At 62.2% G+C, this 230,686-nt stretch carries 208 protein-coding genes, 1 pseudogene and 1 riboswitch (2 of these 210 running past the window's edge); of the genes and pseudogenes, 111 read left to right on the top strand and 98 right to left on the bottom strand.

Translation table 11 applies throughout. The features are described 5' to 3' along the window. Nucleotides 1-309 carry the beginning of a flagellar basal-body rod protein FlgG gene (gene flgG / locus AB7813_RS11060; protein ID WP_089265180.1) on the bottom strand. 480 nt of this gene lie to the left of the window's left edge, so 309 of the gene's 789 nt are visible here — the first part of the coding sequence; its start codon is at nt 307-309; its stop codon lies off the left edge, out of view. Between the two features lie 12 nt (nt 310-321). Beyond that, complete coding sequence (gene flgF, locus AB7813_RS11055) at nt 322-1,086, bottom strand: flagellar basal-body rod protein FlgF (RefSeq protein ID WP_093756620.1); 765 nt, start codon at nt 1,084-1,086, stop codon at nt 322-324. 363 nt (nt 1,087-1,449) lie between these two features. On the opposite strand from flgF, the gene fliL reads away from it, so the two are divergent. The 5 genes from fliL to AB7813_RS11030 all read left to right on the top strand — a co-directional run bounded on the left by fliL (nt 1,450) and on the right by AB7813_RS11030 (nt 8,139). Further along, nucleotides 1,450-1,941 carry a flagellar basal body-associated protein FliL gene (gene fliL, locus AB7813_RS11050; RefSeq protein ID WP_175366556.1) on the top strand — a complete coding sequence of 164 codons (492 nt, stop codon included), beginning with the start codon at nt 1,450-1,452 and terminating at the stop codon, nt 1,939-1,941. Nucleotides 1,942-1,959: 18 nt separating this feature from the next. After that, nucleotides 1,960-3,159 carry a flagellar motor switch protein FliM gene (fliM, locus tag AB7813_RS11045; RefSeq protein WP_374725713.1) on the top strand — a complete coding sequence of 400 codons (1,200 nt, stop codon included), beginning with the start codon at nt 1,960-1,962 and terminating at the stop codon, nt 3,157-3,159. Then, on the top strand, nt 3,156-3,593 hold the full coding sequence (locus AB7813_RS11040; RefSeq protein ID WP_089265176.1) for a DUF6468 domain-containing protein: 438 nt from the start codon (nt 3,156-3,158) through the stop codon (nt 3,591-3,593). The genes fliM and AB7813_RS11040 overlap by 4 nt, the downstream gene beginning before the upstream one ends. Further along, a complete protein-coding gene (locus tag AB7813_RS11035) occupies nt 3,590-4,360 on the top strand; it encodes a MotE family protein (RefSeq protein WP_439083074.1) in 771 nt (256 codons plus the stop codon). The genes AB7813_RS11040 and AB7813_RS11035 overlap by 4 nt, the downstream gene beginning before the upstream one ends. 170 nt (nt 4,361-4,530) lie before the next feature. Continuing rightward, the gene (locus AB7813_RS11030) at nt 4,531-8,139 is read left to right on the top strand and encodes a tetratricopeptide repeat protein (protein WP_439083076.1); all 3,609 of its coding nucleotides are present in this window, start codon (nt 4,531-4,533) and stop codon (nt 8,137-8,139) included. A 12-nt stretch (nt 8,140-8,151) separates the two neighbouring features. Here AB7813_RS11030 and fliP read toward each other — a convergent pair whose 3' ends face one another. Both fliP and AB7813_RS11020 read right to left on the bottom strand, forming a co-directional pair. Further along, a complete protein-coding gene (gene fliP / locus AB7813_RS11025) occupies nt 8,152-8,904 on the bottom strand; it encodes a flagellar type III secretion system pore protein FliP (protein ID WP_439064487.1) in 753 nt (250 codons plus the stop codon). Further along, a complete protein-coding gene (locus AB7813_RS11020) occupies nt 8,901-9,971 on the bottom strand; it encodes a flagellar biosynthetic protein FliO (RefSeq protein ID WP_439083078.1) in 1,071 nt (356 codons plus the stop codon). Before AB7813_RS11020 ends, fliP begins: the two co-directional genes overlap by 4 nt. 375 nt (nt 9,972-10,346) lie before the next feature. Between AB7813_RS11020 and flgB the strand changes: the two genes are divergently transcribed. The 10 genes from flgB (at nt 10,347) to AB7813_RS10970 (ending at nt 19,501) form a co-directional block, all read left to right on the top strand. Continuing rightward, nucleotides 10,347-10,760: a flagellar basal body rod protein FlgB gene (gene flgB, locus AB7813_RS11015; RefSeq protein WP_093756616.1), complete on the top strand. Its 414-nt coding sequence runs from the start codon at nt 10,347-10,349 to the stop codon at nt 10,758-10,760. Nucleotides 10,761-10,789: 29 nt separating this feature from the next. Next, the gene (gene flgC / locus AB7813_RS11010) at nt 10,790-11,215 is read left to right on the top strand and encodes a flagellar basal body rod protein FlgC (RefSeq protein ID WP_089265171.1); all 426 of its coding nucleotides are present in this window, start codon (nt 10,790-10,792) and stop codon (nt 11,213-11,215) included. 16 nt (nt 11,216-11,231) lie between these two features. Then, complete coding sequence (gene fliE, locus AB7813_RS11005) at nt 11,232-11,558, top strand: flagellar hook-basal body complex protein FliE (RefSeq protein ID WP_439083079.1); 327 nt, start codon at nt 11,232-11,234, stop codon at nt 11,556-11,558. Nucleotides 11,559-11,600: 42 nt separating this feature from the next. Continuing rightward, nucleotides 11,601-11,864, top strand: coding sequence for a flagellar biosynthesis protein FliQ (gene fliQ / locus AB7813_RS11000; protein ID WP_068735669.1), 264 nt, complete (start codon nt 11,601-11,603; stop codon nt 11,862-11,864). Between the two features lie 13 nt (nt 11,865-11,877). Continuing rightward, nucleotides 11,878-12,648: a flagellar biosynthetic protein FliR gene (gene fliR / locus AB7813_RS10995; RefSeq protein ID WP_068735671.1), complete on the top strand. Its 771-nt coding sequence runs from the start codon at nt 11,878-11,880 to the stop codon at nt 12,646-12,648. A gap of 10 nt (nt 12,649-12,658) precedes the next feature. Next, on the top strand, nt 12,659-13,732 hold the full coding sequence (gene flhB / locus AB7813_RS10990) for a flagellar biosynthesis protein FlhB (RefSeq protein ID WP_315843059.1): 1,074 nt from the start codon (nt 12,659-12,661) through the stop codon (nt 13,730-13,732). 172 nt (nt 13,733-13,904) lie between these two features. After that, nucleotides 13,905-16,478 carry a cell cycle histidine kinase CckA gene (cckA, locus tag AB7813_RS10985; protein ID WP_093756614.1) on the top strand — a complete coding sequence of 858 codons (2,574 nt, stop codon included), beginning with the start codon at nt 13,905-13,907 and terminating at the stop codon, nt 16,476-16,478. Between the two features lie 215 nt (nt 16,479-16,693). Continuing rightward, a complete protein-coding gene (locus AB7813_RS10980; protein WP_439084211.1) occupies nt 16,694-17,731 on the top strand; it encodes a Tim44 domain-containing protein in 1,038 nt (345 codons plus the stop codon). A 211-nt stretch (nt 17,732-17,942) separates the two neighbouring features. Then, nucleotides 17,943-18,611: a lectin gene (locus AB7813_RS10975; protein WP_439084212.1), complete on the top strand. Its 669-nt coding sequence runs from the start codon at nt 17,943-17,945 to the stop codon at nt 18,609-18,611. Between the two features lie 182 nt (nt 18,612-18,793). Further along, nucleotides 18,794-19,501 (top strand): glutathione S-transferase, encoded by a 708-nt coding sequence (locus AB7813_RS10970; protein WP_439083081.1) that lies wholly within the window; start codon nt 18,794-18,796, stop codon nt 19,499-19,501. A 24-nt stretch (nt 19,502-19,525) separates the two neighbouring features. Here AB7813_RS10970 and AB7813_RS10965 read toward each other — a convergent pair whose 3' ends face one another. The 3 genes from AB7813_RS10965 to AB7813_RS10955 all read right to left on the bottom strand — a co-directional run bounded on the left by AB7813_RS10965 (nt 19,526) and on the right by AB7813_RS10955 (nt 21,106). Next, nucleotides 19,526-20,200, bottom strand: a complete 675-nt coding sequence (locus AB7813_RS10965) for a methyltransferase family protein (protein WP_441228090.1) — start codon at nt 20,198-20,200, stop codon at nt 19,526-19,528. A gap of 104 nt (nt 20,201-20,304) precedes the next feature. Next, nucleotides 20,305-20,475: a hypothetical protein gene (locus AB7813_RS10960; RefSeq protein ID WP_170849544.1), complete on the bottom strand. Its 171-nt coding sequence runs from the start codon at nt 20,473-20,475 to the stop codon at nt 20,305-20,307. Between the two features lie 157 nt (nt 20,476-20,632). Further along, on the bottom strand, nt 20,633-21,106 hold the full coding sequence (locus tag AB7813_RS10955) for a hypothetical protein (protein WP_439064481.1): 474 nt from the start codon (nt 21,104-21,106) through the stop codon (nt 20,633-20,635). A gap of 200 nt (nt 21,107-21,306) precedes the next feature. Here AB7813_RS10955 and AB7813_RS10950 point away from each other — a divergent pair, with 200 nt between their 5' ends. Both AB7813_RS10950 and AB7813_RS10945 read left to right on the top strand, forming a co-directional pair. Beyond that, the gene (locus AB7813_RS10950) at nt 21,307-22,959 is read left to right on the top strand and encodes a fumarate hydratase (protein ID WP_439064480.1); all 1,653 of its coding nucleotides are present in this window, start codon (nt 21,307-21,309) and stop codon (nt 22,957-22,959) included. Nucleotides 22,960-23,074: 115 nt separating this feature from the next. Next, entirely contained in the window at nt 23,075-23,749 is a 675-nt protein-coding gene (locus tag AB7813_RS10945; RefSeq protein WP_439083082.1) for a DUF429 domain-containing protein, read from the top strand. Between the two features lies 1 nt (nt 23,750). Here the strand turns inward: AB7813_RS10945 and AB7813_RS10940 are convergent, their stop codons facing one another. Continuing rightward, nucleotides 23,751-24,740 (bottom strand): SH3 domain-containing protein, encoded by a 990-nt coding sequence (locus AB7813_RS10940; RefSeq protein ID WP_439059319.1) that lies wholly within the window; start codon nt 24,738-24,740, stop codon nt 23,751-23,753. Between the two features lie 399 nt (nt 24,741-25,139). Between AB7813_RS10940 and AB7813_RS10935 the strand changes: the two genes are divergently transcribed. Further along, nucleotides 25,140-25,841 carry an Ig-like domain-containing protein gene (locus tag AB7813_RS10935; protein ID WP_439059317.1) on the top strand — a complete coding sequence of 234 codons (702 nt, stop codon included), beginning with the start codon at nt 25,140-25,142 and terminating at the stop codon, nt 25,839-25,841. Here the strand turns inward: AB7813_RS10935 and AB7813_RS10930 are convergent. The 3 genes from AB7813_RS10930 to AB7813_RS10920 form a co-directional block, all read right to left on the bottom strand. Continuing rightward, nucleotides 25,838-26,410 carry an inner membrane-spanning protein YciB gene (locus AB7813_RS10930; protein ID WP_439059315.1) on the bottom strand — a complete coding sequence of 191 codons (573 nt, stop codon included), beginning with the start codon at nt 26,408-26,410 and terminating at the stop codon, nt 25,838-25,840. The genes AB7813_RS10935 and AB7813_RS10930 overlap by 4 nt on opposite strands. Nucleotides 26,411-26,466: 56 nt before the next feature. Then, nucleotides 26,467-27,042 (bottom strand): hypothetical protein, encoded by a 576-nt coding sequence (locus AB7813_RS10925; protein ID WP_439083084.1) that lies wholly within the window; start codon nt 27,040-27,042, stop codon nt 26,467-26,469. A 90-nt stretch (nt 27,043-27,132) separates the two neighbouring features. After that, complete coding sequence (locus AB7813_RS10920; protein WP_115029860.1) at nt 27,133-27,456, bottom strand: hypothetical protein; 324 nt, start codon at nt 27,454-27,456, stop codon at nt 27,133-27,135. On the opposite strand from AB7813_RS10920, the gene AB7813_RS10915 reads away from it, so the two are divergent. Continuing rightward, complete coding sequence (locus AB7813_RS10915; protein WP_439059311.1) at nt 27,455-27,649, top strand: hypothetical protein; 195 nt, start codon at nt 27,455-27,457, stop codon at nt 27,647-27,649. The two genes, AB7813_RS10920 and AB7813_RS10915, sit on opposite strands and share 2 nt — an antisense overlap. Before the next feature lie 33 nt (nt 27,650-27,682). Here the strand turns inward: AB7813_RS10915 and AB7813_RS10910 are convergent, their stop codons facing one another. After that, complete coding sequence (locus tag AB7813_RS10910; RefSeq protein WP_441228089.1) at nt 27,683-29,086, bottom strand: carotenoid oxygenase family protein; 1,404 nt, start codon at nt 29,084-29,086, stop codon at nt 27,683-27,685. 103 nt (nt 29,087-29,189) lie between these two features. Between AB7813_RS10910 and AB7813_RS10905 the strand changes: the two genes are divergently transcribed. The 4 genes from AB7813_RS10905 (at nt 29,190) to AB7813_RS10890 (ending at nt 31,373) form a co-directional block, all read left to right on the top strand. Next, nucleotides 29,190-29,930: a TetR/AcrR family transcriptional regulator gene (locus tag AB7813_RS10905; RefSeq protein WP_441228088.1), complete on the top strand. Its 741-nt coding sequence runs from the start codon at nt 29,190-29,192 to the stop codon at nt 29,928-29,930. Nucleotides 29,931-29,961: 31 nt separating this feature from the next. After that, complete coding sequence (locus AB7813_RS10900) at nt 29,962-30,129, top strand: hypothetical protein (RefSeq protein WP_439064472.1); 168 nt, start codon at nt 29,962-29,964, stop codon at nt 30,127-30,129. Beyond that, nucleotides 30,126-30,431 (top strand): DUF6321 domain-containing protein, encoded by a 306-nt coding sequence (locus AB7813_RS10895; RefSeq protein WP_439064471.1) that lies wholly within the window; start codon nt 30,126-30,128, stop codon nt 30,429-30,431. The genes AB7813_RS10900 and AB7813_RS10895 overlap by 4 nt, the downstream gene beginning before the upstream one ends. A gap of 102 nt (nt 30,432-30,533) precedes the next feature. Next, nucleotides 30,534-31,373 (top strand): hypothetical protein, encoded by an 840-nt coding sequence (locus AB7813_RS10890; protein ID WP_439083087.1) that lies wholly within the window; start codon nt 30,534-30,536, stop codon nt 31,371-31,373. A gap of 29 nt (nt 31,374-31,402) precedes the next feature. Here AB7813_RS10890 and AB7813_RS10885 read toward each other — a convergent pair whose 3' ends face one another. After that, a complete protein-coding gene (locus AB7813_RS10885) occupies nt 31,403-32,017 on the bottom strand; it encodes a hypothetical protein (RefSeq protein ID WP_439064468.1) in 615 nt (204 codons plus the stop codon). A gap of 148 nt (nt 32,018-32,165) precedes the next feature. On the opposite strand from AB7813_RS10885, the gene AB7813_RS10880 reads away from it, so the two are divergent. Further along, the gene (locus AB7813_RS10880) at nt 32,166-32,795 is read left to right on the top strand and encodes an SET domain-containing protein (protein ID WP_439064467.1); all 630 of its coding nucleotides are present in this window, start codon (nt 32,166-32,168) and stop codon (nt 32,793-32,795) included. 232 nt (nt 32,796-33,027) lie between these two features. On the opposite strand, the gene AB7813_RS10875 is transcribed toward AB7813_RS10880, so the two are convergent. After that, nucleotides 33,028-33,426, bottom strand: a complete 399-nt coding sequence (locus AB7813_RS10875) for a hypothetical protein (RefSeq protein ID WP_439064466.1) — start codon at nt 33,424-33,426, stop codon at nt 33,028-33,030. A gap of 116 nt (nt 33,427-33,542) precedes the next feature. On the opposite strand from AB7813_RS10875, the gene AB7813_RS10870 reads away from it, so the two are divergent. Further along, nucleotides 33,543-34,361, top strand: a complete 819-nt coding sequence (locus AB7813_RS10870; protein WP_439064465.1) for a helix-turn-helix domain-containing protein — start codon at nt 33,543-33,545, stop codon at nt 34,359-34,361. Nucleotides 34,362-34,424: 63 nt separating this feature from the next. Further along, nucleotides 34,425-35,090, top strand: coding sequence for a DsbA family oxidoreductase (locus AB7813_RS10865; protein WP_175366536.1), 666 nt, complete (start codon nt 34,425-34,427; stop codon nt 35,088-35,090). A gap of 8 nt (nt 35,091-35,098) precedes the next feature. Here AB7813_RS10865 and AB7813_RS10860 read toward each other — a convergent pair whose 3' ends face one another. Together AB7813_RS10860 and AB7813_RS10855 are read right to left on the bottom strand one after the other, a co-directional pair. After that, nucleotides 35,099-36,043, bottom strand: a complete 945-nt coding sequence (locus AB7813_RS10860; RefSeq protein ID WP_439064464.1) for a JmjC domain-containing protein — start codon at nt 36,041-36,043, stop codon at nt 35,099-35,101. An 18-nt stretch (nt 36,044-36,061) separates the two neighbouring features. Continuing rightward, nucleotides 36,062-37,273 (bottom strand): GNAT family N-acetyltransferase, encoded by a 1,212-nt coding sequence (locus AB7813_RS10855; RefSeq protein WP_439084213.1) that lies wholly within the window; start codon nt 37,271-37,273, stop codon nt 36,062-36,064. A 314-nt stretch (nt 37,274-37,587) separates the two neighbouring features. Here AB7813_RS10855 and AB7813_RS10850 point away from each other — a divergent pair, with 314 nt between their 5' ends. Further along, entirely contained in the window at nt 37,588-37,827 is a 240-nt protein-coding gene (locus AB7813_RS10850) for a hypothetical protein (RefSeq protein WP_089265686.1), read from the top strand. Between the two features lie 174 nt (nt 37,828-38,001). Then, a complete protein-coding gene (locus tag AB7813_RS10845) occupies nt 38,002-39,402 on the top strand; it encodes a caspase family protein (RefSeq protein ID WP_439083088.1) in 1,401 nt (466 codons plus the stop codon). A 7-nt stretch (nt 39,403-39,409) separates the two neighbouring features. Here the strand turns inward: AB7813_RS10845 and AB7813_RS10840 are convergent, their stop codons facing one another. Further along, complete coding sequence (locus tag AB7813_RS10840; RefSeq protein WP_089265685.1) at nt 39,410-39,649, bottom strand: PilZ domain-containing protein; 240 nt, start codon at nt 39,647-39,649, stop codon at nt 39,410-39,412. Between the two features lie 227 nt (nt 39,650-39,876). Between AB7813_RS10840 and AB7813_RS10835 the strand changes: the two genes are divergently transcribed. Together AB7813_RS10835 and AB7813_RS10830 are read left to right on the top strand one after the other, a co-directional pair. Then, nucleotides 39,877-40,170 carry an HdeA/HdeB family chaperone gene (locus AB7813_RS10835; protein WP_420878655.1) on the top strand — a complete coding sequence of 98 codons (294 nt, stop codon included), beginning with the start codon at nt 39,877-39,879 and terminating at the stop codon, nt 40,168-40,170. Nucleotides 40,171-40,324: 154 nt separating this feature from the next. Next, nucleotides 40,325-40,606: a hypothetical protein gene (locus AB7813_RS10830; protein ID WP_089265144.1), complete on the top strand. Its 282-nt coding sequence runs from the start codon at nt 40,325-40,327 to the stop codon at nt 40,604-40,606. Between the two features lie 89 nt (nt 40,607-40,695). Here the strand turns inward: AB7813_RS10830 and AB7813_RS10825 are convergent, their stop codons facing one another. Beyond that, the gene (locus AB7813_RS10825) at nt 40,696-40,905 is read right to left on the bottom strand and encodes a DUF6894 family protein (RefSeq protein ID WP_089265143.1); all 210 of its coding nucleotides are present in this window, start codon (nt 40,903-40,905) and stop codon (nt 40,696-40,698) included. 296 nt (nt 40,906-41,201) lie between these two features. Here AB7813_RS10825 and AB7813_RS10820 point away from each other — a divergent pair, with 296 nt between their 5' ends. Both AB7813_RS10820 and AB7813_RS10815 read left to right on the top strand, forming a co-directional pair. Further along, complete coding sequence (locus tag AB7813_RS10820; protein WP_439083089.1) at nt 41,202-41,519, top strand: hypothetical protein; 318 nt, start codon at nt 41,202-41,204, stop codon at nt 41,517-41,519. 65 nt (nt 41,520-41,584) lie between these two features. Then, a complete protein-coding gene (locus AB7813_RS10815; protein WP_439083090.1) occupies nt 41,585-42,022 on the top strand; it encodes an acyl-CoA thioesterase in 438 nt (145 codons plus the stop codon). A gap of 40 nt (nt 42,023-42,062) precedes the next feature. On the opposite strand, the gene AB7813_RS10810 is transcribed toward AB7813_RS10815, so the two are convergent. The 3 genes from AB7813_RS10810 to AB7813_RS10800 form a co-directional block, all read right to left on the bottom strand. Further along, nucleotides 42,063-42,290 (bottom strand): hypothetical protein, encoded by a 228-nt coding sequence (locus tag AB7813_RS10810; RefSeq protein WP_068735728.1) that lies wholly within the window; start codon nt 42,288-42,290, stop codon nt 42,063-42,065. 166 nt (nt 42,291-42,456) lie between these two features. Further along, entirely contained in the window at nt 42,457-42,756 is a 300-nt protein-coding gene (locus tag AB7813_RS10805) for a hypothetical protein (protein WP_439083091.1), read from the bottom strand. Between the two features lie 73 nt (nt 42,757-42,829). Next, a complete protein-coding gene (locus tag AB7813_RS10800) occupies nt 42,830-43,243 on the bottom strand; it encodes a hypothetical protein (protein WP_439083092.1) in 414 nt (137 codons plus the stop codon). Nucleotides 43,244-43,345: 102 nt separating this feature from the next. On the opposite strand from AB7813_RS10800, the gene AB7813_RS10795 reads away from it, so the two are divergent. Continuing rightward, the gene (locus tag AB7813_RS10795) at nt 43,346-43,609 is read left to right on the top strand and encodes a transposase (protein WP_439084214.1); all 264 of its coding nucleotides are present in this window, start codon (nt 43,346-43,348) and stop codon (nt 43,607-43,609) included. A 47-nt stretch (nt 43,610-43,656) separates the two neighbouring features. Here the strand turns inward: AB7813_RS10795 and AB7813_RS10790 are convergent, their stop codons facing one another. After that, on the bottom strand, nt 43,657-44,781 hold the full coding sequence (locus AB7813_RS10790) for a hypothetical protein (protein WP_439083093.1): 1,125 nt from the start codon (nt 44,779-44,781) through the stop codon (nt 43,657-43,659). 268 nt (nt 44,782-45,049) lie between these two features. Here AB7813_RS10790 and recA point away from each other — a divergent pair, with 268 nt between their 5' ends. Further along, nucleotides 45,050-46,153, top strand: coding sequence for a recombinase RecA (gene recA, locus AB7813_RS10785; protein ID WP_093756585.1), 1,104 nt, complete (start codon nt 45,050-45,052; stop codon nt 46,151-46,153). Nucleotides 46,154-46,337: 184 nt separating this feature from the next. On the opposite strand, the gene AB7813_RS10780 is transcribed toward recA, so the two are convergent. From AB7813_RS10780 to AB7813_RS10760, 5 genes are all read right to left on the bottom strand, one after another. After that, nucleotides 46,338-47,351: an ABC transporter ATP-binding protein gene (locus AB7813_RS10780; protein WP_439083099.1), complete on the bottom strand. Its 1,014-nt coding sequence runs from the start codon at nt 47,349-47,351 to the stop codon at nt 46,338-46,340. Then, the gene (locus AB7813_RS10775; RefSeq protein WP_439083100.1) at nt 47,348-48,337 is read right to left on the bottom strand and encodes an ABC transporter ATP-binding protein; all 990 of its coding nucleotides are present in this window, start codon (nt 48,335-48,337) and stop codon (nt 47,348-47,350) included. The genes AB7813_RS10780 and AB7813_RS10775 overlap by 4 nt, the downstream gene beginning before the upstream one ends. 25 nt (nt 48,338-48,362) lie before the next feature. Further along, nucleotides 48,363-49,301, bottom strand: a complete 939-nt coding sequence (locus AB7813_RS10770) for an ABC transporter permease (protein WP_439083101.1) — start codon at nt 49,299-49,301, stop codon at nt 48,363-48,365. A gap of 9 nt (nt 49,302-49,310) precedes the next feature. After that, entirely contained in the window at nt 49,311-50,291 is a 981-nt protein-coding gene (locus AB7813_RS10765) for an ABC transporter permease (RefSeq protein WP_439083102.1), read from the bottom strand. A 181-nt stretch (nt 50,292-50,472) separates the two neighbouring features. Beyond that, entirely contained in the window at nt 50,473-52,080 is a 1,608-nt protein-coding gene (locus tag AB7813_RS10760) for an ABC transporter substrate-binding protein (protein ID WP_089265684.1), read from the bottom strand. A 253-nt stretch (nt 52,081-52,333) separates the two neighbouring features. Here AB7813_RS10760 and AB7813_RS10755 point away from each other — a divergent pair, with 253 nt between their 5' ends. Together AB7813_RS10755 and AB7813_RS10750 are read left to right on the top strand one after the other, a co-directional pair. Next, nucleotides 52,334-53,587: an NAD(P)/FAD-dependent oxidoreductase gene (locus AB7813_RS10755; protein WP_439064453.1), complete on the top strand. Its 1,254-nt coding sequence runs from the start codon at nt 52,334-52,336 to the stop codon at nt 53,585-53,587. Between the two features lie 116 nt (nt 53,588-53,703). Next, entirely contained in the window at nt 53,704-53,955 is a 252-nt protein-coding gene (locus AB7813_RS10750; protein WP_068735746.1) for a DUF6489 family protein, read from the top strand. A 6-nt stretch (nt 53,956-53,961) separates the two neighbouring features. On the opposite strand, the gene AB7813_RS10745 is transcribed toward AB7813_RS10750, so the two are convergent. The 4 genes from AB7813_RS10745 to AB7813_RS10730 all read right to left on the bottom strand — a co-directional run bounded on the left by AB7813_RS10745 (nt 53,962) and on the right by AB7813_RS10730 (nt 61,018). Next, on the bottom strand, nt 53,962-54,939 hold the full coding sequence (locus tag AB7813_RS10745) for an alpha/beta fold hydrolase (protein ID WP_439064663.1): 978 nt from the start codon (nt 54,937-54,939) through the stop codon (nt 53,962-53,964). Between the two features lie 166 nt (nt 54,940-55,105). After that, nucleotides 55,106-58,333 (bottom strand): bifunctional cytochrome P450/NADPH--P450 reductase, encoded by a 3,228-nt coding sequence (locus AB7813_RS10740; protein ID WP_441228087.1) that lies wholly within the window; start codon nt 58,331-58,333, stop codon nt 55,106-55,108. Between the two features lie 138 nt (nt 58,334-58,471). Further along, nucleotides 58,472-59,467 (bottom strand): alpha/beta fold hydrolase, encoded by a 996-nt coding sequence (locus AB7813_RS10735; RefSeq protein ID WP_439083104.1) that lies wholly within the window; start codon nt 59,465-59,467, stop codon nt 58,472-58,474. 9 nt (nt 59,468-59,476) lie between these two features. Then, on the bottom strand, nt 59,477-61,018 hold the full coding sequence (locus AB7813_RS10730) for a WS/DGAT/MGAT family O-acyltransferase (RefSeq protein ID WP_439072442.1): 1,542 nt from the start codon (nt 61,016-61,018) through the stop codon (nt 59,477-59,479). Between the two features lie 491 nt (nt 61,019-61,509). On the opposite strand from AB7813_RS10730, the gene AB7813_RS10725 reads away from it, so the two are divergent. After that, the gene (locus AB7813_RS10725) at nt 61,510-61,998 is read left to right on the top strand and encodes a phasin family protein (RefSeq protein WP_244527903.1); all 489 of its coding nucleotides are present in this window, start codon (nt 61,510-61,512) and stop codon (nt 61,996-61,998) included. Between the two features lie 102 nt (nt 61,999-62,100). Here the strand turns inward: AB7813_RS10725 and AB7813_RS10720 are convergent, their stop codons facing one another. From AB7813_RS10720 to AB7813_RS10700, 5 genes and pseudogenes are all read right to left on the bottom strand, one after another. Further along, on the bottom strand, nt 62,101-62,526 hold the full coding sequence (locus tag AB7813_RS10720) for a DUF4399 domain-containing protein (protein WP_089265122.1): 426 nt from the start codon (nt 62,524-62,526) through the stop codon (nt 62,101-62,103). Nucleotides 62,527-62,553: 27 nt separating this feature from the next. After that, nucleotides 62,554-63,213 (bottom strand): formylglycine-generating enzyme family protein, encoded by a 660-nt coding sequence (locus AB7813_RS10715; RefSeq protein ID WP_439068994.1) that lies wholly within the window; start codon nt 63,211-63,213, stop codon nt 62,554-62,556. A gap of 438 nt (nt 63,214-63,651) precedes the next feature. After that, nucleotides 63,652-63,963, bottom strand: a pseudogene (locus tag AB7813_RS10710) (adenylate/guanylate cyclase domain-containing protein); the annotation flags it as partial. Nucleotides 63,964-64,299: 336 nt separating this feature from the next. Further along, a complete protein-coding gene (locus AB7813_RS10705; RefSeq protein WP_439083105.1) occupies nt 64,300-65,877 on the bottom strand; it encodes a fatty acid--CoA ligase in 1,578 nt (525 codons plus the stop codon). Between the two features lie 109 nt (nt 65,878-65,986). Then, complete coding sequence (locus tag AB7813_RS10700; RefSeq protein WP_441228086.1) at nt 65,987-66,790, bottom strand: AraC family transcriptional regulator; 804 nt, start codon at nt 66,788-66,790, stop codon at nt 65,987-65,989. 240 nt (nt 66,791-67,030) lie between these two features. On the opposite strand from AB7813_RS10700, the gene AB7813_RS10695 reads away from it, so the two are divergent. Next, on the top strand, nt 67,031-67,324 hold the full coding sequence (locus tag AB7813_RS10695; protein WP_139285773.1) for a hypothetical protein: 294 nt from the start codon (nt 67,031-67,033) through the stop codon (nt 67,322-67,324). A gap of 67 nt (nt 67,325-67,391) precedes the next feature. Here the strand turns inward: AB7813_RS10695 and AB7813_RS10690 are convergent, their stop codons facing one another. After that, entirely contained in the window at nt 67,392-68,264 is an 873-nt protein-coding gene (locus AB7813_RS10690) for an SDR family oxidoreductase (protein ID WP_089265117.1), read from the bottom strand. Nucleotides 68,265-68,376: 112 nt separating this feature from the next. Between AB7813_RS10690 and AB7813_RS10685 the strand changes: the two genes are divergently transcribed. The 6 genes from AB7813_RS10685 (at nt 68,377) to ppc (ending at nt 76,590) form a co-directional block, all read left to right on the top strand. After that, entirely contained in the window at nt 68,377-69,186 is an 810-nt protein-coding gene (locus AB7813_RS10685; RefSeq protein ID WP_439083107.1) for a crotonase/enoyl-CoA hydratase family protein, read from the top strand. A 177-nt stretch (nt 69,187-69,363) separates the two neighbouring features. After that, entirely contained in the window at nt 69,364-70,908 is a 1,545-nt protein-coding gene (locus AB7813_RS10680; protein ID WP_439064446.1) for an acyl-CoA synthetase, read from the top strand. A 10-nt stretch (nt 70,909-70,918) separates the two neighbouring features. After that, nucleotides 70,919-71,725: a transporter substrate-binding domain-containing protein gene (locus AB7813_RS10675; protein ID WP_439083108.1), complete on the top strand. Its 807-nt coding sequence runs from the start codon at nt 70,919-70,921 to the stop codon at nt 71,723-71,725. 60 nt (nt 71,726-71,785) lie between these two features. Further along, nucleotides 71,786-72,784, top strand: a complete 999-nt coding sequence (locus tag AB7813_RS10670) for a tripartite tricarboxylate transporter substrate binding protein (protein ID WP_439064444.1) — start codon at nt 71,786-71,788, stop codon at nt 72,782-72,784. A gap of 5 nt (nt 72,785-72,789) precedes the next feature. Then, nucleotides 72,790-73,713 (top strand): DUF1932 domain-containing protein, encoded by a 924-nt coding sequence (locus AB7813_RS10665; RefSeq protein ID WP_439083109.1) that lies wholly within the window; start codon nt 72,790-72,792, stop codon nt 73,711-73,713. Nucleotides 73,714-73,812: 99 nt separating this feature from the next. Continuing rightward, nucleotides 73,813-76,590 carry a phosphoenolpyruvate carboxylase gene (gene ppc, locus AB7813_RS10660; RefSeq protein ID WP_439084216.1) on the top strand — a complete coding sequence of 926 codons (2,778 nt, stop codon included), beginning with the start codon at nt 73,813-73,815 and terminating at the stop codon, nt 76,588-76,590. 155 nt (nt 76,591-76,745) lie between these two features. On the opposite strand, the gene AB7813_RS10655 is transcribed toward ppc, so the two are convergent. Continuing rightward, nucleotides 76,746-77,861 carry an SMP-30/gluconolactonase/LRE family protein gene (locus AB7813_RS10655; RefSeq protein ID WP_439083110.1) on the bottom strand — a complete coding sequence of 372 codons (1,116 nt, stop codon included), beginning with the start codon at nt 77,859-77,861 and terminating at the stop codon, nt 76,746-76,748. Between the two features lie 304 nt (nt 77,862-78,165). Here AB7813_RS10655 and AB7813_RS10650 point away from each other — a divergent pair, with 304 nt between their 5' ends. Continuing rightward, nucleotides 78,166-79,398, top strand: a complete 1,233-nt coding sequence (locus AB7813_RS10650) for a tetratricopeptide repeat protein (protein WP_439083111.1) — start codon at nt 78,166-78,168, stop codon at nt 79,396-79,398. Nucleotides 79,399-79,453: 55 nt separating this feature from the next. On the opposite strand, the gene AB7813_RS10645 is transcribed toward AB7813_RS10650, so the two are convergent. The 4 genes from AB7813_RS10645 to AB7813_RS10630 form a co-directional block, all read right to left on the bottom strand. Beyond that, on the bottom strand, nt 79,454-80,755 hold the full coding sequence (locus AB7813_RS10645; protein WP_175366507.1) for an MFS transporter: 1,302 nt from the start codon (nt 80,753-80,755) through the stop codon (nt 79,454-79,456). A gap of 234 nt (nt 80,756-80,989) precedes the next feature. Further along, a complete protein-coding gene (locus tag AB7813_RS10640) occupies nt 80,990-81,913 on the bottom strand; it encodes an SDR family NAD(P)-dependent oxidoreductase (RefSeq protein ID WP_093756564.1) in 924 nt (307 codons plus the stop codon). Nucleotides 81,914-82,062: 149 nt separating this feature from the next. Further along, a complete protein-coding gene (locus AB7813_RS10635) occupies nt 82,063-83,202 on the bottom strand; it encodes a thiolase C-terminal domain-containing protein (RefSeq protein ID WP_439059239.1) in 1,140 nt (379 codons plus the stop codon). Between the two features lie 4 nt (nt 83,203-83,206). Continuing rightward, complete coding sequence (locus tag AB7813_RS10630) at nt 83,207-83,620, bottom strand: Zn-ribbon domain-containing OB-fold protein (RefSeq protein ID WP_120291263.1); 414 nt, start codon at nt 83,618-83,620, stop codon at nt 83,207-83,209. Between the two features lie 214 nt (nt 83,621-83,834). Between AB7813_RS10630 and AB7813_RS10625 the strand changes: the two genes are divergently transcribed. From AB7813_RS10625 to AB7813_RS10595, 7 genes are all read left to right on the top strand, one after another. After that, on the top strand, nt 83,835-84,167 hold the full coding sequence (locus tag AB7813_RS10625) for an AtuA-related protein (protein ID WP_068735784.1): 333 nt from the start codon (nt 83,835-83,837) through the stop codon (nt 84,165-84,167). A gap of 40 nt (nt 84,168-84,207) precedes the next feature. Beyond that, nucleotides 84,208-85,572, top strand: coding sequence for an amidase (locus AB7813_RS10620; RefSeq protein WP_439083112.1), 1,365 nt, complete (start codon nt 84,208-84,210; stop codon nt 85,570-85,572). An 82-nt stretch (nt 85,573-85,654) separates the two neighbouring features. After that, complete coding sequence (locus tag AB7813_RS10615; protein WP_439064438.1) at nt 85,655-86,344, top strand: DUF2848 domain-containing protein; 690 nt, start codon at nt 85,655-85,657, stop codon at nt 86,342-86,344. Between the two features lie 317 nt (nt 86,345-86,661). Next, complete coding sequence (locus tag AB7813_RS10610) at nt 86,662-87,408, top strand: 2OG-Fe(II) oxygenase (protein ID WP_439064437.1); 747 nt, start codon at nt 86,662-86,664, stop codon at nt 87,406-87,408. 21 nt (nt 87,409-87,429) lie between these two features. Further along, complete coding sequence (gene alkB / locus AB7813_RS10605) at nt 87,430-88,080, top strand: DNA oxidative demethylase AlkB (protein ID WP_439064436.1); 651 nt, start codon at nt 87,430-87,432, stop codon at nt 88,078-88,080. Between the two features lie 235 nt (nt 88,081-88,315). Next, nucleotides 88,316-89,560 carry an MFS transporter gene (locus AB7813_RS10600; protein WP_439064435.1) on the top strand — a complete coding sequence of 415 codons (1,245 nt, stop codon included), beginning with the start codon at nt 88,316-88,318 and terminating at the stop codon, nt 89,558-89,560. Between the two features lie 110 nt (nt 89,561-89,670). Further along, entirely contained in the window at nt 89,671-90,888 is a 1,218-nt protein-coding gene (locus AB7813_RS10595; RefSeq protein WP_439064434.1) for an ABC transporter substrate-binding protein, read from the top strand. A gap of 125 nt (nt 90,889-91,013) precedes the next feature. Here AB7813_RS10595 and AB7813_RS10590 read toward each other — a convergent pair whose 3' ends face one another. The 6 genes from AB7813_RS10590 to hpaH all read right to left on the bottom strand — a co-directional run bounded on the left by AB7813_RS10590 (nt 91,014) and on the right by hpaH (nt 97,464). Continuing rightward, nucleotides 91,014-92,639, bottom strand: a complete 1,626-nt coding sequence (locus tag AB7813_RS10590; protein ID WP_439064433.1) for a thiamine pyrophosphate-dependent enzyme — start codon at nt 92,637-92,639, stop codon at nt 91,014-91,016. A gap of 15 nt (nt 92,640-92,654) precedes the next feature. Then, entirely contained in the window at nt 92,655-93,524 is an 870-nt protein-coding gene (locus AB7813_RS10585; protein ID WP_175366498.1) for a fumarylacetoacetate hydrolase family protein, read from the bottom strand. 28 nt (nt 93,525-93,552) lie between these two features. Further along, a complete protein-coding gene (gene hpaD / locus AB7813_RS10580; protein WP_439064432.1) occupies nt 93,553-94,536 on the bottom strand; it encodes a 3,4-dihydroxyphenylacetate 2,3-dioxygenase in 984 nt (327 codons plus the stop codon). Nucleotides 94,537-94,708: 172 nt separating this feature from the next. Continuing rightward, nucleotides 94,709-96,250, bottom strand: coding sequence for a 5-carboxymethyl-2-hydroxymuconate semialdehyde dehydrogenase (gene hpaE, locus AB7813_RS10575; RefSeq protein WP_175366496.1), 1,542 nt, complete (start codon nt 96,248-96,250; stop codon nt 94,709-94,711). After that, complete coding sequence (locus tag AB7813_RS10570; RefSeq protein ID WP_175366495.1) at nt 96,243-96,641, bottom strand: 5-carboxymethyl-2-hydroxymuconate Delta-isomerase; 399 nt, start codon at nt 96,639-96,641, stop codon at nt 96,243-96,245. The genes hpaE and AB7813_RS10570 overlap by 8 nt, the downstream gene beginning before the upstream one ends. A 16-nt stretch (nt 96,642-96,657) precedes the next feature. Continuing rightward, on the bottom strand, nt 96,658-97,464 hold the full coding sequence (hpaH, locus tag AB7813_RS10565; RefSeq protein WP_175366494.1) for a 2-oxo-hept-4-ene-1,7-dioate hydratase: 807 nt from the start codon (nt 97,462-97,464) through the stop codon (nt 96,658-96,660). Between the two features lie 137 nt (nt 97,465-97,601). On the opposite strand from hpaH, the gene hpaR reads away from it, so the two are divergent. The 7 genes from hpaR to AB7813_RS10530 all read left to right on the top strand — a co-directional run bounded on the left by hpaR (nt 97,602) and on the right by AB7813_RS10530 (nt 105,148). Next, a complete protein-coding gene (hpaR, locus tag AB7813_RS10560) occupies nt 97,602-98,123 on the top strand; it encodes a homoprotocatechuate degradation operon regulator HpaR (RefSeq protein WP_175366493.1) in 522 nt (173 codons plus the stop codon). 159 nt (nt 98,124-98,282) lie between these two features. Next, on the top strand, nt 98,283-99,431 hold the full coding sequence (locus tag AB7813_RS10555) for an ABC transporter substrate-binding protein (protein ID WP_439064431.1): 1,149 nt from the start codon (nt 98,283-98,285) through the stop codon (nt 99,429-99,431). A 246-nt stretch (nt 99,432-99,677) separates the two neighbouring features. Continuing rightward, nucleotides 99,678-100,553, top strand: a complete 876-nt coding sequence (locus AB7813_RS10550) for a branched-chain amino acid ABC transporter permease (protein WP_089265092.1) — start codon at nt 99,678-99,680, stop codon at nt 100,551-100,553. Further along, nucleotides 100,550-102,328, top strand: a complete 1,779-nt coding sequence (locus AB7813_RS10545; RefSeq protein WP_093756549.1) for a branched-chain amino acid ABC transporter ATP-binding protein/permease — start codon at nt 100,550-100,552, stop codon at nt 102,326-102,328. Before AB7813_RS10550 ends, AB7813_RS10545 begins: the two co-directional genes overlap by 4 nt. Continuing rightward, nucleotides 102,328-103,071: an ABC transporter ATP-binding protein gene (locus AB7813_RS10540; protein WP_068735820.1), complete on the top strand. Its 744-nt coding sequence runs from the start codon at nt 102,328-102,330 to the stop codon at nt 103,069-103,071. The genes AB7813_RS10545 and AB7813_RS10540 overlap by 1 nt, the downstream gene beginning before the upstream one ends. A 51-nt stretch (nt 103,072-103,122) precedes the next feature. Beyond that, nucleotides 103,123-104,208, top strand: coding sequence for a malate/lactate/ureidoglycolate dehydrogenase (locus AB7813_RS10535; RefSeq protein ID WP_089265089.1), 1,086 nt, complete (start codon nt 103,123-103,125; stop codon nt 104,206-104,208). Between the two features lie 163 nt (nt 104,209-104,371). Continuing rightward, a complete protein-coding gene (locus AB7813_RS10530) occupies nt 104,372-105,148 on the top strand; it encodes an HpcH/HpaI aldolase family protein (RefSeq protein ID WP_068735824.1) in 777 nt (258 codons plus the stop codon). A gap of 88 nt (nt 105,149-105,236) precedes the next feature. Here the strand turns inward: AB7813_RS10530 and AB7813_RS10525 are convergent, their stop codons facing one another. From AB7813_RS10525 to AB7813_RS10510, 4 genes are all read right to left on the bottom strand, one after another. Then, on the bottom strand, nt 105,237-105,767 hold the full coding sequence (locus tag AB7813_RS10525) for a MarR family winged helix-turn-helix transcriptional regulator (protein WP_439064430.1): 531 nt from the start codon (nt 105,765-105,767) through the stop codon (nt 105,237-105,239). A gap of 67 nt (nt 105,768-105,834) precedes the next feature. Then, nucleotides 105,835-106,584, bottom strand: a complete 750-nt coding sequence (locus AB7813_RS10520) for an ABC transporter permease (protein ID WP_439064429.1) — start codon at nt 106,582-106,584, stop codon at nt 105,835-105,837. 1 nt (nt 106,585) lies between these two features. Then, nucleotides 106,586-107,407: an ABC transporter ATP-binding protein gene (locus tag AB7813_RS10515; RefSeq protein ID WP_439083113.1), complete on the bottom strand. Its 822-nt coding sequence runs from the start codon at nt 107,405-107,407 to the stop codon at nt 106,586-106,588. Further along, nucleotides 107,407-108,375: an ABC transporter substrate-binding protein gene (locus AB7813_RS10510; RefSeq protein WP_439083114.1), complete on the bottom strand. Its 969-nt coding sequence runs from the start codon at nt 108,373-108,375 to the stop codon at nt 107,407-107,409. Before AB7813_RS10510 ends, AB7813_RS10515 begins: the two co-directional genes overlap by 1 nt. A gap of 101 nt (nt 108,376-108,476) precedes the next feature. Here AB7813_RS10510 and AB7813_RS10505 point away from each other — a divergent pair, with 101 nt between their 5' ends. From AB7813_RS10505 to AB7813_RS10445, 13 genes are all read left to right on the top strand, one after another. Next, nucleotides 108,477-108,725 (top strand): hypothetical protein, encoded by a 249-nt coding sequence (locus AB7813_RS10505; RefSeq protein WP_439064426.1) that lies wholly within the window; start codon nt 108,477-108,479, stop codon nt 108,723-108,725. Next, nucleotides 108,674-109,834, top strand: coding sequence for an FAD-dependent oxidoreductase (locus AB7813_RS10500; protein ID WP_439064425.1), 1,161 nt, complete (start codon nt 108,674-108,676; stop codon nt 109,832-109,834). Before AB7813_RS10505 ends, AB7813_RS10500 begins: the two co-directional genes overlap by 52 nt. Then, nucleotides 109,813-110,763, top strand: coding sequence for a polysaccharide deacetylase family protein (locus tag AB7813_RS10495; RefSeq protein ID WP_439064424.1), 951 nt, complete (start codon nt 109,813-109,815; stop codon nt 110,761-110,763). The genes AB7813_RS10500 and AB7813_RS10495 overlap by 22 nt, the downstream gene beginning before the upstream one ends. A 174-nt stretch (nt 110,764-110,937) precedes the next feature. Then, on the top strand, nt 110,938-111,936 hold the full coding sequence (locus AB7813_RS10490) for a Bug family tripartite tricarboxylate transporter substrate binding protein (protein WP_231079988.1): 999 nt from the start codon (nt 110,938-110,940) through the stop codon (nt 111,934-111,936). 880 nt (nt 111,937-112,816) lie between these two features. Then, complete coding sequence (locus AB7813_RS10485) at nt 112,817-114,340, top strand: UxaA family hydrolase (protein ID WP_231079989.1); 1,524 nt, start codon at nt 112,817-112,819, stop codon at nt 114,338-114,340. A 234-nt stretch (nt 114,341-114,574) separates the two neighbouring features. Next, on the top strand, nt 114,575-117,862 hold the full coding sequence (locus AB7813_RS10480; protein ID WP_439083115.1) for a DUF2126 domain-containing protein: 3,288 nt from the start codon (nt 114,575-114,577) through the stop codon (nt 117,860-117,862). A 31-nt stretch (nt 117,863-117,893) separates the two neighbouring features. Then, a complete protein-coding gene (locus AB7813_RS10475; RefSeq protein WP_439064422.1) occupies nt 117,894-120,401 on the top strand; it encodes a circularly permuted type 2 ATP-grasp protein in 2,508 nt (835 codons plus the stop codon). Next, the gene (locus tag AB7813_RS10470; protein ID WP_439064421.1) at nt 120,398-121,276 is read left to right on the top strand and encodes a transglutaminase family protein; all 879 of its coding nucleotides are present in this window, start codon (nt 120,398-120,400) and stop codon (nt 121,274-121,276) included. The genes AB7813_RS10475 and AB7813_RS10470 overlap by 4 nt, the downstream gene beginning before the upstream one ends. Further along, complete coding sequence (locus tag AB7813_RS10465; protein WP_439064420.1) at nt 121,273-122,472, top strand: NAD(P)/FAD-dependent oxidoreductase; 1,200 nt, start codon at nt 121,273-121,275, stop codon at nt 122,470-122,472. Before AB7813_RS10470 ends, AB7813_RS10465 begins: the two co-directional genes overlap by 4 nt. Before the next feature lie 32 nt (nt 122,473-122,504). Continuing rightward, nucleotides 122,505-123,887, top strand: coding sequence for an ethanolamine ammonia-lyase subunit EutB (gene eutB, locus AB7813_RS10460; protein WP_439064419.1), 1,383 nt, complete (start codon nt 122,505-122,507; stop codon nt 123,885-123,887). 225 nt (nt 123,888-124,112) lie between these two features. Further along, a complete protein-coding gene (locus AB7813_RS10455) occupies nt 124,113-125,696 on the top strand; it encodes a B12-binding domain-containing radical SAM protein (RefSeq protein ID WP_093756536.1) in 1,584 nt (527 codons plus the stop codon). Nucleotides 125,697-125,712: 16 nt separating this feature from the next. Beyond that, nucleotides 125,713-126,498 (top strand): ethanolamine ammonia-lyase subunit EutC, encoded by a 786-nt coding sequence (eutC, locus tag AB7813_RS10450; protein WP_439064417.1) that lies wholly within the window; start codon nt 125,713-125,715, stop codon nt 126,496-126,498. 247 nt (nt 126,499-126,745) lie between these two features. Further along, nucleotides 126,746-129,085, top strand: coding sequence for an efflux RND transporter permease subunit (locus AB7813_RS10445; RefSeq protein ID WP_231079997.1), 2,340 nt, complete (start codon nt 126,746-126,748; stop codon nt 129,083-129,085). 83 nt (nt 129,086-129,168) lie between these two features. Here the strand turns inward: AB7813_RS10445 and AB7813_RS10440 are convergent, their stop codons facing one another. Continuing rightward, a complete protein-coding gene (locus AB7813_RS10440; RefSeq protein WP_184518503.1) occupies nt 129,169-129,669 on the bottom strand; it encodes a hypothetical protein in 501 nt (166 codons plus the stop codon). A gap of 439 nt (nt 129,670-130,108) precedes the next feature. On the opposite strand from AB7813_RS10440, the gene AB7813_RS10435 reads away from it, so the two are divergent. From AB7813_RS10435 to AB7813_RS10410, 6 genes are all read left to right on the top strand, one after another. Next, nucleotides 130,109-130,351, top strand: a complete 243-nt coding sequence (locus AB7813_RS10435) for a cysteine rich repeat-containing protein (RefSeq protein ID WP_068735855.1) — start codon at nt 130,109-130,111, stop codon at nt 130,349-130,351. A gap of 231 nt (nt 130,352-130,582) precedes the next feature. Continuing rightward, nucleotides 130,583-131,464, top strand: a complete 882-nt coding sequence (hpnC, locus tag AB7813_RS10430) for a squalene synthase HpnC (RefSeq protein WP_068735856.1) — start codon at nt 130,583-130,585, stop codon at nt 131,462-131,464. Beyond that, nucleotides 131,461-132,315 (top strand): presqualene diphosphate synthase HpnD, encoded by an 855-nt coding sequence (gene hpnD, locus AB7813_RS10425; protein ID WP_374725736.1) that lies wholly within the window; start codon nt 131,461-131,463, stop codon nt 132,313-132,315. Before hpnC ends, hpnD begins: the two co-directional genes overlap by 4 nt. Continuing rightward, nucleotides 132,315-133,565 carry a hydroxysqualene dehydroxylase HpnE gene (gene hpnE, locus AB7813_RS10420; RefSeq protein WP_231079998.1) on the top strand — a complete coding sequence of 417 codons (1,251 nt, stop codon included), beginning with the start codon at nt 132,315-132,317 and terminating at the stop codon, nt 133,563-133,565. Before hpnD ends, hpnE begins: the two co-directional genes overlap by 1 nt. A 42-nt stretch (nt 133,566-133,607) precedes the next feature. Beyond that, nucleotides 133,608-135,581 (top strand): squalene--hopene cyclase, encoded by a 1,974-nt coding sequence (shc, locus tag AB7813_RS10415; RefSeq protein WP_439083116.1) that lies wholly within the window; start codon nt 133,608-133,610, stop codon nt 135,579-135,581. Continuing rightward, complete coding sequence (locus tag AB7813_RS10410) at nt 135,578-136,312, top strand: phosphorylase (protein WP_093756529.1); 735 nt, start codon at nt 135,578-135,580, stop codon at nt 136,310-136,312. The genes shc and AB7813_RS10410 overlap by 4 nt, the downstream gene beginning before the upstream one ends. A 105-nt stretch (nt 136,313-136,417) precedes the next feature. Here AB7813_RS10410 and hpnH read toward each other — a convergent pair whose 3' ends face one another. Together hpnH and ispH are read right to left on the bottom strand one after the other, a co-directional pair. After that, entirely contained in the window at nt 136,418-137,587 is a 1,170-nt protein-coding gene (gene hpnH / locus AB7813_RS10405) for an adenosyl-hopene transferase HpnH (protein ID WP_439064415.1), read from the bottom strand. A 21-nt stretch (nt 137,588-137,608) separates the two neighbouring features. Then, nucleotides 137,609-138,574: a 4-hydroxy-3-methylbut-2-enyl diphosphate reductase gene (gene ispH, locus AB7813_RS10400; RefSeq protein WP_439064414.1), complete on the bottom strand. Its 966-nt coding sequence runs from the start codon at nt 138,572-138,574 to the stop codon at nt 137,609-137,611. Between the two features lie 394 nt (nt 138,575-138,968). Here ispH and AB7813_RS10395 point away from each other — a divergent pair, with 394 nt between their 5' ends. Beyond that, complete coding sequence (locus AB7813_RS10395) at nt 138,969-141,557, top strand: MMPL family transporter (protein WP_439064413.1); 2,589 nt, start codon at nt 138,969-138,971, stop codon at nt 141,555-141,557. Here the strand turns inward: AB7813_RS10395 and AB7813_RS10390 are convergent. Then, nucleotides 141,547-142,254, bottom strand: a complete 708-nt coding sequence (locus AB7813_RS10390; protein WP_439064661.1) for a DUF2147 domain-containing protein — start codon at nt 142,252-142,254, stop codon at nt 141,547-141,549. The two genes, AB7813_RS10395 and AB7813_RS10390, sit on opposite strands and share 11 nt — an antisense overlap. A 99-nt stretch (nt 142,255-142,353) precedes the next feature. Here AB7813_RS10390 and hpnO point away from each other — a divergent pair, with 99 nt between their 5' ends. Then, nucleotides 142,354-143,745 carry an aminobacteriohopanetriol synthase HpnO gene (gene hpnO, locus AB7813_RS10385; RefSeq protein ID WP_439064412.1) on the top strand — a complete coding sequence of 464 codons (1,392 nt, stop codon included), beginning with the start codon at nt 142,354-142,356 and terminating at the stop codon, nt 143,743-143,745. A gap of 3 nt (nt 143,746-143,748) precedes the next feature. Here hpnO and AB7813_RS10380 read toward each other — a convergent pair whose 3' ends face one another. Further along, nucleotides 143,749-145,368 carry a GMC family oxidoreductase gene (locus AB7813_RS10380; protein ID WP_439064411.1) on the bottom strand — a complete coding sequence of 540 codons (1,620 nt, stop codon included), beginning with the start codon at nt 145,366-145,368 and terminating at the stop codon, nt 143,749-143,751. 165 nt (nt 145,369-145,533) lie between these two features. Between AB7813_RS10380 and AB7813_RS10375 the strand changes: the two genes are divergently transcribed. Both AB7813_RS10375 and AB7813_RS10370 read left to right on the top strand, forming a co-directional pair. Next, the gene (locus AB7813_RS10375; RefSeq protein WP_093756520.1) at nt 145,534-146,706 is read left to right on the top strand and encodes a M20 aminoacylase family protein; all 1,173 of its coding nucleotides are present in this window, start codon (nt 145,534-145,536) and stop codon (nt 146,704-146,706) included. A gap of 113 nt (nt 146,707-146,819) precedes the next feature. Next, nucleotides 146,820-147,317, top strand: a complete 498-nt coding sequence (locus AB7813_RS10370; RefSeq protein WP_089265675.1) for a YciE/YciF ferroxidase family protein — start codon at nt 146,820-146,822, stop codon at nt 147,315-147,317. A gap of 201 nt (nt 147,318-147,518) precedes the next feature. Here the strand turns inward: AB7813_RS10370 and gcvP are convergent, their stop codons facing one another. The 3 genes from gcvP to gcvT form a co-directional block, all read right to left on the bottom strand. Beyond that, nucleotides 147,519-150,383 (bottom strand): aminomethyl-transferring glycine dehydrogenase, encoded by a 2,865-nt coding sequence (gcvP, locus tag AB7813_RS10365; protein ID WP_439064410.1) that lies wholly within the window; start codon nt 150,381-150,383, stop codon nt 147,519-147,521. Nucleotides 150,384-150,445: 62 nt separating this feature from the next. Further along, complete coding sequence (gene gcvH, locus AB7813_RS10360) at nt 150,446-150,811, bottom strand: glycine cleavage system protein GcvH (protein ID WP_439064409.1); 366 nt, start codon at nt 150,809-150,811, stop codon at nt 150,446-150,448. An 11-nt stretch (nt 150,812-150,822) separates the two neighbouring features. Further along, a complete protein-coding gene (gene gcvT, locus AB7813_RS10355; protein ID WP_439064408.1) occupies nt 150,823-151,971 on the bottom strand; it encodes a glycine cleavage system aminomethyltransferase GcvT in 1,149 nt (382 codons plus the stop codon). A gap of 141 nt (nt 151,972-152,112) precedes the next feature. Continuing rightward, nucleotides 152,113-152,207, bottom strand: a riboswitch (glycine riboswitch). 272 nt (nt 152,208-152,479) lie between these two features. On the opposite strand from gcvT, the gene alaS reads away from it, so the two are divergent. Together alaS and ybaL are read left to right on the top strand one after the other, a co-directional pair. Beyond that, complete coding sequence (gene alaS, locus AB7813_RS10350; protein WP_439064407.1) at nt 152,480-155,161, top strand: alanine--tRNA ligase; 2,682 nt, start codon at nt 152,480-152,482, stop codon at nt 155,159-155,161. Between the two features lie 258 nt (nt 155,162-155,419). Further along, nucleotides 155,420-157,111, top strand: coding sequence for a YbaL family putative K(+) efflux transporter (ybaL, locus tag AB7813_RS10345; RefSeq protein ID WP_439064406.1), 1,692 nt, complete (start codon nt 155,420-155,422; stop codon nt 157,109-157,111). Between the two features lie 22 nt (nt 157,112-157,133). On the opposite strand, the gene AB7813_RS10340 is transcribed toward ybaL, so the two are convergent. The 6 genes from AB7813_RS10340 to AB7813_RS10315 form a co-directional block, all read right to left on the bottom strand. Continuing rightward, nucleotides 157,134-157,838 carry an SDR family oxidoreductase gene (locus AB7813_RS10340; RefSeq protein WP_439064405.1) on the bottom strand — a complete coding sequence of 235 codons (705 nt, stop codon included), beginning with the start codon at nt 157,836-157,838 and terminating at the stop codon, nt 157,134-157,136. A 140-nt stretch (nt 157,839-157,978) separates the two neighbouring features. Next, nucleotides 157,979-158,506, bottom strand: coding sequence for a DUF3455 domain-containing protein (locus tag AB7813_RS10335; RefSeq protein WP_439064404.1), 528 nt, complete (start codon nt 158,504-158,506; stop codon nt 157,979-157,981). 45 nt (nt 158,507-158,551) lie between these two features. Next, nucleotides 158,552-160,618: a prolyl oligopeptidase family serine peptidase gene (locus tag AB7813_RS10330; protein WP_439064403.1), complete on the bottom strand. Its 2,067-nt coding sequence runs from the start codon at nt 160,616-160,618 to the stop codon at nt 158,552-158,554. Nucleotides 160,619-160,712: 94 nt separating this feature from the next. Further along, the gene (locus AB7813_RS10325; protein WP_068735892.1) at nt 160,713-161,927 is read right to left on the bottom strand and encodes an NADP-dependent isocitrate dehydrogenase; all 1,215 of its coding nucleotides are present in this window, start codon (nt 161,925-161,927) and stop codon (nt 160,713-160,715) included. Nucleotides 161,928-162,133: 206 nt separating this feature from the next. Further along, nucleotides 162,134-163,858, bottom strand: coding sequence for a carbamoyltransferase C-terminal domain-containing protein (locus AB7813_RS10320; protein ID WP_439083117.1), 1,725 nt, complete (start codon nt 163,856-163,858; stop codon nt 162,134-162,136). 248 nt (nt 163,859-164,106) lie between these two features. After that, nucleotides 164,107-165,837 carry an alpha/beta hydrolase gene (locus AB7813_RS10315; protein WP_175367934.1) on the bottom strand — a complete coding sequence of 577 codons (1,731 nt, stop codon included), beginning with the start codon at nt 165,835-165,837 and terminating at the stop codon, nt 164,107-164,109. 288 nt (nt 165,838-166,125) lie between these two features. Between AB7813_RS10315 and AB7813_RS10310 the strand changes: the two genes are divergently transcribed. Together AB7813_RS10310 and AB7813_RS10305 are read left to right on the top strand one after the other, a co-directional pair. Continuing rightward, on the top strand, nt 166,126-167,340 hold the full coding sequence (locus AB7813_RS10310) for a TrmJ/YjtD family RNA methyltransferase (RefSeq protein WP_439083118.1): 1,215 nt from the start codon (nt 166,126-166,128) through the stop codon (nt 167,338-167,340). 204 nt (nt 167,341-167,544) lie between these two features. Next, nucleotides 167,545-168,375 (top strand): isocitrate lyase/PEP mutase family protein, encoded by an 831-nt coding sequence (locus AB7813_RS10305; RefSeq protein WP_439083119.1) that lies wholly within the window; start codon nt 167,545-167,547, stop codon nt 168,373-168,375. Nucleotides 168,376-168,870: 495 nt separating this feature from the next. Here AB7813_RS10305 and AB7813_RS10300 read toward each other — a convergent pair whose 3' ends face one another. The 4 genes from AB7813_RS10300 to AB7813_RS10285 all read right to left on the bottom strand — a co-directional run bounded on the left by AB7813_RS10300 (nt 168,871) and on the right by AB7813_RS10285 (nt 173,386). Continuing rightward, on the bottom strand, nt 168,871-169,203 hold the full coding sequence (locus tag AB7813_RS10300; protein WP_439089132.1) for a hypothetical protein: 333 nt from the start codon (nt 169,201-169,203) through the stop codon (nt 168,871-168,873). A gap of 70 nt (nt 169,204-169,273) precedes the next feature. Continuing rightward, entirely contained in the window at nt 169,274-170,146 is an 873-nt protein-coding gene (locus AB7813_RS10295) for an HAD hydrolase-like protein (protein ID WP_439083121.1), read from the bottom strand. A gap of 384 nt (nt 170,147-170,530) precedes the next feature. Beyond that, nucleotides 170,531-171,238, bottom strand: a complete 708-nt coding sequence (locus AB7813_RS10290; RefSeq protein WP_439083124.1) for a hypothetical protein — start codon at nt 171,236-171,238, stop codon at nt 170,531-170,533. A 243-nt stretch (nt 171,239-171,481) separates the two neighbouring features. After that, entirely contained in the window at nt 171,482-173,386 is a 1,905-nt protein-coding gene (locus tag AB7813_RS10285; RefSeq protein WP_439083126.1) for a sigma 54-interacting transcriptional regulator, read from the bottom strand. A 166-nt stretch (nt 173,387-173,552) separates the two neighbouring features. Between AB7813_RS10285 and AB7813_RS10280 the strand changes: the two genes are divergently transcribed. The 4 genes from AB7813_RS10280 (at nt 173,553) to cynS (ending at nt 177,663) form a co-directional block, all read left to right on the top strand. Then, the gene (locus AB7813_RS10280) at nt 173,553-174,938 is read left to right on the top strand and encodes a CmpA/NrtA family ABC transporter substrate-binding protein (protein ID WP_439083128.1); all 1,386 of its coding nucleotides are present in this window, start codon (nt 173,553-173,555) and stop codon (nt 174,936-174,938) included. Between the two features lie 205 nt (nt 174,939-175,143). Further along, on the top strand, nt 175,144-175,983 hold the full coding sequence (gene ntrB, locus AB7813_RS10275; RefSeq protein WP_439066578.1) for a nitrate ABC transporter permease: 840 nt from the start codon (nt 175,144-175,146) through the stop codon (nt 175,981-175,983). 246 nt (nt 175,984-176,229) lie between these two features. After that, a complete protein-coding gene (locus AB7813_RS10270; protein ID WP_439083130.1) occupies nt 176,230-177,135 on the top strand; it encodes an ABC transporter ATP-binding protein in 906 nt (301 codons plus the stop codon). A 39-nt stretch (nt 177,136-177,174) separates the two neighbouring features. Continuing rightward, nucleotides 177,175-177,663 (top strand): cyanase, encoded by a 489-nt coding sequence (gene cynS, locus AB7813_RS10265; RefSeq protein ID WP_184518426.1) that lies wholly within the window; start codon nt 177,175-177,177, stop codon nt 177,661-177,663. Nucleotides 177,664-177,838: 175 nt separating this feature from the next. Here cynS and AB7813_RS10260 read toward each other — a convergent pair whose 3' ends face one another. The 5 genes from AB7813_RS10260 to AB7813_RS10240 all read right to left on the bottom strand — a co-directional run bounded on the left by AB7813_RS10260 (nt 177,839) and on the right by AB7813_RS10240 (nt 183,559). After that, nucleotides 177,839-179,344, bottom strand: a complete 1,506-nt coding sequence (locus AB7813_RS10260) for an Eco57I restriction-modification methylase domain-containing protein (protein ID WP_439083132.1) — start codon at nt 179,342-179,344, stop codon at nt 177,839-177,841. Between the two features lie 19 nt (nt 179,345-179,363). Beyond that, the gene (locus tag AB7813_RS10255) at nt 179,364-180,083 is read right to left on the bottom strand and encodes a hypothetical protein (protein ID WP_441228085.1); all 720 of its coding nucleotides are present in this window, start codon (nt 180,081-180,083) and stop codon (nt 179,364-179,366) included. 45 nt (nt 180,084-180,128) lie between these two features. After that, nucleotides 180,129-181,241, bottom strand: a complete 1,113-nt coding sequence (locus AB7813_RS10250) for a hypothetical protein (RefSeq protein ID WP_441228084.1) — start codon at nt 181,239-181,241, stop codon at nt 180,129-180,131. Between the two features lie 2 nt (nt 181,242-181,243). Then, on the bottom strand, nt 181,244-183,133 hold the full coding sequence (locus tag AB7813_RS10245; RefSeq protein ID WP_441228083.1) for a sensor histidine kinase: 1,890 nt from the start codon (nt 183,131-183,133) through the stop codon (nt 181,244-181,246). 63 nt (nt 183,134-183,196) lie between these two features. Next, nucleotides 183,197-183,559: an ATP-binding protein gene (locus tag AB7813_RS10240; protein ID WP_441228082.1), complete on the bottom strand. Its 363-nt coding sequence runs from the start codon at nt 183,557-183,559 to the stop codon at nt 183,197-183,199. A 338-nt stretch (nt 183,560-183,897) separates the two neighbouring features. Between AB7813_RS10240 and AB7813_RS10235 the strand changes: the two genes are divergently transcribed. Further along, nucleotides 183,898-184,776 (top strand): effector binding domain-containing protein, encoded by an 879-nt coding sequence (locus AB7813_RS10235; RefSeq protein ID WP_439083141.1) that lies wholly within the window; start codon nt 183,898-183,900, stop codon nt 184,774-184,776. A gap of 171 nt (nt 184,777-184,947) precedes the next feature. On the opposite strand, the gene AB7813_RS10230 is transcribed toward AB7813_RS10235, so the two are convergent. Next, nucleotides 184,948-185,712 carry a hypothetical protein gene (locus AB7813_RS10230; RefSeq protein ID WP_439083143.1) on the bottom strand — a complete coding sequence of 255 codons (765 nt, stop codon included), beginning with the start codon at nt 185,710-185,712 and terminating at the stop codon, nt 184,948-184,950. A gap of 120 nt (nt 185,713-185,832) precedes the next feature. On the opposite strand from AB7813_RS10230, the gene AB7813_RS10225 reads away from it, so the two are divergent. Then, a complete protein-coding gene (locus tag AB7813_RS10225) occupies nt 185,833-186,897 on the top strand; it encodes an alpha/beta fold hydrolase (RefSeq protein WP_439083145.1) in 1,065 nt (354 codons plus the stop codon). Nucleotides 186,898-186,930: 33 nt separating this feature from the next. On the opposite strand, the gene AB7813_RS10220 is transcribed toward AB7813_RS10225, so the two are convergent. Continuing rightward, nucleotides 186,931-188,946, bottom strand: a complete 2,016-nt coding sequence (locus tag AB7813_RS10220; protein ID WP_439083147.1) for a phospholipase D-like domain-containing protein — start codon at nt 188,944-188,946, stop codon at nt 186,931-186,933. 271 nt (nt 188,947-189,217) lie between these two features. Here AB7813_RS10220 and AB7813_RS10215 point away from each other — a divergent pair, with 271 nt between their 5' ends. Further along, the gene (locus AB7813_RS10215) at nt 189,218-190,240 is read left to right on the top strand and encodes an LLM class flavin-dependent oxidoreductase (protein ID WP_175367920.1); all 1,023 of its coding nucleotides are present in this window, start codon (nt 189,218-189,220) and stop codon (nt 190,238-190,240) included. Nucleotides 190,241-190,435: 195 nt separating this feature from the next. On the opposite strand, the gene AB7813_RS10210 is transcribed toward AB7813_RS10215, so the two are convergent. From AB7813_RS10210 to AB7813_RS10200, 3 genes are all read right to left on the bottom strand, one after another. Continuing rightward, a complete protein-coding gene (locus tag AB7813_RS10210) occupies nt 190,436-191,473 on the bottom strand; it encodes an extracellular solute-binding protein (protein ID WP_439083149.1) in 1,038 nt (345 codons plus the stop codon). Nucleotides 191,474-191,482: 9 nt separating this feature from the next. Continuing rightward, nucleotides 191,483-193,810, bottom strand: coding sequence for a TonB-dependent siderophore receptor (locus AB7813_RS10205; RefSeq protein WP_439064385.1), 2,328 nt, complete (start codon nt 193,808-193,810; stop codon nt 191,483-191,485). 387 nt (nt 193,811-194,197) lie between these two features. Continuing rightward, on the bottom strand, nt 194,198-194,521 hold the full coding sequence (locus AB7813_RS10200; protein WP_093756490.1) for a DUF1476 domain-containing protein: 324 nt from the start codon (nt 194,519-194,521) through the stop codon (nt 194,198-194,200). A gap of 347 nt (nt 194,522-194,868) precedes the next feature. On the opposite strand from AB7813_RS10200, the gene purC reads away from it, so the two are divergent. From purC to AB7813_RS10165, 7 genes are all read left to right on the top strand, one after another. After that, nucleotides 194,869-195,636: a phosphoribosylaminoimidazolesuccinocarboxamide synthase gene (gene purC, locus AB7813_RS10195; RefSeq protein ID WP_170849540.1), complete on the top strand. Its 768-nt coding sequence runs from the start codon at nt 194,869-194,871 to the stop codon at nt 195,634-195,636. 9 nt (nt 195,637-195,645) lie between these two features. Next, on the top strand, nt 195,646-195,885 hold the full coding sequence (gene purS, locus AB7813_RS10190) for a phosphoribosylformylglycinamidine synthase subunit PurS (RefSeq protein WP_439064384.1): 240 nt from the start codon (nt 195,646-195,648) through the stop codon (nt 195,883-195,885). Between the two features lie 14 nt (nt 195,886-195,899). After that, on the top strand, nt 195,900-196,601 hold the full coding sequence (gene purQ / locus AB7813_RS10185) for a phosphoribosylformylglycinamidine synthase subunit PurQ (RefSeq protein ID WP_309948809.1): 702 nt from the start codon (nt 195,900-195,902) through the stop codon (nt 196,599-196,601). A gap of 8 nt (nt 196,602-196,609) precedes the next feature. Next, nucleotides 196,610-197,569, top strand: coding sequence for a tripartite tricarboxylate transporter substrate-binding protein (locus AB7813_RS10180; protein ID WP_439064660.1), 960 nt, complete (start codon nt 196,610-196,612; stop codon nt 197,567-197,569). Between the two features lie 346 nt (nt 197,570-197,915). Further along, on the top strand, nt 197,916-198,935 hold the full coding sequence (locus tag AB7813_RS10175; RefSeq protein WP_439064659.1) for a patatin-like phospholipase family protein: 1,020 nt from the start codon (nt 197,916-197,918) through the stop codon (nt 198,933-198,935). Nucleotides 198,936-198,939: 4 nt separating this feature from the next. Then, nucleotides 198,940-200,394: a GntP family permease gene (locus AB7813_RS10170; protein ID WP_439064383.1), complete on the top strand. Its 1,455-nt coding sequence runs from the start codon at nt 198,940-198,942 to the stop codon at nt 200,392-200,394. Between the two features lie 224 nt (nt 200,395-200,618). Further along, the gene (locus tag AB7813_RS10165; protein ID WP_439083153.1) at nt 200,619-202,163 is read left to right on the top strand and encodes a L,D-transpeptidase; all 1,545 of its coding nucleotides are present in this window, start codon (nt 200,619-200,621) and stop codon (nt 202,161-202,163) included. Between the two features lie 110 nt (nt 202,164-202,273). Here AB7813_RS10165 and AB7813_RS10160 read toward each other — a convergent pair whose 3' ends face one another. Then, nucleotides 202,274-203,170 (bottom strand): LysR substrate-binding domain-containing protein, encoded by an 897-nt coding sequence (locus AB7813_RS10160; protein WP_175367914.1) that lies wholly within the window; start codon nt 203,168-203,170, stop codon nt 202,274-202,276. Nucleotides 203,171-203,316: 146 nt separating this feature from the next. Between AB7813_RS10160 and AB7813_RS10155 the strand changes: the two genes are divergently transcribed. The 4 genes from AB7813_RS10155 (at nt 203,317) to catC (ending at nt 207,173) form a co-directional block, all read left to right on the top strand. Further along, entirely contained in the window at nt 203,317-204,315 is a 999-nt protein-coding gene (locus tag AB7813_RS10155; RefSeq protein WP_439064382.1) for a Bug family tripartite tricarboxylate transporter substrate binding protein, read from the top strand. A gap of 91 nt (nt 204,316-204,406) precedes the next feature. Beyond that, the gene (locus tag AB7813_RS10150) at nt 204,407-205,612 is read left to right on the top strand and encodes an ABC transporter substrate-binding protein (RefSeq protein ID WP_439064381.1); all 1,206 of its coding nucleotides are present in this window, start codon (nt 204,407-204,409) and stop codon (nt 205,610-205,612) included. 91 nt (nt 205,613-205,703) lie between these two features. Then, nucleotides 205,704-206,879 (top strand): muconate/chloromuconate family cycloisomerase, encoded by a 1,176-nt coding sequence (locus AB7813_RS10145; protein ID WP_439064380.1) that lies wholly within the window; start codon nt 205,704-205,706, stop codon nt 206,877-206,879. Between the two features lie 3 nt (nt 206,880-206,882). Continuing rightward, entirely contained in the window at nt 206,883-207,173 is a 291-nt protein-coding gene (catC, locus tag AB7813_RS10140) for a muconolactone Delta-isomerase (protein ID WP_093756482.1), read from the top strand. 64 nt (nt 207,174-207,237) lie between these two features. On the opposite strand, the gene AB7813_RS10135 is transcribed toward catC, so the two are convergent. The 4 genes from AB7813_RS10135 to AB7813_RS10120 all read right to left on the bottom strand — a co-directional run bounded on the left by AB7813_RS10135 (nt 207,238) and on the right by AB7813_RS10120 (nt 210,883). Then, the gene (locus AB7813_RS10135) at nt 207,238-208,434 is read right to left on the bottom strand and encodes a serine hydrolase domain-containing protein (protein ID WP_439064379.1); all 1,197 of its coding nucleotides are present in this window, start codon (nt 208,432-208,434) and stop codon (nt 207,238-207,240) included. Next, nucleotides 208,431-209,339, bottom strand: coding sequence for a PhzF family phenazine biosynthesis protein (locus tag AB7813_RS10130; RefSeq protein ID WP_439083155.1), 909 nt, complete (start codon nt 209,337-209,339; stop codon nt 208,431-208,433). The genes AB7813_RS10135 and AB7813_RS10130 overlap by 4 nt, the downstream gene beginning before the upstream one ends. Before the next feature lie 121 nt (nt 209,340-209,460). Continuing rightward, a complete protein-coding gene (locus AB7813_RS10125) occupies nt 209,461-210,336 on the bottom strand; it encodes a helix-turn-helix domain-containing protein (protein ID WP_439083157.1) in 876 nt (291 codons plus the stop codon). A gap of 67 nt (nt 210,337-210,403) precedes the next feature. Next, nucleotides 210,404-210,883 carry a PaaI family thioesterase gene (locus AB7813_RS10120; RefSeq protein WP_371419948.1) on the bottom strand — a complete coding sequence of 160 codons (480 nt, stop codon included), beginning with the start codon at nt 210,881-210,883 and terminating at the stop codon, nt 210,404-210,406. A 222-nt stretch (nt 210,884-211,105) separates the two neighbouring features. Between AB7813_RS10120 and purL the strand changes: the two genes are divergently transcribed. Then, entirely contained in the window at nt 211,106-213,313 is a 2,208-nt protein-coding gene (gene purL / locus AB7813_RS10115) for a phosphoribosylformylglycinamidine synthase subunit PurL (RefSeq protein ID WP_439064376.1), read from the top strand. Between the two features lie 176 nt (nt 213,314-213,489). Here the strand turns inward: purL and AB7813_RS10110 are convergent, their stop codons facing one another. From AB7813_RS10110 to AB7813_RS10100, 3 genes are all read right to left on the bottom strand, one after another. Further along, nucleotides 213,490-214,449 (bottom strand): 2-hydroxyacid dehydrogenase, encoded by a 960-nt coding sequence (locus AB7813_RS10110; protein WP_439064375.1) that lies wholly within the window; start codon nt 214,447-214,449, stop codon nt 213,490-213,492. A gap of 58 nt (nt 214,450-214,507) precedes the next feature. Beyond that, nucleotides 214,508-215,680, bottom strand: a complete 1,173-nt coding sequence (locus AB7813_RS10105) for an acyltransferase family protein (RefSeq protein WP_439064374.1) — start codon at nt 215,678-215,680, stop codon at nt 214,508-214,510. A 109-nt stretch (nt 215,681-215,789) separates the two neighbouring features. Further along, a complete protein-coding gene (locus AB7813_RS10100) occupies nt 215,790-216,152 on the bottom strand; it encodes a DUF427 domain-containing protein (protein ID WP_089265668.1) in 363 nt (120 codons plus the stop codon). Nucleotides 216,153-216,333: 181 nt separating this feature from the next. Here AB7813_RS10100 and AB7813_RS10095 point away from each other — a divergent pair, with 181 nt between their 5' ends. Further along, a complete protein-coding gene (locus AB7813_RS10095; protein WP_068735968.1) occupies nt 216,334-216,570 on the top strand; it encodes a BolA family protein in 237 nt (78 codons plus the stop codon). A 64-nt stretch (nt 216,571-216,634) separates the two neighbouring features. Continuing rightward, complete coding sequence (locus AB7813_RS10090) at nt 216,635-216,994, top strand: endonuclease domain-containing protein (protein ID WP_093756474.1); 360 nt, start codon at nt 216,635-216,637, stop codon at nt 216,992-216,994. 113 nt (nt 216,995-217,107) lie between these two features. On the opposite strand, the gene egtD is transcribed toward AB7813_RS10090, so the two are convergent. Further along, complete coding sequence (gene egtD / locus AB7813_RS10085) at nt 217,108-218,073, bottom strand: L-histidine N(alpha)-methyltransferase (protein ID WP_439064373.1); 966 nt, start codon at nt 218,071-218,073, stop codon at nt 217,108-217,110. Nucleotides 218,074-218,116: 43 nt separating this feature from the next. Continuing rightward, the gene (gene egtB, locus AB7813_RS10080) at nt 218,117-219,352 is read right to left on the bottom strand and encodes an ergothioneine biosynthesis protein EgtB (RefSeq protein ID WP_439064658.1); all 1,236 of its coding nucleotides are present in this window, start codon (nt 219,350-219,352) and stop codon (nt 218,117-218,119) included. Nucleotides 219,353-219,711: 359 nt separating this feature from the next. Here egtB and grxD point away from each other — a divergent pair, with 359 nt between their 5' ends. Genes grxD through AB7813_RS10060 form a run of 4 tightly spaced genes read left to right on the top strand, consistent with a single transcriptional unit; the run spans nt 219,712 to nt 223,195 of the window. Further along, the gene (grxD, locus tag AB7813_RS10075) at nt 219,712-220,047 is read left to right on the top strand and encodes a Grx4 family monothiol glutaredoxin (RefSeq protein ID WP_068736311.1); all 336 of its coding nucleotides are present in this window, start codon (nt 219,712-219,714) and stop codon (nt 220,045-220,047) included. Continuing rightward, a complete protein-coding gene (locus tag AB7813_RS10070; RefSeq protein ID WP_439084217.1) occupies nt 220,047-220,589 on the top strand; it encodes an O-acetyl-ADP-ribose deacetylase in 543 nt (180 codons plus the stop codon). The genes grxD and AB7813_RS10070 overlap by 1 nt, the downstream gene beginning before the upstream one ends. A 46-nt stretch (nt 220,590-220,635) precedes the next feature. Further along, nucleotides 220,636-221,934, top strand: coding sequence for a serine hydrolase domain-containing protein (locus AB7813_RS10065; RefSeq protein ID WP_439083159.1), 1,299 nt, complete (start codon nt 220,636-220,638; stop codon nt 221,932-221,934). Continuing rightward, on the top strand, nt 221,915-223,195 hold the full coding sequence (locus AB7813_RS10060; RefSeq protein ID WP_439083161.1) for a serine hydrolase domain-containing protein: 1,281 nt from the start codon (nt 221,915-221,917) through the stop codon (nt 223,193-223,195). Before AB7813_RS10065 ends, AB7813_RS10060 begins: the two co-directional genes overlap by 20 nt. Before the next feature lie 156 nt (nt 223,196-223,351). Here the strand turns inward: AB7813_RS10060 and AB7813_RS10055 are convergent, their stop codons facing one another. From AB7813_RS10055 to AB7813_RS10020, 8 genes are all read right to left on the bottom strand, one after another. Beyond that, nucleotides 223,352-224,419 (bottom strand): threonine aldolase family protein, encoded by a 1,068-nt coding sequence (locus AB7813_RS10055; RefSeq protein WP_439083163.1) that lies wholly within the window; start codon nt 224,417-224,419, stop codon nt 223,352-223,354. Nucleotides 224,420-224,666: 247 nt separating this feature from the next. Continuing rightward, nucleotides 224,667-225,284 carry a 30S ribosomal protein S4 gene (rpsD, locus tag AB7813_RS10050; RefSeq protein ID WP_089265666.1) on the bottom strand — a complete coding sequence of 206 codons (618 nt, stop codon included), beginning with the start codon at nt 225,282-225,284 and terminating at the stop codon, nt 224,667-224,669. A gap of 310 nt (nt 225,285-225,594) precedes the next feature. Beyond that, a complete protein-coding gene (locus AB7813_RS10045; protein WP_439083165.1) occupies nt 225,595-226,365 on the bottom strand; it encodes an HpcH/HpaI aldolase family protein in 771 nt (256 codons plus the stop codon). 17 nt (nt 226,366-226,382) lie between these two features. Then, entirely contained in the window at nt 226,383-226,790 is a 408-nt protein-coding gene (locus AB7813_RS10040; RefSeq protein ID WP_184518352.1) for a cupin domain-containing protein, read from the bottom strand. 79 nt (nt 226,791-226,869) lie between these two features. Further along, complete coding sequence (gene murI / locus AB7813_RS10035) at nt 226,870-227,661, bottom strand: glutamate racemase (protein WP_439083167.1); 792 nt, start codon at nt 227,659-227,661, stop codon at nt 226,870-226,872. 312 nt (nt 227,662-227,973) lie between these two features. Continuing rightward, entirely contained in the window at nt 227,974-228,528 is a 555-nt protein-coding gene (locus AB7813_RS10030) for an MOSC domain-containing protein (protein ID WP_439064366.1), read from the bottom strand. Nucleotides 228,529-228,610: 82 nt separating this feature from the next. Then, nucleotides 228,611-229,921, bottom strand: a complete 1,311-nt coding sequence (gene purB / locus AB7813_RS10025) for an adenylosuccinate lyase (protein WP_439064365.1) — start codon at nt 229,919-229,921, stop codon at nt 228,611-228,613. A gap of 197 nt (nt 229,922-230,118) precedes the next feature. Continuing rightward, nucleotides 230,119-230,686, bottom strand: the 3' portion of a protein-coding gene (locus AB7813_RS10020) for a response regulator (protein ID WP_439064364.1). The gene runs 182 nt beyond the window's last position; 568 of the gene's 750 nt are visible here — the last part of the coding sequence; its start codon lies beyond the right edge, outside the window; it ends in the stop codon at nt 230,119-230,121.

Genomic DNA, 230,686 nt, shown 5'->3' with positions numbered 1-230,686 from the left:
GAAGAAGCCTTCACCGCGGACCGCGATATCGAGATCGCCGCCGGTCGCCGACAGCGTGCCCTGGGTCATCATGCGCGGAGTGCCGACGGTCTTCACACCGCCGCCGATATCGACGCCGACCGGAATGACTGTGCCCTGATCCGATGCTTGCGCACCGACGCGGCGAACGTGATCGTAGATGAGGTCCTGGAATGCGGCACGCTGCTTCTTGAAGCCGGTCGTGCGCATGTTGGCGATATTGTTCGAGATGACCTGGACGTTGAGTTCCTGGGCCGCCATCCCGGTCGCTGCAGTGTAAAGAGCGCGCATGGGTCAGATTCCTTAAGCCGGAACGTCGGCAAGTTTTTCGATGGCGGAGCGCCGCGCGTCGCCTTGCGACTGCAGCATGTTGGACAGCTCGGTGTAGGCGCGGGTGACGTCGATCATCCGGGTCATTTCGACGACCGAGCTGACGTTCGACTTCTCGATGAAGCCCTGATTGAGCTTCGACGTGGTGGAAGGCTGCGGATTGGCGCCGGGACCGGCCGAGAACAGGTTGGAGCCTTCCTTCACGAGCCGCTGGGGCTGCGCGAAATTGACCATGCGGATCTTGCCGCGCACGGAGTCGATGCGGTTGATGCCTTCGAGCACCGTGACCGTGCCGTCTTGCGAGATGTTGATGTCGTGGTCGGTCTGCTGGAACACGATCGGGCCATTGGCGCCGAGCACCGGTGCGCCCGACGCTGTCACGAGCTGGCCCTGCGAATTGATCTGCATGCCGCCGTCGCGGGTGTAGCGCTCACCGTTCGGGGTCTGCACCGCGAGGAAGGCGTTGCCGTCGATGGCAATATCCAGCGGATTCTTGGTCTGCTCGGTCGCGCCGCCGGTGAAATCATGCATCGTGGCGCGGTCCTGGACGAAGGACACGCGGCGGTCGCGGCCGACGAAGTTGTCTTCGCGGGCGGCCGGGCTCAGATATTCCTCGAAAATCGTCCGCTCGGCCTTGAAGCCGCTCGTGTTGATATTCGCAATGTTGTTCGCCACGACGTCCATCTGACGCCGAAGCGTCATCTGCCGCGACAGTCCGACGAGAAGCATATTCTCCATCGGTGGTTCTCCCCTAAGTTCGCGCGGATCGCTCTCCCAAGCTCGCCGCGGATCCCGTAAACCGCACAGCTCTCCCAAGCCGCGGTTCGCTAAGGTGAGTAGCGAAACCCGTGCCAAGTCAAAAAGCTGATATTTTTCAACTTGTTGGTAGTTTTCGAGGCGCGAAAACGGGCGGCAGAAAGGTCTTGTTGACCATATTTGCCGGCAGAATTTTCCTAGTTGAGCGTCAAAAGAAAGATTCCGTTAACCATTGCGACCTAGCGTCACGATCACACAGGGCCTTGGGCGCTGGCAGCATTTGTATCGCGTCTTTAAAGCCTGCTTTGCAGCATCGAGCTCATCCCAACCCCGGACGGGCAGGCGATGGCGGATACGGAAACTTCAGAAAGCACCCCGACCGGGGACGAGGCGGCAGCTCCCAAGAGCAAATTCAAGCTGATCGCAATCGTCGTGGGCGTGCTGGTGCTTGCAGCGGGCGGTGGCGGCTGGTTCTTTCTGAAGGGGCACCCCAAGGAAGAGAAGAAAGAGGCGGCGCCGGCTGCGAAGCCGCTCGCCTTCATCGATGTGCCGGAGATTCTGGTGAACCTTGCCGGTCAGCCCGGCGAGCGCGTGCAATATCTCAAGGCCAAGATCGTGCTCGAGGTGAAGGAAGCGCCGTTGGTGGCGCAGATCACGCCGTCGATGCCGCGTATCACCGACATGTTCCAGGTTTACCTGCGCGAACTGCGCACCACCGATCTGAACGGCTCCGTTGGCATGTTCCGGCTGAAGGAAGAGCTGACGCGGCGCGTCAATGCCGCGATCTCTCCTCATCACGTGAACGCTGTACTGTTCAAGGAAATCCTCATTCAGTGAGGAATTGGATTTAGGCTGATGTCTACCGAACAGGTCGATCAGGACGCAATTGCCGCCGAATGGGAAGCGTCTCTGGATTCAGAGGATCCCGTTGAGGCGGCGAAAGCGGCTGCCGAAAACGAACTCACCGGCACCATGGCGGAGCAATGGGCCGCCATGGTCGAGGATGGCGGTCGCGATATCGGCGGCGGTAAGAACGGCGGTGAGCGCGTTCTCTCGCAGGAAGAAATCGACAACCTCCTCGGCTTCAGCGTCAACGAGGTTCATCTCGACGAGAATTCCGGCATTCGTGCCATCATCGATTCCTCGATGGTGTCGTATGAGCGTCTGCCGATGCTCGAAATCGTGTTCGACCGTCTGGTGCGGTTGATGACCACGAGCCTGCGCAATTTCACCTCCGACAACGTCGAAGTCTCGCTCGATCGCATCACTTCGGTGCGTTTCGGCGACTATATGAATTCGATTCCACTGCCAGCCGTGCTGTGCGTGTTCAAGGCAGAGGAGTGGGAGAATTTTGGCCTCGCTACCGTCGATTCCAGCCTGATCTATTCGATGATCGACGTGCTGCTCGGCGGCCGCCGCGGTCAGGCTTCGTTGCGCATCGAGGGCCGTCCCTACACCACCATCGAAACCAATCTGGTGAAGCGCCTGATCGAAGTCGTGCTGGCCGACGCTGAACAGGCGTTCCGGCCGCTGTCGCCGGTGAGCTTCAACATCGATCGGCTTGAGACCAATCCGCGCTTCGCCGCCATCAGCCGTCCAGCCAATGCCGCGATCCTGGTGCGTCTGCACATCGATATGGAAGACCGCGGCGGCAATATCGAATTGCTGTTGCCCTATGCGACGATCGAGCCGATCCGTGCCGTGCTCATGCAGATGTTCATGGGCGAAAAATTCGGCCGTGATCCGATCTGGGAAAGCCATCTCGCCACTGAAATTGCTCAGGCCGAGATCGCCGTCGACGCCGTGCTGTATGAGGCGGAGATCCCGTTGAAGCAGCTGATGCTTCTCAAAGTGGGCGATACGCTGCCGCTGGAAATGCGGGCGGATGCCCTTGTTGCCGTGCGTTGCGGAGCCGTGACCTTGACTGAAGGTCGCATGGGGCGTGTCGGCGACCGCGTTGCCATTAGAGTCACGAAACAATTACGCAAGCCTAACACAACCTTCGCCATGTTTGAGAAGGCTGATGAGCAAACTAAATTGATGGAGGCACAATGAGTCATTCATTAGGAATTGTGATCGAGAGCCTGGTTGCGGTGCTTCTGATCCTGACCATCGCCTATTGCATGTTGCTCAATAAGCGCCTGAAGCGCCTCAAGGCGGATGAGCAATCGTTGAAGGCCACAATCGGCGAACTCATCACCGTGACCGAGATCGCCGAGCGTGCGATCGGCGGACTCAAGCTTACCGTGCGTGACGTCAATGAGAATCTCGGCAGCCAGATTTCGGCGGCAACGGCGCTGGCCGATCAACTGAAAGCCCAGCTCGCCGAGAGCGATGCCGTCGTGCGCCGGCTGTCGAAGATCGCGGTGGCGGCACGGCCGCTCACCGAAACCGACCCTGATGCGCCGCGGGTATCCGCAGCGCGGGCCAATGCCGCGGCAGCGCAGGCGTTTGCCGAACGGAGGAGGCCTGACGGCATCGCTGCATGAAAGCTTTTCGGGACGTTCGTATTCTTCCTGTCGTCTTGGTGGCGGTTTTCGGGCTGGCGATTCTCAAGATCGCCGGCCTGGTGATCGATGGCGGCTACGTGTTCAACTACGATCCGCAGCCGCAGCCTACGAAAGGATCGTGGGCGCAGGAGATGTTCAACTTCCCGGGCGGCAAGCTAGCGGACGGCGACATTACCGGCTCGGTGTCAGCCAAGAAGGAAGAGCCGAAGCCCGCGGTAGCAGCGCCTGCAGCGATCGAACCGACCAGCAACCCGCCTGTCGAACTGTCTCCTCAAATCTCGCCTGCTGAACGCGCGATCCTCGAACGGCTGCAAGCGCGCCGTCAGGAGCTGGAAGCGCGTGCACGCGAGATCGACATTCGCGAGAGCCTGCTGAAGGCCGCCGAGAAGCGCATAGAAACCCGCGTCGACGAATTAAAGGGCGTCGAAGCCGGTATCAAGACGGCGAACGATCAGAAGAGCGAAGTCGATGCCGCCCGCTTCAAGGGTATCGTCACCATGTATGAAAGCATGAAGCCGAAGGACGCCGCGAAGATCTTCGACCGGCTGGAAATGCCGGTGCTGTTCGAGATCGCCTCGCAGATCGCGCCTCGGAAGATGTCCGACATTCTCGGTCTGATGCAGCCGGAGGCCGCTGAACGCCTCACCGTGGAATTGGCGCGTCGCGCCTCGGGCGGCGAACGATCTGCCGCGGCGGTCGAACTGCCCAAGATCGAAGGCAGGCCGATCCAGCAGGGCCGGAATTAAAGAAATTAATTAACAAATCCTTAGAGCGCGGAATCTAGATTCAACACAGGGCGGGCGACTGGTCGTCCTTCGAGCATCGGGCTGAGAGACACTTCTGAATGGCACGGACGGCTGCCGTTGCATGTTGGACGCAAGCTCGCGCATGGACGCGGGCCGTTCGACGTTGCGCGGTGCTCGCGGGTATTGTCTGTCTTGCGCTGTCGTTCCCGGATGCCGCATCTGCGCAAGCGGTGAGGGGCACCGCCAGCATGGGCACGTCGGGCGGCTATGGCCGCATCGTGCTGAAGCTTGCCGAGGACGTGGAGTCCGAGGTGACGCAGGCCGGCACCATTCTCGTCATTCGCTTCAAGCGGCCGGTCGATATTCCTGTCGAGATTCTCGGCGACGCCGCCCCCGACTATATAGGCTCCGTACGCCGCGATCCCGATGGCACGGCGATCCGTCTCGCGTTGTCACGCAGGGTGACCGTCAATTCGATGACGGCGGGCGAGCGCATCTTCATCGATCTGTTGCCCGACACCTGGAAGGGCATGCCGCCCGGTTTGCCGCAGGATGTGGTCAAGGAATTGTCGGAGCGCGCGCGCGCGGCAGAGCGCGCCTTGCGCCAGCAACGCGCTGCCGCGGAAAGCCAGAAGAAGCCGCCGATCCGCGTACGCGCATCCGTGCAGCCGACCTTCGTGCGCTTCGTGTTCGAGACCGGCGGCGTCGGTGTGTCGTCGGTGCTGAACGAGAAGACGCTGACGCTGACCTTCAACGCCGGTCTGGTGTTCGATCTCGCCGATGCCAAACTGTCTGCACCCGCCAATGTCGCATCGATCGGTCAGGCGATGGACGGCAACCGGACCGCCGTCGAGATCGGCTTGATCGGCGACGTCGATGTGAAGTCGTTCCGCGAGGACAAGAGCTACGTCGTCGACATCGGCTTCCAGCAGAACGAAAAGCCGTCGCCGCTGGCCAAGCTGCCGGCGGCTGCTCCTGAGGACGACAAACCGCCGGTTGCGGTGAAGCCTCCCGAGGTCGAGAAGCCCGCCAGCGTTCCGGCACAGCGCTCCGGCGAGATCGTGCCGCCGACCTCCGAGACGATCGCAAAAGAGATCGTTCCGGAGAAGAAGGTCGAGGTTGCGACGGCTGCACCGGCAGCGCCCGTCGCGGCAGCGAAGCCGGAAGAGCCAAAGCCCGAGGCGGCCAAGGTCGCTGAATCACCCAAGCCTGCGCCGGCAGCCGAGCCTGTTGTCGTAGCTCCTGCCAAAGAAACACCGCCGCCTGCGCCTGTCGTTGCGGCGGCCCCTGCTGCTGCACCCGTTGCTGCTGCGTCGACCGAACCGGCGGGCATGCCGGTTGAGGTCAAGCGCAGCAGCGACGGCGTGCGCATAGCCTTTGCCTTTCCATCGCAAACGCCGGTCGCTTTGTTTCGCCGCGGCGATATCCTGTGGCTGGTGGCAGATTCGACGCGGCCCATCGACACCGCGCCGATCCGCCGCGATAGCGGATCGATCATTGCCGATGTGAGCACGATCCCGCTGGAGAAGGGGCAGGCGATCCGCATCCGCCTTAATCGCCCACAACTAGCTTCGCTCACGACCGACGATCCTGCCGGCGCGGGACAGGCCTGGTCGCTGATGCTGGCCGATACACGTCAGACGCCGTCGCAGCCGCTGTCCGCCGTGCGCAACATTGCCGATCCCTCGCGCGCCAGCGTGCAGGTGCCATTGGCCAAGCCCGGTCTCAAGCATCGCCTGGTTGATCCGGATGCCGGCGATACGCTCAATATCATCACCGCGCTGCCACCATCGCGCGGCTTCATCCGTCGCCAGGACTTCGTTGAATTCTCGTTGCTGGAATCGATTCACGGCGTGGTGGTTCAGGTGAACTCCGACGACGTGTCCGTTGAAGCCAGTATCGACAAGGTGATGCTCACCAAGCCCGGCGGCCTGACGCTGTCGGCAGCCGATGCGGCGCCGCAGCGCGCCTCGACGGTCGCCCGGCCGATCTTCGATGTCGGCCAGTGGCGCAAGGATCAGGAAGGCCCGTTCAACGCGCGCTTCGACGAATTGATCGACGCGATGTCATCAGCCGAAGCTAGTTCGCTGCCGCAGGCGCGGATGGATCTGGCCAAATTCTACATGGCACGCGGCATGTACCACGAGGCCAAGGGCGTCGCCGATCTCGCGATCGCGGACACCAAAGTCGGCGAGGAAAGCCCTGTCGCGCTGATCGTTCATGCGGTGGCCAGCGCGATGATGGGGCGTCCCGAACAAACCCTGAAGGATATCGCCAATCCGGTGCTCGGGCCGGGTTACGATGGTGAATTGTGGAAGGCGCTCGCCTACGCCAAGCAGGAAAAATGGGTCGAGGCGCGCGAGCGTTTCAAGAATGCCGAGTTCACGCTCGCCGCGCTGCCGGCCGATCTGCAGCGTGCGGCCCTGATGCTCGCGCTGCGGGCCTCGCTCGAGGTCAAGGACTATGCCGGCGCGTCGTCGCGCGGCAGTGAGCTCGAAACGGTCGGCATCTCGCCGGAGATCAAGCCCGCGGCCATGCTTCTCAGCGGCTGGCTCGATGAGGCGCTTGGCCGGGAGAAGGACGCGCTGTCGAAGTATCAGGATGTCACCGGTTCGGTGGATCGTCAGTCTGCAGCGGAAGCCAAGCTGCGCGAAATCAATTTGCGCCAGAAGCGCAACGAGATCAGCGGCGAGGACGCGTTGCATGATCTCGAAGTTCTGGCGGTGACATGGCGCGGCGACGGCACGGAAGTGCAGGTGCTGCAGATCCTGTCGCGCATGTATGCCGAACTCGGGCGCTACAATGACTCGCTGCTGGCCGCCCGCACGGCCACCGAGCGCCAGGCCAACAGCGAAGCCGCGCGCCAGGTGCAGGACGAGGCGCAAGCGCTGTTCTCGCAAATTTATCTGTCGCCAAAGGGCGACAGCCTGCCGCCGGTCGATGCGCTGGCGATGTTCTACGAGTTTCGTGAGCTGACCCCGATCGGCCGCCGCGGCGACGAAATGATCCGCCGTCTTGCAGATCGTCTCGTGGCCGTCGATCTGCTCGATCAGGCCGCCGAGCTTCTGCAGTATCAGGTCGATCACCGTCTCGAAGGCGCTGCACGCTCGCAGGTCGCTGCGCGTCTGGCGATGGTCTATCTGATGAGCCGCAAGCCCGACCGCGCCATCGCCGCGCTGCGCACTACGCGGATCGCCGATCTCAATGGCGAGCTGCGTCAACAGCGGCTGCTGCTCGAGGCGCGGGCGCAGAGTGACATCGGCCGCCGTGAGCTGGCTCTCGACATCATCTCTCATGTCACCGGGCGCGAAGCGATCCGGCTCCGCTCGGATATCTACTGGTCGTCGCGGCGCTGGCGCGAGGCCTCCGAGCAGATCGAACTCTATTATGGCGACCGCTGGCGGGATTTCTCGCCGCTGACGCCAAGCGAAAAGAGCGACATCATCCGTGCTGTCGTGGGTTATGCGCTGGCGGAAGACGCCCTCGGTCTCGCGCGCTTCCGCGAAAAGTATGCGCCGCTGATGAATGTCGGTGCCGACAAGATCGCCTTCGACACCGCGAGCAAGCCGACCTCGACCAACTCTTCGGAATTCGCCGCCATTGCCAAGATGGCCGCGTCCGTCGATACGCTCGACGGCTTCCTGCGCGAGATGAAGACGCGCTTCCCCGAAAGTAGCGCCAAGGCGATCCTGCCGGGTGCCAGTGCGGATCCGATGCCGACCGGCTCGCTGAAGCCGCAGCCGGTCGTCAATGTCCGCAAGATCGAGATGACGCGGTAGGGGCGAGCTTCGCTACTGCCCGTAACTCTGTACCAGGCTGCCGGCCACCAGCGACCAGCCATCCACCAGCACGAAGAAGATCAGCTTGAACGGCAGTGACACCACCGCCGGTGGCAGCATCATCATGCCCATCGCCATCAAGACCGAGGCGACCACGAGATCGATGATCAGGAAGGGCAGGAACAGCAGGAAGCCGATCTCGAAAGCGCGCTTCAGCTCGGAGATCATGAAGGCCGGCACAAGGATGCGGAGCGACAGGTCGTCAGGCGTCGCTGGAACTGGCTCGCCCGACAAGTCCATGAACAGCTTGAGATCCTTCTCGCGCACGTTCTTCTGCATGAAGCCGCGCAGCGGAATGGATGCACGCACCAAAGCTTGTTCGACGGTGATGTCGTTGGAGATCAGCGGCTTGATACCGTCGTCATAGGAACGTTGCAGCACCGGTCCCATCACGAAAGCCGTAAGGAACATCGCCAGCGCGATGATCACCGAGTTCGGCGGAGCCGTCGCTGTACCCAATGCGGTGCGCAGCAGCGACAGCACGACCACGATGCGTGTGAATGACGTCATCATGATCAGGATCGACGGTGCGATCGACAGCACCGTCAACAACGCAATCATCTGCACCGCACGTTCGGTGACGCCGCCGCCACCGCCGCCGAGATTGATGCTGATGTCCTGCGCCATCGCGGGACCTGCGAAGGTCCCGGCGGCGATTAGAACAGAAAGGAAAAATACTCTACGCGGGAGGTTCGCCGAACTCACGAACTGGACTTTGGCCGTCCCAGCAGGGAGGCCATCTCGTCTTCGAGATTTTCAAAACCCGATTTGACCGGCGGGACGACGGGCGGCGCCTCCGCACGGGCAGGGCTGGCGATCGAGACTTCCGGCGACCGCGAAGCCGGACGGATCGATGGTGCCTCAGGCGCCACCGACGGAGCGCCGACCCGGGGCTCAGGCGCATCCTGACGGGTTTCGCCGGCAGGACGGCGCAAGGCTGCTTCGAGGCGCTGCGCCATATCGGCAAGGTTCTGATCGGCAGACGACACGGCGACTGCCGGAGCAGGAGGCGTAGGGGCTTGCGTCGGTACGGGCGGCGCAACGACCGGGGCGGGAGCCGGGGCAGCAACAACCGGAGCAGGCGGGGTCGGCGCTGCTGCGACGGGACGGTCCGGCGTGCGGGGTTGCGGCATGGTGCGGATCGGCGGATCGGCACGCATCGGGCGCGGCATCATCGGCTCGCTACGTGGCATTTCACTTCGCGGAATCGGCCGCTGCGGGAAAAGGTCGTTGCGTGGCGCCGGTTCGGGGCGCGGCGCAGGTTCCGGCGCGAGGCTGGCGACCGGATCGGGTCGACGCTCCGGCAAAGGCGCGGCCGGGCGGCGTGGCTCTTCGATAAAGGAGGGGCGCGCGGGGCGCGGCGCCGGCTCCGGCACATGCGGTTCGGAATCGAAGCCGGAGTCGTTGCTCTCTGCCCAGCTCGGAGCTTCAGGCAGCGACGGGCCGCGGCTTGCCACATCGGCGGCGAGGCCGCCGCGCTGGGGGGCCTGCTCACGGCCGGGTATGGCGCGGACGATATTGGGCTCGACGACGATGTCCGACGGGCCGCCGATCATCAGCAAATGTTCGACATTGTCGCGGCGGACCAGCACCAGACGGCGGCGGCCGTCCACGGCGGCGGCGTCGATCACCGCGAGCCGCGGCAAGCGCCCGCGGCTGGTGTTGTTGCCCAGCCGGTTGCCGGCGAATCGGCGCACCAGCCAGGCGGTAAGCCCGATCAGCGCCAGCACGACAACGAAGGCCAAGATAAATTGCACCGATGATTGCATCATAAAGTCCCCAGCCAGACAGGGTGGCTGCAACGTCCACGTCCAGAGCCGGAGGTGTCATACCCCCGCACGCCCCGCACGCAGCGTGAATCACGCCCCATCTGTTAACGCCCCACGGCAGAACCTGCCGTTGGTTAATAATAAACTATGAATCGCTGCAGCCAAAACGACTTCTGCCGCCCCGTCGTATGGCCGATGGGGATGGTTAATCGGCCAATTCAGGCAAAAAAGCGTTGGCATTTGCGAAAAACGTCAATTTTGCAGCATTCATTTACGGTTCGGTAACAAGTACCGCCGGAAATTAACTTCGTATTAACCATGCAGGCGGCAAATTCTGCCTAGCTCAGGACACTCCGTCCGGGCGGGCGGAGAAGGCCGATGGCGATCAGCGACATGCCGATGTTGTCGGCGCTGCGCACCAAGATGCAGTGGCATCAGGAGCGCCAGCGTGTGCTGGCCGAAAATATCTCGAATTCGGACACTCCGAACTTCCGCCCCCGCGATCTCGTGGAACCGAAATTCGACAAGGCCGGGAACACGTCCGTCACCGCGGGCGGTATGGGCTCGCTGCCAATGATGCGCGCCGCCGGCACCAACATCCTGCCGACCGGAGGCTCGGCCTCTTTCAACCAGAACAGCCGGGTCGGTTACGAGACCCGGCCCGCCGGCAATGCCGTCAATCTGGAAGACGAAATGCTCAAGGTCTCGGCCAATCAGATGGACTATGCCGCCGCGACCTCGCTCTACACCCGCAGCCTCGGTCTGTTGAAGACCGCTATCGGCAAGCGCTGACGCCGCCGCGCGCATAAAGGGAGCTCATCATGGCAGACGATATCAGCGACTTCTCGCGCTCCATGGGCATCGCGACCTCTGGTCTGCGCGCCCAGGCGGGTCGCATGCGGGTGATTTCGGAAAACATCGCGAATGCGCAGTCCACAGCGCAGACTTCGGGCGGAGACCCCTATCGCCGCAAGGTGCCGACCTTCAAATCCGAGCTGGATCGCTCGCTCGATGCCCGCATCGTCGGCCTGGGCCGCATCAGGCCGGATCAATCTGCGTTTCCCACGCGCTACGAGCCCGGCAATCCCGCGGCGGATGCCGCCGGCAACGTCAAGTACCCCAACGTGAACTCGCTGGTGGAAATGACGGACATGAAGGAAGCGCAGCGCTCCTATGAAGCCAATCTCAACATCATCAGCGCCACGCGCCGGATGATCCAACGCACGCTCGACATCCTCAAGGCCTGAACAGGACAGCTGAACCATGGCAACTCCCTCTGTCGCCGCCAATGCTTACTCGGCCCTCTCGCGCATCATGGACGCCGGCGGCGGCGCCGGTGGCGGTCTCAACAAGGCGGCGGACGCCGGTGGTGGTCAGTCGTTCGGCGCGGTCCTCAAGGACGCGCTGGGCAGCGTGCTCGATTCCGGCCGCAAGTCGGATGCGCAGACCATCGCAATGGCCAACGGCAAGGCCAATGTGATGGACGTGGTCACGGCAGTTGCGGAAACCGACGTCGCCGTGTCGACGCTGGTCTCGGTGCGCGATCGCGTCATCCAGTCCTACGAAGACATCATGAAGATGCCGATCTGATCCTCCTCATCACGAACACCGCGTAACACAAGGATTACTGCAATGACCGGCCCCGAAACTCTCGACGTTGCCCGTGATGCGATCTGGACGATTGTGATCGTGTCCGGTCCGCTGATGGTCGTGGGCCTCCTGGTTGGTGTCGTCGTGTCGCTGGTGCAGGCGCTGACCCAGATCCAGGAACAGTCGCTGGTCTTCGTGCCGAAGATTCTCGCGGTCTTTGCCACCATGATGCTGACGCTCCCGTTCATGGGGGACGCATTGTCGAGCTACATGTTGCGGATATCGTCGCGAATCATCGGGGGGTGATGCACAATCCCGTATGCGCATCGATGTCTCGCTTCTGCCCGCTCTCGCCGCTGCCTTCATGCTGGCCTTCGCCCGCATCGGTACGATGGTGATGTTGATGCCGGGCTTTGGCGAAACCAACATTCCAGCACGGGCCAAGCTGTCGATCGCATTGGGACTGACCCTTCTCATGCTGCCGGCGCATCGCGGCGCTTATAACGTCGATATGGGATCGATCGTGCCGATGCTGGTTCTGCTGGTGCATGAGATCATCATCGGCGTCGTGCTCGGCGCCACCGCGCGCGTCACGCTGTCGGCGCTGCAGGTCGCCGGATCAATCATCGCGCAGCAACTCGGTCTCGGCTTCGTCACCTCGGTGGATCCGACTCAGGGTCAGCAGGGCGTGCTGATCGGCAATTTTCTCACGATGCTCGGCATCACGATGCTGTTCGCCACCGATACGCATCACCTTGTGATCGCCGCCATTAACGACAGCTACAAGATTTTTGCGCCCGGCGAGATCATGTCGACGGGCGATGTGGCGAAGCTCGCGACCAATGCCTTCGCGGCGGCGTTCAAGATCGGCACGCAGCTTGCTGCGCCTTTCCTGGTGTTCGGCCTCGTCTTCAACATGGGGCTTGGCGTGCTGGCACGGCTGATGCCGCAGATGCAGGTCTATTTCGTCGGTGTACCGCTTTCGATCATGATCGGATTCCTGATCTTCGCCGTTGTGCTCGCGACCATGATGGGGACCTACCTCGAATACGTCACCGGCGTCATGCAACAAATGATGCCGCGGATATAGGGGCGCGCGGATGGCCGACGACGATTCCGAGAAGACACATGACCCCACGCAAAAAAAGCTCGACGATGCTCACGAACGCGGTGACGTAGCCAAAAGCCAGGAGGTCAATACCTGGTTCCTGCTGGCGGGCGCGACGCTGGTCTTGTCGACCTTCAACGGCTCGGTCGGCGGCGGCCTGCAAACGCCGCTTAAAAACCTTCTGCAAAATTCCTGGATGATACGGACGGACGGGCCCGGACTATTGCTGCTGGCCAAGAGCCTCTGCATGTCCATCTTGTCCACCATGGGCATGCCGATCCTGTTTCTCGTGATCGCCGCGCTCGCGGGCAATCTGATCCAGCACCGGCTCGTGTTCTCCACCGAAGGGCTGGTGCCCAAGTTCAGCAAGCTGTCGCCGATGGAAGGCGCCAAGCGCGTCTTCGGCAAGCAGGCGCTGGCCAATTTCCTGAAGGGGCTGTTCAAGCTCGTCCTGCTCGGCGCCGTGATGTGCGCGGTGCTGTGGCCCGAGCGGTTTCGTCTGGATGCGCTGATCCATATCGATCCGTCGGCGATCCTCGGCATCACCACATCGCTGACACTGCAGCTGATGGGTTCGGTGGTGGCGATGCTCGCCTTCGTCGCCATTGCCGACTTCTTCTTCCAGTACCGCACCTGGTACGAGAAGCTGAAGATGTCGCTGCAGGAAGTGAAGGAAGAATACAAGCAGTCCGAGGGCGACCCCCACATCAAGGGCAAGATCAAGCAGCTGCGTCAGCAGAACATGAAGAAGCGCATGATGGCAGCGGTGCCGAAAGCGTCGGTGATCATCACCAACCCGACGCACTACGCCGTGGCGCTGTCTTATGAGCGCGGTATGACCGCGCCGATCTGCGTCGCCAAGGGCGTCGACAACATCGCGCTGAAGATCAGGGAGGTTGCCGGCAAGCACGATATTCCGATCGTCGAGAACGTGCCGCTGGCGCGCGCGCTTTACGCCACCGTCGAGATCGACGAGGAAATTCCGGGCGAACACTACCATGCGGTGGCCGAAGTCATTGGCTACGTCATGGGCCTGAAGCGTGGCCTGTCCGGGCGTACGCCATGATTCGGGAAAGCGCCTGGCAAAGGGCCGGGCAAGGGGCCGGGAACGTGTTGCGAATCGGCGGATTGGAAGCGAATAGGCCGACGCGGCGCTTGCGTAAGGCCAGCCGATTGATGCACTCAGGAGGCGCGCAAACCCGCGCTGCCGCAACTGCCAACAGGCGACGAACCGTCCGATGACTGCCGAGACCGACCACGATCGCCAATCGATGACGGCGCAGAATCCGGTTCTGCACGAGCCGGCCCGGCGCAGCGGCAGCATCGTGCTGGTGCTGCTGATTGCCGCCGCGATCATCGCCTGCGCCGTGGCATTCATGACGCTCGGCCGCGCCCAGGCGCAGCCTTATATTTTGGGCCTGCTGGCGCTGCTGGCGATGGTCGGCCTGTTCGTGTTGTTCGCCTTTGCCGCCGGTATTGTCCGCTTTGCCGATCGCACCTCCGACGATCCGATCATGCGCACCGTGGCCGATCACGCCTTTGACGGTATCGCGGTCACCGATGCGCGGGGCCATGTGGTCTATGCCAATGCTGCCTATCTCACATTGACCGGTGCGGCCTCCGCGCAGGATGCGCGACCGGTCGAGCGCGTCTTCATCGGCAATCCCGACGTCTCCGAAGCCGTCTTCCGCCTGCTCAAGGCTGCCCGCGAGGGCAAGCGTCAGCAGGAGGAAGTCCGTGTCGCAGCGCCGGACGGCAGCCACGGCCGCTGGCTGCGCATGCGCGTGCGTCCACTGGGTGAGGGTAAGCGCGAAGCCAAATCCACGGTGTGGTCGGTGGCCGATATTTCCCGCGATCGGCAACGCCAGGAAGACGTGTTCCAGGAATTGCAGCACGCCATCGAATATCTCGATCACGCGCCTTGCGGCTTCTTCTCGGTCAATCCAAAGGGCGAGCTGGTTTACGTCAACGCCACACTGGCGAACTGGCTCGATCACGATCTTGCGGAGATCGGCTCCGGCGGTTTGAAGCTGACTGATATCGTCTCTGGCGACGGCGCCTCGTTGCTGACGTCGATTGTGCCGATGCCCGGCGAGGTCAAAACCGAAGTCTTCGACATCGACCTGCGCATGCGCAACGGCAAGACCATGCCGGTGCGGCTCTATCACAAGCTCGCTTTCGGCGCCGATGGGGTGCCGGGTGCATCGCGCACCCTTGTCATCAGCCGCGCCCGCGATGAGCGCTCGGATCCGCAGCGCGCCGCCGAAGTGCGCTTCATGCGCTTCTTCGACCATACGCCGATGGCGATCGCGACGGTGGATCGCGACGGCACCGTGGTGCGCGGCAATGCCCGTTTCGCCAAACTGGCGCAGAGCCTCAACACATCGGGCGCCGTCAACAAATCGATCCTGGCCGCCGTCAGCGACCGCGACCGCAATCAGCTCGTCGCGGCCATCGGCCACGCCGCCCAGGGGCAGGGCGATATCCCGCCGGTGGAAGCGCTGCTGGAAGGCGCCAAGGAACGCTGGGGACAGTTCTTCGTCACCGCCGTGGAGGAGAACGAGCGCGAGACCGAAGCCGCCATCGTCTACATGCTGGAGACCACCGAGCGCCGCACGCTCGAGAACCAGGTCAACCAGGCGCAGAAGATGGACACCATCGGCCAGCTGGCCGGCGGCATCGCGCACGATTTCAACAACGTGCTCTCCGCCATCATGATGGCCAACGACTTCCTGCTGAACGCGCACAAGCCGACCGATCCGTCGTTCCAGGACATCATGCAGATCAAGCAGAACGCGACGCGCGCGGCGACGCTGGTGCGCCAGCTGCTCGCATTCTCGCGCCGCCAGACGCTGCGCCCGACGGTGCTCAATCTTGGCGATGCGCTGTCCGATATCGATCTGCTGCTGAAGCGCCTGATCGGCGAGAAGGTCAAACTCGAAGTCGTGCACGGCCGCGATCTGTGGCCGGTGAAGGTCGACATCTCGCAATTCGAGCAGGTGATCGTGAACCTCGCGGTCAATGCGCGCGACGCGATGCCGGACGGCGGCGCGTTGACTGTGCGCACCGTCAACGTCTCGGCCGAGGAAGCCGGGCGACTGTCCTATAAGGGTATGCCGCCATCGGACTATGTGCGTATCGATGTCAGCGATACCGGCACCGGCATTCCCGCCGACATCGTCGAGAAGATCTTCGAACCGTTCTTCTCCACCAAGGATGTCGGCAAGGGCACCGGCCTCGGCCTCTCTACGGTCTACGGCATCGTCAAGCAGACTGGTGGTTTCGTCTATGTCGATTCCGAGCCCGGCAAAGGCACCACGTTCCGCATCTTCCTGCCGCGCCATCATCAGGAAAAGGAAGTCGCTCCCGATCCGGCGATCGCAGCCGCCGTCGCCGCCAAGGAAGCCGCTGCCGACGCCAAGCCACGTGCGGATCTGACCGGGCAGGGCACCATCCTACTCGTCGAGGACGAAGAGGGCCTGCGCGCGCTGAACGCCCGCGGTCTGCGCTCGCGCGGTTACACGGTGGTCGAAGCCGGCAACGGCGTCGAAGCGATGGAGCTGTTCGACGAGCAGAACGGCGCCATCGATCTCGTGGTCTCCGACGTGGTGATGCCGGAGATGGATGGACCGACGCTGCTGAAGGAGATGCGCGCCCGCAATGCGGATATTCGCATCATCTTCGTGTCAGGTTACGCCGAGGAAGCCTTCGAAAAGAGCCTGCCGGAAAACCAGCAATTCGCCTTCCTGGCCAAGCCGTTCGCCCTGAGCGCGCTGATCGCCAAGGTCAAGGAAACCATGGCACCGAATTAACGGAGCGCCGCTGGCAATACCATCCTGCCTTCTAATGCGCATTCACCCCGCAATGCAGCATAAGTGTTTGAAAGCAAGATGACTCTTGCGCCAAAGGTTCAATGACGAGCCGCGACCGAGGGCCGCAGCGTTTACCCTCGAACGGTGCTTCCCTTTTAGGCTGGGGTAGCCATGTTAGGGGTGTTTTCCCCCTGCCGGGGATTGAGGGAATGACCATGACTTTCACGTTCAGCATGCGCGGCGTCGTCAAGGCGATGGCCGTCGTCCTTTCGCTGGCGATGCCGCTCACAATTGCAATCTCCTCTGCCGACGCCCGCGTTGGCGGTGGCAGCAGCTCGGGCTCGCGCGGCAACCGCACGTTCTCGGCCCCGCCGAGCACGTCGACGGCGCCTAACGCGGCTCAGCCGTTCAACCGCACCATGCAGCAGCCGGGTTCGCCCGGCATGAACAGCGCGACCACGGGCGCAGCCAGCAAGGGCGGTTTCTTCAACCGTCCGGGCATGGGCATGCTCGGCGGCCTTGCTGCCGGCTTCCTCGGTGCAGGCCTGCTCGGCATGCTGTTCGGCGGTGGCTTGTTCAGCGGCCTCGGCGGCATCTCCTCGATCATCGGCCTGCTGCTGCAGGTCGGCCTGATCATCATCGTCGTCCGCCTCGCAATGTCCTGGTGGCAGCGTCGCAACCAGACGGCGTCGGCCTATGCCGGTCCGGCCAGCTCGGCCTATACCGGCCCGGCCAATGGTCCCGACCAGAACCAGGCACACATGAACCAGGCGCAGCAGGGTTATGGCGCACAGCCGACCCAGCGCAGTGGTCTCGGTGGCTTCGGTTTCGGCGGCTCGAACAATGACAAGCCGATCGAGATCGTGCCGCAGGATTACGAAGCTTTCGAGAAGCTGCTCAGCGACGTGCAGGCCGCTTGGTCTAACGAAGATGTCGAGAAGCTCGGCAAGCTGTCGACGCCGGAAATGGTGTCGTACTTCGCCAAGGACCTCGCCGAGAACAAGGCCCGCAACGACATCAACAAGGTGTCGGATGTGAAGCTGCTGCAGGGCGACCTGGCGGAAGCCTGGCGCGAAGGCGACACCGACTATGCGAGCGTCGCAATGCGCTTCTCGCTGGTCGACAAGACGCTGGAGCGCGGCACTAATCGCTTGGTGGCTGGTAGTGAAACGCCGATCGAAGCGACCGAGATCTGGACCTTCGTGCGCCCGCGCGGCGCCGATTGGGAACTGTCGGCGATTCAGCAGGCGTAAGCTTTGCGTCATCGAAATCGGACAAGCGCCGCGGATCATTCCGCGGCGCTTTTTGTTGGCCTCATGCGTGTGCATTGCCAAGCGATGATCTCAATAAGAGAGCGGGAATAATCCGCCGGATGACGTGTTGGTCAGTTGCGTCCCATCGCGACTGGCGTTGTGTGGCTACAAAAACAAATTGGAGGAATCGATGCCCATTATTCTCTCGACCATGACCCGTCTCGGCCTATGCGCCGGTGCGGTCGCCGTCTCGCTCGCAGTAACGTCGCCATCATTCGCGCAGGGCGCGGATACCAGCTTCTTCGTCACCAGCAACGGCATCGGCAATGGCGGCAATCTCGGTGGCCTCGCCGGTGCTGACAATCACTGCCAGACGCTGGCACAGGCTGCAGGCGCGGGCGCCAAGACATGGCGCGCTTATCTCTCGACGCAGGCCGCCGATGGCAAGCCCGCGATCAATGCGAAAGATCGCATCGGCAACGGGCCGTGGAAGAATGCCAAGGGCGTCGTCGTCGCCAAGGATGTCGCCGATCTGCATGGCGCCAGCAACAACCTCTCCAAGCAGACCTCGCTCAGCGAGAAGGGCGAGGTCATCAATGGCCGCGGCGATACGCCGAATCGCCATGACGTGCTGACCGGCTCGCAGGCCGACGGCACAGCCTTTGCCGCTGGTGAAGATCGCACCTGCAAGAACTGGACGAGCAGCACGCAGGGGGCGGCCATGGTCGGCCATATCGATCGTACGGGGTTGAACGAAGAGCCGCCGGCGAAGTCATGGAACACGTCGCATCCATCGCGCGGCCCTGATGGCGGCTGCTCGCAGAACGACCTGAAGAGCACCGGCGGTGACGGGCTGTTGTACTGCTTCGCGTCGAATTGAGTTCTATTGCGATAGACGAGCAGCAACACACTCCGCCATGGCCGGGCCTGTCCCGGCCGTGGCGCGTTTTGCGGCGGTAGCTGGACGACGGTGCGGAGTTCTCGCCGGACCAGCGCGGCGAACGAATTCCGCGGTGAGCAGTTACCCTGGCACCCCTGACGCGACATTTGGCGAGGTTCCGCATGCGATATGAGCTGTATTACTGGCCGACGATCCAGGGCCGCGGCGAATTCGTGCGCCTGGCGCTCGAAGATGCCGGCGCGGACTACCGCGATATGGCGCGTGGCAAGGGCGGCATGGCCGCAATGACGAGGATGCTCGACGGCAAGAAAGGCATTCCGCCATTTGCACCGCCATTCCTCAAGGCGGGCAATATGGTGATCGGCCAGACTGCCAACATCTTGTTCTATCTCGGCCCACGTCACGGTCTGGCGCCGAAGTCGGAAGCGGCGCGCCTGCAACTGCATGAGCTGCAACTGACCATCACCGATTTCGTCGCCGAGGTGCATGACACCCATCACCCGATCGGCGTATCGCTCTATTACGAGGATCAGAAAGGCCCGGCCAAAAAGCGCAGCGCTGAATTCCTGAAAGAGCGCGTGCCGAAATATCTCGGCTATTTCGAGCGGATATTAAAAGCCAGCGACGGCGCCTATGTCACCGGCCGCAAGGCGACCTATGTCGACCTGTCACTGTTCCAGATCGTTGAAGGACTGCGCTACGCATTTCCGAAACGCATGAAAAAATTCGAGCGGGAGATTCCGTGCCTGATCGATTTGCATGACCGCGTGGCGGCTCGCCCGAACATCAAGGCCTATCTCGACAGCGACCGCCGCATTGCCTTCAACAAGGACGGCATCTTCCGGCACTACAAGGCGCTGGACAAATAGCGCCGTGCAGCTCGCGTGGCGAGGTTACCAGAGCCCCGGACACAGACGATAGCGGACGCGCGTCGTATAGTCGGTGTAACCGGGGAGACCGTCCCTCAACGTACGCTCTTCGGCCGTCGTGCGCCATGCGAGCAGCACGGCCAGGATCAGCGTCAGCGCGGCACTCCACCACGAGCCAAGCCAGAGGGATGTGCCGAGGAAAAACAGGATAGCGCCGCTATACATGGGATGACGCACGAGATGATACGGACCGGTATCGATGACGTGCTGGCCGCGGTCGCGTTGAAGCTTGATGACCGGTGCGGCGAAACTGTTTTCGCGCAGTACCCAGAATGAGATTGCCATTCCCGTGAGTGCGAGTGCCGTACCCGCGACCTGGACGCCAACGGTCATTTGCGAAAGACCGAAGCGCTGATCCAGCCCCGCAACGATCAGCCAGACCAGTGCTACGGTAAAGAACGCCACCATGAAGACGCTGTCCGCTGTGGGCTGCCCCTGCTGTACCATGGGGCGCATGCGTTCTTCAAACAGTGCGGGATCGATCTGGATCAGCCATAGGCCGCCGCCAAGGCCGAGCAGGATCATGAAGAGCAGAAATGACCACGCCGCCGGCCATTGCCAGGTCCCGGCGGCGGTGAACAAAACGGCGCCGATCACGCCGAACCAGACCAGCGTACGTATCACGAGGCGAGCGATCATGTCGGGCCTCCTTCGGCCCGCATCCGATACCAGATTCGCGGCAGTGATGGGGCAGGCCTCGCGTCAACGCGACCGGCGGCTGGTCTCTGTCCGACGGTGCTGAGTTAAGCGAGCTGATCGATCCGGGTGCCCTGGCCGGGCGGCAGTGCTGCGCGCGGTGGGGGCGGCGCGGTGCGGCTGTCGTTGTCGTCGTTCTTCTTCGGCTCCGGCGGCTTTGCCTCGATCGGCTTTACCTCTGCGACCGGTGGTGCGCTGCTCACGCTTGAAACGCTCATTACAAATTCCCTGTTTCACAACTCTTGCAGTCGGACAATGGGGTGTGCGCCAACAAGGAGTTGGTAAATCAGGCGCTGCAATTTGCAGCAATCGGGGCGGATCGGAAACGGTGGTAAACGCGCCGTCCAGGACTTCACTACAATTGAAACGAAATACTCATTCGTCCTTGCCGCGGGAGATCGTGATGTTCGCCGATGTTTTGTTGCGGGTGCAGCGCAGGTCGAGCCGGCGATAGCGGAGCTTGACGTCATCGCCGCGGAAAATCCCCATGCGGCCGAGACATCGCGTGGTGCCCTTCACCGTATCCGATTTGGGGATCGTGAAGATGACGGCTGCCGCACTGGCGACGAGATCCGTGAAAGCCGGCGCCGGCTTGCGGGTCGCGGAGGCCGCATAGAGCTCGTTGCTGAAATTGCGACTGGCGCAGCCAAGCCGCAATTGTTTGGCCGCCGGATGCGACAGGTAGATCACATTGGCTGCGGTGCGCCCGACGCTGAGCCCGTCGATCTGGCTCTTGAGCTGCCGCGCGAGATCATCGCAGCGGTCGGCGCGGGCAGGCGAAGCGGCAAGGGTTACGGTGGCGAGCAGCGCCACAGCCGAAAAAATGCCGCGCAGGCGGTCGATGGACATTCCAGATTCTCCTCAATCCCCGGCCGCACTGAAACGCGGGACGCCACTTTATGCAAGGCGCGGCGGGCGCAGCCGGTTACTGCTGGAACGGGGGATTATCCCCGCGATTGCGGGCCTGTCCCCCTGTTTTGAACCCTTCAAAACTGTCCGGAAACCGCCTACAAGGGCCTCAAATCCCCTCCCTTTTTGAGGCCCCATCCATGAACGCTCCCACCGCTTTCCCTGATCCGAAGCCCGTCCCGCCCTACAAGCACACCCCGCTGTTTCCGCTGGGCGCGGACACCACCCCCTACAAGAAGGTCACCACCGAGGGCGTGCGGGTCGAGAAGGTACTGGGCAGGGACATGCTGGTGGTGTCGCGGGATGCGCTGAAGGCGCTCTCGGAGGCCGCGTTCGGCGACATCAACCACTATCTGCGCCCCGGCCATCTGCAGCAGCTGCGCAACATCCTGGACGACAGCGAAGCCAGCCCGAATGACAAGTTCGTGGCCTTCGACTTCCTCAAGAATGCGAACATCGCCGCAGGCGGCGTGCTGCCGATGTGCCAGGACACCGGCACCGCGATCATCATGGGCAAGAAGGGCTGTAACGTCATCACCGATGGCGACGATGAGGCGGCACTCTCGGAAGGCGCCCGCGACGCCTATCTGCGCCGCAACCTGCGCTATTCGCAGGTCGCGCCGCTGACCATGTATGAAGAGAAGAACACCGCCAACAACATGCCGGCGCAGTGCGAGATCTATGCCGAGGGCGACGACGCCTACAAGTTCATGTTCATGGCCAAGGGCGGCGGCTCCGCCAACAAGAGTTTTCTGTTCCAGGCGACGCCATCCGTTCTGACGAAGGATCGCCTGCTGGCCTTCCTGAAGGAAAAAATCATGACGCTGGGCACCGCCGCGTGCCCGCCCTACCACCTCGCCATCGTCATCGGTGGCACCTCGGCCGAGCTGTGCATGAAGACGGTGAAGCTCGCTTCCGCGCGTTACCTCGATGCGCTGCCCACGCAAGGTTCGTCGGACGGCAATGCGTTCCGCGATCTGGAGATGGAGCAGGAAATCCTCAAGATGACGCAGTCGTCCGGCGTCGGCGCGCAGTTCGGCGGCAAGTATTTCTGTCATGACGTCCGCGTCATCCGCCTGCCGCGTCATGGCGCGTCGCTGCCGATCGGCCTCGGCGTGTCGTGCTCCGCGGATCGTCAGGTGCTCGGCAAGATCACCAAGGACGGCGTCTATCTCGAAGAGCTCGAGCATAACCCCGCACAGTATCTGCCGCAGGTCGAGCAGGCGCTCGGCGGCGAGGTTGTGAAGATAGATCTCAACCAGCCGATGAAGGACATTCTCGCGACGCTGTCGAACTATCCGACCAAGACCCGCCTGTCGCTGACCGGCACCATGATCGTCGCGCGCGACTCGGCGCATGCCAAGCTGCGCGACCGGCTAGAGAAGGGCGAGCCACTGCCGGACTACTTCAAGAACCACCCGGTCTATTACGCCGGTCCCGCCAAGACGCCCGAAGGCTATGCCTCCGGCGCGTTCGGCCCGACCACGGCCGGCCGCATGGATAGCTTCGTCGACCAGTTCCAGGCGGCGGGCGGTTCGATGGTGATGGTTGCCAAGGGCAATCGCGCCGTTGCGGTGCGCGAGGCCTGCAAGAAGCATGGCGGCTTCTATCTCGGCTCGATCGGCGGCTCGGCGGCAAACCTCGCCGAACACTGCATCAAGAAAGTCGAGGTGGTCGAGTATCCCGAACTCGGCATGGAAGCGATCTGGCGCATCGACGTCGTGGATTTCCCGGCCTTCATCATTATCGATGACAAGGGCAACGACTTCTTCAAGGAATTGAACCTCGGTTGATGCTGCGACCTCTTGGCGTCATGGCGAGCGCAGCGAAGCAATCCAGAAAGCTACAAGCGAAGACTGGATTGCTTCGTCGCAAGATGCTCCTCGCAATGACGGCTGAGAGGATGTCGTGACCTTCATTGGCCTCGATGGCTTCGGCAAAGGCTGGGTCGCCGTCACACTCGACGGCGACCGGCGCTCCATCGATTTTATCAGCGATATCTCCTGGCTTGCGACGCAGCGCTTTGCCCGTGCGGCCATCGATATTCCCATCGGCCTCGGCGATGACGGTGTGCGGTGCTGCGATCAGCTGGCGCGCAAGAAGCTCAGCCCCCACGGTTCGCGCGTATTCTCCGGCGGACGTCGCTGGCTGTGGCAGGACTTCACCGATCCCGACCTCGCCAACGCGGAGGCCGAGAGGCGCGGGCAGAAGAAAGTCTCGCGCCAGCTCTGGCATCTCGGACCGAAGATCATGGAGGTCGATGGCTTCGTGCTGGAGCACCGTGATCTCGATATCCGCGAAGCGCATCCTGAACTTGTCTTTCTCCGTCTGAATGGCGATGTGCCGCTGCCGTCCAAACATGCGGAGGAGGGGCTCGCGCTGCGTCGTCATCTGCTGATGGTGAACGGCTTCAGCGATCTCGACGACTGGCTGACCGGCAAGCGCACGCGCACCGGCGCACAGCGGGACGACGTGCTCGATGCGTGCGCGGTGGCGCTGGCGGCGCGCGATTGCGTGGGCTGTTTTCCGGAAGGCAATGTACCGCGCGATGCGCTGGGCATGCCACAGCAAATCTGGTTCTAGCTCAACTGCAATTCGTCACCTGGCTCGAGCATAGCCGTCGCCACCAGCCGCGCACGCCGTCGTGGCTTTCCACCAGCGCCCAGAAGCCGCTGCAAGCGAGAACGCGCTTGGGGCCGCCGTCGGCGCTGATCTCGCTGCCACCTTCGCCTTTGGCCGGTGTCCATTGCGCGTCCACATGCGGCGCCTGGAACAGTCCGCCCATCCGCGTGTCGCCATTGGCATATTGCGCGCCGACCTTGCTGGCCGCGACCCAGCCACGGCCGCTGTAAGGCTTCGGATGGTTGCGCGGATAGACGCTCTCGTCCTCATATTCCTTGCCGGGCGGCGTTGCGCCTTCGATCAGGAACCAGCCATCCTTGAAGCCGATGATGGAAAATTCCGTCAGCCAGCCTCCGTCAGGCACGTTCTCACCTTTGCTCTTGAATTTGTAGGGCGGCGGCAGAGTGCCGAGCACCTTGGCTTTCGTCGATGGCCCGGCGCGCACATTCAATCCGTTGGGGTCGCGGTCGGTCGACCAGCCATGGATATCGCAGGGAATGGCGCCATCCGGCAGCGTGCCGCGCGCCTTCAGCAATTCGGCGTGGAGTTGGCGATATTCCGCATCGTCATGCGCAGCGCTCAGTACACGCGGGATGTTGCTGTTCAGCGTGACGTCACGCGAGCGCAGCTCGGCTGACAGGGCGGTCAGCTTGCCGTCACTGCGTGCCAGCTTCGCCACCAGCATCTCGCCGGCATCGAATGCGCTTGCCGCTGTCTTCGGATCGTTGGCACCGGCTGGATAGATCGCGACATATCCGACCGGCGCCTGCGGATCGGACATGTCGACATGAAACGCCTGACCGGCCACGCGGTCCGGCGGCACGAAGGCACGGGCGCTCGCAAACCACTCCGGTGTCTCCTGCGATAGCAGCTCCGGCGGCGGCGTCACGGGTTGCGCAAAGGCGGTGCCGGAGGTGATGAGGCCGGCGATCAGGATGGCGATTCGGGTCATGGTTTTGTGTCGCGGCACCAGCGATTTGGTTCGACAAAACGCGACTCAGGCTTGCAGCGACCCCGCTGAATTTCGGTCCGTGCGCGGGACTCGATTCTCCGGTGACTCGCAAGGATGCGGAGGAAAAAGAAAAGCGGTGACGACTCAGGCGGCGCTGTTCCAATAGCGATCAGACTGCAGACGAATTTGAGGCCGCGCCATGTTGGATGCTCTGAAGCTGAATGTGACGGTGGTGACGTTGTTGGCCGCGGCCAGCGCGGTCAACGGGATCATGTTTTATCAGTATCTGTGACGAATTGTTCACATCGGCATGCGGCCTCTCCGCATCCGGTTTTTGTGTTTGAACCTTTTCGCCGGCCACGCGCCTCATCCCAGGGGTGGCAAACCGGAGTGTAACAGGTGAACAATTTTCATCTGGTCGTCGTCACTGCAGTTATGCTCGCAAGTCCGGCCGCGGCCCGCGCCCAATCCATCATTCACTCCGAACTGACCCGGACCACTTTGGTGGCATCTATCGATGCGACCGGTCGCACGACACTGACGGCGTCCGTGACCAGTGAACGCGGTGGGGGCGTCCCGGGCGGCATCGTCCGCTTTGTCGATGAGACGACGCTCATGGTGCTTGGCTGGGTCGATGTGGCCCATCCGTCGCTGGTGGTCCAGCGACTGCCGCCGGGTCCGCATCGCTTCCGTGCGGATTATATGGGGACGTCCAACTATCTGCCTGTCGTGGTGCAGCCGAGCCAATCCGCGGTGGTGGAGGAAACCATACGCGTCACGCCGGCGGTGGCGCTGTCGTCGTCCGAGAATCCTTGTCCGTCTGGAGCGGTGGTCACGTTGACGGCCGCGATTGCCGGCGGTGTTGGCATTCCGAAAGGTGCCGTCACCTTTCGCGATGGCGAGCAGGTTCTTGCGACCCATGTCGGCCTCGATCGCGCCGGCACGGCGTCGTTCACCACCTCGGCGCTGGCGGATGGCACGCGCTGGATCACGGCTGAATATGAGGGCGACACGGTTCATGCGCCCGCGGCATCGCCGCCGCTGACGGTGGATGTCGGAGTAGCCCGTTTGCGAAGCTCGCTGTTGCGTACGAGCGACTAGGCGCCCATCTGCGGCGCCGTCGCTGCAGCTGCGCGAAGCTTGCGGCCGACGATCACCCGGAACACGACATACTGGATCGCGAAGGCCAGCACCTTGGCGCCAATGGCCACGACCGACACATAGAACGCCCACAGTTTCATATCGCCGGTCATGGCCACAGCGACGACACCGGCGCCAAGCGCGAACATCAGCGCAGCCCAGGCATAGCCCGCAACGGTCACATATTCAGGGATCGTCTCGCTGACGATGGGTGGCAGGTAGCGCAGCATCCAGCCCTTGCGCAGCATGATCGCGCCGATGGCGAAATGTCCAATGCTGGGCTTGGCCAGCACGAAGCGCGGATCCTTGGTCAGCAGCGTCGCGCCGCCGAGGACGACAACCAGCGCGAGACTGGCATAGGTCATTACGTCGAGCCTCGAGCCCTTGACGCGGGCATAGACGAACTGTGCGACGGCACCCGCAATCGCCACGCAGGTTGCCAGCAGGACGTCACCGGTGACGAGGTAGAGCACCAGGAAGACGATGGTGGAGAAGAAATCCTGGCCAAGTTTGGCGAATACGTCCTTCATCGCAGTGCTCCCAATGCAGTCGAGATGGTCAGGCGTCGATTTGCAGGCGAAGTGGATCAGGGCTTCAGCGGTTCAGCCGGTTTCACTGCACCATATTTCGCGCGACGATACTGTGGGTACCATTTGGTGAAGGCAACGGCAGAGTTGCGAGCGGCAAAAGCCACCGCAAAGCCGATCCATAGCGGCAGCGAGGGCATGTAAATGATCAACATATCCGCCACCAGCATCAGCACAAATGCGCCGGCCCAGGCCCAGGTGAGGATGTAGTTCGCCTTCATGAAGCCGGGCAGCTTCAAGGTTTCGGCGTCGACCATCTCGCGGGCATATTGCAGCGTGAAGGGCAGGCGGATCGCCAGCGACAGCAGCACGATTGAGAGCAGGCCGACATCGACGGCGAGGCGGACGGCCACCGTGCTCCAATTGCCGTCGACCAGCGTGATGTAGCAGCCGAGCGCGCTGAAGATCAGCACCGAGCCTGCTGCGAGCATCTTCAGCGAGCCGCCGCGGATCACGTCCCAGACCACGATGCCGAGCGACAGCGCGGCTGCGGCGAAGAGGCTGATCGCGACCGATGACACCATCATCAGTATGGCGAAAGCACCGAACGGGGCGATGATGAGAAAGGAAGCCATGGCGTTTCCAGTTCGGGCTATCTTGACGTTGTGAAGGTGAGTTGCAGGCTCGCTTACGAGGTCGTCGCGTCGCTGCTCATTATCCTGCGATCATATGTCTTGTTGTGAGAGCGGGCAGACATTGCCGACCGGCGTGAAAACGTCATGAGAGGCCGAGGCGGCCGCGCCGGATGGTTCGATACCGACGAGTGTGGTCCCGGTCACAACCAGCACGAGGGCCAAGCTGCCCCAGCTTGCTGTCCGGGTCATCATGTCCGGCCTGCGATATGCGGTTCGTGCGAGAACGAACTGCGTAGCAGCGCTTGCGATGGCGACGGCAGTCGCGATCAGCACGTCTCCTGCGACCGCAAAGGTCGTGAAAAAGGCGATGGTGGAAAGGAAGCCGATGGCCAGCTTGGCGAGGACGTTGATCATGGCGTGGTTCCGCGCTTGTTGTCGAATGAGTACTTTTGTCGTTGTGCTTCAGGAGGCGGTGGCAGCCGTGCCGATCATGAGAAAGGACGCCATGCTGTTTTCCCGTCGCTCTATCTTTACGTTGTCAAGATTTCTTTTAGGTCTTGCCCGCGGACTCGTCAACAAAAATCTTTACACTGTCAAAATTATGTGAGCCGAGATCTTTAACTGTCATTGAATCAATAGTTTATAAGGAATCGACCCAGTTACCGTGAAAGCCCGCCGGTACCCGGTGACCGAGCTGGACGAGAGCGATCGGTCCCGCGGCGACATCGGTGGCATTGAACACTGCCAGATCGCTGCGGTTCTGCCGCGCGCGCCACACCACGGCGAGCAGCCAGCCATCGCCTTCGGCTGCATCCTTTCCGCGCGCGACGAAGACGGGCTCGGAGATGCTGTCGCCGAGCGGCAGCATATACTGGCCGAGCCTGACGCCGTCGCGCCAGACATGTGTGATCCCGGAAAAGGCGCTGCTGGCGCCCGGTGCCGGATTATCGCAGGCGTACCAGCCTTGCGTGCTGAGGAGGCCGGAGCGGCGCTCGTCGATGCGCGGGAATTCGCCGGTGACGTCGTCGAGATAGGTGCGGGTGAAACGATCGGTATTGGCTGACAGATCGAAGGTCCAGCGACAAAGTCGCGCGTTGGATTTCGCAGGATCTGTCGGCGAGCCGTCGGGATGCGTGAACAGCGGCGCTTCCTCGGACTGCATGACGTCGGCGATGATGCGGTCGCCTTCCTCCCACGCATTCATCACATGGAAGACGTAGCAGGCTTCGGCGCGAAACCACTTGATATCATCCGCACTGCCGCCGCGCTTCATCACGCCGACATAAGAGCCCTTGTCCGGCTCCCACGCATAGGGCGGGCGGCCAGACCGGGCGCGCTCCATGCTGCCAGCAATGGGCAGGATCGGAAACAGTAGGTGGTTCTCGGTGACGATGAAGTCATGCACCATGCTGGCATAAGGTGCGTCGAAACGTTCGAAGCGCGTCACGATGCCCGATGAATCGATCGCGCCGAACGAGATCGTCGGACTGAAGATTCCCCGGGCATTATAGCCGAAGAAAATCATCTCTCCGGTAACGGGATCGATCTTCGGATGCGCGGTGAACGGCCCGCCAATGCGTCCGCCATAGTTCTGATAGCCGAGCGTCTTCAGCGTGCCCGGTTCGATCTCGGTTGGCGCATGGCCTTCCTCCAGCGCGAGCAGGCGGCCGGCGTGAAAGACGATGTTGGTATTGGCCGCGCCTGAGTCATTGCCAAGCGAAGCGGGGGCATCCGGCATTTTCTGGCTGAAGCCGCGATAGAGCGCGCGGCCGGCATCGTGCTCGGCGAGAAATTTCGGCGTGTGGATCCAGCGATTGCGATAGCTCGCGCGGCCGTTCTCTATGTGAAAGGCATGCAGCATGCCGTCACCGACAAACCAGTGCGAGCCTTTGGTTTCGAATTGAGGATTGGGGCCGTTGCGGTAGAGCGTGCCGTTGAGCTCACGTGGCAATTCGCCGACGACTGTCAGGAATGGCGCGTCACACTCCATCGGGATCGGCGCAAGATTGTCATGAGCAGCCTCGATCGGGTCCAGCAGCGCCATCGTTGTCTCCCATGCTGTTATCTTTACGTTGTCTAGATTGCTAGATGTGAGCGGTCGGCCCGTCAAGCAAAATCTTTACAGTGTAAAAATGACGACCTATAACATGACCATGACGAAGCAGGCCAAGACCGCGAAACCGCGCGCCGTTCCGCAAGACCGCCGCAAGAAGGTCGCAGGAATTTCGCAAGCCAAGGGCGCGGCTAAAAAAACCGCCGGCGCCGAATCTCCCTATCATCACGGGGACTTGCACGGCGCGCTGCTGAAAGCCGCGGAAATCGTGCTGGAGCGCGATGGACTATCTGGCCTGACGCTGCGCGCCGTCGCCCGCGAAGCCGGCGTCTCGCATGCGGCTCCGACGCATCACTTCGGTGATCTCACCGGCCTCGTCAGCGAACTCGCCGCCGTCGGTTTTCGCAACTTCAACGCCACAATGACTGCGGCTGGTGCGAGCGGCACGACGCCGCTCGAAAGCGCGCTCGCCCGCGCCAAGGCCTATCTCGCTTATGCACGTGCGCAGCCCGGTATGTATCAGCTGATGTTTCGTACCGAGCGGCTCGACATGACGCGGCCGAATCTGCGCGAGGCAGCCAATGCATCCTTCGCCGGTCTTGCCAGCGTGGTCGGTGCACATCATCCGGGCAATGTCGCGACCGATGCGCTGACCATCGAGCAGGCCGCACAGATCGCGCGGACATGGTCGCTGGTGCATGGTTTCACCATGCTGACCCTCGATGGCCGCCTCACTGACATCCTGCGCCGCTTACCCGATGGCACCGACGCAGAGAAGCTGTTCGTCGAGATGCTGAAGATCACCGTCGCCAGGGCCATGGAGGCGCCGAAGTAGCGAAACTCTTTGCCGTGCGGCGTTGTTGCGCATGGCGAAGTCAGCAACAAAGAAGACGACGAAGAAATCAGCCAAAAAGGCGGTGAAGAAAATCGCCAAGAAAAAAACAACTAAAAAGACTGCCAAGAAGAAAACAGCGAAAAAGAAGGCCACCAAAAAGCGCGCAAGGTTGCCGAGAAAGACCCCAAGGGTGGTTTGACCGCAGCCGGCCGTAAGGCTTTTGCGAACAAGGATGGTTCGCATCTCAAGCCCGGCGTGATGAAGAAGGCGTCGGAGATGACGCCCGTCGACATGCGCCGCAAGGGCAGTTGGGCCGTGCGCTTCTATGGCCGCGCCAAGTTGCCGCCGCTCGCCGATGCCCATGGCGCGCCGACACGGCGCGCGCTGTCCGCTCATGCCTGGGGCGAGCAGGTGCCGAAGACGATCGCGGCTGCGCGGAAGATCACGGCGAAGGGCGAGCGGCTGTTGGAGCGCTATCGGCATATTAGTGCCCGCGATTGATCTTGAAGTTGGCTCCTTGGACCATTGATACTGTAGGGCTGCTAATGTAGCGTCGTGGCAATCAACTTAAAGTTGATTGTTGCGGCGCTAGGATATCGACCCATGTTAGACGCCTCTCCCGAAGTTATTGCCAAGCTGGCCGATTTGGTGCGATCCGCCAGCTATAACGCAGCGTCATCACATCAGCCTGCATTTCTCGATTACTTGAAAGGCGCAACGGAATTCGTGACAGCGGTTGCTTGGCCCAGCGCTGCGGTCACTTGCGTATTTCTGTTTCGCCGGCAGCTGACCAACTTCATTGGTGATGTGGATAGTGTGAAGCTCTTCGGGGCCGAGATCTCGCGCAGAATTAATAAACAAATTGAGCAGTCGGCCAAAGAAGCCCAACAGAATTCCGGAATGAGTTCCGCGCCTTCAGCAGGCGAGCTAAGCCGTGCCATGGTTGTTAAGAGCCTAGCGTCAGATAGCAATATATCACTGATCAAGGAGCAGGCGGAGAAGCTTGCCGCAGAGTACCAGCGAGTACGGGACTCAATGTTGCCCGGAGACAATCGAACGCGTGCGATGGAAGTTGTCGTTTCGAAAATGCGCACTATAGGCCAGGCATTCTTTCCAGCGCGATACGAATTCTCCAATTCGTCGTCGCCGGGCAAGCGCCTAATGGTCATTGCAGCACTGCAGGTCGAATCCGATTATGATCTGCTGGATTGGCTGGCCGAAAGAGTCGGTTCTGAAAAACCGTTCTTACAGTATCACGCATTGGTATCGATTTTAATTGCGTTACGAGGAAGTAAGGCGTCTTCCTATTTGGGTGCGATCGAGGCAGCTGTTGGGAAGATTACTCAACTTGAGCTCACGTTCCATGGCGACGCTAGCAGGGTGCATACCCTCAAAGATATCCAACATGCTCTTTCATTATTGAAACCGGCGCCTAACTCATAGAACAGAAAAAGAGGCGTCCCCAGTAGTGCTTAGCGCGATGCCATCGCCAGTGCCGTGGCGCGGCCGTCGGTGCCGATCACGCTGACCTTGCCCGTGTTGCAATCGAAGCCGCGGGCAAGTTCGTCGGCCGCCTTGCGGGCCAGCTCGTTGGCCTGCGGATTGGCCGTCACGTCGATATAGGCGACGTGACAGACGGCGCCCGGCGGCAGCCGCGTCACCACCAGCATCTGCTTGGATTTTGGCCGGCCATTTTTCTCGGGATCATCGTTATCGGCGATGTGCCAGCGCTGGATCATGGCGAATGGTTTGCCGGCGATGGTGCGCCATTCGATGGTATTGGTCGTCGAATTGAACGGGCCGAAGCCCTGCGACGCTGCGGGCTCGCTGTTGGCGGCCGCAGCCGTGGTGCCGGCCGAAATGGTTTCGCGGAGATCATCTTCGTTCTTGAACACGACGAGGCCTGCGGGGCCCTTGCAGACCTGTTCTCGCGCATAGTCGTCGCCATCGATCTTGAAGTTGGAGACGCCGCGGCAATCCCTGTCGGCCACGGAGCTGTAGAGGCTGCCGATATTGTCGGCTGCGGCGAGCGACGTGGCGCCAAGCAGGATCGTTAGGGCGGCGGCGAGGGCGGGCAGGCGGGGCATTCAAGGGCATCCAGCACGGGAAAGGTGCTGCTTTGACGCTCACAAGCTGGGGAAGGTTCAACGGAAGCGGCTGACAGGGCTGGTTGAATCGCGCTAGACAGCTTGGTCAGCCTTCATTTTGTCTCCAGCAGCGTCAGTTCCTCATCCCATGCCCGCCTCGACTTCCGCTAAGCCATATCGCATCGGCCGTTCCAAAACAGGTCTCGGTCTTTTCGCCACCCAGCCGATCAAGAAGGGCGTCAAGATCGTCCAATACTTCGGGCCCCTGCTGGATTCGAAGAACGAGAAGCACGACGCGATCGAGAACAAGTATCTGTTCCAGATCAGCAAGCGCTGGACCGTCGATGGTTCGATCCGCAAGAACATTGCGCGCTATATCAACCACGCCTGCAAGCCGAACGCCGAGTCCGACGTCAATGCGGCGAAGAAGAAGATCATCATCCGCTCGATCAAGAAGATCGAGCCGGGCGAAGAGATCAACTACGATTACGGCACGGAGTATTTCAAGGAGTACCTGAAGCCGATCGGCTGCAAGTGCGATTCCTGCGAGAAGAAGCGCAAGAAGAAGCGCGCCGAGGCGCGTGCCGAGAAGCTGAAAGCCAAAGAGAAGGCCGAGCGCAAGGCGCTGAAGAAGGAAGAAAAGGCGAAGGCCAAGGCCAAGTCTTCGGGCAAAGCGGCTTCGGGCAAAGCCAAAACGACCAAGGCCGCCGCGAAGAAGACCTCCGCAGCGACCAAGGCCAAGGGCCGTACCACCAAGGGCAAGTCAAAGAAGGCCTGAGCCGCTCTGTCTTAACCTCTCCCCGCTCTGCGCGGGGAGAGGTCGCCGCGTTTTCGCGGCGGGTGAGGGGCGGGGTATGCGGCCAACGCGATATCCGTCTTTCTCGGGTTGATTTTGGATCTGCGACGCAGGTGCATGGGAGAGGCTATTTGCCTCGCCCCTCACCCCGACCCTCTCCCCGCGCAGAGCGGGGAGAGGGAGCGCACGGCCAGCGCTTCCATTACTCGAAGTATCAAGCCGCCTGTGCCGCTGCGCTCCGGCGCAGCCCGATATATTGCAGCTCCGCGAACACGCCGACTGCAATCGCCTGCGCGGCCACGAAGATCTGGCCGAGCAGGTTCGGCGTCACCGCGCCCGAGAACAGCAGGCCGATGCTGCCCAGCGTCCACAGCGCGTTGCCGACGATGATCACCAGCACCAGCAGCTTCGGCATGGTCGCGCGGGTGCCGAGCCAGCCGACCAGCGCCGCATAGGCGATCAGAAACAGGCCGGATTCCAGCAGCAGTGCTTCAGGCAGATGCAGCAGCGGCGCCAGCATGGCCGCGGCAAAGGTCAGCAGCAGCGCCATGGCGCCGCTGACGACAGCGTCGATCTGGATGGCGCGGCGGAGCAGGAGAGAGGGATTGATCATGGTCGTTGTCCTTCGGTTGGTCGTTGTGGATGTCCCGACCATGACGGCGCCGCGGAGCCAAATCGATTACCTGTGAGGTCATGGAAGCTGCGAAATTCGCGTGTTAGCTTTTTGCCATGAACACACAGCTTGCAGCGTCCTCCGCAACATCCCGGCCCGCCGGGATCGGCCATCATTTGCGCGAATGGCGGCAGCGCCGCCGCCTGAGCCAGCTGGATCTGGCCGGCGATGCCGAGATTTCCACGCGTCATCTGAGTTTCCTGGAGACCGGCCGCGCCTCGCCGTCGCGCGAGATGGTGTTGCGGCTGGCCGAGCGGCTCGACGTGCCGCTGCGAGAGCGCAATGTCTTGCTGGTGGCTGCTGGCTTCGCACCGGCCTTTCCGCAGCGTGCGCTGGACGATCCCGCGCTGAATTCTGCGCGACAGGCCATTGACCTCGTGCTGAAGGCCCATGAGCCCAGTCCGGCGCTGGCGGTCGATCGGCACTGGAATCTCGTGTCCGCCAACCGAATGGTGATGCCGCTGCTGGAAGGCATCGCGCCGCGCTTGCTCGGGCAGCCCTTCAATGTGCTGCGGCTGAGCTTTCATCCGGAGGCGTTGGCCCCGCGCACCGTCAATCTTGGTGAATGGTGCGCGCATCTGCTGGAGCGCCTGCACCGGCAATGCGAGGCAACCGCCGATCCTGACTTGCTCAAACTGTATCAGGAATTGAAGACCTATCCGGTACCGGCGCGGTCGGCGCCGATCGCGGCTGACAGCGTTGTGGTGCCGTTCCGGATGAAGCTCGGCGACGATGTGCTGAGCTTCATGTCGACGACCATGACCTTCGGTACGCCGCTGGATATCACCCTGTCGGAAATCGCCATCGAGACGTTCTTTCCGGCGGATGACGTCACGGCGAACAGGCTCCGGGAGATCGCTTCAAACGGGAACTAACGGCCTTGTCCGCGATGTCCACGACGCCTATTTGTGGGCGGAACAAATACAGGGAGCCCGCCCATGAGCACCATCAAGCCGCTTCAGATCGATATCGTCTCCGACGTCGTGTGCCCGTGGTGCTATATCGGCAAGCGCCGCATCGAGAATGCGCTGGCGTTGGTCCCCGACGTGCCGGTGCATGTCAATTGGCGGCCGTTCTTCCTTAATCCGTGGATCCCGCGCGAGGGCATCGATCGCTCGACCTATCTGGAGACCAAATTCGGTTCGGTCGAAGCCTACAAAGGCATTGCCGGCCGTGTCGTCGATGCGGCCGAGCAGGAGGGCCTGACCTACCGGCCGGACAGCGTGAAGCGCCAGCCGAACACCATCGATTGCCACCGGCTGATCCATTGGGCCGAAGCCTCCGGCAAGTCGGCCGAGGTCAAGCAGCGTCTGATGGAATTGTATTTCCGCGATGGCGGCGATCTCACGCAAAGCGAGACGCTGGTGCAGGCCGCAGCCGATGTCGGGCTCGATGCGGACGATATCCGCAAGCGCCTCGCCACCGACGAGGATGTCGAACTGATTTCCGGCAACGCCAAGGAAGCCGCGGACAAAGGCATCTCCGGCGTGCCGACTTTCGTGTTCGCCGGCAAATATGCCGTCTCTGGCGCGCAGGATGCGGAGAAGCTCGCGCGCGCGATCCGTCAGGTATCGGCGGAAGTGAACGCCGAGGCGGCGGAGTAGGGCGCGCCTTACGCGCCCTTCAAATAATAATTCGCCTTCTTGCCGAGCGCGATGCGGCGCAGCAGTTTGCGCATGGCCAGTGAGCTACGCAGCGGTTTGATCGCCGTGGTCACCGGCCGGTAGAAGGCGAGCTTCAACGTGTCCAGCATCGGCTGCTGTCCCGGCGGCTTCTGCGGGAAGCCAATGCCGCGCAGCATCGAGTTGAAGAAGTGCAGGTCGTTGACGCGGCGCACTTCCTTGGTCTTCCAGGTGATCGCCATCGAGATCGAGAACGAGCCGGCGGTGCGCACCCAGTGTGGCCACTGATAGGGCACGTAGCAGCCATCGCCATCGAACATGTGAAACTCGACGGCGCGCGGTGCGAAACTGTCGTCGAATTTGAGATTGCGATGCTTGGTCATCGAGCGTTCGATCTCGTCGTCGGAAACGATGGCGCGGTCGCTGTTGTCATAGATCGTGAAAAACTTCTCGCCATGGATCTGGACGAAGAAATTATCCTCGCTGTCGAGATGGAACGGCGTGGTCGAATTCGGCGACGACACGAACAGGAAGCCTTCGAGCTGTTCGAAACCGGCATCGAGCAGGCTGTTGAAGCCGCGGGCGCGCGCCACCGACAGCAACGTGTCTTCGAGCAGTTGGCGATACTCCGGCGAGTTCTCGATCCGCTTCAGCACCATCCACGCACCAGCGGTCTCGATGCGCTTGACCACTTCGACCGGGTCGAGATCCACCGACGGGATCGCGTCGGGGTCCTGGCTGATCGCGACCTTTCCCGAATTGTATTCGATGAGATCGCGCGGCAGTTCGGATGCGAGTTGCGCGATACGCTGCAGCGTCAGCAGCGGATGTCCGGCGAGCTTGTGCTTGATGGCGAACGGCTTCAGCGGAAAATCGTTCTTGAGCGATTGATTGGCGGCCGAGATCACCGGCGCGACGTCAGTTGCAGCGTTCATGGTTGAACCCCTGGATATCTATCGGAGGCGGTTGCGGATGGAGCGGGCGACGTGCCGCAGCGGCTCGCGGATCGAGCGACGCAAGGTGAGCGCGCCGTGGATCAGCGATACCAGCGGATCGTGCTTGCGCAGCGGAATCAGCACGTCGCCGATGGCAAGGCGGCCGCGCCAGATCGGGTCGATCATCGGGTGACCGGCATTGGCCGTGGAGTCGGCGCTTGCAATCACGGGATCGGCGCAGAGATGCCGCGTCACGTCGAGCGTGAGTTGCACGCCGGGGGACAGTTTGGCGAAGCGCTCGTCGACGCCGAGCTTGAAGTAGAAGGCACGATCGAGATGCCTGAGCAGCACGCCGGAAGCGACCGGTGTGTCGCCGGCGCGCAGCGTGACGATCTCGCATTGGCCGTGTTCGGCGAGCGCCTTGGTGGCGCTGCGGATGAAGGCATTGTCGCCGGCATCCTGCATCAGGGCGGTGCCGCGTTTGCCCTTCCATCCGCTTGCTTCCAGCGTCAGGAAGGTGTCGATGGTCGCCGCGATTTCGGCCGGCGTACGCGCGACATGGAAAGTCACGCCGCCATGTTCGGCGAGACGATTGCGCTGGCGACGCAGTTCTTTCAGCTTCTTCGCGCCGAGCGCATCGCGCAGCAGGTCATCGACATCGCGCGTGGCATCAAGGTAGGCGCGGGCGTGGGATTGCAGGATGCGCGGCACAAGATCCTGCATGGCGAGCGACTTGCGGATCGCCTGCATTGCGGCGCAATCGAGCGAGACGTTCTCGAGGATCAGTGCATGCGCGCCGGCCTTGCGGGCCTGTTCCAGCAGGCCCGTGACAGCATCAGGCGCCATGTCGCGATCGAGCAGCGGCGTGGAGAGCGTGCCATAGGGATCGGCGCTGACCAGTGCCGGGAGTGGAATGCGATAGGCGCGCCGGGCGGTGATTACTGGCAGCAGCCCGATCAAGCGGGGTGTTCCGGCTTCGCTCATCCAGGCGCTGAGCGCGGCGACATCGGTGCGGCCGCGCGCGGATGCATTTACGGCCAGTTCCCAATCGGCGAGATAATAGCCGTTCGGCTCGACGGCCTGCTGCGCGAGCGCGCGCCATGGCTCGGGCGCGATTGCTGCGAGCGGCGCAAGCGCATCGGGCGCAGACGCTGGGCGGTTCGCCGCGGTCATCCCGGCGCCCGTTGCTCTGCTGCCATGCATGCCGGCTGGGTTTGCAATGTCGACCACGTCCCCGATCCCCGTCGCAAGGAAGGCGGCGCAGGCCGCTTCTCCATTGCTGTCTGCGGAGACTAGGAGAAACATTCCAAGATCCGGTTTTTCCGGACGCGAAATTTGACGGGAATGTGCAACCGATCGTTCACCAAACGGTCGCTGAAAAGCCTGTGTTTTCAGTGGATATGGGCCGGCCGGGGTGACGGGTGCCGGAGTATTCGCGCGTTTCCGCGGACGGGCGGACCTGCGGTCGATGGTCGCGGCCTCGCCATGTTGGGGCTGGAAAATGGCCTCTACGTCAGGCTATCAAGGCGCCGGAGGGACCCATGATGAGAGCATTGGTATTGGCGATCGCGGCAGTGGCGCTTCTGGCTGCGCCGGCGAACGCACAGGTGGGCGGCGGCAAACGCGGCGGCAGCGATCATGCGCCCGCGCCCGAAAAGCCGAAGATCGACGAGAAGGCCTACAAGGCCGCCTTGGAACGCGTTCCGACTCCCAAGGAAAAATACGATCCGTGGGGCGGCGTCGCGCCAGCTCCCGCGCCCGCAACGGCAGCGAAGAAAAAGTAATCGTCGGGCAGCACATGTCGCACGCGGTTCCCATGAACCGCGTTTGCGTTGACAGCGACCAATTTGGGCAGCGGCAGGCCGTCGCATTGTTGGCGTGCGGCCATCCTGATTTCAGTTGAATCAGGCGGGGAATTATCCGTCGCGCGAGCCGGCCCAGGCCGGGGAGACTGTTCGATGGTTCGTCCTGTCATTCGCAGCGCGATCGTTGCAGCCACGGTAATGCTCGGCTCAACAGCCGCTTTGGCCGAGAGTCGCCTGGCGCTGGTGATCGGGCAGTCCTCCTATCGGTCCATCGCGCCGCTCCCCAATCCGGTCAATGACGCCAAGGCCATGGCGCAGATGCTCGGCGATGCCGGCTTCGAGGTGCAGTCGGCCATGGACCTGTCGCAGACCGATCTGCGCGCCAGGATCGCCGGCTTCGCCGCCAATGTGTCCGCCAAGGGGCCCGACACCGTGGCCCTGGTGTTCTATGCTGGCCACGGTCTGCAGATCGACGGCGAGAATTATCTGGTGCCGGTCGATATCGATCCGAAGCGCGAAGCCGATATTCCGCTGCAGGCGGTGCGCCTCAACGACATCTTGAACACACTGACATCCGTGCCGAGCAAGAGCCGCATCATCCTGCTCGATGCTTGCCGCAACAATCCGTTTCCGGCCATCAGCAAGACCACCGGCCGCGGGCTCGCCCAGGTCGATGTGAAGTTCGGCACGCCCGGCACGTTGCTGTCCTTCTCGACGTCGCCCGGCGCCGAAGCCGAAGACGGTAAGGACGGCAACAGCCCCTATACGACGGCGCTGCTGAAGGCGGGGCGCGAGCCGGGCCTGCCGATCGAGGATGCGTTCAAGCGCGTGCGACTGTCGGTCAATCAGGCCACCGAAGGTCGTCAGACGCCGTGGGAGAGCTCATCGCTGGTCAATGACTTTCGCTTCTTTGGCACTGATGCCGGCGCCAAGCCCGCCGTGACCAAGAAGACCGTCGATCAATGGCGCAAGGAGCTGCAGGGCAAGCCGGTGCAGGACGCCAACAATCTGATCGTCTCGGATGGGTCGGTGGAAGCCTATGAGGCCTTTGTCGGCCTCTATGCCGAGCCGCCGCTCGGCCCGCAGGCGAAAGAATGGCTCGACCGTCACTACAAGATGGTGGCGTGGAATAACGCCGTCATCACCAACACCGCGCCGTCCTATCGCGACTTCCTGGCGAAATATCCCGACAGCGATCTGACATCGACCGCGCAGAAGCTCGAGGAGCGCACGCGCAACAAGCCGGTGCCAGATACGGCGGCGAACGCGCCGACCAATGTCGCATTGGCCGGACCCGGACCGACATGCCCGTGCGGCGCGCCGCCCGCGGCAGCGCCTGCATCGAAGAAAGCGGAGAAAACCACCGAGCCCACGAAGAAGCGCGCCGACAAGCCATCGCCACCACCGCGGCGCGGCCGCGAGATCGTGGAGGAAGAGGTCATCATCCGCCGTGCGCCGCCGGTCTATTACGAGCCGGTACCGCGCGTCTATTACGGCGGTGGAGGCTATGGCGGTTACGGCGGCGGCAACTATGGCGGCCGCGGGCGCTACTGACGGGCGTCTACTCGAACGCCACGCCAAGCTGGCGGTCGTTATTCCAGACCGGACGGCAGCGGCGGATGAAGTGATCCGCCTCGATCACCAGCATGAAATTCGAGGGCAGGCCGAGCGGGCTTGCGATATCGACACGCGCCCCGGAGGCCGAGAGGTTGCGGACGGTGCAATCGATCCCGCCGCCGCCAAAGGCCAGCGTGCCGCGCTTCAGAACCCGGTGTCGTGGAGCCGTTCGTTTCTCGATCATGGTTGTCGTCCGCATCGTCTGCATGCGCCACGTCTAGCACTGCGATCTTGCCGGCCGATAAAGCCGATCGCAGAAATCCGGACCCGCCTGTTCATCCTTCGTGAAGTTCTGGAGGATCAGAAGATTTCATAAAAATATCAAATCAAGGAAATGGGCTCCATGATACCGTCTGGCCGTTGGACGCTCAGCCAGCCATTGGCCGGCGTCATTTTTCGGGGAAGGGGACCATGATGAAGTTCGCCTGCGCGTTTCTGACTGTCGCTGCCATGTTCTCTGCCGCGCCAGCCCAGGCTGTCGTGCTCGATCTGTCCACCATGTCCTGCAAGCAATTCGTCGAATCCGGCCCCGACGAGATCAAGATGGTGCTGACCTGGATGGACGGCTGGTACAAGGGCGACTCGGACGATGCGATCATCGATACCGAGGTGTTCGTCGAGAACGCCAAGAAGTTCGGCACCTATTGCGCGGCGCACCCGACCATCAGCATCGTGACGGCCGCGGAGAAAGTGCTGGGCGACTAGGCTCCAGTCCGGGCCAGCGTCCGGGTTTCTCGGCTTCCCGGTTTCCGAAGATTTCAACCTGCGTGAGGCACGACGGGGTGCCTTGCGTCAGGCGCTTGGCGCGTCCGAATGGCCGGTGGTATAACGCCTCCGAAATTCACGGAGCTTTGGTGCCATGAAACGATCCAGCAAACTATTCAGCGTCGTCGCAGCGCTCGCGCTTCTGACCGGACCGGCCGCCGCGCAGATGATGAACCTGATGCCGGAGGTGAAGTCCAAGTCGGCGGAGGAGAAGGAACAGGACGCGATCACCGAGAAGGCGTATCGCGAGTCGCTGCGCAAGATTCCCGACACCAAGGCTGCGGCCGATCCATGGGGCAATGTGCGCAGCGATGCGCCGAAGGCGGCTGCACCCGCGAAACAGCCGCGCACCAAGACCGGCAGCGCTGCGAATTGATCAGGCGATGACGTGGCATCGGCGGCTCGTGCCGCCGGGCGCGCAAATGGACTGAAGCCTGCGCGCGGCCACTGACATATGCGCCTGTGTCAGTTGCTCCAGGACAGCGGCACTTCGAACAATCCGCCGCTGTCTTCATTCTCGACGACGATCGCGCCCCTCACGACGCCGAGGCTGCGCACCATCTCCGATGCGAGCTGACGTGCGTGCAGCATCGCTTCCTGATCGTCCTTGAAGCTCGTCCCTTCTTCGTCGAGGAACGTGTTTTCGGCGATAATATGAAAGAAATATCGAGGCACGGGAAACGACCACAGCTGGCGCGCGTGTAAATGGCTTGCAGCACCTGAGGTTGCTGTAAGACAATGATACCGCTAAACTAACTTGTTCCGTGCGTCGATAGAAATGTGCAAAATTTGCGGCAAATAAACGGTTTTTTTGCGCAGCCCGTCGCGCGTGCAGGGATCCGCTTTCGGAACCGTGATGCATCTCTGGGTTGTCATCGAAGGCGGCCATTGTATCGGGCGCCATGATCGTTGCGGTATGATGGGATGAGATACGGGAGTCATCCGGCCGCGATTTCACATATGGGGCAATCATGTCGTCGGCCGATATCGTCTTTGCGTGTGCTCTGGTCGTGATGATCGGGTGCAACCTCTATGGCGAGCCGCGGATTGCAGGTGAGCGCGTTGCGATGCAGTGGGGCTTCGACGGCAAGCCGACATGGGATGCGCCCAAGCGGATTGCACTGTGGGGCATGGTTGTCTTCATGCTGACGGTGCGCCTGATCATCCGGACGGCGACGACCTTCGCACCGGAGAAGGTTCACGGCGCCAATCTCGGACTCATGCTGGCGTCGGTGATCATCGCCGCGTCGCATAGTTTCATTGTGCTGAAAGCAATCAAGCGGAGCTGAGTTGCGGCATGGCTAGGGGAGCATCAGGGCGGAGAACGAAGCCGCCGCACATAGGCGAGGGGCATATGTCACGCGACCGGTTCTGGTTCTTCCACCCGTTTCGGGTGCGCTATTCCGAGATCGACGGCCAGGGCGTCGTGTTCAACGCGCACTATCTCACTTACTTCGATACGACCATCACCGAATATTTTCGTGCGCTGGGCTATGACCAGTTTGCCGATGCCAAAGTGAGCGGCGTCGACTTTCACGTCGTCAAATCGGTGATCGAATACAAGGCGCCGATCCTGTTCGATCAGGAGCTGGACGTCGCCGCGCGCGTGGCGCGAATCGGCAATTCCAGTCTGGTGTTCGAGCTCGGCATCTTCGCGCGCGCAGCCGAAGATCTGTTTGCCACCGGCGAGATCGTCTGGGTCAATACCGATCAGAAGACCCATCGCCCGGTACCGATCGCGCAGCCGATCCGCGATTTGATCGCCACGCGCGAAACGCATCTCGCGGGATAAGGCACAGGTGAGATGGGCCGGTGCGCGGCGCCGGGCGACTCTAGGCTGGCTCGTCCAGATCGTAGAAATGGGCGAGGCCCCGGCAGATCTCCATCAACCGGTCGCGAAAGGGGGTCTGGGCCGGATCCGAGTAACTGACAATGACGCGCCAGCTGTCATCCAGCGAATAGATGATCACGCTCATGTTCTTGGGCCATGGCCCGGCGATTGCGGCGGCTTCTCGAATGATCTTCTGAAGTTCGGCGGCGGTTTTCTTTGGCTTGGGCATCCACGCTCCCTGGCTAGAAGCGTTCTAAAGTGGTGGCAGGGAACTGTCCAGAGTGTGTCGGGCTCGCAGTTTGTGCGACCCGACTTGCCTGTCTTGGGGTGACCCGGGGGCGTCCGGCCGGTTCAACCGCTGCACTGACCAAAAGAGGCCGCGCCCCGAGGCGGCCTTACCTTGGCAACGTTCCCAGATCGCCCGATGAAGGCCTGCCCAGGGCAACGAATGCTGCGACCGCCAGAAGGCAGATAGGCGCAATCAGACCGAGCAGGTATCCGGCAAGACCGTGTCGAATGTAGATGCCCCAATAGTTGACGAGGCCGGGGTAACGGGAATCGGTGTTCGTATAGAAGACGACAAATTTTGCGGCGTTGGATATGTGCCCGTGTGACCACACGAGAAATGTAAATGCCAGCACGGTTGCGATCACGCAGAGTGCAGCTACCACGACCATGCGCTGATTTCTGTTCATCGGATTTTACTCGCTGGCTTCACCCCCTGTTGTGCAGGAAAGCTGCACGAAGGTTCAAAGAAGGGGACTCGCCTCATGCACCGCTATGGGGTGCTTCGCTGCGCTTCACGAACCAGCCTGGGATCTGCAGCGTGATCCATGATCCGAGCACCGTGAGGATCGCCATGCCTGCGAGCGAGATATAGAGCAGGGGATGTTGTGAGGACGCGAGCGACCCGTTGAGGTGCAGGTGTGGGCGGATCATGTCCATGACTAGGCTGACCAGGCTCGCCGCCACGAAGCCGCCGATGACCGCAGCGACAATGCTCGCGATCCATCCGAGCGGGCCGCGCTTCTTTGTCCAGGCGTCGTGAATTCCCACCGCCAGCATGGCGATCAACATGATCAGCATGATGGTCAGCGGGCCACCCACGCTCGACCTCGGCATCGCGCCGCTGAGTTCCACGAGCAACAGGGCAGCGACGGAGAGCAGTGCGATCGTCTTCACGGCGTGTGACCTTCCCATGTCGGATTGAACGCATGAGCGATGCGGACATCCTGTTGTGCGGGAAACGCGCAGGAAGGTTCAAAGGTGGCTCGATGAGGCCGAATAGGGCGGCTGCCGTTTTCGAACCAGGCCATTGCAGCGGGAACAGGCCAGTATCGAAATTCGGGAGGTGACGTTCACGCCAACTCAATCGAGTCGTTCTGGTCTCAGGTGAAGCGCGGGATCAACGGGACTTACGTTTGGGTTTTGAAGAAGCACTTGCAGCTTTACCTTCGCGAGTTCGAGTATCGCCATAATCTGCGAAAGCAGCCCACTTTGATGTTCGAACTCCTTCTTCAAATTTTTCCGAAGGTACGGGTTGAGTGACCATCGCTCGAAGAAGTTGGTCAAAGCAATCTTCCGTTTTTATCCTTTCATTGGAATATCTCCTTCTCCTGCGCTTTTAGGCGCAGGTTTGACTGATGTATCCAATCATTCAATTTGGCAGTCGCGTTGCTGAAATTCGTTTGGATTGGGTTCGCGGTTACAACGAACCCTTCGCGCGCGCGTCCATCCACCTTGTCATAAATCTCTGAAAACGTCGAAATAGCCCTGTGCAAATCGTTAGATGCGTACTGCCAATTTGGTATCGGTTGTTCGCGCTCGGTTGCAGGCAATAGAAGCACCTCTGCCAACAACTCTGCCCTGCGTGGAAAATCTCTGATTACAGACTCGATGCCTTGATAGGCTTCGCTTGACACAGGGCGAAGAGCCTCAAGTCTATCCGTGATGTATTTCAGATCGGCCTGAGGAGGTGTTGTGCTGTACTTTTTTGCCTCCCAAAGCTGAGCCAACTGCTGTGACTCTCGTTCTATCGCCGCTGTTGGCTTATTCAAAGCGGCCGAAACTCTCGCGAACGCTGCAGAGATCTCCTCTTTGTCGGCGTTTGAGTAATATCTCTTGGTTGACGGCGGTTTGTTGATAGTTTTCTCGGGGACAAATTGCTTGCCTGAGAAGACGTCAAACTCGGTTTTCGCCGTTTCAGCATTAATGGTCGTTGTTGTGGTTGGTTTGGGCTGTAGCACTTGCCAAATCACGCCACTAACGGCGATGAAAAGGCCCAGCATTACGATGTGTGATGGTTCCAATTTGCTGCCCAGTCTATGAATCGCCGTTCGCCTATCCAGCGTTTTAAGCTTTTGGGCGATAATTGGTTTGAGATGCTCAATAACTCCAGTGAAGCCAGTAAAATCCCTTTCAATAAGCCTTGCAGCAAAAAGTGCTTCGGCAATGTCACCGTTGTTAGGACGACCGCCGATATGGTTTTTGCGTAGCCAATCTATCTCATTCGATCCCAACCCTTGAAAAGCTTCGTCGACCATTCCTGCATAGTCCACGGGTGATGTGCGGCGATACTGGAGGGCAGCCAGCCAGTGCCAAGCGAGGAGGGCTGCGACTCCCAAAAGCAATGGGACAAACCACTCCAATAAGAATCCATCTACCTGAGCTTCTGTAAGGCCAGCGGCAGCGCCTATTTTGTTATCGATGTAACTGGTCAAGGCATTATCTGCCAACGACCGGGGCAATTTTCTAATGACGTATTGAGACAGGCCCCCGACAACCAGAATGCCAAAGACGTCGGTAATCCACCTAAGCATGCCTGTTCCCACCCCAAAGCGACTCTAGAGCTAGCTGCTCAAATTCTCAAAAGAACATATTGCGAACATAGAACAGATGGGGTACATTATTTTCAACCCGAACAGCACCGCTATCCTCTGGCGCTTGCCGTTTGTCCTGTCGCGAATCCCTTCATAAGGAGCTAGATCAATGGCTACCACTCCGACTGCCCTGCGTATCGTTGAAGGATCCTCCATGGACAAGACCAAGGCCCTGTCGGCCGCGCTCTCCCAGATCGAGCGCCAGTTCGGCAAGGGCTCGGTGATGAAGCTCGGCAAGAACGACCGGTCGATGGACATCGAGGTGATTTCGTCGGGCTCGCTCGGCCTCGATATCGCGCTCGGCGTCGGTGGCCTGCCGAAGGGCCGGGTGATCGAGATTTACGGACCGGAATCCTCGGGCAAGACGACTTTGGCGCTGCATTGCGCCGCGGAAGCCCAGAAGAAGGGCGGCATCTGCGCCTTCATCGACGCTGAACACGCGCTCGACCCGGTCTATGCCCGCAAGCTGGGCGTCAATGTCGATGAACTCCTGATCTCGCAGCCGGATCACGGCGAACAGGCGCTGGAAATCGCCGACACGCTGGTGCGCTCCGGCGCGGTGGACGTGCTGATCATCGACTCCGTGGCAGCGCTGGTGCCGCGCGCCGAACTCGAAGGCGAAATGGGCGACGCGCTGCCCGGCCTGCAGGCTCGTCTGATGAGCCAGGCGCTGCGCAAGCTGACCGCCTCGATCAACAAATCCAATACGATGGTGATCTTCATCAACCAGATCCGCATGAAGATCGGTGTGATGTATGGCTCGCCGGAAACCACCACCGGCGGCAATGCGCTGAAATTCTACGCCTCGGTCCGCCTCGACATCCGCCGCATCGGCGCGATCAAGGAGCGCGACGAAGTGGTCGGCAATTCGACCCGCGTCAAGGTCGTGAAGAACAAGCTGGCGCCGCCCTTCAAGCAGGTCGAATTCGACATCATGTATGGCGAAGGCGTCTCCAAGATGGGCGAGATCCTCGATCTCGGCGTGAAAGCGGGAATCGTCGAGAAGTCTGGCGCCTGGTTCTCCTATGACAGCCAGCGTCTCGGTCAGGGCCGCGAGAACTCCAAGGCGTTTCTCAAGGCCAATCCGGACATGACCGCCAAGATCGAAGCCTCGATCCGGCAGAATTCCGGCCTGATCGCTGAACAGATTCTTGCCGGTCCGGTCGAGCGCGATGAAGACGGCGGTGACGGCGAGGAGCCGGCAGAAGATTAATCGGATCAGGCCCGGAGACGCACTGACGTTCATGCGCAGTGATCTTACCGGACCGATCTTGCAGCCGACAGTGTCGGCTGAATGATTTCGCGGTGGGTGCTGTGGGGGTCTGTTGCCGATACCCTGCGGTGCCTGCCGCGTTGTCATTTCAGGGCATGTTGATCTGAGTGCGCGCTGATCGCAACTATCGCCGCCCGGCGGGAACGGCCTCGGCCGGCGGTGCGATCAGTTTGTTGACCGCATGACAGGCGACGCCGTCGACCAGGTCCGGTACGACCTTGCGACAGAGATCGAATACTTCGGGGCAACGCGGATGAAACGTGCAGCCGGAGGGCGGATCGATCGGATTGGGAATCTCGCCGGAGACCGCGATGCGTGCGCGGCCTGACATGGCCAGATCCGGCACTGCGCCAAGCAGCATGCGCGTATAGGGCATGCGCGGCGCGCGGAAGAGTTCGCGCCCTTCCGCAATCTCCACGATGCGGCCGAGATACATCACGCCGATCCGGTCGGCCATGTGCCTGACCACAGCAAGATTGTGGCTGATAAACAGATAGGTCAGGCCGAATTTGTCCTGCAGCTCGCGCATCAGGTTGAGAATCTGCGCCTGCACCGAGACATCCAGCGCCGAGGTCGGCTCATCGCAGACGATGAATTCGGCCTCCGATGCGAGTGCGCGGGCAATGGCGATGCGCTGGCGCTGGCCCCCGGAGAACTGATGCGGATATTTCTGCCCGTCATCGGGATGCAGGCCCACCAGAGTCAGCAATTCGCCGACCCGCGCGCGAATGTCGCGCTCGCCCTGCATGAGATCGAAGGCGCGGATCGGTTCGGCGACGATCGCATCGACGCGCAGCCGCGGATTGAGGCTCGCATAGGGATCCTGAAAGATCATCTGGATGCGCTTGCGCAGCAGTCTTCGCGCGCCGGCTTGGCCGGGATCGCTCATAGAGACGCCGTCGATGATGACGTCGCCGGATGTCGGCGGCAGCAGCCCGACCACCATCCGCGCCACCGTGCTCTTGCCCGAGCCGGATTCGCCGACCAACGCAAAGGTCTCGCCGCGTTTGATCTCGAAGGAGACGCCGTCGACGGCTTTTAGAAACTCCATCGGGCTGCGCTCGATGACGCGGTTCAGCCAGGGCTTCGAGACATCGAAGGCGCGTTTGAGATTGCGGGCCTGCACCAGCGTCGTCATGCCACGCTCTCCGCATGGGCATGATCATAGAGATGACACGCGACCTGCTGCGCGCCGACGGCGATGGGTTCGGGTCGCTCCACCCGACAGCGGTCGAACGCGAAACTGCAGCGCGGATTAAACGCACAGCCCTGCGGAATGGCAGACAGCCGCGGCATTGAGCCTGGAATCTGCACCAGCCGCTGCGAGGCGTCGCCCGTCAGCGTCGGGATCGCGCCCATCAGTCCCTTGGCGTAGGGATGCAGCGGGTTCTGCACCACGTCGCGCACCGGGCCGATCTCGGCGATGCGCCCGGAATACATCACGGCGACGCGGTCGGACGTCTCGGCGATCACACCCATATCGTGGGTGACCAGCATCACCGCCGTGCCGTGGTCGCGGCCGAGCCGCTTGATCAGCGCGATGATCTGCGCCTGCACGGAGACATCGAGCGCGGTGGTCGGTTCGTCGGCGATGATCAGTTCGGGCTCGGCCGCGATCGCCAGCGCGATCACCACGCGCTGCCGCATGCCGCCGGAGAATTCATGCGGATAGGCATCGACGCGCTTGTCAGGGGCGGGAATGCCGACCTCGGCGAGCAGATCCACTGCGCGCTTGCGCGCCTGCGTCTCGTTCATGTTGAGATGGGTGCGGATCGTCTCCACCAGCTGGTCGCCGATCCGATACAGCGGATTGAGACTGGTCAGCGGATCCTGAAAGATCATGGCGATGCGCTTGCCGCGAATCCGGCGCATCGCCTCCGCCGGCAGATTGTCGATGCGCAATCCGGACAGCAGGATCTCGCCGCCCGCGATCCGTCCGGGGGGATCGATCAGGCCGATGGCCGCAAGTCCCGTCACCGATTTGCCGGCGCCGGATTCGCCGACCACGCCCAGCACCTCGCCCTTGGCGATGTCGAAGGACACGCCGTCGATGGCGCGCAGCGCGCCACGCCGGCTGGCGAATTCGACGCGCAGGTTGCGCACGGAGAGGACGGGCACGCTCATATCGGGCACTGCTTGAGGTGAGGCATCATTGCAGCTTCGGATTCAGCGCATCGCGCAGCCAGTCGCCGAGCAGGTTGATCGAGAGGATCAGCGAGGCCAGCGCGAGTCCGGGAAAGGCGATGACCCACCATTCGCCGGAGAACAGATAATTGTTGCCGATGCGGATCAGCGTGCCCAGCGACGGCATCGTGTCGGGCATGCCGGAGCCGAGAAACGACAGCGTCGCCTCGGTGATGATGGCCAGCGCCAGATTGATGGTGGCGATCACCAGGATCGGCCCCATCGTGTTCGGCAGCACATGGCGGATCATGATTACGCGCGCGGGCAGGCCGATCAGCTGTGCTGCGGCGACATAGTCCTTGTTCTTCTCCACCATCACCGAGCCGCGCACGGTGCGGGCATATTGCACCCAGAAACTCAGCCCGATGGCCACCACCAGCACGATCAACGTGGTCGATGCATCGAGATGATTGCCGAGCGCCGATTTCACGACGCCGTCGATCAAGAGCGCGATCAGGATCGCGGGGAAAGTGAGCTGCACATCGGCAATGCGCATGATCAGGCTGTCCACGGCGCCGCCGACATAGCCGGCGATCAGGCCGAGCCCGATGCCGAGTACTGCCGCGAAACTAACGCCGAGCACGCCGACCACCAGCGAGATCCGCATGCCGTAGAGGATTGCCGAATAGATATCGCGACCCTGTTCGTCGGTGCCGAGCAGGAACGGCCTCTGGCCCTCCGCCGTCCAGAGCGGCGCGATGCGGGAGTTGATCAGTTCGAGCTGCGCCGGATCGAACGGATTCTGCACCACCAGAACAGGCGCAAACAGCGCCATCATCAGCAGCACGAACACGACCGCAGCCGCGACCATTGTGAGCCTGGAGCGGCGGAACGAATAGAAGATGTCGCTGTCGATGGCGCGGGCGAGGAGGGATGGTGTGCGGGGGATGGGCAAGTCGGTCATGTCACACCCTCATGCCGGCCGGTTGATCGTCGCGCGCAGGCGCGGATCGACGATGGTGTAGAGGATGTCCACAATCAGGTTGATGGTGACGAAGATCAGCGACACCACGAGGAGATAGGCGGCCATGATCGGGATATCGACATTCTGCACGGCCTGTACGAACAGAAGCCCCATGCCCGGCCACTGGAACACCGTCTCGGTGATGATCGCAAAGGCGATGACCGAGCCGAATTGCAACCCGGCCACGGTGATGACCGGCACCAGCGTATTCTTCAGCGCATGGCCGAAATGGATCGCGCGCGTCGTCAGCCCGCGGGCCCGCGCGAAGCGGATATAGTCGGTGCGCAGCACCTCCAGCATCTCGGCCCGGACAAGGCGCATGATCAGCGTCATCTGGAACAGGCCGAGCGTCACCGACGGCATGATCAGCGCCTTCAGGCCGGAGAGTGTCAGCAGGCCGGTGGTCCACCAGCCGAATTTCACGACATCGCCGCGCCCGAAGGAGGGCAGCCAGCCGAGTGTCACCGCGAACAGATAGATCAGGAGAATGCCGATCAGGAAGGTCGGCAGCGAGATGCCGATCAGCGACACCGCCTGCAGCACCTTGGCGAAGAACGAATCCTTCCGCAGCGCCGAATAGATGCCCATCAGAATGCCGAACACCATGGCGATCACGGTGGCGCAGGTGGCGAGCTCCAGCGTCGCCGGCATGCGCTCCTTCAGTAGCGCCGAGACCGGCTGACGAAACTGGTAGGAGACGCCGAACTTGAACTGCACGGCATTGATGAAGTAGCGGGCGAATTGCACCGGGACGGGATCGTCGAGGCCGAGTGACGCGCGCACCTCGGCGCGCTGCGCCGGCGTGGTGTCGATGGCCACCATCTGGTTCACCGGATCGCCGGCAAAGCGGAACATGGTGAAGGCGATGATGCCGACGGCGATCATCACACCAATGGACTGCAAAGCGCGGCGCAGGATGAAAGCGAGCATGGGCTATTTCGCTTTCTGTTATTGAAACATCTGGGACCTCATGGTGAGGAGGCGCTTCTTCAGCGCCGTCTCGAACCATGAGATAATGCAGACCACCATCCTTCGAGACGCGGCGAAGGCGCCGCTCCTCAGGATGAGGACTGAGATCGGGGCGACCTGGCCTTCCACGCGGATGCCAAACCTAGTCCTGCTTCACCGCCCAGTATGGCAGCACCTGGTTGTCCGGGCGCTGCACGATCTTCACCTTCTTGGAGACGCCCCAGGCCAACGCCTGCTGATGCAGCGGGATATAGGCCCAGTCCTTGGCGGCAATCTCATAGGCCTGTTTGATGAGCTGGTCGCGCTTCGCAGTGTCGGTCTCCTGCAGCACCTGATCGGTGAGGGCGTCGAACTGCTTGTTGCAATAGCCGCCGAGATTGGTGGCGCCGCGCGGGCTCGCGGGATCGTCGCGGCAGCCCATGATGTCATGCATCACATTGTGCGAATCCTGCGTGCCCGGTGTCCAGCCCAGCAGATAGAATGAGGTATTGAAGCCGCCGGTCTTGAACACCTTGGCAAAATACAGCGCCTTCGGCTGCGCGTTCAGCGTGACTTTGACGCCGATGCGCGCGAGCATGCCGACCACGGCCTGGCAGATCGCGGCGTCGTTGACATAGCGATCGTTCGGGCAATCCATGCCGACTTCGAATCCGTCGGGATAGCCGGCATCGGCCAGCAGTTTCTTGGCGCCGTCGGCGTCGTATTTCGGCCGCGTGAAGTCGCCGGAGAGCTTGAACAGCGGCGGCGCGATCATCAAAGCGGATGGTGTCGACAGGCCGCGCATGACGCGGCTCTTGATCAGTTCGATGTCGATGGCCTTGTAGAAGGCCTCGCGGACGCGGATGTCCTTGAACGGGTTCTTGCCCTTGATGTTGGAGAACAACAGCTCGTCGCGAATCTGGTCCATGCCGAGGAAGATGGTGCGCAGCTCCGGCCCAGCCATCACGGCGGCGTTGGCTGATCCATTGACGCGGGCGATGTCCTGCACCGGCACCGGCTCGATGATATCGACTTCGCCGGACAGCAGCGCCGCGACGCGGGTGGCGTCAGAAGCGATCGGTGTGAAGATGATCTCCTTGAGATTATGCTCGGGCTTGCCCCACCAGTTCGGGTTGACCTTGAAGACTGTCTTCACGCCCGGCTGATGGCTTTCGATAGTAAAGGGACCGGTGCCATTCGCATTCAACGACGCGAAGCTTGGTGAGGTCGCGGCGGCAGGCGTCGGCGCGTTGGCGTTGTTCGCCTCCGCCCATTTCTTGTCCATGATGTACCAGACGTCCCATTGCGACGTCAGGATGGGATTGGGCTTGGTCAGCACGAAATCGACGGTGTAGTCGTCGATCTTGAGCACCTTGGCATCGGCCGGAATGACCGTCGTGAAGTCGGAGCCCTTGGCGCGCACGCGGTCGGCGGAGAACACGACATCATCTGCGGTGAAGGGGTCGCCATTGTGGAATTTGACACCCTTGCGCAGATGGAAGCGCCAGCGCGTCGGCTCCGGTGTTTCCCAGCTCTCGGCAAGCGCCGGGATGATCTGCAGATCCTTGCCGCGCCCGACAAGGCCTTCATAGACCTGGCCGTGATGGGCGATCGTCGTGGTCTCGCGCAGCGTATAGGGATCGAGCGATTTCAGGTCGCCCTGATTGGCATAGCGCAGCGTTTGTGCGGAGGCGGGCAGTACGGAGGCAGAAACTGTGGCAAAGGCGATCAGCGATGCAGCGGCGGCAATGAACGTCTGACGGATCGACATACTGAGCTTCTCCATTGCATTGCCGCGATTGCATCACCACGCGGCCGCCCGACAGTTGAGCGAGTGTCACATTGTTGGCGGAGATTGCACGCCACGCAAGCGGCATTTGGCAGGCATGCGCTGCACAATGAAGTGGCTGGCGCAATCCTTGCTAGGATTGGGTATAAGCAATTCTACGCATTGTGTGCGTGTATCATTCGGTCACGACACAGCGCTAACAGGACCGCCAGAACGGCAAGATTTCGGAGCAGGAATGGCGGAACTCAAGGCTGATGTGCTTGTGCTCGGCGCAGGTATGGTCGGTGTGTCGGCGGCGCTGCATCTGCAGGCGCGCGGCCGCAATGTGGTGCTGGTCGACCGGCATGAGAAGGCCGGCGAGGAAACCAGCTATGGCAATGCCGGGCTGATCCAGTGCTGTTCGGTTTTCCCCTATATGCTGCCGCGCGACCTCACAAAGCTCTTTAAATATGCGCTGAACCGCGCGCCCGAGGTGCACTATCATCTCAACGCGCTGCCCGGGATGCTGCCATGGATCGTCAGATATTTCCTGAACTCGTCGCCTGAGGGAGCGCTCCGCAGTGCGATGGCGGCGCTGCCGCTGATCCAGCGCAGCCTGACCGAGCACGAGGCGCTGATCGCGGAGGCCGGCGTGCCGGAGCTGCTGCGCCGGATGGGATGGATCAACGCATTTCGCTCCGAGGCTACGCTGGCGAAAGGCATTGCGGATCTCGAACGCCATCGCGCCTATGGCGTGCCGGGCGACGTTCTGGACGCCGCCGCCATTGCGGAGCAGGAGCCGAACCTGTCCACCGATTTCGCCGGCGCCATTCACTGGACGTCGCCGGGCTTCGTGCCCGATCCCGGCGGCCTCGCGAAAGCCTATGCCGCACTGTTCATCCGCAAGGGCGGTCGCTTCATTGCCGCCGACGCGCGGACGCTGGAACAGAGCGACGGCAAATGGCGCGTGGCTGGGCCGAACGGGGCGCTGGTCGCGCGCGATGTGGTGGTCGCGCTCGGGCCATGGTCGGATCAGGTGTTTCGGCCGCTCGGCTACAATATCCCGCTCAAGAGCAAGCGTGGCTATCACATCCATCTGGCGCCATCTGGCAATGCGGTGCTGCGCCATCCGGTTCTCGATGCCGATCGCGGCTATCTGCTGGCGCCGATGAATCGCGGCATCCGGCTGACCACCGGCGCCGAGTTCGCGCTTCGCGATGCGCCGCCGACGCCGGCGCAGATCGAGCGGGCGCTGCCGATCGCACGGCAGACCTTCCCGCTCGGCAATCCCGTCGAGGCGAAGCCCTGGATGGGCGCGCGGCCATGCCTGCCGGACATGCTGCCGGTGATCAGTAAGGCGCCGCGCCACAAGGGCCTGTGGTTCGATTTCGGCCACCAGCATCATGGCTTCACGCTGGGGCCGGTGACCGGCCGTCTAATTGCGGACATGGTGACGGGCGTCACGCCCTTCACCGATCCCAAGGCCTTCGCGGCCGAGCGTTTCGGCTGACATCTCGCAACTGCAATGTAGATGTCACATCGCTTGCATCGGGCAGGCGTCAGCGGCGATACTGCCGCTGCGCCGCCATGTTCGCGTGAGCGGCCGGTTTGCCTCAGGAGCTGATAATGAAAGTGATCGTCACCGTGGACTGTACGCCGCTTGAGGCGCGCGAATTCCTGGGGCTGCCTGATGTGCAGCCGATGCAGTCGGCGATGATGGATCAGATGCAGAAAAAGATGATGGACAACATCGACAAGTTCTCGCCGGAGTCCATCATGCAGAGCTGGTTCTCGTTCGATCCGAAGATGGGCGAGCGCTTCCAGGAGATGTTCGCCAACATGGCCGGCCTCGGTGTGAAGCCGAAGGACAAGAAGTAGGCGTGCTCAGCCCGCGCGGCGCGCGTTGGCCTGCAGCGGCTGCTGCAGCTTTGCCCCGTGCGCATGCCGGGAGATGGCGTCGATCACCAGGGACCACATCGAGATCGGCAGGGCATGGCCCATCCGGTCGACCATCATCAGCTTGGCGCCGGGAATCGACGCGGCCGTGTCGCGGCCGGCGGCCGGATGCACCAGGGGATCGATCTTGCCGTGGATCACCAGCGTCGGCGCGGTGACCGTGGCGAGTCTTTCTTTACGGCTGCCCGAAGCCAAAATCGCGCGGAGTTGCCGACCGACGCCGGCCGGGCTCAAGCCGCGGGCATAGGTCCGCTCGGCGCGGTCGAGATCCCTGGCTTCGTCATCCGGGAAGCTGCCGACCCGCAGGAACAGCCAAGTCTGCTTGAAGCGTTCGAGGAACGCTTCGTAACCGGTCGGCTGTGGCTTCAGCAGCAGCAGTGACACCGCGCGGCCCGGCTGCGGCAGGCGCGGATTGCCGGTCGTCGACATGATCGAGGTCAGCGAGCGCAGGCGCTCCGGATAGGCGATCGCCATTTCCTGCGCGATCATGCCGCCCATCGATGCGCCAACCACATGCGCGGAGCGGATGCGCAACACATCGAGCAGGGCCACCACATCGGTCGCCATGTCGCTCAGCTTGTAGGGGGCGGAGACGGGCGTACCGAGAAAGCGCAGCTTGGCCAGCTCGAACAGAGTGAACGGCTTGCCGCCGGCCATCTTGGAGGACAGGCCGATGTCGCGGTTGTCGAAGCGGATCACGCGAAAGCCATTGCTGGCCAATTCGCGGCAGAAGTCGTCGTCCCAGTGAATCATCTGGGCGCCGAGGCCCATGATCATCACCATCGGTTCCGCGTCCGAATAGCCGAAGATGTCGAAACATATATCGATGCCGTTCGCGCGCGCCAGCTGTGGCGGCTCGTACGGGACATCAATCGGTTCGGGGGATCGGGCGGAACGTGGGCTCATGTCAAACATATGACACGGAAAGTCCCTGCGAAAAAGTGACAACCGCGTCATGCGCAAAACAAATCGTCGCAGCGATTAATGAGAGATTGCGCGTATGGCAATTGTGACAGTGCGCGCGGGCTTTTGTGACAGCGATTGTGACAATGGAACTGGTATCAGCCTCTCGCTAGCTCCCGGCCCAGACGTCGAGCACGTAGCGATTACGGGTGCCGAGGTCGTCGATCCAGGTCAGCGCCGCAGCGTCATCACCGCCGCTGCGCTCGCGCTGGATCGCCATCAGCGCCGCCTTCACATCCGGCTCCATCTTGCCGCCGTCGCCGCAAACATAGGTAATGGCGCCTTGCTGGATCAGATCCCAGACGCGATCCTTCTGCTGCGTAATGAGGTGCTGCACATAGGTCTTCGGCGCATCGCCGCGTGAGAAGGCGGTGTGTAGTTCACAGATACCATCGGCGGCGAAACCCTTCAGCTCTTCGGCATAGAGAAAGTCCTGATCGGGATGGCGGCAGCCGAAGAACAGCAGCGCAGGGCCGAGCGTCGCGCCTTGCGCCTTGAGTGCGGCGCGTTCCTGCAGGAAGCCGCGGAACGGCGCGAGACCTGTTCCCGGTCCGATCATGATCAGCGGCACAAGGGGATCGGCGGGCAGGCGGAAACCGGCCTTGGTCTCGCGCACGATGGCATGCACGGTATCGCCGGCGCGGCGGCCGCTGAGATAGTTGGAGCAGACGCCCTTATAGATGCCGCGGCCGGAATGCGCGGGGCCCTGGACCACTGCCGTGGTGACGCTGCAGCGTGACGTCTCGCCTTGCGGCGACGAGGAGATCGAGTAATAGCGCGGCGCGAGCAGCGACAGCATTTCCAGATAGGTGTGGAACGGCAATTCGCAGGCCGGATGTTCTTCGAGGAGGTCGAACACTGATTTGCGTTTGGCGAGGATGTCACTGCGATAGCGCTCGCTTGCAGCGGGATCGTCGCCGACATAACCGAGCAGTTTCGGCTTGGTCATCGGGCATCGGGTGTTCTCTGCCATGATCTGGATCTGCTTGCGGGTGGAGACCTGCTGCAACTCGACGAATTCGGTGAGCAGGCGACCGACCGAGACGACATCACCGACAGGCAATTGCGCGCGGCGACCTTCCGCGACCTGCAGCCGGATCTGATCATCCGGCAGGAAGCCGAAGCGGCGCGCAACGGCGTCGACCAAAGCGGGATCGTTGCGCGGCACCACGCTGAGGTGATCGCCGACGCGGTAGCTGGTCCCGGCAGGAAGCTCGATTTCAATATGCCGCGTCGAGCGATCAGATGCGCCGTTCTGCAGTTCGCGATTGCCCAGCACTTTCATCGGGACCACGCCGCCGAGCGCCACGACGGTGTTCACCGCGCTCGGCGCGACAGGGTCGATCTGATAGAGCGGCGCATCGTCGGCGCTGCGCTCGAAGCCGGTATCGAGGCCGAATTCCTTCACCGCGAGCGGACGCAGTTTCGCGAACCAGTCTTCAAACTGACCGTCGAGATCGTCGCGCGCATCGCCTTCACCGCGCACATAGGCGTTGGTGGCACCATGCGCGCGCAATTGGTCGTCGATAATGCGGGGTATCGACTGATAGGTCGCCAGCCAGTCGCTGTTGCCGCAGCCGAACACGGCGTAGCGCACCTTGGCAAAGGCGTCCTTTGGAAGGTCGGTGCCGAGCCAGTTGACGAATTGCGTGGCGTTGTCAGGCGCCGCGCCGTTGTAGGACGCGCAGAAGATCAGCACGCCGCCCTCGGTCGGCAGCTTGCCTACGAACTCGTCGAGCGGCGCGAGTTTGGTGGCGAAGCCGTTGACCTCGGCGAGATCGGCAACGCGCGTCGCCAGTTCCTCGGCTGTGCCGAGATTGGAGCCATAGAGCACCAGCAGCGGCGTGTTGTGGCTGGGCCGCGCGCGGCCGGTGGCGACTGGCGCAAGTGGCGCGGCCGCGGTGGCTGCGTTCGTGCGTCCGGCATAGGCGCCGCGTTCGTGATCGTGGCGCGGGCGCACCTTGATCTTGAAACCATCGGGCTTGATGGTCAGCGTTTCCTTGAGCACCATCTGATAGCGCTTGTGGTCGGTCATCTTGAACCGCTGCAGGATCATGCCGAGCGCCAGCGCGGCTTCGTGCATAGCGAAGCCGCGGCCGATACAGGCGCGCTGGCCGTTGCCGAACGGTTTCCACGCATTGATTGGCCGTGCGGCCTCGGCTTCCTTCGAAAAATTCTCGGGATCGAAGGCATCCGGATTGGGTCCCCACACCGACGGGTCGCGATGCAGCGCCAACACCAGGATGGTGACGAAGGTGCCCTTGCGCAGCTTGTACTTGCCGCCGATGGTTTCGTCCTGCACCGGCGCGATGCCATAGGCCGGTGCCGGCGGCCACAGCCGCAGCGACTCCTTCAGGATCTGCGTGATGTAATGCAGCTGCGTAACCTGCTGATAGGTCGGCTTGGCATTCACATCGGGGCCGAAGACGCGGTCGACTTCCTCATAGGCCTTCTTCAGCACCTCCGGATGTTTCAGCATCGCGTAGATCGCGCATGACAGCAGACCCGACGTGGTCTCGTGGCCGGCGATCAGGAAGGTGTTGATCTGGTAGCGGATGTTGACATCGTCGAGCTGTTCGCCGGTCGCGCGGTCGACGCCGGTCATCATGGCGCCGAGCATGTCCTTCTTGGCCTCGGTCGCTTCGGCATTCTTGCGGCGCTCGGCAATGATCTCGTCGACCATGGAATTCATGAAGGCGACGTCGCCGGCGAGATCGCGGCGGCGCTTCTGCATCCACAGGCTTTCCAGCGGCAGGCCGCGGGTCATCATGATGGTCTCGAGCGAGCGCACCAGCGATTCCACGAAGGGGTGGTAGTCGCTGCGGTAAAACGAGTTGAAGCGATAGTCGAAACCGCACAGGCCAATCGTGTCCAGCGTCAGCGCCGTCATGTCATGGACGACGTCGATCTCCTCATCGGTGTTGAGGCGTTCCCATTTCTTCACCAGCTGCTCGGCGATATCCACCATGCTCGGGTGATAGGACTGCATCGCGCGGTTGCCGAAGGGCTGCAGCAGGATGTTGTGGGCCTTGGTCCAGTTCGGCTCTTTCGTGTCCGCCGTGAACAGTCCGTCGCCGCCGACGGCACGCACCCGGCGCAGCGCGCCGCGCACCGCCTTGTCGAAGCGCTTCTCGTCGCTGAGCTCGTCCACGAGATCGTGGCCGCCGACGATCACGATGGGCGAGCCCATCATGTCCAGCCAGAAGATCGGCCCGAGCTCCTTGGCTAGCCGCGCCAGATCCTGCACCGGCGCATTGGCGTCCAGCGACAGCATGTTGCCCACCACCGGCTTCTTGGGCGGATGCGGGATCGGGGCGAGTTTGTTGGTGGATGGCATGTGGTCGTCTTCTCCCCGCTGTCGCTTCGTCTCTTTCGTCATTGCGAGGAGCCTCTTGGCGACGAAGCAATCCAGTCTTTCTTTGTTGCTTTCTGGATTGCTTCGCTGCGCTCGCAATGACGTTGAAAGGTTTCATTCTTACCCAAACCGTCTTCGCCGCCAGTCGATCAGCACCTGGCTGACCTCGTCGGGCTTTTCCTGCTGGGTCCAGTGACCGCTGTCTTTCACCAGATATTTCTCCAGATCGGGAATGATGTTTTCCATGCCATCTGCGGAGGAGGGCGGCAGCACCGCGTCGTTCTCTGCCATGATCATCAGCGAGGGCACGCGCACGGTGTGATCGAGCCCTTCGGCGCGCGCCCAGTTGGCGCTCATGTTGCGATACCAGTTGATGCCGCCGGTGAAGCCGGATTCCTTGAAGGCGTCGACGAAGATTTTCTTTTCCTCGTCGGAGAGAATCTTCTGACGCGGGTCCTTCGCGGGATCGTAAGCAGCGACCATCTGCGGAAATGCCAGATTGGTTTTTGACGACGCGCCGATGCCGCCGACGGGCGTTTCGCCCACATTGGCGTGCTTGCGTGGCATCGGCTTGCGCATGAAGAAGTCGAACGCCTTGTCGACATTCTCGCCGAAGATGCGGTCCGGCTCGTGTGCGGGATCCTGAAACTGGACGATATACATCGTCTCGCCGAAGCGCTTCTTGTAGATCAGCAAGGGATCCACCGGTGCGCGATCGGTATGCGGCGTATTCACGCCGACCACGCCAGCGACGCGGTCGCGATGCCGCAGCGGCATCTGCCAGACGATGAAGCCGCCCCAGTCGTGGCCGACGAAGATCGCCTTGTCGATCTTGAGATGATCGAGCAATGCGACGAGATCGCCGGTGAGATGTTCGATGCTGTAGTCCTCGACCGCGTTGGGCCGCGACGTCGCGCCATAGCCGCGCTGGTCCGGCGCGATCACGCGGATGCCGGCGGCAGCCAGTGCCTTGATCTGATGCCGCCAGGAGAACGCCATTTCCGGCCAGCCATGGCACAGCACCACAGGCGGTGTGTCGCTCATGGGGCCGGCGTCGTAATATCCCATGCGAATGCCGTTCAGCTTGGCGAACTGCAAGGGAGGCATTTCAATCATGATAAGTCCTTAGCTGGCGGTCTTGAGAGCATCGGGCGACGCGAAGGCCGCCTGCAGCAGCGCGAATTCATCTGGCATCATGTCGGCGAGCACTTGCACATGCGGGATGATGTTGGCGCCGGCGATGAAGCCGAAATCGAGCTGGTCGCGATAACTCTGCACGGTGATGTTCAGCGCCAGCCCATGGGTGGCGATGGAGACCGGGAAGATGTGTAAGAGCTCGGCGCCGGCCGCATAGAGTGTCTGCCGCGGCCCGGGCACGTTGGACACTGTGATGTTCGCCGCCGGCGGCAACACGTCGGAGAGGTTGGTGCGGCTGTAGAGCAGCGCCAGGATCTGCACCATGATCGGTGCGCCCAGCATGGAGATGTTGGAGACCTGCGGCATCAACGCCCGCAGCGGATGCGACATCTCCTTGGACTTTGTCGATTGCGCGATGATCGCTTCCAGCCGCTCCTTGGGATCCTCGATATTGGTGGCGATCGAGCAGATCATGCCGAATACCTGATTGTTGGAATCGGTGTTGCCTTCCTCGCGCAGCGAGATCGGCACCGCGGCAGTCAGGGACTTGGCGGGCAGGGCGCCTTTTTCCTTGAGGTAGCGCCGGACCACGCCTGATGAGAGCGCCAGCACAACGTCGTTGAGCTTGCCGCCTGCCTGCTTCGCCACGGCCTTGGCCGCCGATAGCGGCACCGACACGCCGGCAAAGCTGCGCTCCGAGGAGATGGTTTTGTTGAGCAGCGTCGGCGGCGACAGCATGCTGTTGAGACTGTCGCGCGATTTCGGATCGGCGATCTTGGCCATCACGTCGGACGCGCTCTTCACCATGGTCGGGATCGAGCCGGCGAATTTCACCGCACTCTCGATCTGGAACATGGCGTTGTCGAACAGGATCGAGCCGATATCGCTCTTTCCGGAGCGGGGCAGTTCGATGCCTTTTCCGGAATTCTCCAGCGGCTGACGCCAGAGCTGCTGGTAGGAGTCAATGAAGCTCGCTGCGATATCGCGCGGCTCCTGACGCTGCTTGGCGCGCACTTCCGGCTTTTCGATTTCGCGCGGGATCGGTGTCACGTCATAGATCATGCTGGTGAGGGCCGCGCCGGCGCCGCCGTCGATGCAGGCATGGTGCATCTTCGAATACAGGCCGATCTCGTTGTCCTTCATGCCCTCGAAAACATAGAACTCCCACAGCGGCCGGGCGCGGTTCAGCAGCTTGGCATGCATCCAGCCGACGATGCGCTCCAGCGTGGGACGGTCATGGGGCGCGGGCAGGCTGCCGCGAAAAATATGACGGTCGATGTCGAACTGGTCGTCCTCGACCCAGGAGGGGTGATCGATATCCAGCGGGGCCTTTTCCAGCCGGGCCTTGAGGATCGGCGCTACATGGAGGCGCGAGGCGATCATCGCCTTGAAGTCCTCGAAGAAGTCGCCCTTGTAATCCTCGGGCAGGCGAAAGATCGCCATGCTGCCGACATGCATCGGCATCTCCGGCGTTTCCAGATACAGAAACGACGCGTCCATTGAGGACAGCTTCCTGCTGGCTTCCGCCATGATACGTCCCTCCCTCGCATGGTCACCGACGCCTTTGCGGCGCTCTACCGATGAGTGTGCCTGCGCGCGGGGCGAATATGCAATGGCAAAGGCGAGGCCGGAGACCGGCCCGGCCCACGACTTAAGGCTGGGGTCGTCGAGGCGTTGGGAGGTCGGTTTGCCGACTTAAAGGGCAGGTGCCATTTGCCTTGCCCAGTTGGATATCCGAAGAATCCGCGGCTCGAAATGCTAAATTATAAAGCTAAATCAACACGTCGGTTACTCTCCTGTTTCAGATCTCTGGCGGTAGCCCGTTAATGCATCAGGCGCCGCCTGATTACCGGGCATATCACGGGTTTGTGATGCTGCAATGCACCATTGATGTTGCAGTGCATTATTTACTATGTCATAGAAGTTGCACCCCGGGCCCACAACGGCGGGACGGGGTGAGCCGAGCCTGAGTGCAAGCATGAGCTTTGCAGAGGCGGCCCAACCCGAGGATGGAGACGAACATGACGATCGAAACCGAAACCAATTCCGTGCTGAACAACGTCAAGCAGGCTTTCGCGCCCGTCACCGAGGCGTTCACCAAGCTGCAGAACATGGAAGTGCCCGAAGCGACCCGTGACTTCGTCAAGCGCGCTGCCGGCACTGCCAAGGACAAGGCCGCCGACTTCCAGGCCAATTCCGAGAAGGTGACCTCGGCCATCGAAACCGCTGTGTCGAACTCGGTCTCTGAGGCGACCAAGATCAGCCGCAACGTTCAGGACGCGTTCTATGCCGACGTCCAGTCGTTCTTCGCTGGCATCGACAAGCTCGCTTCGGCGAAATCGCTGACCGAAGCCTTCCAGGTGCAGACCGATCTCGTGCGCGCCCATGGCGAAGTGCTGAGCTCGCGCGCCAAGGCGTCGACCGAATATCTCGGCAAGCTGGTGTCGGAAGGCGCCAAGAGCGCGCAGGACAACTTCTCGAAGGCGACGTCGTTCGCCAAGACCGCCTGATCCACACGCGATCAAGCGACATGAATTCGAAAGGCCCGCGCAAGCGGGCCTTTTTTGTTGTTCTGGCAGAGTAGGCCGCACGTCCCGGCGTCGGAAGCACGTTCACTTGATTGTCACGGTGATCTTGTTCGAGACGATGGGCGGGTTGAAGGGATAGTGAGCGCCGTCTCCCAGCACGAGCTGGAGCGTATGTTTGCCGGGGGGCAATTCGATGCGTGCTTCGGTCTGGCCGGCTCCGAAATGGAGATGCGACTTGTCCTGCGGGATCGGCTCCTTCGGATCGAGCGGGTCATTCACATCGATCAGCAAATGATGATGGCCGCTGTTCTGGAAATTATCGCCTGCATGAGTGACGCCCATGTTGCGCAAACCGAAACGACACCAGAACCCGCCCTTGATCACCGCTTTGTCCTGTGGCCACACGAAATAGAGGACCGCATCCTTCGGTGCGGACTTTCCTTGCGCATGGACTGCAAGGGGCGCCGTTGACAGCATGGCGGACAACACGATGAGCCCGGTGATCCTCATGACGCAGCCTTTCCTTCGGGGGCGGTCTCAGGACGAAATGGCAATCCGGAAGCCGTGGGTCGGATATCGCACATTGGTGTCGTAGCCATCGCGGCTTGCGGGTCGGACGTAACGCGCATCGTTTTTCCAGGAGCCCGATCGAATGACGTGCGAGACGCAGTCGTTCTCGACCCATGGCGCGCCGTTCTGCGGGGCACCCTGATAGTTCTTGTGCCAGCAATCCTCTGTCCATTGATTGACGCCGCCACCCATATCGTAGAGCCCGAACGGATTTGGCTTCAGACTGCCGAGCTTGAGCGGCTGTTCGGCGGCGGCGTCCGTGCAGTTCTTGCAATTGGCCATACCGGGCTGCAGCTGATCACCCCACCAGTATTTCGTTTGCGTGCCGCCACGCGCGGCATACTCCCATTCAGCTTCGCTCGGGAGCCGGAAGGCTTTCTGCGTTTCCTTCGCAAGCCACGCGACAAACTGTTTTGCATCGGTCCAGCTCACATCCGTGACTGGAATGTCGTCCCGCCCTGTCACCAGAAACGCGCATGCATTCGCAGCAGCGCAAGCGTTCCACTCCCGAACGGAGACTGGATACTTGCTGATCGCGAAGGGCTTGATCGTGACCTGGTGTATCGGCTTTTCCGATATGTCGTCATTGCTGCCCATCGCGAAGGTCCCGCCGGGGAGCGGGACCATGACGGGCTCTATGACCGGCTTTGGTGGTGCTGGCGGCGGGGGCAGGGCAGGCGTCACCGCCGGAGCAGGTTCAGGCCGGGCTTGCTTGGCGGCGGGCGCGGGCGCTGATCGGGTGCTTGCATTCCCTGTCTCTTGCGGAGGCGCCGCGGGAGCTGACGCCTGATTGCCGATTTCACCGCGCGGGTAAGCCCTCATGTACCAGACGCCGGCGCCTGCGAGAGCCAGCAGGATTGCGCAAAACGAAATGATCAGAACATGTTCACGCCGCTTCCGCGCCTTGTTGAATGCCGCGGGATCAGGAAGCACCCGGTAAACGCGCACCGGATCGGTAATGTTCTTGATCTTGCGGTCTCCAAGCGACTCGTAGCCGCAGACGAGCTTGTGCTTGATCTGCTCGTAGATGCCACCCGAGATGTACACTTGGCCGGGGTCGGCGATCCCCTCGAGGCGCGCAGCGATATTGACGCCATCGCCGAAGACATCATTGGGCTCGATGATCACGTCTCCCAGATTGACGCCAATGCGATATTCGATCCAGGAGCTCTTTGGCAGCGCGGCGTTGCGTCCGATCATGCTTTGCTGGATGACGATGCCGCATCGAACGGCTTCGACTGGACTGTCGAATATCGCAATGAACCCATCGCCAGTCCTTTTGACGAGTTTGCCGTCGTGCTCGGTAATGCTCGGCTCGATGAGGTCACGCTCGATGCGCTTGACGCGCGCATGCGTTTCTTCCTCGTCGAGTTCCATGAGGCGGCTATATCCGCAGATGTCCCCCACAACGATCGCCGCAAGGCGACGCGGCGTTCCGACGCGCGGTGTGGCAGGGTCCTTACCCCTGCCTGAACTGATGTCACGAATCTCGCCGCGCATGAATTCGCGCCTCTACAACGGACACACGAGGTTCACTAGCCGTTCGGTCGACCGTCATGACGCTACGCTCAACGTCTCCGTCAGACAATTAGCTGAAAACGCAAATTGGCTGATCCCGGAGGAGCCGCGCGGTAGCGAGATGACGACGTTCCTCGCATTCGCTGTATCGATATACCCGGCGCCGATAGAATGCGGCGGTAGCTATACAAGTTCTCAGTTCACCTGCCGCTCTTTCCCCACCCAATAGGGATCGCGCAACTGCCGTCGCAGGATCTTGCCCGATGCATTGCGTGGCAATGCTGCGATGAAGTCGATCGTCTTCGGCGCCTTGAATCCCGCGATGCGCTCGCGCGTGAACTTCATCAGGTCGGTTGGGCTGAGCTCCTTGCCGGGCTTCAGCACCACCACGGCCTTCACCGCTTCGCCCCATGTATCGTCGGGAATACCGATGACGGCGACCTCCGCCACATCCGGATGATCGCAGATCGCGCTCTCCACTTCGGCGGGATAGATGTTCTCGCCGCCGGAGATGATCATGTCCTTGATGCGGTCGTGGATGTAGAGGAAGCCGTCTTTGTCGAGATAGCCGGCGTCGCCGGTGCGCAGCCAGTTGTCGCGGCCGAGCGTGCGCGCAGTGGCGTCCGGCAGATTCCAGTAGCCCACCATATTGGACGCCGAGCGCGTCGCGATCTCGCCGACCTCGCCCACAGGCAGCTGTTTGCCGTCGACATCGAGGATGGCGATTTCGATTCCCGGCAGCGCCTTGCCGGCGGAACGCATGCAGTCGCGGCCCTCGACGTGATCTTCCGGGGCCAGCACCACGATGGTACCGGTGGTCTCGGTCATCCCGTACATCTGCACGAAGCCGCAGCCGAATACGCTGATGCATTCCTTGAGCAGGGCGGCGGGGATCGGCGATGCGCCATACATGATGTAGCGCAACTTGCTGAAATCCATCTCCCGCGCACGCGGCTGCCGCACGATGAACTGCATCGCCGCCGGCACCAGGAACAGTTTGCTGATGCCGTAGTCCCGGAAGAAATCGAGCACCTTGTTGGGATCGAACTCCCTGGCGATCACGCTCTTGGCGCCGTGATAGAGGCCGAACACCGCCCAGCCGACGCCGCCGATATGAAATACCGGCATCGCCACCAGCGAGACGTCGTCGGCGGTCCAGACGTTCCAGTCGGGGTTCTCGTCGGTGCCGCCGATGCGCAGCAGTGAGAGGAAATTCTGATGCGACAGCATCGCGCCTTTCGGCTTGCCTGTGGTGCCCGACGTGTAGAGCTGGATCGCGACATCGTCCTTGGTCATTGTGAGGTTAGGATCGCGCTCGCTCTGCGCGTCACGCCAGGCCGTAAAGTCCTGCCACTCGGTTGCGCCGCCTTCCATGGTCATGACGATGCGCACGCCCGGCATTTGTGGCTTGAGGCTGCGTACGAGATCGACGAATTCGGGACCGACGAACAGGACGCTTGCCTTGGCGTCGTCGACAATGAAGGCGATCTCCGGTCCGGCGAGGCGCCAGTTCACCGGCGCCGTCACCACCTTGGCCTTCACGGCGCCGATCAGCAGTTCGATGAAGAGGTCGCTGTTCTTGCCGAGATAGGCGATGCGCTCGTTCGGCTTGACGCCGAGCGCGATCAGCCCGTTGGCGACGCGATTGGCATTGCGATCGAGTGATCTGTAGCTGGTCTCGCGGCCCTCGAACACCAGTGCAATTGAATCGCCGCGCGTCTGTGCTTGCGCGCGAATGACATCGGCCAGCGTGGCCGCTTCCGCAACGGACATGTGTCTCCCTCCCTCAGTTTATTAGTTGCGGTGAGTGTGCGGGCGTCCGGGAGGACTGACAAGACGGGAAAGGTGCTGCGGTGCGGTGAGACAGGTGCCGGGAGGTCGTTCAGCCGACGTTGCGCGTCCTGCGCTGTTTTGCAAAATAGCGCGCGGGCGGCTCGCCAAACGCCCGTCGAAACATCGCGATGAAGTTGCTGGACGTGGCATAGCCGAGCGCTTCGGCGACATCCGCGATGGGTTCATTGGCGGCCAGCCGTTCCAACGCCAGCGTGAGACGCGCCTGCTGCCGCCACTGCGCGAAGCCCATGCCGGTCTCCGTCATGAAGATGCGACGTGCCGTTCGTTCCGACAGGCCAGCCCATTCGCCAAGCTCATGCAGCGTGCGCGCGTCATGCGGCCGCCGGATCAGCGCATTGGCGATACGCAAGGCGCGGATATCCGTCGGCATCGGCAGATGTAGCGGCTCCTGCGGCGCACCGCGGATTTCGTCGAGCAGCACGGCCACGACGCGCGTCTGCGCCGGCGTGAGCCGATCCGCATTCGTCCAACCCGCAGCGCGTCTGACGAGCGCGCGCAGCAGATCGCTGACACCCATGACGCAGGGCTGCGACGGCAATGTCCGGCTCGCGGCCGGCGTCAGGAGTACGCCCCATCCGCTCAGTACACCGCTCAGGGTCACCTTGTGATGGAGCCCGGGCGGCAGCCAGCCGATGCGCTGCGGCGGCAGTAGCCACGAGCCCTGTTTCGTGTGCAGGCGGATCAATCCGCTTTCGATACAGAACAACTGGCCGCGGCGGTGATGATGCCAGTCGAGTTCGCGGGTGCCGAGCCGAAATGCATCGCCGGGCTCATCGCTGCCCCAGATGGCGATTGCGGATGGTCCGTCGAGGCGCTCGGTGAGCGAGGTCATGACACCATGCCTTTTCAGAACCGCTCCAGCCTGGCCGGTTCTCATTATTTTGCGTCCGAATGTCGTTAACGGGTTTGAGCGACCGGGTCTATCTCCGTATGCAGATCAACGAACAGTCAGGAGACGACGATGAGCCTCGATAGCGGTGCCTTTCTCATTCACGATGTTGCGGCGTTCCCGATCGTGTGGGTCCGGCATGATGAGCTTCAGCCGGGAAGTGCGGCGCAGTGGGAGGTCGAGATGGACGATCTCATCGGCCGCAAGCAGCCTTTCGTCATGATCATGGCCAGTCATCATCATGATGAGGCGCATGAAGATCGCAAAGCGAGGGGGCTTTGGCTCAAGCGCAACAAAGCGACGCTCGCGCTGCTTTGCCGTGCCATCATTGCCGTCGAGCCGAATGCCGTCACACGCGTTCTCGTGGAGGCCCAGTCGGCACTTGCGACGAAGGCGTTCGGCATCAGTTCCGCGGTCGTTGCGTCCGAGGACGAGGCCATGAGGGTTGCGCACGAGCGGTTGCAGGTTGCGCGTTGATCAAAAAACAAAGCGAGGCTTCCCGCATGGGAGAGCCTCGCTGCCGGTCGAATTATTTTGGCGGCCCTTACCCCCGCTGCGCCTTGTCCTTTTCGTTCTGCGCTTTGATGCTGTCGCGTGCCTGGATCCATTCGGCATCGGACCAGTCGCGCAGCTGATAGAAGTTGCCACCCATGGCGAGCGCTTGTGCGCCGTCCATGGCGATGGTCTCGCCACTGATCCAGTCGCAGCCGCCGGAGATCAGAAACACCGCAAGGTTCTGCAGTTCTTCCATCTTGCCGACGCGGCCCATCGGGTTCTGCGCGCGGGTGCGTGCACCGGCCTCGTCGCCGGGCTTGATGCGCTTGCTCATGCCTTCAGTGGGGATTTCGCCGGGCGCGATGGTGTTGAGGCGGATGCCGTAGCGGCCCCATTCGGTCGCCAGCGACATGGTCATGGCATGGATCGCCGATTTGCTCATGGCGGAGGGCACCACATAGGGGCTGCCATTGCGTACCCAGGTCACGGTGATCGAGACCACGTTGCCCGGCACCTTGTCGGCGATCCAGCGCCGGCCGACTGCATGGGTCATGTAGAATGTGCCGTGCATCACCGTGTTGGCGACCGCGTCGAAGCCGCGCGCCGACAGGTCCTGCGTCCGCGAGATGAAATTTCCGGCGGCGTTGTTGATCAGGTCGGTGAGGGGGCCATCGGCCCAGATGCCTTCGATCATCGCATCGACCGCCGCGGCGTCGCGGATGTCGACGCCGTGGCTGGAGACCTTGCCGCCAAATTCCGCCATCAACTCGGTTGCGGTCTCGTCGCATACAGCCTTGCGGCGACCGCAGATATGCACTTCGGCGCCGAGTTCGAGGAATTTCGCCGCCATCGATTTGCCGAGACCGGTGCCACCGCCGGTGACGAGGATTTTTCGGCCTGCGAGGAGCTGCTGATTGAACATGGGAGGGTCCTGCTTTAAGAGGATGCGGACGGGTTAATTAGTTGATTGACTAAACCCGATACCGCTTGCGTGTAAAGCGGGAAGAAAAACAAGTCTAGGAAGGAAACCACCCATGGAAGACCGCATCTCTGTGTCCATGACGGATGGCGTTGCCGATGTTCGGCTGGTCCGCGCGGACAAGATGAATGCGCTGGATGCGGCGATGTTTGCGGCATTGGTCGATACCGCCGAGCGCCTGAGCCGGGAGAAGGGGCTGCGCGCGGTCGTGCTGTCCGGCGAGGGCCGGGCGTTCTGCGCCGGCCTCGACATGGGACGATTCGCCGCGATGAACGACAATGGCGGCGACGGTATCGGCGGCGCGCAGAAGCGCGACCTCGCGCTGCGCACCCACGGTCTTTGCAATCATTCCCAGCAGGCGGTGTGGGGCTGGCGCCAATTGCCGGTGCCGGTGATTGCCGCTGTGCATGGCGTCGCCTTTGGCGGCGGCTTCCAGGTCGCGCTCGGCGCCGACATGCGCTTTCTCGCGCCGGACACGCGCATGTCGGTGATGGAAATCAAATGGGGCCTGGTGCCTGACATGGCCGGCACGCCGATCCTCGCCAGCCTCGTGCGCGACGATATCCTGCGCGACCTCACTTACACCGGCCGCATCTTCTCGGCGCAGGAAGCGCTGAGCTACGGCCTCGCCACGCGCATCTGTGACGACCCGCGCGCCGCGGCGCTCGAGACGGCGCGCGAGATCGCCGGCAAGAGCCCCGATGCGATCCGCGCCGCCAAGCGCATGCTCAACAATCTTGCGGTCGATCCCGGTCCGGCGCTGCTCGCCGAATCCGTCGAGCAGATGAGACTGATGGGTGGACCGAACCAGACCGAAGCCGTGCGCGCGAATATCGAGAAGCGTGCGCCGAAATTTGTGGATTAGCCCGCGACATTCTCAGCCGTCATTGCGAGCCCTGAGAAAGTTGGACTTCCAACTTTCTTTGGGCGAAGCAATCCAGAAAGTCACAAACGAAGACTGGATTGCTTCGTCGCAAGGGCTCCTCGCAATGACGGCGAAGAGTTCATCAAAAATCAAAAACAAAAATCCGGAAACGTATCCATGTCGACAAATTCCCTGTTTCAAGGCGTCATCTCAGGCGATCGCCGCCGCGGCTTTGCCGAACTGACCGAACGTGCGAGCCGCATCGCCGGCGGGCTGTCGCGGCTTGGCGTCAAGCAGGGTGACAGCGTCAGCATCCTGATGCGCAACGACATCGCGTTTCTCGAAGCGGCCTATGCGGTGGCGCAGCTCGGCGCTTACGGCGTGCCGGTGAATTGGCATTTCAAGCCGGAAGAGATCACTTATGTGATCAAGGACTCCGGCAGCAATATCCTGATCGCCCATGCCGACATGCTGCATCAGCTGCGCGAGGCGATCCCGCAGGGCATCGTATCGCTGAGCGTGCCGACGCCACCGGAGATCATTGCCAATTACAAGGTCGATCCGGCACGGCTCGGCACCCCGGACGGCGCCATCGATCTGGAGAGCTGGCTGACCGAACAGGCGCCCTATGACGGCCCCGCGCTGCCGCAGCCGCACAACATGATCTACACATCGGGCACCACCGGCCATCCAAAGGGTGTGCGCCGTTTCGCGCCGACGCCGGAGCAGGCGGCGTCCGCCGACCAGATGCGCGCACGCGTCTATGGCCTCAAGCCTGGCGCGCGCGCATTGCTGCCCGGACCGCTCTATCACTCGGCCCCCAATGCCTTCGCGCTGCGCGCCGGGCGCCTCGGTGGCGCGCTGGTGATGATGCCGCGCTTCGATCCCGAAGAATTCCTGCGCGTGGTGCAGGACGAGAAGATCGACACCATCTTCATGGTGCCGACCATGTTCATCCGGCTGATGAAGCTGCCGGAAGACGTCCGTAAGAAATACGACATGTCGTCGCTGCGCCACATCATCCATGCCGCCGCGCCGTGCCCGGCCGACGTCAAGACCGCGATGATCGACTGGTGGGGCCCGGTGATCTATGAATTCTACGGTTCGACCGAATCGGGCGCGGTGACCTTCGCCAATTCCGAGGACGCGCTGAAGAAGCCCGGCACCGTCGGCAAGATCGCGCCCGGCGCCGAACTGCGTTTTCTCGGCGATGACGGCCAGATACTGCCACAGGGCGAGATCGGCGAGATCTATTCGCGCATATCAGGCAATCCGGATTTCACCTATCACAACAAACCCGAAAAGCGCGCCGAGATCGACCGCGACGGCTTCATCACCTCCGGCGACGTCGGCTATCTCGATGCCGACGGCTATGTCTTCATCTGCGACCGCAAGCGCGACATGGTGATCTCCGGCGGCGTCAACATTTATCCCGCCGAAATCGAAGCCGCGCTGCATGCCGTGCCCGGTGTGCATGACTGTGCCGTGTTCGGTATTCCCGACGAGGAATTCGGCGAGTCCCTGATGGCGGTGATCGAGCCGCAGCCGGGTGTGGTGCTCGACCTTGCGACTGTGCGCGCGGACCTCAAGAAGGCGCTGGCCGACTATAAAGTGCCGAAGCAGATGGAGATCCAGAGCAATCTGCCGCGCGAAGACTCCGGCAAGATCTTCAAGCGCCGGCTGCGCGATCCTTATTGGGCCAAGGCTGGGCGGACGATCTAGGAGGGTGATGATGCGCGTGGCAATGATTGGAAACAAACTTGCCGCGCAGATCGCGGCGATCGCTCTCCTGGTGGCAGCGTTTGTCGGTCCTGCAGTCGCCGTCGATCTCGAACCGAAGCAGATCCTCGCTCCAAGCGGGAAGCTGCGTGTCGGGCTCTATCCGGGAACACCGACGTCTATTCTCGTATCGCAAACCGAAGGCCCGCGTGGTGTCGGTTACGATCTCGGCAAGGAGCTCGCGCGGCAATTGGGCGTGCCCTATGAGCCGGTGGTGTTCTCCAGGAATGCCGAGGTTCTCGAAGCGGTGAAGACAGGCGCCGTCGATGCCGCCTTCACCAATGCGTCGGCCGCGCGTGCGAAGGACATGGATTTCGGCCCGTCTTATCTGGAAAGTGATCTTGGGTATCTCGTCGCGAAAGAGTCCAGGGTTGCGGGGCCCGATGATGTCGATGTCAAAGGCGTCCACGTCGGCGTCACCGCCGGAAGTTCATCCGACGCGGTTCTGTCACGCGATTTGAAGAATGCCGAGGTCGTTCGCGTGCCGGCCATCAGGCTTGCGCCCGGCCTGCTGATGGCCGGCAGCATCGATGTGTTCGCCACCAACAAGGCGACGCTGTTTGAACTCGCAGAACAGGCGCCGGGGGCGAAGGTGCTGGAGGGACGCTGGGGCGTCGAGCGGCATGCCATCGCGATCCCCAAGGGGCGCGACGAGGGGATGGCATTTGTCCGCAAATTCACCGAGGATGTGAAGGCGCAGGGACTGGTCGATGCGGCCATCGCACGATCCGGACTGCGCGCTGCGACCACAGCCAAGTAGCCATATCAAGTAGCAACGACACGAGATTGTTGCGCGATATTACAAGAGGGACGACCATCCATGCCCGTGTCTTTGCCTGTTTCCTTGCTTGCGCCCATGAAACTGGCCATCGCCACGGCGGCTGCGCTGCTGTCTTTCACCAGCCCGTCGCTGCACGCCCAGACGTTTCCGAGCAAGCAGGTGACGATCCTGGTGCCCTATGCGGCAGGCGGCGCCGTCGACGTGCTGGCGCGGACCTTTGCGCAGTCGCTGTCGAAGACCTGGGGCCAGCAGCCCGTGGTGGACAACCGTCCGGGCGCCGGTGGCATCATCGCCTCGCAGGCGCTCGCGAAGTCGCCGCCCGATGGCTACACGCTGATCCTTGTCGCATCGGGTCACCCGCTCAATCAGTTCTTCTATCCGAAGCTACCCTACGACACGTTCAAGGATTTCACCGCGATCAGCGAAGTCGCCTATTCGCCGCTGGCCATCGTGGTGTCGAAGGACAATCCAGCCAAGAATTTGCAGGAGTTGCTGGCGCAGGCGAAAGCCAAGCCGGACTCGCTGTCCTACGGCATGTCCGGCAATGGCACCTCGGCGCATCTCGCCGGTGAATTGCTGAACCATATGGCCGGCACCAAGATCGTCTCGATCCCCTATAAGGGCGGTGCGCCAGCGCTCACCGCGGTGATTGCCGGCGACATTCCCATGAGCATCAATCCGCTGCCCGAGATCGTCGGCCAGCTCGAAGGCGGCGCGGTGCGTGCCATGGCCGTGACGACGGCGACGCGCTCGGCGGCCCTGCCCAATGTGCCGACGGTCGCCGAATCCGGCGTCGCCGGTTATGATACGGCGGTGTGGTGGGGATTCCTCGGACCTGCCGGCATGCCGGCCGATGTCGTGGCGAAGATCCATGCGGATCTGGTGACGGCGTTGAAGGATCCGGTGGTGCTAGCGGCGTTGAAGAAGATCGATGCCACGCCGGTCGGTTCCTCGCCCGCCGACTTCGACAAGTTCATGCATGCCGAAGCGGACAAATGGGGGCCGGTGCTGAAGGCGGCAAACATCAAGGTCCAGTAAGCAATATGACTGAACGTTCGAACCAGTGGCACGTCGGCCTGATCGGCTATGGCGAAGTCGGGCGCATTCTCGCCGAAGACCTGCGCAAGCAGGAGATGTCAGTCAGCGCCTATGATCTCAAACTCGACGGCGCAGATGCCGGGCCGTTGAGGGACCATGCGGAGACCCATGGCGTCACGCTCGCATCCTCGCATGCCGATCTCGCCTCGCGCGCGGACTTCATCGTCTGCGCTGTCACCGCGAGCCAGACGGTGCCGGCGGCGCAGGCCTGCGTGCGCGGTCTGAAGCCGCAGGCGTGGTTTCTCGATTTCAACTCGGCATCGCCCGGCGCCAAGCAGCGTGCGGCTGCACTGATCGACGGCGCAGGTGGCCGCTATGTCGAGGGCGCGGTCATGACCTCCATCCCGCCATACCGCATCAGGGTGCCGCTGCTGCTCGGCGGCACCGGCGCGCGCGATCTCGCGCCGCTGCTCAACGCCATCGGCTTCGATGCGCAAGTCGCCAGCGACAAGCTTGGCGTCGCCTCGGCCACCAAAATGTGCCGCAGCATCATGATCAAGGGCCTCGAGGCCATGGTGATCGAGAGCTTTACGACCGCGCGCGCCTATGGCGTCGAGGACGCGGTGATCGCCTCGCTGGTCGAGACGTTTCCGAGCATCGACTGGGAGAAGCAGGGCGCCTATTTCTTTCAGCGCGTCATCGAACATGGCCGCCGCCGCAGCGAGGAAGTCCGTGAGGTCGCCGAGACCGTGCGTGAGATCGGCCTCACGCCATGGTCGGCGGAGGGGACGGCCGAGCGGCAGGGCTGGGTCGCGGATCTCGCCGATGACGGGCTGTTCGGCACCAAGGGCGAGGCGGGTTTCGCGCGCAGCGCGGACTGGCGCACCGAGGCGGATCGGATCTTAGGTAAGGTAAAGCCACGAAGCTGAGTTCCGGGACACTGCTGGGCGCTGCAACTTCGTCTTGCGTCGCAGCATGACTTGCGACCAAATGGGGCGCCGGCAACTTCCTGGAGCGTCCTTGTGTCCCTGACCCTGTCCACCGAAGAACCCGCATCCCAGCGCGGTGACGATCCTGCTCACCAGGAGGCCGATGCCCGGCTGCGCGAGGACATCCGGCTGCTCGGCCGTATCCTCGGCGACACCGTGCGGGATCAGGAAGGCGAGGCGGTATTCGCCCTGGTCGAGAATATCCGGCAGACCTCGGTCCGTTTTCACCGCGACGAGGACAAGCTGGCGCGGCGTGAACTCGAAGCCATTCTCGACGGCATGTCGATCGCCGAGACCGTGCGCATCGTTCGCGCCTACAGCTATTTCTCCCATCTCGCCAATATCGCCGAGGACCAGAACAACATCCGCCGGATGCGGGCGCAGCGCGCGAATGCGGCCAATGCATCGGGTACGCTGGCCCATGCGGTGAAGCGCGCGCGCGAGGCCGGCATCGATGCGGCGCTGCTCAGCAAGTTCTTCGGACAGGCGCTGATCAGTCCGGTGCTGACCGCGCATCCCACCGAAGTGCGCCGCAAGAGCACCATCGACCGCGAAATGGAAATCGCGGCATTGCTGGACCGGCGCGAGCGCATGCAGCTCACCGCCGATGAGATCGAGGCGTCCGAGGAACAGCTGCGCCGCGCCGTCGTGACGCTGTGGCAGACCAATCTGTTGCGCCGGAGCAAGCTGACGGTGCTCGATGAGGTCGCCAACGGATTGTCGTTCTACGATTATACGTTTTTGCGTGAAGTGCCGCGGCTGCATTGTGTGCTGGAAGACAGCCTGCGCGCGCAGGGCGGCGCTGCCGAACTCGGCTCGTTCCTGCGCATGGGCAGCTGGATCGGGGGCGACCGCGATGGCAATCCGTTCGTCACGGCAGATGTGATGCGCGGCACCATGATGCTGCAGAGCAGGCGCGCCTTCAGCTTCTATCTCGACGAACTTCACGCGCTGGGCGCGGAGCTGTCGATGGCGGCGCATCTCGCCGATGTCTCCGATGAGCTGCGCGCATTGGCCGAACGCTCCCCTGATCCATCGCCGCACCGCGCCGGCGAGCCCTATCGTCTGGCGATCTCCGGCGTCTATGCCCGCATGGCGGCAACGGCCCATGCGCTCGAATTGCCGAACCGCCGCGCGGCCGTGGGCGATGCCCCGGCTTACGCATCGGCGCAGGAGTTCAAGGCCGATCTCGACGTGCTCGATCGTTCGCTGATCGCTGATAATTCCGCTGTCATCGCCCGCGGCCGGTTGCGCCAATTGCGCCGCGCGGTGGATTGCTTCGGTTTCTATCTTGCCAGTCTCGACATCCGGCAGAATTCCGCTGTGCATGAGCGCACCGTCGCCGAACTGATCGATGCCGCGATGCCCGGCACGTCCTATCTCGCGCTCGGCGAGGAAGCGCGCATTGCGCTGCTGACGAACGAATTGAAGAACGCGCGGCCGCTCGGCTCGCTGTTCGTCAAATACAGCGAGGAAACGCTGGGCGAACTGGCGCTATTCCGCATGGCGGCGCAGGTTCATGCGAAATTCGGCGCGGCGGCAATCCCCCAATGCATCATCTCCATGTGCAAGGGCGTCTCCGACATGCTCGAAGTCGCAGTGCTGCTGAAGGAGGTCGGGCTCGTCGATTGCTCCGGCCGCAGCGGCATCAACATCGTGCCGTTGTTCGAAACCATCGAGGATCTGCAGGCCTCTGCAGCCATCATGGACCGCATGTTCTCGCTGCACGACTATCGCAAGCTGGTCGACAGCCGCGGCGCGGTGCAGGAAGTCATGCTCGGCTATTCCGACAGCAACAAGGATGGCGGCTTCGTCACCTCCGGCTGGGAACTGTACAAGGCCGAGATCGAGCTCATCGAAGTGTTCGAGCGGCATCACATCCGGCTGCGGCTGTTCCACGGCCGCGGCGGCTCTGTGGGCCGCGGCGGCGGCCCGAGCCACGATGCGATCCTGGCGCAGCCCGGCGGCGCGGTGGATGGGCAGATCCGCATCACTGAACAGGGGGAAATCATCTCCAGCAAATATTCCAACGCCGAGGTCGGCCGCAACAATCTGGAAATCCTCGCCGCTGCAACGCTGGAAGCAAGCCTGCTGGCGCCAAAGCACAGCGCGCCGCGCCGCGAATATCTCGAAGCCATGGAGGAGATTTCCGAACTGGCCTTCAAGGCCTATCGCGGGCTGGTCTATGAGACCGAAGGCTTTGTCGATTACTTCTGGGAATCCACCGTCATCAACGAGATCTCGACGCTGAACATCGGCAGCCGTCCGGCCTCGCGCAAGAAGACCCGCGCCATCGAGGATCTCCGCGCCATCCCCTGGGTGTTCTCCTGGGCGCAATGCCGGTTGATGCTGCCGGGCTGGTACGGTTTCGGCAGCGCCATCGATGCCTGGCTCGCCAATCATCCCGACAAGGGCATGGCGTTCCTGCAGGAGATGCACCGCGAATGGCCGTTCTTCCGCACGCTGTTGTCCAACATGGACATGGTGCTGGCCAAGAGCTCCATCGCCATCGCCTCGCGCTATGCTGAGCTTGTCGCCGACCAAAAGCTGCGCGAGACCATCTTTGGCCGCATCCGCGGCGAATGGCATCTGTGCATCGAGACGCTGCTGGATATTATGGAGCAGGAGCGCTTGCTGCAAAACAACCCGCTGCTCGATCGCTCGATCCGCAACCGTTTCCCGTATCTCGATCCGCTCAACCATGTGCAGGTCGAGCTGCTGAAAGAGCACCGTGCGAATAATCCGGACGAGCAGGTGCTGCGCGGGATTCAGCTGACGATCAATGGCATCTCGGCGGGGCTGCGGAATAGCGGGTAGTCGTCGAGACGCTACGTCCTATCCCTACGTCATGGCCGGGCTTGACCCGGCCATCCATCTTCTCCGTTGCTTGCCAGCAAAGCTGGATGCCCGGGTCAAGCCCGGGCATGACGTGGAGAGAGTCGCGCGAAGCCGCTGGCTGCGACGTGGGTCCCTCAACAGAAATGCGCGCCCTGCGTTTCCACATAGACCGCATAGAGTGACTGGCTCGCCGTCATGAACAGCCGGTTGCGCTTCTTGCCGCCGAAACACACGTTCGCGCAGGTCTCCGGCAGCTTGATTTGGCCGATGCGCTGGCCGTCCGGCGCGAAGATCTGCACGCCGTCATAGCCCTCGCCAACCCAGCCGGCGCCGACCCAGATATTGCCCTCGGTATCGACGCGCAGCCCGTCAGGGAAGCCGGACTTGCCATCCAGCGTCATGTCGATCAGCGGCTTGCCATTCGAGAGCTTGCCGCCGTCCACGTCGTATTGCCACACCGCATTCTTGGCATTGGGATAATGCGTGATGCCGGTGTCGCAGACATAGAGCTTCTTGTAGTCCGGACTGAACGCGAGGCCGTTCGGCTTGAACGGATCGTCGGCGACCTTGTTCACCTGGCCGCTCGTGGGATCGATGCGGTACACCGCTTCCTTCTGGTGCGGCTGCGTGACGCCCGCCGCTGCGCGTTGCCCCTCATAGAGATTGATGGCGCCGTAGCCGGGATCGGTGAACCAGATCGCCTTGTCGACGGGATTGACCACCATGTCGTTCGGCCCGTTCAGCGGCTTGCCGTTGGCCTGTTCGGCGAGCGTCGTGACGCTGCCATTGTGCTCGAAGCGGACGAGGCGCGTGCGCTGCGCGGAAAGCTGGCGGCCCTCGGTGTCGAACGAATTGCCGTTACTCTCCTCGGATGGATAGCGGAAGCGCTCGGAGATGTGGCCGTCATCGTCGAGATAACGCAACTGGCGATTGGCAGGGATATCGCTCCAGATCAGATACTGACCCTGTGCATTCCACGCCGGTCCCTCCGCCCACAGGCAGCCCGTATAGAGCCGCTTGATGACGGTGTTGCCGACTCTCGCCTTGAAGCGATTGGCGTCGATGACGACGATATCGGGATCGGGATAGCGCTGCGGTTCCGCGCCGCGGTTGAAATTTCGCGCCAGCGCATCGGGTGCGATCAGCGTCGTCGCTGCCAATGCAGCGGCGCTGCCTAGGATATTTCTGCGACTGAGTGAGTTGGATATTGCGGCGGGGTGAGCAGAGTCTTGCGTGAGCTGAGTTGGCATCGTCGTCCTCCCGGCTTTTCTGGTTTTCTCCAGCCGTTGCCGGGAGTTTAAATACCGTTGCGACGGGGATGCTACACAATTCGATGCTGCCGCGCGGTCATGGCGGTGCACAAGCGCGCATCGCAGCGCAGTGAACGTTTTGATAGTTCCGCGCGACCAAGACCAAAGCCCTCATTTGATGCGCGGTTCCATGTCATCGTTTCGCTGTCACATATGTGTTGCAGTCGCTTCTGCAGCATTGCTGTTCGCCACATCATTGTCAGCGCACGCGGATAATGGATGTCGCCCGCCGATGGATCAGCGGATGATCGCAGGCTGTAGCGATATCATCGATCGTCCCGGCGCAACGGATGCCGAGCGCTCCGAAGCGCTTCGCCTTCGCGCCATCGGGAACTTCGAACTCGGCCATATGGAGGCGGCGCGCGCGGATTTTACTGCGTTCATCGCACTCAATCCTGATTTTGCGAAAGGCTATGGCGCGCGCGCTATGGTCCACAACCGCCTCGACGAATTCGATCTGGCTATCGCGGATGCTAACAAGGCGATCGCCCTCGATCCCACTTACGCCTCGGGCTTCGGCTCGCGGGCGAGCGCCTATGAATCCAAGGGCGATTTCGTGCGGGCGCGCGCCGATTATGACAAGGCGATTCGCCTGCAGCCGGGCAATTCGTCCTACCATCGTGGACGCGGAATGTTGCGCAAGAGATTGGCCGACATCGATGGCGCGATCGCAGATTTCTCGGAAGCCATCCGCGTCGATCCGAAAGACTATGCGGCGTTCGCATTGCGCGGTAACAGCCGTGCCGCCAAGAAAGACTTTAGCAAGGCGCTGGCCGATTACGACGCTGCGCTGCAGATCAAGCCCGGCGACACCTATGCCCACCGTGGTCGCGCTGACGTCAGGATTCGACGGGGCGACAATGACGGCGCGATCGCGGATTTCGACGTCGTTCTGGCCGGCGATCCGAACGACGTCGGCGCCCATGTTGACCGCGGCATCGCCTTTGCGCGCAAGGGCGATTTTGCCGGCGCGATCCCGGACCTGGACGCGGCGCTAAAGCTGAGGCCGGACGATCCCGACACCCGTAACCGGCGATCGCATATGAACTTCATCGAGGGACATTTCGCCGAGGCTGCCGCCGACTTCGGCGATGTGGTCGAGAAGACGCCGCAATACGAACTGGGCAAGCTGCTGCGCTACATCGCGCGGGCGCGTAGCGGCGATTACGATATTGGCGAGCTGAAGCGCAACACCGACACGCTCGATCGGAAGGGCTGGCCGTGGCCGATGGTGGCGCTCTATCTCGGCCAGATGACCCGCGACGAGATGCTCGCCAAAATGAAGAACATGCCGCTCGACGACGACTTCGGCCCTTGCGGCGTGTCGTTCTATCTCGGTCAGTATCTGATGGTGAAGCGCAAGCCGCAGGAGGCGCTGCCCTATCTGAAACAGGCCGCCGAGGTGTGCCGGGGCGACGGCGAATTCGAGCGCGACGCCGCCCGCAACGAACTCAAGCGGCAGCAGGCGTCGAACTGACAAACAAAAGGGGCAGCGCCAGCGCTGCCCCTTTGAGATCGTCATGCGAGCGCGCTCAAACCTCGTGCTTGTCTGACACGAAGATCGCGATGAGTGTGATCACCGCGGCGGCAAGCACGTAATAGCCGATGTAAGCGAGCCCGTAATTCGCCTGCAGCCAGGTGGCGATATAAGGCGCCAGCGAGGCACCGAAGATGCTCGCCAGATTGAACGTCATCGACGCGCCGGTATAGCGCACGGTGGTCGGGAACGGTGCCGCGAGTGCGGCGCCGATCAGGCCGTAATTGATGCCGAAGATCGCCAGACCGATCAGCGCGAAGGCATAGATGCCCGCCACGCCGCCTGACAGCAGCGGCGCCAGGAAGAACGAGAACACGATCACCATCAGGCAATTGGCGATCAGCAGCGTGCGGCGACCGATCTTGTCGGCGAGCAGGCCGGCCAGGATGTTGGTGGTGCCGAAGGCGACGGCGCCGGCGATCTGCACCTTGAGCGCATCGAGCAGCGACATCTTCGCGATCCCGACGTTGTAGGACAGCAGATAGGCCGTGCAGACATAGAAGAACACGAAGGTCATCAGACCGACCAGCGTGCCGAGCACGAGGCTGCGCTTGTGCTTGCGCAGCAGCTCCATGCTGGGGACGGCAACGCGCTCGGCCTTCTCGATGGCCTTCTGGAATTCCGGCGTCTCGGTGATCGACAGGCGCACCCACAATCCGATGGCGATCAGCACGATGGAGGCGAGGAACGGCACGCGCCACGCCCAGCTCAGGAACGTTTCCGGCGAGACGAAATGCAGCAGGATGAAGAACGTGCCCGACGACAGGAACAGCCCGAGCGGCGCACCGAGTTGCGGGAACATGGCGTACCAGTTGCGCTTGCCCTCCGGCGCGTTCTCGGTGGCGAGCAGCACCGCGCCGCCCCATTCACCGCCGAGACCAAAGCCCTGGCCGAAACGGCACAGCACCAGCAGAAGCGGTGCTGCGAGGCCGATCTGCGCGTGAGTCGGCAGCAGGCCGATCAGCACGGTCGAAATGCCCATGGTCAGCAAGGCTGCGACCAGCGTGGTCTTGCGGCCGACGCGATCGCCGAAATGGCCGAACACGACGGCGCCGAACGGACGCGCAAAGAACGCGATCGAGAACACCGCGAAGGACGCGAGCAGCGCGGCGGTGTCGTTGCCGGCCGGGAAGAACAGTTTTGGAAACACCAGCACCGCGGCGGTGGCATAGACGTAGAAGTCGAAGAATTCGATCGTGGTGCCGATCAGGCTCGCCAGCAGAACGCGGGCGGGGGAATTCAGCGGCTTGGAATGCGGCATGGCCGCGGAGGGCATCGCGCCCGCGTGATCTGTCATGATGTTCGTCCAGCAAATGCGGTTTCGTCCGCACATGCGTGACGTCAAACCCGTTGATTGCTGGTGACATAGCCGGTCTTGGCCGGCGTTTGAATTCTTTATGACGAAATTAGCGCGATCTCGGGTCAGATAAGACCGCTATGCATAGCTATTTGAGTAATATTGTTTCGTTTTAAATTCTGGGTTGTAGAAATCGGCTCGCGGGACTGATGCTCCCGCGAGCCGATTAGACGCTTAGACCGGATCCCAGCTGAAAATGTCAGCCGAACGGTCGAGCTTGTAGAACGACGACTTCAGCGCCGGCATGCCGTGCTCGGCAAGGGTCTGCGGGGTCCAGCCTTCGGCGCGGTGGATGGAGCGTAGCGGGCGCGACTGGCCCATCAGGAAGATCTCGTTCATGCGGGCGGCAAAGATCTGTCCGGAGATTTCCTTGGCGTCGTCGGAGAGCAGATGCGCCACCAGCGGTGCAATCTTTTCCGGACCCATGCGCTGCATGCGCTCGACGCGGGCCTTCTCGGCTTCGGTCTCGGTGGGGATGCTGCCGATCATGCGGCTCCAGGCGAAGGGCGAGACGCAGTTCGAATTGACGCCGAAGCGTCCCATGTCGAGCGCGATGGACTTCGACAGGCCGACGATGCCCAGCTTGGCGGCCGAGTAGTTGGCCTGGCCGAAATTGCCGATCAGGCCGGAGGTCGAGGTGAAGTGCACGAACGAGCCGGAGTTCTGCTCGCGGAAGTAACGTGCGGCGGCGTGCGAGGTGTAGAACGAGCCCATCAGATGGACCTTGATCACCATCTCGAAGGCATCGATGGACATCTTGTGGAAGATCGCGTCGCGCAGAATGCCGGCATTGTTCACCACGCCGTCGATCTTGCCGTAGGTGTCCACGGCCTGCTTGATGATCTTGCTGGCCGGGATCGCTTCGGCGACCGACTCGAAGTTGGCAACGGCGGTGCCACCGGCTGCTTTGATTTCCTCGACGACCTGTTCGGCCGGTGCCGCGCCGTCGCCGCCCGAACCGTCGGTGCCGACGCCGGGATCGTTGACGACGACCTTGGCGCCTTCAGCGGCGCAGAGCAGCGCGATGCCCCGGCCAATGCCGCGACCCGCGCCGGTGACGACGATGACCTTGCCGTCGAGTGATTTGGTAGATGCCATGTGGGTTTTCCTTTGGTGGTGAATTCTGGCGAAATATTCTCAGTCGTCATACGCGGGCTTGACCCGCGTATCCATCTGTCTTCGCGAGATGCCTTTTTCCGAAGAAGATGGATTGCCGGGTCAAGCCCGGCAATGACACCGAGGGTGAGTTACTTCTCGTTCGTAAAAATCACCGTGCCCGACGCGGCGAACATGCCGCCGACGCCGTGACAGACTGAAATCTTCGCGCCCGGCACCTGCGCCGGTGCGATGCCGCGCATTTGTCGCACGCTCTCCTGCAGCGCATACATGCCGTACATGCCGGAATGCATATAGCTGAGGCCGCCGCCATTGGTGTTCATCGGCAGCTTGCCGCCGGGGCGGGTGTTGCCGTCGGCGATGAACTTGCCGGTTTCCTCATGCGGCATGAAGCCGAGATCGCCGAGACCATACAGCGGCAGATGCGCGAAGGCATCGTAGATCATCAGATGATCGACGTCCTTGTGCGCGATCCCCGCCTCACGGAACGCGGTTGGTCCGGCCACGGTAAAGGCGCGCGATGAATCGAACGTCTTCATCTGGCTGACCATGGGCGTTTCCACGCTCTCGCCGGTGCCGAGAATATAGACCGGCTTGTTCGGGAAATCCTTGGCGCGATCGGCCGAGGTCAGGATCAGCGCACCGCCGCCATCGGTGACGAGGCAGCATTGCAGGATGCGGAACGGATAGGCGATCATCTTCGAGTTCAGCACGTCCTCGACCGTGATCGGCGCCTTCATCATCGCACGCGGATTCTTCGCGGCCCATTCGCGCTGGAACACCGCGACCGAGGCAATCTGCTCGTGGGTGATGCCGTGCGTCTTCATGTAGCGCAGCACGGGGATCGGGAACATGCTTGGCGGACCGTAGACGCCATAAGGCGCCTCGAACTGGCCCTGCAGGCTGTCGGCCGGAATCGAGCGCGGCAATTTGCCGATCATCGACTTGCCGGACTCGGCATGTGTGATCAGCACGGTCTTGCACAGGCCGGCTTCGATCGCGGCGGCCGCATGGCGAACATGCAGCATGAAGGAGCAACCGCCCACGGATGTACCGTCGACCCAGGTCGGCGTGATGCCGAGATAATGCGCGATCTGCTGCGGTGTCTCGACGGCTGTGGCGATGCCGTCGATGTCGGACAGTTTCAGCCCGGCATCCTTGATGGCGTTGAGCGCCGCATCCGCGTGAAGCTGGAGCTGCGACATGTTCGGGATGACGCCGAGCTCGGTGGTCTCGGCTGCGCCGACAACGGCGACTGCGTTTCTGCGCATGATCTCAGCCCTTCGCCGGACGGAATACGGGGAGGGTGATGGCGTCGTCGAGCTTCTCGAAGGCGACCTCGAGCTTCATGTCGAGTTCGAGCGCTTCGGGCGTCTGCGGGCAATCGATGATGTTGCTCATCAGCCGCGGACCTTCCTCAAGCTCGACCACGGCAATCGCGTAAGGCGGCGTGAAGCCCGGCGCAGCGGGGCGATGATTGATGACGTAGCTGTAGAGGAAACCCTTGCCCGAGGCCTTGAACACCGACACCTTGCGCGAGGCGCAGCCGGGGCAGAACGGTCGCGGCGGAAAATACACATTGCTGCAATCGTCGCAGCGCTGCAGGCGGAGTTCGCCGGCTTTGGCGCCGTCCCAATAATGCTGGGTTTCCGGTGTCGGTTTCGGCCGCGCGCGGGCTGGTTCAGCCATGTGTCGTGTTCTCTCCCTTGGACGGGGATTTGGCCCCGTTCGTTGTCCTCTGGATGGACATTCCACATTCCACCGGGGGCGGTCCAGCGCGCGTGCTGCATGGCCGTATCTGCTCACTGCGGGACGACGTGGAATTCCGGTTGAAATACGTGCGAGGCTTGTCCCGCTGCAACCAGGCAGGGTAGGTTGGTACGGATGGTTCAGGGAGTATGACGTGAAGCTGCGCGAGATCGCCCATTCCCGCACAGGTGACAAAGGCAACATTTCCAACATCTCGGTAATTGCCTTTGACGCAAAGCTATATCCGTTGATAGTATCCCAGGTGACCGCCGCGCGCGTGAAGGCCCTGTTTGCGGGCATCGTCGCGGGCGAGGTGGTCCGCTACGAGCTGCCCAATCTCGCAGCGTTGAACTTCGTGATGGATCAGGCGCTTGGCGGCGGGGTGACGCGATCGCTCGCGCTCGATGCGCATGGCAAATCGCTCAGCTCCGCGCTGCTCGATCTGGAAATCGAGGACACTTTCGGCGATACCGACCGGGCGCCGTGACCACCTGCGGGTCCGGCAAGACACACAGGATGCCGCGACCATGAGCAACGACTTCCACCAGACCGCACCGACCCTCGCCAGCCTGGCCGACGACCTCGCCGCCGGCCGCACCACCTCGCGCAAACTGGTCGAAGCCTGTCTGGCCAAAATCGCCGATCCGAACGGCGAGGGTGAGCGCACCTTCATCCATGTCGACAAGGATGCGGCTCTGGCCGCCGCCGATGCCATGGACGCGCTGCGCAAGGCCAATGCCGCGCCGTCGCGCTTCGCCGGCATTCCGGTCTCCATCAAGGACCTGTTCGACATCAAGGGTCAGGCGACCCGCGCCGGTTCGCGCGCGCTGGACGATTCCGCGCCGGCCGATGCCGACGCGCCCACCGTCGCGCGTCTGCGCCGCGCCGGCTTCGTGGTGATCGGCCGCACCAACATGGTCGAATTCGCCTATTCGGGCATCGGCACCAATCCGCATTACGGCACGCCCAAAGGCGCGTGGAAGCGCGAGGTCGGCCATGTGCCGGGTGGCTCGTCCTCCGGCGCCGCCGTTTCCGTGCTCGATGCCATGGCGCATGCGGCGTTGGGTACCGACACCGGCGGTTCCTGCCGTATTCCGGCAGCCTTCAACGGCATCGTTGGCTACAAGCCGACGCAGCGCCGCGTGCCGCTCGATGGCGCCGTGCCGCTGTCCTTTACGCTCGACAGCATCGGCCCGCTCGCACGCTCGGTCGCCTGCTGCGCGGTGATGGATGCTGTGCTGGCCGGCGAACCGGAATTTGAGCTCACGCCGCGCCCGATCAAGGGCATGCGCCTTGCTGTACCGACCACCATGGCGATGGACGATCTCGATCCTGTTGTCGCAGCAGCGTTCGAGCGTGCGCTGAAGAAGCTCGCCGAGAAGGGCGCGATCATCGAGCGCATCGAAGTGCCTGAGTTCAACGACATCGCGCCGATGAGCACCAAGGGCGGCTTTACGGCGGCTGAGAGCTACGCCTGGCATCGCTATCTCCTGGCCAGCAAGGGTGACGTCTATGATCCCAGAGTCGCGCTGCGCATCCAGCGCGGCGAGACCCAGAACGCCGCCGACTATCTCGATCTCCTGCCGATGCGCCGTTCTTTGATCGCGCGCACCGAAAAGCGCATCGCTCCTTACGATGCGCTGGTGCTGCCGACCTGCGCGATCACGCCGCCGTCGATTGCCGACATGGCCGACGACAAGGTGTTCTCGAAGCAGAACCTGATGGCGCTGCGCAACTGCACGCTGATCAACATGATCGACGGCTGCGCCATCTCGCTGCCGATCTCGGCCCCGGACGAAGCGCCTGTCGGCCTGATGCTGGCAGCCGCCGGCGGCTCCGACCGTCGCATCTTCGAACTCGCCGCGGGGATGGAGACGCTCGTTCGTGGCTGATGTTTTCTAACCTCTCCCCGCAGGCGGGGAGAGGGAGCGCGACGCCGGAGCTCACTTTCAATTGCAAGCAAGGAAGAACCATATGACCACCGAGATCGCGTTCACGCTGGACGCAAAAGGCACCAAGTCGCCGCTGACGCTCAAGATCACCCAGGGCGTCATCGCCGGCTGGACCGGCCGCGATCCCGTCGCGCGCGATCATCACATCAAGGAACTCGAAGCGCTCGGTATCGCGCCTCCGGCCTCGACGCCGATCTATTACCGCTGCTCGGCGCGCCGCTTCACCACCGACGGCATGATCGAATGCACCGACGAGAATTCGTCGGGCGAAGTCGAATTCTGCCTGATCGCGTCAGGCGGCAAGACCTATGTCGGCGTCGGCTCCGACCATACCGACCGCAAGGTCGAGACCTACAACATCACCGTGTCGAAGCAGATGTGCGACAAGCCGATCGCACCTGTCGTGTGGGAGCTCTCCGAACTGCTTCCGCACTGGGACCAGATCATTCTGCGCTCCTGGGCCACCATCAAGGGCGAGAAGGTGCTGTATCAGGAGGGCCTGCTGAGCGGCATGCTGCCGGTGGCCGAACTGATCAAGAAAGGTTTCGACAGCGACAAGCTGCCAGACGGCACCGCCATGTTCGGCGGCACCTTCGCCGCCAAGGGCGGCATCCGTCCGGCCGATCGTTTCGACTACGAGATTGAGGACCCCGTTCTGAAGCGCAAGATCAGCCATGGGTATGATGTGAAGACATTGCCGGTGGTGGGCTGAGGTTCTTAACCTCTCCCCGCATTGCGGGGAGAGGTCGATCCGGCGAAGCGCAGCGCAGCCGGAGCGGGTGAGGGGCGGTCACCGTCGTCACCACGCGCGCGCGCTCTCGGGTCTCCCGTCCTTCGATCCGATGGTTCTGCGCCTGTCTTTTCTCTCCTGCTCGCCCCTCACCCGGCCGGCTTCGCCGTCCGACCTCTCCCCGCAAAGAGCGGGGAGAGGTTAGGGGCCGGAAATCGGGTGGCTTCACCCGCCTGTCTCCCCAAAATGGCCAACAGGCCATGACAACATGATCGCGGCCGGATGACGGAGGCGATGACATGGTTTCACTCGTGAAGAAGCGCCCAGAAAACAATGACGCCACGCCGCAGGCGCGCATCGACGCCATCGACTGGCAGCGCATCTCTGCCGATCTCGACGCCCAGGGCTGCGCCGTGTTCGGGAAACTGCTCACGCCCGATGAGTGCCGTCATCTCGCATCGCTCTATCCCGACGATTCCCGTTTCCGCAACCGCATCGTCATGGACCGCCACGGCTTTGGCCGCGGCGAATACAAGTATTTCAATTATCCGCTGCCAGATCCGATCGCCGGTCTGCGCCCCGCGCTCTACGGACCATTGAGCGCGATTGCCAATCGCTGGAACGAGGCGATGGGGATCGACGTGCGCTTTCCCACCGATCACGCTGCGTTCCTCAAGCGCTGCCATGAGGCGGGCCAGACACGGCCGACGCCACTGTTGCTGCAGTATGAGGCCGGCGACTACAATTGCCTGCATCAGGATCTCTATGGCGAGCACGTGTTTCCGCTGCAGGTCGCGATCCTGCTGTCGGAACCATCGGAGGATTTCACCGGCGGAGAATTCGTGTTGACGGAGCAGCGGCCGCGCATGCAGTCGCGCGCCGAAGTGGTAGGCTTGCGGCAGGGCGATGCCGTGGTGTTCGCCGTGCATCACCGGCCGGTTGCCGGCACGCGCGGCAGCTATCGCGTCAATCTGCGCCATGGCGTCAGCCGCGTGAAGTCGGGCCGGCGCCATACGCTCGGGGTGATCTTTCACGATGCGAAGTGACGGGACGACTGAATAACCGCGATGACCGACCTGTTCGCCGATATCAGGGATGACCAGCCTGCGTGCGAAGAGCTCGCCGAGGGAGCCGTTCTGCTGCGCAACTTCTTCGCCGCCGAACAGCCGGATGTAATCGCCGCGCTGCGTATGATCGTGAAGGCGGCGCCGTTCCGCCATCTGGTCACGCCGGGCGGTCACACCATGTCGGTCGCGATGACCAATTGCGGCCGTGTCGGGTGGGTGTCGGATCCCCGGGGCTATCGCTACGACCCCGTCGATCCCGACAGCGGTAAGCGATGGCCCGCGATGCCGGTGCCGTTTCGCGATCTCGCCGCGCGCGCGGCGCTTCGTGCCGGCTTCGATGCCTTCGTGCCCGATGCCTGCCTGATCAACCGCTACAAGCCCGGCGCCAAACTCTCGCTGCACCAGGACAAGGACGAGCTCGATCTCGACGCCCCCATCGTTTCGGTCTCGCTCGGCCTGCCGGCGACCTTCCTGTTCGGCGGTCTCACACGGAGCGCGCCGCAGAAGCGCTATCGTCTGACCCATGGCGACGTCGTGGTCTGGGGCGGCCCGGCGCGGCTGGCCTATCACGGCGTCGCGCCGCTGCCGGACGGCGAGCATCCGGTGATGGGCGGCCAGCGGATCAATCTGACCTTCCGCAAGACGCAGTGACGCGCTGATTTTCCCCTCTCCCCACGCACAGCGAAGCTGTGCAGGGTGGGAGAGGGTGGCTTCGCGCAGCGAAGACGGGAGAGGGGTAGCAGCGGAGCTCCAGCATTACCCCTCATCCGGCACGGCCTTCGGCCGCGCCACTTTCTCCCGCAAGGGGAGAAGGGAAGGAAGAGAAGCGTTGAACGCTTTCCTTGGCTGCCGCGACCATTCTATGGTCGGGCGGCGCGAGGGGACCATGAGCGAGCAGGAACGAACCGGCACACAGGCCGCCACCAGCAATGCTGCGGGCGTCTATCTCGCCGTGCTGCAACTGGTCTTCACGCTCGGCTGGGTCACCTATGTGATCTATCTGCCGAAGCTCGCCGCCGATGTAGGCATTGCGCCGACCGTCGTGATCTTCATCTTGATGCTCGATCAGGCGATCTTCACCGTCACCGATACGGCGATGGGCCTGGTCGCTGACAGGATCGCGCGCGTGGTCGGGCGGCTCGGTCTCATTGTGGGCATCCTGACCGCAGTGTCCTGCGCAGCCTTCGTCGCGCTGCCTTTCGTTGCCGGGCAAGGGCCGAAGGCGCAAGTCGCGCTGATCGCATTGATCGTGATCTGGTCGGCGACATCCTCCGCCTTGCGCGCGCCGCCGCTGACATTGCTCGGCAAATATGCGGCACGCCCGTCGCGGCCGTTTCTCGCGGCATTGGCCATGCTCGGCTATGGCGTCGCGGGTGCGCTCGCGCCCTATCTCGGCGCGACATTGCGCGGCGTCGATCCGCGGCTGCCTTTCGTTGTTGCCGGCGTGGTTTTGCTGATCGTGACGCTGGCGCTGTCGCGCGTCGAGCGTGGCCTCGTGCAGGTCAGCGCCCGTGAGGCAAAGGCTTCGCCGGCGCAAGGCAAGGCGCTCGGCCGCATGCCCATGCTGTTCATCGCTGCCATGGTCATTCTCGCGCTTGGTTTCCAATTGCATTTCAGCATCAACAGCACGCCGATGTTCCTGCGCTTCGCCAAACCGGCCGATCTGGAATGGCTGATGCCGATATTCTGGATCGGTTTCAACATCGCGATGTTTCCGGCCAGCGCGGTGGTCAAGCGTCAGGGCGGGATTTTCGTCATGGGCGTAGCCGCATTGCTCGGCGCCGGTGCGGTGATCGGCGCGGAGTTCGCTGTCAATCTCAACATGCTGATCGCGGCGCAGTTCATCGCCGGCGCCGCATGGGGCTGCATGATGATGAGCGCGGTGTCGGCGGCGATGGCGATCGGCGAGACCGGCGCGGAAGGCAAGGTCATCGGTCTTGTCTTCTCGGCACTCGCGCTCGCAACCTTCGCACGCATGGCCGCGGTCGCCGGTGGATTGCAGAAGCTGCCCGACTATGCGCCGCTGCTGCACTGGGCGCCCGTCGCGTGCTGGGCCGTTGCCGGTGCGGGACTACTGGCACTCGCTGCCGTTCGGCTGCAGCGGCGGAGCGCATCGATACCGCTTATCTGACGCTTTCCGCGCGTCGGAATTCGATTTAATCGCGCGATTAAAATCTGCTGGTCAAGTTGTTTGGCCCTCGCTACGCTTTCCTCAATAAAAACCAGAACGAGGAAACGACAATGACCCGAATGGGCATCTTGGCTGCCATTGCTGTTGCTTGCCTGAACGGTTCGGCGCTTGCCGAACCCATCACCAAACCTCTCACCATCGCGGTGCTGAACGACAAGAGTTCGGTGTTCTCCGATGCCGGCGGCACCGGCAGTGTGGTTGCGGCGCAGCTCGCTATCGACGATGTCGGCGGCAAGGTGCGTGGCCTGCCGGTGAAGCTGCTCGGCCCGGATCATCAGAACAAGACCGATATCGGCGTATCGCTGGCGCGCGATCTCTACGATCAGCAGGGCGTCGATGCGATCTTCGATATCGGCAATTCCGCGATCTCGCTGGCGGTGCAGAACATGGCGCGGGAGCGCGGCAAGGTGCTGGTGCATGTGGGTTCGGCCACGGCCGACGTGTTCGGCAAGCAATGCGCGCCGACCGCTGCGATGTGGCTCTACGACACCTATTCGCTGGCGCAGGGCATCGCCAAGGCCGTGGTCAAGCAGGGCGGCGACACCTGGTATTTCATCACGGCGGATTACGCGTTCGGCATCGCCATGCAGGCGGAAGTCTCGAAAGTGGTCGAAGCTGCCGGCGGCAAGGTCCTCGGCGCGGTGAAGCATCCGGTCGGTACGATGGATTTCTCGTCCTTCCTGCTGCAGGCGCAATCCTCCGGCGCCAAGGTGATCGCGCTCGCCAATGCCTCTGGCGACACCGTCACCAATATCAAGCAGGCGCGCGAATTCCAGATCGGCGAGGGCAAGCAGAAGCTCGCCGTGCTGATCTTCTATCTCACCTCGGTGAAAGCGCTCGGCTCCGAAGCCACGCAAGGCGTGCAATATCTCGAGGGCTATTACTGGGACAATGACGACAAGAGCCGCGAATTCGGCAAGCGCTTCATGGCCAAGCACGGCAAGATGCCGACCCACGCGCAAGCCGGCGTCTATAGCGCCGTGAAGCACTATCTGCGCGCTGCGGAAGCCGCGAACAACAATGACGGCCTCACGGTAATGCGTCAGATGAAGGCGATGCCGGTGGATGATTTCTTCGCGCCGGGCGCCCGCGTGCGCGAGGACGGCCGGCTGATGAACGACATGCTGCTGGCAGAAGTGAAGAAGCCGTCGGAGGTCAAGGGCGAGTGGGACCTGCTCACCATCAAGGGCAAGGTGAAGGCCGAAGACATCATGCGGCCGATCGCGGATGGCGGCTGCATGCTGCTGGATCCGCCGGTGAAGCAGTAATAACACACTCTCACCCCGCACCGTCATGCCCGGGCTCGTCCCGGGCATCCACGCCTTCTTCGCTCAGACCAAGACGTGGATGGCCGGAACAAGTCCGGCCATGACGATCGAGAGAGTGGAGGTCCTTACGGCTTCTTCGGATGAATGAACGCCCACGGACTGACTTCCGAGTCGCGTGGCACGTCGATCGCGATCAGATACGGCCCACCGTCTGCCAGTGCCTTTTCCAGCGCCGGCTTGAACTCCGCAGGTGATGTCACCCTGATAGCGCCGACGCCGAAGGATTCCGCGAGCTTGACGAAATCCGGATTGACCAGATCCGCCGCCACCACGCGGCCGTCGAACACCTGCAACTGGTCGCGGCGCACATTGCCATAGGCATTGTTGTTGAACACCAGCGTCACCACGCCGATCTTGAACTGCACAGCCGTCGCTAGTTCCTGCACCGCGAACATGAAGCCGCCATCGCCGGTGATCGCAACGACAGGCCGGTCCGGCTGCGCGACCTTGGCGCCGAGCGCGGTGGGAAAGCCCGAACCGAGCGTGCCCTGATAGCCTGAGGTGATGAAGGTGCGCGGCTGGTAGACCGGAAAGCCGAACCATGAGGTGAAGCCGACCTGCGACAGCTCGTCGGTGACGATCGCATTGTCGGGCAGCACGTCGCGCAGGATGTCGAGATAGGCCATCTGCGGCTGGATCGCTTGGATGTCTTTCTGCGCTTTCGCCGACGCTGCGCGGATCGTCTCGCGGCGGCCCGATGTCTTCGTGTATCCGACCTTGCTTACGGCGGCGACCAGCGCGCGCGTTCCTTCTGTCGCATCGGCAACGATCGGCGCATCGACCGTGAGCCGTCTGAATTCGATGGGATCGATATCGATACGAATAGACTTCAGCCCCTCCGGCCGGAACGGCCAGCGGAACGTGGTCGGCAACTCCATCCGCGAGCCGATGCCGATCATCAGGTCGGTCTGCGGCCACAGATTATAGGCGGCGGCCATGGTGAGGCCGAGCTCATGCGCATTGCTGACAATGCCGCGGCCGGAGCGGAATGCGACCACGGGCGCGTCGATCATCTCCGCGAGTGCGAGGATATCGTCGCCTGCGTCCATCGCGCCCGCGCCGACGAAGATCATCGGCGATTTGCTCCCCTTGATCAGCGCGGCGGCGGCCTTGATGCGATCAGGATCGGGCGAGGGAGCGGCGAACGGTTCAAGCGTCGTCGCTGCAGCGGTTTCCGCGCGCTGCGTGAACACATCCCATGGCATTTCCAGCGCCACCGGGCCGCGGCGGCCGGACATCATTTCCTGAAATCCGCGCGCCACTTTTGTCGGTGCGTCCGCTGGATAGTCGATGCGCTCGGCCCATTTCACGAAACTGCGGAGTGTCGCAAGCTGGTCCGGCATCTCATGTAGATGACCGCGGCCCTTGCCAAGGTAATCACTCGGCACCTGACCGGTGAGGCACATCACCGGCTCGTTGCAGCCGAAGGCGGTCAGCATCGCCGCGCTGGCATTGAGAATGCCGGGGCCGGGCACCACGCTGAACACGCCGGGCTTGCCGGAGGCGCGGGCATAGCCGAACGCCATATAGCCGCAGGCCTGTTCGTGGCGCGCGCCGATGACGTTCAGCTTCGCCTGATGAAAGGCGTCGAACAGGCCATAGACCTGCGCGCCCGGCAGGCCAAAGATCGTGTCGACGCCATGTGCCTTGAGCCCGCTGACGATGGCTTCGCCACCGGTGAGAACAGTCATGCGTATTCCAATCCGTTAGTGTTCGTCGACGACGCCATTGCGCAGCGTGCCGATGCCGTCCGCCTTGATCTCGATCACATCGCCGGGGGTAAGATAGCGTGGCGGATCGAAGCGTGCGCCGGCGCCGGTCGGCGTGCCGGTCACGATCACGTCGCCGGGCACGAGGGTCGTGAAGGTCGAGATATAGCTCAGGAGATAGCGGAAGCCGAACATCAGCCGCGAGGTGCGATCGTCCTGCCGCAGCTCGCCGTTGACATGCGTGGTGAGGCGGATGTCAGCGATCTGGCTTTCGTCGGTATAGGGCACGATCCATGGCCCGAGACTGCCGGTGGAGTCGAAATTCTTGCCTTGCGTGACGTTGAACTTGGCGTGCCGCACCCAGTCGCGGATGGTGCCTTCGTTGCAGAGCGTCAGCGCAGCGATGTGGTCCAGCGCATCGCCCTCGGCGATGTGTCGCCCGGCCTTGCCGATCACCAGCACCACTTCGCCTTCATAGTCGAGCTGCCTGGATACGCGCGGCCGCACCAGCGGCGCCTCATGCCCGACGAAGGAGCGCGGCGTGCGCATGAACATCGAAGGATATTTCGGCGCGTCCTGACCGTCCTTGTATTCGGCGTTGCGGTCCGGATAGTTGACGCCGATGCAGATGATCTTTTCCGGGGCGGGGATCGGCGGCTGCCAGGTGATGGCGTCCAGTGCGAAATCCGCAGGCTGGTTGGCAGCGGCATCTGCGAGCCGGTGCAAGGCCCCATGGGCGATGGCCTCGCGCAGCGTCGGATAATCCCCGCCGTAGCGCGCGGACAGATCGACGAGACCATCGTCGGTGACGGCGCCGTATTTCAGGGCTCCGTTGACGGTGAAGGTGGCGAGGCGGGGATGGGTCATCGCGCGTGTTCCTCACACTCTGTTGTCATCAATCCGCAATCGTCACATCCGCCACGAAAGCCGGCTCGCGCACTGCCTGCCCATTGAATGGCGAGCCCTGTTCGAACCATGACCTTGGCGCAGGGGCGCCCCACAGGGTCTGGCGGCGCGGGTCCTTCAGCGACCAGCGCAGCGGTTCGTGGTCGGTGTCCATGGTCTGGTAGTCTGACGTGTAGAGTTCGAGGCGATGGCCGTCGGGATCGCGCACATAGAGGAAGAACGCATTGGAGATGCCGTGACGGCCGGGGCCACGCTCCAGGTTCTTCAGATAGCCCGATGACGCCATCACGTCGCAGAGATGCAGGATGTTCATCGCGGTCGGCACCCAATAGGCGAAGTGGTGCAGCCGCGGCCCCTTGCCATTGGTGATGGCGAAGTCATGGACATTGCCCTTGCGATGCATCCAGGCAGCGGCGATGCGGCCATTGTCGCCGTCCTCCTCGCCATATTCGGTCAGCCGGAAGCCGAGCCGCGCATAGAAGTCGACGGTGTCCTGCACCTCGGCGGCGAAGACGTTGAAGTGATCGAGCCGCTGTGGATGGCAACCCTTGTAAAGATCGAAGCGGCGCAGCAGATGCGGGCGCTTCTCCATGGTCGCATAGAGTTCGATCTGGAAGCCGAACGGATCGGTGACATGCATCGTGCGGCCCTGAAACGGGCGCTCGACGAAGGAATAGGTGACGCCGTTGGCGGCGAACCAGGCGGCGGCCTTGTCGAGATCGTTCTCGCTGGCGACGCGGAAGCCGAGCCGATGACAGGCGGCCGTAGCCGCCTTGCGCAGCACCAGCGAGTGATGCTGGTGCTCCTCGACGGCGCGCAGATAGACGGTGTCGCTGTCGGCATCCTCGACATGCAGGCCGACCGCATTCTCATAGAAGGCGCGGCTGGCCTTGAGATCAGTGACGTCCAGCACGACGTGGCTGGAGCGCAGGATATTGAAGGGCGGATCGAACACGTGGGTCGGCACGGGCATGGCGTTTCCTGTGTTTTTATCTCGTCATTCCGGGGCGCGTGCGCACTAGCGCACGTGAACCCGGAATCCCGATATGTTCATCACTTCTCGATGCCGTGCGGTTCAGAGGTGATGAACCGCACGAGATTCCGGGGTCACGTGCGTAAGGGCGCACGCGCCCCGGAATGACAGTCTAGATACCGAGGCGCTGTATCTTATGCGTCCCGCGCGCGAGCGAGACATGTTTTGTCTCCATATAGAACTCGAACGAATAGTCGCCGCCGTCGCGGCCGATGCCGGAGGCTTTCATGCCGCCGAATGGCGTCGGCAGGTGGCGGACATTTTCCGAATTGAGCCAGATCATGCCGGCCTCCAGCGCGTCGGCCACGCGCAGCGCGCGGCCCACATCATTGGTCCAGACATAGCCGGTGAGGCCGTATTGCACGGCATTGGCGATTTCGATGGCTTCGGCTTCGTTGCCGAACGGGATCACCGTGAGGAACGGGCCGAACACTTCCTCTTGTGCCACGCGCATGTCCTTGTGCGCGCCAGTCACCAGCGTCGGCTGCACGTAATGTCCGCCGCCGGGGCCGTCATAAGGCTTGCCGCCGACGGCGATGGTCGCGCCGTCCTGCCGTGCGATGTCGAAATAGCTGCAGACCTTGGCGTGATGCCGCTCATGGATCAGCGGGCCGACTTCGGTTCTGGGATCGAGCGGATGCCCGACCTTCAGTGCCTGCACGCGGGCCGTGAGCTTCTCGATGAATGTATCGGCAATGCTCGCCTGCACCAGCAACCGGCTGGACGAGGTACAGCGCTCGCCATTCAGCGAGTAGATCATGAACACCACGGCATCGAGCGCGCGGTCCAGATCCGCATCGTCGAACACGATCACCGGATTCTTGCCGCCGAGTTCGAAATGCACGCGCTTCAGCGTCGGCGCACCCTGCGCCATGATCGCGGAGCCGGTGGCGCTTTCGCCGACAAAGGCGATGGCCTTGATGGCGGGATGCTCGGTCAACGCCTTGCCGGATTCTTCGCCGAAGCCGTGCACGGTGTTGAGCACACCGTCGGGCAGGCCGGCCTGTTTGGCGAGCTTCGCCAGCAGGTCAGCCGTGACCGGCGACCATTCGGCCGGCTTGTGCACCACCGTGCAGCCGGCGGCCAGCGCCGGTGCGATCTTCCAGGTGGACAGCATGAACGGCGTGTTCCACGGCGTGATGACGCCAACCGGGCCGATCGGCACGCGGGTCGAGACATTCCAGTGCTCATCGGCCGGCATGTTCAGGCCGTCGCGCGCCTCCAGGCATTTGTCGGCATAGAAGCGGAAATTCTCGGCGCCGCGGATCGCGGCCTTGGCCATGAAGCGATGCGCCTGGCCGGTGTCGATACATTCCAGCACCGCGATATCGTCGGCATTGTCCTCGATGGCATCCGCAACCCGATGCAGCAGCTTCTTGCGCGTGGTCGGCGCCATGTCGCGCCATTCCTTGAAGGCGCGCTGTGCGGCCTTGGCGGCCTTGTCGATATCTTCTTTCGTGCCCCGCGCGACCTGCGCAAGCACGCTTCCATCGATCGGCGACGTCGTCTCGAACACCTCACCCGACGAGGACGGCACGATCTGGCCGTCGATGATATTGCCGATGCCGTCGGCCGTGAGCTTTTTCAGCAGCGGCGCGGCACGTTCCTGATTGGCAGCAAAGACGGCGGCGGGATCGGCAGGGGTCTTAGCCATTGTTGGCCTCGGCTTTCAGCAGGTCGTGAATGGGATTGCGCTTCCAGCTCGTCGCGCTGTCATTGATCTGCATGTCGAAGGACAATGCGAATCTGCCGGACGCAAAGACGTTGTCGAGATGGGTCGAGACCACATCGAAGATATGCGCACCAGCCGTCTGGCGAGCCTCGACCGACCGGCCTTCGCCGATCCGCAGCAGGATATCGAGAAAGCTGAGGCCGGCGCGGCCGTCGGCGATGGCGTAATGCTCGCAGCGGATCGCGCGCACACGAATGCCGCCGAGCGGGAAGATGCCGGTCTGCACCGCAGCGTTGCGGATGACCTCGCAGAGCGCGCTGATATCGATCGCGCCGTCGAGATTGGCCGAATATTCGATGGTGAAATGCGGCATGGTGCGTGATCCCTGTTCAGCCGAAGTAGCAGCTCACGGTGCCCCACGGGCCATAGTCCGCCTGGATCGTGTCGCCTTTGCGGGTCTCGATGGGGCGAATGAACGAGCCGGCGAGAACGACCTGACCGGGTTCCAGCGCTAGCCCATGCGGCGCGATCTTGTTGGTCAGCCAGGCGACGCTGGTGGCGGGATGATTCAGCACACCGGCGGCGAGGCCCGTTTCCTCGAGCTGACCGTTGCGATGGCACATGGCGCCGACCCAGCGCAGATCGGTGTCCAGCGGACGCATCGGCCGCCCGCCGAGCACGATGCCGGCATTGGCGGCGTTGTCGGCGATGGTGTCGAAAATCTTTCGCGTGGCTTTCGTCGCCGCATCGACGCGCTCGACGCGCGTGTCGAGGATCTCCAGCGCCGGGACCACGAAGTCGGTGGCATTCAGCACATCGAACATCGTGCAATCCGGGCCCGCGAGCCGTGTCTTCATCACGAAAGCCAGTTCGGCCTCGACGCGTGTTGCGATGAAGCGGTCGGTGGGAACGATGCCGCCGTCGGCGAAGAACATGTCGTCGAGCAGCACGCCGGAATCCGGCTCGTCGATATTCAGCGCGCTCTGCATCGCCTTGGAGGTGAGGCCGATCTTGTGGCCGCGCACGATACGGCCTTCGCCGGTCTTGATTGCAATCCAGGCTTTCTGGATCGCGTAGGAATCGTCGATGGTGATGCCGGGATGATCCAGCGACAGTTGCCGGATCTGCGTCCGCGTCTTCTCGGCGTGATGCAGGCGCTGCGCCGCGCTTGATATGTCTGAAGAGGTGAGTGCCATCGCGTCGTCATCCCGCGCAGAAAAGCCGCGCGGAAAACCGATTAACATGTTAAGTTGTTGCGATCAAACCCTGGACGTGACAATTCGATTGTGCGTTGCACACTGCGGTGCGCCAGAATCATCCTATAGAGGCGACCATGACGACAGCATCAAAGCCACGGACCGCCGCCAGGGCCGCCGCGAAAATCCCCATGCGCGACTTCTCGCAGTCGCTGCCGATGTCGCTGCTGCGAACGCGGGAATCGGTGATGCGACATTTTCGACCATCGCTTCGCGCGCATGATCTCACCGAACAGCAATGGCGCATCCTGCGCGCGCTCGCGGCGTCGGGCGAGATCGAGGTGACGGAACTCGCGCGGGTCGCCTTCCTGCTGGGGCCGAGCCTGTCGCGCATCCTGCGTGATCTCGAAGGGCGCAAGCTGATCGAGCGGCGCTTGCTGAAGGCCGATTTGCGCCGCAGCATTGTTTCGATCACGTCAAAGGGATTGAAATTGATCGAGGCCGTCGCGCCCACATCGGAGGCAATCTATGCCGAGATGACGAAGCGCTTCGGCGCGCGCAAATTGTCGGACCTGCAGGCCCTGTTGCATGAGCTGGAAGCTGCGCTGCTGGCCATGCCTGCTGCCGATGGGGCGGAAGACGATGACGCTGGTGAATAGCTGATCTGCATATTTTTGCGGCAAGGCCGCAGCACGTCACGCGAGCGTTAATTCGTCGTACGAATTTCGCTGGGCTGTAGACAGGAGGAGAATTTTTCGCTCAACTCCCGCCATCAAAAGAAGGCTGGCGCTCAAGTCCGGCCTCTTAGGGAGAGAACGATGACGCTCACGAGACGTGGATTCACGGCAGGATTGGCCGCTGGTCTGACCGCCCCCTACATCATTGGCAGCGCGCGCGCCCAGGGCGGCGGAACGATCAAGATCGGCATGTGCGCGCCGATTACGGGGCCGGCCGCCGAAGCGGGCAAATATGCCACCGGCGGCGCCAAGCTCGCAGTCGAGGCCATCAACAAGGCAGGCGGCATCCTCGGCAAACAAATTGAACTCATCATCGAGGACGACCAGACCACCAATCCCGGCATCGTGCTGGCCTTCTCCAAGCTTGCTGCCAATCCCGAAATCGTCGGTTTCCTCGGCTCGATCCGTTCGACTCAAGTGCATGCGATGGCGCCTGACGTGCTCAAGCTCGGCAAGCCGGTGATGTTCGGCGGCACCGATCCCAACCTCACCAAGCTCGGCAATCCCTGGCTGTTCCGCTTCCGCCCGAATGACAGCTATTCCGGCCGCGTCATCGCCGAATATGGCGTCAAGAATCTCGACAAGAAGAAGTGGGCCGTGCTGCATTCGACCGATGCCTTCGGCACGGCAGGCGGCAAGGCACTGACCGAAGCGCTCGGGCCGCTGGGTGCCACCGTCGCGCTTGATCAGGGCTATGCCAATCAGAGCCAGGACTTCACGCCTGTCGTATTGGCGATCAAGCAGTCGGGCGCCGACATTCTCGGCTCATACTTCACCTTCGAAAACGATCTCGGCATTTTTGCCCGTCAGCTGCGCCAGCTCGGTGTCAACATTCCGTGGGTCGGCTCGCCCTCGATCGTCAACGTCACCGCATTGAAGCTCGCCGGTCCCGCGCTCTACGGCACCTATGGCGTCGCCGATTACGCGGAAGATTCCTCCGAGGCGTCGAAGGCCTTCGGCAAGGCCTATCGCGATGCCTACAAGGTTGCACCGGATAACCAGAGCTCCTGGCCATATGATGCGATCAACGTGCTGGCAACGGCGATCAAGAATGCCGGCTCGACCGATCCTCAGAAGATCCGCGAGGCGATCCTCACGGTCAAGAAATATCCGGGAGCCGAAGGCGAATACAACTTCGACAAGAACGGCGACGGCCTGCACGGCTACAACATCGTGAAGAACGAGAAGGGCAACATCGTCTTCGACAAACACATCGAATTCGATAACTGACGGTGATGGCCGTCTTCCGACGGCCTAAATCGTCATCCCGGGGCACGCGCGTCTTCCGCGCGTGAACCCGCCACACAATTGTCATTCCGGGGCGCGAGCGCCGTCAGGCGATCGCGAACCCGGAATCCCGAAATGTTCAGCGCCTGTTGCCGCGCTCACCATGTCGAGATTCCGGGTCTGCGCCCAAGCGGGCGCATCCCGGAATGACGAGTTCTTGGCAAAATCACCTCCCACCGAGCACGCCTGATGGATCTGGTACTGCAGTTACTGTTTACGGGAATCGGCATCGGCGCCGTCTATGCGCTGGTGGCGCTGGGCTTCGTGCTGATCTTCCGCGCCACCAATGTCGTCAATTTCGCGCAGGGTGAGTTCTCGATGGTTGCCGCCTATCTCATGGTGGTCTGCGCCGTCGATCTGGAACTGCCTTACTGGCTGTCCTTCATCATTGCGCTCGCCGGCATGGCGGTCATCGGCGTCATCTTCAATCTCGGCGTCTATTATCCGCTGCGCCACCGCACCTATCTGCCTGTGATCATCGCCACCATCGGCGCCTCGATCCTGATGGCCAATGGCGTGCTGGCGCTGTATGGCCCGCAGCCACAGGTGCTGCCGGGCTGGTTCGATACGCCCGGCATCCAGCTCGGTCCGGTCTATCTCGACAGCCAGTATCTCCTGATCATCGTGGTCACCATCGCGCTGGTGATCTTCAATTACTGGTTCTTCGAACACACGATGATAGGCAAGAAGCTGCAGGCGACCTCGCAGGACAAGGAGATGGCGTCGCTGCTCGGCATTTCCGTCTCCACCATGATCATGGTCACCTTCATCTATTCGGCCGTACTCGGCGGTCTCGCCGGGCTTCTGGTTGCGCCCATCCTGTTCGTCTCGATCCAGATGGGCTCCACCATCGCGCTGAAGGCGTTTGCTGCTACCATCATCGGCGGCTTCGGCGATGTCACCGGCGCCATCATCGGCGGCCTTGCGCTCGGGATCATCGAGACATTCGGCGCCGCCTATATCTCCGTACCCTACAAGGACGGCTTCGCCTTCCTCGTGCTGGTGCTGTTCCTGGTGTTCCGTCCGCAGGGCATCTTCGGCGAACGTGTCGCGGAGAAAGCATGAGCACCTCCAGCGACAATATCCCGGCAGTGGTCATCACGCGTCCGAAGCCGCTGCTGCTGCGTCACGCGCCGTATTTCATCGGCGCGGCTATCGTGGTCTTCCTCGCCGCGTCGATGCAGTTCGACGGCTACATCCTCAACATCCTGATGCAGGCCACCACTTTCGCCATCGCCGTGTTCGGCCTGTCGGTGGTGCTCGGCCTGTGCGGGCAGATCAATCTGGCGCAGGCAGCGTTCTTCGGCTTCGGCGCCTATGCGGTCGGCATAGGCACCACGGACTATCAGCTCAGCTACTGGCTGTGTCTGGTGGCGGGCTGCGTGATGGCGCTGGTCGCTGGCGCGGTGCTCGGCCTGTCGACGCTACGGCTCGGCGGCCATTACCTCGCGATGGTGACGATCTCGTTTCAGCAGATTGTCACGCTGGTGATGATCAATGCGATCTGGCTCACCAAGGGGCCGGACGGCGTGTCGAAGATCGGGCGTCCGTCGCTGTTCCTGTCGTCGCAGTCCTATCTCGCTTTCTGCGTCGCGATGCTCGCTTTGGTCGGTTACATCGTCTGGCATCTGCCGGAGACGCGGCTTGGCCGCGCCATGCGCGCGGTGCGCGACAATGAACTCGCCGCCGGCGTCAACGGCATCGATGTGTTCCGCACCAAGGTCTATGCCTTCGCCATATCGGCCGTGCTCGGCGGGCTCGGCGGCGGTCTGTTCGCCGGCGGCTTCGCCTATATCTCGCCGGATCAGTTCTCCTTCGCCGAATCCATCGTGTTCCTGACCATGTCGCTACTCGGCGGCGTGGCGTCGCCGATCGGCTCGGCCATCGGCACGGGTCTCTTGATCCTCATTCCGGAATGGCTGCGCTTCCTCAAGAGCGTGCCGGGCCTCTATCTGGCGATCTACGGCTTGTCGGTGATCCTGATCATCCGCTTCATGCCCGACGGCATCTGGGGCTTCGTCACCGCGGCCTATGATCGCATGCGAAGCAGCAAGAAGGTGGCTGTGACCAGCGCGCCGCTGCAGCTCAGGCCGGCGGCGACCGGCGGTGACATGGTGCTCGAAGTCACCGGCCTGTCGAAACACTTCGGCGGTTTGAAAGCCGTCGATCAGGTCGACATATCCGTGCGCCGCGGCGGCGTGCATGCGCTGATCGGCCCCAACGGCTCCGGCAAGACCACGACGCTCAATGTGCTGTCGGGTCTCTACAATGCGACCTCGGGCAAGGTGGTGCTGGACGGCACCGACGTCACCACGATGCCGCCGCATCTGCGCGCAGCGGCGGGGCTCGGCCGCACCTTCCAGAACATCCGCCTGTTCCGCTCGATGACCGCGCTGGAAAACGTCATCATCGGCGCCGAGCGGCCGGGCAATACGCTCACCGGCAAGGGCGATGAAGCCGCGTTGACCGAGCGGGCGCTGGCGGCACTCACTTTCGTTGGCCTCGGCCCGCGCGCCATGGAGTTGATCTCCAGCTTCTCCTACGGCCATCAGCGCCTCATCGAGATCGCGCGCGCACTGGCGGCGAACCCGACGCTGCTGTTGCTCGACGAGCCCGCCGCCGGTCTGAACTCGACCGAGAAGCTCGAACTGCATGAACTGCTCAAGCGCATCGCCGCGCAGGGGCTGACCATCCTGATCATCGATCACGACATGACGCTGGTGTCGGAAGCAGCGCAGCACATCACCGTGCTGAATTTCGGACGGCGCATTGCCGATGGCGAGTCGATGGCGGTGCTCCGCCATCCCGACGTCGTCTCGGCCTATCTCGGAACAGACTGATGCCGCTGCTTGAAATCAACGATCTCAATGTCCGTTACGGCGAAATCGTCGCGCTCCGCGGTGTGTCGTTCAATGTCGAGGAAGGGCAGGTGGTGACGCTGCTCGGTGCCAACGGCGCCGGCAAGTCGACCACGCTGCGTGCGATCTCCGGTCTCGCCAAGCCGGCCTCGGGCGACATCCTGTTCGACGGCAAGTCGATCGCAGGTTTGGGCCCGGAAGCCATCGTGCGGATGGGCATCTCCCATGTGCCGGAGGGCAGGCGGGTATTTCCCGGCCTGACGGTGAAAGAGAACATCATGCTTGGCGGCTCCAATCGCAAAGCGAGCAAGGCCGAATTGTCTGGTGAAGCCGACGCGATGTTCGACCTGTTTCCCGACATACGGAAATTCTCTGGTGCGCTCGGCTGGACGCTGTCCGGTGGTCAGTTGCAGATGGTGGCGGTCGCCCGCGGCCTGATGGCCAAGCCGCGGTTGCTACTGCTGGACGAGCCCTCCCTCGGCCTCGCGCCGGTCATCGTGCAGGCGGTGTTCCGCATCATCACGGAAATTCGGCTGTCCACCACGGTCTTGCTTGTGGAGCAAAATGCGCGCATGGGACTATCCGTCGCCGATCAGGGTTACGTGCTGGAAACCGGCCGTATCGTGCTTGGCGGCAAGCCGGAGGATCTCTGGGCCAACGAGGCCATCGCGGCCGCCTATCTCGGCGGTCATGGTAAACCTGCAGCAGGTCTTGCGGCCCATTGAGGGCTTGCACTGACGGCCTCGCTGCCCATCAACAAGGACGAATGTCCCGCCATGGTTACAGTTCAAGTCAACAAGCTCATCGATTTCGTTGCCGACGTGTTCGCCCATGCCGACTCTTCTCCGGAAGAAGCCCGGCGCATCGCGACCTATCTCACCACCGCGAACCTCACCGGCCATGACAGCCACGGCGTCATCCGCGTTCCCGTCTATATCCGCTGGCGCAATAACGGGATGATCACCCCGAACCAGACCATCGAAATCCCTGTCGATACGCCGTCGCTCGCCGTCGTCGATGGCCGCTTCGGCTATGGCCAGACGGTCGGCCCGCAGGCGGTGAAGCTCGGCATCGAGAAGTGCAAGGCGGCCGGTCTCTCCGCCATCGCCACCAAGAATTCCGGTCACATCGGTCGCATCGGCGACTGGGCGGAAATGGCCGCAGCCGAAGGCCTGGTCTCGATCCATTTCGTCACGGCCGCTGGCTCCGTGCTGGTCGCACCCTATGGCGGCGTCGAGCGTCGTCTCTCCACCGCGCCTTATTGCGTCGGCATTCCGCGTCCCGGACAGATGCCGGTGGTGCTGGATTTCGCGACCTCGGTTGTCGCCGAAGGCAAGGTGCTGGTCGCCTCGCGTGGTGGCAAGAAGCTGCCGAAGGGCGCGCTGATTGCTCCCGACGGCACGCTGAGCGAAGACCCGGCGCTGCTTTACGGCCCGCATGAGATGCAAGGTCCGCGCGATCACTCCAAGGGCACCGGCGCGATCCGCGCCTTCGGCGATCACAAGGGCTCGGGCCTCGCGCTGATCTGCGAACTGCTCGGCGGAGCGCTCACCGGCAACGGTGCCACCAAGTATGATCGGCCATTCGCCAATGGCATGTTCTCGATCTATATCGATCCGAAGGTGATCGACCCCGCGAACTTCTTCGACGGCGAAGTCGCGCGCTATGTCGACTTCTTCAAGAGCGCCAAGCCGGCCGCCGGCGTCGATGCGGTTCTGATCCCCGGCGACAACGAAGCCAAGACTCGCGCCGAGCGCACCGCGAATGGCGTGCCATTGCCGGATGAGACCTGGGCTGCCATCGTGCAGACCGCCCGCGACGTCGGCGTCAGCGAAGACGCCGTGAAGAAGGCGACGTCGTAGTCATGCGTCACGCAACACTCACCGTCGTCATGCCCGGCCAACGCGAGGCGAGGACTTCGCTTGATGTCCCGGGCATCCACGTCTTTACTATCAATCACTGAAAAGGCGTGGATGGCCGGGACAAGCCCGGCCATGACGTCTCATGAAAAGCGGAGGAATACCGATGGCAAACAAGGTCAAGGAAATCTGGAAGGCGGGCAAGGTCGCCGTCAACGGCTGGCTCGCGATTCCGTCGGGCTTCTCTGCCGAAGTGATGGCGCAGTGCGGTTTCGACAGCGTCACCGTCGATATCCAGCATGGCGTGCAGGACTACATGTCGATGGTCGAGTGTTTCCAGGCGATGGGCGCGCATCCGGTGACGCCGATGGTCCGCGTGCCATGGAACGAGCCCGGCATCATCGGCAAAGTGCTCGACGGCGGCGCCTATGGCGTGATCTGTCCGATGGTCAACACCAAGGAAGAAGCCGAGAATTTCGTGCAGTATTGCAAGTATCCGCCGCGTGGTACCCGTAGCAACGGCCCGATCCGCTCGGGCATGTATGGCGGCGCCGGCGACTACCAGAAGACCGCCAATGCCGACATCATCTGCCTGCCGATGCTGGAAACCAAGACTGCGGTCGACAACATGGAAGCGATCCTCGATGTCGAAGGCATCGACGGCGTCTATGTCGGCCCAAGCGATCTCGGCTTCTCCTATGGCCTCGTGCCGAAGCTCGACCGCGAGGAGCCGGAGATCCTCAAGATCTACGACAAGCTGATCAAGGAATGCGACAAGCGCGGCCTCAACCCGGGCATCCACTGCTCGGGCCCCGTGGGTGCTGCGAAAAACATCGGCATGGGCTTCAAGCTGGTGACACTGCTCAACGACAGCGGCATTCTCGCCACCGGCGCGAAGAGCTGGGTCAACGACACCCGCAAGGGCTCGGGCGGCAAGGCGTAAAGCGGAAGGCGCGCGCCGCCACACTCTCGTCGTTCCGGGGCGCGCGCAATGCGCGCGAACCCGGAATGACGGTGTTAGAGATTGACGATCATTGCTCGGACGATCCGGCGTCCGTTTTCGCCTCGCTCTGCCGGCCGTCGATCACGTCGGCGAAGCGCGTGAGTTCGTGCATCAAGAGCTGCTGTCCTTCGAGTCCGAGCGGTGCCAACAACTCCCGCTGCACGTCGAACACCCGCGGAATCGCTTCGTTGATCACGGTTTCGCCCGCCGAAGTAAGCTGGACGCGCAGCGTGCGGCGATCATTCGGCTCCGGCAGCCGCGCCAGGTAGTTCTGCGCTTCCAGCTTGTTGAGCCGGCTGGTCAGGCCGGCGCCTGACAGCAGCAGCGATTGGGCGATCTGCTTCGGCGACAGGCTGTAGGGCGCGCCAGCGCGGCGCAGCGCGGTCAGCACGTCATAGGTGCCGCGCGTCAGTTCGAAGGGCGCGAGCGCCTCGTCGATGAGGGCTGTGCATTGCATCTGAATCCGGCCGATCAGGCCGTAGATGTGCACCGGGCTGGGGTCGATATCCGGCCGCTCCGTCTGCCACTGCGCAAAAATGGCATCGACCTGTTCGCGCATTGCCGCGCGCGCGCGCGTCGGGCGACGCGAGGGTGGTTTCGATCCAGATGTCTCGTCAGTCATGGCGTCACGGCGTCCAGTCGATCACACGTCGTTCGATAAACTCGATGCCGTGAAACAGCGCAATACTTAGCACGGTGAGCAGCGCGATGGCGGCGAAAGCGAGCGGCGTCTGCGACTGCGCGGTGGAGGTCAGGATCAGATAGCCGAGCCCGTCCTGCGCGGCGACGAATTCGCTGATCACCGCGCCGATCACGGCGAAGGTTACCGCCACCTTGCAGCCGGTGAAGAAGTGCGGCAGCGCCACGGGAACGCGCAGCCGGCGGAACACCATATGCGGCGAGGCGCCGAGCGAGCGCATCAGGTCGAGCATGGTCTTCGGCGCAGCCTCGAAGCCGGCGACCATGTTGACGAGGATCGGGAAGAAGCAGACCAGCACCACGACCAGGATCTTCGGCCATTCCGAGAGGCCGAACCACAGGATGATCAGCGGCGCCACGGCGACCTTCGGCACTGACTGCAGGCCGAGCAGGATCGGATAGATGATCCGGCGCGCCAGTGGATTGAGGCTGATCAGGATCGCTAGCGGCAGCGACAGCGCGATCGCCAGCACGAAGCCGAGCACGGTCTCGCGCAATGTCACGATGGTGTTCGAGGCCAGCTCCGGCGCCCACTTCACGGCTGAATGATAGATCTCCAAAGGCGCCGGCAGGATCCAGGTCGGAATCTTCAGGACGTCAGCGACAAACTCCCAGCCGATCAATAGCGCCAGATAGATCAGCGGCGTGGCGGCGCGGTCGATGAAGCGCGAGATCATGTCAGTCACCCGTCCGGTTGAAGATGATGTCGCGGATCTGGTTCTTGATCTCCTGGAAGCGCGGCAGCTTCACCGTGTCGGCATCGCGCGGACGCGGCAGATCGATGGTGATGTCGGCACGGATGGTGCCGGGGCGTTCCGACATGATCAGCACGCGGTCACCGAGCAGGATCGCCTCCTCGATGTCATGGGTGATGAGCAGCGCGGCACGGCCCAGTTCCTGCCAGAGGCGCGAGAGTTCGAGCGACAATTCCTCGCGGGTGAGCGCGTCAAGCGCGCCAAAAGGTTCGTCGAGGAGTAGCAGGCGCGGATCGGAGATCACGGCGCGGCAGAAGGCGGCGCGCTGCTTCATGCCGCCGGACAGTGCCTGCGGGCGCTGATGGGCGAAATCCTTCAGGCCGGTGAGTTCGAGCAGCTTCAGCGCTCGCTCGCGCGCGGCGGCTTTCGGCAGCGCCAGCACGTCGGCGGGAAGCAATACGTTGTCGAGTACGCTGGTCCATGGAAACAGCACGTGCTCCTGAAACACGATGCCCACTTCATGCGACGGGCCGTCGAGCGGCGTGCCATAGCGCTGCATGGTGCCCGTGTCCGGCATTTCCAGCCCGGCAACGAGGCGCAGCAGCGTGGACTTGCCGCAGCCCGATGGGCCGACCACCGAGACGAAACTGCCGGGATCGATGCGCAGATCGACCGGGCCGAGTGCATGGGTCGCCTTGCCGCCTTTGCCGGGATAGGTCTTGGTGACGCCCTTGAGATCGATCGCAGGAACCACCGGCGCGGCAGTCCGCGACGGCGCATCATTGTGTGCGGAAATCGCCGTCATCAGTCGATGAAGCCCGGTGCGAACAGGTCTTCCGGCTTCACGGGATTCTTCAGCGTGAAGTTGGCCGACATCACATCGACGGTGCTGGCGATGCTCTTCGGGTCGATATGGCCGAGCGCTCCCTTCACTTCGGCGAGTTCCTTCACCAGCCTGGTCTCGCCTTCGATCACCGCCGGCTGCAGTTCCTTCTGATACTTCGCCATGATGGTGGCGGCTTCCGCCGGATTGGCGAAGGCGTCCTTCATGCCCTTGATGGTGGCGCGGACGAAGGCCTTCACCTGATCCGGGCTCTTCGCGATCATCTCCTCGGAAGCGATCAGGCCGTTGCCGTAATAATCGAGATTGGAGTCGGCGTAGTTGATGCGGGTGACTTCCTTCGGCGCCACGGCTGCTGCAATCAACGGCTCGCCGACCGAGAACTGGCAGATCGCATCCGCGCGGCCATTGGCGAGCAGCGACGGCAGCGCCGAGCCTTCGGCGACCACCCACTTCACCTTGCTGGCGTCGATGCCGGCCGCCTTGGCGAAAGCCGGGAACAGCAGGCGCACCGAGCTTGATGCGGTGTCAGCGACGGTCTTGCCTTCGAGATCCTTCGGCGAATTGATGCCGCTGCCCTTGATGGCGAAGATCGCCTGCGGCGGCTTCGCATAGACCACCGAGACCAGCTTCACCGGCACGCCGTCATTGCCGCGCGCCAGCACCAGCGAACCGGCATCGGCGAAGCCGAAGGTGGCGACGCCGGCAGCAACCTTCTTGATGGCGTCGGCCGAGCCCTGGCCGCGCACGAAGGTCACATCGAAGCCCTCGGCCTTGTAGTAGCCCTTCTCGCGGGCAACGTAGAAATAAGCGTGGCGGCCGTTGAAGCCGAAATCGGTGATGAAATTGATCTCGGCAGCCTGCGCGCTGGAGACGCCGACTGTGGCCAGGGTCGCAAGCAGGGCGGCGGTGAGGCGAGCGCGGAATTTCATGGTCTGACCTTCAGTGACGGGTGAGGAGGAGGCCGGCTTTCGGTGCGCAAGCGGCGCATCCAAATTCGTTCGCAATCGAATAAATGCTAAGGGCGGCGTTGATGAAGATCAACGGCGGCGCTGCCCAAAAACTCACCGTGAATAACGAAAAATCGCGCAAAATCCGCGCATATCGCTCGTTTCTGAGGCGGCTCGTGCCGTTGCTTGACAGCCGCGAGCAGCCCGTTCTAAGCGAAATCATTCGCTATCGAATGATATGCGGCCCGGATGCTGTGGCGCCGCTGGAACGAGGTGAGAGATGGATCGCGGAACACGGATCGCCGTTCTCGGCGCGGGTCTCGCCGGATTGACGGTGGCGGGGCTGCTGCAGCGCGCCGGCTTCCCGGTCGCGGTCTATGAGCAGTCGCCGCGTTTTTCGCGCATCGGCGCTGGCATCATTCTCGGCGCCAACGTTTCCAAAGTACTGCGCCGGCTCGATCTCGAAGACGCCTTTGCCGCCACCGGTATTCGCCCCGATGCGTTTCTCAGCCGCGCATGGGATACGGGCGAACAGCTCTACAGGCTCGATTTCGACGCGGAATGCGAAGCGCGTTTCGGCGGCCCCTTTGTCAATATCCATCGCGCCGATCTGCATCAGTTGCTGCAGCGACCGCTCGCGCCCGGCACCATCCGTTTCGGCCACAAGCTCACCGGCATCGCGGAGCGCGGCGACGCGCTCACCTTGCGCTTCGAGAACGGCACAAGCGCGGAAGCCGATATCGCCATCGGCGCTGACGGCATTCGCTCCATCACCCGCGAACTCATCCTTGGCGCGGAAGAGCCGCGCTTCATCGGGCGTTCTGCACCGCGCGCGGTGTTTCCGGCGAGCCGGATCACGGGTGACCCCATCGACGACTGTACCAAGTGGTGGGCGCCCGACCGGCATACGCTCGCTTACTACATGACGCCCGACCGCCAGGAAGTCTATGTGATGGCCGCGCTGCCGATGGCGCGCTGGGATGGCGACGGTTCACCGGTGAAGGGCGACCGCGACGAATTCATCGCCGCTTTCGACGATGCGCATCCCGATCTGAAACGCGCAGTGGAGGCAGCCGAAGACGTCACCGTGTGGCCGATCTTCGACCGGCCCCGCAACGACACCTGGCACAAGGGCCGCGTGGTGCTGATGGGCGATGCCTGCCATGCGGTGCGTCCGTTCATGGCGGCCGGCGGCTCGGCGGCCATCGAGGACGCCGCGATCCTCGGCCGCTGCATCGCCGAATTCGGCGATCCCGCTACGGCGTTTGCGCATTACACGATGATCCGCATCCCGCGCGTCGCCGACATCCAGCAGATTTCCATCGCCAATTCGTGGATGCATGGCCCGACCGAGACCGACTGGTTCTTCGGTTATGATGCTTGCACCGTGCCGCTCGACCGAGCCATTCCGGAGGCCCTATGTCCGAATTTGCAGCGATGAAGCCCGGCGACATCCGTCCTGAACCGATGCAGGCGCGCGATCTCGTCGGTTACGGCGCCACGTCACCCGATCCGCGCTGGCCGAATGGCGCGAAGATCGCGGTCAGCATCAGCCTGAATATCGAAGGTGGCGGCGAGTCCACGCTGGTGAACGGCGATGCAGTCTCCGAAGGCATGCTGAATGACATTGGCGTGCCGACGAAAGAGGGCGTTCGCGTTCCGCTGGTGGAGTCCGTGTTCGAATATGGCAGCCGTCGCGGCGCCTGGCGCGTGCTCGATGTCCTCGATCGTTTCAAGGTGCCGGTGAGCATCCTCGGCGTCGCGCGGGCGATGGAGCAGAATCCGGAGCTCGCCAAGGCGTGTGTCGCGCGCGGTCACGAGATGGTCAGCCACGGCTATCGCTGGATCGACTATTGCCATGTAGATGAAGCGACCGAGCGTGCGCATATCCGCAAGGCGATCGAGATACTCACTGAGCTGACCGGTAGCCGCCCACTCGGCTGGATGACCGGACGTCCCGGTCCGAACACGCGGCGCCTGCTCGCGGAGGAGGGCGGCTTTCTCTATGACCGCGACTCGCTCGCCGATGAGCTGCCCTACTGGGTGAAGACCGAGCACGGCCCGTTTCTCGTCGTGCCGTATTCCTATGAAGCCAACGACAATCGCTTCAACGAGAATTCCGGCTTCGCAACCGGCGAGCAGTTCTTCACTTACATGCGCGACGCGTTCGATGTTCTCTACGCGGAAGGCGTCGCCGGCGCGCCGAAACTGCTGTCCATCGGTCTGCATGACCGTTTGATCGGCCGTCCTGGCCGTGTTGGCGGGCTCATCAAGATGCTCGAACACATGCGCGCGTATGATGACGTATGGTTCTGCCGTGGCATCGATGTCGCGCAGCATTGGCGAACGCATTTTCCGCCGAAGCCATGACGCGCCGCTGACGGCCGGGCAATATTCCGGCTGATGGCATGCACGCCCGAGGCGGCGTTGCCGGATGTGTTCTCCGAACGCCTGTGCGTGTCACCCTGCTTTGCCTTCGCGGGCGAAGCCGGTCATACTCGATACACTTATCCGCAGAGATAAGATCAAATCGGGAGAATGATCGTGCGAAACAACTTGCGTCTGCTCAACCGACGCCAATTCGTCACCGCGGGCGCAGGCGCTGCTGCATTGTTGAGTGCGCCGTCACTCGTCCGCGCCAATAGCTGGCCAACCAAGCCGATCAAGATTCTCGCGGGCTCCGCGGCCGGCGGCCAGACCGATCAGTTCTCGCGCGTTTATGGCGAGTATCTGTCGCGTGAACTCGGGCAGACCGTGGTGGTCGAGAACAAGGCCGGTGCCGGCGGCGCCGTTGCAGCGATGGAGCTGAAACGCTCCGATCCCGACGGCCACACGCTGATGATCTGCAACACCACCGCCTACATGCTCAATCCCGTTCTCATCAAGGACATCAAGTACAGTGTCCCGCAGGACTTCGCCTGGGTCGCGGTGATGCCGGGCGGAAGCCTGCCGCTGATGGTGAGCGAAAAGGTCGGCGCGAAGACGCTCAAGGACTTCATCGACTATGCGCGCAAGGCCGAGAAGGTGAATGTTGGCACATATGCGTCCGGCTCCTTCGCGCATATGGTTATCGTCGAGCTCAACAAGCAGTATGGGCTGAAGATGGAGGCGGTGCATTATCGCGGTGAGGCGCCGATGTGGCAGGATCTCGCCGGTGGGTCGATCGATGCCGGCATCGGCAGCTACGCTGCGGCGCTGCCGGTGCTGCAAACCGGCAAGGCCCGCGCTGTCGCGGTGTCGCGCCGCCGCATCAAGGATCTTCCCGACGTCGGCACATTCCTCGAACAGGGCGCAACCTCACGCGCGCACAGCCTTTTGACCTTTCAGGGATGTGTGGCTCCGGCGAAGACGCCGCCGGAGGTGGTCGCAAAACTGTCCGCGCTGTTCGTTGGCGCCGGCAAGAGCGATCGCGTGCGTGAACTCCTCAAGAGCCAGGGTATCGACGAGGGCCCGATGACACTGGAAGCGAGCCAGGCGCTCTACAAGGAAGAGGCACCGGTCTGGGCCGAACTCGCCGCGAGTCTGGGGCCGCAGCCGCAGTAGTTGGGTCTGGAGGCACTCTGGCAGTCCGGCCCGCCACACACTCGTCATTCCGGGGCGCACGAAGCGGCGCAGCCGCGTAGTGCGAACCCGGAATCTCGAAGTGTTTAGCACTGACTAGAGACTCCCATGCTGAGATTCCGGGTTCGCGCGCGCAAAGATGCGCGCACGCCCCGGAATGACGAGTGGGGGCGGTAAGCTCATCCCTAAACATTTATTCCTACATCCCGTTGACAAGATCTCCATCAGGTTTATATTCCCCGTTGTCCTGCCCCGCCGAGAGGGGCGATCGCGATCGTCACGTTCGCGGGGTGGGATGCGGTGGACGCCGGAGATGCGGCGTCACGCGGTTCATGGGGGAACGTCTGTCTTCGGGCAGGACGGATCTGCGCCAGCACTGCCACTGGCAAGGAGACGGCCGGCCTTGGGATCGACAGACCCCTGGACAGTGTGACGGACGACCAAATCGAAACGCGTTCGGCCTAGTCGCTTGAGGCTCCCTTCCCATCGCCTTGGGACTTTAATTCGCGATCGGAGCGTTCGTCGAGGCAAAGTGCAAGCAACCGAAAAAACACCGCAGGCGGAACGTCGGGCACTTGCTCGGCGCCTCCGAAAGTCCTGATGCACTCTAAATTGCGGAAGACCGCATTCGCATCAGGCCCAAGGGTGCAACGGGCACCCGGCGTTCCGCACGCCCTCTCACAGGGGGCAGGGAATGCAAAGGACGACGGCGCCCCCGCGCCGCAAACAATGGGGGCGATGACGCATGTCTGATCGGCGTCATCATGAGCCAAAGCAGGGCTGACGCCGCCTACTTCTTTCAGCTAGAGTCATTCCAAACAAGAGGTCTGCCAGACCACAAAACGCGCGCGAGGAAATCCCGATGATTCCATCTCCCGTCATTCGTCTGCATGACAACGACGCCGTATTGATCGCGCGTACCACGCTGCTGCCCGGTATCGAGGTGACGACAGGCGTCGTGACGTCGGAGCGCATCCCCGCGGGCCATAAGGTCGCGATCCGGCCTATCGCCACCGGCGAGGAAATCCGCCGCTACGGGCAGATCATCGGCTTTGCCACGCAGCCGATCGCGCCCGGCCAGCATGTCCATACGCAGAACATGGGCATGGGCGATTTCGATCGCGACTATGCCTATGGCGTGGACGTCAAGCCGACGCCGAATTTCGATCTGCCGGCGAGTTTCATGGGTCTCAGGCGCAGCGATGGCCGCGTCGCCACGCGCAACTATATCGGCATCCTGACGTCAGTGAATTGCAGCGCCCATGTCGCCAGCATGGTCGCCGATGTATTCAAGAAGAATCCCTTCACCGGCCACAATCCGCTCGCCGACTATCCCAATGTCGATGGCGTCGTCGCGCTCACCCACAAGACCGGCTGCGGCATGACGCAGGACGAACCGCTGACGCTGCTGCGACGAACTCTCGGCGGCTACGCGCGGCACGTGAACTTCTCCCACGTGGTCGTGCTCGGCCTCGGTTGCGAGATCAACCAGATCGGCGGCTTGATGCAGGAGCAGAAGCTCGCCGGGCGCTTGCGCGAGATGCAGATCCAGGAGATCGGCGGCACCCGCAAGACCACCGAGGCCGGCGTAGCCTTCGTCAATGAAGTGCTGGCCGATGCCAACAACGTCACGCGCGAGGAAGTCTCTGCCAGCGAGTTGACGGTGGCCCTGCAATGCGGCGGCTCCGATGGCTATTCCGGAATATCCGCCAATCCCGCGCTCGGCGCCGCGAGCGATCTGCTCGTGCGTCACGGTGGCACCGTGGTGCTGTCGGAAACGCCGGAGACCTATGGCGCCGAACATCTGCTGACGCGCCGCGCGGTGTCGCGCGAGGTCGGCGAGAAACTGGTCGGGCTGATGCGCTGGTGGGACGCCTATTGCGAACGCGAGGGCGCCGAGATGAACGCCAATCCGAGCCCCGGCAACAAGGCCGGCGGCCTCACCACCATTCTCGAAAAATCTCTGGGCGCGATGGCCAAGGCCGGCTCGACCAATCTCGTCGATGTGCTGAACTATGCCGAGACGATCACCAAGAAGGGTTTTGTGTTCATGGACACGCCCGGCTACGACCCCGTTGCGGCGACAGGGCAGGTCGCCGGCGGCGCCAATCTCGTCTGCTTCACCACCGGCCGCGGCAGCGTGTTCGGCTGCAAGCCGGCGCCGTCCATCAAGCTCGCCACCAACACGCCGATGTTCAAGCGCATGGAAGAGGACATGGACATCAATTGCGGAACCATCCTCGATGGCGACGAGACAGTGCAGGAATGCGGCCAGCGCATCTTTGAGCTGATGCTCAAGACCGCCTCCGGCGCGCCGACCAAGAGCGAAAGCTTCGATTTCGGCGGCGCGGAGTTCGCGCCCTGGGTGCTCGGCGCGACGATGTGAGGGTGACCGCTGCTCCGTCCTCATCCTGAGGAGCGGCGCACTTGCGCCGCGTCTCGAAGGATGGCCCAGCACTCCGATTCATGGTTCGAGACGCGCGCCAAGCGGCGCGCTCCTCACCATGAGGGCAGAGTTAGGTGAAGCGCCCCCAATCGAGGCACATCGTGCCCGTTGTTAGAGCTTGATCCCTGGCACCTCCGGTGTTCTGCTTAAAAAAGCTGCTGGAGTTGCGCCACTGTGTCGATCTTCGTCGCACTGAACCACGTCACCCATTACAAATATGATCGGCCGATTACGCTGGGGCCGCAGACCATCCGGCTGCGACCGGCGCCGCATGCGCGCACGCCAATCCTGAGCTATTCGCTCAAGGTCACGCCGACCAATCATTTCGTGAACTGGCAGCAGGATCCGCAGGGCAACTGGCTGGCGCGCTTCGTCTTCCCGGAACCGGCCAACGAATTGAAGATCGAGGTCGACTTCACCGCCGAAATGACGGTGATCAATCCGTTCGACTTCTTCGTCGAGCCCTATGCCGAGACATTTCCCTTCGCCTATACCGACGATCTGAAGAGCGAACTCGCGCCTTACATGGCGACGACCGAGCCAGGGCCGCGCTTCACGGCCTATATGGCGGAGATCGCGAAGGAAGCGCCGAACACGGTGAACTTCCTCGTCGATCTCAATGCGCGCCTGCGCGAGAAGGTCAACTACATCATCCGCATGGAGCCCGGCGTGCAGTCTCCGGAAGAGACGCTGCTGTCCGGCGCGGGCTCATGCCGCGACTCTGCGTGGCTCCTGATCGAGACACTGCGCCATCTCGGCCTTGCCGCGCGTTTCGTCTCCGGCTATCTCATCCAGTTGCGCCCGGACATTGATCCGATCGAAGGACCGCCTGAAGTCGAGGCTGATTTCACGGACCTGCACGCCTGGGCCGAAGTCTATATCCCCGGCGCCGGCTGGGTCGGCTTCGATGCGACGTCGGGCATGCTGACAGGCGAGGGGCACGTCCCGGTGGCGGCGACGCCGCATTTCCGCTCAGCCGCGCCGATCTCCGGCATGGCCGGCTTTGCCGAAGTCGAGTTCGCGTTCGCTATGGGCGTCAAACGCATTCGCGAGGCGCCGCGGATCACCAAACCGTTCTCGGATGAATCCTGGGCAAGACTCGATGCGCTCGGCGAAAAGGTCGATGCCGATCTCAAAGCCCATGACGTGCGTCTCACCATGGGCGGCGAGCCAACATTCGTGTCTGTCGACGATATGGAATCGCCGGAGTGGAATACGGCTGCCGTCGGGCCGACCAAGCGCGGCCTCGGCGACGATCTGATCCGCCGGTTGCGGACGCGCTTTGCACCGGGCGGCCTGATGCATTACGGGCAGGGCAAATGGTATCCCGGCGAGAGCCTGCCGCGCTGGGCGTTCGGCCTGTATTGGCGCAAGGACGGCGTGCCGATCTGGAAGAACGACGCACTGATCTCACGGATCGAAGGTCCGCGCAGCGCCGATATCGGCGGCGCCGAGCGTTTTGCCGAAGGCACGGCGCGGCGGCTTGGCCTGCCGAAGGACTATGTCATTCCGGCCTTCGAGGATCCCGTCTATTGGGAGCAGAAGGAATCGAACCTGCCGAACAATGTCGTGCCCGGCGACTCCAAATTGCCCGATCCGGAGGAGCGTGCGCGCATGGCGCGGGTCTTCGAACATGGACTCGACAGGCCGAAGGGGTTCGTGCTGCCGATCCAGCGCTGGAATACGGAGGCGGCTGCGGACAGGCGCTGGCGCTCCGAGCGCTGGAAGCTGCGCCGTGGCAACCTGTTCCTGACACCCGGCGATTCACCGATGGGCCTGCGCCTGCCGTTGTCGTCGCTGCCGCACCTCACCGAAGAGGAATATCCGTTCATCGTGGAGCAGGATCCGCTGGAGCCGCGCGGCGACATGCCGGTGTTCGACGAAATCGCGTCGGCGGAAAACCAGCCTGCCGCACAATACGTCCAGGAGCAGCAGATTCGGTCCGGCGGCGTACGCACGGCGATGTCGATTGAAATTCGCGATGGCATTCTCTGTGCCTTCATGCCGCCGGTCGAGAAGTTTGAAGATTATCTCGAACTGGTGACGGCGCTGGAGGCGACGGCCGAAGAACTGCAGATGCAGGTACATGTCGAAGGCTATCCGCCGCCGTTCGATCCGCGCGTCGAGGTCATCAAGGTGACGCCCGATCCCGGTGTGCTGGAGATCAACATTCATCCCGCCTCGAGCTGGCGCGAAGCCGTCGATACCACGACATTTCTCTATGAAGAGGCCGCGAAGACACGGCTCGGCGCCAACAAGTTTCTGCTTGATGGCCGTCACACCGGCACCGGTGGTGGCAATCACGTGGTGGTCGGCGGCAGCTCACCGGCGGACTCGCCGTTCCTGCGCCGGCCGGATCTCCTGAAGAGCCTTGTGCTGTATTGGCAGCGCCATCCGTCGCTGTCCTATCTGTTCTCCGGCATGTTCATCGGTCCGACCAGTCAGGCACCGCGTATCGATGAAGCGCGGCATGACGGTCTCTATGAATTGGAGATCGCACTGGCGCAGGTGCCGCCACCCGGTGGAAAGGCGCCGCTGTGGCTGGTCGATCGGCTGTTCCGGCATATCCTCGTCGATATCACCGGCAACACCCATCGCGCCGAGATCTGTATCGATAAACTCTATTCGCCCGATGGTACGACAGGTCGCCTCGGTCTCGTCGAATTCCGTGCGCTCGAAATGCCGCCCGATCCGCGGATGTCGCTGGCGCAGCAGCTCCTGATCCGCGCGCTGATCGCCCGGATGTGGCGCGAGCCGCAGGACGGCAAATTCGTCCGCTGGGGCACGGCGCTGCATGATCGCTTCATGCTGCCGCATTTCCTCTGGGAGGATTTCCAGGACGTGCTGAGTGAACTCGGCCGGTCCGGTTACGAATTCTCCAAGGAATGGTTCGAGGCGCAGCTCGAATTCCGCTTTCCCGTGTTCGGCCACGTTACCTATGGCGGCGTGACGCTGGAAGTCCGTCAGGCGCTGGAGCCGTGGCATGTGCTGGGCGAGGAGGGGTCTGCCGGCGGCACCGTCCGTTATGTGGATTCCTCGGTGGAGCGGTTGCAGCTCAAGGCCAACGGTTTCACGCCGGGCCGGCACATCATTACCTGCAACGGCCGGGCGCTGCCGATGACCGAGACCGGCCGGGCCGGCGAGGTGGTCGCTGGCGTCCGTTTCAAGGCATGGCAGCCGGCCTCGGGCCTGCACCCGACGATTCCGGTCCATGCGCCGCTGGTGTTCGATATTTATGACAGCTGGAATAGGCGGTCGCTCGGCGGTTGCGTCTATCATGTGGCGCATCCCGGCGGCCGCAATTACGAGACAAAACCGGTCAATGCCTACGAGGCGGAAGCTCGCCGGCTGGCCCGTTTCGAGGAGATCGGCCACACGCCCGGCGAAATCGCTCCGCCAAGGGCAGAACGCACACTTGAATTCCCATTGACCCTCGACTTGCGAACGCCTCTCCTGCATTGAGAATGCAGGCAGTTTGGGCTGGAGAGTCGGAATGACGGGACAGGCCGGTCAGGGGAAAAAGCCCCGTCCGGGACATCGTAAGGTCGCGCAATGGACCCGCGACTACGAGCGGCTGCCCGGGATTCCCGACGAATTCATCGCCCAGGATGGCACGCCGCGGGAGGTCTGGACGCGGTTCTTCGAGGCCTTCGGCGCCATGGCGCCCGTTGAGATCGAACGCCGCTTCGGCTCTGCCGACCGTCATCTCCGGGAAGCCGGCGTCACCTACCGCGCGCCCGGCGAAATCGCCGACCGGATCTGGCCACTCAGCCATGTGCCGCTCCTGATCGACGAATCCGAATGGCTGCAGATTTCAGCGGCAATGACCCAGCGCGCCGAGTTGCTGGAGAAGATTCTCGGCGACCTCTATGGCGATGCCAGCCTTGTCGCGTCCGGCGCGATCCCGGCGGCGGCGATTGCCGGCAGTTCGGAATATCTGCGGGCGATGCGCGGTGTGAAGCCGCCCGGTGGCCGCTATCTTAACGTCTATGCCGCCGATCTCGGCCGCGGTCCCGATGGCCGCTGGTGGGTGCTCGGCGATCGCACGCAGGCGCCGTCCGGCATGGGCTATGCGCTGGAAAATCGACTGGTGCTGTCGCGCGCCTTCACCGACCTCTACAAGTCGATGAATGTCGAGCGCGTCGCGCCGTTCTTCGAAGCCTTTCGCGACAGTCTGCGCGCGTCGGCCGATCGTGACGAACCGCGCGTCGGCCTGTTGTCGCCCGGGCCGTTCAGCGAGACCTATTTCGAACACGCGACACTGGCGCGCTATCTCGGTTTCCTGCTGGTGGAAGGCGATGACCTCGCAGTCTCCGGCGACCGCGTGCACATCCGCACTGTGGCCGGCTTGAAGCGCCTTGATGTGCTGCTGCGCCGCGTGGATGCCAATTCGCTCGATCCGCTGGAGCTGGATGCCTCGTCGCAACTCGGTGTGCCCGGGCTGATCGACGTTGTCAGAAAGAATGGCGTCGTCGTCGCCAACATGCCTGGCTCCGGCGTGATGGAAGCGCGCGCTCTTTTGGGTTTTCTGCCAAGCTTGAGCCGGAAGCTGCTCGGCGAACCACTCAAGATGCCGCATATCGCGACCTGGTGGTGTGGCCAGAAATCGGCGCGCGAAGAAGTGCTGGCGCGGCTCGACGACTTTGCCATCGAAGGCGCCTATGGCGGAGCGGTGCCCGGTTTCCCTGGCTACTCGCCGGTGCTGCCGTCGCAGCTCTCGCCAAGCGAGCGCGAGCGTCTGAAGGCGGCGATTGCCAATCGCGGCGTCGATTATGTCGGGCAGGAGCTGGTGCAGCTCTCGACCACGCCGGTCTGGGACAATAGCCGGCTCGCGCCGCGTCCGTTCGTGCTGCGCGTCTTCGCGGCGGCGACGCCGGACGGTTGGACCATTATGCCCGGTGGCTTCTGCCGTATTGCGGATCAACCAGATGCCCGAGCAGTCTCCATGGGCGCCGGCGCGCGCGCAGCCGACGTCTGGGTCGTGGCCGACAAGGCCGTTGCTGCATCGACGCTACTGCCAGCCGTCGACAATGTGCGTATCCGCCGCATCGCCGGCTGGGTGCCGAGCCGCGCCGCCGACAATCTGTTCTGGCTCGGGCGCTATCTCGAGCGCGCCGAATCCACACTGCGTCTGATCCGCGCGCTCAGCGTGCCGCAGCGCGATCCCGGCAAAGGCGGCGCCACCGGGCAGCAATCGATCGAGCGCATCCAGCGCATGCTGATGACCTGGGGCGCGACATCGCTCACCTCGCGCTCCCAGCCGGCCAAGATCGCGGCTCAGGCATTGCAGGGCGAGGAGCAGTTTGGCTCAGCGCTATCGCTGGTGCGCTCTGCATTGCGGACCGCCACTTCGCTGCGCGAGCGGCTGTCGCCCGACGCCTGGCAGGTCATCACCGAAATGGCCGAGCGGCTTGCGCATGAAGTCGAAGATGACGATGACGTCGTCAGCGCGGCCGAACTGACCCTGCAGGAACTGGCGAGCTTCGCCGGTCTCGCGCAGGAAAACATGAACCGTGCTGCCGGCTGGCGCTTCCTCGAAATGGGGCGCCGCGCCGAACGTGCCATCAACACCACGCGCTTTGCGCGGCAATTCGCGTCCGACGACGCGACGAGTGACGATCTCGATATCCTGCTGACGCTGGTGGATTGCCAGATCACCTATCGTTCGCGCTATCTGGTCGGCCCGCTACTTGCGCCGGTGCGGGATCTCGTGGTGCTCGATCCCTATAACCCGCGCTCGGTGGCATTCCAGGTCTCGGCACTGAACGATCACATCGCCAGCCTGCCGACGCTGAAGGAGAACGGCCTGATGGAACGGCCGCAGCGGCTGGCGGTGGCGCTGCGCTCGTCGCTGGTCACCGGCGAGGCATCCGAGATTCATACCAAGTCACTGTTTGCGCTGGAGCAGGATCTGCTGACGCTCGCGGATTCGATCGGCCTGCATTACTTCCCGCACGGCGCCAGCGCATCGCGTCCTGAAAAGCTGACGGGGCTGGCGTGATCTACGAAATCCGCCATGTCACGACCTATAGTTATGAAAGCCCTGTGAGCTATGCGCGCTGCTCGCTGCGGCTGCAGCCCAACAGCAGCGCCGGGCAGCAACTGGTCTCGCACAGCGTCGATATCAAGCCGCTGCCGGCGGCCCGCGCCATGCGGACGGATTTCTTCGGCACGCCGACGGAAAGCGTGTTGATCGAAACCCCGCATCGGGTGCTGCGGATCGACAGCCGGTCGCGCGTCTATGTCGAACGTTTTGCGCCGGGTCGCGGTGATGACAGCCCCGCCTGGGAAAGCGTGCGCGAGGCGGCGTTCGATTCCAGCGACCTCAGCGGTGCCTCGCCGATTGGTTATGTCTTCGCCAGTCCGCTGGTGCCGATCATCGATGCCGTCACGGACTATGCGGCGGTGAGCTTTACCGAAGGCCGCGGGATTCTCGCGGGCGCCGTCGATCTGATGCATCGCATCCGCACCGAGTTCAAATACGATCCGAAGGCCACGGTGATCTCGACGCCGTTGCAGGAGGTGCTGGATAAGCGCCACGGCGTCTGTCAGGATTTTGCGCATATCATGATTGCGGGCATGCGCGGGCTCGGTTTGCCCGCGGCGTATGTCAGCGGCTATCTGCGTACCATCCCCCCGCCAGGCAAGGAACGCCTGCAGGGTGCCGACGCAACGCATGCCTGGGTGTCCGTCTGGTGCGGTGAGGAGCTCGGCTGGATCGGATTCGATCCGACCAACGATATCCTGGTCGAGAACGATCATATCGTACTGGCGATCGGCCGCGATTTCTCCGACGTGTCGCCGGTCGATGGCGTGATCGTCGGCGCGCGCAAGCAGAAGCTCGCCGTCGCCGTCGATGTGCTGCTGCTGGAATGACCATCGTCCGTCGCGCGCATAACACGGCCGACATCGTCATTCTCGGTGCCGGTGCGGCCGGCCTGATGTGCGCCGGCATTGCGGGGCAACGCGGTCGCTCGGTGATGCTGCTGGAGCAGGCGAGGTCGCCGGGCGAGAAGATCCGTATCTCCGGCGGTGGGCGCTGCAATTTCACCAACCTGCATACGGCGCCGGCGAATTTCCTGTCGCAGAACCCGCAATTCTGTAAATCCGCACTGAAGGGCTTCACGCAGCAAGACTTCATCGCGCTGGTCGAGAAATATCGTATCGCCTATCACGAGAAGACCCGCGGGCAATTGTTCTGCGATGGTTCGTCCCAGCAGATCATCGACATGCTGCTGGACGAAAACCGCCGCAGCGATGTGCAGATGCGGCTTGGCGTCGGCATTCTCGGCGTGACGAAGAACGACAGCGGCTTTGTCGTCGCCACCGATCAGGGCGAGTACCGGTGTCAGTCGCTGGTTGTCGCCACCGGCGGGCCGTCGATCCCGAAAATGGGCGCCAGTGCCTTCGGCTACAAGCTGGCGCAGCAGTTCGGGCTGAAGATGATCGCGCCGCGCGCCGCGCTGGTGCCGCTGACCTTCGACGTTGCGGCGCTTGCACAATTCAAGGACCTCGCTGGCGTTGCCGTCGATGCCGTGGTCAGCGTCGGCAAGACCAAATTCGACGAGGCGCTGCTGTTTACCCATCGCGGTCTCAGCGGTCCGGCAGTCCTGCAGATCTCGTCCTATTGGCGCGACGGGCTCGATGTCGTCATCGACATGGCGCCGACGCGCGATGTGCTCGCCGCCCTGAAGGACGCACGCCGCGAACGACCGCGGCAGGAACTGGCTACCGTGCTCGGCGATCTCCTGCCCAAGCGACTGGCCCAGATGATCGCCGACAAGATCGCCGGCCCACCGCGGCTGGCGGATTTTTCGGACAAGCTGCTGGCCTCCGTGGCCGCGGCAGTGAAGGAATGGCGCGTGCGTCCGAACGGTACCGAGGGCTATCGCACGGCCGAGGTGACGCTTGGCGGTGTGGACACCACAGAACTGTCATCAAAAACGTTCGAAGCGACATCGGTGCCGGGGCTATATTTCATCGGCGAAGTCATAGATGTCACCGGCCATCTCGGCGGCTTCAACTTCCAGTGGGCGTGGTCTTCCGGCGTTGCCGCGGGGCGGCACGTCTAGACAGCCTCCGGCGAATATCCAACAATCCGGCCATGATCTATCGCCACGCCATCGGTGACCATACGCATGTCTTCGCGGATCTGCGCGACCTCATGGCCAAGGCAACGCCGCCGCGATCCGGCGACAGGTTGGCCGGAATTGCAGCCGAGACCGCCGAGCAGATGATCGCGGCGCGGATGGCGCTGGCGGATGTGCCGCTCACGCAATTCCTGCAGGAAATGGTCGTTCCCTACGAGGACGATGAGGTCACGCGTCTTATCGTCGATACGCATGATGCCGCCGCATTCTCCACGATCTCATTGCTGACCGTCGGCGGCTTTCGTGACTGGCTGCTGTCAGACGCGGCCACGCCGCAAGTCCTTCAGACCGTCGCCCGCGGCATCACGCCGGAGATGGCGGCGGCAGTCTCGAAGCTGATGCGCAATCAGGACCTGATCCTGGTGGCCAGGAAGTGCGAGGTGATCACGCGCTTTCGCAATACCATCGGGTTGCGCGGGTGCATGAGCGTGCGGTTGCAGCCGAACCACCCATTCGACGATATCAGGGGCATCACGGCATCCATTCTCGACGGGCTGATGCTGGGCTCCGGCGATGCCTGTATCGGCATCAATCCGGCAAGCGACGATCCTGCAGTGCTGGGCGGGCTGGTGCGGCTGCTCGACGATGTCATCACCAAGCTGGATATTCCGACCCAGAGTTGCGTGCTCACCCATGTCACGACCAGCCTTGATCTGATCAACCAGGGCGCCCCGGTCGATCTGGTGTTTCAGTCGATCGCCGGGACCGAAGCCGCCAATAAAAGTTTCGGCATCGATCTGGCGATCTTGAAAGAAGCTCATGCCGCCGGGCTCTCGCTGAAACGTGGCTCGCTCGGCCAGAACGTCATGTATTTCGAGACCGGGCAGGGCTCGGCTCTGTCGGCCAACGCCCATCACGGCGTCGATCAGCAGACTTTGGAGGCACGGGCCTATGCAGTTGCGCGGGCGTTCGATCCACTCCTGGTGAACAGCGTCGTCGGCTTCATCGGCCCCGAATATCTCTATGACGGCAAGGAGATCATCCGTGCCGGCCTGGAGGATCATTTCTGTGGCAAGCTGCTCGGCCTGCCGCTGGGCGTCGACGTCTGTTACACCAACCATGCCGAAGCCGATCAGGACGACATGGACAATTTGCTGACGCTGCTGGCTGCGGCGGGTGTGACCTTCGTGATGGGCGTGCCGGGCGCCGACGACGTGATGCTGAACTACCAGTCGACGTCATTTCATGATGCGCTCTATATCCGCGACCTGTTTGGGCTCAAACGCGCACCGGAATTCGACGACTGGCTGCAACGGGTCGGGCTCTCCGGAGCGGACCTTCGCATTTGCGACCGCGAAGGCCTGCTGCCCGATCTGGCCGCACGTCTGATCGCCTGACGTCAATAAACCGTCATAAGGCTTGGCGCTTTGTGTGCACTTGCGCGGAGCTGGTCACGACCTTGTCACCGCCTGCCACAATCTTGAAGAAATTCTGGCCCAGATTCAGACGTCGTGATTAGATCGCTCAAAGTATTCGGCAGGAGTGGAACGGTTTTAGCTCGGCGACGTTATTGAAGGTTCAGCGCTTATGGGGACCGCTGATGCATTCACAGAGGAATTTTGATGAGAGCTGAGGGCAGGCAGACGGTCCGGCGCATTCTGTGCGTCTTTCCGCGATACACGTCTTCATTTGGCACGTTTGAATATTCATATCCTCTGACCGACGGCGTTCAGGCCTTCATGCCTCCCCAGGGCTTGCTGCTGATTGCCGCCTACATGCCCGAGAACTGGGAAGTCCGTTTTATCGACGAGAACATTCGCGCCGCCACGCCTAATGATTTCCTGTGGGCCGAAGTGGTGCTGGTGTCAGGCATGCACATCCAGCGTACGCAGATGAACGACATCTGCTACCGCGCGCATTCCTACGATCTTCCGGTGGCGATCGGAGGGCCGTCGGTCTCGTCATGCCCCGATTACTACCCGGCTTTCGACTATCTCCATATCGGCGAACTCGGTGATGCCACCGATCAACTGATCGATATCCTGGAAAAGGATACGTCGCGCCCGGACCAGCAGGTCGTGCTGAAGACCACCGACCGTCTGGACATGACCAGGTTTCCGATTCCGGCCTATGAACTGGCTGATATTCCGCGCTACTTCCTCGGCAGCATCCAGTATTCTTCGGGCTGTCCATATCAGTGCGAGTTCTGCGATATCCCCGGTCTGTACGGTCGTAATCCGCGCCTGAAGTCGCCTGAGCAGATCACCGCCGAACTCGACAAGCTGCTCGAATGCGGCATCATGGGCTCGGTGTATTTCGTCGATGACAACTTCATCGGCAACCGCAAGGCCGCACTCGATCTGCTGCCGCATCTGGTCGAATGGCAGAAGAGGACCGGTTTTGTCTTGCGCCTGTCCTGCGAGGCGACGCTGAACATCGCCAAGCGGCCGGAAATCCTTTCGCTGATGCGTGAAGCCTGGTTCGGCACGATCTTCTGCGGCATCGAGACGCCCGATCCCGTCGCCCTCAAGGCGATGAAGAAAGATCACAACATGATGGTCCCCATCATGGAGGCGATCGAGACGCTGAACAGCTTTGGCATGGAAGTCGTGTCCGGCATCATCCTCGGCCTCGATACCGACAAGCCCGAGACCGGCCAGCATTTGCTCGAGTTCGTGGAAACGTCGCAGATTCCGCTTCTGACCATCAACCTGCTGCAGGCGCTGCCGCAGACGCCGCTTTGGGACAGGTTGAAGAAGGAAGGACGCCTGAACGAGGACGAAGGCCGCGATTCCAACGTCGATTTCCTGCTGCCTTATGAAGACGTTGTGAAAAGCTGGCGGCGCGCCATGGGCAGCGCCTATGTGCCGGAGAAACTGCTCGAACGCTTTGAATACCAGATCCGCCATACCTATCCGAACCGCATCAAGCCGCCGATCGGCGCCATGCTCACCTGGAAGAGCATCCGGCTCGGGCTGGTCATGCTGCGCAACATCTTCTGGAAGGTTGGCGTGCTCGGCGACTACAAGCGGGCGTTCTGGAAATTCGCATTCCGGCGACTGGCGCGCGGCGAGATCGAGTATCTCATCAGCGGGATCATGGTGGCGCACCACCTGATCAACTTTGCCCGCGATGCATCCGGTGGTCAGACCAACGCGTCCTATTATTCGCTGAAACTGCAGGACGCTGCCGTTCCGGCCGAATGAGCGATAGACTGGCGTCATGACAGATCAGAATGACGTGACGCCGCCAGTGCCGCAGCGTTCTCTCGCGGAGCTGCGGGTGCTGACCCCGGCGCGTGTGGGGCTCGGCCGGGCCGGAGCCAGTCTGACCACGCGGGCCCTGCTTGATTTCACGCTCGATCATGCCCGCGCACGTGACGCGGTCCATGCGCCCTTTGAGGCTGAAGCCATCGCGGCCGTATTGGCCGGGCAGGGGACGAATGCGCGGGTCGTGACGAGCCAGGTCGCGGATCGGGCCGATTATCTCAAGCGCCCCGATCTCGGCCGTCGACTGTCTCGCGAGTCACGGGAGTTGCTTGAAGGGCGCGACAGCGCCGCGTGCGATCTGGTGATCGTGATTGCGGACGGCCTGTCTCCGGCTGCGGTCAATGCGCACGCGCTTGGCCTGCTGGGTGCCTTAATGCCCAAATTGGCGGGGGTCGGGATCGGCGCTGTCGTGGTTGCCGGCGGCGCCAGAGTCGCGCTCGGCGACGAGATCGGTGCGTTATTGAGGGCCCGGATGACGATCATGCTGATCGGCGAACGTCCGGGTCTCTCGGCGCCGCAGAGTCTCGGCGCCTACCTGACCTTCGCACCGCGTCCGGGTCTGACGGACGCTGCGCGCAACTGCGTGTCGAACATCCAGGTGGCCGGTCTGTCCTTCGAGGAGGCAGCGAGCAAGATTGCCTGGCTGGCGCGCGAAGGGCTGAATCGCAACATGACCGGTGTGGCTTTGAAAGACGAAAGCGGTCTGCAACTGGTAGCACCGCTCGTTGCACCAGCATGAAACAACAGCCTCTGCGCTCCATTTTGTGACCTGAAACGCAACCTCGGCGCGCTCGCCGCCTTGCGATGTGTCATACAGACCTGCTACATCTGCCCGCGGCAAATTTACCGCATGTTTTCAAGGGCTAGCGCTGTTCGGTCTCGCCGATTCCAGCCTTACTACTGCCCGCGACGCTTGCTAGGCAGACGCCGCTGACGACAGGACTGGACAGGGTATGCACGATACGGTTCCCCCCCACGACGCGGATATGAATAAATTGCGCAAGGGGCCGATCAGCATCGCCTTCGGGCTCGAGCGCATCGGTCTGATCGCGGTGAAGGCACCGGTGCTGTCTTGCGTGATCCTGCTCGCGCTGGTGATCGGTGCGATCTTTGGCATCCAGCGCATCAAGATCGACGATTCGCTGAGCCAGCTATTTCGTTCTGACAGCAAGGAATACAAGCAATACGAGGAAGTGACGAAGCGCTTCCCGTCCACCGAGTTCGACGTGCTTGTGGTGCTCGAAGGCAAGACGCTGCTTGCGCGCGACAATCTTGGAAAGATGCGCGACCTTGTCACCGACCTGCAATTGGTCGATGGCGTGCGGGGGCTGATCTCGATCTTCTCGGCGCGTCAGACGCCGGCCCCCGGCAAGTTGCCGGCAGCGCTGTTTCCCAACGATCTTCCTGAAGGCGCCGACTACGACAAGTTCATCGAGACGGTGAAGCAGAACGAGCTGATCCGCGGCAAGCTTTTGTCCGACGATGGAACTCTGGCGCTGGTGGTGCTGTCGCTCGACCCGGCCGTGGTCAGCAACAGCAAGCTCAGCACTGTAGTTGCCGATATCCGCAAGACCATGAATGAGGACCTGGCCAATAGCGGTCTGACCAAGGAATTGTCGGGCGTGCCGGTGATGCAGCTCGAAATCCGCAATGCGGTCGAGCGCGACGGCCTGATCTATAACATCGCCGGTATTCTCGCCGGCTGCGTCATTGCGATCATCTTCTTCCGCAAGATCTCGTTCATGATCATCGCGGCGTTTCCGCCGCTGCTGGCGATCCTGTTGTCGCTCGGCGCACTCGGCTGGGCCGGCTTCAGCCTCAACATGTTCCTCAATGTGATGACGCCGCTGATCATGGTGATCAGTTTTGCCGACTCGATGCAGCTCACTTTCGCGGCGCGTGACCGGTTGATTGCAGGCGAGGACAAGTATTCGGCATTTACGAATGCGGTTCGTGTCGTGGGTCCGGCCTGCGTCCTCACCCATGGCACCGCCGGCATTTCGTTCCTGGCGTTGCAGTTCTCCGACTCGGACCTGATCCGCGCCTTCGGCGAGGCCGGTCTCACGGCGACCATCATCGCGCTGGTCGCGGTGCTGTCGCTGGTGCCGGTGTTCGGCGTGCTGCTGGTGCGTAACGAGAAGATCTTCGCCGCCAAGTTTCAGACCGCCGATGCCGGCGTGCAGGCGCTGCGCGCCTTCTGTTACTGGATCGCGGTGCGCATGGTCGGTCGTCCTGGTCTGTTCAGCCTGATCTCGCTCGTCGTCGTCGTTGGTCTCGGGATCGTTTACGCCAATCTCGAGCCGCGCTATCGGCTGGCCGATCAGGTGCCGGACAAGGAGCAGGCGGTTGCGGCCAGCGGACGGCTCGACGCCAAGCTGACCGGCGCCAATCCCATCGACGTGCTGATCGAGTTTCCGAAGGGCGCGGATCTTTATTCGCCGGACACGTTGGCAACCATCGCCGAAGTCCACGCCATGGTCGAGAAGCAGGCGGGTGTCGGCAATGTCTGGTCGTTGGAAACGCTGCGGCGCTGGCTGGCGGAAAAGGCCGGTTCGTCGGATGTCGCGACGCTGAAGGAATATGTCAGCGTCATCCCTGAGCATCTGGTGCGCCGCTTCATCTCCGCGGATCAGACGGCGGTGGTGGTGTCTGGCCGTGTGCCCGACAGCGATTCGAGCAAGATCCTGCCGGTGGTCGACAAGCTCGACAATGCGCTGAATGCCGTTCGCACCAAGCACCCGGGCTATGAGATCGCGGTGACCGGCCTCTCGGCGATCGCGGCGCGTAACAGCGCCGGCATGATCGAGAAGCTCAATCACGGCCTGACCATCGAGTTCGGTCTGGTCGCGGTCTTCATCGGCCTCGCATTCCGCTCGTGGGTGGTGATGCTGGCCTGTATTCTGCCGGGCATCTTCCCGGTGGTGCTGGCCGGCTTCGTGCTGTGGCTGCTCGGGGAGGGGCTGCAATTCGCTAGTGTGGTGGCACTCACGGTGTCATTCGGCCTCGGCCTTAGCGCGACGATTCACTTCCTCAACCGGCTGCGGCTGGAAGACACGCCGGGCACCGATCCCGCGATCGCCGTCGAGCGTGCGACTGTGCTCGTTGGTCCCGCGCTGATTCTGACGACGGTGGTGCTGGCCTGCGGCCTCGTGGTGACGGTGTTCTCGGATCTGCCGTCGCTGCGGCTGTTCGGCTGGCTCAGCGCCTTCTCGATGGTCGCGGCACTGGTGGCCGACCTGTTCATCCTGCGCCCGACCGCGATGTGGCTGATCAATCTGCAGCAGCGTCTCACCGGCAGCTCGGTTCTGGCGAAGCAAGAGAAGTAGTCAGCTACGCCCCAGCAGGACGATCAACAAAAAAGCCCCCGGATCGCTCCGGGGGCTTTTTTGTGAAGGTGTGCAAGCCGGCGTCAGCTCTTGACCATATTGATCGAAACGCCGCGAATTTCGCCCTTGGAGCTGATCGACACCGACTGCTTGTTGCCGCGGGTCGTCAGCGTGATGTTGGCCGCAAAGCCCGCGGCCTCGACGAAGACGTCGATCTGGCCGCCGCCCGCCTTGCCGACCAGATTGCCGTAGACGTTGCGGCTGGCTTCGCTCCAGCTGCCGGACACGTTGTTGCCCTGGCTGGTGACATTGCTGGAGAGGTCGAACTTGTAGCTGTCGCTGGCGCAGCGCAGCGTCTGCGCCAGGGCGCTGCCGCCGCCATCCACCTTGTAGGTCGCCCGGCAGCGAATGCGCTCCGAGGAGCCGTCCGACATGGAGACCGTTCCGGTACCGCTCCAGGCCCCGTCGAAGCCGGCGAACGGTCCGGACTGGGCATGGCCTGCGGATACCGACAGCAGCAGGATCGCGCCAGCGCCAGCGGCCTTGAAGGCGTGCCCGAACCGCTTTGCAGAATGGAATGTCATGTAAGTTTTCCCAAAATAGCGCTGTGTAACCGAGTTATGCCGCGCCTCATCGAAGCTTAAGTGTCGCTGCACATCTTTAGGTTCAATAGAGCGATCATAATTGGACGATTGTAAAAGTAACATGTCACCGCCCACAAGCGCGAAGGTTCCCGGAGCGGAACGGGCGGAGGTGATGCGCGTCTGAACAATTGTCCTAAAACCTTATCTTGTCCTGCGGGGGTGGCATCGGCCGGTCCAGCAGCCAGTGCGGCCATATGCGCAAGTTTTCGCCGCATTTATTCGTGTCTGTGGGGGCGGGAATGTTCTGTGTCCTGATTGCATCCATCGCCGCGAATTCGCCGATGTGCCTGAAGATAAAGCCTTCCCGGCGATGCGAATGTTTCAGTTTATGCTATGCACCACACGGGCTGTGATCTCGTCACCATACTGAAGGAAGACAATGCGTAAATTTCTCCTGGTACTGTCCGTGCTTTCCGCATCTGCCTCGACCGGTGCATTGGCCCAGCAAAACCAGCCCCGCAGCGGCACCGACGCGGAGCAGAAGGCCTGTACCCGCGACGTGCAGAAGCTCTGCCGCGCCGTCATGGATCAGGGCGACCTCGTTGTTCTGTCCTGCCTGAAGGAAAACCGCCCCAAGATCAGCAAGGCCTGCAACGACGTGCTGGTCAGCCACGGCCAATAACCCCGCCCTAATGCGAGATTCCGGGCTCGTGGCGCCGTTTTGGTCTCGCCGCGAGCCCGCCAAGACGTGATCCGGCCCGGCACTGGCTGCGGCCGAAAGTGGCATATTGGCATTGGTTTCACCGGCCAATTTGCCCTATATGGGGGCTCGCGGCCGACCCCGCCTGCCGGTATTACCGGACCTTGGCGGCCCCCGAGCCACCCTGTTCAAATCCAACGTAGCCAGTTCTGGATGACCCCTGCGAGCGAACTGCGATCCGGCAAGACCGATCGTGACGAGAATTTTCCTGTCGCGTCGTGGATTATCCATCCGCGCCACCGGGCGCTGATTCTTGCCTTCTATAATTTCGTCCGGACCGCAGACGACATTGCCGATCACGCGCTGCTCGATGCGCCGGCGAAACTGGCCCTGCTCGACGAGCTGGAGGCCGACCTGCTCGGTCAGGGTGACGGCCAGGCCGAAGCCGTCGTCCTGCGCGAGGCGCTCCAGATGCGCGAGATGCCCCCGCGTCATGCGCTCGACGTCCTGACAGCTTTTCGGATGGACGTGACCAAGCTGCGCTACGCCGACTGGGATGAGCTCATTCATTATTGTTCGTTCTCGGCGATGCCGGTCGGACGTTTCATGCTCGACGTGCACGGCGAAAGCAAAGCCACCTGGCCGGCGTCGGATGCGCTGTGCGCGGCCTTGCAGATCAACAATCACCTGCAGGATTGCGGCAACGACTATCGCGATCTCGATCGGGTCTACATTCCGCAGGACACGCTGGACCGGCACGGGGCCTCGGTGGAAGATCTCAAGCAGGCGAAGGCGTCGCCGGCGCTGCTGGCCTGTATTCGCGAGCTGGTCGCCAAGACCGAGACCCTGATGCATGAGAGCGAGACACTGACGGTCCATATCGCCGACGTCCGGCTGGGCTGTGATGTGGCCGTCATCGAGACTTTTGCCTGGCAGATCCTGAAGATGCTGAAGTTGCGCGATCCGCTGAGTGAGAAGGTCCATCTCTCGAAGGCCAGCATGGCTGGCTACGCGCTAGCCGGCATTGCCGGCGGGCTGTGGCGCCGCGCCACCACCAGCGCGCCGATGCCTCGTTCGACGACGCCGGGCGCATGAACCAGATGACGAGCCAGGTGAATAATAGCGAATCTCAGAGCGAGGTTCAGGGCGTTGCTGCCGGCAGCTCGTTCTATGCCGCGATGCGCATTCTGCCGCGTGCCCAGCGCGATGCGATGTTCCAGATCTACAGCTTCTGCCGTCAGGTCGACGATATCGCGGATTCCGATGGTCCGCGCGACGTCAGGCTCGCCGACATGCAGCAGTGGCGCGCAGATATCGATGCGCTCTATGCAGGCAATCCGCCGGCGCGTGTGCGCGACTATGCCGGGCCAATCAAGCAATTCGGCATGCGCAAGGAGGATTTCATCGCCGTCATCGACGGCATGGAGATGGATATCCCTGCAGATATTCGCGCGCCCGATGACGCAACGCTCGATCTGTATTGCGATCGTGTTGCCAGTGCCGTCGGACGCCTGTCGGTGAAGGTGTTCGGCATGCCGGACGAAGATGGCATTCTGCTTGCGCATCATCTCGGCCGTGCGCTGCAGATCACCAATATCCTGCGCGATATCGACGAAGACGCCGGTATCGGTCGTCTCTATCTGCCGCGTGAGCTGCTCTATCACGCCGGCATCACGTCGAGCGATCCCGACGTGGTGCGCGCCAGCCCGGCATTGCCGAAGGTCTGTGTGCCGCTGGTGAAGCGGGCGCAGGCGCATTTCGAAAAATCCGACGAGATCATGGCGCGTAACAAGCGCCGCGTGGTGCGCGCGCCGCGGATCATGTCGAAATATTATCACGCCATCCTGGAATTGCTGGTGGCGCGCGGCTTTGCTTTGCCGCGCGACCCCGTTCGTCTCGGCAAGGCCTCCAAGATAGCGATCCTGCTGCGATACGCGATCATCTGATGCAAAAGACCGCTCATATCATTGGTGCCGGCGTTTCCGGCCTGTCGGCCGCCGTGCGTCTCGTCAATGCCGGCTTCAAGGTCCACGTCCATGAGGCGACGCAGCAGGCCGGCGGCCGCTGCCGGTCGTATTTCGACGCGCAGACACAGCTCCAGATCGACAACGGCAACCATCTGGTTCTGTCGGGCAACAGCCATGTCGTCGCTTATGTAAAGTCGATCGGCACCGAAGCCGGGCTCGTTGGTCCGCAGCGGGCACAATTCGCATTTGCCGATGCCAAAACCGGCAAGCGCTGGCAGCTCGATCTCGGCGATGGCAAGATCCCGACATGGTTGTTCGACAAGACGCGCCGCGTCCCGGACACATCAGTTGCCGATTATCTCGCGCTGTCGCCGCTGATCTGGTCATCGAATAGTCGCCTGGTCGGCGATACCATTCGCTGTGAAGGCGTCCTCTACGATCGTCTGGTACAGCCACTGTTGCTGGCCGCGCTCAATGTCGATCCGCCGGAAGGGTCGGCTGGTCTGGCCGGCGCCATCGTGCGCGAAACGCTGCTGGCAGGCGGCCAGGCGTGCCGCCCGCTGATCGCGCGCGCTGGTCTTAGCGATGTTCTGGTCGAGCCTGCGATCGAATTGCTGCGTGCCAAGGGCGCAGGCGTTCATTTTGGCCATGAGTTGCGCGGTTACACCATGAGTGGTGATCGCGTCACCGAGCTGAAGTTTGGCGCTGAAGACGTCATCACGCTTAGCGCGGACGATGTCGTCGTGATGGCTGTTCCGCCATGGGCCGCGAAGTCGCTATTGCCAGGTGTGAAGACGCCGACCGAATTCCGCGCGATCGTGAATGCGCATTTCAATTATGTTCCGCCAGCAGGCCACGCGCCGCTGATTGGCGTTGTCGGCGGTGTGGTGGAATGGCTGTTTGCTTTCCACAATCGCCTGTCGATCACGATCAGCAATGGCGACCGTTTCGTGAACACACCGCGCGAACAGTTTGCGCAACAGATCTGGGACGAGATCTGCAAGATTTCGAATATCCAGGCGCCGCTGCCCGCCTGGCAGATCGTGCGCGAGCGCCGTGCTACTTTTGCGGCTACGCCTGCCCAAGATGCCCTGCGTCCGGGCACGCGCACCGATTTCAAGAACCTGTTTCTTGCAGGCGATTGGACCGATACCGGTCTGCCGGCGACTATTGAGGGATCGGTGCGGTCGGGTGACCGCGCGGCCGATCTCGTTCTGGCGATGCGCTGACCGTTGCGCAGCCAGACGATCATTCACGACGAGTACGGAGATATGGCGAGCGAGATGCATTCGGTCAGTCCAGAGATCACAATTCAGAACGCGGCGCTCGAGACGAGCATCGCTTCGGCTAAGCAGGGCCTGCTGAAGTTCCGGCAGCCTGACGGCCATTGGGTATTTGAGCTCGAAGCCGACGGCACGATCCCGTCAGAATACGTGTTGTTGCGGCACTACCTCGGCGAGCCCGTCGATGCCGAGCTTGAAGGCAAGATCGCCAACTATCTGCGCCGCACCCAGGGCAAGCATGGCGGCTGGGCGCTGGTGCAGGACGGCGACTTCGATATGAGCGCCAGCGTGAAAGTGTATTTCGCGCTGAAGATGATCGGCGATTCGACCGACGCGCCGCATATGGTCCGCGCCCGCGAAGCGATCCGCTCGCGCGGCGGCGCCGTCAACGTCAACGTCTTCACGCGCTTCCTGCTGGCGATGTTCGGCATCCTCTCGTGGCGCGCCACTCCGGTGCTGCCGGTCGAGATCATGCTGCTGCCGATGTGGTTTCCGTTCCACCTCAACAAGATGTCCTACTGGGCGCGCACCACGATCGTGCCGCTCATGGTGCTCGCAGCGCTGAAGCCGCGCGCGCAGAACAAGAAGGGCGTCGGCATCGACGAGCTGTTCCTGGAAGATCCATCCAGGATCGGTGGCATTAAACGCGCGCCGCATCAGAGTCGCGCGATGTTCGCCTTCTTCACCGGTATCGATATTCTGCTCCGCGCCGCCGAACCGTATTTCCCAAAGAAACTCCGCGCCCATTCGATCGCGAAAGCCGTCGAGTTCTGCGAGGAGCGCCTGAACGGCGAAGACGGTCTCGGCGCGATCTATCCGCCGATGGCCAATATGGTCATGATGTATGAAGTGCTCGGCTTCCCCGCCGACTATCCGCCCCGCGCCATCCAGCGCCGCGGTATCGACAAACTTCTGATTGTCGGTGAGGTCGAAGCCTATTGCCAGCCTTGCGTATCGCCAGTGTGGGACACCGCGCTGACCGCGCATGCGATGCTGGAGACCGGCGGCGATGAAGCGTTCGGTCCGGCGAAAGAAGGGCTCGACTGGCTGGCGACGAAGCAGGTGCTCGACGTGAAGGGCGACTGGGCGGTGAAGCGGCCGGACCTGCGTCCGGGCGGCTGGGCGTTCCAGTACAACAACGCCTATTACCCGGATCTCGACGATACGGCCGTGGTGATGATGGCGATGGACCGCGCGCGCCGTCAGACTGGTGGCAAGGAATACGACGTTGCGCTCGATCGCGGTCGGGAGTGGATCCTGGGCATGCAGAGCAGCGACGGCGGTTTCGCGGCGTTCGAGGTCGATAACCTCGAATATTACCTCAACAACATCCCGTTCTCGGACCATGGCGCGCTGCTCGATCCGCCGACCGAGGACGTCACCGCGCGCTGCGTCTCAATGCTGGCGCAGCTTGGCGACACCGTCGAAACCTCGAAGCCGCTGGCAGACGGTGTGGAATATCTGCGCCGTACCCAGCTCGCGGAGGGCTCCTGGTATGGCCGCTGGGGCCTGAACTACATCTACGGCACCTGGTCGGTGCTGTGCGCTCTCAATGCTGTTGGCATCGACCACCAGGATCCGGCGTTCCGCAAGGCGGTGGCCTGGCTGCTGTCGATCCAGAACGAGGACGGCGGCTGGGGCGAAGATGCGGTCAGCTACCGACTCGATTACAAGGGATTCGAGGCGGCCCCGAGCACGTCGTCGCAAACGGCATGGGCCTTGCTTGCCCTGATGGCGGCAGGCGAGGTCGATAATCCGGCTGTCGCCAGTGGAACGCGGTACCTGATGGACACACAGACGGAAAAAGGACTCTGGGAGGAGGCCCGTTACACGGCTACCGGCTTCCCCCGCGTGTTTTATCTGCGTTATCATGGCTACTCGAAATTCTTTCCGCTCTGGGCGTTGGCGCGGTTCCGGAATTTGAAGAGCACCAACAGCAAGACGGTAGGGGTTGGGATGTGATTTTGGGCGATGGGGGCATTTCGACCGCGGGCGATACAACCGACCCGCGGCCGGTATTGATCGTCACGGGGCTGGTCCAGGAAGCGAAGATCGCTGCCGGGCCGGGAATGACCGTGATTTGCAGTTCAAGTGACCCTGTCCAGCTCCGCAGCCTGCTGGCTGACTTCGACCCTGCCACCATCCGCGGCGTCATCAGCTTCGGCGTCGCCGGCGGTCTCGATCCCGATCTCAAATCAGGCGCTGTCGTTGTGGCCACGGAAGTGGTGGCCGGCAACAGCCGTTGGTCAGCGTCTGAGATCCTTAGCGACGAACTGATCGCCGGTGCCGGCGTCGGCCGCCAGAAGGTGTTTCGTGGCGGGCTGGTTGGTGTCGAGAAGGTCGTGACGGGGCAGGCCGGCAAGGCCGCACTGCGCTCGGAATTCGGCGCCGCTGCCGTCGATATGGAAAGCCACATCGCCGCTGAATTTGCCGCCATGGCCGGACTGCCGTTCGCCGCACTGCGCGTCGTCAGCGATCCCGCCCATCGCGCCCTGCCGGAAATCGCCACCACTGCGATCAAACCCAATGGTGATGTCGATCTGCGCAAGGTGCTGCGCGGCATTGCCCGCAATCCGCTGGTGATTCGGGCGCTGGTTTCGACCGGGCGCGACTTCAATCGCGCGCTACGCAGCCTGCGGGACTGCCGCAGCTATTTGCTCGGGCACACGAACCTCGTTTCCGCGGACGTCTGAGCGCTACTCTGGCGGTGTTTGCCGGGCGTCTCGCGAATTCAATCTTTCAAAGAAAAAGGGCGCGATCTGCATCGCGCCCTTTTTTTATATTCAGCTTGAAATTGCTCAGGCGGCGGTCGAAGCCTTCTGCGCCTTTTCCTCTGCCTTGGCGGCAGCGGCGACAGCTTCTTCCTTGCGGATGTCCGACAGGCGCTTCTGCACTTCCGACGAGAACACGTACTGTGCCGGACGCTGCTTGGTAAGGTCGATTTCCGGCGCCATCGGGCCCGACGTTTTCACGCCGCGCATCGCCACCCACATGGCCTTGAACGGGTTGCTGATGGCTTCGTCCGCGGCGGTAGGCTCGTAGCCGCAATGGGCCATACAGTCGGCGCACTTCTCGTACTTGCCGGTGCCGTAGGTGTCCCAATCGGTGGTGTCCATCAATTCCTTGAAGGTCTTGGTGTAGCCTTCACCGAGCAGGTAGCAGGGCTTCTGCCAGCCGAAGATGTTGCGTGCGGGCATGCCCCACGGCTTGCACTCGTATTCCTGGTTGCCGGCGAGAAAGTCCAGGAACAGGCCGGAATGCATGATGTTCCACTTCTTGCCCTTGCCGAGTGCAAAGACGTCGCGGAACAGCTTTTTGGTCTTGGTGCGGTTCAGGAAGTGCTCCTGATCCGGTGCGCGCTCATAGGCATAGCCCGGCGACATCGAGACGCCGACGCCGAGCTCAACGGTGTAGTCGAGGAACTTGGCAATGTCCTCGGCCGCATGGCCGTCGAAGATGGTCGCGTTGACGTTGACGGCGAAGCCGCGCGCCTTGGCAGCCTTGATCGCGGACACGGCGCGGTCGAACACGCCTTCCTGCGACACGGCCTTGTCGTGATGATCCTTGAGACCGTCGAGATGCACTGAGAAGAACAGGTAGGGCGATGGGGTGAACAGGTCGAGCTTCTTCTCGAGCAGCAGCGCGTTGGTGCAGAGCGAGACGAACTTCTTGCGCTCGACCAGGCCGCGCACGATCTCGCCGATTTCTTTGTGGATCAGCGGCTCGCCGCCCGGGATCGCAACCATCGGCGCGCCGCACTCATCGGCGGCATCCCAGCATTCCTGCGCCGACATGCGGCGGTTGAGGATAGCGTTCGGATAGTCGATCTTGCCACAGCCGACACAGGCCAGGTTGCAGCGGAAAAGTGGCTCCAGCATCAGCACCAGCGGATAGCGCTTCTGGCCAGTCAGCTTCTTCTTCAACAGATAGGAGCCGATCTTCATTTCTTTAAAAAACGGAATGGCCATTTCGAATTTTCTCTCTGCGCATCACATCGTGACGAAGGTGGATCGAACCGCGGTCAGTTCGGCGGGTAGCTTGAATTCGATATTCTCTTCACGTCCGGGCAACACCGACACCGCAACCGGTCCGATCCGCCGTAAGGTCTCGATCACGTCATCTACAAGCACTTCTGGCGCGGATGCGCCAGCCGTGATGCCTACGGCACGCGCATCCTTCAACCAGGCGGGGTTGAGTTCGCTGCCATCGGCAATGAGGTAACTTGCGACACCGACTTCGGTGCCGATTTCGCGCAACCGGTTCGAGTTGGAACTGTTGGTCGCCCCGACGACCAGGATGACGTCCACAAGTTTGCTGAGGTCTCTTACCGCAGATTGGCGGTTTTGTGTTGCATAGCAGATATCGCGGGTATCGGGGCCCTCAATGTCACTGAAACGCTGTTCCAGGGCCAAAATGATGTCCTTGGTGTCATCCACGCTGAGGGTCGTCTGGGTGATATAGGCGACCGGTTCCTGCGGTGGCAGCGTTAGCGTCTTCACGTCCTCAACGCTCTGAACAAGGTAAACCGGGCCGGGTACCTGTCCCATGGTACCGTCGACCTCCGGATGGCCTGCGTGGCCGATCAGGATGACCTTACGGCCCTTGGACATGTACCGCTTGCCCTGGTTGTGGACCTTGGTAACAAGCGGGCAAGTTGCATTCAAAACAGGCAAGCCACGGGTAGCCGCTTCTTCCTCGACGCTCCGGGCGACGCCATGGGCGCTGAAGACGGTCATGGCATTCGGAGGTACTTCGGAGAGTTCCTCGACGAAAATGGCGCCCTTAGCCTTCAGGCTCTCGACTACGTATTTGTTATGGACGATCTCATGGCGGACATAGACCGGCGCCCCGTAGCGTTCGAGAGCACGCTCTACGATCTCGATGGCACGCACGACGCCCGCGCAGAAGCCGCGCGGCTGAGCCAGAAAGATTTCAAGGGGACGACGATCAAGCACGTGGTACAAAGTCCATAATTGATTCCGGTATAATCCTTAATTCTGTACCACAATCAGGCACATATCCAGCCCAGCTGGATATTTGAGCCGTTCTGTGTGACAAAAATCACTCAGTATGCAATCACGAACCGAAAACGTGGTTTGCGACGACTGGCCGGGTTGCGGTAATATCTTGCGGTTGCGCCACAAGAACCTGAAAACTCTCACTTGTTCGTCACTTTACGGCGCGACGAGGCGTCGCTAACACGGCCGTTGCTACGGTGATCAGCACGTTTTATGCCATCCCATCACATTGCTGAAAGCAAAGCGCATCCAATGCGAAAGTAATGGTTTGCGGAACCCTCACTCGTGAACCGCATTCTTTGCGAGCCTCGTCCAAATAGAAAGAAAAAGCGTGCTGACAAGAGTTGTCGTCTCGATCGTGAACTTCTGCACCCGGTTTGCCCTGCCGGTGGTGCTCGTTTGTGTGCTTCTTTCGATTGGCGCGAGCTATTACACAGCGAAGAATTTCTCGATCAATACAGACATCAACAAGCTGATCTCGCCCAATCTCGATTGGCGTCAGCGCGACATTGCCTTCGACAAGGCCTTCGACCAGGAGCGCCTGATCATCGCGGTGGTTGAGGCGCCCACGCCTGAATTCGCCAATGCTGCAGCCAATGCGATGGAAGCGAAGCTGGTGACCAACAAGACGGATTTCGACTCGGTTCGCCGATTGGATGGCGGAGCGTTCTTCGAGAAAAACGGCTTGCTGTTCCTGCCGACCAAGGAAGTTGTGCAACTGACGGGCCAGTTCCAGCAAGCCGCTCCCTTGATTGAAATCATGGCCGGCGATCCCAGTCTGCGCGGTCTCACCGGCGCGCTGGAGACCGGCCTCACCGGCATTCGCCGCGGGCAGCTTCAGCTCGACGCTGCAGCGCCGACCTTCAACGCCGTTTCGCAAACCATCGAGGACGTGCTGAAAAACGGCAAGGGCACCTTCTCATGGCGCGGGCTGGTCAGCGACAAGCCTCTGACGGATGGCGACAAGCGCGGCTTCATCGAAATCAAGCCTATCCTCGACTTCAACGCGCTTGAGCCCGGCAAGACCGCGACAGATGCGATCCGGCAGGCTGCCATCGACCTGAACATCGCTGGCGAATACGGCGCCCGCGTGCGGTTGACCGGCCCGGTCCCCATCGCAAACGAGGAATTCTCCACCGTGCAGGATGGAGCCATCGTCAACGGGATCGGTACGGTTTTGATCGTGCTGGTCATCCTCTGGATGGCGCTGCACTCGGCCAAGATCATCGTTGCCGTGTTCGCAACTCTGTTCGTCGGCCTCGTCACAACGACCGCCGTCGGTCTTATGATGGTTGGCTCGCTGAATCTGCTGTCGATTGCATTTGCCGTGTTGTTCGTCGGCCTCGGCGTCGACTTCGGCATTCAGTTCAGCGTGCGTTACCGCTCCGAGCGCTACAAGAATGACAACCTGCCGCTGGCTTTGACGAAGGCCGCCGAATATTGTGCCGTGCCCCTGTCGCTCGCCGCTTTCGCAACGGCTGCCGGTTTTCTGTCGTTCCTTCCGACCGATTACAAAGGCGTGTCCGAACTCGGCAAGATCGCCGGCGCCGGCATGATGATAGCGTTCCTGACCAGCATCACCGTTCTGCCGGCATTGCTCGACCTTTTGAATCCCGCGGGCGAAAAGGAGCCCGTCGGTTATGCGTTCCTGGCGCCTGTCGACCGTTTCCTGGAAGAGAAGCGTTTCTGGATTATCGGCATCACACTGGCGCTCACGATCGCCGGTCTGCCGTTGCTCTACTTCCTGAAGTTCGACTTCAATCCGATCAACCTGCGCAATCCGAATGTCGAGTCGATCGCGACCTTCCTCGATCTGCGCAAGGATCCGAACACCGGCGCCAATGCCGTCAATATCATGGCGCCAAACGAGGCCGCTGCGAAGCAGGTCGAAGAACGTCTCTCTAAGGTCCCGGAAGTGGCTCGTACGATTTCGCTCGGCAGCTTCGTGCCTGAGGATCAGCCCGCCAAGCTAAAGGCGATCCAGGAGGGTGCGAAGATTCTCGAGCCGGCTTTGAACCCTGAGTCGATCGACAAGGCGCCAACCGATGCGGAAAATGTCACCTCTCTGAAGGACTCCGCGGCGAGCCTGCGCAAACTTGCGGGAACGCAGACCAGTCCCGGCGCTGTCGCCGCGAAGCGTCTGGCGGATGCATTGGCCAAGACCGCTGATGCTAGCCAGCCTGTGCGCGATCAGGTGCAGGCGACCTTTGTGGTGCCGCTCAAGCTTGCGTTGGGGCAGTTGCGTAATCTGATGCAGGCGAGCCCGATCAGTTTGCAGACCTTGCCAGCCGAATTGGTGAATTCGTGGAAGACCAAGGATGGCCAGATCCGCGTCGAGGCGCAGCCCAACGGCGATCCGAACGATAACGACACGTTGCGCAAGTTCGCCGATGCCGTGCTGAAGTCCGAGCCGCTCGCCGTCGGTGGTCCGATCTCGATCCTGAAGTCGGGCGACACCATTGTCACCGCCTTCATTCATGCGGGCATCTGGGCGCTCCTTTCGATCTCGTTGTTGCTGTGGCTGGCTTTGCGGCGCATCAGCGACGTGTTGCTGACGATCGTGCCCTTGCTGGTGGCGGGAACGGTCACGCTGGAGATCTGTGTGCTGATCGGCTTGCCGCTGAACTTCGCCAACATCATCGCGCTGCCGCTGCTGCTCGGCGTCGGCGTGGCGTTCAAGATATACTATGTGACGGCGTGGCGGGCAGGCTACAAGAACCTGCTGCAGTCATCACTGACACGCGCGATTTTCTTTAGCGCGCTGACGACTGCCACGGCGTTTGGCAGCCTGTGGCTGTCGAACCATCCGGGCACCGCGAGCATGGGTAAACTGCTCGCGATGTCCTTTGTCGTGACGCTGGCGGCCGTGCTGCTATTCCAGCCGGCTCTCATGGGTAAGCCGCGCGAGACTAGTGAGTGACCTTGTTGATCTCGGGCAGCAGGCAGATATCGCCGATATCGGCTGGCTGTCCCGGCACTGTTGCCGCAGCGGTTTTTTGACCGGCAGGAGCCGTGGCCTTGGGTGTGCCGGCCGCAGGAGCCGGTGCAGCCTTGGGTGCAGCAGCAACTGTCGGAGTAGTAGCTGGGGCCATCTTGCCACCGGTGGCAGCGCCCGCCTTGGGCAGGGCGCCCTTGGCGGTGAGGTTCGAGGGGCTCGATGGAATCGACGGGCCTACGCGCGTCCAGGTCTGACCGCCGCACAGGAAACCGAGGACGCATCCTTCGATTTCAAGTTCGTCAGCTGTATCACCGAGCTTGATCGTCGATTTATAGAATTTTCCGTCCTTGGCATTGTAAACCTGACCCGCCCACTTGTCGTTTGCGGCATTCTTTTTCATGTCCAGCAATGTCACGATGCCCAGAGTGGGGCGCGCCTTCTTGGTGGCATCGGGATTGTTCTTGTCGATCCCGCCGGGGGTCTTTTCCCAGGCTACGGCCCCCCACATGCTGCCACCGCATTCAGCAACACGAATATGCGCGACGCCGTCCTCGACCTTCCAATCGCCGGTCGGATCAGCTGCAAATGCGGGAGCCAGCCCTGCCGAAAACAAGCCTGCCGAAAAAAGGATTCCGCAATATGTAAGAGTACGCGTAGTAATGCGTGGGCGCTGCAACATGTTTAGACCTATGCTTAAGTAGCGGTTCTCGGCGAAGTCAAATCGCCGCATTTACGGTTTTCAGTTGACGAAGCGACCATCAACCGACGTATGTAACTCATGGTATATCCGAATCTAGACGTTTCCGAGATGTTTGTTGAACGGGAGGCGCAGCGTAGCTCGATGCATACGCGCCATCTTAATGAACAGCTCGTTCGAGTCCTCAAGACCATCGGATATGACGTTGGCTTTCAGCGAGGCACCGGCCAGTATTTGTTCGACCGGGACGGCGCCCGTTATCTCGATCTACTGAGCGGATTTGGCGTTTTTGCGATTGGCCGGAACCATCCGGTGATGCGGAATGCGCTCAAAAGCGTGCTCGACGCCGACATGCCCAATTTGGTGCAAATGGATGTTTCCACACTCGCAGGTATTCTCTCAGAGAAGCTGCTGGAAAACGTCCCCTATATGGACAAGGTGTTTTTCGCGAACTCGGGCGCGGAAACCGTCGAGGCGGCTATCAAATTTGCTCGCAATGCGACCGGCCGCGACGGGATCGTATATTGCGATCACGCCTATCACGGACTGACCTATGGCGCGCTGTCGCTGACCGACGACACCAATTTCCGCACCGGCTTCGGCCCGCTGCTCTCGGGCTGCACCACGGTGCCATTCAACGACCTCGAAGCGCTGGAGAAGGCGCTGTCGTCCAAGCAGGTTGCCGGCTTCATCGTCGAACCGATCCAGGGCAAAGGCGTCAACCTGCCCACCGACGAATTCCTGTCGGGCGCCGCTGCGCTGTGCCGCAAATACGGCACGCTGTTCATCGCCGATGAAATCCAGACCGGCCTCGGACGCACCGGAAAATTTCTGGCGATCGAGCACTGGAATGTCGAGCCCGACATGATCCTTCTCGCAAAAGCCTTGTCGGGAGGTCATGTTCCTGTTGGCGCACTGCTGACGCGAAAAAGCATCTTCGACAAGATCTTCAACCGGATGGATCGCTCGCTGGTCCATGGTTCGACCTTCGGCAAGAACGATCTGGCGATGGCCGCCGGTATCGCCACGCTGGAAATCATGAAGCATGAGAAGCTGGTCGAGAACGCGGCTAAGCGCGGTGCCGAATTGCGGCTCGCTCTGCAGAACATGATTCCCGAATTCGAGCTTCTGAAGGAAGTGCGCGGCAAAGGTCTCATGATCGGTGTCGAATTCGGCCCGCCGAAGTCGCTGCGCCTCAAGGCATCATGGAACATCCTGGAGTCGGCCAGCAAAGGCCTGTTCTGCCAGTTGATCACCGTACCGCTGTTCAAGGAGCAGAAGATTCTGACTCAGGTCTCCGGCCACGGCAGTCACACCATCAAGCTGCTGCCGCCGCTGGTGGTCACCGAGGACGACGGAAAGTGGATCGAGAACTCGTTCCGTACCGTGATCGCCGATAGCCATAAGGTTCCTGGTGCGATCTGGTCGCTCGGCAAGACGCTGGTCGACAACGCCGTGCGGAAGTCAGCTTAAACCCTACCGTCCATCCGCCACGATCATCGACGCGCCTTTTTCCGCGATCATCGCGGTCGGCGTGTTTGTATTGCCCGACGTGATCGTTGGCATGACCGAGGCGTCCACGACGCGCAATCCGGCGATCCCGTAGAAGCGCAGCCGCTCGTCCACCACGGCCATCGGGTCCGAGGCTGTGCCCATTTTCGCGGTCCCGACAGGATGGAAGATGGTGGTGCCGATATCGCCGGCGGCCTTGGCCAGCGACGCCGCATCGTCGCCAACCGATGGCCCCGGCAGATATTCTTCGGGATGATAGGCGGCGAGCGCCTGCTGCTTCATCAACCTGCGTGTCACGCGGATCGCATCGGCAGCAACCTGACGGTCGTCGTCCGTCGAGAGGTAGTGAGGGGCGATGGCCGGGGCGTCATCGGGCTTCGCCGAGCGCAGTTTGATTTCGCCGCGCGATGTGGGCTGCAGATTGCAGGCAGCAATGGTGATCGCCGGAAAGCGATGTAGCGGATCGCCGAATTTGTCGAGCGAGAGCGGCTGCACGTGAAACTGGATGTTGGCGCGTTCGCGATGGGCATCGGAGCGCGTGAAGATGCCAAGCTGCGATGGCGCCATGGTCAACGGTCCGCGGCGGCGAAGCGCGTAATCGACGCCCATCCAGCCACGGCGGAACAGATTGTAGTAGGTCTCGTTCAGCGTGCGCACGCCGGAGACCTTGTAAATCGCGCGCTGCTGCAGGTGGTCCTGCAGGTTACGACCGACGCCCTGACGATCGAGTGTGATGTCGACACCAGCGGCGGACAGCCACTCCGCGGGCCCGATGCCGGAGCGCTGCAACAGATGCGGTGAGCCAACCGCGCCAGCACACAGGACGACTTCACCCCTGGCGCGTGCCTCGATCTCCTGGCCGTTCTGGGTGAAGCGCACGCCGACGGCGCGGCCGTTTTCGACGATCAGGCGATCGACCATCACTTTGGTTTCAAGCCGCAGGTTCGGGCGGCTCAATGCCGGTTTGAGAAAGCCACGCGCCGACGACCAGCGGCGGCCGCGCTTCTGGTTGACGTGAAAATAGCCGATGCCTTCATTGTCGCCGGTGTTGAAATCGGCGGTCTTGCGAATGCCCATTTCGGCCGCTGCATCGCCGACGGCGTCGAGTACTTTCCACGACAGCCGCGGCTCTTCGATACGCCAACCGCCACCCGCGCCGTGATGTTCACTAGCGCCGAGGAAATGATCTTCCAATGTCTTGAACGCCGGGAGGACATCGTCATAGCCCCAACCATTGAGGCCGAGCTGTCGCCAGTGGTCGTAGTCGGCCGCCTGGCCGCGCATCGAGATCATGGCATTGATCGCGGAGGAGCCACCGATCACCTTGCCGCGCGGATAGGCCAGCGCGCGGCCATTGAGGCCGGGCTCCGGCTCGGTGCGAAACATCCAGTCGGAGCGGGGGTTGCCGATGGCAAAGAGGTAGCCGACCGGAATGTGAAACCAGATCCAGTTGTCGTTGCCGCCGGCCTCCAGGATGAGGACGCGCTTGGCGGGATCTGCCGAGAGTCGATTGGCGACGATGCAACCGGCGGTACCTGCACCAACCACGATATAATCGAAATCACCCTCGAGCCGTGTCGTCATCGTTTCCCTGCCGCATCCGTTTCACGGTCTCACCTGCCGTGCCGAAAGGGATTAACGAGGCGGCGGGCGTCTGTACAGCGTGTGATGGGGCCGGTGGGGTGGGCCGTTGGCACGCGACATGCTAGACAAGGATATCGCCGTTCCACCGCATCGAGACCTTGACCCATGCCCATCATCAATCGTGTCGCCGATCTGCAACCGGAAATCATGGCCTGGCGCCGTGACCTGCATGCCCATCCCGAGCTGATGTATGACGTGCACCGGACCGCGGGCTTCGTGGCGGAACGACTGAAGGAGTTCGGTTGCGACGAAGTTGTGACGGGCCTGGGACGAACGGGTGTCGTGGGCGTCATCAGGGGCCGCAAGCCGGCCTCGGGCGAGCACAAGGTGATCGGGCTGCGCGCCGACATGGACGCGCTGCCCATCGAGGAAGAGACCAATCTGCCTTACGCCTCGAAGACCCCGGGCAAGATGCATGCCTGCGGTCACGATGGTCACACGTCCATGCTGCTGGGAGCGGCGCAATATCTCGCGGAGACCCGCAATTTCGCCGGCGATGCCGTCGTCATCTTCCAGCCGGCCGAAGAGGGCGGTGCGGGCGCTGCGGCGATGATCAAGGACGGCTTGATGGACCGTTTCAAGATCGATCAGGTCTATGGCATGCACAACAATCCCGGCATGCCCGTCGGCTCCTTCGCGCTGCGTCCGGGCCCGATCATGGCGGCGATGGACCGCATCTCGATCCAGATCGAGGGCAAGGGCGGCCATGCCGCCTATCCGCACAAGACCATCGATTCCGTGCTGGTCGGCTCGCAGCTCGTGATGGCGCTGCAGACGATCGTTTCCCGTACCGTCAATCCCCTGGAATCCGCGGTGCTGTCGATCTGTGAATTCCATGCCGGGCATGCCAGCAACGTCATCCCGGCGACCGCTGAACTGCGCGGCACCGTGCGAACGTTGAACGCCGAAGTGCGCGATCTCATGGAGAAGCGCATGAACGAGGTGGTCAACGGCGTCGCGCTGCAGACCGGCGCGAAGATCGTGCTCGACTATGACCGCGGCTATCCCGTGGTGGTCAACCATCGCGCCGAGACCGACATGGCGGTGCGCGTCGCCAGCGAAATATCCGGGGCCGAGAAGGTCAATATCGACATGCCGCCGGTGATGGGCGCCGAAGACTTCGCCTATATGCTGGAAGCGCGCCCCGGCGCCTTCATCTTCTGCGGAAACGGCGACAGCGCCGGGCTGCACCACCCCGCCTATAATTTCAACGACGACGCCATCGTTTACGGCACGTCCTATTGGGTGAAGCTGGTGGAGACCACGCTGGCGGCCTGACAGCGGGCGTCCACGCAATGATTTTTAATAGCTGCGTCACAACCTCAGGAACAAGACACAACAGGTGACGTTGAGCCGCGGGAAACAACCCCTGGCTTAACGGAGTGCGCGTCATGGCGACTAAGGACAAAGACCTCAATGACCTCTTTCTCGATACGCTCAAGGATATCTACTTCGCGGAAAAGCAGATCCTGAAGGCCCTGCCGAAGATGGCCAAGGCCGCAACATCAGACAAATTGCGCGCCGCTTTCGAAAAGCATCACGACGAAACCGAAGGCCAGGTCGAGCGCCTGGAACAGATATTCGAGCTGCTCGACAAACCCGCCCGCGGCAAGACCTGCGACGCCATCCTGGGTATCCTCGACGAAGGCAAGGAGATCATGGACGAGTACAAGGGGACGAGTTCGCTCGATGCCGGCCTGCTTGCTGCGGCACAGGCCGTCGAACACTATGAGATCTCGCGCTATGGCACCTTGAAGGCCTGGGCCACGGAACTCGGCATGAAGGACGCGGTGCGGCTGCTCGACGAGACGCTCAATCAGGAAAAGAAGACCGATGAGTCATTGTCGGTGCTGGCGAAATCGGCAGTCAATCTGGCTGCTGCGGCGTAGACTAATTTGCATCGGTGGCGCTTGCTTAACCTCTCCTCGCTCTGCGCGGGGAGAGGTCGCCACGTCTTCGCGGCGGGTGAGGGGCATGGCAAGGTGCTCACCTCGACTACACAATTTGCGGATCGCAAGAGCCCCTCACCCCAGCCCTCTCCCCGCAAGAGCGGGGCGAGGGTGCTCGAGGCCGTCGCTTGGCGTTGAACTTTACTCTGCGGCCTGTGCGTAGTCTTCCATCGGCGGACACGAACAGACGAGGTTGCGATCACCATAGACGTTGTCGACGCGGCCGACCGGGCACCAGTATTTGTCGGTGCGTGAGGTCCCAGCCGGGAAGCAGCCTTCGGCGCGTGTATAAGCGCGCTTCCAGTCGTCATCCGCGATATCGTGCACCGTATGCGGTGCATGACGCAGCGGCGACGCCTCGACGTTCCAGCGGCCGCTCTCGATATCCGCGATCTCCTTGCGGATCGCGATCATCGCCTCACAGAACCGATCGAGTTCGAGTTTCGATTCCGATTCCGTCGGCTCGATCATCAGCGTCCCCACGACAGGAAAGCTCATGGTCGGTGCGTGGAAACCGTAGTCGATCAGGCGCTTAGCGATATCGTCGACGGTAACGCCGGCAGACGTCTTGAATGCGCGTGGATCGATGATGCATTCATGCGCCACGCGACCCTTTTCGTTGCGATACAGCACCGGGAAGTGCGGATGCAGCCGGGTGGCAATGTAGTTCGCATTGAGGATCGCAAGCTCGGTGGCCGAGGTGAGACCCGCGCCGCCCATCATCAGGATGTAGATATAGGAGATCGTCAGGATCGACGCCGAGCCATAGGGCGCGGCCGACACCGGACCCACCGGCACATCGCCGTTGGCCGAGGGATGACCCGGCAAATAGGGCGCCAGGTGCGCCTTGACGCCGATCGGGCCCATGCCGGGCCCGCCGCCGCCATGCGGGATGCAGAAGGTCTTGTGCAGGTTGAGATGGCTGACATCAGCGCCGTAATCGCCGGGCCGCGACAGGCCGACCTGCGCGTTCATATTGGCGCCGTCGAGATAGACCTGACCGCCATTGGCGTGGACGATCTCGCATATCTCGCGGATATGTTCCTCGAACACGCCGTGGGTCGACGGATAGGTGATCATGATTGCCGCGAGATTGGCGGCATGCTTCTCCGCCTTGACGCGAAGGTCGTTGACGTCGACGTCACCGCGCTTGTCGCAGGCGACGACAACCACATCCATATTGACCATGCTGGCCGACGCAGGGTTGGTGCCGTGCGCCGATGACGGGATCAGGCAGATATTGCGATGGCTGTCGCCGCGCGCCGCGTGATAGGCGCGGATCGCGAGCAGGCCGGCATATTCGCCCTGCGCGCCGGAATTGGGCTGCAGCGATACAGCGTCGTAGCCAGTGATGTCGCACAGCCACTTTTCCAGTGTCGCGAAAAGCTGGTGATAGCCGGCGGCCTGTTCGCGGGGCACGAATGGATGCAGCGAGCCCCAGGCGGGCCAGGTCAACGGCATCATCTCGGTGGTGGCGTTCAGCTTCATGGTGCAGGAGCCGAGCGGGATCATCGCGCGGTCGAGCGCCAGATCGCGATCCGAGAGCTTCCGCATGTAACGCAGGAGTTCGGTCTCGGAGCGATGGCTGTGGAAGACGGGATGGGTGAGGAAGGCCGAGCTGCGCTTCAGCGAGGCGGGCAGGGCGTCGCTGACGCCATGCTCGACGTCTGAATAGCCAAGCTTGCCGCCGAAGGCGCGCCAGATGGCTTCCACAGTCTCCGGCGTCGTGGTCTCGTCGAGCGCGATGCCGATGGTGCCGTCACCGATGCGCAGGTTGATCTTCTCGGCCTGGGCTGCGGCAATGATGCCGTCGCGCTTGTCGCCGACGGTCACGGTCAGCGTATCGAAGAACGCTTCGCTCTCCGGCGCGAAACCGAGCTTCTTCAGGCCGGCGGCCAGCACCAGTGTGCGGCGATGGACCGTGCGGGCGATGTGCTTGAGACCTTCGGGGCCGTGATAGACCGCATACATCGAGGCGATGACGGCGAGCAGCACCTGCGCGGTGCAGATATTCGACGTCGCCTTCTCCCGGCGGATATGCTGTTCGCGGGTCTGCAGCGCGAGGCGATAGGCGGGCTCGCCGCGGGAATCGATGGAGAGGCCGACGAGACGGCCCGGGATCGAGCGCTTGATCGCGTCGCGCACCGACATGTAGCCGGCATGCGGACCGCCATAGCCCATCGGCACGCCGAAGCGCTGCGCCGAGCCGATCGCGATGTCCGCGCCGAGTTCGCCCGGCGAGGCCAAAAGCGTCAGCGCCAGTAGGTCGGCGGCGACGACGGCGAGCGCGCCCTTCGCTTTAAGGGCGGCGATGGCCGGCTTGAAATCGCGCACGATGCCCGTCGTGCCGGGATATTGCAGGATCGCGCCGAACACATCGGCCTTGTCGAGGTCAGTGAGCGGATTGCCGATCTGAAGCTTCCAGCCGAGCGGCTCGGCGCGGGTGCGCAGCACCGCGAGGGTCTGCGGATGAACTTCATGATCGACGAAGAAGGTTTTGGTCTGAACGTTTGAGGCGCGCTCGGCCAGCGCCATGGCTTCCGCAGCAGCGGTCGCTTCATCGAGCAGCGATGCATTGGCGACGTCGAGACCGGTGAGATCGCAGATCATGGTCTGGAAGTTGAACAGCGCCTCGAGTCGGCCCTGACTGATCTCCGGCTGATACGGCGTATAGGCCGTGTACCAGGCCGGGTTCTCCAGGATATTGCGCTGGATCACCGTCGGGAGAACCGTGCCGGAATAGCCCTGGCCGATCAGCGACGTGAACACCGCGTTCTTGGCCGCCATCTCGGTCATATGCGCCAGCGCCTCGGTTTCGCTGAGCGCGCGGCCGAGATCGAGCGGCGTCTTCTGGCGAATCGAGGCAGGGAGCGTCTCGCCCATCAGTGCGGACAGGCTTTTCGCGCCGACCGCTTCAAGCATCACACGAATATCGGCTTGCGAAGGGCCGATATGGCGGCGGACGAAATCGGTGGCGACGTCGCCGGAAGATTTGTTCAGGGTCATCTGTTGTTCCTCGAACGAATTTCAGAAGCTCGTCATGGCCAGGCTTGTCCCGGGCATGACGACTAGGCGGTGTGGGCTTTGTAGGCGTCGGCATCCATCAGGCCATCAAGCTCGCTCTTGTCGGCGAGTTTGAGCTTAAAGAACCACGCCTTGCCGTCGGCATCGGAATTCACCAGCGCAGGCTCGGCGGCGAGCGCGTCGTTGATCTCGACGACCTCGCCGGTGATCGGCGCATAGACGTCGGAGGCGGCCTTGACCGATTCGACCACGGCGGCGGCTTCGGCCTTCTTCAGTGCGCGGCCGACTTTGGGCAGTTCGACGAACACGACGTCGCCGAGCTGCGACTGTGCGTAATCGGTGATGCCGACAGTGACGACGTCGCCGTCAATCAGGAGCCATTCGTGGTCTTCGGTGTACAGGGTGGTCATGGATCAGTTCCTCAACGCTTGTAGCTGTGGGGGACGAAGGGCATGGGTGACACTTTCATCGGCATGCGCTGGCCGCGAAGCTCGGCATAGACGGTGGTGCCGTCGGCTGCCTGCGCGCTGGGCAGATAGCCCATTGCAATTGGCGCGCCGAGACTGGGGCCGAAACCGCCCGAGGTGACGCTGCCGATCGATTCGGTGGAGGTGGCGTCCGCAAACAGCAGCACACCTTCGCGCACTGGCGCGCGGCCTTCCGGCAGCAGGCCGATGCGCTTGCGCGGCGCGCCGCCATCGAGCTGCGCCAGGATCTTGTCGCTGCCGAGAAAACCGCCGGCGCGGGCGCCGCCGGTGCGGCGGCTCTTCTGGATCGACCAGTTCAACCCGCCTTCGATGGGCGTGGTCGTCGTGTCGATGTCATGGCCGTAGAGGCACAGCCCGGCTTCGAGACGCAGGCTGTCGCGGGCGCCGAGGCCGATCGGCAGGACGTCGGGACGATCGAGCAAGGCGGAGGTCAGCGCTTCGGCCTGATCGTTCGGGATCGAGATCTCGTAGCCGTCTTCACCCGTATAGCCGGAGCGTGAGACGAAGCAGGCAATGCCGTTCACCTGATGCGGGCCGGCATCCATGAACTTCATCGCCGGTGCCTCAGGACAGAACTTTGCCAGCACATCCGCGGCCTTTGGCCCTTGCAGCGCGATCAGCGCGCGTTCGGGCAGGGTCTCGATGATGCAGGTGTCGGAGAGATGCGCGCGCAGATGCGCCTCGTCTTCATCCTTGCACGCAGCGTTCACCACCAGAAACAGGTGATCGCCGAAATTCGCCACCATCAGGTCGTCGAGAATGCCGCCGCCCTCATTGGTGAACTGGGCATAACGCTGACGCCCCGGTGCCAGCGCCAGAATGTCCATCGGCACCAGCTTCTCGAGCGCCAAGGCCGCATCTTCGAGTTTGCCGGACTTCGCCCGCAAGGTGAGCTGGCCCATATGGGAAACATCGAACAGTCCCGCGGCCGCGCGGGTCTGGAGATGCTCCTTCAGCACGCCGGTGGCGAATTGCACCGGCATGTCATAACCGGCGAAGGGCACCATCTTGCCGCCACGGGCGATGTGGAGGGCGTGCAGCGGCGTTTGTTTTAAGGTTGAGGGTTTATCAGTCGCTAGCATGGTGACGGGTCCTCGCGGTTCCCCGGGACCATTCCCGGAGTGCCTATACGAGCCCCATCTGTCGCTGTGCCTGAGAGTATTATCCCGTCGGCGGACGCCATCGGCCCATTCGGGCTCAAAGGCATCTCTTTCCAGATGCTAACCTGTCACGCGGTCCTTTTGCCTGAGAGTTTCCGGGGCGGTTGCTCCTTCGGCGCCGGCCCAAACGGGGGCCGATCTCTCCCGACGTGACGTCTTTCAACGCCGGCACAAGAGCATGCGTTCCCTGAATCTGTCAACGCGGTTCCGGCATCTATCAACGGCCCTGTGCTGCTGCGGCAAGCCCCTGATCCGCTTGAATGATCCCTTGTCATCCCCTTGCACAGTTTCTGGACAGGCCTAGTGCCGCCGGTCTAAAAGCAACCGGTTGTGGCATTGGCCGGCGGCAAATCTTCAAACAATTTGGCCGTGGGCGATTTTTAGGCGCCAAGTCTTGAACGTAACAAGTCTTGGGCGCAATGGGACTGATATGAGCGGCGTTAACGAGATCAGGTCGGCATTTCTGAATTACTTCGCGGCGAATGGTCACGACATCGTGTCGTCGTCGCCGCTGGTGCCGCGCAACGACCCCACGCTGATGTTCACCAATGCCGGCATGGTGCAGTTCAAGAACGTTTTTACCGGCGTCGAGAAGCGGCCTTATCAGCGCGCGACGACGTCGCAGAAATGCGTCCGTGCCGGCGGCAAGCATAACGACCTAGACAATGTCGGCTATACCGCGCGCCATCACACGTTCTTCGAGATGCTCGGCAACTTCTCGTTTGGCGATTATTTCAAGGAACGCGCGATCGAGCTCGCCTGGAACCTGATCACCAAGGAGTACGGCCTCGCCAAGGACCGCCTGCTGGTCACTGTCTATTCCGAGGATGATGAAGCTTTTGCACTGTGGAAGAAGATCGGCCTGCCGGATTCCAAGATCATCCGCATCCCGACTTCGGACAATTTCTGGCAGATGGGCGACACCGGCCCGTGCGGTCCGTGTTCGGAAATCTTCTTCGACCATGGCGACAAGATTCCCGGTGGTCCTCCCGGCTCGCCAGATGAAGACGGCGACCGTTTCATCGAGATCTGGAATCTCGTTTTCATGCAGTTCGACCAGCTGGCGCCGGGCAACCGCATCTCGCTGCCGAAGCCGTCCATCGACACCGGCATGGGCCTCGAGCGCATCGCTGCGGTGCTGCAGGGCAAGCACGACAATTACGACATCGACCTGTTCGTCGCACTGATCCGCGCCATCGCCGATCTCACCGGCGCCGATCCGCAGGGCCCGATGAAGGCCTCGCTCCGCGTTATCGCCGACCATCTGCGCGCCTCATCGTTCCTGATTGCCGATGGCGTGCTGCCGTCGAATGAAGGCCGCGGCTATGTGCTGCGCCGGATCATGCGCCGCGCCATGCGTCACGGCCAGTTGCTCGGCGCCAAGGAGCCGCTGATGTGGCGCCTTGTGTGGGCGCTGGTGCGCGAGATGGGCCAGGCCTATCCGGAGCTGGTGCGCGCCGAGAGCCTGATCGAAGAAACGCTGCGCCTCGAAGAGACGCGCTTCCGCAAGACGCTGGATCGTGGTCTCGGCATTCTCGACGACAAGAGCGCGTCGCTGAAGAAGGGCGACATGTTCGACGGCGAGACCGCCTTCACGCTGTACGACACCTATGGCTTCCCGCTCGATCTGACCCAGGACGCACTGCGCAACCGCGGCATCTCCGTCGATATCGCGTCCTTCACCGACGCGATGGAAAAGCAAAAGGCCAAGGCGCGCGCGTCGTGGTCGGGCTCGGGCGATACGGCGACCGAAACCGTGTGGTTTGGCCTGCGTGAAAAACTCGGCGCGACGGAATTCCTGGGATACGAGACTGAGTCAGCCGAAGGTGCAGTTACCGCGCTGGTGAAGGACGGCAAGGAAATCGATAGCCTCAAGACCGGCGATACCGGTGCGATCGTTCTCAACCAGACGCCGTTCTATGCGGAGTCCGGCGGTCAGGTCGGTGATCTCGGCATCATGACAGGCGAGGGCGTAACCTTCCGCGTTACCGAAACCCAGAAGCGTGCCGGCGATCTGTTCGTGCATATCGGTACGGTCGAGCAGGGCACGCTGAAAATTGGCGCAGCGCTCGCGCTGGAAGTTGACCACGCCCGTCGCTCATCGATCCGCGCCAATCACTCGGCGACGCATCTGCTGCATGAAGCGCTGCGTCAGGTGCTCGGTGATCACATCGCGCAGCGCGGCTCGCTCGTGGCGCCGGACCGGCTGCGTTTCGATTTCGTGCATCAGAAGCCGATCACGGCCGACGAGCTCCGCCGGGTCGAAGACATCGCCAACAATGTCGTGCTGGAAAACGACGCAGTCACCACGCGCTTGATGGCGGTGGACGATGCGCGCGAGGCGGGCGCACGCGCACTGTTCGGTGAGAAATACGGCGACGAAGTTCGCGTTGTCTCCATGGGCAAGATGCCGCGCGATAGCGGCGGCAATGCGCTCGGCTGGTCGGTCGAACTTTGCGGCGGCACCCATGTGCGGCGCACTGGCGACATCGGCATGATCTCGGTCACCGGCGAAAGCGCAGTGTCTTCCGGCGTGCGCCGCATCGAGGCGCTGACCGGTAATCATGCACGTCATCACGCCAACGAGACGATCCTTCTCGCGAAGACCGCGGCGAACGAGCTCCGTACGACGCTCGACGACATGCCAGCGCGCATCGCTGCGCTGATGGACGAGCGCAAGAAGCTGGAGCGTGAGCTCTCCGAGGCGAAGAAGACCATCGCGATGGGCGGCGGTGCTGCGGCTGGCGCATCGGCCGCTGGTGGCGCATCCGCAGACGTCAAGACCGTCGGCGACGTCAAGCTCATGGCCAAGAGTGTGTCGGGCATCGAGATGAAGGATCTCAAGAGCCTCGCTGATGCCGGCAAAAAGCAGCTCGGCTCCGGCGTGGTCGCGATCATCAATGTCGGTGAAGACGGCAAGGCCGGCGTCGTGGTCGGCGTCACCGAGGATCTGACCAAGCGCTTCAGCGCTGTCGATCTGGTGAAGCTCGCCTCTGAAGCCTTGGGCGGCAAAGGCGGCGGTGGGCGGGCGGACATGGCGCAGGCCGGCGGTCCGGACGGCGCCAAGGCCGATGCGGCGCTGAAGGCGATCGAAGCGGCGATCGGCAACTAATCTCGTCATTCCGGTGTCGTGAACGCCGCCAAGCGGGCGCGAACCCGGAATCCCGTAGTGTTTTACTATGTCGAGATTCCCCGCCATTCCAACTGGAATGGCTGAGGTTCACGCTCTCAGCTTCGCTGAGATCGCACCTCGGAATGGCAGTGTGGGTCACACAACCCCATCTCGCGATGACGTGACCGCTCGCGCCTGCGACCATGAGTAGCCCTCGTTAAGGGTGGCATCCCACGCGCCCATGCGGCAAAAAGCGGCATGGAGCATAACACCCCGCTGATTTCCACCGTCGTCGTCGGCCTCGTACTGGCATTCATCCTCGGCCTGATCGCACAGCGCATTCGCGTGTCGCCGCTGGTCGGCTATCTGCTCGCCGGCGTCTTCATGGGCCCATTTACGCCCGGCTATGTGGCGGACCAGAATATCGCCAATGAACTCGCGGAAATCGGCATCATCCTGCTGATGTTTGGCGTAGGCCTGCATTTCTCGCTGAAGGATTTGCTGTCGGTCAAGAATATCGCGATCCCCGGCGCCATCGTGCAGATCGCCGTGGCGACACTGCTCGGCATCGGTCTCGGCGAGGCGCTCGGCTGGTCGTTCGGTGGTGGCCTTGTGTTTGGCCTCGCGCTGTCGGTGGCTTCGACGGTGGTGCTGCTTCGCGCATTACAGGAACGACGTCTGGTGGACAGCGAGCGTGGCCGCATCGCCATCGGCTGGCTGATTGTCGAAGACCTCGCGATGGTGCTGACGCTGGTGCTGCTTCCGGCGATCGCTGGCCTGCTTAAAGGCGAGGGCAATGGTGCCAGCATGTCAGCACTTGCGATGCCGGTGCTGATCACGCTCGGCAAGGTCGCGGGCTTTGTGATCTTCATGCTGGTGGTCGGCCGCCGCGTCATCCCGATGCTGCTGCACTATGTGGCGCACACCGGCTCGCGCGAACTGTTTCGCCTTGCGGTGTTTGCCATCTCGCTCGGGGTCGCCTTCGGCGCAGCCCTCGTCTTCGACGTGTCATTCGCGCTCGGTGCGTTCTTTGCGGGCATGATCCTCAGCGAGTCCGAACTCAGCCAGCGCGCTGCCAACGAGACGTTGCCATTGCGGGATGCGTTCGCGGTGTTGTTCTTCGTCTCGGTCGGCATGCTGGTCGATCCGGCGATCATCCTGCGCGAACCGCTGCCGCTGCTCGCCACAGTGTTCATCATCCTGTTTGGCAAGTCGGCGGCTGCCTTCGGCATCGTCCGGCTGTTCGGCTATCCGACCTCGACGGCGCTGACGATCTCCGCCTCGCTGGCGCAGATCGGCGAATTCTCCTTCATTCTCGTCAGCCTTGGCGTGGGCCTCGGCCTGCTGCCCGATCGCGGCCGCGATCTCGTGCTCGCCGGCGCGATTATCTCGATCATGCTCAACCCGCTGTTCTTCGCATTGCTCGATCGCCTACTGGCCGATAAGGACGCGAAAGCGGCGGCAGCGAGTGAAGCGGCCGCTGCGGACAGCAAGGAGAAAGCGGTCACGCGCGTCCCGTTGCCGGAGACGCAACTCAAGGACCACGTCGTGCTGGTCGGACACGGCCGCGTTGGCAGCGTCGTCAGCAGGGCGCTGCGCCTGAACAACACGCCGCTGCTGGTGATCGAGGACACGCCGGGCGTCGTCGAGCGTCTGCAGAAGGAAGGTGTTGAGGTCGTCACCGGCAATGCCGCGGCGCCGGACATGTTGCAGGCTGCAAATGTGATGGGCGCCAGGGGATTGCTCGTCGCCATCCCGGACGCCTTCGAAGGTGGCCAGATCGTCGCCAAGGCGCGTGCGCTCAACCCTACGCTTCCGATCATCGCCCGCGCCCATTCCGAAGAAGAGATCGCGCATCTCAAGCATCACGGCGCCAATGTCGTGATCATGGGCGAGCAGGAAATCGCCAAGGCGATGCTGCTGCAGATCGGCACGACGGCGGCCGTTTAGTCGCGCCGTTGCGATCAGGTCATCACACCGACCGCGTCATGCCGCCATCGACGCGAATGTTCTGGCCGGTGATATAGCCAGCGCCATCCGATGCGAGGAATGCGACCGTGGCTGCGATCTCGTCGCTCTTGCCATAGCGTTGCATCGGGACGCTCTGGCGCCGCTCTTCGGTGGCGGGCAGGCTGTCGATCCAGCCGGGCAGCACATTGTTCATCCGTACATTGTCGGCGGCAAAACTATCCGCGAACAATTTTGTGTAAGAGGCGAGACCGGCGCGGAATACGGCTGAGGTCGGAAACATTGCCGAGGGTTCGAACGCCCAGGCGGTGGAGATGTTGATGATCGCGCCGGACTTCTGCTTCTGCATGATCGGTGTCACCAGCCGCGTTGGCCGGATCACGTTCATCAGGTAGACATCCATGCCAGTGTGCCACTGCTCGTCGGTGATATCGAGCAGCGGCGCACGCGGGCCGTGACCGGCGCTGTTTACCAGCGTGTCGATCCGGCCCCATTTCTCCAGCGTGTCATCGACCAGTCGCTTCAAATCGTCGCTCGACTGGTTGGAGCCGGTGACGCCAATGCCGCCGAGTTCTTGCGCCAACGCTTCACCTTTCCCCGATGAAGACAGGATCGCGACCTTGAAGCCGTCGGCGGCAAGGCGGCGCGCGGATGCGGCGCCCATGCCGCTTCCACCCGCGGTGATGATGGCGACTTTGTTAGATGACATGAGGCGGTCTCCCTGACTGTTTTTCTGGTCGTCTTGCTCTAGCGGCAAATCGTTCGGCGTAGAAACGCAAATCCCGGAGCCTGGCTCTGTGCCTGCTTGGTATTGTCCACGGCGCCGGAGTGTCCACCGGCGAAATGTCCTTAGCCTTTGCGCAGGAACACGTAGTCGGCCGAATAGGGCTCGCTCTGTAAAGTGCCGGCGCCGCTGCAGGTGCCGCCCAGCGTGCCGCCAACGGTGTTGATGCGCTGTACCGTGGTCACGCCGCTCAACATGCCGCTGCCGCGATGCGAGGCGGCTTCGAGGCGGAGCCACGGAATGTCCTTGGCAGTGGTGCCTGGTGCGTTGCCGGTCACCTTACCGACCACCGCGCTGCCATCGCTGTATTCCCAGTTCGGTCCGACATAGTGCCGCCCCACGGTCTTGCCATCCGCCATCAGCGTGGCGATCGGCTCGCGGAACGCCCATGTCAGCTTTCCTGAAGCGTCGACCTTGCACTCATAGACCTGCGCGCCTTCAGCATGCAGCTTGGCGATCTGCGTCTCGCCGGGGGCTGCAATCGCATCCGGCACCTGCGCCAAAGCAGAGAATGCGCCCGCGACACTGAGCGAGAGCGTGACAATCGTGGTCAGGATCGGGCGTTTGAAAACATGGGGCGTATTGCAGGTCATGCGAACCCTCTCTTGCTCTGGTTGGTAGTTGCTCTGTCGTTCGTTTTACGCAGCTCCAATCGTCCGCCGTAGAAACGCAAATCCCAGAGCCTGGCTCTGTGCCTGCTTGGTATTGTCGACGGCGCCGGAGTGTCCGCCCGCCACCGTCTCGTTGAACCAGACGGGATAGCCAAGCTCTTCGAGCTTCGCTGCCATCTTGCGGGCGTGGCCGGGATGGACGCGGTCGTCGGTGCGGTTGGTAGTGATGAAGATCGGCGGATAGGTCTTGCCGGGCGCGATCAGGTGATAGGGCGAGTATTTCTGCAGATAGGCCCACTCGTCGGGAATTTCCGGATCGCCATATTCGGCGATCCAGCTCGCGCCCGCGAGCAGTTTGGTATAGCGCGCCATGTCGAGCAGCGGCACGCTGCACCAGATGGCGCCGAACAGTTCCGGATAGCGCGTCAGCATGTTGCCGACGAGCAGGCCGCCATTGCTGCCGCCGTGGCAGGCGAGTTTCTGCGCCGTTGTTATACCTGATGCAGCGAGATCTCGCGCGACAGTCGCGAAGTCGTCATGGGCCACATGCTTGGTGATCTTGCGCGAAGCCAGATGCCACGCGGGGCCGAACTCACCACCACCGCGGATATTGGCGATGGCGTAGAGATGACCTTGTTCGAGCCACAGCTTGCCGGCGATGCCCATATAGGCGGGCGTCAGCGATATCTCGAAGCCGCCATAGCCATAGAGAATCGTCGGCCGGGGCGGGGCGCCGGCCGAGAGATTCTTGCCGATCAGGAAGTAGGGGATCCTGGTGCCGTCCGCTGCCACCGCATGGCGTTGTTGCACCTCGATGCCCTCGGGATCGAAATTGGGCGGCGAGCTCTTCAGCGGCTCGGGCACGCCTTGGCCATTCCACAGCGCTGTCGTTGTCGGCCGGTCGAAGCCCGTGACGGTGAAGAGCATGTCGGTGCCGAGATCGGGATCGTCCTCGCCGCCGAAATTCTGCGCCGAGATCGTGGCGTTATCGGGCAATCCCGGAAGTGCCGTCTCGCGCCAGCCGGCCTCGCTTCGCTGCAGCAATGCGAGACGGCCGCGGACATTGTCGAGGATTTCCAGCACGATGCCGTGCCGGGTCTCCGACCATGACTGCAATGCGCGGGTCGGCGATGGCGTGAACACGATCTCGAAATCGCGTGCGCCAGACAGGAAGCGATCGAGGTCGATGACGGCGAGCGCGCCGGTCGGGATCGTCTGGTCGCCGACGGTCCAGTCCTGCTTCGGGCTGATCAGAAGATCATTGGCTTCGGCCGAGACCGAGATCTCCTCCGGCAGTTCGAGACGCAGGCGCTTCCCGGCATGCGGGCCATGCTTGCGCTCGACTGATATATGCGAGCGCGTGAAATCCAGCGCGCGCCAGTACATCACGCCTTCATGGCTCGGTCGGCGGTTGACGCCGAACCAGGCGGCGACGTCCTGCTTCTCGACCTCGAAGACGGTTTCAGCGGCAGCTAACGGCGAGCCGCGCGTCCATTTGCGTACGGTGCGTGTATAGCCGGCCTCGGTGCTGTCCTCGGGCGTCTGCGCGCTGCCGAGCAGCAGCGTGTCCTGATCGACCCAGCTCACCTGCGTCTTGGCTTTCGGGATGATGAAGCCGTCGGCAACGAAGCTCTTGCTGGGAATATCGAACTCACGAACCTCGATGGCGTCGGTGCCGTTGAACGACAGGCTGATCAACGCGCGGGTCTTGTCCGGCGAACGCGCAGCACCTGCAAAGGCCCAGGAGATGCCTTCCGCTTGGTTCAGTGCATCGATGTCGAGCAGCACGTCCCATTCAGGCGTATCGGTCTTGTAGCTCTCCAGCGTCGTGCGGCGCCAAAGCCCGCGCGGATGAGCGGCGTCTTTCCAGAAATTATAGAGATAGTCGCCAGACTTTCCGACGAAGGGAATGCGATCGTCGGCGTCGAGGATCTTCATAACTGCGTCGAAGTCGCGCTGGTAGCTATCGTCGCAGAGGAAGCCATCGGTCCGTGCGTTCTGTGCCTCGACCCAGCCCACGGCTTTCTCGCCCTCGATTTCTTCGAGCCAGACATATGGATCATTGCTGCCGTCGGCGGGATTTGGCGCAGTCATGGGTCACCTCGAAAACGGAACGTCTCAAAAAGAAAGTCCGGGGTGCCTGAGGCAACCCGGACTTTCGGATGGTGCAGTCAGGAGAGGGCGGAAATCAGGCCGCCAGTTCCTTGGTCAGGTTTTCCGCGACCTTGTCGAGGAAGCCTGTGGTCGAGAGCCAGCGCTGATCGGCGCCGACCAGCAGCGCCAGATCCTTGGTCATGTAGCCGGCTTCGACAGTGTCGACGCAGACCTTTTCGAGGGTCTTGGCGAACTTCGCCAGCTCGGCATTGTTGTCGAGCTTGGCGCGGTGGGCGAGACCCTGGGTCCAGGCGAAGATCGACGCGATCGAGTTGGTCGAGGTTTCCTTGCCCTTCTGGTGCTCGCGGTAGTGACGGGTCACGGTGCCGTGGGCAGCTTCGGCTTCTACCACCGAACCGTCCGGCGTCAGCAGCACCGAGGTCATCAGGCCGAGTGAGCCGTAGCCCTGGGCCACGGTGTCGGACTGCACGTCGCCGTCATAGTTCTTACAGGCCCAGACATAGCCACCGGACCACTTCATGGCGGCAGCCACCATGTCGTCGATCAGGCGATGCTCATAGGTGATCTTCGCGGCTTCGAACTTGGTCTTGAATTCGGCGTCGAAGATTTCCTGGAAGATGTCCTTGAAGCGACCGTCATAGACCTTGAGGATGGTGTTCTTGGTCGACAGATAGACCGGAACGCCGCGCGACAGGCCGTAGTTCAGTGATGCGCGAGCGAAGTCGCGGATCGAGTCGTCGAGGTTGTACATGGCCAGCGCGACGCCGGCGCCGGGGGACTGGAACACTTCGCGCTCGATCACGGCGCCGTCTTCGCCGACGAACTTCATCGTCAGGGTGCCCTTGCCGGGGAACTTGAAGTCGGTGGCGCGGTACTGATCGCCGAAAGCGTGACGGCCGATGATGATCGGCTTGGTCCAGCCGGGGACCAGGCGCGGCACGTTGCTGCAGATGATCGGTTCGCGGAAGATCACGCCGCCGAGGATATTGCGGATGGTGCCGTTCGGCGACTTCCACATCTGCTTGAGGCCGAATTCCTTCACGCGCGCTTCATCGGGAGTGATGGTGGCGCACTTCACGCCGACGCCGTATTTCTTGATCGCATGGGCCGCGTCGATGGTGACCTGATCGTCGGTCTTGTCGCGGTATTCCATCCCGAGGTCGAAATACATCAGGTTGACGTCAAGGAAGGGGTTGATCAGCTTGTCCTTGATGTACTGCCAGATGATCCGGGTCATCTCGTCGCCGTCGAGTTCGACGACGGGGTTGGCTACCTTGATTTTTGCCATGGTGGTTCGGGCCTTTAGCGCGTTGCGGGAGGGATGATTTGTAGGGGGGCTATAGCACCGCGCAGGACCCGGCGAAAGCCGGGGCGTCATGCAGTTCCGGCGCAATTTTCAGCCCAAAACGCAGGCTGTTTTTGCTCAAAATGCAGCCTGCGCCGCGGTGCCCGCCACCACGTACCAGCTCGCCGGCGGGCTGCCGTGCCGCGCCGTTACGCCGCGTCGCGCCGGTACAGGCCGCCTGTGGTCACCAGGAAATCGATCCGCCCGTCGAGCAGCGCCCGCAGCGCTTCGTCCGGGCTGTTGACGATGGGCTCCTCGTGGACGTTGAAGCTGGTGTTGACCAGCACCGGCAATCCGCTGGCCTCTGCAAACCCCTCGACAATGTCATAATAGAGCGGATTGTCCGGACGCGCGATCACCTGCGGCCGCGCGGATCCATCGACATGAACCACGGCGGGGATGCGGTCCCGCCATTCCGGCCTCACGTCGCAGGCTATGGTCATGTAGCGGCAGGCGCGCGCATTGACCGGATTGACGTCGAACACGTCAGCGGCACGCTCAGTGGTGATGACGGGGGCGAACGGCATGAATTCGGAACGGCTCAGCCGTTCGTTGAGCAGGTCGTGGGTGCCGCGCCGCGCCGGATTGGCGAGGATGGTCCGGGCGCCCAATGCGCGGGGGCCGTATTCCATCCGGCCATTGAAGATCGCGCCGATCTCGCCCGCCACCAGCCGCGTCACCGCGCCGTCGACCGGTGCCTCGTCGACACGGTGAATCCCTGGGGTGGCTGCGATGCCGGCGTCGAGCCCGGCCTGAAAATCGCGGCCGAGATAGACAGTCCCGAGCTCGCGGCGGCGATCGAGCCATGGCACGAGGCCGTCGCGCTGCATCAGGTAGGACAGCGCCCCGCCGATCGGCAGGCCGTCGTCGCCCATCGCCGGGAAAATGAACAGTTCATCGATCGGCAATTGCTCCGCGAGCAGGCGGTTGAGCTTGACGTTGGCGAACACGCCGCCGGACAGGCCGAGATGTCGCGCCGGATGCCGCTGCAAAAGCCGCTGCAGCGACAGCAGCATGGTGTCTTCCAGCACCTTCTGGATCGACGCCGCAAAATCCTCCCGGCCGGCCTGTTTCGCCAGCCGGCGCATCAACGCGTTCATCTGGTGATAGCTGCGAAAGCTGGACTGGATACGTCCGTCCGGGGCCACCGAAAAATACCCGGCGATCGTATCGGCCGCTGTCGGTTTGCCCATGGCCGCGAGCCCGGTCAGCTTGCCCTCGTGCCGGTTGGGGCGAAATCCGAGCGACTTGGTCGCCGCGCTGTAGGCGCGGCCGAGGCTGTCGACCGGATTTGGCAGGAACAGACAAGCGTCGTCGCCATAGAGCGTCGTCAGGCGGCGGTCGGCGAAGTGCCGGTAGCTGTAATTGACATTGTCGCCGCCGCCATCGGCCGTCACCAGCAGGGCATCCGGCCACGGGCTGTAGAACAAAGTGGGAAGCGCATGCGCTTCGTGGTGGTTGTAAAAATGGACCGCGGCGTCGTCGCGGAAACCGCCGTCGCGCCGCCACGCCGCGGCATCGAAGACGTCCTCTGCCCGCGGCGCGCGGTAGCGATGCTGCTCGGCGCCGAGCAGCAGGCGGTCCTTGCCGACCCGGCTGCGATACTGCTCGCGCAGCCAGCGGAGGCCACCGAGGCGGGGGAAGTAGGCCTTGGGAAACATCGCGCGGCTAGTGGCGACGACGTCGACATCGCGCCGGGTGGCGCCGGCGATCGACAGCACTTCGTCGATGGCCGCATCGGGGTGAGTGCTGCCATCGCTCTTGCGCCGGGTCAGTCGCTCCAGCGCGATGGCAGCCTTCAGATCGTAATCTTCGAAAATGGCGACGGCGGCGTCATGGACGCCGGAGTGAACGCTGAGGATAAGCTGGGGCATGAAGGCTGCAAGGTCGTTCCCGGGGGTGGCACATTACCCACCCCCTGCCACGACCGGCAAATCACGAGCGCTTGGCCGGGAACTCGCCTTCATCCGGATTGTCAGGGCAGGCAGGCCGCGAACACGGCAAGGCATCGTCGCCGCATGAGAGCGGCACGGTCCGCGGCCTCGCACGCCTGCCCCGGCGAAAGCCGGGGCGTTATGCGGTTTCAGCCCAATTTTGAACCCAAAACGCAGGTTGTTCGTGCTTAAAATGCAGCCTGCGTCGCTGTGCCCGCCACCACGTACCAGGTCACCAGCAAGCTGCAGATCAGGGCGCCCGGCAGGCTCGATCCGGTGCGCCGCCAGGTGAAGGTGGCAATCACGGCCACAATCGCCATCAGCGGCACGAACTGGATCGCCACGATGGTGTTCAGCGGGACCGAGGTGATCACCGCGGGTGCCGGGTCGATCAACTGGCCGTTCAGGAACAGGGCGCCGTACTGGATGCCCAGCAAGAGAGCGAAGCCAAAGGCCAGCGCGGTCATGTTGGTGAGGTAGACGGCGGACCGGCTGGCGCTGAGCGTCGAGAAATTCCGGTGCATCACGTGCAGGGCGATGACGAAGAACAGGGTGATCGGGGCGAGGTAGATCAGGGCCATCAGCGCCTGCTTGCCGTTGAGCAGCTTCAGCGCCACGATCCAGAAGCGGAAGTCGACGGTGAAGATCAGGTCGGCCAGCCACAGCGCCAGGTAGCCTGACGCGACGGTGGCGAGCGCGATGGCGATCGACAGGCCGATGATCCCGCGGCGGCTGGCGCGTTTTGGCGCGAACGGCATCAGCACCAGCGCGATGGCGGCGTTGATCAGGGCCCAGACCACGATCTGGTTGGTGATCCCCTGCGGCAGCCAGGGCGATGCCTTGACCCAATTCCCGGCCAGCGTGAAGGCCGGATAATAGGTCAAAGCCGGGATCAGAACCGAGAGGACCAGAGCGCCGAGCCAGCGGCTGCGGTCGACTGGGGTCTCCAAAGGCTTCGAGCCATCCGCCGGCTCCGGCAGGATCAGCCGGGCAAACATGCGGGCCTCCAGCAACCCGTCGAAGATGCCGATCAGGAAGGCGACGAAACCGAGCAGCGCTATGCCGGTGCCGATCTCCTTGCGAAACCAGATCTGGTCGGATGCCGGCAGTGGGGTGCCGCCGGTCAGCGTCTTGCCGAACCAGTCGAGGGCATAGCCGATCGCCTCATGGGAGATGTGCTCGGCGGGATGGGTGATGGCCGGGGTATAGAGCACCCGGGCGGTGCCGGCGGCGAGGTCGCCATAGACCTTGCCCGGTTCGACCGCCGCATTCGTGCCGAACAGCGCCCACAGCTTCGGGCTGCTGACGGTGTCGCGGGCCTTCGGGACGCCCCACATCAGGGTCGAGAATTCCTCATACTTGGCGAACACCAGTGCGAGGTTGCGCGGCCAGGTGGGCGTGCCGTCGGCGGCGAAGGGTTTGCCGGTGGAGGAGCCTTCGAGCACCATGGCCTTGTAGTCGTTGGGCATGGCGGTGGCGGCGGCGAGCACGGTCCAGCCGCCCATCGAGTGGCCCTCGAGTCCGATATTGGTCTTGTCCACGATGTCCAGGCTGCGGAGCTTGGCGAGGCCATCCGGTCCGCCGAACCCGTTCGAGAATGCCGGCCCGTCGCTATAGCCGTGGCCGGTCTGGTCCAGCGCCAGCACCACATAGCCGCGGCGTGCGAATTCGATGGCGAAGCCGTCCTGGGTCTCGCGGGAATTGATGTAGCCATGGACCGCGAGGATGCCCGGCGCCGGGGTCTGCGGCGTGGCGTTTGGCGGGGTGTAGAGCAGGGCGCTCATTGTGTTGCCCTTGGCGCCCTTGAAGCGAATGTCCTCGATCTTGATGCCGCCCGAGGTTTGCGTCAGATGGGCGAGCAGGCTGCCTGCAACCATCATTGCGGCGCCAACTATCGCCAATGTCCATCTTGCGCGCATTGCATTCCTCCCATAATCCCGCGCCAGTGATACTGGTGACCGGGTTCGTTTGCAGTTTCGTTTGAACGTTGTTGCTACCGGTAACCGAAACCAGACCCAAAGCAAACGGAGCGCGCGACCACGCGGGCCGGTTTTAGGGGAAATCTACCAAATCCCGGCAAGCCGCTCATCCGGCTGGCAAAAACCGTCCAGCTTCATGTGACTTGCAGCGCCCGGATGAGGTGTTGAATCAAAACCTTCACGGGTTGATTCAAGACCTTCAGAGATTGAATCAGAAAGTGAAGTGCGATGTCCGGTTCAGGCACCGACTCTACCAAGGCGCATACCGACCTGGTCGGCCCCGTTGTCATCCTCGTCGAACCTCAGCTCGGCGAGAACATCGGCATGTGCGCGCGGGCCATGGGCAATTTCGGCCTGACCCGGCTGCGCATCGTCAATCCACGCGACGGCTGGCCCAACGTCCATGCCCGCCGGGCCGCCTCCGGCGCCGACCACATCCTCGACAAGGTCGAGCTGTTCGACACCGTCGAGCAGGCGGTGGCCGATTGCACCTTGCTGTTCGCGACCACCGCCCGGGCGCATGACCAGGCCAAGCCGGTGGTCGCCCCCGAGGCCGCGGCCGCCGAGACCATCGCCCATGTCGCCGGAGGTGCCACCGCCGGCATCCTGTTCGGCCGGGAGCGCTACGGGCTGCAGAACGAGGAGGTCGCACTCGCCAACCGGATCATCACCTTCCCGGTCAATCCCGCCTTCGCCTCGCTCAACCTCGCCCAGGCGGTTCTCCTCTGCGGCTATGAGTGGTTCAAGCAGGCAACCGCGAACGCGCTGCCCTATGCGATGCCGGAGCGGTCGGAGCCGGCCTCCCAGCACCAGATGTCGGCCTTTTTCGACAACCTCGTCGGCGAGCTCGACAAGGTCGAATTCCTGCGCCCGCCCGAAAAGCGCGACACCATGCTGGTCAACCTGCGCAACATCTTCACCCGGATGGAGCCGACCAAGCAGGACATGCACACACTCCACGGCGTGGTGATGGCCATCGCCGAGGGCCGCAAGGGCCCGGCCAAGGGCGGCGTCCTCGACGGCGAACAGGCGACCCGGCTGCGGGCGCTGCTGGCCGAACACGGGCAGGGCGCGCAGGCGCATGAGAGCGGTACGGTCCGCGGTCTGGCGCGCATGCTCCGCCGCAACCCGACCGATGCCGAGCGGCTGCTGTGGGACCAGCTCCGCGCCGACCGCCGCTTCGCCGGCCAGTTCAAGCGCCAGACTCCGGTCGGCCGCCACATCCCGGATTTCGTCTCCTTCCCGGAGCGCATCGCCATCGAGCTGGTCAATCCCGGCGAGACCGAGGTGATTGTCAGCGACCGCGCCGCCCGTCAGACTTGGCTGCAGGAGCGCGGCTACCGCGTCATCGCGATGCGGGCGGACGACGTTATCAGCGACATCGCGGCGGAGCTGGATCGGCTTGAGGCTCTCTTGGCCAGCGGGATGCCGGGGCAGGGATAGCTGGAAATCGGGTGGCGCTTTACGCGATCGGGCCTACGAACCTGAATAACCGTCATTGCGAGGAGCCTCTTGGCGACGAAGCAATCCAGACCTTACCTTGTGGCTTCTGGATTGCTTCGTCGCTGCGCTCCTCGCAATGACGGCTGAGAGGTTCGTCCGGACCGCGAGCAACGCGATCCGAACTAAAAAACAAAGGGAGTCCCCATGCCCATCTCCACCGCCGAGAAGCGCGCCAATTTCCGCAAGCTCCACGAGTCCGGCTGCTTCGTGCTGCCCAATCCCTGGGATGTCGGCAGCGCCCGCTATCTCGCGCATCTCGGCTTCAAGGCACTGGCCTCGACGTCAGCCGGCTATGCCTGGTCCACCGGCCGCCCCGACAACAAGGTCACGGCAGACGACGTCATCGAACATCTCGCGCTGCTCTCAGCCGCCACCGATCTGCCTGTGAATGCCGATTTCGAGGCCGGCTTCGCCGATGACCCGGCCGGCGTCGCCGCCAATGTCGTCCGCGCGGTGAAGAGCGGCATCGCCGGCCTCTCCATCGAGAACTCTACCGGCAAACGGGACAAGCCGCTCTATGACGACACGCTCGCCGTCGAGCGCATCAAGGCCGCCCGCGCCGCCATCGACAGCGTCGATCCCGCGGTGATGCTGGTGGCGCGCTGCGAAGGCTTTCTGCATGGCGAGCGCGACCTGACAAAGACCGCGGCGCGGCTCATAGCCTTTGCCGAGGCCGGCGCCGATTGCCTCTATGCGCCGGGCGTTGCCACAGACGAGGAGATCACCACGCTGGTGAAGGCGATCGGCGGCAAGCCGCTCAACGTTCTCACGGTGCAGCCGACCATGACCGTGGCGCATCTCGCCAGCCTCGGCGTCCGCCGCATCAGCGTCGGCGGCGCGCTGGCGCGCGTAGCCTGGGCGGGGTTCATGCAGGCGTCGCAGGAGATTGCGGGGAAGGGGACGTTTACGGCATTTGCGAATGGGGCGAAGGGTGGGGAGCTGAATAAGCTGTTTGCGGGAGAAGGCGGAAAGTGAAGTAAAGCGCTCGTCAGTTTTTGGCTTTGATCGGGCCTGTTTTGTCCTGAGCAGGCCGCTCCTCGGAGCTGCGTTCATTGATTGGCGAGCCCATCTTGTCAGGCTCCGTAGCTGTTGAAGATGGCACTGCGGGAGCTGGCCCGGCTGCGGGGGCAGGAACCGGTGTCGAATTGGAAGGTGCCGTGGGAGGGAGCAATGTCCTTCCGCTCGATTGCTCTGCAGCTCCTGTTTGAGGAGCGGAGGTGGGGGTCTGCTTAGGCGGTCCAGACTGAGCAGATACAGATGCAGGATGTCGATCGCTATTGGCTTGTCCCCGAGAGCTTCTGTCTCCCTTTTTGTCGAATGAGACGCCTCCAAAAACCGCTAGGAAAATTGAGAGGCACGCCAACACTACCATCACGGACTTATAGAAAATCTCAAGTTTTGCGTCAGAGTGAATTTGCCCTCTCGAACCAAAGCGCTCGTGGCGAACCAACAGCTTCGCAGCAATCCAAGTTAGGCCCCAACGCTTCGGAACAAAAAACTCTCCTTGCCGATCTCGTCACTCAACGACAATTCGGGCAACTCAGCTTGGAATTTCTGTTCGATCTTAATTGCGTGATTTACCGCTCCCTTGAGCAGTCGATGGTACCAATACCGGTCGATGAGATAAAAGAGCATGGCGCCGAAAATGCCGAACAACGGCACCAAGACGGCATATTGAATGTTGAGGCGCCAAAGCTGCAGGGAAAGCTGCTTGTCGATCAGAAAGCCTATCGAAGCAAAAAGCGCGATTAGAATAGTGACGAAAAGGCCGCGTATACGCATCGCCAATTCGTTGAAGTGCATCTGCACTCCGACGATTGTCTTCCAAACGTCGATGACGTTTTTTGCGCGATCATTCCGCAGTGATCGATCTTTAAGCACTAAATTCCTCGAACTGAAAAACGTTCAAGAGTTCGGCGAAGCTGTTTTCTAACGTGTACTTAGGATGCACGTGTTCGCGTTCGCGAATTTCTTGCTCTCGCTTTACTTCTTCCTGCGTCCAGTGGGTGACGTCCTGCAGAAGTTTGTACTCTGCTCGCTTATGTGCCTGACCATATTTGGCCCAAACGCTATCAACGCCACAATCCACTGCCATGGCGACGTCCTTGGACAAATTGTCTCCAACATAAATGCATTCAGTCTTCGCAAGTCCAAGGCTCTGAATAATCGAATCGAGCACGACAGTGTCGGGCTTTTTCGAGCCCTTGGGCGTAAACTTTTGACTTGTGTACTTCAGTTTCGACTCCGCTGAGGGGTACATACGAAGGTCTTCATCTGATAGACCGACTGGAATCTGATGGTCCACTGGGCAAAAAACGCAATCGAGAACACCGTCCAAGCCTAGATGCTTGAGCCGATAATTAGAGTAGAAGGCCATCGATTCCGTATACCCAATAATGCGAGTGCCTCGTCCCTTGATTTTCAGTAAGGTTTCGGCAACCGAAGGGTACAAATGAAGAAACTGCTCACGCTTTTCACGATAAGCGTTAATGGCAGGCGCGAAGACGTCTACTGCTCTCTTCGAGTTAGATGAGAGCTTTAGAGACGGAAGCTCATCGATAAGAAAAGAGTATTCGGATGTGCCGTGTTTCCTATGCACATCACGAATCTCAGGGATGAGTTGCTCTTTGGGAATTCCGCTTATTTCAACGATGCTGTCGAGCATTGAAGAGAAGCTATTGAGCCAGAGTTCGACCCAATCAAATAATGTGTTGTCGAGATCGGTGATAAGTGCGGTCTTCTTCATAACCGGCATAACCGCATTTTGATATCCTCATTGCAATCCCAACGGGGCGAAATCCCTAGAAGACTCGTCGAAGGAAGCCAGCCAATATCACTCGCATCCGTCGAAGCATTTCTCTGTTCGGAATTGTGAAGTTCGCAATGACGTTGGGATATCGCGCGATGTCAAAGCGGATTACAGAATAGAACAAAAAGAGAACAAAGGCAAGGGCGATCTTTTGCAGGGTCCCATGCCGTCATCCGTTCGACTCCGACCATCTGATTGACTCGTGTGAGACCGAGGTCGTCGAGGTACCAACCGTATCCATTGAATGTCGCGAAGAAGTCGGGCGACGGGCCGAAGGCAGTTTCGATGGCGCGCCGCATGTCAGTCAGCGTCGTAATCACGCTACCGCCTCCTTCTTGGTCCCCTCGGCCGTAGCGCCGGGTGATCCCGCTCCGGCGGCGTATGCGCGTCTTCCAGCAGGGCCATGGCTTCATCGGGGATGCGGTCGATGTTGACGCCGCCGCGCCGCATCTCCTTCAGCGCATTGCGGATTGCGGTGTCGCGGTCGATCCAGTCCTGCCCGGTGCGCGCCGGTGCATCGGGGCGGCGGCGCGGGCGCCGGTTGCCCATGGCTTCCAGCCGCGCCATCTTCACGACCTGCATGGCCTGGATCAGCCGGTCGAGATCGACCGTGGGGCTGTTCCACAGCTCAGTGACGCAGCGCTCGGCCAGCGCCTGCAGCTTCTCCCTCAGCACGCGCAGCTTCAGCCGGCGGCCGGCGCGGGCGCCCCGCAATGTATCGCTGGCCACGGGCGCAAAGGGGTGACGCTGCCAGCCGCCCTCGCGGGCCCAGCGCCCGATAGTGCCGTGGGTTGCGCCGGTCCTCCCCGCGATCTGCTTGTAGGTCAGCGTCGTCTCCTCGATCAGGCGGCGCGCCGCGGCAACCGTGGCATTGGTGTGCAGCTTCTTGCAGCCCTTCGGGCGGCCGCCCGGCATCGGAGGTGGTCCGTTGTCCACATCATCGGTCACCCGAAGGCGCGCCACCGGGTCCGCGGAGGAGTCGATGACGCGGATGTTGGAGGGAAACAGAGGATAGGCAGGATAGCGCATGCTGACTCCCTTTAGAGCGCGGTCAATCGGGAGTGGAATATATGCCTATTTTGGGAGAGCGCAAGCGGGGCGTGCGTTGGCTTTCGAAGTCGTCATTCCGGGGCGCTCGCCACTTAGCGAGCGAACCCGGAATCTCCGCGTGTTTGGCTCGACGGAGACTCTCATGTCGAGATTCCGGGTTCGGTCCCGCCGCCTGCGGCGTCGTTTCCGCCCCGGAATGACAGTGTGTGGACGCGCAGTGGCTTACGCGCCCATCCGCCCGCGCGCACCTTCGATCCCCAGCACCTTCATCCGCGAGGCCAGCGTGGTCGGCTTGATGTCCAGCAGCTCCGCCGCGCCGCCGGGTCCGAACACCTTGCCGGATGTCGCGGCAAGCGCCGCGAGGATGTTGCTGCGTTCGTGATCGCGCAGTTCGGCTGACGTCATCACCGCCGGCCGGGCGTCGGGCTTCACGCGATGTGAACCCGCGGCATGATGCGGGCCGGGCGCATCCGGCAGGTCGATCCGCAGCCGGCCGTTCTGCGCCAGGATCACCGCGCGCTCGATCACGTTCTGCAGCTCGCGCACATTGCCCGGCCAGTCGTAGCGCGACAGCCGCCGCGCATCGCCTTCGGACAATCGCAGATCCGATTTCAGTTTCTCGCTGAGCAGGAAGTGCTGCGCCAGCAGGGGAATGTCCTCGCGGCGGTCGCGCAGCGGCACCGACTCCACGGGAAACACGTTCAGCCGGAAATACAGGTCCTCGCGAAACCGTCCGCGCGCCACCTCCTGTTTGAGATTGCGGTTGGTGGCGGCGATGACGCGGACGTCGACGGAGCGCGTGCGTTCCTCGCCGACGCGCTCGAAATTGCCTTCCTGCAACACGCGCAGCAGCTTGCCCTGCAGCTCCAGCGGGATCTCGCCGACCTCATCGAGAAACAGCGTGCCGCCATCGGCGAGCTGGAAGCGGCCGATGCGGTCGCGCACCGCGCCGGTGAAGGCGCCGCGCACATGGCCGAAGAATTCGCTCTCGAACAATTCGCGCGGGATCGCCGCGCAATTGACGCGGATCAGCGGCCGGTCGCGGCGGCCGGAGGCTTCGTGGATCGCGCGCGCGATCAATTCCTTGCCGGTGCCGGACTCGCCGGTGATCATCACCGCGGCCGTGGTGGGTGCGACGAGCTTGACCTGCCGCAGCGTCTTCTGGATCGCCTCGCTCTGGCCGATGATGCCGCGCGGATTGGTCTCGATGCGGATTTCCTCTTGCAGATAGGCGTTTTCGAGTTCGAGACGCTCGCGCAGCCGATCGACTTCGGCCAATGCGGCATGCAGCTTTTCATCCGCCTCGCGGCGCTGGCTGACATCGCGAAACACGATCACCGCGCCGACCACCATGTGGCGGTCGCGGATCGGCGTCGACGTGTATTCGACCCAGACCGGCGAGCCGTCCTTGCGCCAGAACACCTCGTTGTCGACATTGTGCACGGCGCCGTCGCGAAACGCCGCATAGATCGGGCAGTCGTGATCGGGATAGTGGCTGCCGTCGTGATGGCTGTGATGCACGATGGGGTGGATTTCCTTGCCGACGAGCTCATCGGCGGTCCAGCCCAGCATGCGCTCGGCGGCGGGATTGACAAAGGTGGTCTTGCCATCGGCATTGACGCCGTAAATGCCTTCGCCCGCGGCGCGCAGGATCAGCTGGTTCTCGCGCTCGATGTCCTGAAACACGCGCTCGACCCGCTGCCAGGCGGCTATGCCGCCGCGCATGTGATCCTCGGCGGCGGCATCGACATGGCGGCGGCGGCGCTGTTCGAGATCGCTCATGGTGAGCAGCAGCAGCGCGCGTTCGCCCTGTGGCACAAGCGATCCCGCATATTCGAGCTGCAACGCTTCGCCGGTGGCGTGGCGCGGCGTCAGCGTGTTGGTCCAGTAGGAGCCCTTGGCCAGCACCGCCTGGGTGAACACGATCAGCGCCGGCAACTGGCCCGCATGCAGCGCGCTGATCTTGATCTGGCGCAGCAGCGCGCGGTCATAGCCGAGCAGGGTGCAGGCAGCCGGGTTAGCGTCGATGATCTGGTCGGCATGGGGATCGAGCAGCAGCGTCGGCTCGACCGAATAATCGAAGGCGATGGTTCGCAAATCATGCGGCTGGGCCGTTGCCAAATCCATCGGCGAAACTCCGAAAAATCGTAATCATGCTACGAATTTTCGTGTAGCACGAATTCTCGTAATCGCCAATATTGGCCCGAAATGCCTGCGGCGATTGGACATTCCGGCCAGCGCTGCGCTGGCACACTCCTTGCGTAAATGACCTCAGCGTCACCGAGGAGGTCACATGTCCACATTCGACAATCCGTTCGATCCCGCCCGCCGCTTGCGCGCCGGTGCCTGCAGCTGCGGTCAGCACGCCAGCCAGTCCGAGCATGAAGCCACGCTGCAGCTTCGCTGCGACATTCCCGAGACCGAGGACAAACGCTACGAGGGCGTCGTCGCCTCGGCGGTGATGCGCGCGGTGTTTCCGAAGGAGGTCGCACGCCGCGCCTTCCTGAAGTCGGTCGGTGCGTCCAGCGCGCTGGCGGCGCTGTCGCAGTTCTTCCCGATCAAGACGGCGACCGAGGTGTTCGCGCAGGGCGCCGGCAAACTGGAAAAGACCGACCTCAAGGTCGGCTTCATCCCGATCACCTGCGCCACGCCGATCATCATGGCCGATCCGCTCGGCTTCTATAAGAAGCAGGGGCTCAATGTCGAAGTAGTGAAGACCGCCGGCTGGGCCGTCATCCGCGACAAGACCATCAACAAGGAATACGACGCCGCGCATATGCTGGCGCCGATGCCGATCGCGATCTCGCTGGGCCTCGGCTCGCAGCCGATCCCCTATACCGTGCCGGCGATCGAGAACATCAACGGCCAGGGCATCACGCTGGCCATGAAGCACAAGGACAAGCGCGATCCGAAGGACTGGAAAGGCTTCAAGCTCGCCATACCGTTCGACTATTCGATGCACAATTATCTCTTGCGCTACTATCTCGCCGAGCACGGCATCGATCCCGATACCGATGTGCAGCTGCGCTCGGTGCCGCCGCCGGAAATGGTCGCCAACCTGCGCGCCGACAATATCGACGGCTTCCTGGCGCCGGACAATATCTGCCAGCGCGCGATCTATGATGGCGTCGGCTTCATGCACATCCTGTCCAAGGAAATCTGGGACGGCCATCCGTGCTGCTCGTTCGCAGCGTCCAAGGAGTTCATCACCACGTCGCCGAATTCCTTCGCGGCGCTGACGCGGGCCATCGTCGACGCCACCGCCTATGCGTCGAAGGCGGAGAACCGCAAGTCGATCGCGGAGGCCATCGCGCCCGCCGCCTATCTCAATGCGCCGCCGGTGGTGCTGGAGCAGGTGCTGACCGGCACCTATGCGGACGGGCTCGGCGGCATCAAGACCGATGCGAAGCGCGTCGATTTCGATCCGTTCCCGTGGCAGAGCTTTGCGGTGTGGATGATGACCCAGATGCAGCGCTGGGGCCAGATCAAGGGCGATGTCGACTACAAGGGCGTCGCCGAACAGATCTATCTCGCCACCGACACCGCCAAGGTGATGAAGGAGATGGGTCTGACCCCGCCGGCGACGAGCTACAAGTCGTTCGCGGTGATGGGCAAGACCTTCGATCCGGAAAAGCCGAAGGAGTATCTGGCGAGCTTCAAGATCAGGAAGGCGACGTGAGAATGGTTGTCGCGAGCGCTTCTTCCTTGCCTCTCCCCGCCTGCGGGGAGAGGTCGACTGGAGCGCGCGTAGCGCGTGGAAGTCGGGTGAGGGGGACTCTCCGCACGCTCCGCAGCGCGCGGAGAGCCCCCCTCATCCGTCGCGAACTTGCTTCGCAAGCTCGCACCACCTTCTCCCCGCAAGCGGGGAGAAGGAAAGGACCACAATGATCCAATCCCTCCGCTTCCGCGCTGCCGTCGTGTCCATCGCGATCTTCCTCGCCTTCATCGGCGTGTGGCACCTCGCCACGCGGCAGACGGCGAGCGTCGGCACCATGTCGCCGGAATACGCCAAGCTGATGGGGCTCACGGCGACCTCAGGCAAATCCGCGATGCCCGGTCCGCTCGATGTCGGCGCCAAACTCTGGGAGCACCTGAAGCGGCCGTTCTACGACAACGGCCCGAACGACAAGGGCCTCGGCATCCAGCTCGCTTATTCGATCGGCCGCGTCGGGCTCGGCTATCTCATCGCTGTCATCGTCGCGATCCCGCTCGGCTTTCTGATCGGCATGTCGCCGCTGATGAACAAGGCGCTCGATCCCTTCATCCAGGTGCTGAAGCCGATCTCGCCCTTGGCCTGGATGCCGCTCGCCCTCTACACCATCAAGGACTCCTCGCTGTCGGCGATCTTCGTGATCTTCATCTGCTCGGTGTGGCCGATGCTGCTCAACACCGCCTTCGGCGTCGCCGCCGTGCGCAAGGAGTGGATCAATGTCGCGCGCACGCTGGAAGTCGGCACCTTCCGCCGCGCCTTCACCGTCATTCTTCCGGCGGCCGCGCCAACCATCCTCACCGGCATGCGCATTTCCATCGGCATCGCGTGGCTGGTGATTGTCGCCGCCGAGATGTTGGTCGGCGGAACGGGGATTGGTTACTTCGTCTGGAACGAATGGAATAATTTATCGATCACAAATGTGATTATCGCGATCCTGATGATCGGGATCGTCGGCATGTTGCTGGACCAGATATTGGCACGCTTCACCCGCATGGTTACGTTTCCGGAGTGATGCGATGCGATTTGTAATCTTGATGAATGCCGCTCCTTCCTTACCTCGCCCCGCACAGCGAAGCGAAGCTTCGCCAGGCGGGGAGAGGTCGGGGCGCACGCGTCAGCGTGCGGCACGGGTGAGGGGAACTCTCCACACGCTCCGAGCCTGCGGAGGCTCCCCCTCATCCGACCGCGCTTCGCGCGGCCACCTTCTCCCCGCAAGCGGGGAGAAGACAAGAGCGCCATCGCCGCGAAAGCAGACCGCATGACCACCAAATTCATTTCCATCGAGGGCATCGCCAAGCGCTATCCGGCGTCATCAGGCAACGGCAGCACGACGATCTTCGAGGATCTCTGGCTGTCGATGCCGCCTGGCGAGTTCGGCTGCATCATCGGTCATTCCGGCTGCGGCAAGACCACGGTGCTGAACATCCTCGCCGGGCTCGATGAGCCCAGTGAAGGCACCGTGATCGTCGACGGCCAGGCGATCTCCGGCACCAGCCTCGACCGCGCGGTGATCTTCCAGAGCCACGCGCTGCTGCCGTGGCTGACGGTGATGGGCAACATCGCCTATGCGGTGTCGTCGAAATGGCGCAAGTGGGACAAGGCGAAAATCCGCGCCCATGCGCAGACCTATATCGACAAGGTCGGCCTCACGGGCTCCGAGCACAAGCGGCCGTCGGAACTGTCCGGCGGCATGAAGCAGCGCGTCGGCATCGCGCGCGCGCTGTCGATCACGCCGAAGATCATGCTGATGGACGAGCCTTTCTCGGCGCTCGATGCGCTGACGCGCGGCACGCTGCAGGACGAGGTGCGGCGCGTCACGCTGGAGACCGGCCAGACCACCTTCATGATCACCCATGACGTCGACGAGGCGATGTATCTCGCCGACAAGATCTTCCTGATGACCAACGGCCCCGGCGCCGTGCTGGCGGAGATCGTCGAGAACCCGCTGCCGCGGGATCGCTCGCGCATCGATCTGCACAAGCACCCGCATTATTACGCGCTGCGCAACCACATCATCGATTTCCTGGTGACGCGCAGCAAGAGTTTCACCGCCACCACGCCGCACCACGACCCGCGCCATGTGCCGGTGGTCAGGCCTGCATTCCCCGAGGCGCCACTCACTGAAACATCGGTGATGCCGTCTCTTCACAGCGCGACGCGCTAGCCGCGTCAACCGAAGCCTCACCACCGAAGGAGAACCATCATGCTGCGATCCGACCTCACCGAAAAGCTGCTCGACATCAAGCGCGAGAAGGAATGGACCTGGAAATATATCTGCGAGCAGATCGGCGGCTATTCCGAAGTGCTGATCGTCGGCGCCATTCTCGGCAACATGAAGCTGACCAAGCCGCAGGCGGCCAATGCCGGCGAGCTGTTCGGCCTCTCGAAGAGCGAGACTGCGATGCTCAACGAGATCCCGATGCGCGCCGAAAACGTGCAGATGCCGCCGCAGGATCCGCTGATCTATCGCTTCTACGAGATGGTGATGGTGAACGGCCCGGCCTGGAAGGCGCTGATCGAGGAGGAATTCGGCGACGGCATCATGTCGGCGATCGATTTCGACATGGTGATGCAGCGCATCAGTAACCCCAAGGGCGACCGCGTCCAGATCACGATGTCCGGCAAGTTCCTGCCATACAAGTATTACGGCGCGACGGGCAATGTGCCGGAATATGGGTTCAAGGAGGGGTAGGGGAAGTCTCCTTCCTTCCATGTCAGGGGCGCGCACGTTTAAGTGCGGGTGAGGGGCTGCTACGCAATATCAAAAAAAGTGGGGGCTCCTCACCCTGCCTTGCTGCCAAGATGAAAATCCGCTTGCGCTGCTGCCGCATTGTTGTGCGGTCTGCGTAGCAGGTTTGCTTACTCTGCTATCTTAAGCAACTGTCTGCAATTCGAGAACACTCCGATTCTTCACCATTTTTCAGCGCCTGAATAGCTTGGCGGTAAGTACTCCAGTTCGTTCTCACGCTGCCAAGCTGTGGGATCTGTAGTTTAAGTAGATCGCACGGTTCGTGCTTCAGAAGACCCGCTGCGTACGGTCTTCCATTACACCTCATCTGATCCCTAACGTCCGATTGAAGAAGTGAGATAGCTATGCCAAGGCGATCCTGCCAACTGATGCTTGGGTCAAGAAACGTCACCGCATAAAGAGTGTTTGTCACCGTTAGGTCAGGCATCGCGCGAAAGCTCAAAGTTGGCATTGCTGCTGACATGCCACTCATAAAGGCATCACAAACGGGTAGATCTGGACAGCGAAACCACGGCTTTCTAATAGACACCTTATGGTTTTCAACCTTACAGCCACCATTTAAGCCGAAGTCGAGGTAAGACTGAACAAAGCGGTTGTTGACGATCCGAGCGCTCGGCTTGAAAAGCCACACTCGTTCATCGGCATCTTTCAACGCTGTCCACTGCGCTAAAGTCATCTTTGGTGAGTTAAGATGCTTTGCCTTAGAAAGTACGGGACTTACGGCTGACGCTGGTAATTTTAGAAGTTTGCGTCGGCTCTCGTTCAGGAGAAAGTAGGACGAATCGCCAGTCACGGTTCCGAGGCGAATGCTAATAAGCGTCTCGAGGGGCTGCCGCTCTTTTGGGCTCTTGATGGCTGGACTAACAACCGAACGAGATGTCCGAGGCTGTTTTGCGCGAGCGCCGGGCGCAAGAGCAATGATAAGGTCATCTATTGAAGCGACTTCATATCGAGAGGTGTTCTGCCGTTTAATCCCTGGATCGCTTGTTTCTCGGCGCCCTTTTGCAAGGAGCATAATCGACCCTTCTTGGACGTTCTCAGCCCGAAAAATAGGCGTAGTAGTACGGAAAACGTCAATACTGGAGAAGTAATTCGAAATTAGTTCGCGAAGCGGCACAGCGTAATTAGCGTAGTCCCAAGCTGCGGGAAGGAGAAAGCAAAGACTGCCGTCTTTCTTTAAGAGCCGAATCGAAGCGCAGAGAAATGCGTACCAAGCATTACCGTTCCCCGTTATGCGGATCTGTTCGGAGAGGGACGCATCAATCGCGGCTTTTCGAATTGCGGCGTCGAGCCGTTCAAGCGCTATGTACGGAGGGTTAGCGACGATCTTGTCGAATCGCTGCTCCGTGGTGCGGGACCACCGAAGGAACTCAGTGCCTCTAAGAATATTACCAAAGCGATCGTTGGGCTGAGGCTTTGCATCAACGTCCAAGCCGGTGATGGCTTCCTTCTTCACGCCATTTCGCGACATCGCGCCGAGTAGCGCTCCATTGCCAACACATGGCTCCAGCCATGTATCCGATTTCTTGTTTCCTAAAGCGCCGATCATCGCATTTGCCAGCAGCAAGGGGGTCTGAACCACACAGGAATCCGGCACTTCAATAGTTTTTGCGGTTTCTATCACGACACTAGCCACTGTTAGCTTAAACGACGAAAAGGTCGGCGTCAGGCTGTGCTGCCTTTAACGACGACCATGGAGAGCCAGACGACTTCTTTAACTGATTGATCTTCCAATTTAGGAGGCGTTCAAGTCTGTGCTGCTGGATGGGGGCCCATCGATTCAGGTGAGGTACCTGACCCGCAGTGTGCGGCCCCCACCGATCTTGGAAGAGCTCCGCCAGGACGTACTCAGCAACGGCTGGTGGCGTCATCATGATCGCAGGTAGGCGTGGTGCCGGCAATGCTTTTGGAAATGGCAGTGCATCCGATTGACCGAGGATTTGAGTGTGAAAGTAGCAACCCGGAGCTTTCGGATCCGCTATTTCCATTCGCCACATTGCGATTTCTTGTTCAGGTTCGCCGTTTGTCGCCGCGTATTTTAAGCGAACGCGCGTTGATGCGATTCCGACCACGCCAAAGAATTTTGCGGGCGAACGCTTCTTTTGAGGTGCTTCGCGTTTTATCCGCCATTTTGCGGTGATTTCGCCAACTACTAGCTTCTGTCCGCCGCCGCCTGGTTCGTAATCCTTAGCAGCTAAGGTAACCAGCGGATTTGAATCGGGTATCTCCCAGTCTATTGCCGAGTCGGTTGCGCTATTTCGATAATTTTCCAGTTCCCCATGGAAGCGAGACAGTACCCCACGGGAAGCTGGTGCAATGAAATCCTTCGAAAGCTCTGTGAACGAGCTGACCTCATTCAACATATCCTGAAATCCGAATCGCAAAATTGGCATTTGGGCGACAGACTTTCAAAGCTTGTTTTTTTCACTTTGGGGAACGAGTGCAACAAATTCCGTTGAATCAGCCAAGTCGGCAGGAATCCAGGCGCCATCTGCAAAAGACGGCCAGCCATCTGGCTTAATTTCTATAGAGCTCACTAGCTCAATCAACTTATCACTCGGCCGTAATTCGCTATCCAAAGATACAACTGGATTCTGTATATCCGTAAACGTGGCACTCTCAGAGATTGCCGATGTCACGAGTTTATGGATGGCATCTCGATCAAACGATTTGCCATTGGTTTTCTGATATATCCAGTATTCCAACCCGGATCGCCACCACCGCAGTCCCGCGAATTCACTTAAGATACCCTTATACTCAAAGGCGCGGAGCGCTGCTTTGATGGTGCTGCCCTCTTTTCCTTTTACTAATTGAGAAAAGGATTTCGGATCGATCCTCAATCGAGCCGCTAGGTAACGCTCGTCGATCAAGAAAGTTGGATATGGAAGGATGACGTGCAGGAGCCAACGCAGCACAGCAATCCCTGATCCATTTCCAATCATGATGTCATGAGGGGGATGAGACCGATCGATTGCTTCGATCGCAGATTGTCTCCACCTCACCTTTTGAGGGAGCTTCAGCAGCGAGAGTAGCTTGTCCTTCGTCTCGGAGGTTTTGGGCCAGCGATTCGGCAGCGCCGCAACCGCATCGGCCAAAGCGCTTACGGCGACGGGGAACGTTTCACGCCCTTGGCCTTTCGAGAATACCCACTCGAGGTCGACCGACTGAGCGATCGCGTGCTCTCTCCCTGTGGAGGATCGACCGCCATTCAGATCGGTCAACATCCCAGAGTTTAAGCAGAAGGCCACTGGGCTGGCCTTTAGCTGACTAAGATTGGATCTCAGTACAGCCATCAGCGCCACTCCATCTTTTGGCATCAGCGATGGCGTCTCTTGACGATCTCGTTCCGGCCAGTGATCCAGCTTGAAATCCACAAGTATTAGTTTGGCCTTCTTTAGATCCTGAGCCACGACGTCGTTAGGGTGTCGCACTGTAGTCCGAATCGTGTCGCCTAAGAGAACCTTCGTCGTCCGACCGTCCTGGTCATCGATTATTAGCACAACACCTTTTTCCGTCGTCATTTCTACTCCGGAAATACAATTTCGATCGCCGTTGCAAATCCATTTGTGGGCTCTGCAAACTTGATCGTTGCGCCATATTCTTCCAGCATGGACCGCGTGATTGTGAGACCTAACCCCATGCCTTGACCAAGAACAGTGTCTACTTTGGTAGTTGTGGATTCAAAAGGCTGAAAGAACCGCTCTCGATCTCGGGTTTTAACCGCGCTCCCGGTGTTTTCGACACGCAGAGTGATTGTGCCATTGGTACGTTGCCGTGCCGTTGCACGAATGGTGCCCTTCGGACCGGCTGCTTTGACTGCATTTGAAAGAAGGTTGGAGAATACAGTGGTCAGCTCCGCCGCAAACATTGGGGGAGACTTTAGATCGTATGGGATTTTATTGATGATCTTGATTCCGCGCCGATCTGCGCTGCTCGCCACGAGCTTGGCGCCTGTATCAAATCGATCAGCGAACGACTGCTTCGAGCGTCGCCGCCGAACATCAGGCGTCACAACATCGACAAGGTAGGAAGCCTGTCGTTCAACGGCTCGTTTTAGATCGCCGACATCTCTCTGCAAAACGGCAAGTTCACGTCTGTGCTCTTTGGGAAGCCCTTGCATGTTCGAGATCTTGGTTAGAGATCGCTCCATGGCCGTTGCCATGTCGGTCAACCCATTTATCTCATGAATGAATGCAGCAACTTGGGTGCCAACCGAAGCAAGCACTCGCAGCATTGCAGATTCTTGCGATGTCTCCTCAGCTCGGTTGGTAATATTCTCAACTTCTGAAAGCGCTGATAGAAACTCTCGGCTCGCGGATTCGATTTTTCCCGCTGAAACGAATTCTCGCGCCTTTGTCGCATGGGTTTTAGCTTCATGCATGCTACGTTGCGCGATTTCGGTGGCCGAAAGGTACGGGTTGGTAGCAGCTCCATCGGACGATTGACGTTGAATTCGTCGGTCAGTCCGCTTTTTTTGACTCGCCGCCATTTGGACGCGAGTTGATAGATCGATCCCCGTTCGCACTATTGTTGTTAGGTCAGACAGGGCTTGATTTGGTATGAATCCTTCGCGGTTCACAAGCATCCGTAGTCCAGGCGAATCCCGTTCGGTCAAAAACACCGCGCCAAAGTAATGCTTGTTTGGCAGATGGTTCAGTCCTGCATCTGAATCTCTTTCTGCTGTGTTCAGCTGACCCGCGAGTTCCGGTTCAGGTAGAGACCATCGACCACGTTCCGCGACATCCTTGTCCAATTGAAGCCAGTCATCCGTGGGCTCTCCATAAGGAAGAACTCGAAAGCCCTCCATAAAGACGCGAATCCCGTTCGACCGTCCGGCCCATCGCTTCATTGGTTCGTCTCCGCGGGCGACGCCAGTACGCTTTAGAATGCGAGCTTGAAAGAAGGGGCCCTCTTTTGGTGCAGGATGGGGCATGACAAACTCACGCAATACCGCGTCGCTCTGCTCATCTTCCGTTGTTAAGGCAGTAGGTGCGATTGAGAATCGTACAGTTTGACTGCGCTTGTCCGCGTCAATTTCGATGATCCAAGTGGCGGCGTCCACCATGGACGTCCAGTAGTCATCAGGGGGCGCCAACTCTCCGTCCAGCTCAACGGAGAATCTTTGCCCAGGGGCGGCCGATATATCTCGGACTCGCGGCGTAGCGAACAGAAGTTGTTTTGCGACGTTTTTTGGAATGGGCTCGACAAGCGGCAAAGGCGGCTGGAATGCCTGCAACTCTTCCAAGAACCGACCATGTTCTGAAGTGGTCCACTTGCGACGAAGATTTTTTAATACGATCGTCGTTCCGGCGTTCGCTGCCTCGCTTTGGGAGATACTGATTTTAATCGCGTCCGTCTTGTCGACGTCTGCGAGGGTCTGGCTTTCTTCGACTTTATCCCAATCGATGCTCACGTCGACGGTCTCACCGGATGCAGGGAGGTGGCTAGAGCTACCGCTCCGCGGCATTGTGTCGGACTATCTTGCCGAACTGACTTCGACGAGTCTGGCAAGTTTATGCGCCGCTAATCGGCCAACGCCTTTTTGGCCAGTATAGCGCCGTTGAAATACCTTGGATCGTCGTGTGCGGTCGTCCTTAGTCCGAGAGGCGATCGTCAGAAATCCCTTTTCGAATTCCGCTTTAGACATCCCGATGCCATTATCGCGAATGGTTATGAAGCCGCGTCCGGAGTGCGACAACGATTCCCCATAGACCACAACGGTTGTTGCATCCGCATCGTATGCGTTCTTGATAAGTTCGATGAGCGCGGTCGAGTCACGCCCAACCAGAAGCTCTCCCAGTTCTCGAAAAAGATGGGTGTCTACTGAAAACGTTGTCATGGAGTGCCCGCAGTCGCGTAACTCTTAGAGTATCAACTATTAATTAATAGGCAGTTCCGAAGGGCTGCCTACGTCATTTGCCAGTCGGATGCTTCATTTGAACCGTATTTTGAAGCTCCCTCAACATCTTAGCATGTGGATTGCACAGCCTATAGTGCGTCCCGATGAGAATTGCGGTAGCTCGGAAATTCCTCCGCCTCGACATCGCTAAGAAAAATAGTACCGTGAGCCACGGCGACGTCCCACGCGATGTGATAGTCGGGAACCGCGTAGTCTTTCGGCCCACCCCAGCAAGACCGATCAAGACAGCCCCCCGTCTGAGCTGCCATATCGGTCCCATGAGCCAACCCGTTCCGCACCGCACGCCTGATCTCGTCGCCGTCCTTGCCTGGATCGAGCAGCATCTCGACGATCCGCTGAGCGTCGAGACCATCGCCTCGCGGGCCAACCTCTCGCCCTATCATTTCTCGCGGCTGTTCTCCGCCGCGATGGGGCGGGGCGTGATGGCGCATGTGCGCGGGCGGCGGCTGGTCCGCGCGGCGCAGCGGCTGGTTGCTGATCCCGATCTGCGCCTTGTCGATCTCGCACTCGATTGCGGCTTCGACTCGCAGGAGGCGTTCACCCGCGCGTTTGCCCGCGTGTTCGGCGTCGCACCGGGGCGGTTTCGGCGCGGCTTCAGTGTTACTCCCATCGAAGGACAATATCCGATGACCATGCCCGATGACGTCGCCGTCGCTGTCACCCGCTTGCCGGACCTCGCGGCGCTGGACGCCTTCACCGTCGCAGGTCCTTCGGCGCGGTTCGATGAGGCGAACAAGGCCGAGATTCCGCAACTGTGGTCGAAGCTGATGGGCGCATTGCCGTTCAAGGGACAGGCGCCGAGCTGGACCACCTATGGCGTGGTCTGGAATGTCGACCGCGCCGAAGGCAGCTTCGATTACATGGCCGGCGTCGGCGTGGAAGAGGGCGCGGTGCTGCCCGCGGGCTTTGCGGCGAAGCGCATCGCGGCGTCGACCTATGCAGTGTTTCGCATCACACTGAATGGCGGCGCGGTGCATCCGCAGATCAAGCACGCGATGGCGACAATCTGGGGCGAGCTTGTGCCGGCCTCCGGGCTCACCGTCGCCGACCGGCCGGACTTCGAGCGCTATGACAGCGAGTTCGCGCCGACCAAGAAGGGCGCGGTGATCGATTTCTATTTGCCGGTGGAGGTGTGAGGTGGCGAGGTTTTCTCGGTCGTTATGGCCGGGCGGCGCGAAGCGAGCTTCGCTAGATGACCCGGCCATCCACGTTGCTTTCTGCGCTCGGCGCAAAGATGGATCCCCGGGTCAAGCCCGGGGATGACGTGGGGTGTGGAGGCATGACGGCGTCATACGGATGGCGGCGCGCTAATATCGCCGGCTGCCTCTTGCCCGCAGCGCCGGGTGATCCCGTTCCGGCGGCGTATGCGCGGCTTCCAGCAGCGCCATCGCGTCGTCCGGGATCTGTGTCACATCGACGCCGCCGCGGCGCATCTCCTTCAGCGCGGTGCGGATCGCAGCGTCGCGCTCCATCATCTCGCGGCCGGTGCGCGCGGGCATGTCGATGTGGCGACGCGGGCGCCGGCGGCCCATCGCCTCCAGCCGCGCCATCTTCAGCAGTTGCAGCGCCTGCATCAGGCGGTCGATATCGACATCGGGCTGCGCTTCCAGCTCGCGCACGGCGCGCTCCGCCAGCGCGTGGAGCCTCTCGGCGAGTTTGCGCAGCTTGAGCTTCTGCGAGGCGCGGGCGGAGGGCACGGTGTCGGTGGCGCGCGGCGCGAAGAGCGGGCGCTGCCAGCCGCCGTCGCGGGTCCAGCGGCAGATCGAGGCGCGGCCGACGCCGGTTTGCTTCGCGATCTCGCCATAGGTCAGCACCGTCGTCTCGATCAGGCGGCGCACCTGCGCGCATTTGGCATCCCCATGCGGCCGCTTTGAGCCGCGCACGCGCGGGCCGCCCACAAAGGCGTCCGGCGCCTCGGGCTCATCGGGCGTGACGCGGAGGCGAAGGATGGGGCCGAGGAAAGGGTGCGACATGTGAGAGAATATATACCTATAGACGGGATTGCGCAAGCCGGGCGTGCGGTGTTCGCTGCATCGCCGTCCGTCGCCGCCGATATCGTGGGAGGCGCGCATCCGGTCACTTGGCTGCACCTGTGATTGCGCGATAGGCTGGCACACGTCGATCGTGCCTGGCTCACAAAGAGAGGGCGGCGCGATGCGGAGGAAACCCGGCGGGAACGGCAGGGGGATTTCATGGCAGGTGTCGATTATCTGATCACCGCGCGCGGCATCTCGGGCGCGGCCTTCAACGAGAATGTCGGCACCATCCGCTATCTGCGGGTGCCGACCAATGTGGCGATCCCGACGCCGGCGATGGCGACATCGAGCAAGACCGATCTCGCCAAATGGGTGAAGGAGGTGCGCGACATTGCTGACGGCGACCCCAACCAGAATTCGATCAGCGTGGCCGGCGACATCCTCGTCTTCATCCACGGCTACAACAACGATCTCGACATCATCATGAAGCGCCAGCGCCAGCTTGCGAAGGATCTCAAGGCCGAGGGCTGGAAGGGCCTCGTCATCGGCTTCGACTGGCCGAGCGACAACGAGACGCTGGCCTATTGGCAGGATCGCTCCAAGGGCGCCGAAGTGGCGGTGAAGCTGGTGAGCGATTGCATCACGGTGCTGGCGCAGGGGCAGGAGAAGGACTGCGTCACCAATGTGCATCTGCTCGGCCATTCCACCGGCGCCTATGTGGCCATGGAAGCCTTCGTGCAGGCGGAGAAGGATGGCGCGCTGTTCAAGAGCAACTGGCGCGTCAGCCAGGTCGCCTTCATCGCCGGCGACGTGGCGTCGTCGAGCCTCTCGGCGAACGATTCATGGTCGGGGCCGATGTTCAAGCGCATCCTCCGCCTGACCAACTATTCAAACCCCTATGACAGCGTGCTGGCGGCCTCCAATGCCAAGCGGCTCGGCGTGGCGCCGCGCGCGGGCCGCGTCGGCCTGCCGCTGGATGCGCATTCGAAAGCCACCAATGTCAATTGCGGGGACTATTTCGCCACGCTCGATCCCAAGAAGAGCACCTTCTTCGGCGACTTCACCCATTCCTGGCACATCGGCAACCGCGTCTTCGCGCGCGACCTCGCAATGACTCTCGAAGGCGCCATCGACCGCGACGCGATCCCGACACGCGCGGTGGTCGGCGGCGCGCTCATGCTGCAGGACAGACCGCGGCCGAAATTCATGGCCGATTGGGGCATCAAGGCCGCCGCCACCCGCGGCGGCGCGCCGCGGGATGGGACGGGTGTGCTGAGCTAGCGCCGGGAGCCGGGGCCCGGCGTGTTGCCCCGCTCACCGTTTCGACTTGGCCTTTGACTTCTTGGTCTTTGACTTCTTGGTCTTGGCTTTCTTCGCCTTGGTCGTCTTGGTCTTCGCTTTTTTGACCTTCGCCTTCGCGACCTTCTTGGTTTTGGTTGTCTTGGCCTTTTTGGCTGACGCGGCCTTTGCCGTCTTCTTCGTTGTTTTCTTCTTGGCTGTCTTTGCCTTGGCCTTCTTCGCTACAGCCTTCGCTGCTTTCTTCTTTGGCGGACGAACCGGTTCGTCATCGCTCTGGGTTGCGGCATTGACGGTCCAGTTGGACGCGGGGATCGAGAAGAACATCTCGCGCCGCCGCGACTTGAATCCGCCGGGCTTGAAATAGCTCTGCGTCCATCGGTCGTCCGGATCGAGGAACACCTTTTCCGGCTTCTCGCCTTTCTTGCGTTTGCTGGCCACGTCATTGGCGACATCGCGGAAATAGAAATGCCGGAACAGCCGGTCGAACTCGGTCATGTAGATGTCCGCCACGCGGGTCGAACCGCGGATCAGGATCATGTTTTCGTCGTTGGTGGTCAGCGATCCCTCCGAGAAATTCGCCGAGCCGGTGCAGATCAGGGGATCGTCGCTCAGGGGATCGATCAGCAGATATTTGGTGTGAACGAAGAAGATATTGCCTTCGTCGCGGGTGAGCTCTTCCTTGAGAAACCAGCGGTCGAGCGGAAATTCCTTCACCTTGCGCTTGGCGACCAGCTTGCCGTCGACCACCTTGAACTCGGCGCCCAGCACGGCGCCAAAGGAAATCTGCAGGTCGCGGTCGCCCTTGAGCGCCTTGCGCTCGTCGGCGGTGGGCGGCTTCTCCTTGAGCACGAAGCGCAGGAAGTCGCGGTCGCGCGCCAGCGGCTCGATGAAATCGGCGGCGACGTTGAACGCGGCCGTGAACATGATCGACGACGTGGCGTCGCTCATCCGGTCGGCATACCAGTTCAGCATCGACGCCGTCTGGCGCGGCGAGAAGATGCAGGTCTGCGATCCCGGCTTCACGAGCGCGGGCGGGTAGGGCGAGATCTCCGCGACGCCTTCCTTCGCCGGCTTGCCGGTCGGATTGTCGCTCAAGATCGTCCAGTATTTCAGATATTGTTCGGCAACGTCGCTGTCATGGACGAGGTGGCCGACATTCGACTGGCCGAGGAAACCGGACGGCGTGATGTTGGTTGAGCCGGTCCACACTTCTTGCGGCGCGTCGCCGTCGAGCTTGATGATGAATTTGTTGTGCGGGATCGGCGGCCGCGTGCGCCAGATCACGACCGGCTCGCCATTGTGCTTCGCCTTGACGTCGAGGCCGGCGACCTTCATCGCCTTGCGGTTCTTGCCCTTCTTGTCGTCATGCACGATCAGCCGGACGTCGAAGCCGTCATCGATCTTTGTCTTCAACGCCTCGATGATGGGCGCGTAGGTGAATTCGTAAATGCAGGCGCGCAGCGCCTCGCTCTTCTTCGTCGTGTCGATATAATCCAGGCAGGCCTCCAGCAGGCCGCGCGAGAGCCAGACCGTGTGCTTGTCCTTCGGATTGTCCATCTCCGCTTCGGTCGGCTTGTGGTTCTTGAACTTGCGCGCATAGGCCTGGCTGGCGATGGCGCCGCGGTTGAACCAGATGCCGTGTTGACCATCGTCCTCCTTCTCCGTCGTGACGGTGAAGGCGAGCTTCTCGGCGTCGCGCAGTTCGGGCGCGGTCGGATCGCCAAATACGGGGATGATCTCGAAGTGATAGGTCGTGCCGGGCTCCGCGGTGTAGTCGCTCCAGAGGAAACTCTGGATCGGAAATTTGTCGGTGAAATACTCTCCGTGCTCGGTATCGGGGTTCGGCTCGACCGCTTCGAACACTTTCAGCGAGCGCAGGAATTCCGGCCTGCCGGCGCCCTTGGCGCGCTGGAACGCAAATCCCAGCAGCCCCTTGCAAGCTGCCTCGTCGCAATTGAGGGCGATCATGATTGCGCGCGTGCCCGCGATCGCGCTCGCTTCGAAAGCTCCGGCAGACGTCGTGACGCGCATGGCCCTGTCCCCCCGTTTTCGATGTGACGCTGATGCTCGCCCAACGCCGTATTTTGGTCAACCTATAGAAGATTTGTGACAGGATGCACGCTTAAGGGGTGCGGGCGAGGGGCTGTGTGACGTCGTGCCGGGGTGCGCGAAAGTGGACACGGATCTGCAGTCTGCGAACATGATCGCCTCATCGGAAACGATGCGTTTCCATCGTTTCCCTTTTCTTGCTGCCATTCACGCCTAAATAGGGGTCAGCAAACCCACCCCGAGTATCCGTCCCATGAAGAACATCGGCTTTCTCTCCTTCGGCCACTGGACCCCGTCGGCCTCATCGCAGACGCGCTCGGCGGGCGACGCGCTGCTGCAATCCATCGATCTCGCCGTTGCTGCCGAGGAGTTAGGGGCCGACGGCGCCTATTTCCGGGTGCATCATTTCGCGCGGCAGCTCGCGGCACCGTTTCCGCTACTGGCCGCTGTCGGCGCGCGCACCAAGAAGATCGAGATCGGCACGGCCGTGATCGACATGCGCTACGAGAACCCGCTCTATATGGCGGAGGACGCCGGCAGCGCGGATCTCATCGCAAGCGGGCGGCTGCAGCTCGGCATCTCCAGAGGCTCGCCGGAGCAGGTGATCGACGGCTACCGCTATTTCGGTTACGCGCCCCCCGAGGGCCAGACCGACGCCGATATGGCGCGGCGGCATACCGAGGTGTTTCTCGACGTCCTTCAAGGCAAGGGCTTTGCGCAGCCGAATCCCAATCCGATGTTTCCGAACCCGCCCGGCCTGCTGCGGCTCGAGCCGCATAGCGAAGGCCTGCGCGAGCGCATCTGGTGGGGCGCCTCCACCAATGCGACGGCGGAATGGGCGGCCAAGCAGGGCATGAACCTGCAGTCATCGACGCTGAAGATCGACGAGAGTGGCAAGCCGTTTCATGTGCAGCAGGCCGAGCAGATCCGGCTCTATCGCGACGCCTGGAAGGCGGCAGGGCACACGCGTGACCCGCGCGTCTCGGTCAGCCGCAGCATCTTCGCGCTGGTGGACGACCGCGACCGCGCTTATTTCGGCCGGGGCAACGAGGGCGAGGACAAGGTCGGCTACCTCCACGGCACCGAGCGCGCCATCTTCGGCCGCAGCTTTGCAGCAGAGCCGGACGCGTTGATCAAGCAGCTGAAGGGCGACGAGGCGATTGCGGAAGCGGATACGCTGCTGCTGACGGTGCCCAATCAGCTGGGCGTCGATTACAACGCGCATGTGATCGAGGCGATCTTGAAGCACGTGGCGCCGGGGATGGGCTGGCGGTGATCTTTCTTACCCTCCCCCCGCGCGAAGCGAAGCTTCGCTAGGCGGGGAGGGTCGGCGAACGAAGTGAGCCGGGGTGGGGGTAGCCCCACACTAGGGCGGAGTTTGTGGCACCCCCACCCGACCGGCCCAATAAAAAAGAATTGGGCCGGCCACCCTCCCCGCAAGGGGGAGGGTAAAAGAGCGCGCCTGGCACGCCTATTTCTCAAACCCAACCTTCTTGATCAGCGCAATCGCCGCCTTCTGACTTGCAGCGATCTGGTCGATATCAAGCGTATCGCTCGGAAACGTCCCCATCGCCGCCACCAGCGGCGCGCTCTCGGCATCTGATGTGACCGGATATTCCAGCTCAGCCGCGGCATAGAGTTTCTGCGCGGCCGGTGTCACCAGAAATTCCAGGAACTTCACCGCGGCCGCGCGATGCGGCGCGTGTTTCGCCAGCGCTGCGCCGGTGAGGTTCACATGCGTGCCGCCGCGCTCGAATGTCGTCGGCACCGTCTTCACCTTGTTCGCCCAGGCCGTCCACTCCGCGCCTTCGCGGCCGTCGCGCAATTGTGCCAGCGCCACGGTATTGGCGATCCCGATGCTGCAGCGGCCTTCCGCGAGCTGACGGATGACGTCGTTGTCCTTGCCTTCGGGCGCATGTGCGAGATTGGCCTTGATGCCGTGCAGCCAGGCTTCGGTGGCGTCGGCACCGTGATGCACGAGATAGGCCGCAATCAGCGCGACATTGTTTTGATGCAAGGGCGAGCGGATGCAGAGCTGGCCGCGAAAGCGGGGATCGGCGAGATCCTCATAGCGGATCGCGCTTAGTGGTGAGTCATTGCGTACGACGACCACGCGCGGCCGCACCGACAGGCTGATCCACTCCGCGCCGCGCAGTTGTGGCGGGATTGTCTTCTTGAGCAGCGGAGAGGTGGTCGGTTGCGACAGATCATTCGCGGCGAATTGCGAGGTCTTGTCGAGGCCGATGGTCATCAGCACGTCGGCGGGGGAGGCGTCGCCCTCGGCCTTCATGCGCGTGACGAGATTGTCCTCGATGTAAGTGAGCTTGACCGTGATGCCGGTCGCCGCCGTGAAGGATGCGATCACCGGTTCGACGAGTTGCGGTTCGCGCGTCGAATAGAGATTGATCTCTTCGGCGCGGCTTGTGGCCAAGCCGAAGAGGAGGAGCGACGACGCAAGCGTCAGAGCCAGCGGTAGTGCCCGAACGTTGCGTCGTCGCGATGGTCGCATTCTGTTGCCTCAGAACTTTACCGTCGCTGCCAGCGAGAAGCGCCGCGCATCGCCAAGGGCAACGTTGGGAAGGCTCACTGCCGACGGATAGTAGACCTTGTCGAAGATATTCTTGATGTTGAACTGATAGATCACAGGCAGAGTCTGGTATTTCGTCTCGTAGGTCGCAAAGGCGTCGGCCACCGTGTAAGACGGCAGCACGAAGCTGTTTGCAGCATCGCCGGGACGATCGCCGACATAATGTGCACCGGCGCCGACGCGCAGACGACCCGGCAGCATCGTGCCGAAATCATAGACGAGATACAGCGACCCGGTGTTCAGGGCGACATTCTGCAGGTGGTTTCCGGTGTATTGCGAGTCCTGCGTCAAGATCGCATCGGTATAGGCATAGCTGGCGATCATGCTCCAGCTATCAGTCAGTTTGCCGGTCACGTCGACTTCGACACCGCGTGAGCGCGCCGCAGCCGCGGTGCGTGCCTCGTTGGTCGTGGTGACCGTATTGTATTGCGACAGCATCACGTTCTTTTTGTCGATGTCGTAGAGCGCGACCGTGCCTGACAGGCGCTTGTTGATATCGAACTTGATGCCGGTCTCCCACGACACGCCTTCCTCGGGCTTCGTCTGCGAGTCGAAGACCGCGCCGTTGGGAGCGATGGTCGAATTCGGCTTCAGCGATTCCGTGTAGCTGGCATAGAGCGAGACTTCGTCGGTGACCTTCAGGATCACGCCGCCGAGCGGCAGTGCCTTGTTGCCGGACAGATCCGTATTGGCGATGAACGGATTGCGCCCGCGCCCCGCCAGCTGGTCGAACGTCATATAACGCACGCCGCCGACCACGGCGACCCGATTGGTCAGATGCAGCGTGTCCTGGAAGAACAAGGACTGCGTGCTGAGCTTGTCGGTCTGGTCGCTGTCGGTAGCGACAACGGTGGTGCCGGGCAATTGCCGATCATAAACCGGATTGAAGATGTTGAAATTCGCAGCCCCCTGCCGGACCAGATCCTTGCGGTAGATCACGCGATACTGGGCATCGCCGCCGAACAGCACTTCGTTGCGCATGCCGCCGATCCAGAATCCGCCTTGGATATAACCGGTGCCGAAGCTTGAAGACGTCAGTGCGCCGTAGGTGCCGTCATTGCTGCGCGTCGCGATGCCGGTGGTCGGATTGACCACCGTATTGCGGAGCTGAGCGGCATTATAGGTTTCGACGTTGTAGCTGTAGCCGGCATAGACCTTCCAATCCTCATTGATCTTCTGATCCACAGACGCCTGGACGAGATCCGACGTGCCCCACATGCTGTTATAGGGTTCATCGATGCGGCGCGTCGCCGGAATGGCGAATGGCGCCTTGGTCACGCTGTTGAAGGCCGTGCCGCGATCGAACGGCGAATAGAAGTCGCGGTGTTCGTAGTTGATCTGAACCGTGGTCGTGTCGCCATACCAGGCCAGCGACGGCGCGTAGAGTGTCTCCTTGCGGGTGCCGAAGTTGCGCCAGTAGTCTTCGTTGATTCCATAACCGACGAAGCGATAGGCGAGTCCGTCCTTGCCCAGCGGTCCGGTGATATCGATGGTCGCATTGGCCCCGCTGCGCGAACCGTAGGTCGCGCCTTCCAGCGTCACCTCGCCGTGCTGATACAATTCCGGCCGCTTGCTGATGGTGTTGACGATGCCGCCGGGATCCATGATGCCGTAGAGCAGCGACGCCGGTCCCTTCAGCACTTCGATACTTTCAACAGCAGGATTGAACGAGCGGCCCTGCACGATCGGCATGCCGTTGCGCATGATCGAGCCGTCGCGGTTGTCGCCGAAACCGCGACGGATCACGGCGTCCTGCGTGCCGGCCAGCGTATTGGTCTGGGTGATGCCGCTGATGTTGACCAGCGCGTCATCGAGATTGCGCGGACGCTGGTCGCTGATCACCTGCTGCGGCACGACGTTGACGACCTGCGACGTGTTGAGCGGCGACGTCGCGCCGCGCAGCGTCGTCGCATTCGGCATCGCGCGATAGCCGAGGATCTGTTCGTATTTCGCGGCGGCGGCAGCGATAGCGCGCTCGGTCGGTGTCGGCGGGGCGGGCGGCGGCGTGGCATTGCGGCGTGCGGCGACAGCTCGCGCCCGGCTCGGCGTGGCGCTCGCAGCACGTGCGGGCCGGCGCGCCTGTGTCGGCGATTCGACGGTGACCGGCGGCAGCATCGTATTCGTCTGTGCATTGGCGATCGAGGCCCCGGTCACATAATCGCCGAGCAGGAACGTCGCGCCGATCAACCAATACGCGCGGCGCAACTTGAAGATGCTGCGTGCGTTGCTGTTGAGATTGCAATGGTTGTCCGTCGTCACGTTGTGTCGCCTTCGCGTTTGAGAAACATGCGCAGGCGATCTAGCAGTAGCTTTGAATGAAAACTTCGAATGGGAGGTTGAATCGCTCTAAAGCGACGAGATTGGCGAGCCTGTGTGTCTTCGGTGATGCAGTCGCAAGGTGAGCCGCGACACGATTGAACAATCGACGTGCATTTTGAGCAATTTGTAGCACGCGCGTGTGAGCGCCATCGGCACGCTGTGACTCCGTTTCAGAATTTGCACATCGCAATTCGGAATCTTGAGTCAGGCTCTGCGAGCCTGGAACGTTTCAAAAGACAAGAGCCGCGCCATCATACGATGTGCGGCTCTCTATGAAGCGTCGCGAGTTGCGGCGAGACGTTTCGTTGCAACTCGAAGCTGTGGAGATTAGGTTCCCGCCTTCACCTGCGCGACGGCCTCAGCGGTCAGCTGATCCATCTTCACGCGGAGCTGCGGCTCGGTGATCGCGATGCCCTTGGCGGTCAGATCGGCGAGCACCTTGCGCACCACGTCGCCGTCGCCGGCTTCCTCGAAATCGGCTGCGACGACTTCCTTGGCATAGGCGGCGGCCTCGTCGCCGGACTTGCCGAGCTGTTCGGCGACCCACAGGCCCAGCAGCTTGTTGCGGCGGGCCTCGGCCTTGAACTTCTGGCTTTCGTCGAGCGCATACTTGTTCTCGAAGGCTTCGCCGCGCTTGTCGAATGATGACATGGTTAAAGTTCCCGTCGGGGTTGTTGGGCGGTCAGGACGACGTTGTAAACGCCGGTTCGGAGCTTAAATAAGGTCGAGATACCGTTGGAACAATCGGCCGCAAGGTCGCAGGCAAGACGGTATCGGGCGAGGCTTATCGGACCAGGCTTGCGCGAGGTTGGGGTAAACCCCCACTGGGCGGGCCGGGTCGATTGTACTGGCAGGGCCGATCGGGTAGGTTGCCTGCAGGCCCGGTTCTCGTTCTGTTTCTTCCCGTTCCTGGCCTTCACGGCAGCTCCGTCGTGGGTCGATCCCGTTATTCGGAGCACACCACATCCATGGATTTCAACAACACCCGGTACATCCCCATGAGCCGTCGACGTCGCATTTATGAAGGCAAGGGCAAGGTCCTGTATGAAGGCCCGGAGCCCGGTACCCTGATTCAGCACTTCAAGGACGACGCGACCGCGTTCAATGCCAAGAAACACCAGGTGATCGAGGGCAAGGGCGTCCTCAATAACCGGATTTCGGAATACCTGTTCCAGCATCTGAACGACATCGGCGTGCCGACCCATTTCATCCGCCGGCTCAACATGCGCGAGCAGCTGATTCGCGAAGTCGAGATCGTGCCGCTGGAAGTCGTGGTCCGTAACGTGGCGGCGGGTTCGCTGTCGCAGCGCCTCGGCATCGAGGAGGGCACCCAGCTGCCGCGCTCGATCATCGAGTTCTATTACAAGAACGACCAGCTCAACGACCCGATGGTCTCGGAAGAGCACATCACGGCGTTCGGCTGGGCCACCCCGCAGGAAATCGATGACATCATGGCGCTTGCCATCCGCGTCAACGACTTCCTCACCGGTCTTTTCCTGGGCATCGGCATCCGCCTCGTCGATTTCAAGATGGAATGCGGTCGCCTGTTCGAAAACGACATGATGCGCATCATCGTCGCCGACGAGATCTCGCCCGACTCATGCCGGCTGTGGGATATCAAGTCGAACGAGAAGCTGGACAAGGATCGTTTCCGCCGCGATTTGGGCGGCGTGCTGGAGGCCTATACCGAGGTCGCCAAGCGTCTCGGCATTCTCTCTGAAAACGAACGCCCGATGGGCACCGGCCCGGTACTGGTCAAGAGCTGAGGATATCACGTGAAAGCCCGCGTAACTGTTACCCTGAAGAACGGCATCCTTGACCCGCAGGGCAAGGCCATCGAAGGCGCGCTGAAATCGCTCGGCGTCGATGGCATTGCCTCTGTGCGGCAGGGCAAAGTGTTCGACATCGAACTGAACGGCGCCGACAAGGCGAAAGCCGAAGAGGCGCTGAAGGCCGCGGCCGACAAGCTGCTGGCGAATACGGTGATCGAAAACTATCGCGTCGACGTGCTCTGAGCCAGGTTATCGCTATGAAATCCGCCGTTCTCGTCTTCCCCGGAATCAACCGCGAACGCGACATGGCGCGGGCGCTCAAGCTGGCATCGGGGCAGGAGTCCACGATGGTCTGGCACGCCGAGACCGCGCTGCCCAAGGGCACCGATCTCGTCGTCGTCCCCGGCGGCTTCTCCTATGGTGACTATCTGCGCTGCGGCGCCATTGCGGCGCGCTCGCCGGTGATGGATGCGGTGCGGGCGTTCGCGGCTGACGGCGGCCTCGTGATGGGCGTCTGCAACGGCTTCCAGATCCTGTGCGAGTCCGGCCTGCTGCCGGGCATCCTGATGCGCAATGCCAAACTGAAATTCCTGTGCCACGACGTGCATCTGCGCGTCGAACGGTCCGACACGGCGTTTACCCGTGGCTACAATGCCGGTCAGGTGATCCGCGTGCCGATCGCCCACGGCGAGGGCAACTACACAGCCGATGCCGAAACGCTGAAGCGCCTCGAAGGCGATGGCCGCGTGCTCTATCGCTATTGCTCGCCGACGGGCGAGGTTGGCGATCTGCACAATATCAATGGCGCCGCCGCATCGATTGCCGGCATCGTCAGCGAGAAGGGCAACGTGCTCGGCATGATGCCGCATCCGGAAAATCACGTCGAAGACATCATGGGCTGCACCGACGGCCGCGGTCTGTTTGCTGGTCTTGTCGAGCATCTGGAGCGCGCTGCGTGATCGCTGCTGTGGCGCGGCTGTCGAAGCTCGCCGCAACGCTTGCGCTCGTGCTGGCTACGAGCGTCTCGGCATCTGCCGATGATTATCCCAAACGCCCCATCACGATGATCGTGCCTTTCGCGGCCGGCGGCACGTCGGACGTGATTGCGCGTGCGGTGGCTGAGCAGATGGCGGCGACGCTGGGCCAGACCATCATCATCGAGAATGTCGTCGGCGCCGGCGGCTCCACCGCGCTGGCCCGCGCGGCGCGGTCTGCCCCCGACGGCTACACCATCGCCATCGGCAATGCCGGTACCAGCGCGGCGACCTACACGATCTATCCGAAATTGTCCTTCACGCCGGACTCCTTTGCCTCCATCGGCATGGTGGCCAAGACCTTCGGCGTCGTGGCGCTGCGCAAGGATTTCCCGGCGAGTGATCTCAAGGGCTTCATCGCCTATGCCAAAGCCAATCCGGGCAAGGTCAATCTCGGCCATGCCGGGATCGGCTCCTCGAATTACCTGATCTGCAAGAGCTTCGTGCAGGCCGCCGGCATCGACGTCACGCTGGTCGGCTATCGCGGCGCGGCGCCCGCGCTCACCGATGCCATCGGCGGGCAGATCGACGGCGTCTGCGATTCTGCAGCCTCCGTCTCGCAGGCCATCGACGACAAGCTGGTGAAGGGCATCGTGGTCGGCTCGACGGTACGGCTGGCGACGCTGCCCGAGCTGCCGACCTCGGCAGAAGCAGGGCTGCCCGACTTCGAGGCGCAGGGCTGGAATGGCCTGTTCGCGCCGAAGGGGACACCGCCAGAGATCATCGCCAAGCTGAACGCCGCTGCTCGCGCGTCGGTTGAGAGTGATCTGGTAAAAAAGCGTTTCCAGGATCTGTCGACCGTGGCGCCCGACGCCAATGAGCATGCACCGGAGGTGCTGCAGCAATTGGTGACGCGCGATGTAGCGAAGTACAACAAGCTCCTGACGCCGTAATCATCCCTTGCTCGAAGCTGTGCCATCTCGGTACGGCTCAAATTTTCAGCGCCGCCCATTGCCTCATTCACGGAGCGTCGGCCCGGTATTTGCCTCTGCCAAGGTCCTTCTGCAGGTCGCCGCCTGCGATTGTCGGGTCCAGCACGATGTTTCTGGCCAGGCCCCGGCAGGTTGCTTTTGGCGCGAGGTGGGCATCAAATAGCACGCAAAGGTCGTAAGGCTCGGTCGAAAGCGACCTGAAGCAGACTTTCCGAGTCTATGATGGCCACGTCTATTGCGGCGCGTGGTTTCTGAAGTGCTCGACGGTTGGCTACCAGCGTGTCTCGGCAGTTGGAGAAGCTGCATGATGAACCGAAGGCAGGTACTCGTGGATTTGGCGCTCCAGGGCGGAGGCTCGCATGGCGCATTCACGTGGGGTGTCCTCGATCGGCTGCTTGAGGAGTCGTGGCTACAAATTGCCGGCATATCCGGAACATCGGCAGGAGCGATGAATGCCGCCGTTCTGGCGGACGGCTGGACTGCCGGCGGTGCCGACGGAGCACGCGAGGCCCTGGACAAATACTGGCGGCGCGTCTCGCGTGCCGCGGCCTTCAGTCCGTTTCAACGCTCCCCCCTCGATCGCCTCATGGGACGCTGGTCGCTCGACACTTCTCCGGCCTATCTCTTCGCCGATCTGATGTCGCGCGTTCTGTCGCCTTATGATCTCAATCCGCTCGGTTACAATCCGCTGCGCGAAATACTGGCCGAGAGCATTGATTTCGAGCGTCTCGCCGGTGCACCGATCAAACTCTTCGTAACGGCCACGCGGGTACGGACAGGTCGCGGGCGAATTTTCCGTAACGCCGAGATCACCGCGGATGTGTTGCTTGCGTCGGCATGCCTGCCAACGATGTTCCGCGCGATCGAGATTGAAGGCGAAGCCTATTGGGATGGGGGCTATGCAGGCAACCCCACGATCACGCCGCTTGTTCGCGAGACAGATGCGCAGGACACCATCGTCGTGCAGATCAATCCGACCGAGCGACTGGAGGAGCCGCGCACGGCTGCGGACATTCTCAATCGTCTCAATGAAATTTCATTCAACTCGCCGCTGGCAAAGGAGCTGCGGATGATTGCGCTGCTTCGTCAGGTGGCGGATCCCGGCACCGGGGAGGGCGCCCGCTGGGCTCAAATGAAGACGCACCGGATCAAGAGCGATCTGCTCGCGACTTTCGCCGCGTCATCCAAGCTCAACGCCGAATGGGCCTTCCTATCCAAGCTGCGCGACGAGGGGCGGCAAGCGGCCGGCGACTTTCTCGACGCGCACGGCGCCGATCTTGGCGAGCGTTCGACGGCCGATCTCGACATCCTGTTGGCGGAGTGCTGACGTCATGGGGCTTCTCGGCATTCTCGTCGGGCTTGGTCTTCTCATCTGGCTGGCTTTCCGGGGGTGGAGCGTTCTGCTGCTTGCTCCGCTCTCCGCACTGGTTGCGGCGACTTTCGGCAGAGAGCCATTGCTTGCCAATTGGACGCAGACCTTCATGGGCAGTGCAGCCCAGTTTCTCGCTCAGTTCTTTCCCATCTTTCTGCTCGGCGCCGTATTCGGGAAGCTGATGGACGACAGCGGTGCGGTCACTGCGGTCGCGAACTTCATCACCCGCCGCCTGGGCGAGCGCCGGGTCATCCTCGCCGTGGTGCTCTCGGGGGCACTGGTCACCTATGGCGGCGTCAGCCTTTTCGTCGCATTTTTTGTGATCGTTCCGATGGCCCAGTCGCTGTTTCGCGCGGCGGGGATTCCGCGCCGCCTCGTGCCCGCGACGGTCATTCTTGGAACGTCCACTTTCACCATGTCAGCCTTGCCGGGCACACCATCGATTCAGAATGCGATACCCATGCCGTTCTTTGGCACCACGCCCTTCGCTGCGCCGGGCCTCGGCATGATCGCGTCATTGATCATGCTGAGCATTGGACTGTGGTGGTTGCTCCGCGCCGAGAAGGCGGCACGACAAGCGAATGAAGGTTATGGCGAAGAATTGTCGATCGCGACCAGCGCCGCTGCCGATGACGAGCGCTTGCGCGGGCGTGCTACGACGGCGCGCGAATTCGATCCGGCCGAAATATCCCACGGGCATCGCAGCGAAGCGGACGTGCCTGTCGTCAATGCCGTTCTTCCCCTGGTTGTCGTTGTCGTCGTCAATCTCGTGATGTCGCTCGTTGTCCTGCCCCGGCTTGATGTCTCCTTCCTGGCCGAACAGCGCTGGGGCAGCACGTCTCTACCTGCCGTTGCCGGTGTGTGGTCCGTTGTCGTCGCGCTCGCAGGCGCGACCGCGACAGTCGTCATCTGCAACTGGACGCGATTGCCTGCACTGCGACAGACGATGGATGCCGGGGCCAACGCGTCCGTACTGCCAGCGCTGACTGTCGCGAGCCTCGTTGGCTTTGGCGCTGTCATCGCAGCGCTGCCCGCATTCGACATGGTGCGGGACTGGGCGCTGGATATTAAAGGGGGGCCGCTGGTGTCGTTGGCCGTTTCCACGAACCTGCTCGCCGCGTTGACAGGTTCGGCATCCGGCGGACTGACAATCGCGCTGGATGCACTCGGTCAGACCTATATGGACGTTGCTACGCGGGAGGGAATCGATCCCGGGTTGCTGCACCGCGTAGCTGTGATCGGCTCCGGCACCCTGGACATTCTCCCTCACAATGGTGCGGTCGTCAGCCTGCTCGCGATCTGCGGCCTGACGCATCGCCAAAGTTATCTCGACATTGTGATGGTCGGCATCGTGAGCTCGGTTGTCGCTCTTGCCGCCGTGATTGCCATGGGCTCCGCACTGGGCTCATTTTGAACTCCGGCCCCAACCGCCGTTTTGTCCAGATTTCGCAGTCGACCACGTGCCGGGTGTGGCAGTGAGCCACCTTTGTCCGGCGCCGTTTGTCGGCTACGAATGAACTTTCGCCGCGCTCGCCGCGTCAACGAGACATCGGGCAAGCGAAGCGGCGGCGAATTGATACAATCGCAATCAAACGCCTGTACGATTCGCGATCGGAAGGCATTTGACCGGGGCACTGAATGGCAAATCGATTGGCGACGGCGCAACCCAACGTCGGGATGCGGCACTGGATATCTCCCGTCGTGGTGTTGGCAGCAATGGTTGCGGTGGCCGCTCCGGCGGCCGGAGCCGCCGCAAAGCAGGCGCGTCCCGCCCGCGTCGTCGAGGCGACCGCCCCGCGCGAAGCAGGCGAGCCGATGATGGCGATCGTGTCGATCAAGAGCCAGCAGGTCACATTCTACGACGCCGATGGATGGATCACGCGCGCACCGGTCTCGACCGGGGTGTCCGGCCGCGAGACGCCGGCAGGCGTCTTTGCGGTTCTCGAGAAGAACAAGGACCATCGCTCCAACATGTATGACGATGCCGCGATGCCGAACATGCAGCGGATCACCTGGAACGGTGTCGCACTGCATGGCGGGCCGTTGCCCGGCTATGCCGCGTCGCATGGCTGTGTGCGGATGCCATACGGCTTCGCGGACAGGTTGTTCGACAAGACGCGGATCGGAATGCGGGTGATCATCTCGCCGAATGACGCGGCGCCCGTCGAGTTTTCCCATCCGGCGCTTCTGATGCCGAAAGCGGAAGCCATCGCCGCTGCTCCGGGCCGTGTCGAGGTGCTCGCCCGCGAGGCTGCGGAGGCCGCTGCTGCCGCGGACGCGACGAAGAAACTCGCAGCGACTTCTGCGCGCGAGGCGAAGCTGCTGCCGGGGGCCCTGCGCAAGCTGCAATCGCTGAAGGCGCGCGCCGATGTCGAGCTCGTATCTGCCGACAAGGCCGTCGTTGTGGCAAAGACCGATGAGGCCAAGGCGCGGGCTGAGGACGCAAAGCAGAAGGCTGCCGCCAGGGCCGCGGAGCTCGGGGCGCAATTCGAAACCGCAAAGGCCGATACGGCGTCGAAGATTGATGCCGCGGCCGCTGCGAAGGATGCCGCCAAGGCCGCGGAGACCAAAAAGGTCGCCACCGCCAAGGCAGCGAGCGATGCGAAACTCGCGCTTGAGCCGGTCTCGATCTATATCAGCCGCGAGACGCAGATGCTTTACGTTCGGCGCAATACGCACAAGCCGGCACCGGACGGCGGCGGCGAGGTGTTCGATTCAAGCATCGAAGTTCCCATCACCATCCGCGACCCCGGCAAGCCGATCGGCACGCATGTGTTTACGGCAATGGCGCGGAACGACGCAGGCCTGCGCTGGAGCGCCGTCACGATCGACGAAGGCGATAGCGCGAAGGCCGCCCTCGACCGCATCACCATTCCACAGGAAGTGCTCGACCGGATCGGAGCGACCGCATTGCCACGCTCGTCGATTGTGATCTCCGACGAGCCGCTCAGCACCGAGACCAACTATCGCACCGAATTCGTCGCAGTGCTGAGTAATCAGCCTCAGGGTGGTTTCATTACGCGCAAGCCGACGCCACCTGCCGATCTCATGGCGAGCAGCGACGATGCGGATGGCGATGGCTTTGGCTCGTTCTTCCAGCGCTGGAATGCGGACCCCGCGCCCGTGCAGGCTCGCCGCAGGGTCGCGCCGTATCAGCGCCAGCCGCAAACCGGCTGGTGGTAGGTCCCGCCTGGCCATTGCTCGCTTGGGAAGCTGAGCAGCCTGATCGCATCGACGCGCGCGTCGCTATCAACCAGCGCTCCTCGCGTAATGCCGACGTCCACGATTGTTCGCTATGACGCGCGAATGGTTTGTGCGCTTTTGGTCGTCTTGCGGGCGATCGCCATGAAAGCGCGCGCGGCCGCTGTCTGGTAGCGATGGGCATCCCACAGCAAGGCTCCGGAGCGGCGTATCCACGGAGGCCCGATCGGAATGATCGCGAGGTCCTTTCGGGCGTTCAGGCTTCGGTCAGCAAGAACCGTCGGCAGCCCTCCCGATTTCGCGAGTTCGATCAGGGCCTCGACCGAGTTCATCTCGACGCGCACATCGAGCTGTATATCGGGCGGTAGTGACTGGTCGAGAATGCGGCGGGTCGCAAAGGCGGGGGTCAAAAGTGCTAACGGACGTTGGGCGAGCGCCTGCAGCGTGATCGACTGTTGTCGTGATTGATTTTGCGACTTCGCAAGCACCAGGACGAGCCGCTCCTCGAACAACAGGTCGACGCCCAATTCCGCGTGCTGGGGCGGCGCGAAAGCAATCGCGAGATCGAGATCTCCGGACAGGATGTGTCGCTCGACATCGTTTGCGGAGCCGACCTCCACGCTGAGCCGAACCTCGGGATATTTCTCGCCGAAGCTGCCGATGATCTTCGGCAGGAATGTCGTGCTGTAGGTGTAGATGACGCCGACACGAAGCGTGCCGGCCATGCCGCCCTCCAGCTCGGCGATTGCCGTGCGCGCCGCTTCGGTCTGAACCATCAGACGTTGTGCGTGTTCGCGCAGTGCATGTCCTGTCTCGGTCAGTTGCATGCCTTGGGGCGTCCGGTTGAACAGAACGGTGCCGAGGTCCTGTTCGAGGGCGCGGATCTGCTGCGACAGCGTTGGCTGGGCGACGCCGAGGGCTTCCGCAGCCTTCGCCATGCGCTTGTGGGTCGCGATTGCCAGAAAATAGCCGAGACGTCTGGGATCCATAGCCGATTACAATCTTCTATCACATCTATAGTTTTGACTGTGTTGGCCTATCACGCGTCTCGTGCCAGTGTTTGTCAATATCGGACCTGGCCGGCACGCTTTTGTGCGGCCGTCGAAACATAAGAACCGACTGGGAGGCTCTTTTCATGCTGTCACGACGCACCTTATTTGCCCGGGCGACCCACGCCGCGGTGGCGGCTTGCTGTATCGCCCTGGGCGCAAACCGTGCGACGGCGCAGGAGTATCCGACCAAGCCAGTCCAGTTGATCGTTCCCTTCGCGGCCGGCGGTGCCGCCGACATCATCGGCCGCACGATCGCGGAAAAGCTGAGCCAGACCTGGGGCCAACAGGTCGTCGTCGAAAACAGGGGCGGGGCCGGATCGAATATCGGCATCAACGCTGCCGCCAAGAGCGCTCCCGATGGTTACACGCTGGTGCTCGCGTCGATCGCCGTGGCCGTCAATCCCTGGCTTTTCAAGTCGATGCCGTACGATCCTGTGAAGGATCTGACACCGCTGACGCTGGCGCTCGAGACGCCGAATGTGGTGCTTGTGCCGCCCTCATCGCCGATCAAGAACATCAAGGATCTGATCGCCTTTGCGAAAGAAAAGGCGGCATCGGGCGGCGCCACCTATGGCTCTGCCGGCGTCGGTTCCTCTCTGCATCTGGCGGCGGAAGTGTTCCGGCAGCAGGCCAAGGTCGAGATGACCCACGTTCCCTATCGTGGCTCGTCGCCGGCCCTGACAGATCTGATGGCCGGCCGGATCGACCTGATGTTCGACAACGCCTCGACGGCGCTTCCGCAGGTGCAGGGCGGCAGCCTCCGCGCCATTGCCGTCACCACGAGGGAGCGCATCGCCGCACTGCCTGACGTGCCGACGATCAGCGAATCCGGGCTGCCGGGCTTCGAGCTCGCCAACTGGTGGGCCATTTTTGGTCCGGGCCAGATGCCGCCGGCGCTGGCGGAGCGCATCAGCGGCGATATCCGCAAGGTTCTGGCGGATCCGGATGTGCAGAAGCGTTTCGCCGATGTCAGCGGGCGCGTCATCGCGTCGTCGCCCCAGGAACTTGCTGCGCATCTGGCGCAGGAGAGCGCCAAATGGAAGCAGATCGTCGAGACCGCAGGCATTCGCGGCAGCCAGTGACGACAGACGTCCGACACACACCGCGATCGATCACTAACGAATATCAAGCGATAGACGAGCGCTCTTGCTGAGGGCGCTCATGGAGAATGATGTGAAGAAGCTACTTTCAGGTCTGATGGCATCGGTCATGGTCGTCACCACTTCGGCTGCCATGGCACAGAGCACCGCGCCGCTGAAACTGGGCGCCGTCCTCGACATGTCCGGCCTGTTTGCCGACATTACCGGGCCAGGCAGCGAGACTGCAGCCAAGATGGCCATTGAGGATTTCGGCGGCGAGGTTCTCGGGCGCAAGGTCCAGATCGTGGTCGCCGACCATCTCAACAAGTCCGACCTGGCCGCGAATTTCACCCGTGAAATGTTCGACAACCAGGGTGTCGAGGCTATCGTCGATGTGGCTGGCTCTGCCACGGCGCTGGCTGCGGCGGAAATGGCCAGGACGCGCGGCAAGATCATCATGTTCAATGGTCCCGGTGCGGTCAGGCTGACCAACGAGGCGTGCGGTCCCTACATCGTCCACTACACCTACGACACCTACGCGCTGGCCAGCGTCACCGGCCTGGCCACGGTGAAGCGCGGCCTCAATAGCTGGTTCTTCCTCACGGCCGACTACGCATTCGGCCAGGAGCTGGAGCGCGACACCTCGAACGTCGTTACCAAGGCGGGCGGCAAGGTTGTCGGCAATGTGAAGCACCCGATCAACACCTCGGATTTTTCGTCGTTCTTGCTTCAGGCGCAGAGCACCAAGGCAAGCGTGATCGGCCTGGCCAATGCGGGTGGCGACACCATCAATGCGATCAAGCAGGCCGCCGAGTTCGGCCTGACCCAGTCCGGGCAGAAGCTGTCGCCCTTGCTGGCCTTCATTTCCGACATCGACAGCGTCGGACTTGAAACCGCGCAGGGCCTGTTGCTGGCCGAGGCGTTCTATTGGGATCTCAACGACGAAACGCGCGCATTCGCTAAGCGCTTCATGGAGCGGACCAAGCGCGCGCCGACCTCGGCGCAGGCGGGCGTCTACTCCTCCGTGACGACCTACCTGAACGCGGTGAAGAAGGCAGGTACCACCGATTCAGCGGCCGTGATGAAGGTCATGAAGGACACGCCGATCAACGACATGTTTGCGAAGAACGGCCGGATCCGCGAGGACGGCCGCATGGTGCACGACATGTACCTGTTCGAAGTGAAGAAGCCGTCGGAATCGAAGGCGCGCTGGGACGACTACAAGCTACTGGCGACCGTCTCCGGCGACGACGCGTTCCAGCCGCTATCGGCGTCACGCTGCCCGCTCATCAAGAAGTAGCGCAGCGGCAGATGGCAAAGCGACGGGTCGCCGGGAAGGTAGCGGCGATCCGTTCAAGGCCCCATCCATGGACAACAGGAAGATGCCCTTCATGAGCACCAGCGTGGCAGTCCGCGTCGACCAGGTCGAGACCATCCTGGTCGATGTGCCGACGATCCGCCCCCATCGGTTGTCGATGCATACGATGAACAGCCAGACCCTGGTCCTGGTCATCATCCGCTGCTCCGACGGAACGATCGGAATCGGCGAGGGCACGACCATCGGCGGCCTTAGCTACGGCGAGGAGAGTCCCGAGGGCATCAAGCTGACCGTGGATACCTATATCGCTCCGGCCATCATCGGCATGGATGCGTCACGCGTCGCCGCGCTCATGGCCGACGTGAAGCGACGCGTCAAAGGCAACCGCTTTGCCAAATGTGCGGTCGAGACCGCGCTGCTGGATGCGCTCGGCAAACGCCTGGGCCTGCCGGTGTCGGAGTTGCTCGGCGGGCGCCAGCACGACACCTTGCCGGTGGCATGGACGCTGGCCAGCGGCGACACCGCGCGCGATATCGAGGAAGCCGAGCGGATGCTCGATGCGCGCCGCCACAATATCTTCAAGCTGAAGATCGGCCTGCGGTCCGTGGACGATGACGTGGCGCATGTGGCGGCCATCAAGCGCGCCCTCGGGGATCGTGCCAGCGTGCGGGTCGACGTGAACCAGGCCTGGAGCGAGCCCGAGGCACGGCGTGGCATTCCCGCCTTGGAGGCGGCCGGCGCGGACCTCATCGAGCAGCCTTTGTCGCGCGACAATCGCGGGGCTCAGGCCCGCCTTGCCGGCCGCTATGCCGTACCCATCATGGCTGACGAGGCGCTGCACGGCACGACGGATGCCTTCGACATCGCGGCGCGCGGTGCCGCGGACGTGTTCGCCCTGAAGATCAATCAGGCCGGCGGTCTGTACGATGCCGTGAAGATGGCTGCGATCGGCGATGCCGCGGGTCTCGGCCTGTATGGCGGCACCATGCTGGAAGGCGGTGTCGGCACCGCAGCGTCGGCCCAGGTTTTCTCCGTGCTGCCGAAGCTCGCATGGGGCACTGAATTGTTCGGCCCGCTGCTTCTGACCGAGGAAATCCTCGCGACGCCCCTGCGTTACGGCGACTTCGTGTTGCAGGTGCCGACGGCGCCCGGCATCGGCGTCGAGCTGGACATGGACCGTGTCGCATTCTTCCGCCGCGATGGTTACGCGCCGCGCGTTCAACCGGCCGGCACAACAACAGGAGCTTGATCGATGCTTTTTCAGGTGGAAATGGACGTTCAGATCCCGCCGGGTCTCGCCCCCGAGGTGGTCGAGCAACTGAAAAAGACCGAGCGTGAACGCGCGCAGGAACTGCAGAAGACAGGCGAGTGGCGTCATCTCTGGCGGGTTGCCGGACGTTACGCCAATGTCAGCATCTTCGATGTGGCGAGCAATGAGGCGCTGCACGATATTCTGTCGACATTGCCGCTCTTCCCCTTCATGCGCGTCAGCGTGACGCCTTTGTGCCGGCATCCTTCGTCGGTTCGTTCGGACGACAGCTAGGCGCGGGGCCGACCTTCGCTAACGCAGTATTCCGGCGAGACGGGCGGCTCACACAGCAGCTTCATCAGTACAATCTCGCAAGCGTATCGAACAGCGCGAGGTTGAGCCGTTTCAGGTCGTTGTCCACCGGCTCCGGTTGCGACGAGAATTTTGCCACGACCAGTTCGGCGCGCGGATTCACATAGAGATATTGCCCGTGAATGCCGAGCGCGAAGAACGCGCCGCTTGCGTTGCCGGTCTGGTACCATTTGTTGCGATAGCGGCCTTCAGGCAACCATTCGACGAACTTGCCCGCGCGCCAGGCCTCGGCAGAGCCGTTCGTGATCGTATCCGACACCCAGTCCTGCGCGACGATCCGGCGGCCGTTGGCCATGCCGCCCTGCCGCATCATCTCGCCGATGCGGGCGAGGTCGCGCGGGGTCATGCAAAAGCCGCCGCCGGTCCGGGCGCTGCCGATCGCATCGACCGTAATATAGGCATCCTGCCGCGCGCCGAGCGGCTGCCACAAACGCGCGGCGGCAAAGTCAGCGAAACGCTGACCCGAGGCGCGCTCGATCACCAGACCCAACACGTCCGAATTCGGCGAGCAGTAGTGAAAGGGGCCGCCATGGTCGCCGGGGCCCTTTTGCAGCGTAGCGAGGAAGGCGATCAGTGAGTCCGGAGTATCTCCCGGCACCGACGGCTCGAGCAGGCCGGCGCGGCGGTATCGCGCGAAATCGCCGCGGGGATCCTGATAGGTCTCTTCGAAATCGAGGCTGACCCGCATGTCGAGGACATCGCGCAGGCTCGCGTCCGAATAGGCGGAGGATTTGAGTTCCGGAACGTAGTGCGCGGCGGTCTCGTCGAAATCGATCAGGCCGTCGCTGTGTAAAATTCCCGCGACGATCGATGTCACCGACTTGCTCGCGGAGAACAGAATGTGCCGCGATTGCGCAGTAAAATTCGGCGCATGGTAATCTGCCACGACACGGCCGGATTTCATCAGCACGAGCGCATCGGTCGAGGTCCTGCGCAGCACATCTACGACAGCAGCTGTTTCTCCACCGACAGAGAATGTCTGCTTGAGCAAGTCTCCGGGATCGACAGGTGGATCCTCAATCAGTCCCGGCGTCGCTGCGATGGGTGCCGTCGGAATGAGTTCGGACACGTGACGGAATGCCCAGACATTCCAGGGCGCCTGACGCCAGTTATCGAGACGGACGTCGCTGCGTGCAAAACCATAGTCGGCTTCGAACGCCGAGGGCTGCCCGTTGCTCGTCATGACGCAATCTTCTCGCAGTCGGTCGGCTGAACGGCGCCGCCGAGCCAGCAGCCGTTGAGATCGCCGTTATCGAAGCTGAAGCGCACCTTGATCGCGGAGGGGCGATTCATGGCGCGTCCCTGGCGAATGGTGATCTGGCGCTCCGACGCATCCACCATCCGGTTCGCGAGGAGACCGAATGACAAGGCGGAGGCTGCAATGCCTGTTGCCGCATCTTCCGGGTAGCCTGATGAACTCGGAAACTGCCGCGCATCGATGACCTGCGCCTGCTGGTCGGACACGGCGTAGGGATAGAGACCGGTGGAGTCGATGCCATTGCACAGGCGCTCCATCCGCGAGAAGTCAGGCTTCAGGCCGTCGAGGATGGACACGCTCTTCAACGGAATGAGGGTCTTGACCCGGCTTGTGCGTGCATTCTGGATCGGGAACGGCGCGAGGCAGTCGGCACCGATCCCGAGGACGTCGAGAATGTCATCGACGCTTCGGGGCGTATCGGGAAGCGGCTCGATAACACCCGCAGGCTGTGAGACCTCGACCGAAATATCCTGTTCGTCTGATTGGCCGATCCGCGCATGGACGCGGCCACTCTTCGTCAGGATCGTGATCCGATCGCGCTGCAGCCGGCCGAGCCGTTGAATCAGCCACGTCGCGCCGACGGTGGCGTGTCCGCACATGGACATCTCATGATTGGGCACCCAGAAGCGAAATTCGAAATCGTAGTCCGAGCCCGGCGGAGGCGGCAACACAAACCCGCTCTCGTGCCCGTAAGCGCGCGCGACCTGCTGCATCTCTGCATCACTCATGCCGGCAGCGTCGATCACGATCGGGGCGGGATTACCGCCCTGCGGACCTGCCGCAAAGACACTGACAAATCGAACCTGCGGTTCGGGAGATATCGTCATCATGTTTGCACCCTGCACCCTCTAGCAGCCTCGCGCGTTCGCACTGCACGTCAGCCAGCGCTGCACGGAATTCACCGGTGCGAAGCTACGGAGGATGTTGCTGCAGCGCGCGTTCCAGCGGGCCCTAGATTTTGATCGGTCGGGCCATGCGCTTGCGGACTTCGCTTGGCGACTGGCCATCGGCCCGGCGCATCGCATGGGCGAGCGCCGCACCGCTGTCGAAGCCGACGCGGAGCGCGATCTCGCCGATCGGGAGATCGGTTGCTTTCAGCAGTTCGCTTGCATTGTCGAGGCGGATCCGTTGCTGGAATTCGCCGATCGACGCGCCGGTCCCCGCGCGAAACAGTCGGGTGATGTGACGCCGCGAAACGCCGAACCGTTCTTCCAGGGCGTCGAGCGGAACATCCCGGTCGGCATGAAGGGTGAGATAGTCCTTCAGCTCCGCGACCAATGTCATGCCGTGTTCGCGATGCGAGGCACTGGATACGGCATCGCCGGTCAGAGCCTCGGCGATGCACTGAACGAGCAGGGTAGAGGACAGTCCGTGCCGGATATGGGCATTGCCATAGGCGTGCCTGCCATCCCCGACCAGCAGCGCCTGCAGGGCGCGCAGTCTGTCTGACCGGCGAAACAGCCGGGTCGTTGATGTCCTGCGGCGGAATTCGCTCAGCGAGCCGTTCTCTCTTTCGAGGCGTTTCAGGACCGAGCCAGTTGCGTAGATGGCGACGTGGCTGTGTGCGCCGATCCCTGCGCGCGTCTCATGCGCCTGGTTCGGCGGAACGATCGCGAACCGGTCCTGCGACAGCCACGTGCCTTCGCGGCCGGCTTCGTGCTTCAGCTCGATCGTCCCGCGGCTCGGCAGGATGAACATCAGGCAATCATGCCAGTGCCACGGCATGGCGTAATCGCCGCAACCGGCGACAGCCGCGTGCTCGTCGTCCGCGGCGATCAGGAGATCTGCGTTTGCCGGATGACGTAGCCGTTCGAATGAACTCAGCATGTTCGGGCCCACATGTGTTGTCGACGAACCTAGCAGGGTGCGCCAATGCCCGCCAATTGACGCCCGGTTACTCCGCCGCGATAGCTGCCGGCTTCGGGCGCTTCTTCACGCGCTTGATGGTGCCCGAGAAGGTCAACAGCGAACGTTCGCCGGCTTTCAGGATTCCGCGCAGGAAGATCAATGAGCCGCCGATCCGGGTCATTTCGCCGTGGCATTCGACCAGCTCGCCTTCGCGGGCCGCATCGAGGAATTCGCAGCCGAACGAGACGGTGATGCCGGGGCCCTGCAGCTCGCGGGAGGCCAGCGCGAACAGGCAATAATCGGCGAAGGTCATGAAGCAGCCGCCATGGACGTTTTTCATGCCGTTGAGGTGCTTTTTCTCGACCCGGAAGGCGCAGCGGACGGAGCCGTCGGCCTCGACCTTGTGCCAGAACGGGCCGGAGACCGATTCGAAGGAATCCCGCTTCCAGGTGGTCCAGCCCGCAAATTCCCCCTCCGTCGCGGTATAGGCGTCGGCGTGGAACGGGATGGTGGCATCGGCGGGCACATTCACGGTCTGAACTCCTTGGATTGGCTGCGAAAAGTGTTAAATCCGATCCATCCGGCGGGCGCAATCCGGCGCCGGCGCAGGGCCTTATGCAGGCTGTTTTTCGAGCAGTTCGGGCATTGCCCGGGCAAAGCTTGGGACATGCGGGGAACGGGCCGGAATAGGCCTTTTCCGCATGCTCCGATCTCCCTATGAAGAAGCCTTACAGAGCCAAGAGACCCCATGACCGAGCCAAAGATCACTCCCGAACTCGTCGCTTCCCACGGCCTCAAGCCCGACGAGTATGAGCGCATTCTCAAGCTGATCGGGCGGGAGCCGACTTTCACTGAGCTCGGCATCTTCTCGGCCATGTGGAACGAGCATTGCTCGTACAAATCCTCGCGCATCCATCTGAAGGGGCTGCCGACCAAGGCGCCGTGGGTGCTGCAGGGGCCGGGTGAGAATGCCGGCGTGATCGATATCGGCGACAATCAGGCCATCGTGTTCAAGATGGAGAGCCACAACCACCCGAGCTATATCGAACCCTATCAGGGCGCGACCACGGGTGTCGGCGGCATCCTGCGCGACGTCTTCACCATGGGCGCACGCCCGATCGCCTGTTTGAACGCGCTGTCATTCGGCGCGCCGGAGCATCCGAAGACCCGCCACCTCGTATCGGGCGTCGTCGCCGGCGTCGGCGGCTATGGCAATTCGTTCGGCGTGCCCACCGTGGGCGGCCAGACGCGTTTCCACACCCGCTATGACGGCAACAACCTCGTCAACGCGATGGCCGTCGGTCTCGCCGATGCCGACAAGATCTTCCTTGCGGCGGCATCGGGCGTGAACATGCCGATCGTCTATCTCGGCTCCAAAACGGGCCGCGACGGCATTCACGGCGCGTCGATGGCCTCTGCCGAGTTCGACGAGGATTCCGAGGAGAAGCGTCCCACTGTGCAGGTCGGCGATCCCTTCGCCGAGAAGCTGCTGCTGGAAGCCTGTCTCGAAATCATGGCCGCCGATTGCGTCATCGCGATCCAGGACATGGGCGCTGCAGGTCTGACGTGCTCTGCCGTCGAGATGGGCGCCAAGGGCGACCTCGGCGTTGAGCTCAATCTCGACGCGGTGCCGACGCGCGAAGAGGGTATGACCGCTTACGAGATGATGCTCTCGGAGAGCCAGGAGCGCATGCTCATGGTGCTGAAGCCCGAGAAGGAAAAGCAGGCCGAGGATATCTTCCGGAAGTGGGGACTCGACTTCGCCATCGTCGGCTACACCACGCCAACGCTGCGCTTCGTCGTGAAGCATGGCGGCAAGGTGATGGCTGATCTGCCGATCAAGGAACTCGGCGACGAAGCGCCGCTCTACGATCGTCCGCATGTGCCGTCGCCGGCACTGCCGGTGGTCCATGCGCGCGACATCGCCGCGCCGTCGTCGATCCCGGATGCACTGGAGAAGCTGATCGGTACGCCCGAACTATGCTCGAAGCGCTGGGTGTGGGAGCAGTATGATCACGTCATTCTCGGCAACACCGTGCAGCGCCCCGGTGGCGACGCCGCGGTGGTGCGCATCGAGGACGGCCCCAAGGGTCTGGCGATGTCCGTCGATGTCACGCCGCGCTATTGCGAGGCCGATCCGGTCGAGGGCGGCAAGCAGGCCGTCGCCGAAGCCTGGCGCAACATCACGGCTGTGGGCGGCAAGCCGCTGGCAGTCACCGACAACCTCAACTTCGGCAATCCGGAGCGGCCGGAAATCATGGGCCAGCTCGTCGGCTGCCTGAAGGGCATCGCCGAAGCCTGCATCACGCTGGATTTCCCGATCGTCTCCGGCAATGTCTCGCTTTACAACGAGACCAACGGCCGCGGCATCCTGCCGACCCCGTCGATCGGCGGCGTCGGCGTGCTCGACGATTTCACCAAGTCCGCGACGCTGGCGTTCAAGGCGCCGGGCGAAGCGATCCTGCTGATCGGCGAAACCAAGGGCTGGCTCGGCCAGTCGGTCTATCTGCGCGACATCTGCGGCAAGGAAGAGGGCGCTCCGCCGCCGGTCGATCTTGCCACCGAAAAGCGCAACGGCGACGTGGTCCGCGGCATGATTCATGCGGGCACCGCCACCGCCGTGCATGACATCGCCGATGGCGGTCTCTTGGTGGCACTCACCGAAATGGCGATGGCTTCCGGTATCGGCGCCAAGCTCGATGCCGCGCCGTCATCGACGGTGCCGCATGCCTGGTGGTTCGGTGAGGATCAGGCGCGCTACATCGTGACTGTCGCGGAAGATCAGTTGCTGACCGTGCTGTCGAAACTGAAGAATGTCGGCGTGCCCTGCGTACAGATCGGCAAGACCGGCGGCCATGCGGTGGCCATTGCCGGTGAACGCGCCGTCGATATCAAGGCGCTTGTGCATGCGCATGAAAGCTGGCTGCCGAACTATATGAGCGGCAAGGCGTCGTAACAGGCGCTGATCTTTTCCCTCCCCCTTGCGGGGAGGGTGGCCGGCCGAAGGCCGGACGGGTGGGGGTAGCCCCACGGAATGCTGAGCGTGGGGCACCCCCACCCCGGCCTATCGGCCGACCCTCCCTACTGCGCTTCGCTTGGGGGAGGGAGGCCAGGAGCGTTCGGGCAACCGTCTCAGTAGCTCAGCGTCCGATCGACCAAATTCATCAGCGGCGTGCCGCTTTCCGCGCGTGCGATATTGTCGGCGATGTTTTCGGCGGCCGATGCAACACGCGTGGCTGCTGCGACGTGGGGCGAGATCGTTACCCCCGGATGCGACCAGAACGGATGGCCTGATGGTACGGGCTCGGTGCGGAAGACATCGAGCGTCGCCTGCGCCACGCGTCCGCTGTCGAGCGCTGCGATGAGGGCGTCGTCGTCGATCAGCGTGCCGCGTCCGGCATTCAGGATGAAACTTCCCTTGGGCAGAAGCGCGAGCCGTTCGGCATTCAGGAGGTCGATGGTCTCCGGCGTCTGGGGCAGAAGCCCCACGAGGATTTCCGCCGAAGCCAGCGCTTGCGGCAGGTTCTCCATCCCTGCGAGGCAGCGGACGCCGGCCACCTCGCGCGCGCGACGGCTCCAGCCGGTGACGCGAAAGCCGAGTTGCACAAGTGCTGTTGCTGCAGCCGATCCCAATTCGCCGAGACCCAGCACTGTCACCGATCGGTCCGTGGCAAGCGGCGGAACATGCTGCGACCATGTCAGAGGTTTTTCACAGACGTAGCGGTCCATCCCGAGATGCAAGCGCAGGGTATGACCGACGACCCATTCGACCATGCCCTGCCGTAGGCCGTCATCGACCATGCGGCACAGCGGCTGCGTCAGCGTCGCGTTGCCGACGATCTTCTCGACACCGGCCCAAAGGCTCAATACGGCGCGCGCATTGCTGAAAGGGGCGAAATCACTGATGGGACCGCCGGTCGCGTGGATGATGTAGTCCACGTCCTGATGCGCAATGTCACCCAGGAGACTGGCTCGCGCGTCGATGCTCCGGCGCCGAAGCGCATCCAGAATGGGTTCGTGATAGTCCTCGAACAGCGCCGGCGTGACGTTGAAAAGAAGATTGATCGCCTTGTCGCCGTTGTGTGCGCGCATGCTGGTGTCCTGCAGATCGTCGTTCATGTTGGAAGGCGGAAAGGACGGTGTGATGAAGCTACAGCACCCGCTTCACGCCTGGGATCGCCCGCAGCGCCCTTGTCGCTGCCCAGCTCGCCGCCAGCGTACCCGCGAAGGCGATCAGTGCTTTCGATCCGGCGCCAAGCGGAGCGTTCAGCAGCGCATATTGCAGCCACAGCATCGGGATGTAGTGCAGCACGAAGATGCCATAGGCATCGCCGCGCAGCGGATCGAAGATGCTCTTCTCGCGTTGGCCGAAGCGCAGGAACAGCGCCAGCACCGCGAGGCAGATCAGCGTGCAGGCGACCGCGTAGATCACGCCGTAGCTCGACTGCCACCAGAAAGGCGGCGCGCCGGTGAGATTGGCGAGCTTCATGCGGCGAAAATTGACGAGAAAAGCGAGCGAGCCAAAGGAGGCGGCGGCGGCGATGGTCCACCACAGCCATTGCCGTGCCAGCGCGCCGGTGCGGGCCAGCAGGCCCTGGTCGATATTGGCGGCGCCAATGCCCATGCCGGCGAAGAAGAACACGCCATAGATCGCCATGCGGCTGAACTGCACCTGCAGCGGGCCCCAGCTGAACCAGCGGACAGCGCCGACCGTAAACAGGAATGGGACATAGGAGATCACCGCGATGACGGCGAGCACGGCGGCGAACAACCACGGTCGTTCGAAGGCACGGATCGACAGCCGGTTGATGCCGTCCACCAGTCGCGGCGCGAGCAGGAAAACCGGGATCGCGACGAGATCAAGAAACAACAGATACCAGATGAACCAGCCGGGGCCGGCGAACCATTGGCCTTGTTTGAAATTGTTGACGTAGAATTCGACAAAGCCGGTCTTGTGCGTCGACAGGCTGAACGACGCGTAATAGGCGATTGGCATCAGCACGAAGATCATCGCCAGGAAGGGCAGGCCGAGGCGCAGCGCGCGGTCGCGCAGGAAGTCGGCGATGCCCTTGCGCTTCAGGCTCGGCCACACGAACAGGCCCGACAGCATGAACATCAGACACATGAAGAAGGTGTCGTTGAACAGCGTCAGAATATTGAAGCCGATCCAGCGTTGGCTGTCGACGATCGGCGCGGTCGACCACAGATAGTGGTTCGGGTAATAGCGCCCGAAGGCGGTGTAAGCGACTGCGGCGTGGTTCGCCAGCACGAGCAGCGTGACGAAGGTGCGGGCGCGATCCAGCGCAGCGTTACGGTCTGACATGTGAACGGCGAGCCCCCTCGCTTCCGCGCGCAACAGGCGTCGCCGGGCGCATCAGTGATGCGCGCCGTCATGATAAATGTCGAAAGCCGCTTCGGCAATCAGCCGAGGATCACGCAGGCACTTCCTCGATTTTCACCTTGTCTGGATAAAATGCCAGATAATCCTTGATCTCGGCCATCGCCGGAAACGGCGTCTCATAGGTCCAGATCGCGTTGTCGAGAACCTTCTCGCCGGTCTTGATGCTGTAATAATTCGCGTCGCCCTTGTACGGGCAATGCGTCACACGGTCGGTGCGCGCTACCGCGTCCATATTGGCGTCCGCGCGGGGGATATACAGCACTGCGGGGTAGCTGGCCTCCTTGAGGCTCAGGGCGTTGGTCGTGTCGGCGATCACGACGTCCCCGGCAGAAACACGGATGTGTTTGCCGGCGGGCGCAATGGTGATCGGGTGGTCCGGGCCGGGAAGCTTCATGGTTAAACCCTTGTGACGGTCATATTTCACTTCTTCAGATGTGCGATCCCTCCGGCCTTTAAAAGGGGCATGCGAGGGATTATCGTTAGAAAGCCGTGACGTCATGCGGCAGCCGCGATAGGCTCGCAATCCGAGGCGGCACCGACTGGCCGCGATTCGAACCTTTCTGGAGACCCGATTAATGCCGATGGACGCCCGCGATATCGAGACCATGATCAAGGCCGCGATTCCCGACGCGCAGGTGACGATCCGTGATCTGGCCGGTGACGGCGACCATTACGCGGCAACCGTGATTTCGGAATCCTTCCGCGGCAAATCCCGCGTCGCCCAGCACCAGATCGTCTATCAGTCGCTGAAAGGCCAGATGGGCGGCGTCCTGCACGCGCTGGCGCTGCAGACGGGCGTGCCGGAGGCGTAGTTTTCCCTCGCCCCGCTCTTGCGGGGAGAGGGTGGCTTCGCGCAGCGAAGACGGGTGAGGGGCGATGCGAGGTCGTGTTCGTAGCACTCAGATCTCGCGAAAACTTCGCGCTAACCAGACCGATGCCGAGACCAAGCTCTGGCATCGCATACGCAACCGGCAAGTCGGCGGTTTTAAATTTGCCCGGCAGGAAGCGATAGGCCCCTATATCTGCGACTTCGTTTGTCGGGAACAGCGCCTCGTGATCGAGGTCGACGGCGGCCAACACCTAGAATCCAAACGAGATGAAATTCGCGACACGTATCTGCGGGCGGAAGGCTATGGCGTGGTGCGTTTCTGGAATAACGACGTCTTGTCCAATATCGACGGCGTGCTGATGCTGCTCGACCAGGCGTTACGTGCAGATGGCCAAACAGCGGATTAGAGCCGACCCGACCCGAGAATATGCCTTCGTTGGAATTGTGTGCCCGGCCCCTCACCCGGATCGCAAGGGCGATCCGACCTCTCCCCGTAAAGGACGGGGAGAGGTTAAGAAGGCTACTCCACCGCCATCAGCGCATGCACCGAGAAATGCTTGTCCGCGTCGGTCCATGACGCCTTCGGCTCCCAGCCCGAACCGCGGGCCAGCGTCGCAAAACGCTCGATGCTGTATTTGTAGCTGCTCTCGGTGTGGATGCTCTCGCCAGCACGGAATGCGAAGCTGCGACCGAGCACATGCACGGTCTGCGGCTTCCTGGCGATCAGGTGCATCTCGATGCGGTGGCGTTCCTTATTGTAGATCGCGCGATGGGTGAAGGCGGAGAGATCGAAATCGCCGCCGAGTTCGCGGTTGATGCGGACCAGCACATTCATGTTGAACTTGCCGGTGACGCCGGCCGCGTCGTTATAGGCCGCGTGCAGCAACTTCTCGTCTTTCTCCAGATCGATGCCGATCAGCATCAAGGCGTCCTTGCCGAGAATGGCGCGGGCCGAGCGCAGAAAGCCGCAGGCCTCGTGCGGCTCGAAATTGCCGAGGGTCGAGCCCGGGAAGAAGCCGACCTTCGGCATCATCCGGATATCGGCGGGAAGGTCGAACGGTGCGGTGAAGTCGGCATTCACCGGCAGCACCTTCAGGCCCGGGAAATCCTTGCGCAGCTCGGCTGCCTGCGCCTGCAGGAAGTCGCCTGAGATATCGACCGGCGCATAGGCGCCGACGTCGCATTCATCCAGCAGCAGCCGAACCTTGGTGGTGGCGCCGGCGCCGAATTCGATCAAAGCGGCATTCTTCGGAATGATCGCGTTGATGTCCTTGCCACGCGAGCGGAGGATGCCGAGCTCGGTGCGGGTCGGGTAATATTCCGGCAGTTTGGTGATCTGTTCGAACAGCTCCGAGCCGGCTTCGTCATAGAAGTATTTCGGCGACAGCTTTTTCGGATGCTGCGACAGCGCTTCGGCGACATCCGCGGCAAATGCGGAGGCCGAGGCATTCAGCAGCGACAGTGCCAACGGGGCATGAACGTTCATGTCAGTCTCCTCAACGCTTTCGAAGCGCCGTGATGTCAGGAAGTCAGTTGCCGTAATCGGCCAGCCGCAGGCCCGTGAATTGCCAGCGATGATGGGGATAGAAGAAATTGCGGTAGGTGACGCGGCTGTGATCGTCCGGTGTTGCCAGCGACGAGCCGCGCAGCACCAGCTGATTGATCATGAACTTGCCGTTGTATTCGCCGAGCGCGCCTTCGATGGCGCGGTAGCCCGGATAGGCCGAGTAGGATGACCGTGTCCATTGCCAGACGATGCCGAAGGCATCATTGAGCTGACCGGCGCGCGCGGCGACTTCCCATTCCATTTCGGTGGGCAGATGCTTGCCGCTCCAGCGCGCAAAGGCGTCACATTCGTAATAGCTGACGTGGCACACCGGCGCGTCGAGATCGATCGGCTTCAGCCCGGCGAGGGTCATGATCTGCCATTCGCCATTGACCTTGCGCCAGTGGCCGGGCGCCTGCCATTCCTCGCGGGCGGCGGCGGCAAAGCCATCCATCAGCCACAGCGTCGCTTCCTCGTAACCGCCGGCTTCCATGAAAGCGAGCCATTCGCGGTTGGTGACGAGATTGCGTGCGAGCTTCACCGGGCCGACAAGCGCGCGATGCGCGGGCTTCTCGTTGTCGAAATGGAAGCTCTCGCTCTGATGGCCGATGGTGTGGATGCCCTCGGTGAGCGTGGTCCATGCTTCGCCCGATGTGGTTGAGGTCGGGAAGCGCCAGTTGGCATCGTAGGCCGGCGGGATCGGGTTCTGTGCGAAGGCATGCAGGATGTCGGTGAGCATCAGCTCCTGATGCTGCTGCTCGTGATTGAAGCCGACTTCGAGGAGGGGGATCAGCGAGGTCAGCTTGTCGTCCGACGTCTCGTTGAAGAATTTGATGACGGCCGCATCGACGTGTTTGCGATAGGCGGTGACTTCGTCGGCGCCGGGCCGGGTGAGATGGCCGCGCTGCGCGCGGGCGTGGCGGGGACCAGCGGAGACATAATAGGAATTGAACAGATAGGCGTAGTCGGGGTGGTAGACCTTGTAGCCGGGGGCGTGATCGCCGAGCAGGAATTGCTCCCAGAACCAGGTCACATGGGCGCGGTGCCACTTCGCCGGGCTGGCGTCGGGCATCGACTGCACCAACTGGTCTTCCGGGGAGAGCGGGGCGGCGCGGCGTTCGGTTTCGTTGCGGACCGTCAGGAAGGCGTCGCCCAGTCTTTGGGCCAGTGCGCCTGCGGGGGCGGATTCGGAGGCGGGGGACGCGGTGCCTGAACTCATGCCTGAACTCTTGGCGAAAGCTGGATTCGTCACGAAAGTCTCCGATTTTGGAGAGAACGTTGCTCTTGGTGATGGGTTCCCGAGCAGCCTGTCCTAAATAGGTCATCCGATGGGTTATAAAAGGCCTGTCGTCATATGATCTTTGGCCGGACCGGACTTGGCAAAAACTGCGGAAAAGTGACCGTGGCGGGCCGGCAATAAGCCCCAATGCCTGTGATTTCAGGCTCTTGATCACGTCCATAAGACTTGGGGTGCGGAACGGATTCGGCTACATATATGACAAGTCTGACCGGGCGAGCGCCCGATGGCTGGGCCGCCAACTCCAGACCTTGAATCTGGACCTTGAACAGGGACGTGACATGAGCATTGAGCAATTCATCGAGAACGAAGTGAAGACCAACGACGTGGTGCTGTTCATGAAGGGCACGCCGCAATTTCCGCAGTGCGGTTTCTCGGGCCAGGTGGTCCAGATCCTCGATCACGTGGGTGTCGGCTATAAGGGCCTCAACGTTCTCGAATCCGCCGATCTGCGCGACGGCATCAAGACCTATTCGAACTGGCCGACCATTCCGCAGCTCTATGTGAAGGGCGAATTCGTCGGCGGCTGCGACATCATCCGTGAGATGTTCCAGGCTGGCGAGTTGCAGAGCCTGCTGGCCGAGAAGGGCGTGATTGCCGCCCCGGCCTCGGCCTGATTTCAAGTCGACAAATCGGCACGGCGACGCTCGACGTCGTCGTGGCCGACATCACGACTCTCCGCGTTGACGCCATCATCAACGCGGCCAATGCGTCGCTTCTCGGAGGCGGCGGCGTGGACGGCGCCATCCATCGGGCTGCCGGCCCCGACTTGCTCGCTGAATGCCGCACCCTCAAGGGTTGCGAGACAGGCGACGCCAAAATCACCGAAGGTTATAAATTACCGGCCACGCATGTGATCCATGCGGTCGGTCCCGTCTGGCATGGTGGCCGGAGCGGCGAGGATGAGGCGCTGGCGTCCTGCTACCGGCAGGCGCTGATGTTGTGCCAGGCGCATGGCCTGACCTCCGTTGCGTTTCCGGCCATCTCCACCGGTGTCTATGGTTTTCCCGCGGCGCGTGCGGCTCCCATCGCCGTGGGCTCGGTCATCGAGGCGTTGAAGGATGCGCCGGTAGTCACGGCCGTCACCTTCTGCTGCTTTTCCGAGCCATCTGCGGATCTGCATCGCCTCGCGCTCGCACGCGCACTTCCCCTTGTCTGAGAACGCCCCGCCGTTACACTCCTTTGATCAGGCAAAAGGAGCGGCGATGAATTTGCGGCACAGACTATGCGCGCTGCTCTGCGGAGCGCTGTTGCTCGCCGGATCGCCCGTCCTTGCCCAGGATCGCTTTGCCGCCGAAGGCACCTTCGACATTCCCGCCGGTGCAAAATTCTCGCAGGAGAAGCTGGCCAAGATCGGCGAATTCTTCCGCAAGCAGATCGCCGACGGCAAGATCCCCGGCGCCATCGTGCTGATCCAGCAGCATGGCAAGCCGGTCTACAAGGAATTCTTCGGCGTCCGCGATCCCGACACGAAGCAGCCGATGACCGATGATACGATCTTCCGGCTGCATTCCATGTCGAAGCCAATCACGTCCTTCGCCGCGATGATGCTGATCGATCAGGGCAAGTTGAAGCTCGACGATCCCGTCTCGCAATACATTCCGTCTTTCGCCAAGGCCAAGGTCGGCGTCGAGAAGAAGCTGGAGAATGGCGAGAAGGCGCTGGACATCGTGGCGCCCAACCGCCCGGTGACGATCCGCGACCTGCTGCTGCACACGTCCGGCATCACTTACGGCTTCTATGGCGAGAGCCTGGTGCGCCGCGCCTATGGCAATGCCGATATCTACAGCGGCGATTTCGACAACAAGGAATTCGCCGACCGCATCGCGCAACTGCCGCTCGAACACCAGCCCGGCACCATGTGGGACTACGGCCACTCCACCGATATTCTCGGCCGCGTGATTGAAGTGGTTACCGGCAAGTCGCTGCTCGGTTATGAGGAGCAGGCTTTTCTCGGACCGCTGGGGATGAAGGACACCGGCTTCTTCGTGAAGGAGAAGTCGAAGGAGGTCATGCTCGCCAAGCCGATGGCCTGGGACCGCGATTTCCGCACCGGACGACAGGGGCGCCCCGACACATACCAGAAATGGGAGTCCGGCAGCGGCGGCATGGTGTCGACACTGGCGGATTACACCAAGTTCGCGCAGATGCTGCTGAACGGCGGCGAATATGACGGCAAGCGCTTCATGAGCGCGGCGACGTTCAAGGATATGACCACCGATCACATCGGCAAGGATTCCGGCGTCGGTCGTGACTATCTGTATTTCCCCGGTGACGGCTTCGGCTTCGGCTTCGGCTTTGCGGTACGCACCGATCCCGGCAATGCCAAGCCGCCGCCGCCGGGATCGCTCGGCGAACTGAAATGGGACGGCGCCAGCGGTTGCTATTTCATCATCGATCCCAAACAGGATTTCTTCTTCATCCTGCTCGAGCAGACGCCGTCGGAGCGACAGCGCATTCAAAGGTCTTTGAAGCTGTTGGTCTATGAAGCGCTGGAGAAATAGGCGCGCCGTACTCCTGCTGCTGACGCTTTGCTGCGTCGGCACCGTTATCGTGCCTTCGCCGCCAGCCCGGGCCGAAAAACCGCAATCCATTGCGCGTGAATTTTCTGCCGAAAAACTGCTGGCGCTCGATCGCTACTTTCTGGGCATGGTCGCGGAGCGAAAGATTCCCGGCGCGGTGGTGTTGGTGCAACAACACGGCAAGCCCGTTTATTTCGATACGTTCGGCAATCTCGACAGCGGCCATCCGATGACCAGGGATGCGATCTTCCGGCTGTATTCGATGTCGAAGCCGATCACCTCGGTAGCCGCCATGATGCTGGTCGAGGATGGCAAGCTGCGCCTCGACGATCCCGTTGCGAAATACATCCCGGCTTTCGCGAAGACGAAGGTGGGCGTTGACACCAACGGGGGCGACGAACACGCCACATTCGGCCTCGTGCCGCTGCAGCGGCCGATCACCATCGCTGATCTGCTCAAGCACACATCGGGCATCACCTACGGTTTCTATGGCGACGATCCCGCGCGGAAACGTTATGCGCAGCTCGATATCTTCGGCCGCGACTGGGACAATGCCTCCTGGGCAGACCGTATCGCGCAGCTTCCGCTCGCCGAGCAGCCCGGCACGCTGTGGGACTACGGCCATTCCACCGACATCCTCGGCCGCGTCATCGAAGCGGTGTCCGGCCAGTCGCTGTATCATTTCCTGGAGGAACGGCTGTTCGGTCCATTGGGGATGCGGGACACCTCGTTCTACGTCACCGATGGCGAACGCCGCTCGCGTGTGGCCGAGCCGTTCCCGGGAGATCGCATGGTCGGCCCGGTTGTCGGCATGCATGATCCCGCGGAGGTCATGCAATGGGAGGCGGGGGGCTCCGGTCTGGTCGGTACGGCGGCGGATTACGCGCGCTTCCTGCAGATGCTGCTCAATGGTGGCACGCTTGATGGCAAGCGCTATCTCAAACCGGAAACAGTGGCCGAGATGACGCGCGATCACGTCGGGCCTGATAGCGGCGTGAAGCGCGACTATTATTATTTCCCGGGCGCCGGTAGCGGCTTCGGCCTTGGATTCGCCGTGCGCACCAAGGAGCTCGCGAGCGAGCCCGGCCCGATCGGTGAGTATCGCTGGGACGGTGTTGGCGGCACGTTCTTCTGGGTCGATCCGAAGAACGACATGTTCGTGCTGGTGATGACGCAGGCACCGTCGCAGCGGGTGCGGATGGAAATCGACGTGCGGAAGATCATCGCCGAGGCGCTGGAGTAAGCGGCAGGGCAGGTCATCGTGGTGCCTGTTCCACATACTCAGTCTTCATCCTGAGGAGCGCGTTCTTGCGCGCGTCTCGAAGGATGGGCCAAACATCTCATGGTTCGAGACGGCGCCAAGCGGCGCCTCCTCACCATGAGGGCCGTCGGGATAAGGCTAAACCGCTCGCACCACGTCCCTGATCAATCCCAGCGTTTCCTCGATCATGTCAGCGCTGACATCCAGATGCGTGCAGGCGCGGATGCGGCCGTCCATGGTGGCGAGCGATACGCCTTTCGTGCGCAGCGCTTTCACCATAGCAGCACCGCTGATGCCTGCGCCCGCGGGATCGAAGAAGACGAGATTGGTCTCCGGCTGCTGCACGGCGATCCCGTCGATCTGGGCCAGTCCGTGCGCCAGCGCGTGCGCATTGGCGTGATCGTCGGCGAGGCGCTCGACGTGATGGTCCAGCGCGTGGATGCAGGCGGCGGCAACGATGCCGGCCTGGCGCATCGAGCCGCCCAATCCCTGCTTCCAGCGCCACACTGCATCAATGTAGTCGCGCGTGCCGGCGAGCACGGCTCCGATCGGCGCGCCGAGCCCCTTACTGAAATCGATCCACACCGAGTCCCAGCCATCGGACATCCTGCTCGCACCGATACCGGTGGCGACGCAGGCATTCATCAGTCGCGCGCCATCCATATGGGTGGCAAGGCCGCGGTCACGCGCGATGGTGACGATCGCTTCGAGATCGGATTTCGACCAGATGGTGCCGCCGCCGATATTGGCAGTCTGTTCGACGCTGACCACGGTCTGCGCTGCCTCGTAGCGCGTGCGCGGATGCAATGCGGCGCGCAGTGCGTCGGGTGTGAATTTGCCGTCGGCGCCGTCGAGCCCGGTAATCTGGAAGCCGCCAAGCGCGGCATGGGTGCCGCCCTCGCGCGAGAGGATATGCGCGGTGCGATGCGCGAGGATTTCGTCGCCGGGCCGGCAATGCGCCAGCAGGCCGGCGACATTGCACATGGTACCCGATGGCATGAACACGGCGGCTTCCTTGCCGAGCAGTTCGGCGACGCGGTCGCAGAGCGCGTTGACGGTGGGATCGTCGCCGACCTGCTCATCGCCGACATCTGCCGCAGCCATCGCCGCGCGCATCGCGGGCGTGGGCTTCGTCTGTGTGTCCGACAGCAGATTGATGCGAACCGGCGGCTGTGATGGATCGGGGCGAGCAGGGGTGAAGGGCATTGGGAATTCCACGTTGTTACACACCACAAGCTACCCCGTCATTGCGAGCCCGCAAAATCGTCTTGCGATTTTGCTGAGCGAAGCAATCCAGAGTGAACGAGCGAAGGCTGGATTGCTTCGTCGCTACGCTAAGGGGAAAGTTGCATGCAACTTTCCTTGACCTCGCAATGACGGCTGATGGGAAAGAGGCCAAACAAAAAAGGCCCCGGAAAATCCGGGGCCTTGATCTCGTCTGCGCTGTCAGAAATTAGCGCGAATAGAATTCGACGATCAGATGCGGTTCCATCTGCACGGCGAAGGGAACGTCCGACAGCTGCGGAATGCGGATGAACTTGGCGGTCATCTTGCTGTGGTCGGTTTCGACGTAATCCGGGGTGTCGCGTTCGCCGAGCTGGCTGGCTTCCAGAACGAAAGCGAGCTGCTTGGAGGATTCCTTGATCTCGATGACGTCGCCAACCTTCACGAGATAGCTCGCGATGTTGACGCGCTTGCCGTTCACCTTGATGTGGCCGTGGTTGATGAACTGACGGGCCGCAAACATGGTGGCGACGAACTTGGCGCGATACACGACGGTGTCGAGGCGGCGCTCGAGCAGGCCGATCAGGTTCTCACCGGTGTCGCCCTTGAGACGGCCGGCTTCCACATAGATGGAGTGGAACTGGCGCTCGGAGATGTTGGCGTAATAGCCCTTCAGCTTCTGCTTGGCGCGCAGCTGCGTGCCGAAGTCGGAGAGCTTGCCCTTGCGGCGCTGGCCGTGCTGGCCGGGGCCGTATTCACGCTTGTTGACCGGAGACTTGGGACGACCCCAAATGTTCTGGCCCATACGGCGGTCGATTTTGTATTTAGCTTCACTACGCTTTGTCATCGCGTCCTCGGTTTTGTCAGCCATCGCGAAGCGATGGCTCTTTTGGTGGATGTGAGGAGACGCGCCCTCCTGTGTACCGTGATCAGTCCAGAGTCTGGAAAATCTCGGCACCGACAGGTTCATTCCCAAAGCTGGGTGGAGAACCACGGGTGCGAAACGCTTCGCGGGCCGAAAACGGCCCGCGAGCAAGGCGGTTTCTAGGGGGAAGGCCCGGTTATGTCAATTGAAAGACAGGCTTTTCGCCGTTTGGCGGGCTTATAGCGCCAATCCGGCCGGTTTTTTGCGCAAAATCGACCTCGAAAGGGCAGTTTTACCGCCTGATGCCCTCGAATCCGGCGGCGATTCCGCGCTGGAACAGTGACCAGTCGAATCCCAGCGCCAGGGCCACATAGCCGCGCTCGATCATGGCGTTGCCCATCTCCGCGTTCAGCGCTGCGCCGCCCAGCGGCACGCCTGACTTGAGGATTCCCGCTTCGGCCTTTGCCACCAGCGCCTGCACCTCGGGATCGCCCGGCTGGCCGCGTTTGCCGATGGATGTGGCGAGGTCGCCGACGCCGATCACCGCGATGTCGATGCCCGGGGTGGCCATGATCTCGCCGATCCGGTTCACCGCATCGATATGCTCGATGGTGATCATGCAGATCATGCTGTCGTCGGCGCGCGCCATATAGTCGGGCATGCCGGTGTTCCACCGGAACGGCGCATGGAACGGTCCCCACAGCCGCTCGCCCTGGGTCGGATAGCGCAGGCTGCGCGCGGCCTTATAGGCATCGTCGGCGCTGTTGATCATCGGGAAGTTGATGCCCATCGCGCCGAAATCCATCGGCGCCTTGGCGAGCCACGGCTCATTGGCGGCGATCCGCACCAATGGCGTGCAGGGCGTGCCCGCGGTGGCCATGATCATGCCATGCGCCGTGTTGAGATCGATCGGGCCGTGTTCGAGATCGACGATGATCCAGTCGAGCGACTGCGCCATGATGCGCACGGTCTGGATCGACGGGATGGTCGCGATGGCTCCGAAAGTGGGGCGGCCCTCGCGCCATTTCTGCTTGAGGTCGTGAAATGGCGCGGGGGTCGTCATCGTCAAATGGGATCCTGTTATTTCGGCGCGGGCGTCGCCACTGGCTTGCCGTCTTCCACGACATAGACTGCCATGATCTTCAGGCCCTTGTCGCCGGTCTTCACGTCATGCGGAATCCCGGCCGGGACGGCATAGGAATCGCCGGCCTTGAGCACCTGGTCCGGCTGGCCCTCGACGATCAGCGTCGCGTCGCCATCGAGGACGTAACCGGTATCGACACCCGGATGGGTATGGCGGCCGGCGAGCTGGTTCGGGCCGAGCTCAGCCACGACCGTCACGATGCGATGGCCGGCGGGATATTTGACGTCCTGCAGCGGCGTGCGCTTGATGCCTTGTGCACTGGCAGCACCGGCGCAGGCCGTGATCGCCGCGCCAACGAGCAGTGTCTTGAGAAGGCCATTCTTCAGAAAATTCGTATCGAGCATGCTGGTCTCCCTTTGCCGTTCTCTTTTCGGAACGGCGCGCCGCAAAGCTAGCAGCGCGCAAGGGAAAGTCGAGCGCTCGCTATGCCGCGACCTGTCCGCCGAAGAACGGCGCCAGTGCTTCCGGCCAGGCGTGGCGCTTGCCGGAAGTGTAGAGCAGCACGGCATCGCCGGGTGGCACGCCGGGCGGATGATCGCCGATCAGGCCGACCACGCGGCGGGCGATTGCCGGGGCCGGATCGATCCATGCTACCGGCCAGGGCGCGATGCGATTGAGGTGGTCGAGCAACAGCGGGTAATGCGTACAAGCGAGCACGATGGTGTCGGTGCGGGCACCGGCGGCGTCCTGCACGAAGCAGGGCGCGATCTCGCGAAACAGATCGGCGTCGTCGATGCCCTGGCCGCCGAGTGCGCCTTCCGCCAGTGCGGCGAGTTCGGCGGAGCCGACCAGCGTGACGATGCAGCCGCCGCCGAATTCGCGGATCAGTGTCTGGGTATATTCGCGCTTCACGGTGCCTGACGTGCCGAGCACCGAGACGCGCTTGCTGACCGAGCGCGCGCAGGCCGGCTTGATCGCCGGCACGGTGCCGACAAAGGGCACGGCATAGGCGGCGCGCAGATGGCTGAGCACCAGTGTCGAGGCCGTGTTGCAGGCGATCACCACGAGGTCGGGCCGGTGCGCAGCGATCAGCTCGCCCATCAGCGGCACCACGCGGCCGATCAGCGCCTCCTCGGTGTGCTGGCCGTAGGGAAAGAACGCGTCATCGGCCACATAGACATAGCGGGCATCAGGACGCGCCTTGGCGATCTCGCGCTGGACGGTGAGGCCGCCGAGACCGGAGTCGAACACAAGGATGGTGGGACGCGTCGGCATCATGAGAGCCTAGGGGAGGATGGTTACTGCGGGGTTGCTGCGGGTCTGGCAATCAAGACAGGGGCATTCGGGCTTTTTCGGGAAGGGCTGGGCTCCTTCTTAACCTCTCCCCGCTCTGCGCGGGGAGAGGTCGCCGCGACTTCGCGGCGGGTGAGGGGCATGGCACGCGGCCAGCCCCACATCGTTCTCTTTCGAAGCGGAATCTTCGAGCCGCGAACGAACCGCGTGGGAGAGGCCAATGCCATGCCCCTCACCCCACCCCTCTCCCCGCGCAAGATGCGGGGAGAGGGAGCTTACCGCGCTCGCGGTTGGCTACACCGGCTCTAATGGCCGTTGCCCACCTTCCGGCAATACAGTCTCAATCGCATCGCCCGCTGCTACTTCGCCGTCGGCAACGACAACCGCCATCACACCGGCCTTGCAGATGACATTGCCATCCGCATCGCGATCCTGCGTCGCGGCCTTCAATCCCTGCTGAAAGCGATCCATCAGTACACAGGGCTCGCGCAGCCCGGTGAGTTCGATCACGGCACTCGCGCCGAGATGTAGCCGCGTGCCGGTCGGCAGCGCTGCGAGGTCGATCCCCGACGTGGTGACATTCTCGCCGAGATCGCCGGGCTGGATCGTGAAACCCTTGGCGCGCAATTCCTCGAACAGCTCGGACGGGATCAGATGCACCTGGCGCAGGTTCGGCCTGGCGGGATCGCGGCGGCGGTCGTAGCGGTGCTTCACCAATGCGCCCATATGGCCGTCGCCTTCGACGCCGAGACCCGCGAGCAGGCGAATGCTCAGGCTGGGCGTCTTGCTGAAGTGATGACCGCGCCGCAGGCATACGGCGACGATGTAGCCAGTGGACTCCGTCCTCATGGTGAGGAGGCGCCGCTTCGGCGCCGTCTCGAACCATGGCGTGTGGCGCTCATCCTTCGAGACGCGACGAAGACGTCGCTCCTCAGGATGAGGTACCGAACACGCGCTTGAAGATCGTGTCCACGTGCTTGAGGTGATAGCCGAGGTCGAACTTCTCGGAAATCTCGTCGTCGGTGAGATATTTTTTCACCTCCGGATCGTTCTTCAGCAGCGTCTGGAAGTCGCCTTCGCCGCGCCAGACCGGCATGGCGTTGCGCTGCACGAGCTTGTAGCTGTCCTCGCGCGACGCGCCCTTCTGCGTGAGCGCGATCAGCACGCGCTGCGAATGCACGAGGCCGCCGAGACGGTCGAGATTCTTCTGCATGTTGGCGGGATAGACCAGCAACTTCTCGATCACGCCGGCCATGCGGTTGAGCGCGAAGTCGAGCGTCACCGTGGCGTCGGGGCCGAACATGCGCTCGGCGGAGGAGTGCGAGATATCGCGCTCGTGCCACAGCACCACGTTTTCCAGCGCCGGCGTCACATAGGCGCGCACCATGCGGGCGAGGCCGGTGATGTTCTCGGTCAGCACCGGGTTGCGCTTGTGCGGCATCGCCGACGAGCCCTTCTGGCCCTCGGAGAAAAACTCCTCGGCTTCCAGCACTTCGGTGCGCTGCATGTGGCGGATTTCAACCGCAAGGCGCTCCATCGACGAGGCGATGACGCCCAGCGTGGCGAAGAACATCGCGTGGCGATCGCGCGGGATCACCTGGGTCGAGATCGGCTCCGGCACGAGGCCCATTGCTTTCGCGACATGTTCTTCGACGCGCGGATCGATCTGCGCGAAGGTGCCGACGGCGCCGGAGATGGCGCAGGTGGCGACTTCCTTGCGCGCGGCGACGAGGCGCACGCGGTTGCGGGTGAATTCGGCATAGGCATAAGCGAGCTTGAGACCGAAGGTGACCGGCTCGGCATGGATGCCATGCGAGCGGCCGATGGTCGGCGTCATCTTGTGCTCGAAGGCGCGGGTCTTCAGCGCGGCGAGCAGACGGTCGATATCGGCGATCAGGATATCGGCGCAGCGCGTGAGCTGCACGTTGAGGCAGGTGTCGAGCACATCCGATGACGTCATGCCCTGATGCACGAAGCGCGCCTCGGGGCCGACGATTTCGGCGAGATGGGTCAGGAAGGCGATGACGTCATGCTTGGTCTCGCGCTCGATCTCGTCGATGCGCTCCACATTGAAGGTCGCGTCCTTGGCCTTGGCCCAGATCGTCTTCGCCGCATCCTTCGGAATGGTGCCCAGTTCCGCCAGCGCATCGGCGGCATGCGCCTCGATCTCGAACCAGATCTTGAAGCGGGTCTGCGGCTCCCAGATGGAGGCCATTTCCGGACGGGTATAGCGAGGGATCATCGACGTCTCTGACTGTTGGGGGTTACGCCGCGCTTTAGCAGATCGGGGCGGGGGAGGCCAGAGTTGTCGTTATTCCGCTGCAACGGGACCTCCGCTGTCATCCCGTGATGCCGCCTGATGTGCGAACCCGAAATCCAGAAGATTTTGCCATATCGAGATTCCAGATTTACCGTAGGGCACCGATTGGCGTCCTTGCGCTACGATCTGTTTCGGTGCGCTTTCAAATTGCGGATCGCTTGGGCATGTCGGCTCCAAGAGCGCTGCGGATTTTCGCGCATCGCTGAGATTGCCATCCGGACAAGCTCCGATGGAGCTGTTGTTGAACCGTACGCTCCCTGAGAAATGATTGCCCGCCGTTCTTCCGAAGTATTTGAGCTACTATACAGGATGAATGGCATCGTCGGCCTCAGCTCCCGTACGGTTGACAACAGAGAATAACCGGCACGCGTATCCTCTTGCCTTGCCATGTCCGATATGACGGCGTCGAAGTTCTTGCTCTTCAACAATCGTATCGCGTCTTCGGTGTTCAAAGCAAAGTCGATTTCAATGCCAAGCGCTCGAAAGGCGTCGGTTTCGTGGATGTTGTTTTCCGGCCTGTCGTCCACCCAAAGAATCCGCTTGCCGGCAACATCGCCTAAAGAAATATGAGCCAACCACTGACCGAGCTCGTGTGATTTGCCGATTGAGTCAAGCGCTAAGTTTATGCTTGTGGTCGGAGGGTCGAGGCGTCGCTTTTCAACTTCGGCAGTAGCCGTAGCCTCGATA

It is taken from the genome of Tardiphaga sp. 20_F10_N6_6 (assembly GCF_052076045.1).
In the GTDB taxonomy this organism is placed as follows: domain Bacteria; phylum Pseudomonadota; class Alphaproteobacteria; order Rhizobiales; family Xanthobacteraceae; genus Tardiphaga; species Tardiphaga robiniae.
This window is presented reverse-complemented; position numbering and strand designations above follow the sequence as displayed.

Coding starts and splice junctions, on each gene's coding strand:
- AB7813_RS10215 (WP_175367920.1), top strand. CDS start 189,218: ATGAAGAACATCGGCTTTCTCTCCTTCGGCCACTGGACCCCGTCGGCC.
- AB7813_RS10810 (WP_068735728.1), bottom strand. CDS start 42,290: ATGCCCAAGCCAAAGAAAACCGCCGCCGAACTTCAGAAGATCATTCGA.
- alaS (WP_439064407.1), top strand. CDS start 152,480: ATGAGCGGCGTTAACGAGATCAGGTCGGCATTTCTGAATTACTTCGCG.
- AB7813_RS10105 (WP_439064374.1), bottom strand. CDS start 215,680: ATGTCAGACCGTAACGCTGCGCTGGATCGCGCCCGCACCTTCGTCACG.
- AB7813_RS10960 (WP_170849544.1), bottom strand. CDS start 20,475: ATGAGCGTTTCAAGCGTGAGCAGCGCACCACCGGTCGCAGAGGTAAAG.
- hpaH (WP_175366494.1), bottom strand. CDS start 97,464: ATGGCACTCACCTCTTCAGACATATCAAGCGCGGCGCAGCGCCTGCAT.
- purQ (WP_309948809.1), top strand. CDS start 195,900: ATGAAATCCGCCGTTCTCGTCTTCCCCGGAATCAACCGCGAACGCGAC.
- hpnD (WP_374725736.1), top strand. CDS start 131,461: ATGAACCAGATGACGAGCCAGGTGAATAATAGCGAATCTCAGAGCGAG.
- hpnH (WP_439064415.1), bottom strand. CDS start 137,587: ATGGCCATTCCGTTTTTTAAAGAAATGAAGATCGGCTCCTATCTGTTG.
- AB7813_RS10320 (WP_439083117.1), bottom strand. CDS start 163,858: ATGCCCCAGCTTATCCTCAGCGTTCACTCCGGCGTCCATGACGCCGCC.
- AB7813_RS10865 (WP_175366536.1), top strand. CDS start 34,425: ATGAGCACCATCAAGCCGCTTCAGATCGATATCGTCTCCGACGTCGTG.
- AB7813_RS10125 (WP_439083157.1), bottom strand. CDS start 210,336: ATGCTGAGTTCATTCGAACGGCTACGTCATCCGGCAAACGCAGATCTC.
- hpaE (WP_175366496.1), bottom strand. CDS start 96,250: ATGGCTAAGACCCCTGCCGATCCCGCCGCCGTCTTTGCTGCCAATCAG.
- AB7813_RS10870 (WP_439064465.1), top strand. CDS start 33,543: ATGAACACACAGCTTGCAGCGTCCTCCGCAACATCCCGGCCCGCCGGG.
- fliE (WP_439083079.1), top strand. CDS start 11,232: ATGGCAACTCCCTCTGTCGCCGCCAATGCTTACTCGGCCCTCTCGCGC.
- AB7813_RS10700 (WP_441228086.1), bottom strand. CDS start 66,790: ATGACCTCGCTCACCGAGCGCCTCGACGGACCATCCGCAATCGCCATC.
- AB7813_RS10940 (WP_439059319.1), bottom strand. CDS start 24,740: ATGACCCGAATCGCCATCCTGATCGCCGGCCTCATCACCTCCGGCACC.
- AB7813_RS10765 (WP_439083102.1), bottom strand. CDS start 50,291: ATGCTCGCTTTCATCCTGCGCCGCGCTTTGCAGTCCATTGGTGTGATG.
- AB7813_RS10555 (WP_439064431.1), top strand. CDS start 98,283: ATGACGCTCACGAGACGTGGATTCACGGCAGGATTGGCCGCTGGTCTG.
- gcvH (WP_439064409.1), bottom strand. CDS start 150,811: ATGACCACCCTGTACACCGAAGACCACGAATGGCTCCTGATTGACGGC.
- AB7813_RS10500 (WP_439064425.1), top strand. CDS start 108,674: ATGGATCGCGGAACACGGATCGCCGTTCTCGGCGCGGGTCTCGCCGGA.
- AB7813_RS10510 (WP_439083114.1), bottom strand. CDS start 108,375: ATGAAATTCCGCGCTCGCCTCACCGCCGCCCTGCTTGCGACCCTGGCC.
- egtD (WP_439064373.1), bottom strand. CDS start 218,073: ATGAACGTTCATGCCCCGTTGGCACTGTCGCTGCTGAATGCCTCGGCC.
- AB7813_RS10735 (WP_439083104.1), bottom strand. CDS start 59,467: ATGATTGAAATGCCTCCCTTGCAGTTCGCCAAGCTGAACGGCATTCGC.
- AB7813_RS10900 (WP_439064472.1), top strand. CDS start 29,962: ATGGCGAAGTCAGCAACAAAGAAGACGACGAAGAAATCAGCCAAAAAG.
- AB7813_RS10950 (WP_439064480.1), top strand. CDS start 21,307: ATGAACGCTCCCACCGCTTTCCCTGATCCGAAGCCCGTCCCGCCCTAC.
- AB7813_RS10925 (WP_439083084.1), bottom strand. CDS start 27,042: ATGGCTTCCTTTCTCATCATCGCCCCGTTCGGTGCTTTCGCCATACTG.
- hpnC (WP_068735856.1), top strand. CDS start 130,583: ATGACCCCTGCGAGCGAACTGCGATCCGGCAAGACCGATCGTGACGAG.
- AB7813_RS10325 (WP_068735892.1), bottom strand. CDS start 161,927: ATGGCAAAAATCAAGGTAGCCAACCCCGTCGTCGAACTCGACGGCGAC.
- AB7813_RS10440 (WP_184518503.1), bottom strand. CDS start 129,669: ATGACATTCCATTCTGCAAAGCGGTTCGGGCACGCCTTCAAGGCCGCT.
- AB7813_RS10210 (WP_439083149.1), bottom strand. CDS start 191,473: ATGCGACCATCGCGACGACGCAACGTTCGGGCACTACCGCTGGCTCTG.
- AB7813_RS10775 (WP_439083100.1), bottom strand. CDS start 48,337: ATGAGCGTGCCCGTCCTCTCCGTGCGCAACCTGCGCGTCGAATTCGCC.
- AB7813_RS10515 (WP_439083113.1), bottom strand. CDS start 107,407: ATGACGGCGATTTCCGCACACAATGATGCGCCGTCGCGGACTGCCGCG.
- AB7813_RS10290 (WP_439083124.1), bottom strand. CDS start 171,238: ATGCGCTATCCTGCCTATCCTCTGTTTCCCTCCAACATCCGCGTCATC.
- AB7813_RS10755 (WP_439064453.1), top strand. CDS start 52,334: ATGGCGGAACTCAAGGCTGATGTGCTTGTGCTCGGCGCAGGTATGGTC.
- AB7813_RS10175 (WP_439064659.1), top strand. CDS start 197,916: ATGAACCGAAGGCAGGTACTCGTGGATTTGGCGCTCCAGGGCGGAGGC.
- AB7813_RS10495 (WP_439064424.1), top strand. CDS start 109,813: ATGTCCGAATTTGCAGCGATGAAGCCCGGCGACATCCGTCCTGAACCG.
- AB7813_RS10780 (WP_439083099.1), bottom strand. CDS start 47,351: ATGACGACGCTGGTGCAGGCCCGCAATCTCAAACGCGCCTTCGATGTC.
- AB7813_RS10685 (WP_439083107.1), top strand. CDS start 68,377: ATGGAAGACCGCATCTCTGTGTCCATGACGGATGGCGTTGCCGATGTT.
- AB7813_RS10340 (WP_439064405.1), bottom strand. CDS start 157,838: ATGTCATCTAACAAAGTCGCCATCATCACCGCGGGTGGAAGCGGCATG.
- AB7813_RS10980 (WP_439084211.1), top strand. CDS start 16,694: ATGACTTTCACGTTCAGCATGCGCGGCGTCGTCAAGGCGATGGCCGTC.
- AB7813_RS10615 (WP_439064438.1), top strand. CDS start 85,655: ATGACCACCGAGATCGCGTTCACGCTGGACGCAAAAGGCACCAAGTCG.
- catC (WP_093756482.1), top strand. CDS start 206,883: ATGCTTTTTCAGGTGGAAATGGACGTTCAGATCCCGCCGGGTCTCGCC.
- cynS (WP_184518426.1), top strand. CDS start 177,175: ATGCTGCGATCCGACCTCACCGAAAAGCTGCTCGACATCAAGCGCGAG.
- shc (WP_439083116.1), top strand. CDS start 133,608: ATGGCGAGCGAGATGCATTCGGTCAGTCCAGAGATCACAATTCAGAAC.
- purB (WP_439064365.1), bottom strand. CDS start 229,921: ATGATCCCTCGCTATACCCGTCCGGAAATGGCCTCCATCTGGGAGCCG.
- cckA (WP_093756614.1), top strand. CDS start 13,905: ATGACTGCCGAGACCGACCACGATCGCCAATCGATGACGGCGCAGAAT.
- AB7813_RS10220 (WP_439083147.1), bottom strand. CDS start 188,946: ATGCGCGTCACGACGTCTGCCGGAGCTTTCGAAGCGAGCGCGATCGCG.
- AB7813_RS10695 (WP_139285773.1), top strand. CDS start 67,031: ATGGACGATCTCATCGGCCGCAAGCAGCCTTTCGTCATGATCATGGCC.
- AB7813_RS10845 (WP_439083088.1), top strand. CDS start 38,002: ATGGTTCGTCCTGTCATTCGCAGCGCGATCGTTGCAGCCACGGTAATG.
- AB7813_RS10550 (WP_089265092.1), top strand. CDS start 99,678: ATGGATCTGGTACTGCAGTTACTGTTTACGGGAATCGGCATCGGCGCC.
- AB7813_RS10535 (WP_089265089.1), top strand. CDS start 103,123: ATGGTTACAGTTCAAGTCAACAAGCTCATCGATTTCGTTGCCGACGTG.
- AB7813_RS10315 (WP_175367934.1), bottom strand. CDS start 165,837: ATGCGCGCAAGATGGACATTGGCGATAGTTGGCGCCGCAATGATGGTT.
- AB7813_RS10905 (WP_441228088.1), top strand. CDS start 29,190: ATGACCATGACGAAGCAGGCCAAGACCGCGAAACCGCGCGCCGTTCCG.
- AB7813_RS10300 (WP_439089132.1), bottom strand. CDS start 169,203: ATGCACTTCAACGAATTGGCGATGCGTATACGCGGCCTTTTCGTCACT.
- AB7813_RS10835 (WP_420878655.1), top strand. CDS start 39,877: ATGATGAAGTTCGCCTGCGCGTTTCTGACTGTCGCTGCCATGTTCTCT.
- AB7813_RS10915 (WP_439059311.1), top strand. CDS start 27,455: ATGGCGTGGTTCCGCGCTTGTTGTCGAATGAGTACTTTTGTCGTTGTG.
- AB7813_RS10965 (WP_441228090.1), bottom strand. CDS start 20,200: ATGATCGCTCGCCTCGTGATACGTACGCTGGTCTGGTTCGGCGTGATC.
- AB7813_RS10570 (WP_175366495.1), bottom strand. CDS start 96,641: ATGCCGCATTTCACCATCGAATATTCGGCCAATCTCGACGGCGCGATC.
- AB7813_RS10545 (WP_093756549.1), top strand. CDS start 100,550: ATGAGCACCTCCAGCGACAATATCCCGGCAGTGGTCATCACGCGTCCG.
- fliL (WP_175366556.1), top strand. CDS start 1,450: ATGGCGGATACGGAAACTTCAGAAAGCACCCCGACCGGGGACGAGGCG.
- AB7813_RS10890 (WP_439083087.1), top strand. CDS start 30,534: ATGTTAGACGCCTCTCCCGAAGTTATTGCCAAGCTGGCCGATTTGGTG.
- AB7813_RS10655 (WP_439083110.1), bottom strand. CDS start 77,861: ATGCCAACTCAGCTCACGCAAGACTCTGCTCACCCCGCCGCAATATCC.
- AB7813_RS10640 (WP_093756564.1), bottom strand. CDS start 81,913: ATGGCATCTACCAAATCACTCGACGGCAAGGTCATCGTCGTCACCGGC.
- AB7813_RS10095 (WP_068735968.1), top strand. CDS start 216,334: ATGCCGATGGACGCCCGCGATATCGAGACCATGATCAAGGCCGCGATT.
- AB7813_RS10295 (WP_439083121.1), bottom strand. CDS start 170,146: ATGAAGAAGACCGCACTTATCACCGATCTCGACAACACATTATTTGAT.
- AB7813_RS10270 (WP_439083130.1), top strand. CDS start 176,230: ATGACCACCAAATTCATTTCCATCGAGGGCATCGCCAAGCGCTATCCG.
- AB7813_RS10375 (WP_093756520.1), top strand. CDS start 145,534: ATGCCCATCATCAATCGTGTCGCCGATCTGCAACCGGAAATCATGGCC.
- AB7813_RS10910 (WP_441228089.1), bottom strand. CDS start 29,086: ATGGCGCTGCTGGACCCGATCGAGGCTGCTCATGACAATCTTGCGCCG.
- grxD (WP_068736311.1), top strand. CDS start 219,712: ATGAGCATTGAGCAATTCATCGAGAACGAAGTGAAGACCAACGACGTG.
- AB7813_RS10635 (WP_439059239.1), bottom strand. CDS start 83,202: ATGCGCAGAAACGCAGTCGCCGTTGTCGGCGCAGCCGAGACCACCGAG.
- AB7813_RS10170 (WP_439064383.1), top strand. CDS start 198,940: ATGGGGCTTCTCGGCATTCTCGTCGGGCTTGGTCTTCTCATCTGGCTG.
- AB7813_RS10310 (WP_439083118.1), top strand. CDS start 166,126: ATGTCCGGTTCAGGCACCGACTCTACCAAGGCGCATACCGACCTGGTC.
- AB7813_RS10750 (WP_068735746.1), top strand. CDS start 53,704: ATGAAAGTGATCGTCACCGTGGACTGTACGCCGCTTGAGGCGCGCGAA.
- AB7813_RS10600 (WP_439064435.1), top strand. CDS start 88,316: ATGAGCGAGCAGGAACGAACCGGCACACAGGCCGCCACCAGCAATGCT.
- AB7813_RS10065 (WP_439083159.1), top strand. CDS start 220,636: ATGAATTTGCGGCACAGACTATGCGCGCTGCTCTGCGGAGCGCTGTTG.
- AB7813_RS10110 (WP_439064375.1), bottom strand. CDS start 214,449: ATGCGCGCACACAACGGCGACAAGGCGATCAATCTTCTTTTCAACGTC.
- AB7813_RS10130 (WP_439083155.1), bottom strand. CDS start 209,339: ATGATGACGATATCTCCCGAACCGCAGGTTCGATTTGTCAGTGTCTTT.
- flhB (WP_315843059.1), top strand. CDS start 12,659: ATGGCCGACGACGATTCCGAGAAGACACATGACCCCACGCAAAAAAAG.
- AB7813_RS10520 (WP_439064429.1), bottom strand. CDS start 106,584: ATGATCTCGCGCTTCATCGACCGCGCCGCCACGCCGCTGATCTATCTG.
- AB7813_RS10930 (WP_439059315.1), bottom strand. CDS start 26,410: ATGAAGGACGTATTCGCCAAACTTGGCCAGGATTTCTTCTCCACCATC.
- AB7813_RS10235 (WP_439083141.1), top strand. CDS start 183,898: ATGAGCCAACCCGTTCCGCACCGCACGCCTGATCTCGTCGCCGTCCTT.
- eutC (WP_439064417.1), top strand. CDS start 125,713: ATGACAGATCAGAATGACGTGACGCCGCCAGTGCCGCAGCGTTCTCTC.
- AB7813_RS10830 (WP_089265144.1), top strand. CDS start 40,325: ATGAAACGATCCAGCAAACTATTCAGCGTCGTCGCAGCGCTCGCGCTT.
- AB7813_RS10675 (WP_439083108.1), top strand. CDS start 70,919: ATGCGCGTGGCAATGATTGGAAACAAACTTGCCGCGCAGATCGCGGCG.
- AB7813_RS10240 (WP_441228082.1), bottom strand. CDS start 183,559: ATGACAACGTTTTCAGTAGACACCCATCTTTTTCGAGAACTGGGAGAG.
- AB7813_RS10745 (WP_439064663.1), bottom strand. CDS start 54,939: ATGAGCCCACGTTCCGCCCGATCCCCCGAACCGATTGATGTCCCGTAC.
- AB7813_RS10665 (WP_439083109.1), top strand. CDS start 72,790: ATGACTGAACGTTCGAACCAGTGGCACGTCGGCCTGATCGGCTATGGC.
- AB7813_RS10650 (WP_439083111.1), top strand. CDS start 78,166: ATGATCGCAGGCTGTAGCGATATCATCGATCGTCCCGGCGCAACGGAT.
- gcvT (WP_439064408.1), bottom strand. CDS start 151,971: ATGCTAGCGACTGATAAACCCTCAACCTTAAAACAAACGCCGCTGCAC.
- AB7813_RS10230 (WP_439083143.1), bottom strand. CDS start 185,712: ATGCGCGCCTCCCACGATATCGGCGGCGACGGACGGCGATGCAGCGAA.
- AB7813_RS10885 (WP_439064468.1), bottom strand. CDS start 32,017: ATGCCCCGCCTGCCCGCCCTCGCCGCCGCCCTAACGATCCTGCTTGGC.
- AB7813_RS10720 (WP_089265122.1), bottom strand. CDS start 62,526: ATGAGGATCACCGGGCTCATCGTGTTGTCCGCCATGCTGTCAACGGCG.
- AB7813_RS11035 (WP_439083074.1), top strand. CDS start 3,590: ATGAAAGCTTTTCGGGACGTTCGTATTCTTCCTGTCGTCTTGGTGGCG.
- AB7813_RS10335 (WP_439064404.1), bottom strand. CDS start 158,506: ATGACCTGCAATACGCCCCATGTTTTCAAACGCCCGATCCTGACCACG.
- AB7813_RS10595 (WP_439064434.1), top strand. CDS start 89,671: ATGACCCGAATGGGCATCTTGGCTGCCATTGCTGTTGCTTGCCTGAAC.
- AB7813_RS10160 (WP_175367914.1), bottom strand. CDS start 203,170: ATGGATCCCAGACGTCTCGGCTATTTTCTGGCAATCGCGACCCACAAG.
- hpaR (WP_175366493.1), top strand. CDS start 97,602: ATGACGACAGCATCAAAGCCACGGACCGCCGCCAGGGCCGCCGCGAAA.
- AB7813_RS10630 (WP_120291263.1), bottom strand. CDS start 83,620: ATGGCTGAACCAGCCCGCGCGCGGCCGAAACCGACACCGGAAACCCAG.
- AB7813_RS10145 (WP_439064380.1), top strand. CDS start 205,704: ATGAGCACCAGCGTGGCAGTCCGCGTCGACCAGGTCGAGACCATCCTG.
- AB7813_RS10090 (WP_093756474.1), top strand. CDS start 216,635: ATGCGAGGTCGTGTTCGTAGCACTCAGATCTCGCGAAAACTTCGCGCT.
- AB7813_RS10285 (WP_439083126.1), bottom strand. CDS start 173,386: ATGGATTTGGCAACGGCCCAGCCGCATGATTTGCGAACCATCGCCTTC.
- flgF (WP_093756620.1), bottom strand. CDS start 1,086: ATGGAGAATATGCTTCTCGTCGGACTGTCGCGGCAGATGACGCTTCGG.
- AB7813_RS10590 (WP_439064433.1), bottom strand. CDS start 92,639: ATGACTGTTCTCACCGGTGGCGAAGCCATCGTCAGCGGGCTCAAGGCA.
- rpsD (WP_089265666.1), bottom strand. CDS start 225,284: ATGACAAAGCGTAGTGAAGCTAAATACAAAATCGACCGCCGTATGGGC.
- AB7813_RS10725 (WP_244527903.1), top strand. CDS start 61,510: ATGACGATCGAAACCGAAACCAATTCCGTGCTGAACAACGTCAAGCAG.
- eutB (WP_439064419.1), top strand. CDS start 122,505: ATGATCTATCGCCACGCCATCGGTGACCATACGCATGTCTTCGCGGAT.
- AB7813_RS10045 (WP_439083165.1), bottom strand. CDS start 226,365: ATGACGACCCCCGCGCCATTTCACGACCTCAAGCAGAAATGGCGCGAG.
- AB7813_RS10880 (WP_439064467.1), top strand. CDS start 32,166: ATGCCCGCCTCGACTTCCGCTAAGCCATATCGCATCGGCCGTTCCAAA.
- AB7813_RS10225 (WP_439083145.1), top strand. CDS start 185,833: ATGGCAGGTGTCGATTATCTGATCACCGCGCGCGGCATCTCGGGCGCG.
- AB7813_RS10370 (WP_089265675.1), top strand. CDS start 146,820: ATGGCGACTAAGGACAAAGACCTCAATGACCTCTTTCTCGATACGCTC.
- AB7813_RS10330 (WP_439064403.1), bottom strand. CDS start 160,618: ATGACTGCGCCAAATCCCGCCGACGGCAGCAATGATCCATATGTCTGG.
- AB7813_RS10820 (WP_439083089.1), top strand. CDS start 41,202: ATGTCGTCGGCCGATATCGTCTTTGCGTGTGCTCTGGTCGTGATGATC.
- AB7813_RS10970 (WP_439083081.1), top strand. CDS start 18,794: ATGCGATATGAGCTGTATTACTGGCCGACGATCCAGGGCCGCGGCGAA.
- AB7813_RS10255 (WP_441228085.1), bottom strand. CDS start 180,083: ATGTTGAATGAGGTCAGCTCGTTCACAGAGCTTTCGAAGGATTTCATT.
- AB7813_RS10610 (WP_439064437.1), top strand. CDS start 86,662: ATGGTTTCACTCGTGAAGAAGCGCCCAGAAAACAATGACGCCACGCCG.
- AB7813_RS10840 (WP_089265685.1), bottom strand. CDS start 39,649: ATGATCGAGAAACGAACGGCTCCACGACACCGGGTTCTGAAGCGCGGC.
- AB7813_RS10100 (WP_089265668.1), bottom strand. CDS start 216,152: ATGAAGCTTCCCGGCCCGGACCACCCGATCACCATTGCGCCCGCCGGC.
- ybaL (WP_439064406.1), top strand. CDS start 155,420: ATGGAGCATAACACCCCGCTGATTTCCACCGTCGTCGTCGGCCTCGTA.
- recA (WP_093756585.1), top strand. CDS start 45,050: ATGGCTACCACTCCGACTGCCCTGCGTATCGTTGAAGGATCCTCCATG.
- gcvP (WP_439064410.1), bottom strand. CDS start 150,383: ATGACCCTGAACAAATCTTCCGGCGACGTCGCCACCGATTTCGTCCGC.
- AB7813_RS10920 (WP_115029860.1), bottom strand. CDS start 27,456: ATGATCAACGTCCTCGCCAAGCTGGCCATCGGCTTCCTTTCCACCATC.
- AB7813_RS10165 (WP_439083153.1), top strand. CDS start 200,619: ATGGCAAATCGATTGGCGACGGCGCAACCCAACGTCGGGATGCGGCAC.
- AB7813_RS10740 (WP_441228087.1), bottom strand. CDS start 58,333: ATGCCATCCACCAACAAACTCGCCCCGATCCCGCATCCGCCCAAGAAG.
- egtB (WP_439064658.1), bottom strand. CDS start 219,352: ATGAGTTCAGGCACCGCGTCCCCCGCCTCCGAATCCGCCCCCGCAGGC.
- AB7813_RS10155 (WP_439064382.1), top strand. CDS start 203,317: ATGCTGTCACGACGCACCTTATTTGCCCGGGCGACCCACGCCGCGGTG.
- AB7813_RS10060 (WP_439083161.1), top strand. CDS start 221,915: ATGAAGCGCTGGAGAAATAGGCGCGCCGTACTCCTGCTGCTGACGCTT.
- AB7813_RS10485 (WP_231079989.1), top strand. CDS start 112,817: ATGATTCCATCTCCCGTCATTCGTCTGCATGACAACGACGCCGTATTG.
- AB7813_RS10250 (WP_441228084.1), bottom strand. CDS start 181,241: ATGACGACGGAAAAAGGTGTTGTGCTAATAATCGATGACCAGGACGGT.
- AB7813_RS10770 (WP_439083101.1), bottom strand. CDS start 49,301: ATGACCGACTTGCCCATCCCCCGCACACCATCCCTCCTCGCCCGCGCC.
- hpnO (WP_439064412.1), top strand. CDS start 142,354: ATGGTATATCCGAATCTAGACGTTTCCGAGATGTTTGTTGAACGGGAG.
- flgB (WP_093756616.1), top strand. CDS start 10,347: ATGGCGATCAGCGACATGCCGATGTTGTCGGCGCTGCGCACCAAGATG.
- hpaD (WP_439064432.1), bottom strand. CDS start 94,536: ATGCCCGTGCCGACCCACGTGTTCGATCCGCCCTTCAATATCCTGCGC.
- hpnE (WP_231079998.1), top strand. CDS start 132,315: ATGCAAAAGACCGCTCATATCATTGGTGCCGGCGTTTCCGGCCTGTCG.
- fliR (WP_068735671.1), top strand. CDS start 11,878: ATGCGCATCGATGTCTCGCTTCTGCCCGCTCTCGCCGCTGCCTTCATG.
- AB7813_RS10690 (WP_089265117.1), bottom strand. CDS start 68,264: ATGTTCAATCAGCAGCTCCTCGCAGGCCGAAAAATCCTCGTCACCGGC.
- AB7813_RS10815 (WP_439083090.1), top strand. CDS start 41,585: ATGTCACGCGACCGGTTCTGGTTCTTCCACCCGTTTCGGGTGCGCTAT.
- AB7813_RS10585 (WP_175366498.1), bottom strand. CDS start 93,524: ATGACCCATCCCCGCCTCGCCACCTTCACCGTCAACGGAGCCCTGAAA.
- AB7813_RS10680 (WP_439064446.1), top strand. CDS start 69,364: ATGTCGACAAATTCCCTGTTTCAAGGCGTCATCTCAGGCGATCGCCGC.
- AB7813_RS10715 (WP_439068994.1), bottom strand. CDS start 63,213: ATGGTCCCGCTCCCCGGCGGGACCTTCGCGATGGGCAGCAATGACGAC.
- AB7813_RS10040 (WP_184518352.1), bottom strand. CDS start 226,790: ATGCTCGATACGAATTTTCTGAAGAATGGCCTTCTCAAGACACTGCTC.
- AB7813_RS10955 (WP_439064481.1), bottom strand. CDS start 21,106: ATGTCCATCGACCGCCTGCGCGGCATTTTTTCGGCTGTGGCGCTGCTC.
- fliQ (WP_068735669.1), top strand. CDS start 11,601: ATGACCGGCCCCGAAACTCTCGACGTTGCCCGTGATGCGATCTGGACG.
- AB7813_RS10875 (WP_439064466.1), bottom strand. CDS start 33,426: ATGATCAATCCCTCTCTCCTGCTCCGCCGCGCCATCCAGATCGACGCT.
- AB7813_RS10975 (WP_439084212.1), top strand. CDS start 17,943: ATGACCCGTCTCGGCCTATGCGCCGGTGCGGTCGCCGTCTCGCTCGCA.
- AB7813_RS10465 (WP_439064420.1), top strand. CDS start 121,273: ATGACCATCGTCCGTCGCGCGCATAACACGGCCGACATCGTCATTCTC.
- AB7813_RS10390 (WP_439064661.1), bottom strand. CDS start 142,254: ATGTTGCAGCGCCCACGCATTACTACGCGTACTCTTACATATTGCGGA.
- AB7813_RS10705 (WP_439083105.1), bottom strand. CDS start 65,877: ATGTCCGTTGCGGAAGCGGCCACGCTGGCCGATGTCATTCGCGCGCAA.
- AB7813_RS10760 (WP_089265684.1), bottom strand. CDS start 52,080: ATGTCGATCCGTCAGACGTTCATTGCCGCCGCTGCATCGCTGATCGCC.
- AB7813_RS10620 (WP_439083112.1), top strand. CDS start 84,208: ATGAGCAACGACTTCCACCAGACCGCACCGACCCTCGCCAGCCTGGCC.
- AB7813_RS10135 (WP_439064379.1), bottom strand. CDS start 208,434: ATGACGAGCAACGGGCAGCCCTCGGCGTTCGAAGCCGACTATGGTTTT.
- AB7813_RS10055 (WP_439083163.1), bottom strand. CDS start 224,419: ATGCCCTTCACCCCTGCTCGCCCCGATCCATCACAGCCGCCGGTTCGC.
- AB7813_RS10305 (WP_439083119.1), top strand. CDS start 167,545: ATGCCCATCTCCACCGCCGAGAAGCGCGCCAATTTCCGCAAGCTCCAC.
- AB7813_RS10730 (WP_439072442.1), bottom strand. CDS start 61,018: ATGGCGGAAGCCAGCAGGAAGCTGTCCTCAATGGACGCGTCGTTTCTG.
- AB7813_RS10525 (WP_439064430.1), bottom strand. CDS start 105,767: ATGCGCGAACAGGTCGATGCCATTTTTGCGCAGTGGCAGACGGAGCGG.
- AB7813_RS10475 (WP_439064422.1), top strand. CDS start 117,894: ATGACGGGACAGGCCGGTCAGGGGAAAAAGCCCCGTCCGGGACATCGT.
- murI (WP_439083167.1), bottom strand. CDS start 227,661: ATGCCGACGCGTCCCACCATCCTTGTGTTCGACTCCGGTCTCGGCGGC.
- AB7813_RS10280 (WP_439083128.1), top strand. CDS start 173,553: ATGTCCACATTCGACAATCCGTTCGATCCCGCCCGCCGCTTGCGCGCC.
- AB7813_RS10860 (WP_439064464.1), bottom strand. CDS start 36,043: ATGAACGCTGCAACTGACGTCGCGCCGGTGATCTCGGCCGCCAATCAA.
- AB7813_RS10645 (WP_175366507.1), bottom strand. CDS start 80,755: ATGACAGATCACGCGGGCGCGATGCCCTCCGCGGCCATGCCGCATTCC.
- AB7813_RS11040 (WP_089265176.1), top strand. CDS start 3,156: ATGAGTCATTCATTAGGAATTGTGATCGAGAGCCTGGTTGCGGTGCTT.
- AB7813_RS10380 (WP_439064411.1), bottom strand. CDS start 145,368: ATGACGACACGGCTCGAGGGTGATTTCGATTATATCGTGGTTGGTGCA.
- AB7813_RS11020 (WP_439083078.1), bottom strand. CDS start 9,971: ATGATGCAATCATCGGTGCAATTTATCTTGGCCTTCGTTGTCGTGCTG.
- AB7813_RS10530 (WP_068735824.1), top strand. CDS start 104,372: ATGGCAAACAAGGTCAAGGAAATCTGGAAGGCGGGCAAGGTCGCCGTC.
- AB7813_RS10805 (WP_439083091.1), bottom strand. CDS start 42,756: ATGAACAGAAATCAGCGCATGGTCGTGGTAGCTGCACTCTGCGTGATC.
- AB7813_RS10445 (WP_231079997.1), top strand. CDS start 126,746: ATGAATAAATTGCGCAAGGGGCCGATCAGCATCGCCTTCGGGCTCGAG.
- AB7813_RS10505 (WP_439064426.1), top strand. CDS start 108,477: ATGAAGATCAACGGCGGCGCTGCCCAAAAACTCACCGTGAATAACGAA.
- AB7813_RS10200 (WP_093756490.1), bottom strand. CDS start 194,521: ATGTCATCATTCGACAAGCGCGGCGAAGCCTTCGAGAACAAGTATGCG.
- AB7813_RS10670 (WP_439064444.1), top strand. CDS start 71,786: ATGCCCGTGTCTTTGCCTGTTTCCTTGCTTGCGCCCATGAAACTGGCC.
- AB7813_RS10850 (WP_089265686.1), top strand. CDS start 37,588: ATGAGAGCATTGGTATTGGCGATCGCGGCAGTGGCGCTTCTGGCTGCG.
- AB7813_RS10540 (WP_068735820.1), top strand. CDS start 102,328: ATGCCGCTGCTTGAAATCAACGATCTCAATGTCCGTTACGGCGAAATC.
- flgC (WP_089265171.1), top strand. CDS start 10,790: ATGGCAGACGATATCAGCGACTTCTCGCGCTCCATGGGCATCGCGACC.
- AB7813_RS10030 (WP_439064366.1), bottom strand. CDS start 228,528: ATGAGGACGGAGTCCACTGGCTACATCGTCGCCGTATGCCTGCGGCGC.
- AB7813_RS10455 (WP_093756536.1), top strand. CDS start 124,113: ATGAGAGCTGAGGGCAGGCAGACGGTCCGGCGCATTCTGTGCGTCTTT.
- purC (WP_170849540.1), top strand. CDS start 194,869: ATGAGCCGTCGACGTCGCATTTATGAAGGCAAGGGCAAGGTCCTGTAT.
- ntrB (WP_439066578.1), top strand. CDS start 175,144: ATGATCCAATCCCTCCGCTTCCGCGCTGCCGTCGTGTCCATCGCGATC.
- fliM (WP_374725713.1), top strand. CDS start 1,960: ATGTCTACCGAACAGGTCGATCAGGACGCAATTGCCGCCGAATGGGAA.
- purL (WP_439064376.1), top strand. CDS start 211,106: ATGACCGAGCCAAAGATCACTCCCGAACTCGTCGCTTCCCACGGCCTC.
- AB7813_RS10435 (WP_068735855.1), top strand. CDS start 130,109: ATGCGTAAATTTCTCCTGGTACTGTCCGTGCTTTCCGCATCTGCCTCG.
- alkB (WP_439064436.1), top strand. CDS start 87,430: ATGACCGACCTGTTCGCCGATATCAGGGATGACCAGCCTGCGTGCGAA.